Source organism: Streptomyces sp. NPDC037126, assembly GCF_055605965.1.
Window position 1 is genome coordinate 453,587 of the sequence record NZ_JBVJTD010000001.1, and the last position, 224,721, is coordinate 678,307.

Consider the following 224,721-nt stretch of genomic DNA (forward strand, 5'->3'; position numbering starts at 1 on the left):
CCAGCCACTCTCGCGCGAGACGATCTTGCTGAACGCGTTGAACTGCGCGGCGTCCGGGATCATCTTGTGCGCGATCGCCTGAGCGGAGGAGGCCGTGGCGGGGGTGGCCGCCTGGGCGGGCGCCGCGCTCAGCGCCAGACCGGCAGCGGCGGCGGCCACGGCGGCGGTGCTGAGAGCCTTCTTCGGGGAAGCGATGCGGCGGATGAAGGAGACGGACACGGAGAACCTCTTGCGTCGGGGACAGGGGGTCGCCCGCATCGTGTGGACCACGCGCTGTGGCCGGTATGCGTCGGCGCCGCGGCCCGGGTGGGCCTGTGGCGCCTGGCGACGTCGTCCAGATAAGCAGCCGCAAAACCCGTCCGCAATGACCCCTTTTACTAGTTGTGGCCGGATGGAGGGGATACGTCTTCTCTGTGACGTGGGTCGCAAACCGCAGGTCAGCGGGGGTACCACGACGGACATATCGGACAAGTCGCTCTACGAACGCACATCGTAGGTGATGTGGGTCATGTGGGGTGCTTCACCGCCCCGCTCGCGTGGCGGATACGAGCACTCACACAGCGGTGCCGACGGATGTGCCGCCGGTCACGCGGCGGGGTCCTCGAATGTGACCGCGGTCTCGAAGGCGGCCCGCCGGGTGGCCCGGCGCAGCGCCCGCAGCACCGCCGGGCCCAGCGCCACGGTCAGCACCACCGTGCAGACCGCCCGGCCCAGGTCCCAGCCGAGCGACGTGGCCAGGCAGTAGGCGACGAAACGGGCCAGGTTCGCGGGGACGGAGGCGTGCGGGTGGAAGGAGATGTCCGAGGCCGCGGCGCCCAGGAAGGGCCAGCCGGCCATGTTCATGATCGTGCCGTAGGCGAGGGCCGCCACGAAGCCGTAGCCCGACAGCAGCAGGACCTCGGCCTTCCCGCGCAGGCGCACCGGGCCCGGGAGCAGACCCGCGCCCATCGTGAACCAGCCCATCGCCAGCATCTGGAACGGCAGCCACGGCCCGACCCCACCGGTCAGCAGCGCGGACGCGAACATCGTCACCGAGCCCAGCGCGAAGCCGAAGCCCGGGCCGAGCACCCGCCCGCTGAGCACCATCAGGAAGAACATCGGCTCGATGCCGGCCGTGCCCGCGCCGATCGGGCGCAGCGCCGCACCCGTCGCGGCCAGCACGCCCAGCATGGCCACCGCCTTCGGGCCGAGGTCCGACTCGGAGATCGTCGCGGCCACGACGGCCACCAGCAGCACCAGCAGGCCCGCGAACAACCACGGCGCGTCCTGGGCGTGGGCGCTCAGCTGCGAGGTGGGCGGGGCGAGGAAGGGCCAGCCGAAGGCGACCACCCCGACCGCGCCGACCAGGGCCAGGGCGGCGACGGAGCGGGGGCCGAGGCGGACGGCCCGCACCCGTGCGGAAGCGGTCACGCCAGGGCCTCCCTGACCTCGGCCACCGTCAGCCAGCGCTGCGGGGCAAGGATCTTCGTCACCTGCGGGGCGAAGGACGGGGAGGACACCACGATGTCCGCCGTCGCGCCGTCCGCGATCACCTCCCCCTCGGCCAGCAGCACCACCCGGTGCGCGATCTCGGCGGCCAGCTCCACGTCGTGCGTGGCCAGCACGATCGCGTGCCCCTCGGCGGCCAGGCCGCGCAGCACGGTCGCCAGGCGGGCCTTGGCCGCGTAGTCCAGGCCGCGCGTCGGCTCGTCGAGGAGGAGCAGGGGCGGGCGCGCGGTCAGCACGACGGCCAGGGCGAGCGCCAGGCGCTGGCCCTCCGACAGGTCCCGCGGATGCGTGCCGTCGGTGATCCCCGGCAGCAGCTCCGACACCAGCGCCCGGCAGGTGCCGGGTGCCGCGCCCGCGTCACGGTCGGCCGCCGCGCACTCGGCCTCGACCGTGTCGGCGTACAGCAGGTCCCGCGGTTCCTGCGGGACCAGGCCGACCTTGCGGACGAGGTCGGGGGGCGGGGTGCGGTGCGGGGCGGCTCCGCCGACGTGCACCGTGCCGGAGGTGGGGGTGACGAGTCCGACCAGTGAGCCGAGGAGGGTGGACTTGCCGGCGCCGTTGCGGCCCATGAGGGCGATGGTCTCGCCGGGGGTGACGGTGAGGCCGACCTCGCGGAGGGCGTCGACGCGGTCTCGGCGGACGGAGAGGGAGGTGGTTTCGGCGATGTGCGTGTGCGGGGTCTCTTTCGGGGGGCGACGGCGGAACAGGCGCCGCTGTGAGGGTGCGGGGTGCTGTCGCTGGGCGGGGGTGGGCTCCGCCGGCCCGCGCTCGCGGGGTGCCCCGTCGCCCACCCCTGCCGCCCCAGCGGCAGGACTGCCCGCTGCCGCGGAGGCGTTGTCGCTGCCCGCAGTGGCGGCGGCGCGGGGGGGCGTGGTGGGGGTGGCGCCGGTCGCGGTGAGGCGTTCTCTCAGTGGGGCTGCTTGGCGCCGGGCGTTTCTTATGGTGAGGGGGAGGGGGGTCCAGCCGGCCAGGCGGCCCAGGGCCACGACCGGGGGGTAGACCGGGGAGACGGCCATCACCTCGGCCGGGGTGCCGATGACCGGGGGTTCGCCGGGGGCCGGCAGCAGGACGACGCGGTCGGCGTACTGGACCACGCGCTCCAGGCGGTGCTCCGCCATCAGGACCGTCGTGCCGAGGTCGTGCACCAGCCGCTGGAGCACGGCCAGCACCTCCTCCGCCGCGGCCGGGTCCAGCGCCGAGGTCGGCTCGTCGAGGACGAGCACCTGCGGGTGCGGGGTGAGGACCGAGCCGATCGCGACCCGCTGCCGCTGCCCGCCGGACAGCGTGCCGATCGGCCGGTCCCGCAGCCCGGCCAGGCCCAGCAGGTCCAGCGTCTCCTCCACCCGGCGCCGCATCACCTCCGGGGCGAGACCCAACGACTCCATGCCGTAGGCGAGTTCGTCCTCCACGGTGTCGGTCACGAAGTGGGCCAGCGGATCCTGTCCCACCGTGCCGACCACGTCGGCGAGTTCGCGCGGCTTGTGGGTGCGGGTGTCGCGGCCGGCCACCGTGACACGGCCCCCGAGCGTGCCGCCCGTGAAGTGCGGGACCAGCCCGCTGACCGCGCCCAGCACGGTCGACTTGCCGACCCCGGACGGCCCGACGAGCAGCACCAGTTCGCCCTCGGGCACCTCGAAGTCGACGCCGCGGACGGACGGCCCGGCCGCGCCGTCGTACGTCACGCTGACATGCTCGAAGCGGATCACGACGGCTCCTCGGGTACGACGAACGCGGGCAGCAGCGCCAGCAGGACGGCCGCGGCCGGCCACAGCGGCAGGGTGGGGGCGACCAGCGGGACGACCCCCGGGTGCAGCGCCTCCGGATCACGGGCCGCGGCGAGCGTCAGCAGCGCGGCCACCGCGACCCCCGAGCCCGTGACCAGCCAGGCGCGCAGGTCCCACGGGTCGGGCCGGTACCGGGTGCGCAGCGAACGGCGCCCGCCCAGCCGCAGCCCGGCGAGCGCGGCGGCGACCCCGGCGAGCAGCAGCGGCACGCCGTACGTCCCGCCCTCCGCGGTGAGCAGCCCGTACGTGCCCGCGCACACGCCGAGCAGGCCGCCGAGCGTGAGCGCGGCCGTCGTACGGCGGACCCGGGCGGGCACCTCGGCGCCGCGGCCGTAACCGCGGGCCTCCATCGCGGCGGCCAGCGCGACCGAACGCTCCAACGCGCCCTCCAGGACCGGCAGTCCGACCTGGAGCAGGCCCCCTACGCCCCGGTCCGGGCGGCCGCGCAGCCGGCGGGCGGCGCGCAGGCGCTGGACGTCGGCGATGAGGTGGGGGGCGAAGGTGAGGGCGACGACCACGGCCACGCCCGTCTCGTACAGGGCGCCGGGCAGGGACTTCAGCAGCCGCGACGGGCTGGCGAGGGCGTTCGCCGCGCCGACGCAGATCAGCAGGGTGGCCAGTTTCAGGCCGTCGTACGCGGCGAAGACGAGGGCTTCGGCGGTGACCGCGCCGCCCAGCCTGATGCCCTGCGCCCAGTGCGGGAGCGGGACTTCGGGGAGGGTGAGCAGGACGTGGGTGCCGGGGATGGGGGAGCCGAGTGCCACCGCGAAGAACAGGCGGATGAGGAGCACGGCGAAGGCGAGCCTGGCGAACGCGGTGTAGGAGCGGGACCAGGGGGCCGAGGAGCGGTGGGTGGCCACGACGTAGGCCGACGCGGCTATGAGGAGCGCGAGCAGCAGGGGGTTGGTGGTGCGGGTGGCCGCGGTCCCGAGGGAGATCGCCCAGATCCACCAGGCGCCCGGGTGCACCCGGGCCCGGTACCGGTGGCGCACCGGGGCGGCGCCGGGAACCCCGCGGCCGGGCGCGGACGGTGCGCCCTCACGCATCGCGGCGCCGCCGGGCCTGCCACACCGCCGCTCCCGCCAGGAGGGCGACGACTCCCGCGCCGATCGGCAGGCCCAGCGAAGGCCCGCCGTGGGAGCCGGACTTCGCCGGGGCCGCACTGCTCCCGCCCCCGGCCGAGACCTGCTCCCCGCAGCCCTTGTGCGGATACCCGGCGATCGCGCACAGCAGGGCGTTGGTGTCGTAGCGCAGGGGCTTGGCCACGGCGGCCACGGCGTCCGCCGACGTCGCGTCCGTACCGACCCTCGCGCAGGCCGTGCGCGGCGCGGGCGGGGTCTCGCCGGACGGCGCGTCCGCGGGCGTGCCGAAGTCGAGGACCAGGGCCACCCGCTTCGTACCGGACCTGGCGGGCGTGCCCGCGCAGATCGTGCCGAAGTCCGCCGTGCCGCGCGGCCGGGTCGCGTCCGAGGAGTCGGCGCTCACCGCGAAGCGGAAGCCCTCCACGGAGCCGTCGTCGGGCTGGACGCTCGACGGGCCCTGGGTGGCGTACGTCCAGTGGCCGCCGGAACGCTCCCAGAACGACCAGTAGCGGTAGCCGGTGGCCCGCGCCGGCCCGGCGCAGAGCGCCAGGGCGAGCGCGGCCACGAGCAGCGGAACCGCACGGCGGACGGCGGTCACGGCCGGCGCTTCTTGCGGCCGCTGAGCAGGAAGCCGACGCCGATGCCCGCGACGAGGCCCACGCCGACGATCCACCAGACCGCGGTGCCCGAGTCGCCGTCGGACGCCTTGGCCTTGTGCTCGGCGGTGGCGTCCATGTGCGGGGCCGGGCCGAGGTCGTTGAGGGAGCGGACCAGGCTGGTGCCGCCGAAGTCGCCCGGCTGCGCGCCGATCGCGTGCGCGGCGAGGATCAGCTGGGCGTAGGCGGCCGGGCCGCTCTGGGTCGCCCACTGGGTGGCGTTCTTCTCCAGCCAGGCGTACGCCTTCTTCGCCGGCTCGGTCCGGCCGTCCGCGGCGAGCGCGACGACCGTGTCCGCCGTGTTGCCGAAGTCGGGCTGGTCCTTGGCGCCGGGCAGCGCGGACTGGAGGTGGCCGCTCTTGGCGACGGCCGCCGCCAGGTAGGCGCCGGCGTTGTCCGCCACCTGGGCCGGGGCCGGGTGGCCCGCCTTGGCGCAGGCGTCCTTCGCGGGGGACTTGCCTGCCTCGGCCACGAAGCCCTTGCCGAGCGCGCCCAGCACACCGGCCGCCGTGGCGTCCGCGTTGGCGACCAGCTTGCCCTTCTTGTCCGGCTGGTAGGCGAGGGCGCCGCCGCCGTCCTGGTCGCAGGGTATGGACCAGGTGGACAGCAGGTCGTAGGGGGACTTGCCGGACTTGCGCAGCCCCGCCGGGTCCGTGCCGGCGGCCGTCAGCGCGCCGATCACGACGGAGGTGGAGTTGGTGTCGCTGGGGCTGCCGGGGGAGTAGCCCCAGCCGCCGTCCTTGTTCTGCACGGACTTCAGCCAGCCGACCGCCTTGCCGACGGTGCCGGCGTGTCCGCCGACCGCCCGCAGGGCCTGGACGGCGGCGGCGGTGCTGTTGGTGTCCACCATGGTCTTGGCGTCGCAGGCCTTGGCCGGCTCCGCGCGGAAGGCGGCGAAGGAGCCGTTCGCGCACTGCTGGCCGGTGAGCCAGTCCACGGCCTGCGCGGCCGGGCGGTAACCGAGGGTCCGCTGGGCGACCAGGGTCAGCGACTGGCGCCACACGCCGTCGTAGGTCGGGTCGGACTTGCCGTACAGCCCGGCCGGCAGCGTCACCTTCGGGGAGGCCGACGGGGACGGTTCGGCGGCCGTGGCGGGCGCGGCTGCGGCCACCACGCCTATGGCGGCGAGAGCCGCGGCACTGCGGCGGACGTTCATGGTCGGCGACTGCCTCTCCCTGCAGGGGGGCCGGGCAGCGCGCGGGAGGACCACGGGCGGCTCGGCTCCGTATACCTCGACGGTGCCGTGCGCGGCCGGCGGCCGGGCACGCGAGCCGGTCAACTTACCGTCCGGGGCAGTCCGGCTCACCGCCCGGGGGACGGTTCACGGTTGCGGGTCAGCGCCGGAATTGCACCGGCTTCCCCCCGTACGGGTGTGATGACGACTCCGCCACTTTACCGGCAGCCCGGCGCGGCCCGAGGGGTGGCCGTGCACACAGCGGGACGGTGACGCGGGTCACGCGTGCGCTGCGCCTACGTGCGGACGATCCGGCCCCTGTGCAGCGGACCCTGGACGCCCTGGAACTCCAGGTCGAGGCCGAGCCCGTCGCGTTCGGCGTGGATGTGGAGGTGGGGCTCGGTGCTGTTGCCGGAGTTGCCCACCTCGCCGAGCACCTGACCGGCACGCACCCGGTCGCCCTTGGCCACGGTCACGGTGCCGGGGCGCAGATGGGCCAGCTTGACGATCTCGGAGCCGGTGTCGATCCACACGTGGTTGCCGTAGACCGGCTGGTAGCGGACGGTGCGGGGGTCCTGGTCGGCGATGTGGTCGGCGGCGGAGACGACCGTGCCGTCGCAGGGGGCGTACAACGGCTGTCCGTGGATGAGGTAGCTCTCGTTCCTGCCGGACACGTCCTTGGTCCGGGCGCGCCGCCGGCTGCCGCCGGGGCCGACCTGGATCACGTCCAGGGCGCCGCGCTGTTCGGGGAAGGGCACGTGGTGGTTCAGGCTGCGTCCGCCGCCCTGGACGATGAACCAACTGCCGCCCCGCAGCGGGAACACGAGGGGCCGCGACACGGGCACGCCCCAGCGGTGGCGCCGTGCCCGCACCAGGAGCACACCGAGCCCGGCGGTCAGCAGCGCGCCCACCACCAGGTCGCCGGCGGCGCCCCCCGACGTGGGCAGGCCGGGCAGGCGCCAGGCGGAGGCGAGGGCCACGAACGCGCCGGCCCCCAGCGGACCGCGCACCCACCTGGGCTCCGCGGTGGTGGCGCGCCAGCCCGCCAGGAACAGGTAACCGGCCGCGACGACCAGCAGCCGGCCGAGCCACGCGAGCCGGGACGGGGCGTCCCAGCAGGCGTGGATCCGTAGGGCGAACAGAACGGCCAGCACGGTCCACGCGAGCGCCGACCGGACGCCGACGGGAATCCGCACCCGCGGCGGCCGGTGCGTGCCCGGAGCGATCAGGAGCCCGCCGAGTTCACGGCCGTCCCGGGTGGCGGCGAAGGCGAGAGCCCGCCCCTCGGTGCCCTCGATGACCAGTCCCTCGGGGCTGTCGCGCACACCGGTGACCTCGCCGACGCGGCCGAGCGTCGCGTTCACGACCTCGTCGAGCCGCTCCCGGCCCACGGCGGCGACCACGCGCGGCGCCAGACGCTCCCGCTCCGCGGGGTCGGCGGTGAGGAACCGGTACAGGACGTCCGCCTCCGCACCCTCCGGCACCGTCCGCCGGCCGTCCGCCGGTTCCCTGGTCGTGTCGGGCATCGGGAGGAACTCCTTCGTGGACGGACCTCCAGGGGCCCGGGCCGCTCCGGGCGCGGCGTCTGGAGGGGCACGGACGCGCGGTGCACAAGTGTATGGAATGCACTTTTGACCGAACTTCCGCCCCCACGAGCCGAGTTGTCAGGCAGCCCGGGCCGGTGGTGGTGTGACGGCGACGGTCAGGCACCGCGTCAGGCGGTCGAGCGCCTGCCCGCACTCCGTGGCGTCCTCGCCCGTCACCAGCCAGTGCGCCAGCCGGTCGGCGACGCCCGCGTACGGGGCCGCCGTCACCAGGTCGCCCGCCCGCCGGGTGAGGACCAGGCGCTCCAGGGCGGGCTCCTGTGCGGCGGCGGGGTGCACGTCCAGCCGGGCGACCCGGCCGCTCGCCGCCGGATAGGCGAACTGGACGGCGGCCGCCCGCTGCCGGGTCGGTGTGACGTCCGCGGGCGCGCCACAGGCCAGGTCGGCCGCGGCCCGCGCGAGGTCGACGCCGGTGGCCCGCTCCACGAGCAGCGGGACGAGGTCGCCGGGCAGGTGCGGGGCGACACCGGCGACACGGGGGCCGCGCTCGGTGAGGCGCAGACCGATGTGGGCGACGGTGTGGCTCAGGCCCAGGGCACGCACGGTCCGCCGGACGGTCTGGCGCAGGAACGGGTTGTGCAGCAGCCCGTCGTGGGCGTGGACCGAGTGCCGCAGGGCCTGCTGGGCGGGCGGCGGGCCCGGGTCCGTACGGGTGAGCGCGGCGATGCGGACCTCGTCGTCCAGGACGACCGTCTCGGCGGACACCAGCGGTGCCGCCAGGTCCTCCGGCCCCGCCGGCGGCACCTTGTGCCGCAGTAGCAGGTCCGCCAGCGCCGCCGGGTCGGCGCAGGCCGCGGCCGTCCCGTACGGCGGGCCCGGTAACCCCAGCCGGCCGGCGATCCGTGCGGCGGCCGGCAGCTGCCGGGCGGACCAGGTGAGCACGCCGCCGACGCCGTGCCGGGCCGCGTACCGCGCCACCGCCTCGGCCGTCTCCGCCTCCCGGTCGGGGTCGGCCGCGAGATGGCCGGCCAGGAAGGGATGCGCCCAGCGGGGCGGTGCGGTGCCGACGAACAGCACCGGGCGGGCCGCGGCGATCCGGGCCAGCGCGAACCGCCCGTACGACGCCCTGCGTTCGACGCCGAGCAGGAGCACGGGCTGCGGCATCGGGGCCTGGACCTTCCGGGAGAACGCGGACGGGGGGCGCCCCGGATGCCGCTCCCCCGTAGCCGGCACCCGGGGCGGTCGGCTTGCTCTCTGTGCCGCGATCCTCACCCACCGCACTGTCGACTGTCAACGATTGCTGCCTATTTGGGCAGGAGGTGTTGCCACGTCTGGTCGGCGTCCGGGGGACCGGGTAGCCTCGCGTCCGTCCAGTCACCGATCAGGACGACACGCCCAGGGGGGGGACCTCGGTGAGTGACGCCCACACCTCGCTGGCCGAGCTGCTCGTCCGGCTGGGCGAGTTGACCGGCCGGCCCGGACGGCTGCCGGAGGCCCTGGACGTGGCCGACCTCTCGCACCGCACCGGCATCCCGGTCGGCATCGTTGTCGACCTGCTCGGCGGCGGCCGCGCACCGGAGGCATGCCTGGCCCAACGGGTGCGTCAGCGACTGGACTTCATCCGCGAGACCCGCCGCAGACCCGACGGCAAGCGGTACTCGCTGGACGAGCTGGCCAGAATCGCCGGAACCAGCCGGCAGTGGCTGAGCGAGTGGCGCAAGAGCGGCATGCCGGGCCTGGAGCACACCGACCGGCTGCGCCGGCACTTCGGCCTGCCCGCGGGCTTCTTCACCGCCGACGAACCCGAGGCGCTGTACGAGGCGTTGCGGCCGGTGGCGCAGAGCCTGCAGGCCCAGACCGACCCGCTGCTGCGGCTGCGCGAGAGCGGACTGGTACGGCTCGCCGCCCGCGCCCCGCAGATGAACGCACGCCAGCTCGCCACCCTCGCCGACCTGGCCGAAATGATCATCTCCTCGGAGCCCGCCGGCAGCTGACGGCACCGCGGAGGGCATGTGTTTTGGCCACCCCACGGCCCCCTCGGTACCCCGTTTCCGCGGTACGTCCCTTTCGTTCCGCGCACACGCCCCGGAGCAAGGTGGCCCGAGCGGCGGGGACTTGGCATATTGCGATCAGACGTGACCGCTTGCAGCCCCCGGGGGAATGGTGCGTACAACCAGGAAGATGCGCCGGTTCGCCAACGCGCTCACCGACCCCCTCAGGGTGCCGATCCCCGCCGACCCCGGCGACCTCCTCTCCGCGCTGGTCGACTCCGCCTCCCGCTGGCGTGGCCGCCCCATCGTCGTCCACCTGGCCAACTTCCCGCCGCACTCCTCCGCCACCGGCCTCTGGATCGAGCGCGGCACCCGCGACGACATCGTCATCGAGGCGGACGCCCCACCCTGGATGAAGCTGGTGATCCTCGGGCACGAGCTGTGGCACATGGCCGACGACGACCCGTCCCACCTGGCCGCACACGCCGACGGCCGCACGCCGGCCGGCGGTGACGGCGCCCGGCCGACCGCGGCGCGCACCCGGTTCCTGGAGGCCGCGGAACAACGGGCCGATCTGTTCGGCATGCTGATCGGCGACCGGCTGCGCCCCTGGCTGAAAGCATCCCCCGATTCCGTCTACGCGGCGCACACCTCCGGCACCGACGACCTCGCGGGGCGCATCGGGGCGGCCCTCAACTACCGCGGGGCCGAGAGGTGAGTGACCTGATCAACTACGCCAGCTGCGGCCTGCTGTGGCTGGGGCTGCTGGCCAAGGCGCCCGATCTTCTGCGCCGGTGGCGCGACCCCTTCCTGCTGGCCCTCAGCAGCGTGCTGGCCTTCGCCTCGCTGTGCTTCCTGTTCGGCGCGCCCCACACGATCGGGTTCATCAACGGCGTCAGCGGCGTGCCCAACCTGGCCGCCCCGCTGACGTACGCGGCGATCACCGCCTACGGCGCCGCGTCCCTCGTGCTCGTCCTCGGCTGGCGCGGCGGACCCGGCACGGCCCGCGCCATACGGTGCTGGACCCTCGGCTACACGGCCGTCCTCGGCTGCGTCGCCGTCCTGTTCACCCTCGGCGACGCGCCGGTGGAGCGCCGGCGGGACTTCGACACCTACTACGCCACCACGCCGTACATCGCCGAGATGATCGTGCTGTACCTCGTCGCGCACCTGACGGCCGTGCTCGTCACCGCCTGCCGGTCCCTGTCCTGGGCCCGGCACCTGCACGGCTCCCTGCGCGCCGGCCTGGTGACCATGGGACTCGGCACCATGGTCAGCGGGGGGTACAGCGTCTCGAAGCTCGTCGCCGTCGCCGCCCGCTGGTGCGGGTCCGACTGGTCCGCCATCGGTACGACGTTCTCGCCGGCCTGCGCCGGGCTGAGCGCGGCGCTGACCGTCGTCGGCATCGTGATCCCGCTGGTCGGCCCCTATCTGGCGACCCGCGCCCGCTACTGGCGGCAGTACGCGCGGCTGGGCCCGCTGGAGCAGGAACTGACCGAACTCCTCACCCGCGAGTACCTGCGCGTCCCGCGCCCCTTCTGGCCCTCGCCCGCCCGCCGGCTGACCTGGCGGCAGAGCTCCATCTACAACGGCCTGCGCTATCTGGAGCGGTACTTCGACGAGGGCCTGTACCGCCGGACGTACACCGACCGCCTGCGCACGACGGGCGATCCGCGCGGGGCGGAGGCCGCCGCGTGGGCCGCCGCGATAGCCGCCGCGACCCGGGCCGTGCGCGAGCCCGGCACCGGGCCCGTGGCCGCCGGGGCGCACGGGGCGTTCCCGGGACGCCCCGACCTCCCGGCGCTCCTGCGCATCGCCGACGTCCTCGCCGACAGCACCGGCGAGCCTGTCCTGGCCATGTGCTGAACGGAGCCGTCGACCCATGAGTCTCGTCGTGTACTCGGCGGCAAGCCTGTTCGCCGTGACCGCCCTGCTCCTCTTCCGCAGGCCGCGCGTCGCCCTGCGGGACCCGCTGACCGCCTCCACCTGTGTCTCGATCTTCCTCGGCGGACTGTGCTTCTTCTGCTCGGCCCCCGTCACCCTGTCCGCGGTGAACACGCTCACCCGGACCCCCAACTTCGGCGCCCCGATGACCTACAGCGTCATCTCCGCGTACAGCGCCTCCCTGCTGATCCTGCTGATCAACTGGCGCGGGGGGCCCGCCGACCAGGTCCGGCGCTGGGTGGTGCGGGTCGCCACCGTGTACAGCCTGCTGATCGCCGCCATCATCACGCTGTTCGCCCTGGCGTGCGCCCCGGTTGAACGGCTGCGGGACCTCGACACGTACTACGCGAACACGCCGTACATGCGCGAGATGATCGTGCTCTATCTGCTGGGGCACGGGGCCTGTGTGGTGATCACGTGCTGGGTGTGTCTGCGATGGTCGCGGGAGGTGACCGGCATTCTCAGGGTCGGCCTGCGCCTCATCATGGCGGGACTGGTGGTCGACGTGATCGGCTTCGAGTGCGCCAAGATCACGGCGGTCGCCGCCCGCTGGACGGCGCACGACCTCGACCACCTGTCCACCGACCTCGCCCCGCCCGCCTCCGCCCTGGGCGCCCTCGTCTGCAGCGCGGGCTTCGTGCTGCCCCGGCTGCTGCCCGCGGCCCAGGCCCAGTGGCGGAGCATCTGGGACTACCGGGAGCTGGCCCCGCTCTGGGCGGAACTGCGCAGCGTGCCGACCGCGCCCAAACCGGCGCCCCCGCGCTGGCAACTGCCGCGCGGCCGGCTGTACTACCGCGAGATCCGCATCCTCGACGCCCTGCTCGCCCTCCAGTCCCGCTGCGACGGCCGGGTGCGCGAGACGGCGTACCGCCAGGCCCGGACGCAGGGCAGCCCGCCCGGCGAGGCCCACATCATCGCGGCCGCCGCCATGGTCGTCGACGCCGCGCACCAGGCCCGCCGGCCGCAGCAGCCCGAGAGCCCGGAACCGGCCGGCACCTCCCGCCTGCACACCGCCGTCTTCTCGGACACCGGCGAACTGGTCCAGCTGGCCCGGGCGCTGGCCGGGTCACCCGTCGTCAGGGCAGCTCGCGAAGACGCGGCCAGAGCCACCCAGAGCTGAAGGAAGAGAACCGTGATGTCGCACAGAGCCGTTGTCATAGGCGCCGGACAGGCCGGCCTGCTCGCCGCCGCGGCGTTGTCGCCGGCCGTGGACCACGTGGTCGTGCTCGACCGCGACGAACTGCCCGACGCGCCCGGGCACCGCAAGGGCCTGCCCCAGGCCCGCCACGCCCATCTGCTGATGCCCGGCGGCCTGGAGGCGATGGAGAGGCTCCTGCCCCAGGCGGAGGTGCGCAAGCACCTGCTGGCGGCGGGGGCCAGGGAACTGGCGCTCAGCTCCGGCATGGTGGCGCTCACCCCCGCGGGCTGGTTCCGGCGCTGGCGGCACCACGAGTACGTCACCATCACCTCCAGCCGGCCGCTGCTGGACTGGGTGGTGCGCAGGGCGGTCCTGGACAGCCACCCCAACGTGGAGGTCCGCCGGGCCCGGGTGACCGGACTGCGCGGCAGCGGCCGCCGGGTCGACGGCGTGCTTCTCGACCGCGACGGCCGGGCGGACGAGCTGGACGCCGACTGGGTGGTGGACGCCGGCGGCCGCGGGACCCGGGTCGTGCCCTGGCTCGACGCCCTCGGCGTCCGCGGCATCCGGGAGAAGAACGTCGACAGCGGCCTCGCCAACGCCACCCGGGTGTACCGCACTCCGCCCGGCGCGCGGGACTGGCCGCTGACGCTGGTGCAGGCCGACCCCTTCAGCGGCCGGCCCGGACGCAGCGGCATGATCGTCCCCATCGAGGACGACCAGTGGATGGTCAGCCTCGGCGGGATGCGCGGCAGCGAACCCCCGAGCGACCCCGACGCCTTCCTGCGCTACGCCCTCGGCCTGCCGAGCCCCCTGGTGGGCCGGCTCATCGCCGACGCCGAGCCGCTCACCCCGGTCTTCACCAGCCGCAGCACCAGCAACTCCCGCCGCTACCTGGAGCGGGCCCCCCTCTGGCCCGAAGGCTTCGTCGCGCTCGGCGACGCCGTGGCCACGTTCAACCCGCTCTACGGCCAGGGCATGTCCGTGGCCGCGCTCGGTGCCCTGGCCCTCGCCGAGGCGCTGCGGGACAGCGGCGTCGACGCGCCCGGGCTGGCCCGCCGCGTCCAGGGCGCGGCGGCCCGGTACGTGGAGGCGGCCTGGACCATGGCCGTCAGCACGGACGTGCTGTACCCCGGGGTGGTGGGCGGCAGCCCGACCGCCGCCGACCGCATCGCCGCGAACTACTCCAGGCGCCTGACGAGGGCGGCCACCGGTTCCTACACGGCGGCGTCCGCCCTGTGGGACGTCACCAGCCTGCGCACCGGACCGGACCGGCTGATGCGGCCGGGCGCGCTCCTCGCCGCCCTGGCGGGACCCGCCCTGCCGCCGCTCGCCGGACCACCCCTCACCGCGGCGGAACACGCCTTCCTCGCAACCCTCAACTGACCCCGGCCCGGGGGGTGGGACCGCCGACGGGAGGTGCAACATCCGAGAGACCAGCGGCCAGTTACCGCCGACCCGGTCCCGTGACGGGCGTTCCGACCGCGAGCGGCCCACGGCGAGCGGCCCACCACGACGCGACCGGTCCCACCGCGGCCCCTCTCACACCGCCGCGTACACCACCGGGTCGGTTCCCGGTATCGGCTCGGCGCGACCCTGTTTCACCAGTCGGCGCAGGTGGGACTCGGCCTCCGACACCGCGATGGTGCGCGAGCCGTAGGGGATGTCGGCCCAGGGGCGGTTCCACTCCATCCGCTCCGCGAGCTGCCAGGGCGTGAGCGGCTCGGCGAGCAGGGCGAGGAGCCCGGCGAGCCGCTCCTCGTGGTGCGCGAGCAACTGCCCCACCCGGGCGGGCGCGTCGGTGAAGGCGTGCTGGTGGGCCGGGAGGACCTCGGCGGGCGTGAGGCGGCCCACCCGCTCCAGGGAGTCCAGGTAGTCGCCGAGGGGATCGGTCACGGTCGCGTCGTCGGGGTCCTCGTACAGACCGATGTGCGGGGTGATCTCCGGCAGCAGGTGGTCGCCGCTGAACAGCCGCCCCCGGCCCGGCAGCCGCCCCGGATGCTCCTCCTCCAGGTGCAGGCAGACGTGGCCGGGCGTGTGGCCCGGGGTCCAGACGGCGCGCAGCCGGCGGCCGGGCAGGTCGAGCAGTTCGCCGGGGACGATCTCGCGGTCCGGCAGGGCGGGGGAGAGGCCGGGCACCCCGCGCCGGCTCCGGGCGGCCCGCAGCGGAGCGACGTGGTCCTCGGGCGCACCGGCCGCGCTGAGTTTGGCGGCCATGTACCCGTACCACCGCTCGGGCCGCGTCTCCCGCGCCCGCCGCACGATCGCCGCGTCGGCCGCGTGCATCGCCACCCACGCCCCGGACGCCTCGCGGACCTGGCCGGAGAGCCCGTGGTGGTCGGGGTGGTGGTGGGTGACGACCACCCCGTACAGCTCCCGGACCGCCGTACCGCAGGCTGCGAGCCCCGCCACCAGCGTGTCCCAGGAGGCCGGATCGTCCCAGCCGGTGTCGACGAGCACCGGGCCCCGGTCGGTGTCCACCACGTACACCAGCGTGTGCCCGAGGGGATTGTCCGGTATCGGCACCTGAACCGACCGCACGCCCCCGCCGTGATCGAACGTCCGCGCCATCTGACCACCCCTCCGCCCGCCGTCCCCGCGACCTTTGCCCACTATAGCCAGAACTGATGAGACGTCAGATCCGTCTGCGCGAGGTGGCCGGGCGGGCCGTCCGCCCACGATTTGCGTCAGACTAATGGGCCATTAGGGTGGAAATATCCCATATAAGCATATCTGGGGAGATCTCATGCGGCGAAGGACCATCAAGAGGGCCGCCGCCCTCAGCTCTGTCCTGGTGGCGACGGGTGTCGCCCTCATGCCGCTGGGCGTTCAGCCGGCGTTCGCGTCCTCTCCCGCGGCGCAGGTGAGTTCCGCCTCGGTCCTCCCGGGGCAGAACGACTTCCGGCTGGGCTTCCGGCAGGGCTTCCGCGACGGCTTCGCCGACGCGCGCACGGACTGCATTCGCCAAGGCTACGGAGCCGGCTACGCGAGAGGCCACGATTCTCCGTGGGCGCGCGGCTACGTCCAGGGCTACACGCAGGGCTACAACGCGGCCTACAACCAGTTCTGCGACTGAGGCCGCCGGGAGTTCCACGACCGCGGCCGTCGACACTCCGCGACCAGGGCCGTACCAGCGGTGAACCCGCCGGTGCGGCCCTGAACGGCATCGCCCATTGCCCCCCGTAACTAGAACTGGTATCAGTTCTGAAACAGCGTCAGATGCGGTGCGGCGGGAGGCAGTCGGCCATGACCGAGCTCGTGGAACACGGACAGCTGTTCATCGGCGGGGAGTTGACCGACCCGTCGGGCGAGGACGTCATCGAGGTGATCTCGCCGCACACCGAGGAGGTCATCGGACGGGTGCCGCACGCCTCCCGGGCGGACGTGGACCGGGCCGTGGCCGCCGCGCGCCGCGCCTTCGACGCGGGCCCCTGGCCGCGCGCGTCCCTGGCGGAGCGGATCGAGGTGGTCACCCGCATCAAGGACGGTATCGCCGCCCGGCACGAGGAGATCGCCCGGGTGATCTCCGCCGAGAACGGCTCCCCCTACTCCTGGAGCGTCCTCGCGCAGGCGCTCGGCGCGATGATGGTGTGGGACTCGGCGATCCGGGTGGCGCGGGACTTCGTGCACGAAGAGCGCCGGGACGGCGTCCTCGGCCCGATCCTCGTGCGCCGTGAGCCGGTCGGCGTGGTGGCCGCCGTGGTGCCGTGGAACGTGCCGCAGTTCGTCGCCGCCGCCAAGCTCGCGCCCGCGCTGCTGACCGGCTGCGCGGTCGTCCTCAAGCCGTCCCCGGAGTCCCCGCTGGACGCCTATCTCCTCGGCGAGATCGCCCGCGAGGCCGGTATGCCCGAGGGCGTCCTCTCCATCCTCCCGGCGGACCGCGAGGTCAGCGAGTACCTGGTCGGCCACCCCGGCGTCGACAAGGTGTCCTTCACCGGGTCGGTCGCGGCCGGCCGGCGCGTGATGGAGGTCGCCGCCCGCAACCTCACCCGGGTCACCCTGGAACTGGGCGGCAAGTCGGCGGCGGTCGTGCTCCCGGACGCGGACCTCGCGGCCGCGGTGGCCGGGATCGTCCCGGCGGCCTGGATGAACAACGGCCAGGCGTGCGTGGCCCAGACCCGCATCCTCGTCCCGCGCGCCCGCTACGACGAGTTCGCCGACGCCTTCGCCCAGGCCGCGGGCGCCCTGAAGGTCGGCGACCCGCTGGACCCCGCCACCCAGGTCGGCCCGCTGGTCGCGCGGCGCCAGCGGCAGCGCAGCCTCGACTACATCCGCATCGGCCAGGAGGAGGGCGCCAAGATCCTCACCGGCGGCGGCCGTCCGGCGGCCCTGGAGCGCGGCTGGTACGTCGAACCGACCCTCTTCGGCGACGTCGACAACTCCATGCGGATCGCCCGCGAGGAGATCTTCGGGCCGGTCATCTGCCTTCTGCCGTACGGCGACGAGAGCGAGGCCGTGAAGATCGCGAACGACTCCGAGTACGGCCTCTCGGGCAGCGTGTGGACGGCCGACACGGAACGCGGCGTCGAGGTCGCCCGGCAGGTCCGCACCGGAACCTACTCCGTCAACACCTTCAGCCTGGACATGCTGGGTCCGTTCGGCGGCTACAAGAACTCGGGCCTGGGGCGGGAGTTCGGACCCGAGGGCTACGGCGAGTTCCTCGAGCACAAGATGATCCACCTCCCGGCGGGGGCGTAGCCCATGGGCGACCGCTGGCACGTCGAGGTCGACCGGTCCGTGTGCATCGGCTCGGCCCAGTGCCTCCACCGGGCCCCGGACGGCTTCCGCCTCGACTCCGCCCGCCAGTCCCGGCCCGTCGAACCGGACACCGACGCGAGCGAACACGTCCTCGCGGCAGCCGAGAACTGCCCGGTGGAAGCGATCACGATCACCCTCGCGGGCACCGGCGAACCGGTGTTCCCACCCGAGGAGTAGCCCTACCGGAGCCGCGGGCCACACTCCCGGCCGGACCGGCGGCGGCGCGCCGCCCGAGAGGGCGCGCATCCGGTCGTTCGGTCTCATCCCCGGCCTTCCCGGGCCTCAGGCCGAAGGCCCCGGCTCCGTCAGGTCGATGAGGCGGCAGACCGTTTCTATGTCTATCTTCACCTGCGCGATGGAGGCCCGGCCGGAGAGCCAGGTGATGAGGGCCGAGTGCCAGGTGTGCTCGATGACGCGGACCGCGGAGAGCTGCTCGGGGGTGGGGTGTTCGAGACCCACCGCGTCCAGGATGATCGCCGTGGTCTGGCGGGAGACCTGGTCCGCCTCGGGGGAGACGCTGCGGTCGGCGAAGGTCAGCGCGCGGACCATCGCGTCGGCCAGGTGCGGCTCGCGCTGCAGGGCGCGGAAGGCCCGCATCAGGGTCTCCGCCACCCGTTCGGCCGCCGTGTCACCGGACGGCGGCTTCTTCCGCAGCGTGCCGTGCATGTGCTCCAGCTGGTCCTGCATGGTGGCGACCAGCAGATGCACCTTGGACGGGAAGTAGCGGTACAGCGTGCCGAGGGCCACCTGGGACGACTCGGCGACCTCGCGCATCTGCACCGCGTCGAAACCGCCCCGGCTGGCCAGCTGCGCGCTCGCGCGCAGGATCCGGCGGCGACGGGCCTCCTGCCGCTCGGTGAGGGGCGGCGGTGGGGGTCCCCCCGCTCGAGCGGAGCCGAGAGTGGGGGACGGACGCGACGTACTGGCTTCCGCTGGCATGGGTCCCGCTCCGTGACAATCGGTGAGGGCGTCTGTAGGGCACGTGATCAAACAGCATGACAGGGCTGCGCGCCGTGGCGCGAATCACCTGATCCACTGCTCACAGCGCCCCTACCTGCCGGTAGATTCAGAGCCTCTTGAACGATCAAGTCTGAAACTTGTTCTAGATTACCGTCCCGTCGTAGTCTCGCGGGACAGTGCAGGCAGAAGGGGGCACAGAGTGACCGCTGAGGCCCGGGAAGCGGGTGCCCGGGAGCACTCCGCCGCCGACGGCGAGCGACCGCTCGACATCGCACTCCTCACCTATAAAGGGAACCCGTTCTGCGGCGGGCAGGGCGTCTACGTACGGCATCTCTCGCGTGAGCTCGCCCGCCTCGGCCACCGGGTGGAGGTCATCGGCTCCCAGCCCTACCCCGTCCTCGACGAGGGCCACCCCGGTCTCACCCTGACCGAGCTGCCCAGCCTCGACCTCTACCGCCAGCCCGACCCCTTCCGCACCCCCGGGCGCGGCGAGTACCGGGACTGGATCGACGCCCTGGAAGTGGCGACCATGTGGACCGGCGGCTTCCCCGAGCCGCTGACCTTCTCCCTGCGCGCCCGCCGCCTGCTGCGGGCCCGGCGCGGCGAGTTCGACGTCGTCCACGACAACCAGACCCTCGGCTACGGCCTGCTGGGCGACATCGGCGCGCCCCTGGTCACCACCATCCACCACCCCATCACCGTCGACCGGCAGCTGGAGCTGGACGCGGCCGACAGCCGCAAGCGCCGCTACTCGGTGCGCCGCTGGTACGCCTTCACCCGCATGCAGAAGCGCGTCGCCCGCCGCCTGCCCTCGGTCCTCACCGTCTCCGGCACCTCCCGGCAGGAGATCGTGGACCACCTCGGCGTCCGGGACGACAGCATCCACGTGGTCCACATCGGCGCCGACACCGACCTCTTCTCGCCGAATCCCGGCGTCCCCGAGGTGCCCGGCCGGATCGTCACCACCTCCAGCGCCGACGTGCCCCTCAAGGGCCTGGTCTTCCTGGTCGAGGCGCTCGCCAAGGTGCGCACCGAGCACCCGCACGCCCACCTCGTCGTCGTCGGCAAGCGCCCGCAGGAGGGCCCGGTCGCCCAGGCGATCGAGCGCTACGGCCTCGGCGGCGCCGTCGAGTTCGTCAAGGGCATCTCCGACGCCGAGCTGGTCGACCTGACCCGCTCGGCCGAGGTCGCCTGCGTGCCCTCGCTGTACGAGGGTTTCTCGCTGCCCGCCGCTGAGGCCATGGCCACCGGCACCCCGCTGGTCGCCACCACCGGGGGCGCGATCCCCGAGGTCGCCGGCCGCGACGGCGAGACCTGCCTGGCCGTGCCGCCCGGCGACGCGGGCGCGCTGGCCGCGGGGCTCGGCCGGCTGCTCGGGGACCCGGAGCTGCGGGCACGGCTCGGCCGCGCCGGGCGCGAGCGGGTGCTGCAGAAGTTCACCTGGGCCCGCGCCGCGGAGGGCACGGTGGCCCGCTACCGCGAGGCCATCGCCCGCTCCGCCGCGGCCACCGGCCTCCCCGCGGGCGCCGGCGCCCCCGCGCCCCAGAACCCCGGCCGTACCGCGGCCCCTGCGAGCGTCGCGTCCGCGGCCTCGACGAGTGACACCGGCGTCTACACCGAAAGCAGGGCCACGTGCTGACCGTCGACTTCTCCCGGTTCCCGCTCGCCCCCGGCGACCGAGTCCTGGACCTCGGCTGCGGGGCGGGGCGGCACGCCTTCGAGTGCTACCGGCGCGGGGCGCAGGTCGTGGCCCTCGACCAGAACGCCGAGGAGATCCGCGAGGTCGCCAAGTGGTTCGCGGCGATGAAGGAGGCAGGGGAGGCCCCCGAGGGCGCGACCGCCACCGCCATGGAGGGCGACGCGCTCGCGCTGCCGTTCCCCGACGAGTCCTTCGACGTCGTCATCATCTCCGAGGTGATGGAGCACATCCCCGACGACAAGGGCGTCCTCGCCGAGATGGTCCGCGTGCTCAGGCCGGGCGGGCGGATCGCCGTCACGGTGCCGCGCTACGGGCCCGAGAAGGTCTGCTGGGCGCTGTCCGACGCCTACCACGAGGTCGAGGGCGGCCACATCCGCATCTACAAGGCCGACGAGCTGGTGGCGAAGATCCGCGAGGCCGGCCTGAAGCCGTACGGCAGCCACCACGCGCACGCCCTGCACTCGCCGTACTGGTGGCTGAAGTGCGCCTTCGGCGTCGACAACGACAAGGCGCTGCCGGTGCGGGCGTACCACAAGCTGCTGGTCTGGGACATCATGAAGAAGCCCCTCGCGACCAGGGTCGCCGAGCAGGCGCTGAACCCGGTCATCGGCAAGAGCTTCGTCGTCTACGCGACCAAGCCCCACCTGCCCCGTCTCCCCGAGACCTCCGAGGCGGCCGCCAAGTGACCACCCCCCGGACAGAACACCTCGTCCTGCCCGGGGTCCTCACCGCCGAGCAGGCCGCCGCGACCGTCCGCGGCATCCTCGCCGTGCAGCGGGAGGACGGCGCGATCCCGTGGTTCCGGGGCCACCACCTCGACCCGTGGGACCACACCGAGGCGGCCATGGCCCTGGACGCGGCCGGCGAGCACGAGGCCGCCGAGCGGGCCTACCTCTGGCTCGCCCGGCACCAGAACGAGGACGGCTCCTGGTTCGCGGCCTACGCCGACGGAGCCCACGACGAGGTCACCGACCGCGGACGCGAGTCGAACTTCGTGGCGTACATAGCCGTCGGCGTCTGGCACCACTACCTCTCCACCGGCGACGACACGTTCCTGGACCGCATGTGGCCGTGCGTCCACGCGGCCATGGAGTGGGTGCTGCGCCTCCAGCAGCCCGGCGGCCAGATCGGCTGGCGACGCGACGACGACGGCACGCCCGCGTCCGACGCCCTGCTCACCGGCAGCTCCTCCGTGCACCAGGCGCTGCGCTGTGCGCTCGCCATCGCCGAGCAGCGCGAAGAGACGCAGCCCGACTGGGAGTTGGCGGTGGGCGCGCTGCGCCACGCGATCCGCCGGCACCCCGAGCGCTTCCTGGACAAGGACCGCTACTCGATGGACTGGTACTACCCGGTCCTCGGCGGCGCCCTGGCCGGGGCCGAGGCCGAGGCGCGCATAGCGGAGTCCTGGGACCGGTTCGTCGTCCCGGGACTCGGTGTGCGCTGTGTCGTGCCCAACCCGTGGGTGACCGGCGGCGAGTCCAGCGAACTCGCGCTCGCCCTGTGGGCGGTCGGCGAGTCGGATCGGGCCCTGGAGATACTCCAGTCCATCCAGCACCTGCGGGAGCCGGAGTCCGGCCTGTACTGGACGGGCTACGTCTTCGACGACCAGGCGGTCTGGCCGCGCGAACTCACCACGTGGACCGCGGGTTCGCTGCTGCTCGCCGTGGCCGCGCTCGGTGGTCACGAGGCCACCTGCGCGGTCTTCGGCGGCGACCACCTGCCGGCCGGCCTGGCCCCCGACTGCTGCCGCTAGTGCTGCGACCGGAAAGGTTCACCGGCTCGCGACGCCCGGCACGGCACCAGCCGGGGGCCCGCCGGGTCAGTGCCGGTGGACGCGGTTGGCGATGGCGTGGCCGATGAAGAGGTAGACCACGGCTGCCAGACCGTAGCCGGCGACCACCCGGGCCCAGGCCTCGTGGAACGTGAAGAGGTCGTGGGACCAGCCGGCCAGCCAGGCGGCGGCGTCGTGCACGAACTGGACCAGGCTGTTGGCTCGGTTCGCGTCCAGCAGATACATGAGGATCCACAGGCCGAGGATCAGCGCCATGATGTCGGCGACGACCGCGATGACCGTCCCGGCCTGATTCGCATTGTTGCGATATCGAGGGGACATACTCTCCGGATTGCCGGACCGCGCACGCTGAAACCCGAACGGCGTCCCCCGAGTGGCGCAGCCGCCCGCACCGGGTGAGGCTGCCCGAGGAAGCCAACCGCTCGGGGAGACACGTCCGGAGGGAACTCGTGCCCGTACCGATACGACGCCTTGGCGTGGCGCTCACCCTGTGCTGCGCCCTGCTGGCCGGTTCCACCGCCTGCGGAAGCGGCGACTCGACGACCACCAGTACGAAGGACACGGCGGCGGTGCAGGCGGCGACGGCCGCCAAGCCCAGCCCGACCACGTCCGCCGAGAAGCAGAAGTTCGCCAAGACCCGCTTCGTGGCGAACGCCGGTCTCGCGGCCGGTGCCACCTACCAGTGGATCGTGAAGCCCCTGAAGGCGGGCACGTTCAAGAAGGGCGCGCACGGCCGCAAGACGGCCCTGCTGAAGGCGGGCCTCGCCGGTGCCTTCACCTACAACCGGCTCAAGGCGGCGGAGAAGAACGCCAAGGGCGACCCGCTGCTGTCGAAGGCGCTCGCCCCGCTGAGCTCCGGCATCGAGAGCCTGAAGGGCCTGCCCGCCAAGCTGCGCAGCGGTGACGCGAACGCGGCCGGCTCCTTCGACGACGTCATCAACAAGGTCAAGGGCGCGGGCGCGAGCGCCGGTGCCCCGGTCAAGGACCAGGTGCCGTCGGCGGCCCAGCTCAAGAGCGGCTCCTAGGGCCTGTCTGGCCATTCCCGTCTGCCGCGCGACGCCATGCACGCACGCTCGCCGCGTCGGCCCCTGACCCGAGTACGTCCGGTACGAGGGCCTGGGGCCGGCACGCCGAGAGCACGCACCCGACGCCGCGCGGCCGCCCTTCGGGCGACGACGCGCATGGCCAGACAGGCCTTAGCAGTTCAACTCCGCGAGGACCCGCAGGGTGGCCGGGTCCGGTGACAGGACCAGCAGGTCCGTCACCGGACCCTTGCGCCACAACTCCAGCCGCTCCGCGATGCGTTCGCGCGGGCCGACCAGGGAGATCTCGTCGGCGAAGGCGTCCGGCACGGCCAGCACCGCCTCCTCGCGGCGGCCCGCGAGGAACAGCTCCTGGACGCGGTGGGCCTCCTCCGCGTAGCCCATGCGCGCCATGAGGTCGGCGTGGAAGTTGCGGGAGGCGTGCCCCATCCCGCCGATGTAGAAGCCCAGCATCGCCTTGACGGGCAGCAGCCCCTCGGCGACGTCGTCGCACACCTTCACCCGGGCCATCGGAGCCACCAGGAACCCCTCCGGCAGCTCCCGCACCACCTCGCCGTACGCGTCGGGCCGGCTCGGCGACCAGTACAACGGCAGCCAGCCGTCGGCGATCCGGGCCGTCTGGGCCACGTTCCTCGGCCCCTCGGCGCCGAGCAGCACGGGCAGGCCGGGGCGCAGCGGGTGGGTGATCGGCTTGAGCGGTCTGCCGAGACCCGTGCCGTCCGGGCCCCGGTAGGGCAGCGGGTGGAACCGGCCGTCCGACTCCACCGGCGCCTCACGCCTGAGCACCTGCCGTACGACGTCCACGTACTCCCGGGTCGCGGTGAGCGGCGACGCGGGGAACGGGCGGCCGTACCAGCCCTCCACCACCTGCGGCCCGGACAGCCCGAGTCCGAGCATCATCCGCCCGCCGGAGAGGTGGTCCAGGGTGAGGGCGTGCATCGCGGTGGTCGTCGGTGCGCGGGCGGCCATCTGGGCAACGGCCGTACCCAGCTTGACGGTCGAGGTCTGTGCGGCGATCCAGGTGAGCGGGGTGAAGGCGTCCGAACCCCAGGACTCCGCCGTCCACACGGAGTCGTAGCCGAGCCGCTCCGCCTCCTGCGCGAGCGGGACGTGGTCCCTGCCCGGGCCGCGTCCCCAGTAGCCGAGTGCGAGACCGAGCCGCATGCGCCTGCCTCCTGACGGTACGTCAGTTCACAACCGGGGGGCGACTGTACGGCAACGGCCCCCCGCCCGGAAGGGCGAGGGGCCGAAGGCGGCGGGGTGCGCGGTTCAGCCGCGCTGGATGCCGGAGGTGTCCTGGAGGACGCCGCGGCGGCCGTCCTGGGTCTGCGCGACCAGCGCGGGCCCGCGCTGCTCGACGGCCAGGTACCAGGTGCCCGGCGCCAGTTCGGCGATCGGGTTCGGGGAGCCGTCCTCCGCGAACAGCGGGCGGGTCGCCGGCACGGCGAACCAGAACGGCGAGAAGTCCTGCCCGGCCGGGCCCGGAGCCGGAGCGCCCTGCGCCGCCGGCGGCTGCTGCTGCCCGAACGGCTGGCCCTGCTGCGGCTGGGCCCCGTACGGCTGCTGCGGCTGGGCGCCCGGGTAGCCGTAACCGGCGGGCGGCTGGGCGCCGTAGGGCCCGGGGGCGGCCGGCTTGGGAGCCGGGACCAGCGCGGCCTGCAGGGCGGGGACCATGGGGGTGGCAACGGCGGCGGCGGCGAGGACGAGGGCCGCGATGAAGCCGAGGACGAGGCCGGCGCCGGCGTCCACGCCGTCGGGCACGTCGATCAGCGTCCACAGCAGGGACCAGGCGGCGAGGATCGCGAACGCGGTGCCGGTGGCGCCGAGGTCGAGCCCGAGCACCTTGCGCGGCTGCGGCGTGCAGCGGTTGACGACGATGAGGACGGCGCCGATCACCGCGCCCATGTAGATGCCCAGTCCGGTGCCCAGGTCGTCCCAGGCGTTCTGCGTGTGCGTGGCGCCGAAGCCGGAGTAGCTGTAGAAGGTGAGGAACGACGCGATGAACAGCAACACCGCTGCTCCGATCACCGCGCCGTCGCCTCTAGTGAGGGAGCGGATGTTCACTTCAGGTCCTTCGTAAGTCGTCACGTCGTCGGTAGACACTACCGTCAGCAAGATCCGACCGTACGGCCGGTTCCGCCCGCCGGTCACGACTCGCGCAGGAAACTCACGATTCCCTCAGAGATCCCCTGCGCGGCCTTCTGCCGCCAGGCGCCGCTGGTCAGCAGTGCCGCGTCCTTGCTATCGCGCATGTTGCCGCACTCGATGAACACCTTGGGAACCGTTGACAGATTGAGACCGCCCAGGTCCGTGCGCGTGACGAGACCGGTGCCGTCGCCGACGTAGTTGGAAGGCGGCTCGCCGGTCTCGCGCAGGAACGTGCCCGCGATGCGCGTGCCGAGCGCGCGGGAGGGCCCGACGATCGGCCGGGTGTCGGCGGCACCGGCGTGCACGGAGCCCGGCAGGATCACGTGGAAGCCGCGGTCGCCCTCCGCGGAGCCGTCGGCGTGGATGGAGATGGCCGCGTCGGCGTGCGCGGTGTTGCCGAACCGTGCCCGCTGGTCCACGCACGGTCCCCAGGGCGGGCTGTCGCCGTCGTGGGTCAACCGCACGGTGGCGCCCTGCTGTTCCAGGATCGTGCGCAGCCGGTGCGCCACGTCCAGGGTGAACCGGGCCTCGGTGTAACCGGCGTTGGTGGACGTCCCGGTGGTGTCGCACTCCTTGCGGTTGGTGCCGATGTCCACCTGACGGTTGATCTCGGCCGTGTGCCGGAAGTTGCCCGGGTTGTGCCCCGGGTCGATGACGATCACCTTGCCGCTGAGGGGGCCGGTGCCCAGCGGCGTCGGCTTCCCGGCGGGCGCCTTGGCGTCGTCGGAGGGCCGGGCGGACCGCGCCGGGGGCGAGGAGGAGGCCGCCGAGGTCCGCGCGGCGGGGGCGGCGGAAGCGGTGTCGGAGCCCTGCGGGCCGCCGCCGCCCACCGTCTCGTACACCAGCCAGCCGAGCAGTGCGCCCGGCACCAGCGCGGCGAGGGCCACGGTCAGCGGGCCGCGCCGGGACCGGCGCGGCTGCGGGGGTTCGAACTCAGGGCCTAGGTACGACACGTCTGCGACTCTAACCGGGACCTCAGATCCCCGCTCCCGTTCGCCGCAGGACACGCAGCGAGCCCGTCACTCCCACCTCGGTGAACGCGCCCGACTCCAGGGCCCGCAGGTACACCCGGTAGGGCGCCTGCCCGGTGAACTCGTCCTCGGGGTGCGGGAAGACGTCGTGGATGACGAGGAGGCCCCCCTCGGCCACGTGCGGGGCCCAGCCCTCGTAGTCGGCGCCGGCGTGCTCGTCCGTATGGCCGCCGTCGACGAAGACGAGGCCGAGCGGGGACCGCCAGATGGCCGCGATCTGCGGGGAGCGGCCGACGAGGGCGACCACGTGGTCCTCCAGGCCCGCCCGGAACAGCGTCCGGCGGAAGGTGGGGAGCGTGTCCATCAGGCCGACCTCGGGGTCGACGGTCGCGGGGTCGTGGTAGTCCCAGCCGGGCTGCTGCTCCTCGCTGCCGCGGTGGTGGTCGACGGTCAGCGCGCTCACCCCGGCCGCACGGGCCGCGTCGGCGAGCAGCACGGTGGAGCGCCCGCAGTACGTGCCGACCTCCAGCAGCGGCAGCCCGAGACGCCCGGCCTCCACGGCGGCCGCGTACAGCGCCAGCCCCTCGTCCACGGGCATGAACCCCTTGGCCGCCTCGAAAGCGGCCAGGATCTCGGGCTTGGGGGCGGCGGGGGCCATGGAGCGCCTCTCTGTCGTACGACTGTCCGACCGCCCATGCTGCCGCACCCCCGGCCACCTGGGTGACCGGGGGTGCGGTGTGAAGGGGGCGGCCGCTACGCGCTGACGGTCTCCCCGGGCAGCGAGAGGTCGAGGTCGACGGCCCGCTCCTCGCCCGAGTGCGTCGCGGACGAGGCGCGCGGCCCATGGCCGGAGGCCTTCGCGGCGAGGACGTACGCCCCCTCGGCGGGCACGGCGAGCGCGTACGTGCCGTCCTCGCCGGAGACGGTGGCGCCGGCCTGGCGTCCGCGCCGGTCGATCAGGGTCACCTTGGCGCGGGCGACCGGGAGTCCGGAGGCGTCCAGCACCCGGCCGCGGAACCCCCGCAGCACCTGCTCGGCCCGCTCCAGGTTGGCCTCCTCCTCGCTGCTGGCCCGCAGCTGCGTGTGCTGCTCGGCCGGGCGGGGCGCCTTCGGCAGGAACAGGGCGAGCACCAGGCCCACGGCCACGGCGCCCGTGGCGATCAGGAAGGAGACCCGGAAGCCGTGCATGGTCGGGATCGCCAGGCCGCCCACGTCGTTCGCCGTGTTGGCCAGCACCATGCCGATGACGGCGCTGGAGACGGACGTGCCGATGGACCGCATCAGGGTGTTGAGGCCGTTGGCCGCGCCGGTCTCCGAGGCCGGGACCGCGCCGACGATCAGCGCGGGCAGCGAGGAGTAGGCGAGTCCGATGCCCGCGCCGAGGATCACGGAGGTGACGATCGTCTGCCAGGCCGCGTCCATCAGGCCGAGGCCGCCGCCGTAGCCGACGGCGATGATCAGCAGGCCGATGAGCAGGGTGACCTTGGGGCCGAAGCGGGCGGACAGCCGGGCGTAGACGGGGGCGGTGAACATCATCGTCAGGCCCAGCGGGGCCACGCACAGACCCGCGACGACCATCGACTGGCCGAGGCCGTAGCCGGTGGCCTTCGGCAGCTGGAGCAGCTGGGGCAGGACCAGGGAGACGACGTAGAAGGCGACGCCGACCATGATCGACGCGAGGTTGGTGAAGAGCACGGCGGGGCGTGCGGTGGTGCGCAGGTCGACCAGCGGCGCCTTGGCGCGCAGCTCGAACAGGCCCCACAGGAGGAGCACGACGACGGACGCGGCGAACAGGCCGAGCGTGGTCCCCGAGGACCAGCCCCAGTCACTGCCCTTGGTGATGGGCAGCAGGAGCAGCACCAGGCCGGTGGACAGGCCCAGGGCGCCCAGCAGGTCGAAGGAGCCCTCGGCGCGCATCGGGGTCTCGGGCACGGTGAGGAGGGTGAGGGCGATGGCGAGCACGCCGAGGCCGGCGGCGCCGTAGAACAGCACGTGCCAGTTCGCGTGCTCGGCGACCAGCGCGGCGGCGGGCAGTGCGAGGCCGCCGCCGACGCCGATGGAGGAGCTCATCAGGGCCATCGCCGAGCCGAGCCGCTCGCGCGGCAGCATGTCCCGCATCAGGCCGATGCCGAGCGGTATCGCGCCCATGGCGAAGCCCTGCAGGGTGCGGCCCACGATCATGGTGAGCAGCTGGCTGGTGAGCGCGCTGACCAGGGCGCCGACCACCATCACGGCGAGGCTGAGGATCAGCATCCGCCGCTTGCCGTAGAGGTCGCCGAGCCGGCCCATGATCGGGGTGGCGACGGCGCCGGACAGCAGCGTCGAGGTGAGCACCCAGGTGGCGTTGCTGGGGGCGGTGGCCAGCAGCTGCGGCAGGTCCTTGATGACCGGCACGAGCAGCGTCTGCATCACCGCGACCACGATGCCCGCGAAGGCGAGCACCGGGACGACGGCCCCGCTCGCCGGCCGGGCCGGTTGGTCGGTCGTCGAGTGGGTCATTGAGTGAGGCCTCCCGTAAGACATAAGTGGCGGGTAAACCTCGTATGCACAGGCAACTATTCCGTTGCTTCGAGCGTCTAACGAATTCTTGACCATCCCATGGGTTTCTGATCCTGCGTCAGGGGATGGCACCCATGCTGGAAGCCGCCGACACCTCGCCCCTCATATCCCGCCGTACGGCGCCCCCCACCTGGCTGGTGGTGGCCCTGGCGTGCGCCGGGCAGTTCCTCGTCGTGCTCGACGTGTCCGTCGTGAACGTGGCCCTGCCGTCGATGCGCGCGGACCTCGGGCTGAGCGCCACGGGACTCCAGTGGGTGGTGAACGCGTACGCCATCGCCTTCGCCGGCTTCATGCTGCTCGGCGGCCGGGCCGGCGACCTCTACGGCCGCAAGCGGATGTTCCTGGTGGGGCTCGGCCTGTTCACGCTGGCCTCGCTGGGCGGCGGCCTGGCCCAGGAGGGCTGGCAGCTGCTGCTGGCGCGGGCCGTGCAGGGCCTCGGCGCGGCCGTGCTGGCGCCCGCCACCCTGACGCTGCTGACGGCGGCGGTGCCGGAGGGGGCCGCGCGGGCACGGGCGATAGCGACCTGGACCGCGGTCGGCGCGGGCGGCGGCGCCGCGGGCGGACTCGTCGGCGGGGTCCTCGTCGACGCGCTGTCCTGGCGGTGGGTGCTGCTCATCAACGTGCCCGTCGGCGCGGTGGTCCTGGCCGGCTCGATCCGGTGGCTGACGGAGAGCCGGGCCGGCGACCGGCGGCGCCTCGACCTGCCGGGCGCGCTGCTCGTCACCGCGGGACTCGGCACACTGGCCTACGGCATCTCGCAGACCGGGGCCGAGGGCTGGACCGCCCCGGCCACGCTCGCCCCGCTGCTCGCCGGACTGCTGCTGGTCGCCCTGTTCCTGCTCACCGAGGCGCGTACGGCGGCCCCGCTGATGCCGCTCGGCCTGCTGCGGGTGCGCCCGGTGGCCTCGGCGAACGCGGCGATGTTCGTCTCCGGCTCGGCGATGTTCTGCATGTGGTACTTCATGACGCTGTACGCCCAGAACGTCCTCGGCTATTCGCCGCTGCAGGCCGGCGCCGCCCTCGTGCCCAGCTCGCTGTCCGTGGTCGTCGGCTCCAAGCTCGCGCCGCGCCTGATGCGGAAGGTGGGCGCGCGGACCGTCGCGGTGCTGGGCACGCTGGTGGCCGCGGCCGGCTTCGGCCGGCAGTCGACGATGAGCGCGCACGAGGCGTACGTCACCGCGATCATGATCCCGGGCATGCTGATGATGTTCGGCGCGGGCCTGGCCACGACCCCGCTCGCCGCCCTGGCCACCTCGGGGGCCGCCCCCGGCGAGGCCGGTGTGGTGTCGGGGCTCGTCAACACCTCCCGCACGATGGGCGGTTCGCTCGGGCTCGCGGTGATGTCCACCGTCGCCGCGACCGGGACGGGCTCCGGCCACGGCCCGGAGGCGCTGACGGACGGCTACGCGCTGGCCTTCCGGGCGAGCACGGCGGTGCTGCTGGGCGGGGCGCTGCTGATGCTGCTGTGGCTGCCGCGCAGGATCTCCTCGAAGTGAGGCAACGGTCCGGCCCGCTCGTGGACTCCTTCTGACATCTAGGAGGTGCCCATGGGGGACGGGAAGCAGGCTCGGAACGAGGAGTTCCAGAGCTTCGTGGTCGGCCGCTGGCCGCGGCTGATGCGTACGGCGTTTCTCCTCACGGGGGAGCGGCACGCCGCGGAGGACCTGGTCCAGACGACGCTCGAACGGGTCTACGTCGCCTGGCGCCGGGTCCGCACGGCCGACGACCCGGAGGCGTACGTGCGACGCGTGATGATCAACGCGCACGCGCGCAGACACCGAAGACGACTCAAGGAGTTCCTGGCCCCGAAGGACGACGCGGGCCTGGTGCGCGAGGTGGCCGACACGGGGGACCGGATCGCGCAGGCCGACGACCGCGGCGCGCTGCTCGGGGCGCTCGCCCAACTGCCCCCGCGGCAGCGGGAGGCGGTGGTGCTGCGCTACTGGGAGGACCTGACGGAGACCCAGGCGGCGGAGGCGATGGGCTGCTCGGTCGGCACGGTGAAGAGCAACGCGGCCAAGGGGATCGCGAAGCTGCGGGCCGTGCCGGGGCTGGCGGAGACGGCGACGTACGGAGGGCGGAAGTGATGAGCGCGGACCGGGAGAACCACGACATGGCGCCGACGGACATCGCGCTCCTCCTCGCGGACGCGGCGGACGGGGTCGAGATCGGCACGGCCCCCGTCCAGGCGGTCGTCCGCGGCGGCCGCAGACGCCGGGCCCGCCGCTGGGCGACGGCGACGGCCACGGCCCTGACGCTGGTGGGGGCGACGGGGGCGGCGCTCGCGGTGACGGGCCTGCCGGGGCAGGGGCACTCGGGCCGCACGGAACCGGTGGCGCCCCGTCCGACGCAGGTGCGGGCCCGGCATGTGGACGAGCCGCAGCGCACGGAGCTGGCCAGGGGCCTGTACCAGGGCAAGGAGTGGCGCGCGGAGCTCCAGGTGTGGGATGCCCCGCGCGACCGGGCGGAGGCCGTCCGGCAGTACGACGCGATGAGCAGAGCGGGACTGCAGCCGGCGGCGACCCGCAAGGCGGCCGACCTGATCGGCCGGGGCTCCTTCTTCGTCACCCGTGCCTGGGGCGGCCACCGCCCGCAGCAGAACATGTACGACACCACGGAGGAGTGGACCCGTCCGAGGGGCACCGACATGGAAGCCATGGCCACGCGTCTGGGCTACGGCCCGGAGAGTTCCGGACGGCTGGTGATCGGGCAGGTGGCCCGGACCGCGGGCCGGGTCAGGTGCGGCTGGGACGACGGCACCAGCATGGTGGCCGTGCCCCGGGCAGTCGCCGGACTTCCCTCCGACTGGTTCGTGTGCGTGGCTCCCGAGGGCAGGCACTACCGGAACGCCGAGGTGGTCCAGTAGCTCACAGCCAGCCCTGGCGGCGGGCCTCGCGTACCGCCTCCGCGCGGTTGCGGGTGCCCGTCTTGCCGATCGCCGAGGACAGGTAGTTGCGCACGGTGGACTCGGACAGATGCAGCCGCCCGGCGATGTCGGCGACCGTCGCACCGTCCACCGACGCCGTCAGCACCTCGCACTCACGGGCCGTCAGCGGGTTCGGACCGGCGCTGAGCGCGGCCGCGGCCAGCGCCGGATCGACCACGGTCTCCCCGGCGAGCACGCGCCGGATCGCCACCGCCAGTTCCTCCACCGGGCCGTCCTTGACGAGGAACCCGGCGGCCCCGGCCTCCATGGCCCGGCGCAGATAGCCGGGCCGGCCGAAGGTCGTGAGGATCAGCACCCGGCAGCCGGGCGCCTGCTCGCGCAGCTCGGCCGCCGCGTCCAAGCCGCTGGTGCCGGGCAGTTCGATGTCCAGCAGGGCGACGTCCGGCCGATGGGTGAGCACGGAGTCCACGATCGCGTCGCCCGAGGACAGCTGGGCCACCACCTCGATGTCCTCCTCCAGGCCGAGCAGCAGGGCGAGAGCGCCGCGCATCATGCCCTGGTCCTCGGCGAGCAGTACCCGGATGCACTTGGCGGCCCGACCGTCCCGGGGCATCTCGTTCATGGCCTCAGCGTACGGCCGCCGGCCGGGCCCACCGGCCGCTTCCCATGCCTCCACATCCCCGACACGGCGTCTCCGCCGGCCATGCCGTCTCCGCCGGTCGCCCCGGCCTCGCGGGCCACCCCGGCTTAGCCGGGCGCGGCCGCGCTGTCGGCGGCGGTGTCTTCGCCTCCGCTTCGGGATCCCGCCGTGCGCCACGACCGCCCGCTGCACCCCCGACCACGTCCGCCACCAGAACGGCCCGGCCGCCGCCGGACGGTCAGCGTGCCCCGGGTGCCGGGGCCCCTGCCGCCGTCAACTCCTCCGCGTCGACCGGGAGTTCGGCGCTCACCGTGAAGCCGCCGCGTGGTGACGGGCCGGCCGTGAGGGAGCCGCCCGCCGCCGCGAGCCGTTCGGTCAGCCCCGTCAGGCCCGTGCCGCCGATGCCCTCGCTCGGGCGGCTGACGGCCTCGCCGGTGCCGTTGTCGGTGACCGTCAGCCGGACCCGCTCGGGGGCGCTGTCCACGGTGATCTCGCAGCGGCTCGCGTCGCTGTGGCGCACCACGTTGGTCACCGCCTCGCGCACCACCCAGCTCAGCAGCGCCTCGGTCTGCGGCGCGAGCGGCGTACCGGACTGGCGCACCACGGGCTCCACGCTCCCCGCCGACAGCGCGGACCGGGCGCGGGTCAGCTCGGTGGCGAGGCTGCCCTCGCGGTAGCCGGTCACCGCCTCGCGGATCTCGGTCAGCGCCTGCCGGCCCACCGACTCGATGTCCGAGATCTGCCCGAGCGCCGCGTCCATGTCGCGCGGCGCCAGCCGCCGGGCCGCCTCGGACTTCACCACGATCACCGACAGGGTGTGCCCGAGCAGGTCGTGCAGGTCCCGGGAGAACCGCAGCCGCTCCTTCTCCACCGCGCGCCGGGCCAGCTCCTCACGGGCGGCCCGCAGTTCCCGCACGGCCTCGGACAGGCCGAGGATCGCGGCGGTGACCATCGTGGACAGGAACGTGGCGTAGCCGATGTTCGTGGCGTCCGACCAGTCGCCGCGCCCCCCGGAGACCACGGCCGAGTAGACGGCGAGCAGTATCCCGGCCCGGCCCAGCCAGGGTCCGCGCAGCGCGGCGCCCGTGGCGAGGCCGAGCAGCGGGAAGAACATCAGCCAGCTGCCGCCGTAGCCGAGCGCGAGCCCCGTGGTCAGCAGGCCCATGACCAGCAGCGCCAGCCGGGTGGACCGCGCCTTCCGCTTGCCCCGGTCGAAGGAGCGGAAGGTGACGTAGATGTACAGCGTGTTGAACAGGAACAGGCCGAGGCCCCCGACCAACGGGTTCGTGGTCCTGCCCTGGAGCAGGTTGGAGAAGGCCCCCATGCCCATCAGCAGCCACGGCAGCAGCGCGAAACCGGTGGGCGGCGGCCCGGGGTCGTCCACGGCCGGGGCCCCGCCCCGCTTCCGGGCCTCGCGCTGCGCCGCCTTGTAGCGCCGGGTCTCCGCCTTCCAGTGCTCGTGCTCCGACTTCCACGCGAGCCGGGTGTCCTGCCAGGCCCGCGCCTGGCAGGACACGGTCTTCCACCACGCCATCTTCCTGATTCCCCCGATCAGACGGTCCCCGCACCGCGGCGGTACGACACCACAGCGTACGAACCGAACAGCAGCAGCCAAGCCGTCAGCACGATGATCGCACCGGCACCCGGGGCGTGTCCGTCCGCGACGGAGGTTCCCAGCTGGGCGAACCGGTGGGTGGGCGTGTACGCGGACAGCGTGCGCAGCCAGCCGGGGAACAGGCTGACCGGGAACCACAGGCCGCCCAGCACGGCGAGCCCCAGGTTGCACACCATGTTCGCCACCCCGGTGGCGGGTCCGGTCAGCCGGTAGCCGTTGCCGAGGCCCAGCAGCGTGAAGGGGAGCGAGCCGAGCCACAGCAGCAGCGTGATCGCCGCCCACTGCCAGACCGCGAGCCGCACCCCGTTCACCAGACCGCCCGCCGCGAGCACCGCGACGATCGCGGGCAGCACGGTCACCGCGCCGGTCAGCGTCCGCCCGGCCACCACCTCGCGCGGGGTCATCGGCGTCACCCGCAGCTGCCGCAGCCAGCCGACCGCCCGGTCCTCGGCGACCGCGCCGCCGGTGTTCAGCGCCGAGCCGACCGCGCCGTAGGCCGCCATGCCGACCATCGCGGCCGTCCGCCAACTTCCGTCGTCCTCACCCAGGTTGGTGAACAGCAGATACATCATCACCGGCATCGCGATGCCGCCGATCACGAACCCGGTGTCCCGCAGGGTGCGGCGGACCTCCAGACGCACGTAGGCGAGCATCACACCGCCTCCGGGACCCGGTCGCGGGAGGTGAGCGCGAGGAACGCGTCGTCCAGGGAGGCCGCCGCGACCTCGAGGCCCCGGATCGCGCCGAGCCCGGCGAGCGCGATCACCGTCGCGTCGGAGTCGTCGGTGCGCAGCCGGGCCCGGTGGCCGCGTGTCTCCACCGAGCGGACGCCGGGCAGCAGGGCGAGCGCCTCCGCGTCCAGGCCGGCCAGGTCGACGCAGACCAGGCTGCCGCCCGCCGCGCGGCGCAGCTGCTCGCCCGTGCCGTCGGCGACGATCCGCCCCCGGTCGAGGACCACGATCCGGTCCGCGTGCGCGTCCGCCTCCTCCAGGTAGTGGGTGGAGAAGAGCACGGTGTGCCCGCGCCGGGCGTAGGCGCCCATGGCGTCCCAGAAGGCGTGCCGGGCCTCCACGTCCAGCGCCGCCGTCGGCTCGTCGAGCACCAGCAGCGCGGGGTCCCCGGACAGCGCGAGGGCGAACCGCACGCGCTGCACCTGCCCGCCGGACAGCCGGTCCACCCGCCGCCCCGCCAGATCCGCGATCCCGGCCAGCTCCAGGGCCCGCGCCACCGGCATCGGCGCCGGATAGCGGGAGGCCATGAAGCGGGCCAGCTCCCCGACCGTGACCCGGGGCACCGGCCGGGCGTCCTGGAGCATCGCGCCCACCCGGCCCGCGCGGACCGACCGCCCGGGTGCGTCGCCGAACAGCTCCACGGAGCCTGCGTCGGGCTCGTACAGCCCGAGCAGCAGCCCGATGGTGGTCGACTTCCCGGCGCCGTTCCTGCCCAGCAGGGCCACGGTCTCGCCCGGCGCGACGTCCAGGCCGACGCCGTCCACGGCGCGCACGGCGCCGTACGTCTTGACCGCCCCCGCGAAGGACACGGCGGTGTTCTTCGTCTGTGTCATGCCTACGACGCTAGGGAACGCGGCCCGCGCCGGGCAGATGCGCATGTACGGACTCGGGCAGTACAAATGTCCCGGCCGACCGGAGCTGACGCGCCGTCAGGAGCCTTCACAACTGCGGGGCGCTGGGTTATACAAGGGGCGCTGGACTGGAACGCGTTCTAGATCCGCCCCGTGGACGACCTCGGTGCGGCCGACGGTGCGGACGGCCGTGCCGGGGTCTTGAGACCTCTCAGGAGCCCCATGCCCATCGACGCAGCCAAGGCGCTCGCCGCCGAACCCCGTTCCGGCGAGATCACCTGGACCGCCAAGGACGTCCAGCTCTACCACCTCGGCATCGGTGCGGCCGCGAACCCCGACCGCCGGCACCCCGCCACGGACCCGGACGAGCTGCGCTACACCCTTGAGTCCCGGCTGCACGTCCTGCCGAGCTTCGCCACCGTCGCGGGCGCCGGCTCGCCCGGCGTGATCAGCGGGCTGTCCATGCCCGGCGTCGACGTCGACCTGGCCAGGGTCCTGCACGGCGGCCAGAGCCTGCGACTGCACCGGCCCATCCCGGTGCGGGGCACCGCCACCGCCACCTCCCGCATCGCCGCCGTGTACGACAAGGGCAAGGCCGCCGTCCTCGTGCTGCGCACCGACGTCGGCGACGACGACGGCCCGCTGTGGACCAACGACGCCCAGATCTTCGTACGCGGCGAGGGCGGCTGGGGCGGCGACCGGGGCCCCTCCGCCGCCCGGAAGGAGCCCACCGGCCCCCCGGACCGCACCGTCGAGCGGCCGGTCCGCGCCGACCAGGCCCTCCTCTACCGCCTCTCCGGCGACTACAACCCGCTGCACGCCGACCCCGAGTTCGCCAAGCTCGCCGGTTTCGACCGGCCCATCCTGCACGGCCTGTGCACCTACGGCATCACGCTCAAGGCGGTCGTCGACACGCTGCTCGGCGGCGACGTGAGCCGGGTGCGGTCGTACACCACCCGGTTCGCCGGGGTCGTGTACCCGGGCGAGACCCTGCGCATCCGCATGTGGCCCGAGGCGGGGCGGGTGCGGGTGGCGGTGGCCGCCGTCGAACGGGACGAGGCGCCGGTCCTCGCGGACACCGTCGTAGAGCACTCCTGAACCAGCATCCCGAGGGGAGCCGCACCATGCGCGCAGCCGTACTGCACGAGATCGGCCAGGAGAAGCTGGAGGTCCTCGACGACGTCGAGGCGGTGGGCTTCGGCCCCGGCCGGGTCAGGGTCCGGGTGCGCGCCACCGGGCTGTGCCACTCCGACCTCTCCGCGATGAACGGCGTCCTGCCCCAGCCCGCGCCGTTCGTGCCGGGCCACGAGGGCGCGGGCGAGGTCCTCGAGGTCGGCGAGGGCGTGAAGCACCTGAAGCCCGGCGACCGGGTCGTCATCTGCTGGCTGCCCGCCTGCGGCGCCTGTCCCGCCTGCCGGCGCGGGCAGACCGAGCTGTGCCTGGCCGGGTTCATGAACGCGGGCACCCCCAACTTCCGGCGCTCGGGCGGTGACGTCTTCGGCTTCGCGGGCACCGGCACCTTCGCCGAGGAGGTCGTGGTCGACGCCGGCTGCGCCGTCCCGATCCCGGACGACGTGCCCTACGACATCGCCGCGCTCATCGGCTGCGGGGTCACCACCGGCCTGGGCGCCGCGCTCAACACGGCGGACGTGGAAGCCGGTTCGTCGGTCGCCGTCATCGGGTGCGGGGGCGTCGGCATCTCGGCCGTCCAGGGCGCGCGGCTGAAGGGCGCCGCCGAGATCGTCGCCGTCGACCCGGTCGCCTCCCGGCGCGAGTCCGCGCTGCGGTTCGGCGCCACCAGGGCCGTCGCGCCCGGGGAACTGGCCGACACCAGGCAGCAGGTCACCGGCGGCGAGGGCTTCGACTACGTCTTCGAGGTCGTCGGCCGCTCCGCCACCGCCCGCACCGCCTACGAGAACACCCGGCGCGGCGGCACCCTCGTCGTGGTCGGCGCCGGCGCCATGGACGACTTCCTGCAGCTCAACATGTTCGAGCTGTTCTTCGACGAGAAGCGCATCCTGCCGTCCATGTACGGCGGCGGGGACGTGCTGCGCTCCTACGAACGCACCATCGCCCTGTGGCGGGCCGGCCGCGTCGACCTGGCCGGCCTGATCACCCACCGGGTGCAGCTGGCGGAGATCAACGAGGCACTGGACCAGATGCGTACCGGGACCGCCCTGCGTACGTGCATCGAGATCTGAGGACGCCCCCATGTCACTGCCACTCGATGGACTGTCCGCCGTCGTCACCGGCGCCGGACGCGGACTCGGCCGGGCCGAGGCACTGGAACTGGCCCGGCTCGGCGCGGCCGTCGTCGTCAACGACTACGGGCAGCCCGGCCGGGACGGCACCGGTGAGGCGTCGGCGGCGCCCGCCGAGCGGGTCGCCGCCGAGATCCGGGAGGCCGGCGGCAGGGCCCTCGCCCACACCGGGGACGTCGCCGACCCCGCACAGGCCCGGGAGCTGGTCGGCTCGGCGATCGCCGAGTACGGCAAGCTGGACGTCCTCGTCAACAACGCGGGCATCCTGCGCGACCGCATGGTCTTCTCCATGACCGAGGACGAGTGGGACTCGGTGATCCGCGTCCACCTCAAAGGGCACTTCAACACCACCCGCATCGCCGCCGCGCACTGGCGGGAGCGGTCCAAGGCGTCCGGGGGGCCGGTGTACGGACGGATCGTCAACACCTCCTCCGAGGCCTTCCTCGCCGGGTCCGCCGGGCAGCCCAACTACGCCGCGGCCAAGGGCGGGATCGTGGGCCTGACCACCTCCACCGCGCTCGCCCTCGCCAAGTACGGCGTCACGGCCAACGCCATCTGCCCGCGCGCCAGGACCCGGATGACCGAGGACGTCTTCGCAGGCTTGCGGGCACCGGACGAGGGCCTCGACCCGCTCGCCCCCGAGCACGTCGCCCCGCTCGTCGGCTATCTGGCCGCACCCGCCGCCGCCGGGGTCAACGGGCAGCTGCTCGTCGTCCACGGCGGCATGGTCGCGATCGTCGACCGGCCCCGGGTGCGGGCCAAGTTCGACAGCAAGCAGGACACCTTCACCTACGACGAACTCGACGCGCTGCTCACCCCGCACTACGCGGACCGGCCGCCGGGGGAGACCTTCGCGGCGGCGGAGGTGCTGGGCCTGCGCCGGGAACAGGGCTGAGAACGCAGAAGAGGGGGCGCCCGGCCGGGCGCCCCCTCTCGTTCTACGACCGTCAGGCAGCCGCCTCCATGGTCTCCTCGGCCGGCTTGCGATGCTTGCCGTGAGGAGCCGCTTCACTCTCCTGGGCCGCGATCGCGCCCCGGTGCCGACCGTGGCCGGCGGTCTCCTGAGAGTCGGCAGACAGCTGTTCCGTCGTGCTGGTGTCGCTCATCGGACGTATTCACCCCGTCAACATGATCTTTCGTACAGCCGGGCGAGTGTAACCGGCACACCACGGGCCGAATCCAGGCGCACACGCCAACCGGCACTACTTCGTTACAAGACGTCCCAGAGGCGCCTGCTGCAACGGCACCGGACGCGTCACCGCGGGCCCCGGAGGATCCGGTTCCGCCGCCCGCCGGGGCGCCTCGGGCGCCCGGTCGGCCGTGCCGTCCCGGACCGGGCCCCGCGGACCCGCGTCCCCCGCTCCCCCCGCCCCCGCGGTCCCCCTCCGCGGCGCGGCCCCCGTCTCCCCCGTGGGCCCCGGCAGCTCCGCCACGCCGCACGGAGTCCCCTGCGTGGCGTACGGCAGCCGCAGCACCCCGTCCCGTGTCCACACCCCGGCCCCGGTCAGCCATCCCTCCGGCGCCACGAAGTGCGTGACCTGCCGCCCGGCCGGCCGCCAGGTGCCCACCCAGGTGCCGAAGGAGCCGTCGAGGCGCAGCGCCACCGCGCAGTGCTCCGGGGTCAGCACCTGCTCCGGCTGGATCGCGAACGGCGTCACCGTGCACTCCGGCAGCCGCAGGCACTCCGGGAAGCGCACCGGCAGGGTGCTGCCGAGCACGCCCCAGCCCAATCGTTCCTGCCCCGGCGAAGGGGCGTCGGAGGAGATCAGCAGCAGCCCGCTGTCCAGGTCGGCGAGCAGCAGCCGGTCGTCGCTGGCCTCCGTGATCTGCAGCAGCGGCGAGACCTCGCCCCGCTCCAGGTCCACCACGACCGTCTTGGTGCGCCCGTCCAGCTCCCGGTCCAGCGCCAGCAGCCGCCCGGACCGGTCCAGCCAGACCCCGCCCGAGCAGCGCCCCGGAACCTCGGCGAGCCGCTCCGGGCCGAAGGCGCCGCCCGCCACCTGCCACACCACGCTGGAGCGCGCTCCGGCGGCGACGGCGTACGCCCGGGCGCCCCCCGGAGCCGGCGGCAGCAGGGAGAGCCGGGTGCCGGGCCCGGGGCACTCCAGCGCGCCGAGCGGCAGCTCGCCGGTGCCGGGTCCGGTCGGGTACAGCAGGGCGAAGACGTGCCGCCGCTCCACCAGCCGGTGGATCAGCACCCGGCCGTCCCCCATGGGCTGCACCTCGGTGCCGGGCTCCTCCGGCTGGTTGCCGGGCAGCGGCACCGCGTACGGCTCGGGGCCGTCCAGCGTCCAGCGCTCCGGGAACCAGCTCTCACCGTCCAGCGCGAGCCGGGCGGCGTACGCGCCGTCCGCCGTGAGGGTGCACCGGGACCCCGGGGCACCGTCGTCCTCGCCGGCCGACGGGGGTTCGATCGCACAGGCCGTCATCGCTCGACCACCTCCGGCGACGAAGCTAGTTTTCGTACGCACGGGGGTGGGACGGCCGACTCCCGCTTCACACATACGGGTGGCGCAGAAGCGATTCCTCTGAGGAAGGGGCGTTGATTGTGCTGAACGGTAACGGGGTGCCGGATGCGGTACGGCCCCACGGAACAGCCAGGTAGCCTTTTCCCGTGCCCCGTCTGTCTGAAGTCATCGCCGCGCTGGAGAACCTGTGGCCCGCCGAGCGGGCCGAGTCCTGGGACGCGGTCGGCACGGTCGTGGGCGACCCCGGCCAGGAGGTCACCCGGGTCCTGTTCGCCGTCGACCCCGTGCAGGAGATCGTCGACGAGGCGGTGAAGCTCGGCGCCGACCTGCTGGTCACGCACCACCCGCTCTATCTGCGGGGGACGACCACGGTCGCGGCGACGCACTTCAAGGGCCGGGTCGTGCACACGCTGATCAAGAACGACATCGCGCTGCACGTCGCCCACACCAACGCCGACACCGCCGACCCGGGCGTCTCCGACGCCCTCGCGGGCGCGCTCGACCTGCGGGTCGTACGCCCGCTGGTGCCGGACCCCACCGACCCGCAGGGCCGCCGGGGCCTGGGCCGCGTCTGCGAACTGGACCACCCCGTGACCGTCCGCGAGCTGGCCGCCCGCGCCGCCGAGCGGCTGCCCGCCACCGCGCAGGGCATCCGGGTGGCCGGCGACCCCGAACGGCCCGTCCGCACGGTCGCCGTCAGCGGCGGCTCCGGCGACAGCCTCTTCGACCAGGTCCGCGCGGCGGGCGTCGACGCCTTCCTCACCGCCGACCTGCGCCACCACCCGGCCTCGGAGGCCGTGGCGCACAGTCCTCTCGCGCTGCTCGACGCGGCGCACTGGGCCACCGAGTGGCCCTGGTGCGAGCTGGCCGCGAGCCAGCTCGACGAGATCTCCGACCGTCACGGCTGGGACCTCAGGGTCCACGTCTCCACGACGGTCACCGACCCCTGGACCGCCCACGCGGCGTCCTCCGCCACCACTAGCTAATGGGAGCCCCCAACTGAACGCCGCGCCCGCCGACCAGATCCGACTCCTCGACGTCCAGGCCTTCGACGTGCGCCTGCAGCAGCTCGCGCACAAGCGCAGGTCCCTGCCCGAGCACGCCGAGATCGAGTCGCTGACGAAGGACCTCACGCAGCTGCGCGACCTGCTCGTGGCAGCGCAGACCGAGGAGAGCGACTGCGCCCGCGAGCAGACCAAGGCCGAGCAGGACGTGGAGCAGGTGCGCCAGCGCGCCACCCGTGACCAGCAGCGCCTCGACTCCGGCGCCGTCACCTCGCCCAAGGACCTGTCCAACCTGCAGCACGAGATCGCCTCGCTCGCCAAGCGGCAGGGCGACCTGGAGGACGTGGTCCTGGAGGTCATGGAGCGCCGCGAGGGCGCGCAGGGGCGGGTGACCGAGCTGACCGAGCGCGTCGCCTCCGTCCAGGCGAAGATCGACGACGCGACCGGGCGCCGGGAGGCGGCCTTCGAGGAGATCGACCGCGAGGCCGCCTCGGTGACCAAGGAACGCGAGGTCGTGGCGGGTTCGGTCCCGGCCGACCTGCTCAAGCTCTACGACAAGCTGCGCGAGCAGCAGGGCGGCATCGGCGCGGCCAAGCTGTACGCGCGCACCTGCCAGGGCTGCCGCCAGGAGCTGGCCATCACCGAGCTGAACGAGGTCCGCGCGGCGGCGCCGGACACGGTGGTCCGCTGCGAGAACTGCCGCCGCATCCTGGTGCGCACGGCCGAGTCGGGTCTGTAGGAGGCTTCAGGGGTGCGGGAGTTCATCGTCGAGGCGGACGGCGGGTCGCGGGGCAACCCGGGGCCCGCGGGCTACGGCGCGGTGGTGCGTGACGCGGCGACGGGGGAGACCCTGACCGAGGCAGCGGAGTACATCGGGATCGCCACCAACAACGTGGCCGAGTACCGGGGCCTGCTGGCCGGCCTGCGCTCTGCGCTGGCCCTCGACGCGACCGCCGCGATCCACGTCCGCATGGACTCCAAGCTCGTCGTCGAGCAGATGTCGGGCCGCTGGAAGATCAAGCACCCCGACATGAAGCCGCTGGCCACCGAGGCGCGGGCGATCTTCCCGGCCGACCGGGTCAGCTACGAGTGGATCCCCCGCGCCGAGAACAAACACGCCGACCGCCTCGCCAACGAGGCGATGGACGCGGGCACGAAGGGCCTCCAGTGGTCCCCTTCGACCTCCCGGGCGGACCTGGCCGCACCCGCCGCATGCGAAGCTTCGGGCAGTGGCGCCGCCGACGATGTGGCTGCGGGCGACGACGCCTCCGCGGCCGCGGGCGGCGGCGGTGCTTCCGTAGCCGCGGGCAGTCGTGCCGCTGGGGCGGCACGGGTGGGCGCAGGGGCGCCTCACAGCGAGCAGCGCCCGAGTGCCCCCGCCGAGCCGAGCCGCACGACCACCCCCGGCTGGAGCGCCGCCCCCGACCTCGGCGCACCCGCCACCTTCGTGCTGCTGCGACACGGGGAGACCCCCCTCACCCCCCAGAAGCGCTTCTCCGGCAGCGGCGGCACCGACCCCTCCCTCTCGGACGCGGGCCGCGAGCAGGCCCACCGGGTCGCCGAGGCCCTCGCCCGGCGCGGCACGATCCAGACCGTCCTCGCCTCCCCCCTCACCCGTACCCGCGAGACCGCCGCCATCGTCGCCGCCCGCCTGGGCCTGGACGTGGCGATCGAGGAGGGTCTGCGCGAGACGGACTTCGGCGCCTGGGAGGGCCTGACCTTCGGCGAGGTCCGCGAGCGTCACCCGGACGACCTGAACGCCTGGCTCGCCGACCCCACCGCGCACCCGACCGGCGGCGGCGAGAGCTTCACCGAGACGGCCACCCGCATCGCGGCCACCCGGGACAAGCTGGTCGCGGCCCACGCGGGCCGTACGGTCCTGCTGGTCACCCATGTGACCCCGATCAAGCAGTTCGTCCGCCTCGCCCTCGGCGCCCCGCCCGAGTCGCTGTTCCGCATGGAGCTGTCGGCCGCCTCCCTGTCGGCGGTGGCGTACTACGCGGACGGCAACGCGAGCGTCCGGCTCTTCAACGAGACGTCCCACCTGCGCTGACGCCCGCCCCCGCGGCGCCCCGCCCGCGCAGCAGGTCCGTCAGCACCGCGAACGCCGTTTTCGCCGCGACGAGTTCACCGCGCGGCCCTGGGGCCACTCGGCAACCACCCGACACCAGCAGCGCGTTGCACGCGGGGCCTCCTTCGGCAAGGTCGTCATCCGGGTCGGCTGAGCCCCGCCGCCTCCCGGGCCAGTGCCTCGATCCTTGCCCAGTCCCGGGCGGCCACCGCGTCCGGGGGGACCATCCAACTGCCGCCGACACAGCCGACGTTGGGGAGGGCGAGGTACTCCGGCGCCGTCTCCGGGCCGATCCCGCCGGTGGGGCAGAAGCGGGCCTGGGGCAGCGGACCGGCCAGCGACCTCAGATAGGCCGTACCGCCCGCCGCCTGGGCAGGGAAGAACTTCATGTCCCGCACCCCGCGCTCCAGCAGCGCGACCACCTCGGAGGTGGTCGACACCCCGGGCAGGAACGGCACCCCGGACCCCCGCATCGCCTCCAGCAGCGCCTCGGTCCAGCCGGGGCTCACCAGGAACCGCGCCCCGGCCGTCACGCACGCCTCCGCCTGCTCCGGTGTGATCACCGTGCCCGCCCCCACCACGGCCCCGGGCACCTCGGCGGCGACGGCCCGGACGGCGTCGAGCGCGGCCGGGGTCCTGAGCGTCACCTCGATCGCCGGCAGCCCGCCCGCGACCAGCGCCCGCGCCAGCGGCACCGCGTCGGCCGCGTCGGAGAGGACCAGCACGGGCACGACGGGCGCGAGGTCCAGCACGGAGGCAGCCGGAAGCGGGGGCACGGGCGAGGTCATGCCCTCATCGTGCCCAGCCGCTGCAGCATGCGCAATGATCGTTGCACATGCTGCAATGCCCTTGCCGCGCCTTACGTAGGCCCAGCCGCCCAGCCGCCCAGCGGCCCAGCGGCCCAGCGGCCCGGTGGTTCAGTGGATCTCCTCCACCAGCACGTCCAGCGACCAGGCCTTCCCCGCCCGGTCCGGCGCCTCCGCCTCCACGACGTAGCCCAGCTCCCGCAGCGCCTCCACCAGTTCGGCCGGGTCACGCGGCGCGGCCGCGGCCGACAGCAGGCTGCGCACGATCCGGCCCTTGGTCGCCTTGTTGAAGTGGCTGACGACCTTCCGCGTCGGTGCGTGCAGCACCCGCACGGTCGCCGTCCGGCCCGCGAGCGCGCCCTTCGGCTTCCAGGCCGCCGCGTAGGCGGCGGAGCGCAGGTCGAGCACCAGGCCCTCCCCGGCCGCCTCGGGCAGCACCTCGGCCATCGGGGCCCGCCAGTGCCCGGCCAGCGCGCCGAGCCCCGGCAGCCTGACCCCCATCGAGCAGCGGTACGAGGGGATCCGGTCCGTCACCCGCACCGCGCCCCACAGTCCGGAGAAGACCAGCAGCGAGCGGGCCGCGCGGCGTTTCGCGGCCGGGTCCAGGGAGGCCAGGTCCAGGGCGTCGTACAGGACGCCGGTGTAGATCTCCCCGGCGGGGCGGGCGCCGGCCGTCCGCAGCCCGGCGTTCTTCGCGACCTCGCCGCGCAGCCCCTCGCTGAGCCCGAGCACCTCGCGCGCCTTCTCCTCGTCGGCGCCGCACAGCTCCACCAGCTCACCGAGCACGGCCTCCCGCGCGGCGGTCAGCCCCGGCAGCGACAGGGACTCCGGCTTCAGCGGGGCGCCCTTGCCCGAGCCGGCCTTTCCTTCCGAGGGTGGCAGCAGGACAAGCAACACGTACTCCTTCTCTCGGGCTCTGCGCCAGGGTACGGGGTGCTGCCCGGGCCCCCTCGCCCTACGCTCGACACATGCCCCGCCGCAGGATCCGTGTGACCGGCGCCCCCGAGGCCCCGCTCAACGCCGCGCTCGCCGCGCTGCGCACCGAGCTCGGCGTTCCGGAGGACTTCCCGCCGGGGGTCCAGGAGGAGGCCGAACGCGCGGCGAAGGCGCCCACCCTGCCGTCGTACGACGCCACGGACATCCCCTTCTTCACCCTCGACCCGCCCGGCACGACCGACCTCGACCAGGCGACCCACCTCTCCCGCCAGGGCACCGGCTACCGGGTCAGGTACGCCATCGCCGACGTCGCCGCCTTCGTCGTACCCGGCGAAGCCCTGGACGCGGAGGCGCACCGGCGGGTGAACACCCTGTACTTCCCGGACCAGAAGGTCCCGCTGCACCCCACCGTGCTCAGCGAGGGCGCGGCCAGCCTGCTGCCCGACCGGACCCGGCCGGCCGTGCTGTGGACGGCCGACCTGGACGCCGAGGGCCGGACCGTCGCCGTCGACGTGCGCCGGGCCCTGGTCCGCAGCCGCGCCAGGCTCGACTACGCGGGCGTGCAGCGGTCGATCGACGCCGGGACGGCTGAGGAACCGGTCGCGCTGCTCCGGGAGATCGGCCGGGCCCGGGAGCGGCAGGAGGCCGCGCGCGGCGGCATCTCCCTCGGCGTGCCGGAGCAGGAGATCACCCAGCAGGACCACAGCTACCGGCTGTCCTTCCGCGCCCCGCTGCCCGTCGAGGGCTGGAACGCCCAGCTCTCCCTGCTCACCGGCATGGCCGCCGCCGACCTGATGCTCGCCCAGGGCACCGGCGTCCTGCGCACCCTGCCGGCCGCCCCGGACGGTGCCGTGGCCCGGCTGCGCCGTACCGCGACCGCCCTGCACATCGACTGGCCGCACCATGTGTCGTACGCGGCCCTGATCGGCTCCCTCGACCCGCGCGACCCCCGCCACGCGGCCTTCCTGCAGGAGTGCACCACCCTGCTGCGCGGCGCCGGGTACACCGTCTTCCGCGACGGCGCGCTGCCCGCGATCACCACCCACGCGGCCGTCGCCGCCCCCTACACGCACTGCACCGCGCCGCTGCGCCGCCTCGCCGACCGCTACGCGTCCGAACTCTGCCTCGCCGCCGTCGCCGGGCAGTCCCCTCCCGGCTGGGTGCTCGCCGCGCTCGACGCGCTGCCCCGGCAGATGGCCGACGGCGCCCGCCGCGCCGGCACCGCCGAGCGGGAGTGCGTCGACATCGTGGAGGCGGCCCTGCTCAGGGACCGGGTCGGTGACGTCTTCGACGGCTGTGTGGTGGACGTCGACGAGCACCGGCCGACCTCGGGCACCGTCCAGTTGACGTCCCCCGCGGTCATCGGCCGCGTCGAGGGCGCCCCGCTGCCGCTGGGCGAACGCCTGCGGGTACGGCTCGTCCGGGCCGACCCGGGCGCGGCGAAGATCCTGTTCACCCCCGCGTGAGGGCCCCTGCGCCGCGCGGCGGCCGCCGTGGGGCGTGCGTCCGCCGTCGTCCAACCGGGCCGGTGTGCCGCCGGCTCCGGTTCCCGGACGCCGAGCCAGCGCTCCAGGGCCTCAGTCAGCTCCGGTGAGCCGTCCGGCCCGTCCGCCGCCCACGCCACGAAGCCGTCCGGCCGTACGAGCAGCCCCGCGAGCCCCGGCCGGTCCGGGCAGGAGGCCGTGACCACGTCCAGCCGGTCGCCGTACCCCTCGGCGCGGGCGCGCAGCCCGGGGTCGTCGGCGAGGTCGAGCAGCAGGGCGCGACCGGTGCGCAGGCGTTCCCCGAGCCGGGTGCCGTCGGCGAGTTCCAGGTCGGGCGCGCTCGCGCCGGTCAGCGGGTGGCCGCCGGGCAGGTCGTAGCGCTGCCAGATGCCGGAGATCCTGGTGACGAGGTACGTCGTGCCCGTGGTGGTCAGGGCCAGGTCGGTCATCACCCGGCGCAGGGCTCGGGCGTGCCGGTCCGGGCGCGGGTCCAGTCCAGCACCCAGGCGCCGATCGGATGCCGCTCGGCGGTGTAGGTGTCGAGCAGCGACGCGGGCGCGTGCCCCCGTACGACCGCGGCCAGCTCCCGGCCGAGGTTCATGGCGTCGCCGATGCCGAGGGAGAGTCCCTGCCCGCCGAACGGCGAGTGCACGTGGGCCGCGTCGCCCGCGAGCAGCACCCGGCCATACAGTTAACTGTAGTCACTAAAAAATTTGGTTGGCTATAGTTTTCTGTATGAGTGAGAAACCTGGCGGGAAACCGGGCGCGGAGCTTCCGCTGAGGGAGCGCAAGAAGAGAGCCACGCGGCAGCGGATCTCCGACATCGCCACCGAACTGTTCCGCGAGCGCGGCTTCGACGCCGTGACGGTCGCCGAGGTCGCCCGGGCGGCGGGCGTCTCCGCGATGACCGTCTTCAACTACTTCCCGCGCAAGGAGGACCTGTTCCTCGACCGCATCCCGCAGGCCGCCGAACTCTTCGCCGCCGCCGTGCGCGAGCGCGCCCCCGGCGAGACCCCGCTGGCCGCCCTCGCCCGCCTCACCCTCGGGCTTCTCGACGAGCGGCATCCGCTGGGCGGCGTGGGGGAGACCTTCGCCCCCTTCTGGCGGATCGTCGCCGACTCGCCCGCCCTGCGCGCCCGCGCCCGCGAGGGCCTCGACGAGGTGGAGGCGGCCCTGGCCGCGGCCCTCGCCGAGGCCGGCGCGGCGGACCCACGGCTCCTGGCGGCCCTGACCGTCGCCGCCTACCGCGCGGTCTACGTCGCCTCCGCCCGCCGCCTCCTCGCCGGCGACCCCGTCGACGAGGTGGCCCGGGACCACCGCTCCCGCCTGAAGTCCGCGTTCGCCGCACTGGAACGAACGGACCTGGACGGCTGACGCCAGCCGCCGCACGGCGCCGGGCCGGGTGACGGCTTACGCCACGGGCCGTACGGTGCCGCGCCCGGTGACGGCTGACACCATCGGCCGTACGGCGTCCGGCCCGGGCACTGCAGGGAAGCGCGGCCGTGCTTCCTGGCCGCGTTCGCCCGCATCCTGACCGACTCGGTCCTGGCGGCGGCCGCCGGTCCGTGGCGCCGCACCCGACCGGTACCATGGTCGACACGGCAGACGAGCCGGGCGGGCGGCCGCGTGGAGTCCCCTAGGGGGCTTCCCGAGGAACGTCCGGGCTCCACAGGGCAGGGTGGTGGCTAACGGCCACCCGGGGTGACCCGCGGGACAGTGCCACAGAAAGCAGACCGCCGGGGATCTCGGTCCTCGGTAAGGGTGAAACGGTGGTGTAAGAGACCACCAGTGCCCAGGGTGACCTGGGCAGCTAGGTAAACCCCACCCGGAGCAAGGTCAAAAGGAAACACCCCGGTGTTTCTGCGCGGACGTTCGAGGGCTGCCCGCCCGAGTCCGCGGGTAGACCGCACGAGGCCGGTGGCAACACCGGTCCTAGATGGATGGCCGTCGCCGAGGGCTTCGCGAGAACCCTCGGAACAGAACCCGGCGTACAGCCCGACTCGTCTGCCCCTTCGGGGGGACCCCCGGTGGACCCTCATGGCTCCACCGAGGCGATCATCGGCTCCCGGGCTTCTTGCGCACCGTCCGTGTCATCCAGGACTGGCAGGACCATCGGGCCAGCCCGCCCACGACGAGGGCCGCGAGGACGGCTCCCCAGTCGATGACGTGCGGCAGTCCGGGAAAGAGGACGAAGAAGGCCAGCGCCACGACGAACCCCACGATGAACGCGATGATCCCCACTCGGTGGCGCCGCGCCTGCCAGGCCTGTTCCGCGTTCCTGCCCTGTTGCTGCTCGATCATGAACGGCTCACTTCGTGATGTTGTGGCACTGGCTCACGCGGCGCACTCCGTTGACGTAGAGGTGGGCGCAGGCCTTTCCGTAACGGGGGAGTGTCTGTGGAGAGTTGCCCCGCATCGGGTCGATCTTGCACTCATTGTGGGTCTTCCCGCGTGACGTGCGGTACGTGCGGTTGTTGGTGTCGGCGTAGCTGAAGTCGATGCGCCAGTTGCAGAATCCGCTGCTGAGGGCCGCTACGAAGGCGCAGTCGACGCCGGCGTTCTGGTAGGTGATCCTGCGGCCGCTGCCGCGGACGATGTGCGTGAACATGCATCCCGTCGGGATCTTCATGGTCACGCCGCCGACGCTGTACTCGAAGGAATGCACGGGCGTCGTGCCGATCGCGGTGGCGTGCGCGCCCGTTGGTGCGGCGAGCAGCAGCGCCCCCGCCGCCGTCACGGTCGTGGCGAGGCGAGTGAAGTACTGCAGGGGCATGGCGGTCCCTCCCGGTGATCTCTGACGAGGACCTGGGACAACGGGATATGCGCCGGGCAGTTGCAGGTTTCCGCTCGGGTCACCGCGATTGAGTGATCAAGAAACAAGCAGACTGACGTGCAGAAACGTTCTCAGGCCTCCGCGGCTGCATCACTCCGTCGGCCGGAGCGGGCGTTCCCGCACCCGCCGCAAGTGGGTCTCGAAGACCTCCCGTGCCTCCGGGGTCAGGGTGCGCAGGGCCACCAGGGCCGTGATGACGACGTCGCAGAGTTCGGCCTGGACGTCGTCCCACGTGTGGGTGACGCCCTTGCGGGGATTCTGGCCGGTGGCTCCGATGACCGCTTCGGCCACCTCGCCGACCTCTTCCGAGAGTTTGAGGATGCGCAGCAGCAGGCCCTCCTGGCCGGCGTGTGCGCGGGTGGCCTCCAGGCGGGACCAGAGTTCGTCGACGGCGGGCCAGAGGGCGGGACGCTGATCGGTCATGCAGGGGAGGGTGTCACGCGCGGAGGGACTCGTACCGCCGCTCCCGGAGAACCCGTGCGCTCACCGGGGGCCGCGCCGGTGAACCGTCGTTACTCGCCGAACTCCTCGAACAGCGCCTCCTGTTCGCCCTGTCCCTTCGCCCGTACCCGCTGGGCGCGCAGGCCCACGACCACCGCCGTTCCCGCCGCCGCGGCCCCCAGGGCCGCCGGGACCATCCAGCCGCGGTTGAAGACGTGGCCCATGGCGTGGTCGAGGGAGAGGCGCCCGGGGCCGGTGACGGCGAGACCGATCGCGGCCAGGCCGAGGCTCGCCGCGTACTCGTAGCCGCCCTCCTGGGCGAAGAAGCCGTTGGGGGAGTGGACCGCCGCCGCGCCCGTCATCGCGCCGGCCGCCGCCGCGCCCGCCGCCGGGGTGGCCAGGCCCAGCGCGAGCAGCGTGCCGCCGCCCGCCTCGGCGAGACCGGCGGCCGTGGCGCTCGCCTTGCCGGGGGCGTAGCCGACGGACTCCATGAACTGGCCGGTGCCTTCCAGACCGTGTCCGCCGAACCAGCCGAACAGTTTCTGCGCGCCGTGCGCGGCCAGCACCCCGCCGGTCCCCAGCCGGAGCAGCAGCAGGCCCAGATCGCGTCGGTCGTAACAGGTCACGGTGACTCCCAAGCCAGGCGGACAGGTCCCTCTCGCGTTTCCACCGTCGCAGCTCTCACACCACCGGGCCCGTTCTCGATGCCGTTCGGGTGGCGGACCCGGGGGAGCGGTGTGAGCCTGACGCCATGACGATTCAGCCAGCCAGACTCAGCGACCCGGCCGTCCGGGCCTTCGTCAACGCCGTCAACTCCCATGACCGCGAGGGCTTCCTGGCCCTGCTGTCGCCCGACGCGACCATGTCCGACGACGGCTCCGACCGGGACCTCGCCGAGTGGATCGACCAGGAGATCTTCTCCTGCCACGGCCACATGGACGTGGAGAACGAGTCCAACGGCGGCCGGGCCGTGATCGCCCGCTACCGCAACGACACCTGGGGCGAGATGCGCACCGCCTGGCGCTTCGTCATCGAGGACGACGGCCGGATCTCCCGCTTCGAGACCGGCCAGGCCTGACCCCGGCCGGAACCGACCCCGGCCGGAACCGACCCCGGCCGGGACCGACACCCGCCGGACCGCTCAGTGGCCGTGACCGCCGTACCCCTGCCGCGCGTACGCCGGGGCGTCCCGCTCCGTCAGCGTGATCCGCCCCGCCCTGATGGTGGCGAGGCGCGGGGCGCGGCGGGCGATGGAGGAGTCATGGGTGACCATGACGAACGTCAGGCCGTGTTCCCGCCACAGCCCCTCCAGCAGGGCCATGATGTCGTCGCGGGTGCCCTAGTCGAGATTGCCGGTCGGCTCGTCGGCGAGCAGCACCTTCGGCCTCTTCACCAGGGCGCGGGCGATCGCGACCCGCTGCTGCTGTCCGCCAGACATCTCCGAGGGGACGTGCGCGCGGCGTTCGCCGAGGCCCACCGAGCGCAGCGCCTCGGCCGCCCGCTCGCGCCGCTCGGCGGGCCGCACCCTGAGGGGCACCAGGGCCGTCTCGACGTTCTCCTGGGCGGTGAGCGTCGGGATGAGGTTGAAGGACTGGAAGATGATGCCGATCTTCTCGGCGCGCACCCGGGTCAGCCGAGCCTCGCCGATCGTGGCGAGGTCGACGCCGTCGAGCTCGACGTGGCCGGAACTGGGCCGGTCCAGGCCGCCGATCATCTGGAGCAGCGTGGACTTGCCGCCGCCCGTGGGGCCCTGGATGACGAGCTGGTCGCCGTCGGCGATGGTGAGGTCGACGCCGCGCAGGGCCTCCACCGTCTCCTTGCCCCGCGTGTACCGCTTGGTGACGCCGGTGAGTCCGTACATGGGTTCTCCACAAGAGGCCGCCGCCGCTGCCCGGGCCGCCCTGCTGCTGGGAGCCGCCGGACGAGCGGGCCTTGCCCTGGGTGAAGGAGCCGTCGACCTTGGTGACGTTCAGGGAGAGGGCGCCGACCGCGGCCGCCACGCCCTTCTGCGCGGCGACCTCGTGGACGAGCGAGGACTTCAGGGCCTGACCGCCCTGTGTCGTCAGCCGGTCGCTGCTCTGCGTGGACTTGCCGCTCTGCTTGGCGTCGAACTTGAAGTCCGGGCCCCGCGTGCCGCCCGCCGAGGGCGCCGCCGAGCCCGTACAGCGACTTCAGGACCGTGTCCTGCGCCTGAGTCAGGCCGGCCGACACCGAGTTGACGGTGATGACCAGCGCGATACCGAGCGCCAGACCCATCGCGATGACCAGAGCGGCCTTCCTGCGGCGGCTCAGCTCGCGCTTGAGACAGATGCCAAACATCCCGTTCGTCGAAGGTTCTGGGCGCCCGCTGTGGGCGCGGCCACAAGCTAGGGAGGAACCTTTGAGAGGCCCTGGGTAAGGGATGTGTAAGAGCTGAGAAGCCCGGGTGACTCATCAGATTCTCATAACGTGGCAAATTCACTGACTGTGACCAGCATCCCGTGCGGGGTCCGCCGCCGGCCTCGGTGTACCGTCCCCAGGTGCGCGAAAGTTCCCGGCTCAGCAGGCGTGCCGTCCTCGGACTGACGGCCGCCGCCCTCCCCCTGTCCACGGCCGCACCGGCCGCCGCCGAGACCGTCGTGATCGGGGGCGAGCGGCTCGCCCGTGGCGGCGTCCAGGTGAGCGGGGCGACCGGGCTGCCCGGGAAACTCACCGCCCGCTCCTGGCTGATCGCCGACTTCGAGAGCGGTGAGGTGCTCGCCTCGTTCAACGCGCACCAGCGCCTCGCGCCGGCGTCCACGCTGAAGATGCTGTTCGCGGACACCGTGCTGGCGAAGTTCGACCGCGCCCAGCGGTACACCGTGAAGGACTCCGACCTCGCCGACATCCCGGCCGGCTCCAGCCTCGTCGGCATCAAGGCCGGCATCTCCTACACCGTCGAGCAGCTGTGGCAGGGCGTGTTCCTGCGCTCCGGCAACGACGCGGTGCACGTCCTCGCGCACATGAACGGCGGCGTCGCCAAGACGGTCGCCGAGATGCAGGCCAAGGCCGACGACCTGCAGGCCCTCGACACGCACGTGGTCAGCCCCGACGGCTTCGACCACCCGGGCCAGCAGTCGTCCGCGTACGACCTCACGCTCTTCGCCCGGCACGGCCTGAAGGACGCCGACTTCCGCGGCTACTGCGGCACGCGGACCGCCGACTTCCCGGCGGGCGGCAAGAAGACCTTCCAGATCCAGAACACCGACCGCCTGCTGACCGGCGCCTGGGGACTGAAGACGTACGACGGGCTGATCGGCGTCAAGAACGGCTACACCAGCCATGCCGGCAACACCTTCACCGGTGCCGCGACCCGCGACGGCCGCACCCTGCTGGTCACGGTCATGCACCCCGCCGAGGGCAGCAACGCCGTCTACGAGCAGACCGCGGCGCTCCTCGACTGGGGCTTCGGACACGGGCGTTCGGCGCAGTCCGTGGGAACCCTGGTCAAACCGGTCAGCGAGGGCGGCGCTGCCGCGAGCCCGGCCCCGGAGGGCAGCGGACGGGCGGCGGGCGCTCCCGGCGCGGCGGCCAAGGGGCCGTCCACCGGACGGCTGGTCGAGGGCGCGGGCGGTACGGCGGCGCTGCTCGCGGTGGCCGCGGCGCTCCTGGTCAAGAAGCGGCGGCGCCGGGCTGCCGCGGCGGCGCACGAGGACCGTCCCGAGCCGGTGGAGACGGTGGAGGCGACGGACCCCGGCGGGCGGCACCGGCGCTGAGCGGTGCGGCGGCCGTTCCAGCGACCGGTGTGTACCCCGCGGTCCCGCGCGAGGTCCACCCCCAACTCCGGTCCGGTGGAACGACCGCCGCCTTCCCCCCTCGGTGTGGCTCCGGAATCCACGTGCTCCAACTGTGAAGCTCTCGTGGAGGAAAGTTGAGCATATGGGCTCGACCGGCCGCAATAGGGCGGATGTTCAAATTCCGTTTGTGTGAGTAGGGTCCGTTCGGCCCGTCGGCCGGGTCAGCCGCGCCCGATGTACGGCATCGCCGTCGCCAGCACCGTCGCGAACTGCACGTTCGCCTCCAGCGGCAGCTCGGCCATGTGCCGCACGGTGCGCGCCACGTCGGCCACGTCCATCACCGGCTCCGGGGCCACCTCGCCGTTCGCCTGGAGCGCGCCGGTCTGCATCCGCGCCGTCATGTCGGTGGCCGCGTTGCCGATGTCGATCTGCCCGACCGCGATGCGGTACGGCCGTCCGTCCAGCGAGAGCGACTTGGTCAGGCCGGTCAGCGCGTGCTTGGTCGCGGTGTAGGCGACCGAGAGCGGCCGGGGCGTGTGCGCCGAGATGGAGCCGTTGTTGATGATCCGGCCGCCCTGCGGGGCCTGTTCCTTCATCCGCCGGTACGCCGCCTGCGCGCACAGGAACGCCCCGTTGAGGTTGGTGTCCACCACGTGCCGCCAGGCGTCGTAGGGCAGTTCCTCGACCGGGACCCCGCCGGGCCCGAACGTGCCCGCGTTGTTGAACAGCAGGTCCACCCGCCCGAACCGGTCCACGGCCGCCGCGAACAGCGCCGCCACGTCCTCGGGCCGGGACACGTCGGTGCGCACCACGAGCGAGTCGCCCCCGGGCGCCAGTGCCGCCGTCTTTGTGAGCGGCTCGGTGCGCCGGCCGGCCAGTGCCACCGACCAGCCGGCGCCGAGCAGTTCCACCGCGACCGCCCGCCCGATCCCCGAACCGGCGCCCGTCACCACCGCGATCTTCGATTGCCTCTCCGTCATGGCACCGCAGCGTAGGCGGAGGGTCCGCCATGCGGAATCGGGCGTCCGCCATACGGCTAGACAGTCGCCGTCGGTGCTCCCCCGGGCTGGACGGCCGCCGTCGGCGCTTCCCCGGGGTAGCGCACCCCTGTCCGCTCCCGCACCGCGTCCAGCGTCCGCAGCACGGCCAGCGTGCCCTCGAGCGGCACCAGCGGGGACTCCTTCTCGCCCGCCCGCAGCGCCCGCATGACCTCCCCGGCCTCGTGCCGCAGGCTGGTGCGCGGCCCGTCGGCCGGGTCGGCGGTGAACTCCTCCGGATCACGGCCGTCCCGGTGCAGTACGAAACGGTCGGGGTGGAAGAAACCGGACGGGACGTCGATCCGGCCCCGGGAACCGGTCACCGACGCGGTGGCCCCCGTACCGCCCACGATCGAGCAGTGCAGCGTGGCCAGCGCGCCGCTCTCCCAGGACAGCAGCGCACCGGTCTGCAGGTCGACACCCTCCCCGGACAGCACCGCGTTCGCCGCGACCGCGTCCGGCTCGCCCAGCAGCAACTGCGCGAACGACACCGGGTACACCCCGAGATCCAGCAGCGCCCCGCCGCCCAGCGCCGGGTCCCGCAGCCGGTGTGCCTGCGGGAAGGGCCCGGCCAGCCCGAAGTCCGCCTGCACGGTGCGCACCTCACCGATCGCCCCGTCGTCCACCAGCGCCTTCAGCCGGCGCACCAGCGGGCTGCAGTACATCCACATCGCCTCCATCAGGAAGCGGTCCTGCTCCCGCGCCAGCGCGACGAGTTCCTCGGCCTCGCGCAGGTTCAGCGTGAACGGCTTCTCGCACAGCACGTTCCGCCCGGCCTCCAGGCACAGCCCGGCCGCCGCCCGGTGCGCCACGTGCGGGGTGGCGACGTACACGACATCGATGTCCCCGTCCGCCGCGAGGGAGGCCCAGTCGCCGTAGGCCCGCGTGACCCCGAACCGCTCCGCGAACGCCTCCGCAGACCCCTGGCTGCGCGAGGCCACCGCCACGATCTCCGCGTCCGGCAGATCCACCAGGTCCGCCGCGAACGCCGCCGCGATCCCGCCCGTCGCCAGAATCCCCCACCGCACGCCCTGCTCCGCCATCGCCCCGCCCTCGCTCATGTGTGCCCCGGCAGTGTGTACGAGCTGAGAGCATAGGTGCCGGCCGTTTCACAGAGGGAGGGACACATGACCGAGCACGCGGCGGCACCGACACCGAAGACGGAGCACACCTGCGCCCCCGCACCGGCCGCCACCCGGCGCACCGGCCTGCTCGTCACCCTCGTCCTCGGCGGCCTCACCGCGACGCCCCCGCTCGCGATGGACATGTACCTCCCCTCCCTGCCGGAGGTCACCGGGGCCCTGCACGCGCCCGCCGCCACCGTCCAGCTCACCCTCACCGCCTGCCTGCTGGGCATGGCACTCGGACAGCTGGTCGTGGGCCCGATGAGCGACCGCTGGGGCCGCCGCCGCCCGCTGCTCACCGGCCTCGCCGTCTACCTCCTCGCCACCGCCCTGTGCGCCCTCGCCCCGAACGTCGAGACCCTCGTCGCCTTCCGGCTGGCGCAGGGCCTCGCCGGCGCGGCCGGCATCGTCATCGCGCGGGCCGTCGTACGCGACCTGTACGACGGCGTGGCCATGGCCCGTTTCTTCTCCACCCTCATGCTGATCTCCGGGGTCGCGCCGATCGTGGCCCCGCTGATCGGCGGCCAGATCCTGCGGGTCACCGACTGGCGGGGCGTGTTCGTGGTCCTCACCGCGGTCGGCGTGCTGCTCGGCGCGCTGGTCTGGCTGCGGCTGCCCGAGACGCTGCCGCTGGCCGGGCGGCACGGCGGGGGAGTCGGGGAGGCCCTGCGCTCCATGCGCGCGCTGCTCGCCGACGCGCCGTTCACCGGCTACACGCTCGCCGGCGGCTTCGCCTTCGCCGCGCTGTTCGCCTACATCAGCGCCTCTCCGTTCGTGATCCAGGAGATCTACGGCGCCTCCCCGCAGACCTTCAGCCTGCTGTTCGGCCTCAACTCGGTGGGCCTGGTGGCCGCCGGGCAGATCAACGGCAAGGTGCTGGTCGGCCGGGTCGCCCTGGACAAGGTGCTCGCCACCGGCCTCACGGTGATCGTGCTCGCCGCGACCGCCCTGCTGCTGATGTCCACCGGCGCCCTCGGCCGGGTCGGACTCGCCCCCGTCGCCGCCGCGCTCTTCGTCCTCATGTCCGCCATGGGCATCACCCTGCCCAACGCCCAGTCCCTCGCCCTGCTGCGCACCCGGCACGCCGCCGGCTCCGCCTCCGCGCTGCTCGGCACCTCCTCCTTCCTCGTCGGCGCGGTGGCCTCCCCGCTCGTCGGCATCGCCGGCGAGCACACCGCCGTGCCGATGGCCGTTGTCCAACTGGCGGGATCACTGGTGGCAGTGGCCTGCTTCGTGGGAATGTGCCGTCCCTGGGACACGCGGGTGACCACCCGTGCGGGGTCGGAGGGAGACGAGAACTGAGCGCACCGAGACTGCGCGCCGACACACCGGAACGGGCCGGGCTCGACCCCGCCGCACTCGGGCACCTGGTCGGCGAGGTGCACGCCCTCACCACCGGAGAACGCCCCTGGGCGGCCGGTGCCGTCGTGCTGGCCGGCCGCGGCCCCGTGATCGCCGTGGCCGAGGCCGCGGGCTGGGCCGTGCGCTACTCCGCCCACGACCCCGACACCGGAACCGGCATCGAACTGCCGCCCGACGCCCGGGTGCCGGTCACCGTCGACACCCCCTTCGACCTGGCCTCCCTCACCAAGCTGTTCACCTCGGTCGCCGCCGTGCAGCAGATCGAGCGCGGCACCCTCGGCATGGACGCCCGGGTCGGCGACTACCTGCCCGACTTCCGCGCCGCCGCCGCGTACGGCGTCACCGTACGGCAGCTGCTCACCCACACCTCGGGCCTGCGCCCCGAACTCCCGCTCCACGACTGCCCGGACGACCGCGCCCGGATGGCGATGCTGCGCGCCGAGGCACCGACGAGCGACCCCGGCGAGTACCGGTACTCGGACCTGAACATGCTGCTGCTCCAGTTCGCGCTGGAGCGCGTCACCGGCCGCTCCCTCGACGTCCTCGTGCGCGACGGCATCACCCGGCCGCTCGGCATGACCGCGACCGCCTTCGGGCCCTGCCCGGGCGCGGCGGCCACCGAGGACCAGCGGCGGCCGTGGGCCAAGGCGGACCGCGGGATGCTGCGGGGCGTCGTCCACGACGAGAACGCCTGGGCGCTCGGCGGGGTGGCCGGGCACGCGGGCCTGTTCTCCACCGCCCACGACCTCGCCGTCTTCTGCCGGACCCTGCTCGCGGGCGGCTCCTACGGCCCCGCGCGCATCCTCGGCCCCGACTTCGTGGAACTCGTCCTCACCCCGCCGGGTCTTGGCTTCGCCGTCGACCAGCCCTGGTTCATGGGCGAGCTGGCGGGCCGGGGCGCCGCCGGCCACACCGGCTTCACCGGCACCTCCCTCGTGCTGGACCCGGCGACCGACACGTTCCTGGTGCTGCTGGCCAACACCGTGCACCCCAGGCGCAGGCCCCCGGACAGCCGGCCCCGGGCGTCGATCGGGACCCTGCTGGCCAGGGCGGTACGCGACGCCTGACCGCCCGGGCACCTGAGAGAATCGCACGGTGAACGACCCCGAACGCCCCGCCGGGCGACTGCGCTCCGCCCTCGACGACGTGCTCGCCGGGCTCCCGCCCTCCCAGGCCGCGGGAGCCGTCGAGCGGCTGATCGCCAACTACCGCGGAGCCACCCCCACCGACGCGCCGATCCTGCGGGACCGCGCCGACGTGGCCGCGTACGCCGCCTACCGGATGCCCGCCACCTTCGAGGCGGTGCGCTCGGCGCTGGCCGCCTTCGCGGACGCGGTGCCCGGCTGGACGCCCGGCAGCCATGTGGACGTCGGCGGCGGCACCGGCGCGGCGACCTGGGCGGTGACCGCCACCTGGGCCGGGACCCGGCCGGTGACCGTCCTGGACTGGGCCGAACCCGCGCTCGCCCTCGGCCGGGAGATCGCCGCCGCCAACCCCGCCCTGGCAGACGCCCGCTGGCAGCGGGCCCGGATCGGCTCCGCCCTCACCCTCGACAGCACCGACCTGGTCACCGTGTCGTACGTGCTCAACGAACTCGCCGAGGCCGACCGCGCCGCCCTCGTCGACGCCGCCGCGGACGCCGCGCGTGCGGTCCTCATCGTGGAGGCCGGCACCCCCGCCGGCTACGCCCGCGTCATCGAGGCCCGCGACCGGCTGGTCCGGGCCGGATTCCGGATCGCCGCGCCCTGCCCGCACAGCGCCGCCTGCCCGATCGTGCCCGGCACGGACTGGTGCCACTTCGCCGCCCGGGTCGGCCGCTCCTCCCTGCACCGCCAGGTCAAGGGCGGCTCGCTGGCCTACGAGGACGAGAAGTTCTCCTACGTCGCCGCCACCCGGCTGCCCGCCGGGCCGGCCCCCGCCCGGGTCGTGCGCCGCCCGCAGATCCGCAAGGGGCAGGTGCTGCTCGACCTGTGCGAGGCCGACGAGCAGCTGCGCCGCACGACCGTCACCAAACGCCACGGCGACCTCTACAAGGCGGCCCGGGACGCCGACTGGGGCGACGCCTGGCCGCCCGCGGACGGACCCGCCTGAGGGCGGGGCTTGTTAGCGTCGCGCCATGGTCGACAAGCCTGCCCCCGACGCCGCCCGCCGCAGCGAGAAGTCCCGCCGGGCGATCTACGCCGCCGCCCTCGGCCTCGTCGCCGAGGTCGGGTACCCGAAGACCACCGTCGAGGGGATCGCCGCCCGCGCCGGGGTCGGCAAGCAGACGATCTACCGCTGGTGGCCCTCGAAGGCGGACGTGCTCCTGGAGGCGTTCCTCGACCTCGGCGAGCAGGCCGCCCGCGCGGCCGGGCAGGAGCCGCACGCCCTCCCGGACACCGGCGACCTCGCCGCCGACCTCAAGGCCGTGCTGCGGGCCACCGTGGACGAGCTGCTCGACCCGCGCTTCGAGGCGCCGGCGCGGGCGCTGGCAGCGGAGGGGGTGGTCAACGAGCAGCTCGGCCGTGAGGTCGTGGGCAAGCTGCTGGAGCCCTCGCTGCGGCTGTACGCCGACCGGCTCGGCTCCGCCCGGGACGCGGGGGTGCTCCGGGCCGACCTGGACCCCAGGATCGCCCTGGAGCTGTTCGTCTCGCCGCTCGCCCAGCGCTGGCTGCAGCGCACGGCCCCGATCTCCCACGCGTACACGGACGTCCTCGTCGAGTACGCGCTGCACGGGATCGCGGCGCACCGGCCCCCCGCGGCCGGTCTGTGAGGCACGTCTCGCCCGGATGCCCCGTATCCGCCCACAGGCACCCCGAAGCACAGGAAGGTGGGAGGATGAGGCATGCTGTCGGCACACCAGCGAGGCGACCACCAGGCTGAGGGGACAGATGAGCGCGACGTTCGGCGGCCGGTCCGGCCGGCAGGGCAGACTCTCCCGGTGGCTGCGTGGACGACGCCCGGAGGAGACCGCCGACACCGGCGGCCGTGAGGCCCTGCTGCTGGCCGCAGCCGGCGCGGGCCTGCCGCTGGCCCCCGCCGCGCACCCGGCCCCCGGCTACGGCTGCTCCTGCGACCGCGTCGGCTGTCCCACCCCGGCCCGGCACCCGGTGTCGTTCGCCTGGCAGACCCAGTCCACCACCGACCGCGCCCAGATCGAGCGCTGGGCCCGGCACCAGCCGCAGGCCAACTTCATCACCGCCACCGGTATGGTCCACGACGTCCTGGACGTACCCCTGGAGGCCGGGCGGGAGGCGCTGGAGCGGCTGCTCGGCGCCGGGGTCGCGGTCGGACCGGTCACCGAGAGCGACGACGGCCGCATGCTGTTCTTCACCCTCACCCGCGGCACCCCCGAGGACGAGGACGAGTGGTGGCCCTGCGAGCTGGACTGCCACCCCGAGACCATGGACGAGCACCCCGGCCTGCGCTGGCACTGCCGGGGCTCCTACGTCCTCGTACCGCCCGCCCGGCTGCCCGGCGACGACGGCCGGCAGGTGCGCTGGGCGCGCGGCCCCGAGCACGCGCTGCCCGACCCGCTGAGCCTGCTGGAGGTGCTCACCGACGCCTGCGCCCGGTACGCGGGCGCGGGGACCGGACACCCGGGCGCGGCCTGGCCGCTGCGCCACTGAGCCGCGCGGATCACTCGCCCTTCGCGGCGGTCAGGCCCTGCACCCGGCCCAGGACCGACACCGCACCGGAGCCCGCCGGGTCCAGCGCGACCTGGTTGGCGACGGACTCCAGGGTCAGCGACTGGCTGATCTCGCCCGTGGTCAGGGCCTGCACGTCCTTGTTCGGGGCCGGCACGGAGGCGCCCGCGGCGGCGGTCTGCTTCTCGTAGTGGTGCGTGGTGAAGAACACCAGCGCGCCGCCGTCCGCCGTGCTCAGCGCGAGCGGCGCGTAGTCGCCGCGGTTCAGCGGCTGGTCGATGTACTGCCGGACCAGACCCGGCTGCTCGGCCCGCTTCTTGCGGTACGCGCGCAGACCGCTGGTGTCGGCGCCGTCGGCGAAGGTCTTCCCGCCGCTCTTGAGGTAGGCCGTGTAGTCACGGCTCAGGGCGTCGGGCCGGGCGGCCAGTCGCGCGGAGTCCGCGGGCACCGCCTCGGCCCAGCCGTCCTTGTCCTTCTTGAACTCCGGTACGGCACCGGGGGCGACCAGCGTCAGATACGCCACCCGCCAGTGCCGGCCCACGTCGCTCCGCGTGAACACCAGCAGCCAGCGGAAGTTGCCGCCCTTGTTGCCCTTGGCGTCCACGACGAACCAGCGCGGCCAGCCGGCCTTCTCGGGAATGGTGAACCTGACGTCCGTCAGCTTCAGCGGGGTGTGACTCGCGTTGCCGGACGGGCTGTTGGCGTGACCCGCTTTCAGCCGGGCCGAGTCGATGTCGGCGAGGGCACCGGTGACGTAGGGCGCGTCGAGGGAACTGTCGTACGCCTTGTCGGCGCTGTTGTAGGCGGCCGTGAACGTGGCCAGTGCCCTGGCGGCCTCCGCCCGGGTGGCGGCCGGGACCACCTCGCGCTCCCCGTGGACCACCACGCATCCGCTCGCCGACAGCGACAGGGCGGCCAGCGTGGCCGCCATCAGTGCGTTCCGGTCACGCCGACGAAGCCGTCGAGGGCCGCGTTCCCTGGTCATCCGGCTCCTTCACCTTCCCCTTCCCGGAGGCGAACCCTACCGGGGCGAGGAACACCGCGAGTACCGGGACCAGATACAGCGCCCACACCGTGATCTGGACGACCGTCGGATCCGGCTGGAAGTTGAGGACGCCCTTGAGCAGGGTGCCGTACCAGCTGTCCGGCGGGACGGTGCCGCTGATGTCGAAGGCCAGGTGGTTGATGCCGGGGATCCAGCCGGCCTCCTGCAGGTCGTGGAAGCCGTACGCCAGCACGCCCGCCGCGACCACGACCAGCATGCCGCCGGTCCAGGTGAAGAACTTCGCCAGGTTGATCCTGAGGGCACCCCGGTAGAACAGCCAGCCGAGCAGCACGGCCGTGGCGAGTCCGAGGGCGACGCCGACCAGCGGGCGCGGGGTGCCGTCGGAGGCCGCGTGCACGGACGCCCACACGAACAGCGCGGTCTCCAGGCCCTCCCGGCCCACGGCGAGGAAGGCGGTGGCGACCAGCGCGCCGGTGCCCATCGCGAGGGCCGCGTCCAGCTTGCCGTGCAACTCCCTCTTCAGGTGCCGGGCGGTGCGCCGCATCCAGAACACCATCCACGTCACCAGGCCGACGGCGACGACGGACAGCGACCCGCCGAGCCCCTCCTGGGCCTGGAACGTCAGTTCCTGGGAGCCGAATTCGAGGGCGCAGCCGAAGCCCATGGCGATGAGCACGGCCACGCCGATGCCGAGCCAGACCGGCTTCAGGGCCTCCCTGCGCCCGGTCTTGACCAGATAGGCGATCAGGATGCAGACGACGAGGGAGGCTTCCAGACCCTCGCGCAGACCGATCAGGTAGTTGGAGAACACGGATCACGCCTCCTCGGAGAACAGCGTCCGGCCCCACCAGTCGTCCTTGTCCCGGACTCCGGGCGGGACCGCGAAGACCGCCGAACCCACGTGCTGGATGTACTCGTTGAGCGCGTCGGACGCCGACAGCCTGCGCTGCAGGGGGATGAACCCCTCGCGCACGTCGCGCTGGTAGGCGAGGAAGAACAGGCCCGCGTCGAGCCGGCCGAGCCCGTCGGTGCCGTCGGTGAAGGAGTAGCCCCGGCGCAGGATGGTGATCCCGCCGTTGGAGTCGGGGTGCGCGAGGCGCACATGGGCGTCCGGCTTCATCGCCTTCAGGAACGGCTCGTCGTGCTCCCGGGCCCTGCCGACCGGGGCGCCCTCGCCCTTGTCCCGCCCGAAGACGTCCTCCTGCTCCTGGAGCGACGTGCGGTCCCAGGTCTCGATGTTCATCCGGATGCGGCGGGCGACGAGGTACGACCCGCCGGTCATCCACGCGGGGCCGTCCCCCTCTCCCGCCCACACGAACTTCTCCAGCCGGCCGGTCTCGGTGCCCGCGATGTTGCGGGTGCCGTCCTTGAACCCCATGAGGTTGCGGGGGGTCTGGGCGTCCGGGGTGGTCGACGAGGTCTTGCCGAAGCCGAGCTGCGACCAGCGGATGGCGACCTTGCCGAAGCCGATGCGGGCCAGGTTGCGGATGGCGTGCACGGCTACCTGCGGATCGTCGGCGCAGGCCTGGACGCACAGGTCGCCGCCGGTGCGGGCCCTGTCCAGGTTGTCGCCGGGGAACCGGGGAAGGTCGGCGAGCGCCGCCGGCCTGGCGTCCTTCAGGCCGAACCGCTCGAAGAACGAGGGCCCGAAGCCGATGGTGAGCGTCAGCCGTGAGGGCCTGAGGCCCAGCGCCTCGCCCGTGTCGTCCGGCGGCGCCTCGGCGAGTCCGCCGTACGCGCCCCCGCCGACGGGGCGGCCCGCGGTCATCCGCCGGGCCGCGGCCGTCCAGTCCTTCAGCAGCCGGACGAACTCGGCCCGGTCGTCGGTCTTCACGTCGAACGCGGCGAAGTGCAGCCGGTCCTGGACCGGGGTGGCGATGCCGGCCTGGTGGGCGCCGTGGAACTCCACCGCGCCGCCCGCCCCGGCGGCGTCCGGGGCCGCGTCGTCGTCCGCCCCGGCCGCCGCCACCGCGCCCCCGGCCAGGGCGGCACCGAGCGCGAGCCCGGCGCCGCCCCAGCCGATCAGCGTCCGGCGCGAGGGGCTGCTCCCCTGGATGTCGGTCATCGCGCTTCCCCCGGCTGCTTCACGACCGCGGCGGCGAGCTTGGAGAGGGGCTCGGCGAGCGCGTTCACCGAGTCCGACAGCTCCTTGCGCTGCTCCTTGGTGACCTTGTCGTAGGAGACGAAGTCGTAGGAGCCCTTGTCCGCGCGGTACTTGTCCAGCACGCCGTCCAGCGCGGTGAACTGCTTGTCCAGTTCCTTCGTCAGCGCCGGGTCGTTCTTGGCGGCGACCGGCTTCAGCAGCTCGTACGCCTTCTGCGCGCCCTCGACGTTGGCCTTGAAGTCGACCAGGTCGGTGTGCGAGTAGCGGTCCTCCTCGCCGGTGACCTTGCCGGTGGCGACCTCGTCGAGCAGCTCTTTGGCGCCGTTGGCCATGGAGGATGGGGTGATCTCGGCCTTGCCGACCCGCTTCTGCCAGTCCTCAAGGTCGCTCACCAACTGGCCGGCGAGGGCCTTCTCCTCGGGTCCGGCCTTCTCGTCGGCCCACAGGGCCTTCTCCAGCCGGTGCCAGCCCGTCCACTTCTGGCCCTTCTCCAGGCCGTCGGCGCGGGTGTCGGTCCGGGGGTCGATGTCGCCGAAGGACTCGGCGACCGGCTCGGTGCGCTCCCAGCCGAGGCGCGAGGGGGAGTAGGCCTTCCGGGCGGCATCGAGGTCGCCGGCCTCGATCGCGTCGGCGAACTTCCGGGCGAGCGGCACGGTGGCGTCGGCCTGGTCCTGGGCGTACTGGCGGTAGGCGGCGACGGCCCGGTCGAGCCTCGGGTCGTGGGCGGCGGTGCCGCCGGCGCCGGTCACGTCGAGCTTCTGCCGGACGCCGTGGCCCTTCATGCCGGGGCGGCAGGCGATCTCGTACGACCCGGCCTTCACCTCGGCGGTCAGCGTGTACTTGGTGCCGGGGCCGATGTTCTCCTTCTCGGAGACGATCCGGTCGTCCGGGAACAGGATCTCGACCTCGGTGGCCTTCGAGCCCTTGTTCTCTATCTTCAGCGTGACCTGCCCGGCCGGTGTCGACGTGGCGGAGGTCTCGCACTTCGCGTCGGCCGCGGTGACCCGGATGACGTCGCCGTCCCTGGCATCGCTCTTCGCGGTACAAGCCGTGAGGGCGGTCAGAGCGGCCGCGGTGGCGGCGGCGGTGACGGTCAGTCGGGCGGCGTGCATGCGGGCTCCAGACGGCAGCGGTGCGAACGGGGCTGATTTGGTGAGGCTGCCCTAACTTACATGAGCCTTACCTTCCTCATACCTTCTGGGTCCGTGATCCACCTCTCATCCCGCTGTGGGAGGGTGGCGGGCATGGGGAACGCGCGCAGGGAACCGCTGGGGCCCGGGCGGCTGGTGCTGGACCTCGGGGACCGTCCGGGGCAGCCGCACCTGCGCTTCGAGACCGCCGACGACGGCCGGTTGCTGCTGCGGCAGGGGGAACGGCCGCTGCTGCTCGGCCGCTCGGTCGCCGGGAGCGCGCCCTGCTGCCCCGAGCTGTGTCTGCACCGCCTCGACGGCTACCGTTCGCCGCTCCCGCCCCCGAGTGCGGCGAAGTCGCGGTCGTCCGTCAACTGGCCGCACGCGTACGCCCGCCGGCTGGAGGCGGCCGAGGGCACCCCGCTCGCCGCCGGCCGCTGGGAGCTGGCCCGGCGCACCGGCTTCCCGCCCGGCATCTGGACCGAGGACCTCGTGCGCGAGTGGCCCGGCGGCCGCCTCGAACTGTCCTGCGGCGGCGGCTGGCACGGCGTCGTGCCCCTGCGCCCGCTCTCGCCGCCGGACGCCGGGCGGGTGAAGGCGTACCGCAGACAGGTCCGCGAGGGCACCGCCGCACCCGTGCTGCTGTGGTGGGTGACCTTCCTCGACGGCTGGCTCCTGCTGGACGGCCACGACCGGGCGGTGGCCGCGCTGGCGGAGGGGCGGACGCCGGAGTGCGTGGTGCTGACCCGGCTGCCGGACGCCGACCGGCAGTGGGAGGGCGCCGAAGAGGTCGCCAAGGCCCACGAGTACCACCTGGAACGGCTCGCCGCCCGTCCGCCGGGACCCGGCGCGGAGCGCCAACGGGCCGCGCTGGAGGAGGGTTACGGCGACACCCTCGCCGAACTGCCCTACGCCGTGGTGCCCACCGGGACCTCCCCGCTCCCCGGCGGAGCCCCCGCCTGGGACGCGCTCGCGCGGGACGCGGTGTTTCAATTCCCGGGTGACTGACTACGACGTCCTGCGCGTCTTCTGCGGCCCCGACGGCGGCTACGGCAACGAACTCGGTGTCGTCCGCGACGGCTCGGTCGTGCCCGAGCGGAGCGACCGGCAGGAGACGGCCGCCGAACTCGGCTTCAGCGAGACCGTGTTCGTGGACGACCCCGAGCGCGGGGTGATCGACATCTACACCCCCACCCTGCGTCTGCCCTTCGCCGGCCACCCCTGCGTCGGCACGGCCTGGCTGCTGGACGTGCCCGAACTGGTCACCCCCGCGGGCGTCGTCGGGACTCGTCTGGACGGCGAGTTCAGCTGGATCGAGGCCCGCGCGGAGTGGGCCCCGCCGCGCACCCTGCGCCAGTACGCCACCGCCGCCGAGGTCGACGCGCTCGACGTGCCGCCGCCGGGGGAGTGGATCTACAGCTGGGCCTGGGAGGACGAGGCCGCCGGCCGGATCCGGGCCCGCGCCTTCCCGGGGCGCGACGACGGCATCGAGGAGGACGAGGCGACCGGCGCCGCCGCGCTGCTCCTCACCGACCGGCTCGGCCGCGCGCTGAACATCACCCAGGGCAGGGGCTCCCAGATCCTCACCGCACCGCAGCCGCACGGCTGGGTGGAGGTCGGGGGCAGGGTGTTCCTGGAGCGCTAGGGCCTGTCCGGCCATTCCCGTCTGCCGCGCGACGGGCCAGACAGGCCCTAGGCGCTCAGCGGGAACTCCTCGTCCAGCGCCCGGAAGACGGCCGTGTTCAGGGCGAACGCCCGCCCGCACTCGGCCACCACCCGCCGCCTCTCCAGGTCGCCCGCCGGGATTCCGTCCAGCAGTTCCCGGTAACCCCGCTTGAACGCGGCCGGGTTGGGGATGCCTTCGAAGACGTAGAAGCGGACCCCGTCGCCCCGCCTGGCGAAGCCCCAGGTCCGCTCCGCCCGGTCGCGGATGATCTGGCCGCCGGAGAGGTCGCCCAGGTAGCGGGTGTAGTGGTGGGCGACGTAACCGCCCGGCCAGCGCTCGGCGCACGCGCGCACCCGGTCCGCGTACGCCCGGGTCGCGGGCAGCGCGCTCAGGCCCGCCCGCCAGTCCGGCCCCCTCAGATGCGCCAGGTCCCGCTCCAGCTCGGGCAGCCGCAGCAGCTCCGGCCGGATGAACGGCCCGGCCACCCGGTCCGCCGCCAGCCGCCCGGCCGCGCCCTCCAGCGCCTCGTAGACGAACCACAGCTGCTCGGTGTAGCGCGCGTACGCGGACACGCCGAGCTGGCCGCCGAGCAGACCGGTCAGGAAGGCCGAGGTCTCCGCGGCCGTGTGCTGCTCGCGGGAGGCGGTGCGGATGAGGGTCGAGAAGGAGTCCATGGGCCCGTTTTCCAGACTTTTGCCGACGCCTTGTCGGTAAAAGTCTACAAGAAAGGGCCCGCCCTCTGCGCAGAGGGCGGGCCGTGCGTCGGTGGCCGTGCGCTACGGCAGGGTGAGGACGTCCGCGCCGCTCTCCGTGACCACCAGGGTGTGCTCGAACTGGGCGGTCCGCCTGCGGTCCTTCGTCACGACCGTCCAGCCGTCCTCCCACATGTCGTACTCGTGGGTGCCCAGCGTCAGCATCGGCTCGATCGTGAACGTCATCCCCGGCTGCATGACGGTCGTCGCGTGCGGGCTGTCGTAGTGCGGGATGATCAGCCCGGAGTGGAAGGACGAGCTGATGCCGTGGCCGGTGAAGTCCCGGACCACGCCGTAGCCGAAGCGCTTGGCGTACGACTCGATGACCCGGCCGATGACGTTGATCTGCCGGCCGGGGCGGACGGCCCTGATCGCCCGGTCGAGGGACTCACGGGTGCGCTCCACCAGCAGCCGCGACTCCTCGTCCACCTCCCCGACGAGGTAGGTGGCGTTGTTGTCGCCGTGCACCCCGCCGATGTACGCGGTCACGTCCAGGTTGACGATGTCGCCGTCCCTGAGGACCGTCGAGTCGGGGATGCCGTGGCAGATGACCTCGTTGACGGAGGTGCACAGGGACTTCGGGAAGCCGCGGTAGCCGAGCGTGGACGGGTAGGCACCGTGGTCGCACATGTACTCGTGGGCGACCTTGTCCAGCTGGTCCGTGGTGACGCCGGGCGCGATGATCCTCGCGGCCTCCTCCATCGCCTGCGCGGCGATGCGGCCGGCGATCCTCATCGCCTCGATGGTCTCCGGGGTCTGCACCTCCGGCCCGGTGTACGGGGTCGGCGCGGGCTTTCCGACGTACTCGGGGCGGCGGATGTTTCCGGGGACCGAACGGGTGGGAGACAGCTCCCCTGGTACGAGCAGCGACTGGCCAGACATGCCAGCGAGTCTATCCAGCGGACATGGGGGAACATGTCGTTGGCGAGAGGAGCTGGTCATGCCCCTGTTCAAGAAGCGCACCGTCGGCAAGCCGGGCGAGTGGTACTACTGCCTGGAGCACAAGAAGGTCGAGGAGGGTCCGGACTGCCCCGGCAAGGACCGTTTCGGGCCGTACGCCTCACCGCAGGAGGCGCAGCGCGCGATGGAGACCGCCGCCGAGCGCAACCTCCAGTGGGAGAACGACCCGCGGTGGCACGACGCCGCCGCCGGCGGGAGCGCCGACGAGGAGTGATCACACCTTCGCGGGCACGGCGGCGGCGCGCCGCCCGCGCATCCGCACCGCGTGCTCGTTGGTCCGGGCGTCGTACGCCATGAGCCCCGGCAGGCACAGCGCGAGCAGGGCCATCGCGCCCGCGCACGCCAGCCCGCCGGACCAGACCGAGGCCCGGACCCCGGCCCAGGCGGCGACACCGCCGGCCCGTACCTGGCCGAGCTGGGGACCCACCGAGTAGGAAAGCAGTTCGATCCCGGCGAGCCGGCCGCGCAGCTCGTCCGGGATCGTCTGGTTCCACATGGCGGCCCGGAAGATGCCGCTGACCATGTCGAAGCCCCCGCCGAGGGTGAGGAACAGCAGGACCAGCCAGACGTTGCCGCAGACGCCGGCCGCCGCCACCGCGAGGCCCCACCCGGCCGCCGCCAGCACCACCATCAGCCCGTGCCGTTGGATCCGCGAGGCCCAGCCGCTGGTCAGGCTCACCAGCAGGGCCCCGGCCGGGATGCTCGCGTACATCAGCCCGAGCGCCCAGTCGGCGTGCAGGTCGTCGGCGAGGAACGGCAGCACCGCCAGCGGCATGGCCAGGAACATCGCCGCGAGGTCCACCCCGTAGGTGCCGAGCAGCTCCTTGCGGCTCCAGGCGTACCGGGCGCCCTCCGCGATGGCCCCGAGCGAGGGCGCGGCGGCCTCGTGCGAGGCGGGGGAGGGCGCGATGCGGGCGAGGTACGCCAGCGAGACGGCGAAGGTCAGCAGGTCGGCCGCGTACGCCCAGCCGAGGCCCGCGTAGGCCACGACCACGCCGGCGACCGCCGGGCCCGCGACACCGCCGACGGTCCACCGCAGCGAGTTCAGCGAGGCCGCGGCCGGCATGTCGTCATGGGCGACGATCCGGGGCCACAGGGAGTCGAGGGCCGGGCGCTGGACCGAGCCCAGGGCGGAGGAGAGCGCGGCGACGGCGTACAGCGGCCACACCGCGGGGTGCGGGAGCAGGGCGTCGAGCAGCAGGGCGGCGCTGAGCAGGCCCTGGCCGGCCTCCGTCCACACGATCAGCTTCCGCTTGTCCAGGGCGTCGGCGAGAGCGCCGCCGTACAGGCCGCACACGATCAGCGGCAGCAGCTCCACGGCGCCGATCGCGCCCACCGCCGCGGTGGACTCCGTCAGTCGCTTCAGCTGGACGGGGAGCGCCACGAGGGTGAGGAAGCTGCCGAAGTTGCTGATCAGGCCGGACTTCCACAGGCGGCGGAAGTCGGCGGAGGCCTTCCAGGGGGCCAGATCGGGCAGGAGCGCTCGGGTCACTGAGGCATGCTCGACCGGCCGGCGTCACCGGGCAACCGCTTTTCCGGCCCCCCGGAGCGCGGCCCGGACCTCGACTCCCGCGTCCCGCGGGCGGGTCACCAGGGCGCGGGCGGCGGTGCCGTCAGGATCTCCGCCAGCCTGGACAGGCGGTCCCGGAAGCTTCGCCGGACCCGCGGGGAGCCCCCGCCCACGTTCTCGCCCGCCGCCGCGCTGACCAGGTGCTGCACGCTGTCCAGGTCCAGCTCCGCCCCCTCGGGCACGGGAAGGGTGTCGTGCGCCATGGCGGCCAGCTCGCCCCCGCCGGCGCCCAGCGCCAGCACCGTCACCCCGGCACGCCGGGCCGAGTGCACGTGCTCCAGCAGCGGCGCGGGTTCCTCGGGAGCCACGACCAGCAGCGTCTCCCCGCGCCGCGCCGCCGCGATCCGGCCGGGCCCGACGGCCAGGTGCGCGGGGTCGGAGGGCCGCGCGTGGTGCCGGACCAGTGTCGGCGCCAGCTCCGGCGTACCCGACCACGCGGCCTCGTCCACCAGGTGCGCCGCCAGGTGCCACGGCTCGTACTCGGGCGTGCCCACCAGCAGCAGCCCGCCCCCGTGCGCCACCACCGATCCGCGCAGCACCCCCGCGAACCTCCGGGTGGCACCCAGCCACTCCGTCCCGGCGAGCACTTCCCGCAGCAGCGCGACCCGTACGGCGTCCATGGGCCCGCATCCTGCCGCAACCGGCCACTCGTGACGCGGAGTTCACCCCGAATTCGCCCAACCTGGGGATGAAGACGGCTCCGTCCCCGCACTCGGGGATCCGCATCCGGGGATCCGAATCCGGGGATCCGAACCCGGGGACCCGCATCCGGGGATCCGAACCCGGGGATCCGAACCCGGGGATCCGAACCCGGAACCCCCACCCGCAGACTCGAACCCGGGATCCGCACCCGGACCCGAACTCGGGATCCGCACCCGGGACCCGCACCCGGGACCCGCACCCGTGAGGAGCCGCCTCCATGACCGAGGTGACCGTCCCCTTCCGCGCCGGCCGGGAGGGATACGCCAGTTTCCGGATCCCGGCCGTCGTCGCCACCGGCTCCGGTGCCCTCCTCGCCTTCTGCGAGGGCCGGGCCGGATCCGCCGCCGACCACGGGCACATCGACATCGTGCTGAAGCGGTCCACGGACGGCGGCCGCACCTGGGGCCCGCTCCAGGTCGCCGCGGGCAACGGGACCGGCCTCGCCGGCAACCCCGCCCCCGTCGTCCTCGACACCGGCCGGATCCTGCTGGTCCACGTCCGGGCCGCCGCATCCGCCACCGAGGCCGGCATCGTGCGCGGCCGGGTCCCGGAGGCCGACGGGCGCCGGGTGTGGGTGGTGCACAGCGACGACGAGGGGGCGAGCTGGTCCGCACCGCGGGAGATCACCGCGCAGGTGAAGCGGCCCGGCTGGCGCTGGTACGCCACCACCCCCGGGCACGCCCTGCAGCTGAGCGGCGGACGGGTCCTCGTACCGGCCAACCACACCCTGCCGCCCACCGGCACCGACACCGGCGCCGAGGCGAGGTACAACGGCGGCCACTGCCTGCTCAGCGACGACCGCGGCGAGAGCTGGTACCTCGGCTACCTGGACGAGAACACCGACGGCCGCGTCAACCCCAACGAGACCACCGCCGCCGAACTCCCCGACGGGCGGGTCTACTTCAACACCCGCAACGACTCCCCCTCGCCCGGGAACCGCGCCGACGCCCACTCCGCGGACGGCGGGCGGACCCTCGTCGAACCCTTCCGGCCGCAGACCGGGCTGACCGCGCCGGTCTGCGAGGCCTCCGTCCTGCAACTGCGCGACCCCGACCTGCTGCTGTTCTCCGCCCCGGCCGACCCCGCCGCCCGCGCCCTCATGACCGTCCGCGCCTCCCGCGACGGCGGCACCACCTGGCGCGCCGCGTACACCGCCGACGGACTGCCCGCCGCCTACTCCGACCTGGTCCGCGTCGACCCGGACACGGTCGGACTCCTCTTACGAGACCGGTGACTTCGGCGCCTACGAGACCATCGCCTTCCGCAGGGTGCCCGTGCGGCTTCTCACCTGAGCCGGTGCCGCCCCCGGCACGGACGTAGAGTCGCACCATGACCTCTACCGACAGCGCACAGAAGGCCCCCGCCAAGGACCCCTGGGACCTGCCCGACGTCTCCGGGTACGTCGTCGGCGTGCTCGGCGGCACCGGACCGCAGGGCAAGGGCCTCGCCTACCGGCTCGCCCGGGCCGGGCAGAAGGTGATCATCGGCTCCCGGTCCGCCGACCGCGCCCGGGCCGCCGCGGACGAACTCGGCCACGGAGTCGAGGGCGCGGACAACGCCGAGGCCGCGCGCCGCAGCGACATCGTGATCGTCGCCGTACCGTGGGACGGGCACGGCGACACCCTGAAGTCGCTCGCCGCCGACCTGGCCGGCAAGCTCGTCGTGGACTGCGTCAACCCGCTCGGCTTCGACAAGAAGGGCGCCTACGCGCTCAAGCCGGAGGAGGGGAGCGCCGCCGAGCAGGCCGCTGCGCTGCTGCCGGACTCCCGGGTCGCCGCCGCCTTCCACCACCTGTCCGCCGTGCTGCTGCAGGACCCGGAGATCGACGAGATCGACACCGACGTGATGGTCCTCGGCGAGGAGCGGGCCGACGTGGAGATCGTCCAGGCGCTGGCCGGGCGCATCCCCGGGATGCGCGGCGTCTTCGCGGGCCGGCTGCGCAACGCCCACCAGGTCGAGTCGCTGGTCGCGAACCTGATCTCGGTCAACCGCCGCTACAAGGCACACGCAGGGCTCCGCGTCACCGACGTGTGAGCCGTCCCGGGCGATGGGGGACACTGGTCGTCGTAGCAGTGTCCCCCGACAGGAGCCACCCGTCATGCCCCGCATCGCCCTCTACACGCTCGTCGTGTGCGTGCTCTCCCTCGCCGCGGCCGTCGTCTCCTTCGTCCAGGGCAGCTGGCTGGGGATCGTCTGGGTGCTGCTGGCGGGCCTGTCGTCCAACATGACCTGGTACTACGTCAAGCGCGCCCGCACCGCCGCGCGGGGCGGGTCCGTCACGGGCTGACCAGGCAGCCCTCCGGGGTGCCCCGCCAGAAGCGGTACAGGGCCTCGCCGCAGGCACGCTGGTCGACGGTGATGCCCAGGCCGTCGAGAATGCCGTCGATCATGTGGAAGAACGCGATGTTGACGGACGGCAGCCACAGCAGCGCGAACACGAACATCAGGCCGAACGGCGCGAACGGCTCCACCTGGCGCTTCACCCCGCGCGACAGCCACGGCTCCAGCACGCCGTAGCCGTCCAGGCCCGGCACCGGCAGGAAGTTCAGGATCGCCGCCGTCACCTGAAGCAGCGCCAGGAACGCCAGCGCGTCCCGGAAGCCGGGGGGCACGCCGTCCAGTGCGTGCAGCCAGAACGGCGCGGTGCACACCGCCGCGAACACCGCGTTCGTCAGCGGGCCCACCGCCGAGATCAGGCTGTGCCGCCAGCGGCCCCTGATCCGGCTCCGGTCGATGAACACCGCACCGCCCGGCAGCCCGATCCCGCCCATGATCACGAACAGCAGCGGGAGCCCGATGCTCAGCAGCGCGTGCGTGTACCTCAGCGGGTTCAGCGTGAGGTAGCCCTTCGCGCCGATCGTGATGTCCCCGCTGTGCAGCGCCGTGCGCGCGTGCGCGTACTCGTGCAGGCACAGGGAGACGACCCAGGCCGCGGTCACGAACAGGAACACCGCGATGCCCGGCCGGGCCGCGTACCCCGTCCAGGTGGCCCAGCCCGTCACCGCCGTCACGGCCAGGATCCCGAGGAACACGGGACTGATCCGCCGGTCGCTCCGGCGGGTGGTGACGGTGCTCATCGGCAGGCTCCTGGGGCTGCGAGGGGGCGCGTGAGGATCCGCGAGGACCCGAGAGGATACGGGGAAAACGTCTCGCGGTCGCCCCCGGGTTCCGGGAGGGTGGGGGAATGACACGGATGAGGGTGTTCTACGAGCACTGGCAGCTGGGATGCTGCGGGGCGCCCTTCGCCGTGGGCGACGAGGTGGCCTGGAAGCTGGTCGCCTACGACGAGCGGGACCTGCGGGAGAACACCGGGTACGGCGCGGCGGCGTGGGTGGAGAACCACGGCGGCCTGGACCGGGAGACCACCGGACGCGTCCTCGCCGTCGACCTGGTGCACCAGGAGTACACCGTCCACCCGGCCGCCCCCGCCCTCGCCGGGCCGGAAGGGGGAGTCGTCCTGCGGGCCTCGGGGCGCGCCCTCGAACCGGTGCCCGGAGCCGTCACGCTCCAGCCCGCCGCCGACTGCCCGCGATGGTTCGCGGAGGTGGACCTCGGCACGGTGGACGGCTCCCGGCGGATCCGCGGCACCCGGGGCGCCCTCGTCACCCTGGACGTTCCGGACGGCGCGCCGCCGCAACCCGGTGACCTCCCCTGACCGCTCCGGAGACAATGGATCCCGTGCGCTATCGCCTCCTCGGTCCCACCCAGGCGCTCCGCCCCGACGGCACGGCCGTCCCGGTCGGCGGGGCGCGGCTGCGTGCCCTGCTCAGCGTGCTGGCACTGCGGGCCGGACGGACCGTACCCGTCGGCGTCCTCGTGGACGAGGTGTGGGGCGCCGACCCGCCCGCCGACGCCGCCGGCGCCCTCCAGGCCCTCGTCGGCCGGCTGCGCCGGACCCTCGGCCCGGACGCCGTCGCCTCCGCCGACGGCGGGTACCGCCTCGCCGCCCCGCCCGACGACGTCGACCTCGTCCGCTTCGACCGGCTGACCGGCGACGGCCTGAGCGCCGTCGCCGACGGCGACCCGGCCAAGGCCGCCGCCGTCCTCGACGACGCCCTCGCGCTGTGGCGCGGCCCCGCACTCGCCGACCTGCCCGGCCACACCGCCGAGGCGGCCCGCTGGGAGACCCGCCGCCTGGACGCCCTGCGCGCCCGGCACACGGCGGCCCTCGCCCTCGGCCACGCCGAGCAGTCCCTGCCCGAGCTGACCGCCCTGTGCGACGGCCACCCGCTGGACGAGCCGCTGCAGGCGCTGCGGCTGCGCGCCCTGCGCGACCTCGGCCGCACGGCCCAGGCGCTCGCCGCCTACGAGGACGTGCGCCGGCTGCTCGCCGACCGGCTCGGCTCCGATCCCGGCGCCGAGCTGCGCGCCCTGCACGCCGAACTGCTGGCCGCCGGGCCCCCGGAGCCGGGGCCGGGACCGGCCCTGGGCAACCTGCCCGCCCGGCTCACCTCCTTCGTCGGCCGGGAGGCCGACATCGCGGCCATCGGCGCGGACCTCGCCGCCGCCCGGCTGGTGACCCTGCTCGGGCCCGGCGGCGCCGGGAAGACCCGGCTGTCCCAGGAGGCCGCCGAGGCGGCCCGGCACAACGCCCGCGACGGGGTGTGGCTCGCCGAACTGGCCCCCGTGGACGATCCGGCCGCCGTGCCGCAGGCCGTGCTCACCGCGATCGGCGCCCGCGAGACCGTGCTGCACGGCGCGGGCGCGGAGAGCATGCGGGCGGTCGGCGACCGGCACGACGACCCCCTCGAACGGCTCGTGGAGCACTGCGCCCGGCGCCGGATGCTGATCATCCTCGACAACTGCGAGCACGTCATCGAGGCCGCCGCCCGCCTCGCCGAGCACCTGCTGGCCCGCTGCCCCGAGCTGACCGTCCTCGCCACCAGCCGCGAACCCCTGGGCGTCCCGGGGGAGTTGGTGCGGCCGGTGGAGCCGCTGCCCGAGCCGGTCGCGCTGCGGCTGCTCGCCGACCGGGGCGCGGCCGCCCGGCCCGGATTCCGCGTCGCGGACGATCCCGGGGCCTGCGCCGAGATCTGCCGGCGGCTCGACGGACTTCCCCTCGCGATCGAGCTGGCGGCCGCCCGGCTGCGGATGCTCGCTCCCCGCCAGATAGCCGACCGGCTCGACGACCGGTTCCGGCTGCTCACCTCCGGCAGCCGCACCGTGCTGCCCCGCCAGCAGACCCTGCGGGCCGTCGTGGACTGGTCCTGGGACCTGCTGGACGGCGGCGAACGGGACGTCCTCGCCCGGCTGTCCGTCTTCGCGGGCGGCTGCGACCTGGCCGCGGCCGAGGCCGTGTGCGGCCCGGCCGCCCTGGACGCGCTCGGCTCGCTCGTCGACAAGTCCCTGGTGGTGGCGGCCCCTTCGGCCGACGCGGGAATGCGCTACCGGCTCCTGGAGACCGTCGCCGAGTACGCCGGCGAACGGCTGGCGGAGGCCGGACGCCGCCCCGAGGCCGAGCGCGCCCATCTGACGTACTACCGCGAACTCGCCCGCACCACGGACCCGTTGCTGCGCGGCCCCGAGCAGCGCGCGGCCATCGACCGGTTCCAGCTGGAGTACGAGAACCTGCGCACCGCCCTGCGGCACGCCGTCGCGGCGGGCGACGAGCAGGAGGCGCTGTGCCTGGTGCTGTCCATGCTGTGGTTCTGGCAGATGCGCGACCAGCGCATCGAGACCCGCACCTGGTGCCAGGAGGCCATGGCGCTCGGCCCCGACCCGTTCGCCGAACCCGTCCGGCCCGCCGAACCGGTGTGGCGGCGCTGCACCGACGCCCCGCCCCCGTACGCGGGCGAGGTGCTGGCCGAGGCCCGGCGCGGTGTCCACCTGGCCCATCTCGCCTGCATGGACACCGAGCTGGAGGCCTGGCAGACCCCCGAGGCACAGGCCAAGATGCGGGCCATCACCCGGGCCTACGAGCCCGGCCTGCCGCAGGTCTGCCGCGCGCCCGGCATGCTGTGGTTCTTCGCCGTGATGCTGACCGGCGGCGTGGACATGATGCGGACGGTCATCGACGCCGGCGTACGGACCTGCCGGGAGACCCCCGGATTCGAGTGGGAACTGGCCGGGTCGCTGCAGATGCGCGCCAACATCTTCGCCAACCGCACCGCCTGGGCGGACAGCGCCGCCCGCGACGCGGACGAGTCGCTGGAGATCTACCGCGGCCTGGGCGATGCCTGGGGCACCGCCGAGGCGCTGTCCGCCCGCGGTGAGGCGCATGAACGTCTCGGCTCCTACCGGGAGGCCGCGGCCGACTACCGGGAGGCCCTCGAATGCGCCGAACGCCTCGGTGCCCGCGGGCAGATGGCCATCCTCCGGGCCCGCCTGGGCAGCGTGCTGATGGAGGCCGGGGAGACCGAGCGCGGTGAGCGGCTGCTCCGGGACGTCATCGCGGCCCAGGACGGCTCCCGCAACGAGGCGATGCCCTTCGCCCGGCTGTTCCTCGCCTGCTGGCTCGGCCTGACCGACCGCACCACCGAGGCGCGTCGGCAACTGGTCCTGCTGCGGGAGGAGTTCACGATCTCGCACTTCGCCGTGTTCGACGTCATGATCCTCTCGCAGGAGGCCTGGCTGGACGCCCTCGACGGCCGGCCCGAGGACGCCCTGGAGCGGATCGCGCGGGCGCTGGGCCTCGCCCGCGACCCGTTGGTCACGGTCATCGCCCCGCAGACGGACTCCCTCTGCCTCGGCGTCGCGGCCATGGCCCTCGCCCGTCTCGACGGCGGCGGTCGCGCGGCCGACGCCGCCCGCTGTCTGGGCGCCGCCGACGCGCTGCTGCCGCCCGGCCACATCCCCTCGGGCGTCGAGCGCCGGTGCCACGACCTGGTCGAGGAGCGGATCAGGGAGTCCCTGGACGAGCCGGCCTACCGGGCCGCGTACACCGAAGGCGGCGGCCTCTCCCTCGTGGAGGCCACCGCCCTGGTCTGAGCCGTGAACGTCAGTTCTTGGTGCGGAACTTGTGGATGGCGACCGGTCCCATGACCGCCGTGATCGCCACCGACCAGCCGATCGTGACCCACAGGTCGTGCGCGACCGGGCCGCCCACCATCAGCCCGCGGGCCGCGTCGGCGAGCGTGGACAGCGGGTTGTAGTCGGTGAAGTGCTGCAGCCAGCCCGGCATCGACCTCGTCGGCGCGAAGATCGAGGAGCCGAACTGCAGCGGGAACAGCACCAGGAAGCCCATCGCCTGCACGGACTGCGCGTTCTTCAGGATCACACCGAGGGTGAGGAACACCCACATGATCGAGGAGGCGAACAGCGCGGACAGGCCCACGGTGGCGAACAGGCCGGGCCAGCTGGTGATGTGGAACCCGACCAGCACGGCGACGACCATCAGCACGGCCGTGGCGAACAGCATCCGCCCCAGCTCCACGGCGATCTTCGCGAACAGCACCGAGCCGCGCCCGATCGGCAGCGATCGGAACCGGTCCATCACACCGCTGTTGAAGTCCTGGCTGAAGCCGGTGCCGACGCCCTGGGACAGGGTCATGCTCATCATGGCGATCATGCCGGGGATGACGTACTGCACGTACTGCCCCTGGCCGCCGCCGAGCGCCTGGCCGATCGAGCCGCCGAAGACGTACACGAACAGCAGGGTGAAGACGACCGGCATCAGCAGCGCGTCGAACATCGACTCCGGGTCCTGGCGGATCCACAGCAGGTTGCGCCGGATGAGGGCGCCGGTGTGCCGCAGGTGCCCGCGCAGCGGGATACGGGCGTCGGGGGTGGGGGCGGTGACGGCGGCGGCGCTCATACGGCGACCTCCTCGCGGGTTTCGGCGGGCGTGGTGTCCTGCGGGGCACCGGCGCGGTGGCCGGTGAGGGACAGGAAGACCTCGTCCAGGCTGGGCAGTTCGGTGGTGATGGAGGAGAGCGTGATGCCGCGCGCGGTGACCGCGCCGACGACGGCCGTCAGCTGCTCGTCGCTGAGGATCGGCACCAGCAGGGTCCCGGACTCGTGGTCCACGGTGGTGGCCGCCAGGCCGGTGATGCCCAGCTCGTCCAGCATGCCGGCGAGCGGGCGCAGCTCCAGCGGGTCGGCCGGGCGCACGCGCAGGGTGCGCCCGCCCACCCGGGCCTTCAGCTCCTCGATCCCGCCGCCCGCGATCACCTTGCCGCGGTCCACCACGGTCAGCTCGGAGGCGAGCTGCTCGGCCTCCTCCATGTACTGGGTGGTGAGCAGCACGGTGACGCCCTCGCCGACCATCGCCTTCACCTCGTCCCACACCTCGTTGCGGGTGCGGGGGTCGAGGCCGGTCGTCGGCTCGTCCAGGTAGAGCACGGCGGGCCGCCCGATCATGGAGGCGGCGAGGTCGAGGCGGCGCCGCATACCGCCGGAGTAGGTGCTCGCGGGCCGCTTGGCCGCCTCCGTGAGCGAGAACCGCTCCAGCAGCTCGTCGGCGCGGGCGCGGGAGTCCTTGCGGGACAGGTCGAGCAGCCGCCCGATCATGTACAGGTTCTCCCAGCCCGGCAGCTTCTCGTCCACCGAGGCGTACTGCCCGGTCAGGCCTATCACCCGGCGCAGCTGCCGGGGCTGCCGTACGACGTCGTAGCCGGCCACGGTGGCCCGGCCGGAGTCCGGGGTGATCAGGGTGGACAGGATCCGTACGAGGGTGGTCTTGCCGGCGCCGTTCGGCCCGAGCACGCCCATCACGGTGCCCTCGCGCACGTCCAGGTCGACCCCGTCCAGGGCCTTGGTCTCGCCGTAGTGCTTGACCAGTCCCCGTACCGTCACGGCGTGGCGTCCGCCGGCGGGGTTGTCGTCGATTCGCGTCATGGCCAAGACAGTGCCAGGCCCCACCGACAAACCACCGACAGGCCGCCGACGCCCACCGACAGGGCGCCTGCGGGCCCCGTACACACCCGTACACAGGGGCAGCCCCGCTGACGGGGGAAGATCAGCGGGGCTGCCGGGGTGTTGCCGCAGTGGCTCGGTGGCCGTGCCTAGTGGACGGAGTGCTCCTCCAGCGGGAAGGTCCCGCCGACGACGTCCTCGGCGAACTCCTTCACCGCGTCGCCCATGACCTCACGCAGATTCGCGTACTTCTTGACGAACTTGGGCACGCGGCCGCCGGTCAGGCCCAGCATGTCGGTCCACACCAGCACCTGCGCGTCCGTCTGCGGACCGGCGCCGATCCCGACGGTCGGGATCTGCAGCACCCGCGTCACCTCGGCCGCCAGCTCGGCCGGCACCAGTTCGAGGACGACCGCGAAGGCGCCCGCGTCCTGCACGGCCTTCGCGTCCCGCAGCAGCTGCGCCGCGGCCTCCTCGCCCCGGCCCTGCACGCGGTAGCCCATCGCGTTGACGGACTGCGGGGTGAGGCCGATGTGGGCCATGACCGGGATGCCGGACTCCACCAGGAGCCGGATCTGCTCGTGCGAGCGCTCGCCGCCCTCCAGCTTGACGGCGCCCACGCCCGCCTCCTTCACCAGCCGGGTCGCCGAGCGCAGCGCCTGCACCGGGCCCTCCTGGTAGGAGCCGAAGGGGAGGTCCCCGACGATCATGGCGCGCTGGGTGCCGCGCACGACCGCGGCGGACAGCACGGCCATCTCGTCGAGGGTGACGGGCACGGTCGTCTCGTACCCGAGGTGGCAGTTGCCCGCCGAGTCGCCGACGAGGAGCACCGGGATCCCGGCCTCGTCGAACACGGACGCGGTCATCGCGTCGTAGGCGGTGAGCATGGGCCACTTCTCGCCCCGCTCCTTGGCGAGGGCGATGTCGCGCACGGTGATGCGGCGGGTGCCCTTCCCCCCGTACAGCGCCTTGCTGCCGTCGGAAGGCTTGTTCTGGGCAGCCGAAAGCTGCGTCATGGCAACGGCTCCTTCAGTCATCTCGAGGCGCCCTGACGGCGTCCCCGGATCGTCTCCATGGTGGCACCTCGTGCCATTCAGGGCCAGAGGTGCCCCCTGTGATCCCTTCCGTGTCCGATCGATCCCCGGTTGTGTAAGGCCTGAGTAAAGAAGATAAGATACGAGACGGTTCCGTATCGGAATGGCCGTAGGCTCGGACGCATGACAACCTCCGTCCCTGCCTCCCGAATACCGGAAGCGGTGCACCGGCGCCGCTGGGCGATCCTCGGCGTCCTGATGCTGAGCCTGCTCATCGTGGTGCTCGACAACTCGATCCTGAACGTCGCGATCAAGACCATCTCCACCCCGGCCCCGACCGGCCTCGGCGCCACCCAGAGCCAGATCGAGTGGGCGATCAACGCCTACACCCTGGTCTTCGCCGGCCTGCTGTTCACCGCGGGTCTCGTCGGCGACCGCCTCGGCCGCAAGAAGGTGCTGCTCGGCGGCATCGCCGTGTTCGGCATCGGCTCGGCCCTGGCCGCCGAGTCCGGCTCCCCGGGCCAGCTGATCGCCTACCGGGCCCTGATGGCCCTCGGCGCCGCCTTCGTCATGCCCGCCACCCTCGCCGTGCTGATGAACGTCTTCGAGCGCGAGGAGCAGCCCAAGGCCATCGGCATCTGGGCCGGCGGCGTCGGCCTCGCCATCGCCATCGGCCCGATCACCGGCGGCGCGCTCCTCGACCACTTCTGGTGGGGCTCGGTCTTCTTCGTCAACGTGCCGATCGTGATCGTCGCGCTGGTGCTGATGCTGTGGCTGGTGCCCGACTCCCGCGACCCGAACCCGGGCCGCCTCGACCCGATCGGCGTGGTCCTGTCCGTCGTCGGCCTGGTGCTGCTGGTCTACGGCATCATCAAGGGCGGCCAGCTGGCCGACTTCACCGACGCCAAGGTGCTGGCGACGAGCATCGCCGGTCTCGTCGTCCTCGCCGCCTTCGTCGTCTACGAGAAGCGCAGCGACCACCCGTCGCTGGACGTCACCTACTTCAAGAACAAGGTGTTCTCGGCCGCCATGGCCGCCATCGCGCTGGTCTTCTTCGCACTGATGGGCGTCACTTTCTTCTCGGTCTTCTACATGCAGAGCGTGCGGGGCTACTCGCCGCTGCAGTCCGGCCTGATGATGCTGCCGCTGGCCGCCGCTCAGATGATCTTCGCGCCGCGCGCCCGCCTGGTGGTCGAGCGGTTCGGCAACAAGGCCACGACCACCGTGGGCCTCGTGGTGATCGCCGCCACCCTGGCCGCGTTCGCCACCTTCGAGGCCGACACGCCCATCTGGCTGCTGGAGGTCGTCTTCTTCCTGATGGGCACCGGAATGGCGCACATCATGACGCCGACCTCCGTCGTCATCATGCAGGCCCTGCCGCGTGAGAAGGCCGGCTCGGCCTCCGCCCTCAGCAACACCTTCCGCCAGGTCGGCGGCGCCCTCGGCATCGCCGTCCTCGGCTCGGTGCTCGCCACCGCCTACCGCAACGGCATCGAGGGCAAGCTCGGCCTGCTGCCGCCCGCGCTGCGCGACAAGGCCGGCGAGTCCATCGAGGCCACCCTCGGCATCGCCGGGAAGCTCGGCCCGCAGGGCAGGGCCCTGGTCACCCCCGCCGACGACGCCTTCCTGCACGCGATGCATGTCACCGCCCTGTGCGGCACGGGCGTGGCGCTGATCGGCGCGGTCGTGACGGCCCTGTTCCTGCCGGGCAGCCGGCCGGCCGGCCAGGAGGGTAAGAAGGAACCGGAGTTGGTGGCCGCTTCGGACTGAGTCCGTGGCGGCTCCACGGGGGAAGGAGGCGGCTGCGGGAGAATTCCCGCAGCACAGCGAGAGGACGGATTGACGTGAGCCTTGCCGACAGCCGGCCGCGCCCGGCCGGTCCCGCACGGGGCCGGCCCCGCAGCGAGGCCGTGGAACAGGCCATCCTGGAAGGCGTGATGCGGCTCCTGGAGGAAGGCGTACCCCTCGCCGAACTCTCCATCGAGCGCATCGCCCGCACCGCCGGGGTCGGCAAGGCCACCATCTACCGCCGCTGGAGCGGCAAGGAGGAGCTGTTCGTCGACGTCATGCGCGCCGCCGAACCCGCCGACCCCGAACTCCCCGGCACCTCCATGCGCGACGACCTGGTCGTCCTGCTGGAGACCCTGCGCCAACGCGGCCTGATGAGCCGCTCGTCGGCGATCCTGCACAACGTCTACGTGCAGATGAAGTCCAGCCCCAAGATCTGGACGGCGTACCACGCCGCGGTGGTCGCGCCCCGGCGCGCCCTCGGCCTGGAGGTGCTGCGCCGCGGACAGCACGACGGCGAACTGCGCACCGACATCGACCTGGAACTGGCGAACGACATGTTCGTCGGCGCCATGCTCGTCCGCACCGTCATGCGCCCGGACGCCGATCTGCCCGAGGGCCTGTCGGAACAGATCGTGGACACCGTCCTGGCCGGCCTACGCCCCGTCAGCTCGACAGTCGCGTAGCACTAATGTGCACGTTTCGTCACAGACACGGTCCACCGCGGGGCTAACCGGAACTCCGGGCCCCGCCTCGTTCGTCCTCGTCTTCCGTACGGCCGTCATGGGACGGCGAGATCGGAGCCGATCATCCCCTAGGGTCGGAACAGCACGGGGGATCGAACGGCGTGCACGGTAGGCAGTGAGGCAGACGGTATGGCGCAGCAGGCGTACATGACGGAGACGGACCATGGCGGCTCGGGGCCCGAGCGACCCGGATCCCGGCTTCGGCGCCTGGTGCACAGACTGCTGGACGGCTGGCGGGGCGACTCGCGCATCTGGCGCCGCGGCATCGTGCTCGCCGTGCTGGCGCTGCTGCTCGCCCTGGTGATGCTGATGCACTCGCACGTGCCCAACACCCTGGGCAACCTGGGCAGCCTCACCGAGACGTTCCTGCCCTGGCTGGGCCTGGCCGTCCCCGTGCTGCTCGGGCTCGCGCTGCTGCGCAGGTCGGCGACCGCGCTCATCGCCGTGATCCTCCCGGCGGTCGTCTGGCTGAACCTGTTCGGCGGGCTGCTCAGCGACAAGTCGGCCGCCGGCGGCGACCTGATGGTGGCCACGCACAACGTCAACGCGGACAACCCCGACCCGGCCGCGACCGCCCGCGCCGTGGCCGGCTCGGGCGCCGACATCCTGGCCCTGGAGGAGATCCCCGGCTCCGCCGTACCCGTCTACGAGAAGGCGCTCGCACCGACCTACCGGCACCACGCGGTGGTCGGCACGGTCGGCCTGTGGAGCAAGTACCCGATGACCGACGTCCGGGCCGTCGACATCAAGCTGGGCTGGGAGCGGGCGATGCGCGCCACCGTGGCGACCCCCAAGGGCCCGATCGCGGTGTACGTCGCCCACATGCCCTCGGTGCGGGTGAAGCTGAAGGCCGGTTTCACCGCCCGGCAGCGGGACAAGAGCGCCGACGCGCTCGGCGACGCCATCGCGGACGAGCCCCTGAAGCGGGTCGTCCTCCTCGGCGACCTCAACGGCACCATGAACGACCGTTCGCTCAACGGCGTCACCTCCCAGCTGCGGTCCACCCAGGGCGCGGCCGGCAGCGGCTTCGGGTTCAGCTGGCCGGCGTCGTTCCCGATGGCGCGGATCGACCAGATCATGGTCAGGGGCGTGGCGCCGGAGAGCAGCTGGACCCTGCCGCGGACCGGCAGCGACCATCTGCCGGTGGCCGCCCGTGTGAACCTGGACACGCCCTCGTAACCTCGCGGAACAAAGGGTCTGAGAGACTTTGTTCCGAAGCTGAACATTAGCTGTCCGGAACTCCGCTCTCCCCCGAAAGGCACAGGCCCTTCATGCCCCTGGCCCTGCTCGCACTGGCCGTCGGCGCTTTTGGCATAGGTACCACCGAGTTCGTGATGATGGGGCTGCTCCCCGACGTCGCGCGCGACCTGCACGTCTCGATCCCCGCCGCGGGCCACCTGGTCTCGGCGTACGCGCTGGGCGTCGTCATCGGCGCCCCGCTGCTCGCCGCCCTCACCGCGCGGATGTCCCGCCGCACGGTCCTGATGGGCCTGATGGTGCTGTTCGTCGCGGGCAACGCGCTCTCCGCGCTCGCCCCCGGCTACGACTCCCTGCTCGCCGCCCGCTTCCTCAGCGGCCTGCCGCACGGCGCCTTCTTCGGCGTGGGCGCGGTCGTCGCCACCACCATGGTCCCGCCGGAGCGCAAGGCACGCTCGGTGTCCCTGATGTTCCTCGGCCTGACCGTCGCCAACGTCGCGGGCGTGCCCGTGGCCACGCTGACGGGCCAGGACCTGGGCTGGCGGGCGACCTTCCTCGGCGTGAGCGCGATCGGCCTGGCCGCCGTCGCCGCGCTGGCCCTCCTCGTCCCCCACGACCGGGCCGAGGCCCCCTCCACCGGCCTGCGCGGCGAACTGGCCGCGCTCAGGTCGCTGCCGGTCTGGCTGGCCCTCGGCACCACGGTGGCGGGCTTCGGCGCGCTCTTCGCGGCCTACAGCTACGTCACGCCCATGCTCACGGACTCCGCCGGCTTCGCCAGGACCGATGTGACGCTGCTCCTCGGGCTGTTCGGCGTGGGCGCGACGGCCGGCAACCTGCTGGGCGGCCGCCTGGCGGACCACGCGATGCGCGGCACGCTGTTCGGCGGGCTGGCCTCGCTGGCGGCCGTGCTCCTGCTCTTCCCCCTGCTGATGCGCGCGGAGTGGAGCGCGGCCCTGGGGGTCGCCCTGCTCGGCATGGCGGCGTTCGTCACCGGCTCCCCGCTCCAGCTGATGGTCATGGAGAAGGCCGCCGCGGCCCCGTCCCTCGCCTCCTCGGCCAACCAGGCCGCCTTCAACCTGGCCAACGCCGGCGGCGCCTGGATCGGCGGCCTGGCGCTCGCCGCGGGCTTCGGCGCGACCTCTCCCGCGGTCGCCGGCGCGGCCCTTGCCGTCCTCGGACTGGGCGTGGCCGGCGTGGCGTACGCGGTGGACCGGCGCCGCGAGATCGCCCACCTCGGCCGGGTGGTCGCCGCTCATGTCCCGCAGCAGGCGCGGACGTTCACCCGCTGAGGACCCGCCCGCGCTCCCGTCCGCACGACGAAGGGGCACCCGGTGTGCACCGGGTGCCCCTTCTCTGCGCTCAGCCCAGCGGCGGATCAGCCGATCCGCGCCGGCTCAGTGCTTGCCGTACGACTGGACGTAGCCGTCGGCGGGCGAACCCACGCCGGTGACGTCGTCGTAGCCCTTGACCGCGGACAGCGAGCTGTCCTTGCCGAGGCTGCGGACCGAGTACAGCAGGCCGCCGGAGGCGTCCAGGCCGTTGGCGAAGTCCACACGGGCGACCGCCAGGCCGGAGCCCGTCGGGTTGTCCGTGACGTCGTGGAAGACGCCCTTCTTGCCGTACTCGGCGTAGATCGCCGGGTTGGCGAAGCCGATCGCCTTGCCCTTGGCCTCTTCGGCCAGGGCCTGGATCGCGGCGATCGTCGGCGCGGCCAGCGAGGTGCCGCCGATGCGGTACTCGCTGTACTTCTGCGACCCGTCCGGGAAGGACTGGGTCTGGCCGACCAGGAAGCCGGTGTTCGGGTCGGCGATGGCCGAGATGTCCGGGACGACGCGGTTGCCGGCGGCGTTGTTGGCCTTGGCGAGCGAGTCCGGGACGATGCCCTTCTGGTAGTACGGCTCGGCGACCGTGCCGCTGGTGCCGCCGCCCGCGCCCGAGGTGAAGGCGCCGGGGAAGTTCGTCCAGCTCTTGCCGTCGGCCGACAGCGAGGCCTTCTCGGTGCCCCAGCCGGTCTCCCACTGGTACTTGTCGCCCTTGCCGACGGCCAGCGAGGTACCGCCGACCGCGGTCACCCACGCCGAGTTGGCCGGGGTGTCGACCTGCTTCGTACCGGTGTGGGCGACCTCGTCGCCGTTGTCACCGGAGGAGAAGTAGAAGCCGATGCCCTGGATCGCGCCCAGCTGGAAGACCTGGTCGTAGGCGGCCGCGAGGTCCGGCGTCTGGTTGGCCTCGATGTCGCCCCAGGAGTTGGAGACGATGTCGGCCAGGTGGTTGTCGACGACCTTGCTGAGCGAGTCGAGCAGGTCGTCGTCGTAGCAGGACGCGGCACCCACGTAGGTGACGTCGGCCTGCGGCGCCACGGCGTGGACGGCCTCGACGTCGAGGGTCTCCTCGCCGTACCAGCCGGCCGCGCCGCACTCCGTGGTCTTGGTGTAGCTGTTCGGCAGCGCCTGGTGCAGCTGGCTGGTCTTCCAGGCCGCGTCACCGTGCTTCAGCGCGTACTTGCCCGCGTCGTAGGCAATGGTCGGCGAGGCGTAGGCGTCGGTGATGGCGACGCGGACGCCCTTGCCGGTGTACTTGCCCGCGCCGTAGGCGGCGCGCAGCTGCTTGCCGGTGTAGCCCTTGATCGCGTACGGGATCTTCTGACCGTACGCGTCCGGCAGGGTGCTCGCGACGTTCGAGCCGTAGTACGAGGAGAACGGCCCGGCGTTCTTGAACACGGCGTCCGGCGGCGGCAGCTGGTCGTCGTGGTTCGCCTTGTGCGGGGCGCTGTCCAGACCGGTGACGGTCAGGATCGCGGACTTCAGGGCCGCCGGGACGGAGGCCGTCTGCGCCGGGGCGCGGTAGGTCTTCGAACCCTTGGCGAAGTTGTGCATCTGGGTGCCGAACGCCTTCTCGGCGGCGGCCACGTCACCGGAGACGGCGACGTAGTGCTGGGTGACCTCGGTGACCTTCAGGCCGGCCGAGCGCAGCCAGGACTTCACGGCGTCCACCTGGGCCTTGGTGGCTCCGAAGCGGGCCTGGGCGGTCTTGGCGCTCAGGTACTTGCCGTACTGCGGCGAGCTGGGGTCGGACACGGCCTTGGCATAGGCGGCGAGGCCCGCCGCGTCCTTGCCGGCCAGGTAGACCCGGGCGTTCACCTGGGCGCTGTTCGAGGTCGCGCCCTTGTCCGCCTTGGCCGTGGCCCAGAGCGGCTTGGTGCCCTTCAGTGCGTCTCGTGCGGGGCTGTCCGCGGCGTGTGCCGCGGGTATGCCCAGCGCCAGCGCGCCGGCGATCATGGGCAGTGTCGCTGCCATGCTCACACCGGCACGCATCGTGGCGCGGTTGGATCTCATAGAACCCCCTGCGATGCGGTTCGCATGCATGTAGTGGTAGGTGCCACGCGACTTGGCGCGCCGACCCGCGGCGGTTCGGCCGGCGAATGGATCACGTGATGGGGGCCACTCTTGCGATGAACCGTTCATGCCAGGGGAACGTGTTGGTCAAGAGAAGCTCAAGTAACCGTCAGCTAGGGAGAATTGCCCTTTTTGCCGTCACGGCCGCATAACGAAGCCTCACGAACTGTTCACGAACGGGGCTTGGCTCCGCGCTCCTTGAGCATCCCCGACATCACTTGCAGCTCCGACTGCTGCGCGTCGACCATGCCCTGCGCGAGCCGCTTCTCCACGCCGACCGTGCACGTGGCGACACAGCTCTCGGCCATGTGGATCCCGCCCTTGTGATGGTCCGTCATCAGCTGGAGGTAGAGGATCTCCGACTGCTTGCCGTTCAGGGTCTGGAGCCTCTTCAGCTCCGTGTTCGTCGCCATGCCCGGCATCAGGGAGCCGTCCCCGCGCTCGGGCATGTCGCCCATGCCCATCCAGGACATCGGCGGATCGGCCGACGTCTTCGGCAGGTTCCAGAGGTCCAGCCAGCCGAGCAGCATGCCGCGCTGGTTGGCCTGCGTCTGCGCGATGTCGTAGGCGAGCCGCCGCACTTCGGCGTTCTTCGTGCGGTCCCGGACGATGTACGACATCTCGACGGCCTGCTGGTGGTGCACGGCCATGTCCCGCGCGAAGCCGGCGTCCGCCGAGTTCGCGGCGGGCGTCCTCGTCCCGGAGCCGCCGCCCGGGCCCTCGGCGGCCGCGTAGGTGACCGCGCCGGCGGCGACGAGCACCGCCGCCGCGGCACCCGTGACCCAGCCGACGTGCTGCCTGCGCACTACATCGCCCCGCTGGTGCAGGGCGCGCCCGGCTCCGGCGTCTGCGGGCCCTGGACGTAGTCGGCGAAGAACTTGTTCACCTCGGGGTCCTTCGCGCTCTTCACGGTCACCTGGTGGCCCCACGCCGACAGCACCAGCGGCGCGGACTGGTTCTCGTACGGGCTCATCAGCGAGTACGACGTCTTCTTCACCTTGGCCGCGAGCGCGTCGACGTCCGCCTTGGCGGCCTTGGACGTGTACGTCACCCAGACAGCGCCGTGCTCCAGCGAGTGCACCGCGTTCTCGTCCTGCAGCGGCTTGGTGTAGACGGTGCCGTCACAGGTCGCCCAGACCGGGTTGTGGTTGCCGCCGACGGGCGGGTGCATGGGGTACGACACCTTCGTCGTCACGTGCGTCCGGGACAGCTTGCCCGTCCAGCTGCGCACTCCGTCCTTGCCGGTGGCCCAGTGCCCCGGGGCCCCGGGGTTCTTGCCGTCGGCGCTCGCCGTCGAGTCCTTCTTGCCGGACTGCGAGTTCACGAGGACCACACCGCCGACGACGAGCCCGGCGACGACCACCGCGGACGCGGCGACGACGAGCACCCGGCCCCGGCGCTCGCGGGCACGCTCGGCGCGCCGCATCTCCTCGATGCGCGCCTTGCGCGCCGCGTTGCTGCTGTTCTTGGCGGAACCCATGAGGTTGTTGTCCTTCTGGGGGAAATGACGGACAGGAGTGGGGCTCGCTGATCGTAGTGGGGGAGAGGGGGCCCTCCGTAGGGAGGGCGCGGCAAGGGCGCGGCAAAGGAAAAGTTGAACCCGGGATGCGCATTATCTAGGCTCGTGGTATGCGGCTGCTGCGTTCCACCGACCTCGCCCTGCGCGTCCTGATGCGACTGGCCGTCGCCGACCATGCCACGCCCACGACGCGGCAGGTGGCGGCGGACATGGACGTGCCCTACACGCATGCCGCGAAGGTCGTCGCCGAACTCCAGCACCTGGGCCTGGTCGACGCCCGGCGCGGCCGCGGCGGGGGACTCTCGCTCACCGGCCGGGGCCGCACGGCCTCGGTCGGCTCGGTGGTCCGCACCTTCGAGGGCGAGGGCGACGTCGTCGACTGCGAGGGCGCGACCCCCTGCCCCCTGAACTCCGGCTGCCGCCTGCGCGGCGCCCTGCGCAGGGCCCAGGAGGCCTTCTACGCGGCGCTCGACCCGGTCACGGTCTCGGACATCGTCACCGGCCCCACGGGCCCCCTCCTGCTGGGCATCGCCCGCGGCCCGGCCGGCGACGGCTGAGGTCTCCCGGCGCCGGGCGCGTCGACGCCCCCGCCGCAGCCGCGGGGGCGGCTGCCCCCGCGGTGCACGACGGACGCCCGCCGCACCGGTGGTGCGACGGGCGTCCGTCTCCGTTCCTCGCCTCCCTCCCCGGTTCGCTCTCCGGTTCGGGCGGCCGGGGTGCTCAGCCCTGGGCCAGCCACAGGTCGGGGCCGAAGACCTCGTAGTGGATGTCGGCCGGGGCGACACCCTTCTCGATCAGCTGGCCGCGGACCGCGCGCATGAAGGGGAGCGGGCCGCACAGGTACGCGCGCGTGCCGGGCTCCACGGTGACGCCGGACAGGTCGACCAGTCCGGTGCGGGTGCCGGGCTCGGCGTCGCGCTCGTAGAAGAAGTGCACGGAGGCGTCCGCGAGCTTGGCCGCGTAGGCCGCGTGGTCGTTGCGCAGGGCGTGGTCGGCGGGGGAGCGGTCGCCGTGCACCACGGTGACCGGGGCGCCGTGGCCGTCGGTGGCGAGCGCGCCCAGCATCGCGACCATCGGGGTCACGCCGATGCCCGCGGAGGCGAGCAGCAGGGGGCGGCCGGCGACCTCCTCCAGGACCAGGTCGCCGTACGGCTCCGACAGCTGGACCACGTCACCCACCCGCACGTGCGCGTGGAGGTGGTTGGAGACCTCGCCGTCGGGGGCGCCGGCGCCCTGCACACGCTTGACGCTGAACTGGCGCACCGTCTCGCCGTGGGCTCCGGAGAGGCTGTACTGCCGGGTCTGCCGGGCGCCGTCGGGCAGGGTCACGCCCACGGAGACGTACTGGCCCGCGCGGAAGTCGCGCACCGCGCCCCCGTCGACCGGGCGCAGCCGGAAGGTGACGACGTCGGCGGTCTCCTCGACGCGCTCCACGACCTCCCAGTCGCGCCGGCCGTCGGTGCCGCTCTCCTCGTACAGCCGCTTCTCGATGGCCATCAGCGCGTTGGCCATCAGCCAGTAGACCTCGTCCCAGGCGGCGGCGACCTCGGGCGTGACGGCCTCGCCGAGGACCTCGACGATGGCGGCGAAGAGGTGCTGGTGGACGACGTCGTACTGCTCCGGCGCGATGCCGAGCGAGGCGTGCTTGTGGGCGATCCGGTTCAGCATGGCGTCCGGCCGCTGCTCCGGGTGCTCCAGCAGGTGGGTGGCGAAGGCGGCGATGGAGCCCGCGAGCGCCTGCTTCTGCGCGCCGGAGGCCTGGTTGCCCCGGTTGAACAGGTCCCGCAGGAGCTCGGGGTGGGCGGCGAAGAGCCCGGCGTAGAAGCGCTCGGTGATCTCGCCTATCGCCGCGCCCACGGCGGGAAGGGTGGCGCGGACGGTGCCTGCGGACTGCTCGGTCAGCATCGGGACTCCTTGCAACTCGACTGATCCAAACGGTAGGAAAACTTGCATCTGAGATGCAAATTAAATGACCGTGGCGTCCCTCACGTCGGCACGAGACCGGCCATTACGGATGTCGGTCCGAGCAGGCAAGATGGGCGACAGAGCAGTACACCTGCCGTACGAGAGGCGTTCAGGCCGAGGACGCTCGGGCGATCAAGGTCCGCAACGCGCACGAAATGCTGTTGTGGTGGGATGCTCAGGTGCCCGACCGCCTCCTGCGGGACCCGGGACAGGCGGCCTGACCAGCAAGGATGGGGAAGCGGAAGATGGACAAGCAGCAGGAGTTCGTGCTCCGGACCTTGGAGGAGCGCGACATCCGGTTCGTACGCCTGTGGTTCACGGACGTGCTGGGCTTCCTCAAGTCCGTCGCCGTGGCCCCCGCCGAGCTGGAGCAGGCCTTCGACGAGGGCATCGGCTTCGACGGCTCCGCCATCGAGGGCTTCGCCCGCGTCTACGAGTCCGACATGATCGCCAAGCCGGACCCCTCCACCTTCCAGGTGCTGCCCTGGCGCGCCGAGACCCCCGGCACGGCCCGCATGTTCTGCGACATCCTCATGCCCGACGGCTCCCCGTCCTTCGCCGACCCGCGCTACGTCCTCAAGCGCGCCCTCGCCCGCACCTCCGACCTGGGCTTCACCTTCTACACCCACCCGGAGATCGAGTTCTTCCTGCTGAAGGACCGCCCGCTCGACGGCACCCGCCCCATCCCGGCCGACAACTCGGGCTACTTCGACCACACCCCGACCAACGTCGGCATGGACTTCCGCCGCCAGGCGATCACCATGCTGGAGTCGATGGGCATCTCGGTCGAGTTCTCCCACCACGAGGGCGCGCCGGGCCAGCAGGAGATCGACCTGCGCTATGCCGACGCGCTCTCCACGGCCGACAACATCATGACGTTCCGCCTGGTCATGAAGCAGGTCGCGCTGGAGCAGGGCGTGCACGCGACCTTCATGCCGAAGCCCTTCTCCGAGCACCCCGGCTCCGGCATGCACACCCACCTCTCCCTCTTCGAGGGCGACCGCAACGCCTTCTACGAGTCGGGCGCCGAGTACCAGCTGTCCAAGGTGGGCCGCTCCTTCATCGCGGGCCTGCTCAAGCACGCGGCCGAGATCTCCGCGGTCACCAACCAGTGGGTGAACTCCTACAAGCGCATCTGGGGCGGCTCCGAGCGCACGGCCGGTGCCGGCGGCGAGGCTCCCTCCTACATCTGCTGGGGCCACAACAACCGCTCGGCCCTGGTCCGCGTGCCGATGTACAAGCCCGGCAAGACGGGCTCCGCGCGCGTGGAGGTCCGCTCCCTGGACTCGGGCGCCAACCCGTACCTGGCCTACGCCCTGCTCCTCGCGGCCGGCCTCAAGGGCATCGAGGAGGGCTACGAGCTCCCGCCGGGCGCCGAGGACGACGTCTGGGCCCTCTCCAACGCCGAGCGCCGCGCGATGGGCATCGAGCCCCTGCCCCAGAACCTCGGCGAGGCCCTGACCCTCATGGAGTCCAGCGACCTCGTCGCCGAAACCCTCGGCGAACACGTCTTCGACTTCTTCCTGCGCAACAAGAAGTCGGAGTGGGAGGAGTACCGCTCCGAGGTCACCGCGTTCGAGCTGCGCAAGAACCTGCCGGTGCTGTAGGGGCAGGTCGGGGCCGGTTTCCGGCGAAACGATCCCTTGGGGCCGACGGTCGCGGACCGCCGGCCCCGAGGCGTCTCACGACCCCTGGGGTGGTCCCGGGGCCGCCCACGCCGCTTTCCGTGGGTAGCGAGTCCGGTTCATCGTCTCGTTCCACCGGTCGGCCCCTCTTGGAACCGATCATCTAGGCTGGCGCGGTGACTGATGAGCAGGAGCGGGTGCGGCCATCGGGTGTGTGGGCCACGGCGGTGGGCGTGGCCAGGGTGCGGGCGCTGGAGACCGAGCGGGAGAACGCGCTGTTCCGCGACCCCCTGGCACAGGCCTTCGCCGCCGCCGGCGGCCTGTGGCCCTCTTCGCCGCCGCCCGGTGACGAGGCCGCGCGACGCCGTCGGGCGGCCGTGTCGTTCTCCATCGTCATCAGGACGAAGTTCCTCGACGACCTGTTGCGGCAGGCCTCCGCGTCCGGGGTCCGGCAGGTCGTCCTGCTCGGCGCCGGCATGGACAGCCGGGCCTTCCGGATGGACTGGCCCGAGGGCACCCGGCTGTTCGAGGTCGACACCGCCGCGCCACTGGACTTCAAGGCCTCGGTGCTGCGCCGGGAGCGGGCCGTCGCACGCTGCGAGCGGATCACCGTCGCGGCCGATCTGCGGGAGGACTGGCCGGGCGCGCTGGCCGCCGCGGGGCACGACCCGGCGGCGCCGACCGTGTGGATCGCCGAGGGACTGCTGATCTACCTGCCCGAGGACGCGGTGGAACTGCTGCTGGCGCGGATCGGCGCGCAGTCGGCGGCGGGCAGCCGGATGGGGCTGACGCTGGGCTCGCGCGGCGTGATCGAGCGTTTCGGCGCGGACGCCGTGCCGGGATCGGCGGCGTCCATGTGGGTGTCGGAGACGCCCGACGACCCGGTGGGCTGGCTGGCCGGGCACGGCTGGGAGGCCGAGAGCCACACCCTGCGCGAACGCGCCGCCGCCTACGGCCGCCCGATCAGCACTCCGCCGCAGCGCGAGGAGCGGCCGGGCGGACTGATCTCGGCGGTCCGCCGGTAGGACGGCTCCCGGTTCCCCGGATGATCGACCGGGTGGATCGCGCGGTTCGGGACGTGCCGGACCGTCAGCCGGCCCCGCACCCCCCCACAGGCCCCGCCCCACGCGGTCGAGGGGCGCCGTCGTTCGCCGGGCCGTCGCCGGTGTGCTGGGTTACGCTGGGCGAAAGTGCCGTGCCGCTCCCGGAGGAGGCGGCCGGGGTACTGCTGGAGTCCGGCGGCCGAGCGTGCCGTGTACGCCGGGCCGGACGTCCGGGTCATCGACTCGAAGCGCGCCACGGGACGGTCGTCCTCCCGGGCCGGTTCTCCCACAGGTCGGTTCTCATGGACCTCAACACCATCACCGAAGTGGTACGGCGACCGTCCGAGCGGCCGGGCACGGACTGGCACGAGGGCGACGCCTGGCTCGCGGGCGGAACCTGGCTCTACTCCGTCGAGCAGCCGGAGCTGCGCCGGCTGGTCGACCTGACGGCGTTGCGCTGGGAGCCCCTGGTCCTGAGTGACGACGGCCTGGAGATCGGCGCCACCTGCACCGTCCGCGAGCTGTACGCCCGCGGCTGGCCTGCGGACTGGACCGCCGGCATCCTCTTCCGCGCGAGCTGCGAGGCGTTCCTGTCCTCGTTCAAGGTCTGGAACGCGGCGACCGTCGGCGGCAACATCTGCATGTCCCTGCCCGCCGGTCCGATGATCACGCTGACGGTGGCGCTGGAGGCACGGTACGAACTGTGGGCCCCCGACGGTTCCGTACGCGTCGTCGACGCCCTCGACTTCGTCACGGGCGACCACCGGAGCATCCTCGCGCCGGGGGAGATCCTGCGGCGCGTCACCGTACCGGCGCACGCGCTGCGCAAGCGCACCGCGCACCGGCGCTTCACCCTCACCCGCCTCGGCCGTTCCACGGTGTTCCTCATCGGCACCCAACGGCTGGGCACGAACGATCTGTTGCTCACCGTCACCGCCGGCACCACTCGGCCCGTCCGCATCGCCTTCGACGCCATGCCCGACGCCGGGACCCTGCGGGAGAGCGTCGACGCCGTGCCGGCCGACGTCTGGTTCGCCGATCCCAACGGGACCCCCGACCACCGACACCATCTGACCCGGCACTTCGCCGAAGAGATCCGCCGCGAACTCCTGGCTGGTGACCTGGTATGAGCTACACCGTCAACGGTCGCGGATCCGACCGGGAACCGGCCCCCGGCCAGTGCCTGCGCACCTTCCTGCGCGAACTCGGCCACTTCGGCGTCAAGAAGGGGTGCGACGCTGGCGACTGCGGCGCCTGCACGGTGTGGCTCGACGGCGAACCGGTGCACAGCTGCATCACCCCCGCCTTCCGCGCGGACGGCCGTGAGGTCACCACCATCGAGGGCCTCGGCCGGCCCGGCGCCCCGCATCCCCTGCAGCGGCGGTTCGAGGACGCCCCGGGGTTCCAGTGCGGCTTCTGCACGGCCGGGATGATCATGACGTCGGCGACCTTCACCGAGGAGCAGAAGGCGGACCTGCCCCGGGCGCTGAAGGGCAACCTGTGCCGCTGCACCGGCTACCGGGCGATCGAGGACGCCGTGAAGGGCGTCGGCGCGGTGGAGACGGCCGCGCCGGGCCGGGCCGTCGGGACGAGCGTCGGCGCGCCCGCGGGCCACGACGTGGTCACCGGTCACGCCGAGTTCACGATGGACACCCACGTGGAGGGCCTGCTGCACCTGAAGGTGCTGCACTCGCCCCACGCGCACGCCCGGATCGTCTCCGTCGACAAGCGGGCCGCGCTCGCCGTGCCCGGCGTCCACCGGGTCTACACCTGGCAGGACGCACCCCGCAGGCACTTCAACACCGCCATCCACACCGACCACCTGGTCGACCCGGACGACACCCTCGTCCTCGACGACACGGTCCGTTTCGCAGGCCAGCGCGTCGCGGCCGTGCTCGCGGACACGATCGGGGCGGCGGAGGAGGGCTGCCGGCGGCTCGTCGTCGAGTACGACGTGCTGCCGGCAGTGTTCGACCCCGAGCAGGCGATGGCCGAGGGAGCGCCGCAACTGCACGGCTCGGACGACCCGTTCGTCCGCGACCCCGTCCACAACATCCTGCTGGAGCTCCACTCGCACATCGGCGACGTCGACGCGGGATTCGCCGCGGCCGACGTGATCCACGAGGGCACGTACTTCTCGCCCCGGGTGCAGCACGGGCACCTGGAGACCCACGGCTCGATCGCCTGGCTTCAGGACGGCCGGCTGAACGTCCGCACCAGCTCGCAGTCCCCGTCGATCGCCAAGACCAAACTGGAGTACCTGTTCTCGCTGCGCCCGGACCAGGTGCGGGTGTTCTGCAAGCGCGTCGGCGGCGGATTCGGCGGCAAGCAGGAGGTGATCGCGGAGGACCTGGTCGCGCTCGCCACCCTGGACACCGGGCGGCCCACCTGCCTCGAGTACACCCGCGAGGAGGAGTTCACCACCGCCTCCCCGCGCCATCCGATGACCCTCACGGTCAGGCTCGGCGCGAAGGCGGACGGCACGCTCACCGCGCTCCAGGTGCGCAACGTGTCCAACACCGGCGCCTACGGCAACCACGGCGGCGAGACGGTGTACGCGGGCGGCGCCGCCGTCATGATGTACCGCTGCCCCAACAAGAGGTACGACGCGTACTCCGTCTACACCAACACCGTGCCGAGCGGGGCACTGCGCGGGTACGGGATGACACAGCCCGCGTTTGCCGTGGAGTCGGCGATGGACGAACTGGCGCGCGCCCTGCACCTCGACCCGCTCGAACTGCGCCGGCGCAACATCGTGCGCCCCGGTGAGCCGCTGGTCGGCCTGGACGACGGCCCCGACGACGTGATCTTCACCGAGGACGGGCTCGCGAAGTGCATCGACCTGGTGGGCGAGGCCCTGGCCCGTACGGCCGGGCAGCCGCCCCCGGGCCCCGAGTGGCTGGTCGGAGCGGGCGTCGCCGGCTCCCTGCACGAGACCGCGCCCCCGACCGAGCACCTCTCCGAGGCCTGGGTCACGCTGGGCGACGACCTCGTCTACGAGCTGGCCGTCGGGACGGTCGAGTTCGGGGAGGGCACCTCCACGGCCCATGTCCAGATCGCGGCCGACCAGCTGGGCACCACGCCGTCGCGGATCCGGCTGGTGCAGTCCGACACCGACCGCACCGGCTTCGACACCGGCGCCTTCGCCAGCGCGGGCCTCTTCGTGGCGGGCAACGCCGTGCTGCGCGCCGCGGGCGCGGTGCGCGACCGCGTCCTGGAGTTCGCCGCGGCGCACACGGGCGTCCATGTCGTGCTGTGCTCCATGGACGACGACGGTGTGGTCTGCGGGGACCGGCGGGTGTCGCTGGCCGAGCTGGTCGCGTCGGCCCGGGCGCGCGGCATCAGGTTCACGGCCGCGCGCAAGGCGTACGGCTCGCCCCGCAGCGTCACCTCCAACACCCACGGTTTCCGGGTCGCCGTCCACCGGGTGACGGGTGAGATCCGGATCCTGTACAGCGTGCAGGCGGCCGACGCCGGGGTGGTCATCAACCCCGCGCAGGTCCGTGGACAGGTGGAGGGCGGGGTCGCCCAGGGGATCGGCTTCGCGCTGACGGAGAACCACCACGTCGACGGGAACGGCGTGATGACCAACCCCAACTTCCGCAACTACCGCATGCCCACCTACGCGGACGTCCCCCGCACCGAGGTCCTCCTGGTCGGCTCGTCGGACTCGGTGGGGCCCGTGCGGGCGAAGGGCATGGCGGAGTGCTGCATCAACCCGGTGGCCCCCGCGCTCGCCAACGCCGTCCACGACGCGACGGGCGTCCGCTACCGCGCCCTGCCGCTGACCCCGGAGCGCGTCTACGCCCGGCTCCAGGCGCGGCAGTCCGTACCGGCGGGCCGGGCGCCATGACCACCGGAGGGAACCTGGCCGCCGCGGCCACGGCCATCATCGGCCAGAAGGTCCTGCCCGGGACGGAGAAGGACTTCGAGTCGTGGCAGGGGGACCTCAACGTCGCGGCCTCCTCCTACCCCGGTTTCCTCGGCGCCGAGGTCTCCCCGCCCACGGCCCTGCAGCCCGACTGGGTCGTCGTCTACCGGTTCGACTCGGTGGCGCACCTGCAGGCGTGGATCAACAGCGCCACCCGTCAGACGTATCTCGACGCCGGCGCCAGGTACTTCGACGGCCCCGCGACCCAGCAGGTGGTCAGCAGCGGCACCCAGGCGCTGGATCCGCTGGTGACCGTGGTGGTCACCCACCGCGTCCACCCGAACCAGGTCGACGACTTCCTCGACTGGCAGCACCGGATGGTCGAGGAGGAGAGCAAGTTCGAGGGGTACCGCGGGACCGAGCTGTTCCGCCCCGTCGAGGGCCTCCAGGAGGAGTGGACGACGCTCTACCGCTACGACTCCGCCGAGCACCTGGACGCCTGGCTGACGTCGCCGCAGCGGCGGGAGGTCCTGGCCGCGGGCGAGAAGTTCGACGACTTCGGACTGCGCACGATCGACAACTCGTTCGGCAGCTGGTTCGCCTTCGAGGGCAACGGCAGGCAGGCACCGCCGCCGCCCTCCGAGACCAGGACGTCCCTCGCCGTCTGGGTCGGCCTGTACCCGACCGTCGTCCTGCTGACGCTCGCCCTGCTCCCGCTCGGACTGCCGCTGTGGATCGGCCTGCTCGTGGGCAACCTGCTGTCCAGCTTCATCATGAGCTTCCTGACGATGCCCTACTACGTGAACCCGCTGCTCGGGAGGTGGCTGCGCCCGCCGCCCGACGAACCGGCGGTGCGGACCAACGTCCGGGGCCTGGGCATCGTCGCGGTGCTGATGGCCTTCTGGGCCCTCGTCTTCTACCTCGTCACGGTCCGCTTCTGGACCCTGCCCTGACCCGGGGCCGCCGCGGCGGTCAGCCGGGGAACGCCGGGGACACCGCGGCGGACGCGATCCTGCGCGGCGCGCCCGAGCCGTCGGCGGGCACCGTGTACAGGTCGGCGCCGTAGTCGCCCGGCAGGGCGTAGACCAGCGTGCGGCCGTCGCGCCAGACCACCTGGTCGTCCACGCTGCGCCGCTCGGCGAGCGGGGTCTCCCGCATGGTCCGCAGATCCAGCACGTACAGCCGCCAGGGGGCGTCCTTGGAGAGCCCCTCGACCCGCTTCTTGTAGGCGATCCGCGTGCCGTCGGGGGAGAGGGACGGGCACTCGACGTTCCGGTGCAGGGTGGTCACCGTACGGGCGCGCAGGTCGCCGCGGACCAGATAGGTCCGTCCCCCGGTCGCCAGGGTGGCGTAGAAGGTGCGGTCGTCCGCCGCGAACGTCACGCCCCAGAAGTTGACGTCCGAGGCCCGGTACGGCCGTCCGTCCCTGACGATGCGGAACGCCTCCAGCGACGGGACCAGCGCCCCGGTGCGCGTGTCCACGATCGCCGTGCGCGTGGAGAAGTCCGTCCCGGCGTACGAGTCACCGCCCACGAACGCCGTCCAGGCGGCGAAGTGCCCGCTGGGGGAGACCCGGGCGCGGGAGGGGATGCCCGGCACGTCGTAGTGGGCCCTCGTCCGCAGGCGCGCGTCCAGGATCAGCGCGCGGTAGGTGTCGGAGACGGGGCCGTGCACGGCCTGGAGACACACGCCCGTGCCCGAAGCGGCGTAGAAACGCAGGCACTTCACGCCGGAGGCGGTCCGCGGGCCCGAGGGGGCGTCCGACGGGACGGACGTCAGCTCGTCGCGGTGCGGGCCCCACGCCATGTTGCGGAACACCATGCGCCCGTGGTCGCGCAGCGTCACCGTCCCCGGCGTCACCTTCGGGCCGCCCGCCTGCGTGTGGTCGCGCCGGTCGGCCCGCGCCGAGGCGTGCAGCACGGACGCCAGCCCGACCGCCGCCAGCACGGCGACGGCGGACAGCAGGATCAGGATGCGGGTGCGCACGGTCATGCGGTCACCGGGCCTTTCGGGCGCAGGGTGGAGGAGAAGAGCGCGCACGCGGCCAGCGCCACCGCCGCGCCCGTCAGCGCCGCCCGGTCGCCCCACACCGTCCAGGCCGCGCCGAACAGCAGCGAGCAGGCGAACCGGGCCAGCGCCTGCCCGGTCTGCACCAGGGCCAGTCCCGAGGATCGCAGCGCCTCCGGCACCCCGTCCGAGGCGGCCGCCATCAGCACGCCGTCGGTCGCCGCGTAGAAGGCGCCGTGCAGCGCGAGGACGACGTACGGCAGGCCCGAGCCGTGCCAGGAGGTGAGCAGCAGTCCGTAGGCGGCCAGCAGGGCGCCGTGCCCGGCGAGGAAGACCGCCCACCTGCCCACGCGGTCCGCGAGCCGGCCCAGCGGCACGGCCAGCAGCAGGAACGCGCTCGCCGTGCCCAGCGGCAGCAGCGCGAACCAGCGGTCCGGGACGCCGAGCCGGCGCTGCAGCAGCAGGTAGACGAAGGAGTCGCTGACCGTGGCGAGGCCCAGCAGCAGCGCGCACACCGTGATGCGCCGCAGATCGCGGCCGCGCAGCAGCGCAGCGGCGTTGCGCAGTCCGGGCCGCTCGGCCGGGACCGCGGCACCCCCGCCGCGCCTGCCGCCCGGTACGAACAGCACCAGCACCAGCACACCGAGGACGGCCACGCAGAAGCTGACCGTGAACACCGCGTCGTAACCGTCCACGGTGGCCCGCAGGATCAGGAACGCGACGAGCGGCCCGAGCAGGGCGCCGGCCGTGTCCATCGCCCGGTGCACCCCGAAGGCCCGGCCCCGGGACTCGGCCGTGCCGGACAGGGAGATCAGCGCGTCCCGCGGGGCGGTCCGCAGCCCCTTGCCGGTGCGGTCGGCGGCCAGGACGAGCCCGATCGGGGTGAGCGAGTGGGCCACCAGGAGCAGCGGCTTGCACAGGGCCGAGATGCCGTAGCCCACCCCGGCGACCCACTTGTGCCGGCCGCCGCCCCGGTCGGCCAGGTGCCCGCCGACGAGCCGGACGAGCGCCGAGAACCCGTTGTAGATGCCGTCGAGCAGGCCGAAGCCCAGCGGGGACAGGCCGAGGCCCGTCACCAGGTACAGCGGCAGCACCGCCGTGACCATCTCGGACGACACGTCGGTGACCAGGCTGACCGTCCCGAGCGCGAGCACGGTCGGGGCGAGCGCGGCACGGCGCCGCCCGGCCTGGGGCCGGACGGCACCGTCCGCGGACGCCGGCTTGGCGGCGCGGCTGTCCGCTACGTACACGTCAGGACGCCCAGATGCCGGTGATGTCCTGGGCGGAGGCCGCGTTGCCCGCGTGCGTGGTCACGCCCTGGCCGTCCTCCAGGGTGCGCAGCAGGTCGTAGTGGTCGTACGTGGTGGAGGAGCTGGACCCCGGGGTGACGGGCTGCCCGTAGAGCACGGTCGGGATCCGGTTGCCGCTCAGCCTGTTGTCCTCGTCGAAGGTGACGACGAGCAGGCTGTTGTGCGTCTTGGCCCAGGTCGCGTACGCGCCCAGGTTGTTCTTCAGCCAGGTGTCACCGGTGGACACCGAGCAGTCGTGCATGTCGCTGCACAGGTTGGGCGTCACGAACGACACCTGCGGCAGTGTGGAGTAGTCGGTCGGGAACTGCGCGAACGTCTTGGCGCTCGACGTCGGCACATTGCTGAAGCCGAACCAGGGGTTGTGCTTCTGGGCGTACTTGCCGCTGCTGCACGTGGTGGAGCCCTGGCTGGGCAGCGACTCGTTGTAGCTGGCCCAGGTGCGGCCGGCCGCGATCACCTCGGACGCCAGGTTGGGGGCCGAGGAGAAGCCGGGCGTGACGCAGCTGTCGTCCGTCACGCCCTGGGTGGAACCGGAGAAGAGGGCGTAGTAGTTCGGCTGGCTCGGGTGGGTCTCGGCGTACGACTGGGTCAGGTTGGCGCCGCCGGACTTGAGCGAGTTGATGTACGGGGCGCTGGAGGAGCCGATGACCTGGCTGTACGCGTGGTTCTCGAGGACCACGACGACCACGTGGTCCGGGCTGGGCACGGCGCTCGCCGCATGTGCGGACTCGCCACCGAGCCCGGCCCACAGCCCGGCCGCGGCCGCGGTGAGAGCCGCTGCTGACGCCACCACGGTACGGGCACGGCGGTACACGGAACTGCCGGACACATCAACCTCCGAGTGGGGGTGGAACGGGGCTGGCGGTGCGGACAGAGCATGCACACGCCAACATTCCCACGGCCCACGGAAGCCAACCCCTCGCATGAAGAGCGGATGAACTACTGGGTACTCGCGCCCACATGGCGAACATCCTCATCGGCACCTGCGGCTGGACGGACCCGGCGCTCCTCGCCAGCGGCTGGTACCCGCCCGGCCACCGCGACACCGAGGGCCGGCTGCGCCACTACGCCTCCCGCTTCCCGCTGGTGGAGGCGGACTCCCCGTACTACGCCCTGCCGGACCCGCGCACCACGCGCCTCTGGGCCGAACGCACGCCCGACGGCTTCCGCTTCGACGTCAAGGCGCACGCCCTCCTCACCGGCCACCCCACCCGTCCCTCCGCCCTGCCCGGGGACCTGCGGGGCCGCCCCCACGACGAGGGCCTGCTGGCCGAGGTCTGGACCCGGTACGCGGCGGCCCTGGAGCCCCTGCGCCACGCGGACCGCCTCGGCACGCTCCTGTTCCAGTACCCGCCGGCGCTCGCCCCCGGCCCGGACGCGGAGGCCTTCGTGCGCGCGGCCCGCGAACGCGCCCGAGACTGGCCCTTCGCGGTGGAGTTCCGCCATCCGGACTGGTGGCGCGGCGGGCGCACCACCGCGTTCCTCAGGGACCTGGACGCCACCGCGGTGGCGGTGGACACCGCCCGGGGGCTGCCGGCCTCCCTCCCGGCGGCCGTGTCCGTCACCACGCCCCGCCTCTCGGTCGTCCGCTTCCACGGCCGCAGCCCGCACTGGGGCACGGGCACCAAGGAGGACCGCTTCCGCCACCTCTACACCCGCCCGGAGCTGAGGGGGTGGCTGCCCCGCGTCCGCGCCCTGGCCGCGGCCACCGACGAACTCCACCTGCTGTTCAACAACTGCTGCGGGGACGCGGCGGTCCGGGCGGCGCAGGCGATGCGGGACCTGCTGACCACGGGGGTGCCCCACCAGACCGGCGAGGACGGCAGGGGCCGCGGCGGACCGGACCCGCGTCCCACGACCCGACACCGGGACCGCCCCGACCCCACCCCACCGGCACGGCGCGCCGCGGGCGGCTAGGCTCTGGCCAGGAACCTTGAGCCGAGGGGAGGCCGCGGATGACGCCGGGGCGCAGAAGCAGCACCTTCACGCGACTGCTCCGGCACGGCTTCACGGACGCCTCGTCCGCCGAGCGGCTCCTGGACGGCCCCGAACTCGCGCCGATAAGGGACGACCCGGTCCTGCTGGAGGCCCTCGGCGCCACCGCCGACCCGGACCTGGCGCTGCACGGCCTGGTCCGTCTCCTGGAGGCGCAGCCCGCCCCCGCCGCCCACCGCGAACTGCTGGACACCCTGATCGCGGCCAAGCCCCTGCGCGACCGGCTCCTCGGAGTCCTCGGCGCCTCCGCCGCCCTCGCCGACCACCTGGCCCGCCACGCCGGCGACTGGCAGGCCCTGGTCACCTACGAGCCGCAGGACCTCCACCCGGGCGTCGCCGAGTTCGAACGCGGCCTCGCCGGGGCCACCGACCCCGTCTCCCTGCGCGTCGCCTACCGCCGCTGCCTGCTCTCCATCGCCGCCCGCGACGTCTGCGGCACCAGGGACGTCGCCGAGACCGCCGCGGAACTCGCCGACCTCGCCACCGCCACCCTCCGCGCCGCGCTGGCCATGGCGCGGGCCAACGCCCCCGAGGACGCCGCCGCCTGCCGCCTCGCGGTGATCGGGATGGGCAAGTGCGGCGGCCACGAGCTGAACTACGTCTCCGACGTCGACGTCATCTTCGTCGCCGAGGCGGCCGAGGGCGCCGACGAGGCCAAGGCGCTGAGGTCCGCCACCGCGCTCGCCTCCCACCTGATGCGGATCTGCTCCGAGACCACCGTCGAGGGCTCCATCTGGCCGGTCGACGCCAACCTCCGCCCCGAGGGCCGCAACGGCCCCCTCGTGCGCACCCTCAGCAGCCATCTCGCCTACTACCAACGCTGGGCCAAGACCTGGGAGTTCCAGGCCCTGCTCAAGGCCCGCCCGGTGGCCGGCGACGCCGACCTCGGCCAGGCCTACATCGACGCGCTCGACCCCCTCGTGTGGAAGGCGGCCGAACGCGAGAACTTCGTGACCGACGTGCAGAAGATGCGCCGCCGGGTGGTCGAGAACATCCCCGTCGCCGAGATCGAGCGCGAGCTGAAGCTCGGCCCCGGCGGCCTGCGCGACGTGGAATTCGCCGTCCAGCTCCTGCAGTTGGTGCACGGCCGCACGGACGCCACCCTGCGCAGCGGCAGCACCCTGGGCGCCCTCCAGGCCCTGGCCGCGGGCGGCTACGTCGGCCGCGAGGACGCCGCCCGCCTCGACGAGGCGTACCGCTTCCTGCGCTCGATGGAGCACCGCATCCAGCTCTACCGGCTGCGCCGCACCCACCTCGTCCCCGAGGCGGAGCCGGACCTGCGCCGCCTCGGCCGCTCCCTGGGCCTGCGCACCGACCCCGTCGCCGGGCTGACCCGCGAGTGGAAACGGCACTCCACGGTCGTACGACGGCTGCACGAGAAACTCTTCTACCGGCCGCTGCTCGACGCGGTCGCCCAGCTGGCCCCCGGCGAGGCCCGGCTCAGCCCCGAGGCCGCCCGCGAACGCCTGGTCGCGCTCGGCTACGCCGACCCGGCGGCGGCCCTGCGCCACCTGGAGGCGCTGGCCTCCGGCGTGACCCGCAAGGCGGCCATCCAGCGCACCCTGCTGCCCGTGCTCCTCGGCTGGTTCGCGGACTCCGCCGACCCGGACGCGGGCCTGCTCAACTTCCGCAAGGTCTCCGACGCGCTCGGCAAGACCCCCTGGTACCTGCGCCTGCTGCGCGACGAGGGCGCCGCGGCCGAGAACCTGGCCCGTGTCCTGTCGGCGGGCCGCCTCGCCCCGGACCTGCTGATGCGCGCCCCCGAGGCGGTGGCCCTGCTGGGCGACGGCGGCGGCGGCCTCGCCCCGCGCGAACGCGTCCCGCTGGAGCAGGAGGTGCTGGCCGCGGTGGGCCGCGCGGAGAACGCCGAAGACGGCGTCCGGGCGGCCCGGGGGGTGCGCCGCCGCGAGCTGTTCCGCATCACCGCCGCCGACATCGTCGGCTCCTACGGCACCGAGACCAGCCCCGCCGAGGCCGACCAGGGCGCCCTGGTGGACCGGGTCGGGGCCGCGGTCTCCGACCTCACCGCGGCCACCCTCGCCGGCACCCTGCGCGCGGTCGTCCGCGACGGCTGGGGCGACACCCTGCCGACCCGGTTCGCGGTCATCGGGATGGGCCGCTTCGGCGGCCACGAACTGGGCTACGGCTCGGACGCCGACGTGCTGTTCGTGCACGAGCCGCAGGACGGCGTGGACGAGCAGGAGGCGTCCGCCGCGGCCAACAAGGTCGTCGCCGAGATGCGCCGGCTGCTCCAGCTGCCCAGCGCCGACCCGCCACTGCTCATCGACGCCGACCTGCGCCCGGAGGGCAAGTCGGGGCCGCTGGTGCGCACCCTGAAGTCGTACGAGGCGTACTACCGCCGCTGGTCCCTGGTGTGGGAGTCGCAGGCGCTGCTGCGGGCCGAGCCGGTCGCGGGCGACGAGGACCTCGCCCGCCGCTTCACCGAGCTGATCGACCCGCTGCGCTACCCGGCCCGGGGCCTGACCGAGGACTCCGTCCGCGAGATCCGGCGGCTCAAGGCGCGCATGGAGTCCGAGCGGCTGCCGCGCGGCGCCGACCCCAGGCTGCACACCAAGCTGGGCCCCGGCGGCCTGTCCGACGTCGAGTGGACGATCCAGCTACTCCAGCTCCGGCACGGCCACCAGGTGCCCGGACTGCGCACCACCCGCACCCGCCGGGCCCTGGCCGCCGCCCAGGAGGCCGGGCTGCTCGGCGCCGAGGAGGCGGCGATCCTGGACGAGGCCTGGGTGCTGGCCACCCGGGTGCGCAACGCCGTCATGCTGGTGCGCGGCAGGGCCGGGGACACCTTCCCCACCACGCCCCGCGAGCTGGCCGCCGTCGGCCGCTACCTGGGCCACGGCGCCGGCCACGCCGGGGACATGCTCGACGCGTACCGCCGTACCACCCGCAGGGCGCGCACCGTGGTGGAGGAACTGTTCTACGGCGACGGAGGCTGACGCCCGGCCGAGTACAGCCGGCGCGCGGGCGCCTCGGCCGGCTCGGGCGACCGGGCCGGCACCAGCCTGGGCAGGGTGTACGGCAGCGCGCCGTACCACACCCGGGCCGTCGTGAAGCCGAAGGCCAGGCACAGCACTCCGCCCACCGCGTCCAGCCAGAAGTGGTTGGCCGTGGCCACGATCACCACAAGGGTGGCCACCGGATACAGCAGGCCCAGCACCCGCGCCCAGGGCACCGACGCCAGCGCGTAGATCGTCAGCCCGCACCACAGCGACCAGCCGATGTGCATGGACGGCATCGCCGCGTACTGGTTGGACATGTCCTTCAGGTCGCCGGAGGCCATCGAGCCCCAGGTGTGGTGCACCATCACCGTGTCCACGAAGCGCCCGCCGAGCATCAGCCGCGGCGGGGCGAGCGGGAACAGGTAGTAGCCGAGCAGGGCCACGCCCGTCGTCGCGAACAGCACCAGCCGGGCCGCCGCGTAACGGCCGGGATGCCATCGGTACAGCCACACGAGGACACCGATCGTCATGACGAAGTGCAGTGTGGCGTAGTAGTAGTTCATGCCGATGATCAGCCAATCCACCGCATTCACGGCGTGGTTGACCGACTGTTCGACGGCGACGCCCAGATGGTTCTCGAGGCCCCAGATCCGGTCCGCGTTGCGCAGCGCCTCGCCCTTCTGCTCCGGTACGGCGTTGCGGATCAGCGAGTACGTCCAGTAACTCACCGCGATCAGAAGGACCTCGAACCACAACCGCGGCCTGCGCGGGCGCCGCAGCCTGCCGAGCGGACCCCGTCTGCGCTCGCCCGTGACCGCTCCCGGAACGGCCAGTTCCTCGCGACCTTCCGACTGTGTCACGGTCGAGTCACCCATAGGCACAGAGTCTGCCAGAAAAGGCTGCTTCGCCCGATCATCCCAAGGTCGGGTCCGTGCCGCACGTTCTACGACGTTCGGAGGAGTTCCTCCCCCGAACGCCCGTTATGGGTTGCGATCAACCGCGACCGCGGTCACCCCGGTCACCCGGCGCCGAAGCGGTCGAGCCGCGCACCACCAGCTCCGGCATGAACACGAACTCGCTGTGCGGCGCCGGCGTCCCGCCGATCTCCTCCAGCAGCGTGCGCACCGCCGCCTGCCCCATCGCCGGGACCGGCTTGCGGATCGTGGTCAGCGGCGGGTCGGTGAAGGCGATCAGCGGGGAGTCGTCGAAGCCGACGACCGACACGTCCCGGGGCACCTCCAGGCCCCGCTGCCGCGCCGCCCGTATCGCCCCCAGCGCCATCATGTCGCTGGCGCAGACCACCGCCGTGCAGTCCCGGTCGATCAGCGCCGTGGCCGCCGCCTGGCCGCCCTCCAGCGTGTACAGCGAGTGCTGGACCAGCTCCGTCCCGACGACCTCGGCGGCGAGCCCCAGCTGCTCCTGCATCGCCCGCAGGAAGCCCTCGATCTTGCGCTGTACCGGCACGAACCGCTTCGGGCCGAGGGCGAGGCCGATGCGGGTGTGGCCCAGCGACGCCAGGTGCGTCACCGCCAGCGCCATCGCGGCCCGGTCGTCGGGGGAGATGAACGGCGCCTGCACCTTCGGCGAGAAGCCGTCCACCAGCACGAACGGCACGCCCTGCGCCCGCAGCCGCTCGTAGCGCTGCATGTCGGCGGTGGTGTCGGCGTGCAGTCCGGAGACGTAGATGATCCCCGCGACACCGCGGTCCACGAGCATCTCGGTCAGCTCGTCCTCGGTCGACCCGCCCGGGGTCTGCGTGGCGAGCACCGGCGTGTAGCCCTGGCGGGTCAGCGCCTGGCCGATGACCTGGGCCAGGGCCGGGAATATCGGGTTCTCCAGCTCCGGCGTTATCAGGCCCACCAGACCCTCGCTGCGCTGCCGCAGCCGCACCGGGCGCTCGTAGCCCAGCACGTCCAGTGCGGCGAGCACGGACTGGCGGGTGGTGGCGGCGACGCCCGGCTTCCCGTTGAGGACCCGGCTGACGGTCGCTTCGCTCACCCCCGCCTGCGCAGCGATGTCCGCAAGCCGTGTGGTCACGGCACTGGACTGTACCGGTCGTCTCCCCCCTTGCACACCGGCCGGACGCCGGGCACGGGGCGTCGAACGGCTCGCCGCGGGTTGCTGCCTCATCGCGCTCCCTCGAAATCCTGGTGGCAAGAGCTTGCAGAGTCTTGCACAAGTGTCCCCGTCACCGCCCCACCGGCTCCGATATGCGGTTGCGGAGCGGTCGAGCCAGGGTCACGGGCGGGTAACCATCGTGTTCCCTTGCACTTTTTTTCTGCAAGGTCTTTCGCAACGCTTACATCGCTGTTACGTTCCGTGTCGCCCGGCGGCCGCAAAGGCGCAGTCGGCAAGACGGCGGGGACGGCGGACGGGACCGCTCCCTGCATCACACGGGCTTAACCCTCAAGGAGAACTCATGCGGCGTGGCATAGCGGCCTCCGCGCTGGTGGCGTCCCTCGCCCTCGCGGCGACGGCCTGCGGCGGCGGGAGCAGCGACAGCGGCAAGTCGGACGGCCCGGTCACCATCACCTGGTGGGACACCTCCAACGCGACCAACGAGTCGCCGACGTACAAGGCCCTGGTCCAGAAGTTCGAGGCCGCCAACAAGAACATCAAGGTCAAGTACGTCGACGTCCCCTTCGACCAGGCACAGAACAAGTTCGACACCGCCGCCGGCGCCAGCGGTGCGCCGGACGTGCTGCGCTCCGAGGTGGGCTGGACCCCTGCCTTCGCCAAGAAGGGCTACTTCCTGCCCCTGGACGGCACCGAGGCCCTCGCCGACCAGGCGAAGTTCCAGCCGAACCTGATCAAGCAGGCCCAGTACGAGGGCAAGACCTACGGCGTGCCGCTGGTCACCGACACCCTCGCACTGGTCTACAACAAGGCCCTGTTCAAGAAGGCCGGCATCACCGAGGCCCCCAAGACCTGGGACGAGCTGAAGGCCGACGCCGCCAAGATCGACAGCAAGGACAAGGTGTACGGCTACTGGGGCTCCACCCAGGCCTACTACGCCCAGAGCTTCCTCTACGGCGAGGGCACCGACACCGTCGACGCCTCCGCGAAGAAGATCACCGTCGACTCCGCCGCCGCCAAGAAGGCCTACGGCACCTGGCTGAGCACCTTCTCCGGCCAGGGCCTGCACAAGGCGGACATCACCGCCGACGCCTACGCCCACATCCAGGACGCGTTCGTCAACGGCAAGGTCGCCGCGATCATCCAGGGCCCCTGGGAGATCACGAACTTCTACAAGGGCAGCGCCTTCAAGGACAAGTCCAACCTCGGCATCGCCACCGTCCCGGCCGGCTCCGCCGGCAAGGCGGGCGCCCCGACCGGCGGCCACAACCTCTCGGTCTACGCCGGCTCCGACAAGGCCCACCAGGCCGCGGCGCTGAAGTTCGTGAAGTTCATGACCTCGGCGGCCTCCCAGGAGACCATCGCGCTGAAGAACTCCACGCTGCCGACCCGCGGCGACGCCTACACGGCGAAGGTCAAGGCCGACCCCGGCATCGCCGGCTACCAGGGCGTCCTCTCCGCCGCCCAGCCGCGCCCGGCCCTGCCCGAGTACAGCTCCCTGTGGGGTCCGCTGGACACCGAGCTGCCGAAGATCGCCGGCGGCAAGGAGTCCCTGGACCAGGGTCTGAACAACGCCGAGGTCGCCATCGCCAAGCTGGTGCCCGACTTCAGCAAGTGAGCCCGTGTGGCCGCCGGATCCTCCCTGTAGAAGAGGGGGAGCACCCGGCGGCCACCGCCTGTGCCCGGCCCAACCCTTGATCCTTTGAAGGTGTCGAACCATGACAGTCGCCATCGACCGCGCGACCGGCAAGCGCCGCGGTGACCGCGCGCCTCGGCCCGGGCTGGGGCAGCGCATCAGGCACGGCTACCAGAAGCACTGGTACGCCTACGCGATGATCGCCCCGGTGGTCGTCGTGCTGGGGACCATCGTGGGCTACCCCCTGGTGCGGGGCGTCTACCTGACCCTGACCGACGCCAACAGCCTCAACTCGGCCCGCACCATCGGCGTCAACCACATCGCGGCCACCTACAAGTTCATCGGGCTCGACAACTACAAGGACATCCTGTTCGGCCCGACGGCGTACGACCGTTTCTGGTCCCACTTCCTGTGGACCGTCGTCTGGACGGCCGCCTGTGTGTTCCTGCACTACACCATCGGTCTCGGCCTCGCGCTCATGCTCAACCAGAAGCTGCGCGGCCGCACCGTCTACCGGCTGCTCCTCGTCCTGCCCTGGGCCGTGCCGACCTTCGTCACCGTCTTCTCCTGGCGGATCATGCTCGCCGACTCCGGCGTGCTCAACCAGATCCTCCACGGCCTCCACCTGCCCCAGCCCCAGTGGCTGGAGGACACCTTCTGGCAGCGGTTCGCCGCGATCATGGTCAACACCTGGTGCGGTGTGCCGTTCATGATGCTCTCGCTGCTCGGCGGCCTGCAGTCCATCGACCCCTCCCTCTACGAGGCGGCCGAGATGGACGGCGCCAGCTCCTGGCAGCGCTTCCGGCACGTCACCCTGCCCGGGCTGCGCTCGGTCAGCTCCACCGTGGTCCTGCTCGGCATCATCTGGACGTTCAACCAGTTCGTGATCATCTTCCTGCTGTTCGGCAAGAACTCCGCCCCGGACGCGCAGATCCTCGTCACCTGGGCCTACCAGCTGGGCTTCGGCCAGCAGCCGCGCGACTTCGCCCAGTCCGCCGCGTACGGCGTGCTGCTGCTGTCGATCCTGGCCGTCTTCACCTCCTTCTACTTCCGCTGGCTGAAGCGCAATGACCAGCTCGCCGTCTGACGCCGCAGGAGCCGCCGCCATGAGCACCACGACCCTCGAAACGACGAAGCCCGAACCGGCCCCGGCCGCCCCCCGGCCGCGCCCGACGCGCCGGCGCGGCGAACGCGGCCCGCTCGGCACCGGCCTGCTGCACGGCGGCCTCGTCCTCGCGAGCCTCATCGCCCTCGCCCCGGTGGCCTGGCTGTTCTACCTGTCGCTCGGCCCGGACAAGGAGGACTACCTGCACCCGGGCGGGATCGCGGGCAAGCTCTCCTTCTCCAACTACACCTACGTGCTGGAGCACACCGGCTTCTTCGACTGGTTCAAGTCGACGATGATCGTGGCCCTCGGCACCACCGTGATCGGCGTCTTCGTCGCCGCCACCACCGGCTACGCGGTCTCCCGCATGCGCTTCCCCGGCTACAAGCAGCTGATGTGGGTCCTGCTGCTCACGCAGGCCTTCCCGATCGCCATCCTGATCGTGCCGATGTACGAGATCTTCAGCCGGCTCGGCCTCATCGACAGCTACTGGTCGCTGATCATCATCAACTGCACCACGGCCGTGCCGTACAGCGCCTGGCTGCTCAAGGGGTACTTCGACACCATCCCCTTCGAGATCGACGAGGCCGGGCGGGTCGACGGGCTGAGCCCCTTCGGCACCTTCTTCCGGCTGATCCTCCCGCTGGCCCGCCCCGGCCTGGCCGTCGCCGCCTTCTACAACTTCATCACCGCCGTGGGCGAGGTCGCCTTCGCGACCACCTTCCTGCTGGACGACTCGAAGTACACCTTCGCCGTCGGCCTGCAGACCTACGTCAGCGAGCACGACGCCGAGTGGAACTACATGGCAGCGACCGCGGTGCTGATCGCGATACCGGTGTCCGTGTTCTTCTACCTCGTGCAGAAGAACCTCGTCACCGGTCTCACCGCCGGCGGCACGAAGGGCTGACGCCCGCCCCGGAGCCCGACTCCCGCGCGCCTGTCCGCGCGGGTCGGCGGCCGCGGTGCCCATCCGACCCCGCTGACACCGCGGCCGCCTCGCACTCCCGAGGGCCGCCCCCGCCGCCGTACCCACGCCCATGACCCGAACCGAGTCACGTATCAAGGACGCCATGAGCCAGCAGCACCCTGCCGCACCGGCCCACCACTCCGCCGTCGCCACCGTCGCCACCGCCCGCCGCGACTGGTGGCGGGACGCGGTCATCTACCAGGTCTATCCGCGCAGCTTCGCCGACGGCAACGCCGACGGCATGGGCGACCTGGCGGGCGTACGCTCCCGCCTGCCGTACCTGCGCGACCTCGGCGTCGACGCGGTGTGGCTCAGCCCCTTCTACGCCTCCCCGCAGGCCGACGCCGGCTACGACGTCGCCGACTACCGCGCCGTCGACCCCATGTTCGGCACCCTGCTGGACGCCGACGCGCTCATCCGCGAGGCCCACGCCCACGGTCTGCGCATCATCGTCGACCTGGTCCCCAACCACTCCTCCGACCAGCACGAGTGGTTCAAGCGCGCCCTCGCCGAGGGCCCGGGCTCCCCGCTCCGGGACCGCTACCACTTCCGCCCCGGCAAGGGGAAGAACGGCGAACTCCCGCCCAACGACTGGGAGTCCATCTTCGGCGGCCCGGCGTGGACCAGGGCCGAGGACGGCGAGTGGTACCTGCACCTCTTCGCCCCCGAGCAGCCCGACTTCAACTGGGAGCACCCGGCCGTCGGCGACGAGTTCCGCTCCATCCTGCGCTTCTGGCTGGACATGGGCGTGGACGGCTTCCGCATCGACGTGGCCCACGGCCTGGTGAAGGCCGAGGGCCTGCCCGACCTCGGCTCCCACGACCAGCTCAAGCTGCTGGGCAACGATGTCATGCCGTTCTTCGACCAGGACGGCGTCCACGAGATCTACCGCCAGTGGCGCCGGGTCCTGGACGAGTACGCCCCCAGCCTTCGGCCGGGGGTACCCCCAGAGCGCATCTTCGTGGCCGAGGCCTGGACCCCGACCGTCGAGCGCACCGCCAACTACGTCCGCCCGGACGAGCTCCACCAGGCGTTCAACTTCCAGTACCTGTCGGCGGAGTGGGACGCGGAGGAACTGCGCGCCGTCATCGACCGCACTCTGGAGGCCATGCGCCCCGTCGGCGCCCCCGCCACCTGGGTGCTGTCCAACCACGACGTCACCCGGCACGCCACCCGCTTCGCCAACCCGCCCGGCCTCGGCACCCAGATCCGCACCGCGGGCGACCGCGAACTCGGCCTGCGCCGGGCGCGGGCGGCCACCCTCCTCATGCTCGCCCTCCCCGGCTCGGCGTACATCTACCAGGGCGAGGAGCTGGGCCTCCCGGACGTCGTCGACCTGCCCGACGCGGTGCGGCAGGACCCGGCGTACTTCCGCGGCGCCGGCCAGGACGGCTTCCGCGACGGCTGCCGGGTGCCGATCCCGTGGACCCGCGAGGGCACCTCGTACGGCTTCGGCGACGGCGGCAGCTGGCTCCCGCAGCCGGACAGCTGGGGCGAGCTGAGCGTGGAGGCGCAGACCGGCGCCCCGGACTCGACGCTGGAGCTGTACCGGTCGGCGCTGAGCGCGCGCCGCGACCGGCCCGACCTCGGCGCGGGCGAGGCGGTGGAGTGGCTGCGGGCGCCCGAGGGCGTACTGGCCTTCCGCCGCGGCGACTTCGTCTGCGTCACCAACACCACGGGCGAGTCGGTGCGCACCCCGGCGTACGGCCGGGTGCTGCTCGCCAGCGGTGAGGTGGCCGAGACCGGCGGCGAGGCGAAGGTGCCCGCCGACACCACCGTCTGGTGGACGGCCGTGGACTGACCGTCCCTCTGAAAGTTCTTGCATCAACTTCACTCCGGCCCGCTGCCATTCCGGCAGCGGGCCTTTAACATCTGCGTCACCGCAAGTTTGCTGAAACATTGCAGCAAGCGCCTTCAAAGACGAAGGAAACCCCCACATGGCACGCAGAACCCTCTCGGGGGCGCTGGCCCTGGCCGCCGCCGCCCTTGTCATGACCCCGACTGCCGCGGACGCCTCCCCACCCGGCGCCAAGGACGTCACCGCCGTACTCTTCGAGTGGAACTACGCCTCGGTGGCACACGAGTGCACCACCACCCTCGGCCCCGCCGGCTACGGCTACGTGCAGGTCTCCCCGCCCGCCGAGCACATACAGGGCCCCCAGTGGTGGACCTCGTACCAGCCGGTGTCGTACCGGATCGCCGGCCGGCTCGGCGACCGCGCCACCTTCAAGAACATGATCGACACCTGCCACGCGGCCGGGGTGAAGGTCGTCGTCGACACGGTCGTCAACCACATGTCGGCGGGCAGCGGCACCGGCACCGGCGGCTCGTCGTACACGAAGTACGACTACCCGGGCCTGTACTCGTACCCCGACTTCGACGACTGCACCTCCCCGGTCACCAACTACCAGGACCGCTGGAACGTGCAGCACTGCGAACTGGTGGGCCTGGCCGACCTGGACACCGGCGAGGAGTACGTCCGCAAGACCATCGCCGGGTACATGAACGACCTGCTCTCCCTCGGCGCCGACGGATTCCGCATCGACGCGGCCAAGCACATCCCCGCCGAGGACCTGGCGAACATCAAGTCCCGCCTGACCAACCCGTCCGTCTACTGGAAGCAGGAGGTCATCTACGGCGCCAACGAGGCCGTCCAGCCCTCCGAGTACACCGGCAACGGGGACGTCCAGGAGTTCCGCTACGCCTACGACCTCAAGCGGGTCTTCACCAACGAGAAGCTGGCCTACCTGAACAACTTCGGCGAGGGCTGGGGCTACCTCGGCAGCTCGGTGGCCGGCGTGTTCGTCGACAACCACGACACCGAGCGCAACGGCTCGACCCTGAACTACAAGGACGGCGCGAACTACACCCTGGCCAACGTCTTCATGCTCGCCTGGCCCTACGGTGCCCCCGACATCAACTCCGGCTACGAGTGGTCCGACGCGGACGCGGGCCCGCCCAACGGCGGCAAGGTCAACGCGTGCTGGCAGGACGGCTGGAAGTGCCAGCACGCCTGGCCGGAGATCAAGTCCATGGTCGCCTTCCGCAACGCGACCCGCGGCCAGTCGGTCACGAACTGGTGGGACGACGGCAACAACGCGATCGCCTTCGGGCGGGGCGCCAAGGGCTACGTGGCGATCAACCATGAGACCGGGAGCCTCACCAGGACCTACCAGACGTCCCTCCCCGCCGGGACGTACTGCGACGTCCAGAACAATTCGACGGTGACGGTGAACGCCGCCGGGCAGTTCACCGCCACCCTGGGCACCAACACGGCCCTGGCGATCTACGCGGGCAGGCCGTCCTGCTGAGCCGGCCCTACTTCCAGGTGTCGCACGTCGTGTAGCCGGACGAACCGCCCGTCGTGTACGAGCGGTTCGTCCCGGACTCCCAGGTCACGTTCCCGGAGCCGTCCTTCTTGACGTACCTGTACTCGAAGGACGTGTTCCTGGGGAGGACGGCCGGTCCGGCCCAGACCGGGTAGGACGCCGAGGAGCGCGGGACGGCGTCGGCCGGGTTCCAGGAGCCGAGGGAGGGCAGGGAGCCGACGACGTAGACGTCGGTCCCCCAGTCGGTCGTGGCGCTCTCGTGGAAGGTGACGTCGGTGGCGTCCGTGTCCGCCACGTTCCAGGAGTCGTCCAGCGGGAGCGCCGATGTGCCCGTGGACGCCGACCGGTTGGCCTTCGACTCCGCGTTGGGGCAGGGTTCAACCTCCCGTGAGCGTGGGGGAGTTGAGAAAGACACGTCAAGATTGGCGCTGAAACTTCTTGCTATGAGTTTCAAGACTCTTGCTGCAACCCTTTCGGCAGCGGTACGGTCGCGCGGGGTCGGACCCAAGAGAGCCGTATTCGCTAGGAGTTACCGCCTGTGATACCGAGATGGCCGGCGCCCCCGACGCGCCGTACTCCCCAGCGCAGAAGGGCCGCGGCCGTCGCCGTCGCAGCCCTCGCCGCCGCGTTGATCCAGCCTCTGGCCGCCCACGCGGCCACCCCGCCCGCACCCCCCTCGGACGCGGCCCTCGCCGCCCAGCCCGCCCGGCACGACGACACCCGCGAGCAGTTCTACTTCGTCATGCCGGACCGCTTCGCCAACGGGGACAGGTCCAACGACAGGGGCGGGCTCACCGGATCCCGGCTCAGCACCGGCTACGACCCCACCGACAAGGGCTTCTACCAGGGCGGCGACCTCAAGGGCCTGACGAAGAAGCTGGACTACATCAAGGGCCTCGGCACCACCGCCATCTGGATGGCGCCGATCTTCAAGAACCGCCCGGTGCAGGGCACGGGCAGCAACGCCTCGGCCGGGTACCACGGCTACTGGATCACCGACTTCACCCAGGTCGACCCGCACTTCGGCACCAACCAGGACCTGAAGACCCTCATCTCCAAGGCGCACGCCAAGGGCATGAAGGTCTTCTTCGACGTCATCACCAACCACACCGCCGACGTCGTCGACTACAAGGAGAAGGCGTACGACTACCTCTCCAAGGGCGCCTTCCCCTACCTGACCAAGGACGGGCGGCCGTTCGACGACGCCGACTACGCGGACGGCGGCAGGAAGTTCCCGGCCGTCTCCAGCGCCTCCTTCCCGCGCACCCCCGAGGTCACGAGCGACAGCAAGGTCCCGGCCTGGCTCAACGACCCGACGATGTACCACAACCGGGGCGACTCCACGTTCGCCGGCGAGTCCGCGACCTACGGCGACTTCTCCGGCCTCGACGACCTGTGGACCGAACGGCCCGAGGTCGTGCGGGGCATGGAGAAGATCTACGAGCGGTGGGTGCGGGACTTCGCCGTCGACGGCTTCCGGATCGACACCGTCAAGAACGTCGACATGGGCTTCTGGACCCAGTGGGCGACCGCGCTGGACGGATACGCGGCCGCGCACGGGCGGAAGAACTTCTTCATGTTCGGCGAGACCTACGACACCGACACCTCGGTCACGTCCCCGTACGTCACCCAGGGCCGCCTCGACGCCACCCTCGACTTCCCCTTCCAGGACGCGGCGCGCTCCTACGCCTCCCAGGGCGGCAGCGCCCAGAAGCTCGCGGGCGTCTTCGGTGACGACTACAAGTACACGACCGACAAGGCCAACGCGTACGAGCAGGTCACCTTCCTCGGCAACCACGACATGGGCCGCATCGGGTACTTCCTGAAGCAGGACAACCCGAAGGCGACGGACGCCGAGATCCTCGCCAAGGACAAGCTCGCCAACGAGCTGATGTTCCTCAGCCGCGGCAACCCGGTGGTCTACTACGGCGACGAGCAGGGCTTCACCGGCTCCGGCGGCGACAAGGACGCCCGCCAGACCATGTTCGCCTCCAAGGTCGCCGACTACCTGGACGACGACGAGATCGGCACCGACCGCACCCACGCCAGCGACTCCTACGACACGAAGGCACCGCTGTACCGGGACATCGCCGCCCTCTCCCGGCTCCGCAAGGCCAACCCGGCCCTGACCGACGGGGTGCAGACCGAGCGCTACGCGGCCGACGGCGCCGGGATCTACGCCTTCACCCGCACGGACGCCAGGACCGGCCAGGAGTACGTCGTCGCCCTCAACAACGCGGGCGACACGAAGACGGCGGACTTCGCCACCGGCTCCGCGGGGATGTCGTACCGGGGGATCTACGGGGCCACGGACACCGTGAAGTCCGACGGCGACCGCAAGGTCACCGTCACCGTCCCGGCCGGCTCCGCCGTCGTCTACAAGGCCGCCGGCGCCCTCGCCGAGCCGGCCGCGGGGCCGACGGTCACCCTGCGGGCCCCGGCCGCCGGCGCCACCGGCACCGTGGACCTCACCGCCGGCGTCGACGGCGGGCAGCTGAACCGCGTCGTCTTCGCCGCCCAGGTCGGCGACGGGAAGTGGCAGGTCCTCGGCTCCGCCGACCACGCCCCGTACAAGGTCACCCAGACCATCGGCAAGAAGGTCCCCGCCGGCACCGCCCTGCGGTACAAGGCCGTCGTGGTCGACACGGCCGGGCACACCGCGAGCGCCACGGCGAGCAGCACCACCGGTACCCCGCCCGCGCCCGCGGCCCCCACGGCCTCCTCCCGGGACTACGCGGTCGTCCACTACAAGCGCGCCGACGGCGACTACGCCGACTGGGGCCTGTACGCCTGGGGCGACATCGCCGACGGCGAGGCCACGAACTGGCCCGCCAGCCACCCCTTCACGGGCCGGGACGCCTATGGCGCCTTCGCCTACGTCAAGCTCAAGCCGGGCGCCTCGAACGTCGGGTTCCTGGTCATCGACAAGGACGGGAACAAGGACGTCTCCGCCGACCGGAGCATCGACGTCACGAAGACGGGTGAGGTCTGGATCGAGCAGGGCAAGGCCGACGTGCTGACCCAGCGGCCCGACTACCCGCCGCAGGACACCACCAAGGCGGTCATCCACTACCACCGCGCCGACGGCGACTACGACGGCTGGGGACTGCACGTCTGGACGGGCGCCGCGAACCCCACCGACTGGTCGAACCCGCTGAAGCCGGTGAAGACTGATGCCTATGGCGCGGTCTTCGAGGTACCGCTCACCGAGGGTGCCACCAGCCTCAGCTACATCATCCACAAGGGCGACGAGAAGGACCTCGCCACCGACCAGTCCCTGGACCTCAAGTCCGACGGCCACGAGGTGTGGCTGTTGAACGGCCAGGAGAAGTACCTGCTGCCGCAGCCCGCGGGCAGCGCCGCGGCCCTCGACCTGACCACGTCCAAGGCGGTCTGGATCGACCGGGACACCGTCGCCTGGCACGGCGCGGACGGCGCCGTCTCCACCCAGCTGCTCTACTCCCACGACGGTTCCATCGCCGTCAAGGACTCCACGCTGACCAGCGACGACGAGCGCTGGATCCGGCTGTCCAGGACCAGCCTCACCGACGCCCAGAAGGCGAAGTTCCCCTACCTGAAGGACTACACCGCCTGGTCCGTGGACCCGCGGGACCGGGGACGGGTGCGCGAGGCCCTGACCGGCCAGCTGGTCGCCTCCCAGCGCACCGCGGGCGGCGCGGTGCTCGCCGCGACCGGGGTGCAGACCGCGGGCGTCCTCGACGACCTGTACCCGGGCGCGACGAAGGCCGCCCTCGGGCCGGTCTTCCACGGCGGGAGGCCCACCCTCTCCGTGTGGGCGCCCACCGCGCAGAGCGTCCGCCTGGAACTGGCCGGCTCCACCGTGCCCATGCACCGCGACGACAGCACCGGCGTCTGGTCCGTGACCGGCCCGGCGTCCTGGAAGGGCAAGTCCTACCGGTACGTCGTGAAGGTCTGGGCACCCAGCGTCCGCAAGATGGTCACCAACAAGGTCACCGACCCCTACTCGGTCGCGCTCACCGCGAACTCCGAGCGCAGCCTCGTCGCCGACCTGGACGACCGGTCGCTGGCGCCCAGCGGCTGGTCGGCGCTGCGCAAGCCCAAGGCGGTACCGCTGCGGGACGCGCAGATCCAGGAGCTGCACATCCGGGACTTCTCGGTCGCCGACAAGACCGTCCCGGCCGGGGACCAGGGCACCTACCTGGCGTTCACCGACAAGAACAGCGACGGCTCGAAGCACCTGCGCCGGCTGGCGAAGTCGGGCACGTCGTACGTGCACCTGCTGCCCGCCTTCGACATCGCCACCATCCCGGAGAAGAAGGCCGACCAGGCGACCCCCGGCTGCGACCTCGCCTCCTACGCGGCCGACTCCGACCAGCAGCAGGCGTGCGTGGCGAAGACCGCCGCCAAGGACGCCTACAACTGGGGCTACGACCCGTACCACTACACGGTCCCCGAGGGCTCGTACGCCACCGACCCGGACGGCACCGCGCGTACCGTCCAGTTCCGCAGGATGGTGCAGTCGCTCAACCAGGACGGCCTCAGGGTCGTCATGGACGTCGTCTACAACCACACGGCGGCCAGCGGCCAGGCGGACACCTCCGTCCTGGACCGGATCGTGCCCGGCTACTACCAGCGGCTCCTCGCCGACGGAAGCGTCGCGAACAGCACCTGCTGCGCCAACACCGCGCCGGAGAACGCGATGATGGGCAAGCTGGTCGTGGACTCCATCGTCACCTGGGCGAAGGAGTACAAGGTCGACGGGTTCCGCTTCGACCTCATGGGCCACCACCCGAAGGCCAACATCCTCGCCGTCCGCAAGGCGCTGGACGCGCTGACGCTGGAGAAGGACGGCGTCGACGGCAAGAAGATCATCCTCTACGGAGAGGGCTGGAACTTCGGCGAGGTCGCGAACGACGCCCGGTTCGTGCAGGCCACGCAGGCCAACATGGCCGGCACCGGCATCGCCACCTTCTCCGACCGGGCCCGTGACGCGGTGCGCGGCGGCAGCCCCTTCGACTCGGACCCCGGCGTCCAGGGCTTCGCGTCCGGTCTGTACACCGACCCCAACGGGTCGGCGGCCAACGGCACCCCGGCGGAGCAGAAGGCCCGTCTGCTGCACTACCAGGACCTCATCAAGGTCGGGCTGAGCGGCAACCTCGCCAAGTACCGCTTCACGGACACGGACGGCAAGGAGGTCACCGGCGCCGAGGTGGACTACAACGGCTCGCCCGCCGGGTACGCGGACGCGCCGGGTGACGCGCTCGCCTATGTGGACGCGCACGACAACGAGTCGCTGTTCGACGCGCTGACCTACAAGCTGCCCGCCTCGACGAGCGCCGCCGACCGGGCCCGGATGCAGGTCCTGGCGATGGCCACGGCCGCCCTCTCGCAGGGCCCGTCGCTGTCCCAGGCGGGCACCGACCTGCTGCGCTCGAAGTCCCTGGACCGCAACTCCTTCGACAGCGGTGACTGGTTCAACGCCATCCACTGGAACTGCGCCGACGGCAACGGCTTCGGGCGGGGACTGCCCATGGCGGCCGACAACCAGTCCAAGTGGGAGTACGCCAAGCCGCTGCTGACCACGGTGAAGGTGGGCTGCCCGCAGATCACCGGCACCTCGGACGCCTACCAGGACCTGCTGAGGATCCGTACGACGGAGAAGGCGTTCTCGCTCGGTACGGCCGCGCAGGTGCAGGACCGGATGTCCTTCCCGCTCTCCGGCAAGGACGAGACGCCCGGCGTCATCACCATGAGGCTCGGGGACCTGGTCGTCGTCTTCAACGCCACCCCGCAGCGGCAGGAGCAGAAGATCGCCGCTCTCGCCGGGGCGCACTACCGGCTGCACCCCGCGCAGGCGTCCGGCGCCGACCCGGTGGTGAAGACCTCCTCCTACGCGGCCGACTCGGGCACGTTCACCGTCCCGGCGCGGACCGTGGCGGTGTTCACCGGGGCGGCGAAGTAGGGTCGGGCCGTCACCGTGGAACAGGAGTGCTCATGCCGCAGATCACCGTCGACCACAGCGACGCCTGGGAGGAGGCCTTCGAGGCGGAGGACTTCGCCCGGGCGCTGCACGAGGCGGTCGTCGAGATCGCGGCGGCCAGGCCCGAGTCCTGCAAGACGGTGTTCCGGGAGGGGTTCGCGGCGTACGGGTACGAGGGGATCGAGGGGCGGCGGCACGCCGTCGTGCACGTGACCGTCGGTCTCCTCGCCGGACGCAGCGAGGAGACCAAGGCGAAGCTCACGGAGACCGTGCTGGAGCTGTTGGAGCGGCATGTGTCCCCCGAGGAGGGGGTCACCCTGCACGCCTCCGCCGAGGTCCGCGACCTCGACCCGTCGTACCGGAAGTTCGACCGGTGACGGCCCGCTAGGGCCTGTCCGACAATCCCGTCCGCCGCGCGTCGGGCGACGACGCGCATGGTCAGACAGGCCCTAGGAACCGAGGGAGATCAGCCGGCCGACGAGCTCCGCGAAGGGGCCGTCGGCCGGCTCGCCCTTGACCATGGTGCGCAGCAGCACGGCCATGTCCTGGTCGTAGGCGGCGCTGACGGCGGCCAGCGCGGCGAAGTCGTGCACGAGCTGCAGTTCCAGCTCGGCGCGCGGGACGCGCCGGCCGTCCAGCCAGATCAGGGCCGTGGACTCGGCGAGCGAGATCCAGGAGCGGACGACCAGTTCCAGCCGGGCGGGCGCCTCGGTGACACCCAGGTGCTTCAGCATCTGGTCGTAGGCGGCCTGCCGCACGGAGTCGATGAGCGCGTTCGTCGTCGAGGAGCCGACGGCCGGGCCGCCCCGCATCAGCGCCGAGAAGCCGGGCCCGTGCTCGTCCACGAAGTCGAAGTAGCGGCGCATCACGCGCAGCAGCCGGGCGCCGAGCGGCCCCTCGTGGGGCTCGGCGAACCGGCCCGCCAGATCCTCCGAGGCACGCTTCAACGCCGCTTCGTACAGGCTGTGCTTGCCGGGGAAGTAGTGGTATACGAGCGGGCGCGAAATGCCCGCGGCCGACGCTATCTCGTCGATGGAGACCTCGTCGGGCGAACGTCGGCTGAACAGTTCGAGGGCGACGCCGATCAGCTGCTGCCGCCGCTCCTCGACGCCCATCCTGCGGCGAACCCCGGTACTCATGCGAACACCTTACCGATCGAATCCGGCCGCCAACGGCTCGGACCCGCACCGGCGTTTACACCGTTCCGTCACAGGTCGAGCACGAGACGTTCACCTCTGGCCCGGGATACACAGATCAGCATCGAGTCGGCACGCTCCGCATCCGTCAGCAGCTCGTCCCGGTGGTCCACCTCGCCTTCCAGCACCCGCTGCCGGCACGTGCCGCAGAAGCCCTGCTCGCAGGAGTAGACGGTGTCCGGGAGCTCCCGGCGCACGGCCGCCAGCACGGTGGAGCCGGCCGGCACGGCCACCGTCCGTCCGCTGCGCCGCAGTTCCAGCTCGAACCCGGTGCCGTCGCCCGCGGACGCGCGGGGCGCGAACCGCTCCAGGTGCAGCGCGGCCCCCTCGGGCAGCCGGGCCTCGACGGCCGCCGTCAGGCCCTCGGGGCCGCAGCAGTACACGGCCGTCCCGGCCGGCAGCTCCGCGAACAGGGCGTCCAGGTCCGGCCGCCCGTCCTCGTCCTCGGCGACGAGCGTCAGCCGGTCCCCGGCCAGCCCCCGCACCTCCTCCAGGAAGGGCATCGAGGCCCGTGTTCGGCCGCAGTACAGCAGCCGCCACTCGGCGCCGTCCGGCAGGGCCCGCAGCATGGGCAGGACCGGGGTGATGCCGATGCCGCCCGCGACGAAGACGTACGACGGCGCCCCGGTCAGGGGGAAGCGGTTCCGCGGACCGCGGACCTCCAGCTCCATGCCCTCCACGAGCTGCTCGTGCACCTCCCGCGAGCCGCCCCGCCCGTCCTCGACCAGCCGTGCGGCGACCGTGTACGACGAGGTGTCCTCCGGGTCGCCGCACAGCGAGTACTGCCGCACGAGGCCCGAGGGCAGCACCAGGTCCAGATGCGCGCCGGGCTCCCAGCGGGGCAGCCCCCGCCCCTCCAGGCGCAGTTGCACGACGCCGTCCGCGATCGTCTCGTGCGCGGCGAGCAGCAGCCGCCGGGCCCGCGAGCGCGGCCGGCCGGACAGGGGCGGGTCCAGGGCGGGCAACGGCCACAGCGGCGACGCCTGGACACGGCGGCGCAGGGCCCTGCGGGTGAGCAGGGCGGCGCCCGCGACGAGCGCGACGGTCCGCAGCCCCGGCATCACGACACCGCCTTCTCGGCGGCCAGCGCGGCGGGGGAGGAGGCCAGGTAGGCGACGGCCTGCGCGGTGGAGCCCTCCTGCGAGGGGTGGTAGCCGCGGCTGAGGTAGCGCGGGATGGACCTGAGCATGGCACCGGTCGTGGGCAGGGTGCCGCGCCGGCCGCTGAGGCGGAACTCCCTGAAGGAGGCCTTGGCGTCCACGAGTGTCGGGTCGTTCTCCATGAAGAACCGCGTCCCGCGCTGCCACAGGAACACCAGGGCCGAGAAGGCCAGGGCCCAGGTGCGCGCCCGGCGCCGGTAGCCGCCGTCGACGTGCAGGAAGAGGTCGAAGGCGACCGAGCGGTGCTCGACCTCCTCGGCGCCGTGCCAGCGCAGCAGGTCCAGCATGGTGGGGTCGGCGCCGCGCCGGTCCAGCTCGGCCGCGTTGAGCACCCAGTCGCCGAGGAAGGCGGTGTAGTGCTCGATGGCCGCGATCAGCGCGACCCGCTCCAGCAGCCACCAGCGGCGGGCCCGGCCCGGTGGCAGCGTGCGGTCGCCGAGCAGCTTCTCGAAGAACCAGTCGACCTGCGCGGTGTACGGCGTCGGGTCGAGCCCCAGCTCGCGCAGGTGCGGCAGCACCTCGTCGTGGGCCTGGGAGTGCATGGCCTCCTGCCCGATGAACCCGATGACGTCCTCGCGGAGCCGGTCGTCCCGGATCAGCGGCAGCGCCTGCTTGTACACGTGCACGAACCACCGCTCCCCGGCCGGCAGCAGCAGGTGCAGCACGTTGATCGTGTGCGTGGTGAACGGGTCGCCGGGCACCCAGTGCAGCGGTGTGTCCTCCCACGAGAAGGACACGTTGCGGGCCTTGAGAGCCACGTGCCCGGACTCCACCGGCCGGGCCTGCGTGTTAGACATGGCGTCAATGTACTGATGGGTAGGGCGTCTGAGAACCCCTGCGGAAGGTCTTGTTTACGCGGATGTCAACAAGCCTCGTGCCCCGCCTACCGCAGCGCGCCGATCGTCCGCCCGCCGGCCAGCGCGGCCTTCAGGTCCGCCTGCGCCCCCTGCTTGGCCCGGGCCACCAGCAGCGGCCCCCGCCCGGCGGCGACGACCCCACCCGTCGCCCGGATCGACGTCGTGCCCTCGCTGCCTGCGGCGAGCAGGTACCAGTGCCCGCCGTGGGACTTCCACAGCACCCCGGCCAGCACGTGCGGGTCGCGCGGACCGCACGCGGGAACGTCCGTGGCCTTCGCCGCGACCGCCCCGTACGGCCCGCCGGGGGTGCGGAACTGCGCCAGCGCGGCCGTGCCGTCGCCGCGCCAGGTCTCGGCCCGGGTGCACACCCACTCGCCCGCCCCGCTGCCGTCCGGCAGCGGCTGCTGGGCGTAGGCCCAGGCGTTGACGCTCCTGACGCCCGCCGAGCGCTCGGCCGTCAGCGAGCAGGCGAACGGCGCCCAGGCCCGCAGCCCCCCGGCGTCCGCGGCCTCGCCCGGCGAGCCGGGACGGCCGGCGGTGAGGTGGGCCGGGACCAGTTCGCCGAGGTCCGTGGACAGCTCGGTGCCGGAGGCGGCGGTCAGCTGGAGCACGGTCCACGAGGTGCAGGTGCCCGGCCGCAGCGCGGGGCTGGCCAGCGGGGCGGTGACCCCGTCGGTCACGGTCAGCGGTGTCGCGGCCGCGGTCGGCTTCATCAGGTCCCGCGCCGCCGCCTTCTTCACCCAGGGGGCGGTCAGATAGCGGACGTTGCCGTCGGCGCGGCCCAGCACCAGCGCGCTCGCCTCGGCGCCGGTCGCGCCGTCGGCCCGGGCGAAGTCCAGGGCCGCACCCTGGGTGCCGTCCCTCGGCTCGGCGTAGCGGGCGATGCGCAGGCCGTCGTAGAGGATCACCACACGTGCGTTGTCGACCTCGCCCGCGTACAGCAGCTGGGGCGGGCCGGCCGGGCCGCCGGTCTGGGTGCCGGGGGTGGCCGAGACCCGGACGGACCCCCCGGGCCGGGCCCACGCGGCCAGGGCGCGCCGCAGCAGCGCCTGGTCGCCGGTGAGCGGGCCACGCGCGGGCCACACGGAGAAGTCGGTGCGGGCCGAGGACTCCCAGGCGGCGGGTGAGACGCGGATCAGCCTGGCGGGGTCCAGGGCGGCCGCGGCGGCCGGGTTCCCGGTGGAGGTGGGCGCGGCGGCGCCGTCCGGGCCCCAGCCGCCGCCCGGCAGGGCGACCAGCGTCCCGCACACCACGAGGGCGGCCGCGGCGGCGAGGACGGCCTTGGTGTGCTGCCTGCGGCGCATCAGGTCGGTGGGCCGGACCTGGAGCGAGCAGGCGTCGAACTCGGGCGAGGAGAGCAGGCCCGGCTGCGCGGGCACGCCGTTCGCCGAGGCCAGCGCGCCGCCCGGGTCGCCGACCCCGGCGGCCTTGAGGATCTTGCGGACTTCGGCGTCGGGCAGCTTCTCCAGGCCGCGCAGCACATAGGCGGCGCGGGCCGGTCCGGAGAGGGTGGACAGCCGCTGGTCCAGGGCGAGTTCGTCGGCGCCGCCCGAGCGCGGGAACAGCCGCAGCCCCCACACCTGGGGCAGCAGCGGCGGCAGCTGCGAGAGCCGGGGCAGGCCCCGGCGCGGGCGCGCGGCCTCCAGGGCCGTGCGCAGCACCCGCTCGCGGAGGTAGGCGTACCCGGGGTCGCGCTCCCTGCCCGAGGACTGGGCCGGGATCACGGACGTCCGCTTGCCGCCCCGCGGCAGGGCGCGCTGGGCGAGGGCGTGTGCGGTCAGCACCCGGCGGCCGCGGCCGAGGCCCGGCGGCAGGACGAGGTAGGCGATCCGGACCAGCCGTGGGTAGTGCTCGACGAGCGAGGCCTCGGCCTGCTCGACGTCGACCGGTCCGTCGGAGGCGGGTGCGTGACGCTGGGCTACATCCTGTGACTGCACATCCTGGAGAACGAGCGACCCCTTGGTTGGTCACCGTCAAACGGCGGGCTCGTGCCTCCCGATCGGCAAGGGCGCACGCGTAGTTGGCCGTCCACGCAGGGCTTCCCCCGCACCCGCGTGCACCATCGGTCACCGGATTTGAGCGCTCCGCGCGCGGGAGCCGTATCCGAGGGAGCTGAGGCATGCTCGGCCCACCAGGACCGGAGGAACAGATGAGGTTGACCAAGGCGGTGCTCTGCGCCACAGCCGTACTGACGCTGGCGGGGTGCGGCTCCGGCGGGGACGCCAAGGCGGTGCCGCCCGCCGCGACCGGCAGCCTGGAGAGTCTCGCCGCCCAGGTGAAGTGCAAGCCCGACATGCAGACCGACGCCGACGAGATCCGCCAGGCCATCTGCGACAACCACGACGGCAAGTTCATCCTCGCCACCTTCGCCACCGACCGCGGCCAGCGCGAGTGGATCAACGACGCGAAGGACTACGGCGGTTACTACCTCGTGGGCCGCAAGTGGGTCGCCGTCGGCGCCGACGGGGTCGTCAAGGCGCTGCGCGGCACCCTCGGCGGGGACGTGGAGATCGGCACCGACCACTCCGCGCACACCGGCTGAGCGGTCCGCGCGCACGGCGAAGGCCGGTGACGGGAGGGGGTTCCGTCACCGGCCTTCTGTCTGCGGCGGTTCAGTGGATCACGGGGTGATCACGCGCAGTTCTGACCGCGGTTGATGCAGTTGGCGATCCGGTTGGCCAGGCCGCCGGTCGTGACGCTGATGAAGTCGTCGTGGTCGGTGATGGCCTTGTGCAGCTCCTCGGGGAAGCCGTCGACCGCGTAGGCGTTCTTCACCGTGCCGTCCGCCTGGACGACGGGCTGCGGCACGTTGTAGACGAGGCGCATCGTCAGCTGCGGGATCGCCTTGAAACCGTTCGGGCAGACACCGCTCGCGGGATCGGGGAAGGCCACGTGCGTGCGGTGGTTGGCGCTGTCGATGTTCTGCCCGTCCCAGCAGCTCTGGAAGGCGAACGAGCGCACCACGTTGCTGCCCTGCGGACAGATCGGGTACTTGTCCGTCAGCTGCACCCTGTTCTCGAAGCCGGTGCAGCTCCAGTGCGCGTTGGCGTTGGCCGGCCCGTTGACGAAGGCCTTGGCGTCACCGGTGATGATCCGCAGGAACTGCGGCATCGCGACGACCTGGCTGGCCGGGCTACCGACGTACTTGATCTGCGCCTGCTGGGCCACCAGGATCTTGCCGACGTTGAGGTCCTTGCCACCGCCGTCCGCGTTCGCGTCCTTCTCCTGGGTGCCGTCCTGCTCGCGGATGACCGGCCAGTAGTACGCCGAGAGGTCGTTGCGGTTCTGGCAGCTGGTACCGCCCTGCAGGAAGGTCTGGTTGCTGGCGAACGCGTCGATCTTCTGGTTGCCGACGTAGTCGTGCACGTGGTGGGCGCCGTTGGTCACACCGGGCGCGACGATCACGTTGTCGCTGTTGTGGACCTGGTTCGCGTTCACACCGCAGCGCGTGGTGAACGTGCCCGTCGAGGCGCTGCCGGTCCTGTTGGGCTTGGACAGGACGTTGGGCGCGACCTTCGTGATGTCCACGAAGTCCGCCGCGGACGGGCCGTCACCGCCCTGGCCGCCGTTGTTGCCCTGCTGCTGACCACCCTGCTGCTGACCGCCGTTGCTCGGCTGACCGCCGTTGGTCGGCTGGCCGCCCTGCTGCTGGCCGCCGGTGTTCTGCTGCTGGCCACCGCTGTTCCCCCCAGCGGTGGTCTGGTTGGCGGACTGCGTCGTACAGGCGGCGAGCTGCTTCAGCGAGTTGTCGAAGGACCCGCCGACGCGCTGGATGTCGATCCTGATCCGGTCGATCGTCGCCGCCCGCTTGGCCTTCAGCGGCCCGACGATCGCGTTCTGCACGAAGTTCGGGTCGTTCGCCTGCGACTGCCGGGTGGAGGCGAGCCGGGTGTAGGCGTCGGTGATCTGCTTGTCGAGGTTCGACAGCTCCCTGGCCACCCCCCAGCGGGCCCTCCTCGGCACGTTGGTCAGCTTCTGCTGGACGTCGGGGCAGGAGATGGTCGCGACCTGCGCCGTCGCGGCCTTCGTCTGGTTGCCTCCCCACGTCTGGTTGTTCGACTCGTGCGCCGAGGCGTAGAAGTTCGCCCAGATCAGCCCGCCCCCACCGAGCGCTAGGGCCGCCGATGCGGCTATGGCCTTGGCGGCCAGCGGCGTACGGCGTTTTCGTGTGTTGCGTCCCATGGAACTCCTCTGACTTCCTTGCGGGGCAGCATCGAGGCGCCCGACAGGAGTGAAGCGGCGCCCTTCCATACGCACGCCGCACCAGGGGTGTTCAGCGGTCTCACGAATTCATCACAGGATCGCCCCGCCCCAAGGGCCTCAACCGTCCTCTGAGCAGCGGAAGTTCGGAAAAAAATCAACGCTCTCGGTCGAGGTGGGCGAGCACCGCCAGAACGCGCCGGTTGTCATCGTCCGACACTTCCAGTCCCAGTTTGCCGAAGATGTTGGAGGTGTGCTTGGCGATGGCCCGTTCCGTCACCACGAGCTGGGCCGCGATGCCCGCGTTCGAACGGCCCTGCGCCATCAGCTCCAGCACCTCCCGCTCGCGCGGGGTGAGATTGCCCAGCGGCCGGTCGCCGGCCGCCCCGCGGGACAGCAGCTGCTGGATCACCTGGGGGTCCATCGCCGTGCCGCCCGCCGCCACCCGGCGCACGGCGTCCACGAACTGCTCCGCGTCGAACACCCGGTCCTTCAGCAGATAGCCGACCCCGCCCGCGCCGTCGGCGAGCAGCTCGCGCGCGTACAGCTGCTCCACGTGCTGGGAGAGGACCAGCACCGGCAGCCCGGGCCGCGCCCGCCGGGCCGCGAGCGCGCACTGCAGACCCTCGTCGGTGTGCGTGGGCGGCAGGCGTACGTCCACCACGGCCACGTCCGGCGCCGACTCGGCCAGTGCCCGGGTGAGTTCGGGCCCCGACTCGACGGCGGCGGCGATCTCGAAGCCGTAGGCCTCCAGCATCCGGACCAGCCCGTCGCGCAGCAGGAAGAGGTCTTCGGCTAGGACAACGCGCACGGGATCTCCATGGTCACCAGGGTGGGACCGCCCGCGGGGCTGCTGACGGCCAGGACGCCGTCGAACGTACCGAGCCGCCGCTCGATCCCGGCGAGCCCCGAGCCGGCCCCGGCCACGGCGCCGCCCCGGCCGTTGTCGGTGACCGACATCCGCAGCATCCCGCCCTCGTGGTGCAGGTCGACCCAGATCCGTTCGGCGCCCGAGTGCTTGACGGCGTTGGTGAGCACCTCGCTGACCGCGAAGTACGCGGCCGACTCCACCGGCGCCTGCGCCCGGCCGGACAGCTCCACGGTGACCTCGGCGGGCAGCGGCATCCGCAGCGCCAGCGCCCTGACGGCGTCGCCGAGTCCGCGTTCGGCCAGCACCGGCGGATGGATGCCCCGGACCAGGTCGCGCAGTTCCTCCAGGGCCTCCACGGAGTTCCGGCGGGCCTGGGACAGGAGCCGCTTCGCCTGCTGCGGGTCCCTGTCGAGCAGCATCTCGATCGTGCCGAGGTCCATGCCCATCGCGACCAGCCGGGCCTGGGCGCCGTCGTGCAGGTCCCGTTCGATGCGGCGCAGTTCGGCGGCCGAGGTGTCCACGGCGTCCCGGCGGGTCTCGGTCAGCACCCGGACGCGCTCGGCGAGTTCGCCCCGCCCCGCGCCGAGGACGGCCCCGGTGAGCCGGAAGTGCGCGGCCAGCAGGCGCGGAGCGAAGCGCCAGGCGGCGACGAGGAGCACGGCGCCGAGCGCGCCGGCACCGAGGGCCGACGCCTGGCCGGTGACCGGGACGAACGCGTACCAGTACGTGTCGCCCGGGCCGCGCACGTACGCCCGCCACAGCCCGGCCGCCAGCAGGAACCCCTCGACCGGGAAGAACACCACGACGGCCGGCAGCAGCGCGGTGAGGAAGCCCGCCGTGACGTCCACCGGCAGCCACCGCACGTCCCGCAGGGTCTGCGGGTCGCGCAGCATCGCGAAGGTGCGGGTCCAGGGGTTGGCGCCCGCGGGCAGCGGCCGGTAGGCGGACCGGATCCGCACCCCGCACCACCGCGCCGCGAGCCCCCTGCGCGTGTCCGCCAGCGCCCGCACACCGGTCAGCACCCACGGCGTGGTGACGAGCCCGACGCCGACCGGGACGAGCGCGACGGACACGAGGGTCAGGGCGAGGAACGCCACCCCGAAGGGCAGCACCACCAACGCCAGCACCAGCCCCCGTACGAAGGCCAGCAGCGCCTCCCGTGCCCACGCCCGTACCGGGCCGCTCTTCATGTCCGTGTTCATGACCGCCAGTCTCGCCGAGTCCCGGTCGCCGGGTCACTGGCCCGGGCCCCCGTTCAGGGGGTGGTGCCAGGTACACCCCCGGCCGCGGCCAGCACCTTCGCCTCCAGCGCGGGGTCGAGGCCGGGCGGCGTCCGGTCCGGCCGCCGCGGTGCCGCTCCGCCGATCGCCGTGAGCCAGCGCCAGGTGTCCTCGACCGTCTCGCCCACCGGCCGGCACCGCAGCCCCGTCGCCACCGCCCGCGACACGTCCGCCCGGTGGGCTGCGTCGTACAACTCGCCGCCCGGCGGCGCCCACACCGGCAGCTGGGTCCACGGCTCGATCCCGGCGGCGAGGATCGCCTCGGGGTCGGTCCAGCGCAGCTCGGCGTGCCCGCCGGTGACGTCGGCGCAGGCCTCCAGCAGCTCGCCCATGGTGGTGTGGCCGGGCGGACCGACCAGGTTGTACGGCCCGCTCGACGCCCGCTCCACCGCGCCGAGGACCCACTCGGCGAGGTCGCGCGCATCGATGTACTGGAGCGGCAGTTCACGTGGCCCGGGGGCCAGGACCGGGCCACCCCGGGCGATCCGGGTCAGCCACCAGGGCAGCCGGCCGACGTTCTCGTACGGGCCGAGGATCAGCCCGGCCCGCACGAGCAGCGAGTCCCCGGCGCCGAAGGCCTCCACGGCGGCCAGCTCGCCGCCCCGCTTGTCCCGGGCGTAGTCGGTCTGTCCGGCACCGGCCGACGCGCCCTCGACCAGCGGGCCGTCCTCGCCGACCCCGGACGGCCAGGGCCAGGCGTACACGGAACGGCTGGAGACGTACACGTACCGCCCGGCGCGGCCCCGCAGCAGCCGAGCCGCCTCCTGGACCGCGCGGGGGGCGGCCGACCAGGTGTCCACCACGGCGTCCCAGGTCCCCGCGTCCCGCGCGAGCGCGGCCAGACCGTCCGGGGCGGTGCGGTCGCCGCGCAACGCCCTCGCCCCGGCGGGGGGCCGGTGCCGTCCCCGGTTGAGGACGGTCACCTCCCAGCCGCGCCCGAGCGCGGCCTCCACCACGGCCCGCCCCACGAACTCCGTACCGCCCAGCGCCAGAAGTCTCATGCCGGCCAGCCTGCCCGCTTTCGGCGCGGTCCGGTACGGGACTCTGCCGAGGGCAGAGCGGGTCAGCGGCCGGCGGGCGGGGCGTACTTGTAGCCGACCCGGCGCACCGTCTGGATCGTCTGGCGGTGCCGCGCGCCCAGTTTGCGGCGCAGCCGGGCGATGTGCACGTCGACGGTGCGGCCGTCGCCGACGTGGCCGTACCCCCACACCGTGGTGACCAGCTGGTCGCGGGTGTGGACCCGGTTCGGGTGCGCCACGAGATGCGCGAGCAGCTCGAACTCCAGGTAGGTCAGGTCGAGTTCGCTGCCCTCGACGCTCGCGGTGCGCTGCACCGGGTCGATGCTGACGAGGGCGTCTTTGGGCGCCGGGGCCGGGGCCTGCTCCGGCACGGCGACCGGCAGGAACGGCGGGTGCTGGTCCGCCGGGACGAGCACCAGGTAGCCGACCATCGGCGGCTGTCCGGGCAGGGCGGGCAGGGTGTGCTGCGGCGCGGGCAGCCAGGTGGCGCCCGGCGGCAGGAAGTCCGCGACGTCCACCACCTCGTCCCGGTCGACGGCGCGCAGCCGGTGCCGGACGGGGGCGGTGAGCGTGGGGGCGGGGGAGAGGGAACGAGTGGTCGCCATGAGAGGTCAGCTCTTTCGCGCGAGGAGTTCGTCGGAAGGTGCGGCGGCCGCGATTCGTGGTCGGGCGCGCCGGAGGACGTACGTCGTTCCGCGCTGGCCGAAGGCCGGGGTGTACGGCTTTAGAGGGCCCGCGCGTTCGCCGCGCGGCAACACACCCGGTCGAAGTCGTGGTGCTGACGGGAGGGCCAGAAGGGCTCGAGGTCATGGCGACCCGTCGCGGTGGTCTTCCGGAAGCTGGCCATGCGCCCATTGAAGCAGACGGGGGCCGCCCGCAGGAGCCCTCTCTCACTGCTTGGACGGTGTTCGCCCGGACCGGCGGCCCGGGCACACGCGAAGGGGGCGCCCGCCGAGTGGCGGACGCCCCCTGTCGGGTGGGGGGAATCAGGCCTGGCCGGCCTTCTCCAGCGCGGAGCAGCAGGTGTCCACCAGGAGGCGGGTCACCACGTACGGGTCGACGTTGGCGTTCGGGCGGCGGTCCTCGATGTAGCCCTTGCCGTCCTTCTCGACCTGCCACGGGATGCGGACCGAGGCGCCGCGGTCGGAGACACCGTAGGAGTACTCGTCCCAGGGGGCGGTCTCGTGCAGACCGGTCAGCCGCTCGTCGATGCCCGCGCCGTAGTTCTTCACGTGGTCCAGCGGCTTGGAGCCCTCGCCGAGCGACTCGCAGGCGGTGATGATCGCGTCGTAACCCTCGCGCATCGCGCGGGTGGAGAAGTTGGTGTGCGCGCCGGCGCCGTTCCAGTCGCCCTTGACCGGCTTGGGGTCGAGGGTCGCGGAGACGCCGAAGTCCTCGGCGGTGCGGTACAGCAGCCAGCGGGCCACCCACAGCTGGTCGGAGACCTCCAGCGGGGCGAGCGGGCCGACCTGGAACTCCCACTGGCCGGGCATGACCTCGGCGTTGATGCCGGAGATGCCGAGGCCCGCCTTCAGGCAGTTGTCCAGGTGGGCCTCGACGACGTCCCGGCCGAAGATCTCGTCGGCGCCGACACCGCAGTAGTAGCCGCCCTGGGGGGCCGGGAAGCCGTTCTCGGGGAAGCCGAGCGGACGGGTGCCCTCGAAGAACGTGTACTCCTGCTCGATGCCGAAGATCGGCTCCTGGCCGGCGAACCGCTCGGCCACCTCGGCCAGCGCGGCACGCGTGTTGGACCGGTGCGGGGTCATGTCGATGTCGAGGACCTCGCACAGCACCAGGATGTCGTCGCCGCCGCGGATCGGGTCCGGGCAGGTGAAGACCGGCTTGAGCACGCGGTCCGAGGCGTGGCCCTCGGCCTGGTTGGTGGAGGAGCCGTCGAAGCCCCAGATCGGGAGCGCGTCGAGGCCGGCCGGGGGACCCGTGATGATCTTCGTCTTGGAACGCAGCTTGGCGGTCGGCGCGGTGCCGTCGATCCAGATGTACTCAGCCTTGAAGGCCACGGGGCCACATCCTTCGGGGTGGGTCGGGCGCACCCGGGGGTGCTGCGGCGCTGCGGCACGGGGGCGCCGCTCGATCTGCCGCGCAGCCTGTCAACAGGCGGTTTCCCGGTCATTGCTCGAATGTGAACCCCGTGTTACCTGGCGTTCGTGTGTCACGACTCACGTGGCGGGGCCGATCGCGGGCCGGGCTGTCGCGCCGCGGCCTCGCGCACCCCGTCGAGGAAGTCCCGGATCGCGGCCCGCTGGTGGTCGTCGTAACCGCGCAGCAGTTCCACCGAGCGCTCGATCAGCGGCCCGAAGAAGGCCCACCCGAGTTCCACGGCGCCCTCCTCCACCGCGACCACGACCCTGCGCCGATCGGTCGTGCCGCGCTCGCGGCGCACATGGCCGGCCCGCTCCAGCCGGTCGAGCAGCGCCGTCGTACCCGCCGAGTTGAGGCCCAGCGCGGCCCCGAGCCGTCCGGCGGTCAGCTCCTCGCCCGCGCGCCGAGCGTCCATGAGCGCGATCAGGGCGCGCACGTCCGTCGCGTGCATCCCGTGGCGGTCCGCGAACCGGGCGCTGTGCAGGCCGAGTTCGACGGTGGCCGCGCGCAGCAGATGGACGATCTCCAGTTCGGGCTGCATCCGAGGCCTCCGGGGCTATCATCTCGTTCGGCGAACATCTCGCTCAACGAGATGATAGGAGGCGACACGTGACCGGATTCGACCGCGGCGCCTTCCGGATCGCGTACGACCGGGTGCTGGCGAAGTGGCCCGCGGACCGTGAGGCGCTGACCGTGCGCACCCCGTTCGGCGACACCCGCGTCAACGCCTGCGGGCCGCGCGACGCGCCCCCGCTGCTCCTGCTGCCGGGCGGCGGCGGTGCGACCTCCGCCTCCTGGTACGCCCAGGCCGGCGAACTGGCCCGGATCCGCCGGGTCTACGCGGCCGACCTGTTCGGCGCCGCCGGCCTGAGCGCCCCGGCCGCCGACCGTCACCCCCGTACGGTCGCCGACCTGGTCCGCTGGCTGGACGCCCTGCTGGACGGGCTGGGCGCCGACCGCGCCGATGTGGGCGGGCACTCCTACGGCGGCTGGATCGCCCTGCAGTACGCCCTGGGCGCCCCCGCGCGGGTGCGCCGCCTGTTCCTCCTGGACCCGACCCTGTGCTTCGCCGGGTACAAGGCGGCGTACCTGCTCCACGCCCTGCCGATGCTGCTGCGGCCCTCGCCCCGCAGGGTGCGTGCCTTCCTGGAGTGGGAGACCGGAGGATCCCCGGACCCTGGCTGGCTGCGGCTCCAGGAGGCCGCCGCCGGTTTTCCCGCCGCGCGGCCGGTGACCGGCCCGCGCCCGGCGCCGGACGCGCTGCGCGCGCTCGGCGTGCCGGTCCTGCTGCTCGTGGCCGCGAACAGCAGGACCCACGACCCGACGGCGGTGGCGGCCGGGGCCGGTGCCACGCTGCCGCGCGTGCAGACCGCCGTACTGCCCGGCGTCTCGCACCACGCGCTGCCGCAGGCGGCACCGTCGGCCCTGGCCGCCCGGCTCACGGGCTTCCTGTCGGCCTGAGTCTCACCCCACCTTCTCGATCACCGCGTGCCGGATGAGGAACTTGCCGGGCTCCCGCACCTGTTCGAAGGCCGCGTTGTTCAGCAGGACGCAACTGCCGGACACCGAGGTCACCTTCACCGTGGTGGACTTGTTGTTGTCCAGGTTGGTGACCTTCAGGGTGGTGCCCGCCGGGAACTGGCTGCTGGACGCGGCCGGGGCGCCGGCCTCGCCGGACAGGGTCACGGTGGAGCCCTTGCAGACCTGCTGGCCGGAGGCGGCACCGCCGGCGGCGGACTGCGAGGGCTGCGCGCCCTGCTGCCCCGCGCCCTGCTGTCCCGCCTGCTGGCCGTTCTGCTGGCCCGCGCCCTGCTGTCCCGCCTGCTGGCCGTTCTGCGCCTGCTGTCCGGACTGGGAGCCCTGAGCCGACTCCCCAACCGTGCAGCCCGCGGCCTTCTGCTGGACCTCGATCTGCTTCAGGACCGCCTGGCGGTTGGCGATCCGGGCGGCGGACTGGGAGTCCGGGTGCGCCCGCTGGTCCGCGATGAAGCTGTCGTTGTTTCCGTGGGCGGTGGCGAGTCCCTGGCAGACGGTCGAGTCCGCGGCGGACAGGGTCTTCGCCTGCTGCGCGGGCTGGGCGGCGTTGGACGTGGTCGCGAGCGCGAAGGCCCCGCCGCCCGCCACCGCCGCGGCACTGACGAGCAGCGCGACCTTCTTCTTCGTGCCGAGAGTTCTCCTGCGCGACATCCGCGCCTCCTGAAGAGGTAGGGGAGCGTACGCCGCTATGTACGAGATACCGAACGGGGTTGCTCAGCGGTCGCCGAAGTCAGCCAAGTAACCTGCGTCACACAGGAGTTGATCTTCGTTCAGCTCTTGTTGTGGGAGATGGCCTCCCGTACGGCCTCCTCGCTGCGGGCGACCAGGGCGGTGCCGTCGTCGGCGGTGATGATCGGGCGCTGGATGAGCTTGGGGTGCTCGGCGAGCGCCCTGATCCAGCGGTCGCGCGTACTCGCGTCCCGGGCCCACTCCTTGAGCCCCAGCTCCCCTGCGGCCGCCTCCTGGGTCCGGGTGACGTCCCACGGCTCGAGGTCCAGCCGTTCGAGCACCGCCCTGATCTCGTCCTCGCTCGGCACGTCCTCCAGGTAGCGCCGCACGGTGTAGTCGGCGCCCTCGGCGTCGAGCAGGCTGATCGCGCTGCGGCACTTGGAGCAGGCCGGATTGATCCAGATTTCCATGCGCCACACGGTACGCGAACACCGTCTTCCCCCTGAGTCACGGGGGCCTCGAAAGCCCTTGTGGCCAGGGGCTTTTGTCAGTGGGGGGTCGTAGAATAGAAGCAGTGTTCGAGGGCGTCGCCGGACTGTCCGGCCGGTGCCCTGACCGCGACAGGAGGATGCCCGTGCCCGCTGCCGCCCTGAAGCCGAAGCCGTCGCCGACCCAGTCCACCGCCAAGCGTTCCGTGCTGTTCGACTCGCCCTACGAGCCCGTGGCGAAGCGGCCGTTGCCGGCCGGACGGCCCCGCGAGTGGTACGTCACCCACAACCGGCGCCTCAAGGCCATGCGCCTCGCCATAGCCCTGCTCGACTCCGGCGTCTACCTGCCGGACCAGGCCCGCGACGACACCATCCGGCGCACCGCCGAGAGGATCGGCATGCGCCCGCCGTCCGACACCACGTGCCGCATGGTGCGGGCGTTCATGCGCTACAACCGCTGACCCCACCACCGGGCCCCGCCCCGAACGGGCGCCCGGTGGACCGCGCCGCCCTCCGGGCCGCCGGGCCCCCCCACCGCGCGGGCGCCCGGCGCGCTTCACCGGCCTCGGGGTCCGCGCCGGGCTCCCGAGCCTAGTGCGTGCCCCACCGGCCTCCGGTGCGCCCGGCGTCTCTCCATCGGGCGGGACCACCGGCCTCGGGATCTGCGCCGCGCTCCCGAGTCCAGTGCGAGCCGTGCCGGCCTCAGGGGTGCCTCGGGCTCCCGAGCCGAGTGCGTGCCGTGCCGGCTTCCGGGGCGCGCCGGACTCCGGCACCGAGCCGCTGCCCGGCGGGCCCGGCGGCCTCCGGGGCATCGTCGGCCCCTCCACCGAGCGCGTGCCCGGCGTGCCGGGTCGGCCGCGTCACCCGTTCGCCGGGTTCCGCGTGCGCGGGGGTGGTACCTCCGCCTTGACTGCGAGCAGGAGGTGACGGGAGCAGCGGGAGACCGCGGAAAGGGGTCGCCGTATGAGTTCCCCCGAGGACCGCTCCGGGCGCGACGCCCCCGTGGAGCGCGCCCGGCGCGGCAAGCAGGCCCGCAAGCACGTCTCCCGATCGGCGCACGCCTTCTGGCTGCCGTCCGTCGGGCGGCCCGATCCCGTCGGCGTGCTGGAGCGGCAGGGCCGCGACCGGCTGCCCGAGCTGCTGCCGGTGCGGTACGGCAGGATGGCCGCCTCCCCGCTCGCCTTCCTGCGCGGGGCCACCGCCGTGATGGCCGCCGACCTCGCCGCCCAGCCGCACACCGGGCTCACGGTCCAGCTGTGCGGCGACGCACACCTGCTGAACTTCGGGCTGTACGGCACCCCCGAGGGCGGGCTCGTGTTCGAGCTCGACGACTTCGACGAGACCTTCCCCGGGCCCTTCGAGTGGGACGTCAAACGGCTCGCGGCCAGCGTGGCCCTGGCGGCCCGGGAGAACGGGCACGGCCGGGCCGGGACCCGCGCGGCCGCCCAGGCCGCCGCCACCGGGTACCGCACGGCCATGCGCCGGCTGGCCGGACTCGGCGAACTGGCCGTCTGGTACGAGCGGGCCGACACCGCGAGCCTGCTGCCGCTCGTCCGCTCCGGCCGGCCCGGGCGCCGCTCGGGCGCCACTCTCACCCGCCCCCGCCGCCGCACCCGTCCGCACACCCTCGGCAAGCTCAGCGAGGTGGTCGACGGCCAGCGGCGGATCATCCACGACCCCCCGCTCCTGGAACCGGCCGGGGCCTCGGACACCGCCTCGCTGCGCAAGATCTTCAGCGACTACCGCTCCACCCTCCCCGAGGAGCGCCGCCGCCTCCTCGACCGCTACCGGTTCGCCGACGCGGCCCGGGAGGTCATCGGCGTCGGCAGCGTCGGCATGCGCTGCTTCGTCGTGCTGCTCGCCGGGCGGGACGCCGGCGACCCGCTGTTCCTGCGGATCAGGGAGGCGCGCAAGTCGGTGCTGGAGGAGCACCTGCCGAACGGGCCGTACCTGCATCCCGGGCAGCGGGTGGTCGCCGGGCAGCGGCTGCTCCAGTCCGCCCCCGACCTCTTCCTCGGCTCGATGACCGGCCCGCAGGGCCGCGCCTTCTACTGGCGCCAGCTGAGGGACGCCAAGGACGCGGCGGACGTCGCCGGCATGGGCCCGGCGGCCCTGCTCCGGTACGCGAGGCTGTGCGGCACCGCCCTGGCCCGGGGCCACGCCCGCTCCGGCGACCGCATCGCCGTGGCCGCCTACCTCGGCGGTTCCGACACCTTCGACCGGGCCGTCGCCGAGTTCGCGCTCGCCTACGCCGAACAGACCGTCACCGACCACGCCACCCTCGGCGCGGCCATCGCGGCGGGCGTGGTCCCGGCGGCCCCGGAGGTCTGAGACCGGCGCCCGGCCTCCGCCGGGCGCCGACGGCAGCCGCCGCGCCCCGCCGTCGTACCCGCGCCGGAAAACGGGATGCAGCCCCGGGAGCGCCCTCCCTACGCTGAAAACGGCACGAAGCCGACCCATCCCACCCCGGCACACCCACCCCGCGGAGGTCCGTCATGCGTGGCGTCGTCGCGACCGGGACGGTCGTCCTGGTCATCCTCGGATTCGGAGACCACCTCTGGTGGCTCGCCGCCGTCGCACTGCTGTGTCTGTACACGAGACCCGGTCGCGGTTCGCCCGGCACGGCGCCGCCCGCCGCAGGCCCGCCGCCCGACAGCTACCGGGCCTACCGGGAGCGCCGGGACCGGCAGGCCCGCTGGGAGCGCCGCTACCGGCGCGAACGCCCCTTCGAGACCCGCCGGCAGCAGCGTGAGAAGAGCGGGTGAGCACGGGTGCCCCCGGTCACAGACCGGGGGCACCCCACACCGGGAACCACCGGCCCAGGTCCGGCTCGACCCGCAGATCGCTCGCGAGCAGGGACTTCACCTGGAGCTCCAGCGGGTTGTCCCGCCGCTCACCGGCCCCGGGCAGCGGCGCGAACGGGTAGAAGGTGCCCCGCTTGTACAGGTAGACGAGCGCCAGCCGGCGGCCGCCGTCGTCGGTGAACACGGCCAGCGAGCACAGCAGCTGCGGGCCGAAGCCGTTGACCTCCATGGAGCTGTTCACCGCGTGCAGATCGTTGACCAGCTGCGGCAGCTGGTCGGGGGTCCGCTCGGACACCAGCCAGGAGTACCCGTAGCCGTCCCGGCGCAGCTCCACCGGCGGCCCCGAGCGCTCGGCGTCCGCGTCGAGCAGCGCCTGCACCTCCCGGTGGGTCTGCTCGAAGGCCGCGCCCTCCACCGTGGCGAAGCACACCGCGCCGCCTCCGGTAGGCGTGAACCCGGCCGCCGCCTGGAGTGTCACGGCCGCCGAAGGCAGCGCGAACAGCTGGTCCAGGTCCGGGGCGACCGGTTTGGTGCGCCCCAGCAGGATGTCCAGCAGCCCCAACGCTCAGCCCGCCTTCCGTCGCAGTGTCATGTTCAGTCCGCCGCCCCCGGAAGGGCGGCCTCGCCCAGCTCGGCGGAGATCCTGCCGAGCTGGTCCAGCCGCTGTTCCAGGGTCGGGTGGGTGGAGAAGAAGCGCTCGATGCCGGGCTCCTTGCCGGTCGCCGGCGTGAAGTAGAAGGCGTTGAAGGCCTGGGCCGTGCGCAGGTCCTTGGTCGGGATCCGGGCGATGTCCCCGGTGACCTTGGTGAGCGCGGAGGCCAGCGCCGAGGGCCGGCCGGTCAGATGCGCGGCGGCGCGGTCGGCCGCCAGCTCCCGGTACCGGGACAGCGCCCTGATCAGCAGGAAGCTGATCGCGTACACCGCGGCCGAGACACCCATCACGGCGGCGAAGACCGCCGCGGTGTTCTGGTCCCTGCGGCCCCCGCCGAAGATCTGGGAGTAGAAGGCGAACCGTACGAGCAGTCCCGCGATCACGCCCAGGAAGGAGGCGATCGTGATCACGGCGACGTCCTTGTGCGCCACGTGCGACAGCTCGTGCGCGAGCACGCCCTCCAGTTCGGCGGGCTCCAGCCGTCGCAGCAGGCCCGTGGTCACACAGACCACGGCGTGGTCGGGATTGCGGCCGGTCGCGAACGCGTTCGGCATGTCCATCGCGGACACGGCGACCACCGGTTTGGGCATGTCGGCGATCGCGCACAGCCGGTCGACGACCGCGTGCAGTTCGGGATACTCCTCCCGCTCCACGACCCGTCCGTGCATGGCGAACATCGCGATCCGGTCGGAGAACCAGAACTGCGCCACGAACATGGCACCGATCAAAACGACGACCAGCAGCCAGGACTTCAGCAGCACGATCAGGGCGGCGACGAAGCCCACGTACAGCAGTCCCAGCAGGAACATGGTGACCGTCATCCGCACGGTCAGCCGCCGGTCGCTCCTAAAGCGGCTCTGCATCTTGCATCACCCCGCAGTCAGGCACTCGTCCCGCTGTCCAGTGTGCACCTGCCGCCTCCCATGAACAGGCCCGGATCGGCCCTGCTGCGGGCAAAGCTTCCCGGTGGGAGCGGGTCCGGTCGTCCCCGGCCCACGTCACGGCCCCGCCCCCCACCTCGCCGGCGGCCGGCGGCCGGCGGCCCTTTGGCCTCAGTACCCCGATCGCACCTGGGCGTACCCCAGCAGGACGATCACCACGGCGACACAGCCCAGCACGACCGCCGTCGACACCCAGGACGAGCGGCGCGGCTCCCGGGTGTCCGGGTCGGCTCGGAACGGCGCCGGGTTCGGCGGGTTCTCCTTCCAGCGCGCCGCGAGCATCCGTGCCCGGGCCGAGGGCTCCTTGTGCTGGGCGGAGTTCGCCCACCTGTGATCGAACTCCCGCTCCCAGTCGTCCAGTTCAGACATCCCCGTTCAACCTCTCTCGTCCGGCGGAGTGCAGGAGGATGATCCCCCGAGAATAGGAAGCATGGGAAGCGGCAAAGGTTGCCCAGGATGCCGGGGTGTCGGCGGGCGCTTAGCATCGAAATGAAGCCGCACCGAGGGGTGCCCGATGATGTATGCCCCTCCTTCTGGTACTCGTGCGGCGCCCTACGGCCGCGCCGGACTCTCACTCCGAGGTCGCGGGCCATCCGACTCGTGCCCGGAAACCGCACGAGGGTGGAAGGAAGGTGGATCCATGAATGCACATCGCGCGAGGCGACTCGCCGCAATGTCCGCCGTCGGCGTGCTGATGGCCGGTGGAGCCGCGATCGGCTCCGCGGGCGCCGCGTCCGCGGCCACTCCGACCCAGCACATCACCAACCGTGGCTGCTACTTCAACAACTGGTGGGGCGGCAACTGCTTCAACCGCGGCAACTTCTTCCGCAACAACTACAACAACGTCCCCGTCGTCGTGATCGTGGTGTGACGGCGCCCTGACGGCGGTCCCACACACACGGCCGAGGGCCGCCACCCGGAACGCTCCCGGTGGCGGCCCTCGGTGCTGCGGACGGCGCCGGACCCGCCGGGTCCCTGCCCCGGCGGGTCCGGCGCACCGACCCTAGACTCAAGGGGACGGGCTCACCGCGAGACCGCCCCGCCGGTGGCTCGACCACCCATTCGTGCGCAGGGCAGGGGATGCGCATGTCAGGTCCACGAAAGAGACGCGCGCGTGGGGGGCTGGTGCCCCTCGCCGCCGTCGCCGGTGGGCTGCTCGCCCTGCTGATCGGGCTCGCCTTTGGGATGCTGCTCTGGACGATCATCGGACTCGGCCAGTCGACGGCAGCCGACCACCGAGCTCAGATGGCGCTCGCCCAGGCGCGAACGGTCGACGGACTCGTCGTCGACCTGGAGACGGGCCAGCGCGGCTTCGTCATCACCGGGGAGAAGCAGTTCCTCGAACCGTGGCAGAACGCCCGGACCGCGTTCGCCGGCCAGGCACGGCAACTCGAGCGCCTCAGCACCACCCCCGGCCAGAAGGCGCTGGCCCGGCAGATCAGGCAGGCCGGCGAGTCCCTCATCCACGACTACTCGATCCCGCTGGTCGCGGCGGCGAGCCGGGGGGATCCCCGCGCCCGCGACGTGGGGGCGACGCTGGAGGGGAAGCGGCGCGTCGACGCGCTCAGGAAGCAGTTCGACCGCTACGATTCGGCCCAGGAAGCCCTGGTCGCCTCGCGTGAACGCGCGGCCAGCGGTGACGTCCGGGAAGCGGTCGTGGCGGCGTCGACCGGCCTCACCGGCTCGATGCTCCTCATCGCGATCTTCGCCGGGTATCTGATCCGGGCGGTGGTCTGGCCGGTCCGCAAGGCGGCCGGTGTGGCGTCCCGGCTCGCCGGCGGCGACCTCGCCGCACGGATGCCGGAGTCCGGCAGGGGCGAGATCGGGCAGCTCGGGGCGGCGTTCAACACCATGGCCCGCTCGCTGCAGGAGAGCCGTGAGCAGGCACGCCACGCCCACGAGCGCCTCGGACTGCTGTACGAGGCCAGCACCGTCATCGGCACGACTCTCGACGCGGAACAGACCGCACGGGAACTGGTGCGCGTGCTGGTCCCGCGCTTCGCCGACTTCGTCACCGTCGATCTGGCCCTGCCCGTCCTGCTCGTCGACGAGCCGCACGCCGACCAGGGCGCATGGGCTCGCCGCGTCGCACTGGGCGGGGTCCGCGACGGCCCCCCGCTCGACCCCGTGGGCTCACAGATCGCTCTCGCGGCCGCTACCGCGACCTTCGTGCCGGACCTTCGCAGCTCCTTCGTGTGGCAGGCCCGTCACGGACAGCAGGCGGGCAAACTGCTGGCCTACGGCATGCACTCGCTGATCAACGTCCCGCTGTCCTCACGGCGCACGCTCATGGGGGCGGTCGGCCTCTGGCGAGCGGACAACCCCAGCCCGTTCGCGGAGGACGAGCTGTCCGACGCCCGGGAGATCGCGGCCAGGGCCGCCGCGGCGATCGACAACGCCCTCCGCTACGCCCGCGAGCACGACACGGCACTGACGCTGCAGCGGAGCATGCTGCCCCGCAGCTTCAGCCCTCCCCGCGGCATCGAGATCGCCCACCGCTACCTGCCCGCCTCCGACGCGGGTGAGGTGGGCGGCGACTGGTACGACGTGGCGGCCATGACCCTCGACCGGGCCGCCCTGGCCATCGGCGACGTCATGGGGCACGGCATCCCCGCTGCCGCCGTCATGGGGCAGATGCGCAGCACACTGCGCGCCCTCGTCCGCCTGGACCTGCCCCCCGACGAGCTGCTGCACCACCTCGACCAGGCGATGCAGGACCTCGACGGCCCGATCCTGGCCACCTGCCTGTACGGCGTCTGCGACGCCGCGGCCAACCGCTGCCGGCTCGCCCGGGCCGGGCACCCCCCACCCGCCCTGATCACCCCCGACGGCACCGCCCGCCTCGTCGACCTGCCCTCGGGCGCACCGCTCGGCATCGGCGGCATCCCCTACACGACCACCGAGATCCCCGTAGCTCCCGGGACCGTGCTCGTCCTCTACACCGACGGCCTCGTGGAAGCCCGGGAGCACGACCTCGACGACCGCCTGGACGAGCTGGTCCGTCTCCTCGCCGGTACCCATCCGTGCCTCGACGAGCTGGCCGACACCCTCATCGACCGCCTGGCCCCGACCCCCGCGCAGGACGACATCGCCCTCCTCATCGCCCGCGTCGGGGCCCCGGCACCCCGCTGAACGGCCCCGGGGCCCGGAGCCGGAAAAGCCGCCGGCCGGCTCTCCCGTGCTGGGAGAGCCGGCCGACGGCCCACACACGGCCCGGGGGAGCGGTCACCCGCTCCGGCCCGGGGCCAGGTCACACGTCGAAGTAGAGCTCGAACTCGTGCGGGTGCGGACGCAGCTGCAGCGGCGCGATCTCGTTGGTCCGCTTGAAGTCGATCCAGGTCTCGATCAGGTCGGACGTGAACACGTCGCCCTGGAGGAGGAACTCGTGGTCGGCCTCGAGCGCGCCGAGGACGGCGTTCAGCGAGGTCGGGACCTGCGCGACGTTCGCGTGCTCCTCGGGAGCCAGCTCGTACAGGTCCTTGTCGATCGGCTCGGCCGGCTCGATCTTGTTCTTGATGCCGTCCAGGCCCGCGAGCAGCAGCGCCGAGAAGGCGAGATACGGGTTGCCGGAGGAGTCGGGCGCGCGGAACTCGACGCGCTTGGCCTTCGGGTTGGAGCCGGTGATCGGGATGCGCATGGCCGCGGAGCGGTTGCGCTGCGAGTACACCAGGTTGATCGGCGCCTCGAAGCCCGGCACCAGACGGTGGTACGAGTTCACCGTCGGGTTGGTGAAGGCGAGCAGCGACGGGGCGTGCCGCAGGATGCCGCCGATGTAGTAGCGGGCGGTGTCCGACAGGCCCGCGTAGCCGGCCTCGTCGTAGAACAGCGGGTCGCCGTTGCTCCACAGCGACTGGTGCACGTGCATGCCCGAGCCGTTGTCACCGAAGATCGGCTTCGGCATGAAGGTCGCGGTCTTGTTGTTGCGCCAGGCCACGTTCTTCACGATGTACTTGAAGAGCTGGAGGTCGTCGGCGGCGGCGAGCAGCGTGTTGAACTTGTAGTTGATCTCGGCCTGGCCGGCGGTGCCGACCTCGTGGTGCTGGCGCTCGACCTTCAGGCCGGACTTCTCCAGCTCCAGGGAGATCTCGGCGCGCAGGTCGGCGAAGTGGTCGACCGGGGCCACCGGGAAGTAGCCGCCCTTGTAGCGGACCTTGTAACCGCGGTTGTTCTCCAGGGCGCCGGTGTTCCAGGCACCCGCCTCGGAGTCGATGTGGTAGAAGGACTCGTTCGCGGTGGTCGAGAAGCGCACGGAGTCGAAGACGTAGAACTCGGCCTCGGGACCGAAGTACGCGGTGTCCGCGATACCGGTCGACGCGAGGTAGGCCTCGGCCTTCTTCGCCACGTTGCGCGGGTCGCGGGAGTACTGCTCGCCCGTGATCGGGTCGTGGATGAAGAAGTTGATGTTGAGCGTCTTGTCCCGGCGGAACGGGTCCACACGGGACGTGGACAGGTCGGCACGCAGCGCCATGTCGGACTCGTGAATGGCCTGGAAACCGCGGATCGACGATCCGTCGAAGGCCAGCTCCTCGTCCGGGTCGAACGCATCGACGGGCACCGTGAAGTGCTGCATGACGCCCGGCAGGTCGCAGAATCGGACGTCGATGAACTTGACGTCCTCGTCCGCGATGAACTTCTTGGCCTCGTCGGCGTTCTGGAACATCCAGCTCCTCCTACTCCCGACCGTCCTCGCCGGGGTGGTAGATCGTTCGTGCGGCCAGTGCGGTGGCACACGCTCGGCACGACCCTAGGGACGGGTGATTTCTCGGGCGTGACCCGTTTGTTTCGCAGAAGTTAACCGGTCAGGCTTCCACCCTAGCCCCGGGACACCCCGGCGTCCCGGGGTCGTTCCGGGACGCAGTACCGTGTTCGGGTGGACAACAGGCAGGCAATCGGATCGTGGCTCTCCGGGCCGCGCGCGGCTATGGAAGACGCCGGCGCGGACCTCGGGTACCGGGGAGAGCAGCTGGGTCTCCCCGAGGACGGGCCGAACTCGATCGCCCGGCCCGGCAGGCGGCTCGGCGCTCTGGCCGTGGACTGGGGGCTGTGCGTCCTGATCGCATACAGCTTGATCACGGACGGCTACCGGCAGGCCAGCACGAGTAACTGGGCGCTCGGGGTCTTCTTCGTCATGAGCGTCCTGACCGTCGGCACGATCGGCTTCACCCCGGGCAAGCGCCTCTTCGGCCTCCGGGTCGTGGCCCTGGAGACCGGCACGGCCAACCCGCTGCGCTCGGTGCTGCGCACGGTCCTGCTGTGCCTCGCGATCCCCGCGCTGGTCTGGGACCGGGACGGCCGCGGCCTGCACGACCGGATCGCGAAGACCGTCGAGGTCCGCGCCTGACGCCGTCGGCGCCGCGGCACGGCACGGAGGTCCACGGCACCGACGCTGAAGGAAGCGCCACGGCGACGACGCCGAAGGGGGCGCCCGGAGTGATTCCGGGCGCCCCCTTCGGCGTAGGACGAGATCAGGGGCGGAACGGGGAGGACTAGCGGCCCCGCTGGCCGCCCTTCGGCAGCTTCATGCCCCTCGGCATCGGTCCCTTGGGCACCGGCATGTTGCTCATCAGGTCGCCCAGGGCCCGCAGCCGGTCGTTGGTGGTGGTCACCTGGGGGCCGGTCAGCACGCGGGGGAGCTTCAGCATGGTCGTGCGCAGCTTCTTCAGCGCGACCAGGCCCTCGCCGTTGCCCACGATGACGTCGTGCACCGGCACGTCGGCCACGATGCGGTTCATCTTCTTCTTCTCGGCGGCCAGCAGGCTCTTCACCCGGTTCGGGTTGCCCTCGGCGACCAGCACGATGCCGGCCTTGCCGACGGCCCGGTGCACCACGTCCTGGCTGCGGTTCATCGCCACCGCCGGAGTCGTCGTCCAGCCCCGGCCGATGTTGTCCAGCACCGCCGCCGCGGCGCCCGGCTGGCCCTCCATCTGACCGAAGGCGGCCCGCTCGGCCCGCCGGCCGAACACGATCGCCATCGCCAGCAGGGCGATCAGCAGACCGAAGATGCCCAGATAAACCGGGTGGCCGATCAAGAAGCCGATCGCGAGGAACACACCGAGGGTGCCGATGCCGACGGCCCCGAGTACCAGACCGATCTTCTTGTCGGCCTTGCGGGTCATCTTGTACGTGAGGGCGATCTGCTTCAGTCGCCCGGCATTCGCGGCGTCCGCCGCGGTTTCCTTCCTCGCCATGCCACGAAGTCTACGTGGCCCCGGGAGTGCCGACGACGGCAGTGCCCGGTGAGCAAGGACTCAGGGGCGGCGGGCGGCCTGCTCCATGAAGTGCTGCGCCTCGACCCTGTCCTTGGCGCGACGGCGGTCCTCCAGGACGGAGGTCCAGGCGTTGCGGCGAGCGGTGCGCTGACCGCCGCTCATCAGCAGCGACTCTACGGCGCGGAGTGCGTCGGTGAAGGACGGGATGGCGTTGGCGCGAACCGGCGCGGCCTGCATGATCGAGGTCCCCCCTCGGATCGGGTGGTGTACGAGGCGTGATACCAGAGTCACTGATTGGTGTTACCAGGGCGTGACCGACCGGTCAAACACCAATGAAGCCTTGATGCGGAGCCCGCAAACACTGACGCGGCCCTGACGTGTGCCCTCATCAGCGAGGACGGTCAGGACCGCGTCGACTCGGCCATTACTGGCCAGTAGCTCCTTGTGCGTGAATTCACACGGTTTGCTCACACCGCCTGGGTGGCGATGTAGGCGCCGCGCTTCTCGACGGCCATCCGGTACAGGCGCCCGGCCCGGTACGACGACCGCACCAGCGGGCCGGACATCACACCGGAGAAGCCGATCTGCTCGGCCTCCTCCTTCAGCTCCACGAACTCCTGCGGCTTCACCCAGCGCTCGACGGGGTGGTGGCGCACGGACGGGCGCAGGTACTGGGTGATGGTGACCAGCTCGCAGCCGGCGTCGTGCAGCTGCCGCAGCGCCTCGCCGACCTCCTCGCGGGTCTCGCCCATGCCGAGGATCAGGTTGGACTTGGTGACCAGGCCGAAGTCGCGGGCCTCGGTGATCACCTTCAGGGAGCGCTCGTAGCGGAAGCCGGGGCGGATCCGCTTGAAGATCCGGGGCACCGTCTCGACGTTGTGCGCGAAGACCTCGGGCCGGGACTCGAAGACCTCGGCCAGCTGCTCCGGGACCGCGTTGAAGTCGGGGGCGAGCAGCTCCACCTTCGTACGGCCGTCCCCGCGCCCGGCGGTCTGCCGGTGGATCTGGCGCACGGTCTCGGCGTACAGCCAGGCGCCGCCGTCCTCCAGGTCGTCGCGGGCGACGCCGGTGATGGTGGCGTAGTTCAGGTCCATGGTGACCACGGACTCGCCCACGCGGCGCGGCTCGTCGCGATCGAGCGCCTCGGGCTTGCCGGTGTCGATCTGGCAGAAGTCGCAGCGCCGGGTGCACTGGTCGCCGCCGATGAGGAAGGTCGCCTCGCGGTCCTCCCAGCACTCGTAGATGTTCGGGCAGCCGGCCTCCTGGCACACCGTGTGCAGGCCCTCGCTCTTCACGAGGCTCTGCATCTTGGTGTACTCGGGACCCATTTTCGCCCGGGTCTTGATCCACTCGGGCTTGCGCTCGATGGGGGTCTGGCTGTTGCGGACCTCCAGGCGCAGCATCTTGCGTCCGTCGGGTGAGACTGCGGACACGACCGGCTCCCTGTGACTTCGATTCTTCGGCGCACACCAGGGTACGCCCGTGCTAACTGAGCCCTTCCGGTGAGGCCAACCTGGCTGCCGCAGGGCGCATTCCCCCGATCAGGCGGAGGCCCGCTCGATCTCGCGCGGCCTGAGGTCGGCGTTCTCCAGGATCTCCGTCAGGTGCTTCTCCGCCACCGGCAGCACGTCCTCGACCGTGATGTCCCGGCCCAGCTCGTTGGCCAGGGAGGCCACCCCGGCGTCCCGGATCCCGCAGGGGATGATCCGGTCGAACCAGCGGTTGTCCGGGTTCACGTTGAAGGAGAAGCCGTGCATGGTGACGCCCTTGGCGACGCGGATGCCGATGGCGGCGATCTTGCGGTCCTCGCGGCGCTGGCCCGCGTTGGAGGGGGCGTACTCGGGGCCGTTCAGCCGGGGGTCGAACTCGTCGTCGGTGAGCCGCGGGTCGAAGTCGAGGGAGAGCCCTCCCCCGGCCGGACGCCGCTCGACCGGGTCGCCGAGCACCCACACCCCGCTGCGGCCCTCGACCCGGGTGGTCTCCAGGCCGAACTCGGCGCAGGTGCGGATGAGGGCCTCCTCCAGGCGCCGTACGTGCGCGACCACGTCGACCGGCCGGGGGAGCTTCTGGATCGGGTAGCCCACGAGCTGGCCGGGGCCGTGCCAGGTGATCTTTCCGCCGCGGTCCACGTCGATGACCGGGGTGCCGTCCAGCGGGCGCTCGCTGTCCTCGGTGCGCCGGCCGGCCGTGTACACCGGGGGGTGCTCCAGGAGCAGCACGGTGTCCGGGATCTCGTCGGCGAACCGGGCCGCGTGCACGCGGCGCTGCTCGTCCCAGGCCTCCTGGTAGTCGACGGCATCCGCGCCGAATCCCATGCGGACGAACCGCAGCTCACTCACGGCAAGCGCCTCCCTCGCGATGTCAGGCATGTAAAGCGCCCACGCCACTGTACGTCCGTCCGGGCTACGTCAGCCCTAGGGGCGTTCCTCACACGATCGGATGAATGAACTCCGAAATGTGCGATCGGCTGCTCACTCTCCGCTACATTCGCGCCGTTCGTGAGGCCAAAAGGGCTGCTCACAGGCAATCCCGGCACTTCAGGGGCCCGGAAGGCAGGAGACCGCACCACAGATGACGGACCGACCCGCGCAGCGCACCCCCAACCGCCAGCTCGCCGCGCTCATCGCAGAGGCGGGGTTCTCCAACGCGGGTCTGGCCCGTCGCGTCGACCAGCTCGGCCTGGAGCACGGGCTGGATCTCAGATACGACAAGACATCGGTCACCCGCTGGCTGCGCGGACAGCAGCCGCGGGGCACGACCCCCGCCCTCATCGCCGAGGTGTTCACCCGCCGGCTCGGGCGCCGCCTCACGGCCCAGGACCTCGGCCTGGACGCCTGCGCGCCGGTGTACGCGGGGCTGGAGTTCGCGGCCACCCCGGAGGAGGCCGTCGACATCGTCAGCGGGCTGTGGCGTAAGGACTCCGGCAGCCACGCCGAGCTGCGCAAGATCGCCTTCACCCCGGCGGGGCTCGTCGTGCCCAGCCGGGACTGGCTGATCGGCAAGCCCGACGACAGGGTGGCCCGGGAACCGGCAGCCCGGGTGCCCGCGCAGGGCCGCCCGGTCACCGCACGGCCCCCGGTCCAGCCACGGGCGCGCGGGCACGCCGAGCGGGCCCCGGGGCACCGGGTCTCCGGCGGCGACATCGCGGCGCTCCGCTCGGTCGGCGAGCTGTTCCGCACCCTCGACGACCGCTTCGGCGGCGGCCACGCCCGGCAGGCCCTGGTGCGCTACCTGGAGCACGAGTGCGAGCCGATGCTCCGCGGCAGCTACGACGAGCAGAGCGGCCGCCGCCTGTTCGCCGCCGCCGCCGACCTGACCCGGCTCGCGGGGTGGACCTCGTACGACATCGCCGCGCACGGACTCGCACAGCGGTACTTCGTGCAGGCCCTGCGGCTCGCCCAGGCGGCCGGCGACCGTCCCTACGGCTCCTACGTGCTGGTCACCATGAGCCGCCAGGCCGTCTACCTCGGGCACGGCCGGGAGGCCATGCAGCTCGCCCGGGTCGCCCAGCAGGGGGTCGGCGCCGGAGCACCGCCGGCCGTGCAGGCGCTGCTGCACGCCGCCGAGGCCCGCGCACACGGCGTGCTGGGGGAGGTGCGGGCGTGCACGGGGGCGCTCGTACGGGCCGAGCGCGCCCTGGAGACGGCCCGGCCCGGGGACGAGGTGCCGCACTGGGCCAGGTTCTTCGACGAGGCCCAGCTCGCCGACGAGCTGGGCCACTGCCACCGGGACCTGCAGCAGTTCCGCGCGGCCGCCCAGCACGCCGAACGCTCCCTCCAGCTGCGCGCCCCGACCTACGCCCGCAGCCGCCTGTTCTGCCGGGTCGTGCTCGCCACCGCGCGTCTCGGCCTCGGCGAACTCGACCAGGCCTGCGCGCTGGCGGCGGAGGCCGCGGGCCAGGCGGCCGAGATGCGCAGCGCCCGCGCCGTCGAGTACGTCAGGGACTTCGAGCGGCGCCTGGAGCCCTACAAGGACGCGGCGCCGGTGCGGGGCTACCGGGAGAAGGTCGCGGCGCTGGGCTGATCCGAACGACAGCCCTTAGGCCGCTCGCGGCAGGCTCGGGGCCGGGTCGGCCCGGTGCATCGAGCCCGCCGCGCCCAGGTCCGCGAGGATGGCCGAGGCCGCCCGGTGGGCCGAGTGCAGGGCGCCCTGGACGGTGCTGGTGTCGCGGTGGTCGCCGCAGACGTACAGGCCGGCCAGGAGCCGCACCGGCCGGCGCAGGTCGTGCGGCGGCCGCATCGCGGGCACGGCCTCCGGCGTGTGGTGCACGGCCAGCGTCTCCCAGCGGCGGGTGGAGGTGCCGTAGAGGCGGGCGAGATGGATGCGGACGGCGGTGTCGACGCCCTCGGGCGGTGTGCCCAGCACCGTCGAGGAGATCAGCACCCGTCCGGCCGGTGCCCGGGTCGGGTCCACGCTGCTGAGCACCGCCGTGTGCGCGACCGGGCCGCCGCGGTCGGAGTCCAGGAGCAGCGAGGTGCCGGTGGCGAAGACCGGCGCGAGGTCGTCGGTGGTGTGGTGGACCACCGTCACCGGGTGGAAGTCCGGGATCCTCAGGCCCGGCAGCAGTTCCGCCGCGGCGCGCGCGTCGGTCGCGAGGAGCACCGCCCGGCAGCGGATCGCCCCGTGCTCGGCGGTGGTCACCGAGGTCGTGGAGACCGAGGTGACCCGGACCCCGGTGTGCACGGTGCCGGGCGGCAGCGCCCGGGCGAGCGACTCCGGCAGCACGTCCGCGCCGCCCTCCGGCACGCACAGCCGGCCGCCCGCGAAGGCGCGCAGCGCCAGGTCCGCGCACCGGCTGGACGTGGTCAGCTCCGGGTCGCACAGCAGCGCGGCGAGCAGCGGGCGCAGAAAGCCCTCGACGGTGCGGGCGGGCACCCCGCGGGCCGCGAGGGCCTGTGCGGCGGGCAGTTCGGGACGGGCCAGCAGGCGCTCCACGGGCATCGTGGCGATCCGGCTCAGGGCCGTGCCGAGCCGGGCCTGGTCGACCGCGCCGCCCAGCGGCGCGCCGACCCTGCCGGGCGGCGCCGTCGCGCCCCTTGGGGCGCTTGCCAGGGCGCGCACCACATGGAGTGCGCCCCTTGCGCTCCCTCCGGCCGCCGGCGCGCCCGCGCGCTGCCTGCGCCCGTCGCGGTGCAGCAGGACGCCCGGCGCGAAGCTGCGCAGGGCCAGGGAGTCCAGCCCCGGGGTCAGGCGGAGTTCGGGATAGGACGTGGACAGCAGTTGTCCGATGCGGTCGAGCCGGAAGCCGTCGACCTTCTCCGTCGACATGCGGCCGCCCACGTAAGGGGCGGCCTCCAGGACTGCGGTCGTTACTCCTGCGCTGGTCAGCCGATGAGCCGCCGAGAGTCCGGCGATTCCGGCTCCCACGATGACGACGTCCACCTGGTACACGGGCTCAAGCACGAGGCCCCTCCTGTGGTTGCGCGGCCGGTGGAGACGTCATGCCCCCAACAGGCTCCGGGGATACCCGAGTTCGGGTCGAGTATCGGGGCCGTGATCGGTCAGAAGCAGTCGCGCATCAACAGGGCACGGTCGCATAGAGGTCGCATACGGTCACATCCGTTCCGCCGGACGCAGGGCTTCCCGGGCGTACGGCTGTGCGGCCGCACGGCTTACCGGCCGTACGGCGGCCCGCGGGACCGGAGCGGAAACCCTTTGGGACGCGCACGCGGGCCGTTCTAGGGTGACCGCCATGCCAGAGCCGCACATACGCACCGCCCTGCCCGCCGACGGGGAGGACCTCGCGTTCCTCGACCGGGCCACCTGGTCCACCCTGCACGCGGTGATGCCCGAGCCCCAGCCGCCGTACGAGCCGTTCTTCGACGAGCGCCACACCCCCGGTCAGTACCTGGTCGCCGAGCTGGAGGGGCGTGTCGCCGGGTACATCCGCCTCGTCCCCGCGACCCCCCTCCCCTCGAACGCGCACGTCCTCGCGGTCCAGGGCTTCGTCGTCGCCGAGGAGGCACGCGGGCGGGGGCTCGGGCGCGCGCTCGTCCGGGCCGCCGTCGCGCACGCGCGCGGACGCGGCGCCCGGCGCCTCACCCTGCGCGTGCTCGGGCACAACACCCCGGCCCGGGGGCTGTACGCCTCCGAGGGGTTCGCCGTCGAGGGCGTCCTGCCGGGGGAGTTCCTGCTCGACGGCGTCTACGTCGACGACGTCTGCATGGGCCGCGCCCTCTGACCCCCGGGCCCGCGACCCGGCTCCGGCCCCCGGCCGCTAGGAACTGACCAGTTCGCCCGTGTCCACCGCCTTCGTCGCCGTGGCCGCGTGCTTCCCGTCGCCCGTCACCTCGGACGCCGTGAGCGCGTACCCCGTCTCGGCGTCCGAGGTGGAGCGGGCGAAGACCACCCCGAACACCCGGCCGTCCGTCGTCAGCAGCGGGCCGCCGGAGTTGCCCGGGCGGACCGTCGAGCGGATCGAGTAGATCTCCCGGGTGACCGCGCCGTCGTTGTAGATGTTCTGCCCGGTCGCCCGCACCAGGCTCCCCACGGTCGCGGCCTGCAGGTTCAGGCTCCCGTCCTGCGGATAGCCCGCGACCACCGCGGAGGCCCCGCGCCTGGCCCCGGTGTCGAAGTGCAGCAACGGGGCGTGCAGCCCGGGCACGTACAGCACCGCCACGTCCCGGTCGGGGTCGAAGAGCACCACCCGGGCCGGGTACATCCGCCCGACCCCGCCCACCCGGATGCTCGGGTCGTGGATGCCCGCCACCACGTGCGCGTTGGTCATCACGTGCTCGCGCGCGTACACGAAACCGCTGCCCTCGCGGCCCTCGTCGCCCGAGGCGCCCTCGACCTTCACCGTGCTCGCCTTCGCGGCGTTCGTCGCGGCGGGCGTGACGTTGTCGCCGGTGGGCCGGGCCACCTGGGCCGTCGACTCGTTCTCGAACGGGTTGAAGACCTGTGGGAAGCCCGCCTCGGTCAGCGCGGACGTCGCCCGGGAGAACCACGCGGGCGTGGTGTCCGGCATCGCCTGCTGCACCGCGCCCAGCAGCGTCGAGTTCCGGATCGCCGTCGTCAGGGCCGGCGACGGGGCCGCGCTCAGCACGCTCGCCGCCACCCAGGCCACGATCAGCACCGCGACCGAGTTGGCCGCCGCGCCCCCGATGCCGTCCAGCACGCGCACCGGACCCCGGTCCAGCTCCCCGCGCAGCCGCAGGGCGAGCCGGCCCGCCAGCTCGTGCCCCACCACGGCGGGCACCAGCACCGTCAGCAGGGCGAGCACCGTCGCCGTCGCCGTGCCGCGCGCCACCAGGCCCGTGACCCAGGGCAGCGCCCACACACCGACGACCGCGCCGCCGACGAACCCGGCCAGAGAGACACATCCGGCCACCAGCCCGCGCCGGTAACCGGACGCCGCGTAGACGAGGACCACCAGCACAATCACCAGGTCGAGCAGGTCCACCGGAGCCGCCTTTCTCTAGGACTCCTCAGTACGGACGGGAAGGGCCCGCTGATCAGTCACAGTCCGGGGGGCGGCCGCCGGGAGGCGAACCGGCCACGTACGTGTGTACCCGCATAAACGTCCCGGACCAGGACGATGGTTCCACCAGGTGGCACAACGCACATCGCGGGCGGCGAGAATCGGCCCGAGAGTGGGACCATGTCTGTCCTCCGAAGATCGCCGGGAGCGCGCGGACCGCGTACCCCCCGGATACCGCGGCTCCCCGGTCCCGTGCTGATCGTGCTGGGGGCCCTGCCCGGCCTGATGGCCCTGCTGGCGCTGGCCCTGTGGGTGCAAGGAGGGGAGCGGCGCACCCCCGCCCCCCCGGACCGGGCCGCCGCGCTCGGCCTGGACCGGCCCGGCACGTCCCGGCGGGGGGCCGCCCACACCGCCGCCCGTCCGCGCATCGTGCCCCGCTCCGCCTGGCTGGACTCCACCAGCGGCCACACCCAGCCGCCCCCGCGCTACGACGACAGGGTCATCGCGGTCTTCATCCACCACACCGACTCGCCCAACGGCTACAAGTGCGCCGACGCGCCGAGCATCATCCGCCACCTGTACGCGGGGCAGATCGGGGCCCGGCGCTGGGACGACATCGGCTACAACTTCGTCGTCGACCGCTGCGGCACCATCTACGAGGGCCGTGCCGGCGGCGTCGACCGGCCCGTCACCGGCGCCCACGCCCAGGGCTTCAACCACCGCACCGCGGGCATCGCCGCCCTCGGCACGTTCACCGCGGGCGTCCCCGTACCGCGCGCCATGACCGACGCGATCGCCGCCCTGGCCGCCTGGAAGCTGGGGCTCGCCGACATCGACCCGCGCGGCCACGTCCGCCTGGTCTCCAGCAACGGCCACAGCCGCTACAAGGCGGGCACCGTCGTCACCATGCCCGCCGTGGCGGGCCACAACGACGGCTTCATGACCAGCTGCCCCGGCGCGGCCCTCAGCGCCCGCCTGCCCCAGATCAGGGAGGCGGCCGCCCGGCTGCAGGGCCGTACGTCCACAGCGACGCCACAGGTCGGTCCCAGCCCGCACCCGACCCCGAGCCCTACGGTCGTGCCCCACAGCACCCGGCTGGGGCTGAGGACGGGGAAGCGATGAACGGACGTACACAGCGGCACACCGACACGGCCCGGCGGTCCGCGCCGGGCTCCTCGTGGGCGCGGGCGCTGCGCGGCCCCTGGACCGTGGTCCGTGTCCTCGCCGCCGTCGTGGTGGGGTCCGCCGCCGGTACGGCCTCGGCGCTCGCCCGGGCCAACGCGGCGCCGCCGCTGCGCGTCGCGGAGCCCGAGGCCCCGAGGCCCGGGGCGTGACGGGGATCAGCCCCTGAACCGCTCCCAGAGCCTCGGGCAGAGCTGCGCGAGGGCCGCCTCGTTCTCGAGGTCGATCGGTGTGCCCTCCGGTTCCGAGGGCGCGGGCGCGATGCCGAGATCCGGCGCGACGGTGCCGGTGAGCTGCTCGTACGCCTCGTCCGCCGCGTACCCGAGCTCCTCGCCGTCGCCGTCGATCTCCTCGTCGAAGTCGCCGAGCAGCTCCGCCAGCGAGTCCGGATCGTGCAGGGCGCCCTCGAACACCTCCCGGCCCTGGCCGATCAGCCAGCAGCGGAAGAAGTCGAACGCGTCGTCGCTGGCCCCGTCGAGGAGCACCCAGGCGGCGCCCCACAGATCCCAGCGGTAACTGCGGTTGTAGCGGGCCTCGAAGTGCCGGGCGAAGTCCAGGACCATCTCGGGGTCCAGCTGGAGCAGCCGGTCCACGAGCAGATCGGCCTGCTCCTCGGGGTCGCCCTCGGCGGCCTCGCGGGTGGCGTCGACCAGGTCCCAGAACTCCGTCTCGTCCATCACGGCACCAGCATCGGGCCTCCACCGGTGGGGCGCACGCGGAGTGCGACGGACAGCGGCGGATCGTTATCAGGCGTTATCCGGCGTCCGTCGGCCGATGCCCGGAGTCCGGTCGCCGGTACAGCCGCGCGAGCCTCGCCGCGTCCCGGGCGAACCGCTCCCGCAGCCCCTCCGGCGCCAGCACCTCCGCCTCCGGCCCGAGCGCGGTCAGCTGGGAGTGCGCGACCTCCTCCGACTCCACGGGCAGGGTCACCGTCACCCACCCGCCCGCATCGGTCCCGCCCGCCCCGCCGAGCGCCTCGCGGGCCGACAGCGGATCGACGGCGCCCGGCAGCCTGCGCACGCCCTCCGGGGACAGCCGCAGGACGACCTCGGTGCGCAGGATCGACCGCGCGAACCGCTCGGCCCCGGCCGCCCAGTGGCCGGGCAGGTCGAAGTCCTCGTCGCGGTGGAAGCGGGTGTCCGCCGGGGCCACGGCGGTGAACCGGTCGATGCGGTACGTCCGGAAGACCCCCGCCTTCGGCACCCGTGCGCACAGGTACCAGGCGCCCGCCTTCAGCACCAGCCCGTACGGTTCCAGCCACCGCTCCGCCTCCCCGTCCCCGCGCCGGTACCGGGCGGTGACGCACCGGTCGTCCCACACCGCCCCGGCGATCACCGACAGCAGCGCGGGGGTGTCCGGCTCGCTGAACCAGGCGGGCGCGTCCAGGTGGAACCGCTGGGTCGCCGCACGGGGAGCGTCCCGCAGCGACGGCAGCAGCGCCGCCGACACCTTCAGCCGGGCCGCCGACGCCGCGTCCGCCAGCCCCATCTCCCGCAGCGCCCCCGGCACCCCGCTCAGGAACAGGGCCTCCGCCTCGCTCCTCGCCAGCCCCGTCAGCCGCGTGCGGTACCCGCCGACCAGCCGGTACCCGCCGGCCCGGCCCCGGTCCGCGTACACCGGGACCCCGGCCTCCGACAGCGCCTGGGCGTCCCGCGTCACCGTCCGCTCCGACACCTCCAGCTCACGCGCCAGCTCGGAGGCGGTCATGGAGGGCCGGGACTGGAGCAGGAGCACCATCTTGATGAGGCGGGCGGCACGCATGCGCTCATGATGCCGGGGGGCACCGACAGAGCCCGCCGGGGAAAGCCCGCCGGGGAAAGGGAGAAGGGGTACGGCCCGCGGCCGTACCCCTTCCCGCCTCACCGGACCGTGAGCGTCACAGCCCGTACTTCTCGCGCGCTTCCTTCACGGACGTCGCCTTGACCTCGCCGCGCCGGGCCAGCTGGGCCAGGGCCGCGACGACGATCGACGGGGCGTCGACGCCGAAGTGGCGGCGGGCGGCCTCACGGGTGTCCGACAGGCCGAAGCCGTCGGCGCCCAGCGAGGACCAGTCCTGCTCGACCCACTGCGCGATCTGGTCCGGGACCTGGCGCATGTAGTCGGAGACGGCCAGCACGGGGCCCTCGGCGCCCTGCAGCGCCTGGCGGACGAACGGCACCCGCTCCTCGCCGCGCAGCAGCGCCGCGTCGGCCTCCATCGCGTCCCGGCGCAGCTCGCCCCAGGAGGTCGCGGACCACACGTCGGCGGCCACGCCCCACTCCTCGGCGAGCAGCCTCTGGGCCTCCAGGGTCCAGTGGATGGCCGTGCCGGAGCCGAGCAGCTGGATGCGCGGGGCGTTGGCCGGGACGGTCAGGCCCGCGGACTCCGCCGTGTTGAAGCGGTACAGGCCCTTGACGATGCCCTCGTCGATGCCGAGGCCCTGCGGCTTCGCGGGCTGCGGCAGCGGCTCGTTGTAGACCGTCAGGTAGTAGAAGACGTTCTGGTCCTCGCCCGGCCTGGCCTCGCCGTACATCCGGCGCAGACCCTCACGGACGATCACCGCGATCTCGTAGGCGAACGCCGGGTCGTAGCTCAGCGCGGCCGGGTTGGTCGCGGCGATCACCGGGGAGTGGCCGTCGGCGTGCTGCAGGCCCTCGCCCGTCAGCGTCGTACGGCCGGCCGTCGCGCCGACGAGGAAGCCGCGGCCGAGCTGGTCGCCGAGCTGCCACATCTGGTCGGCGGTGCGCTGCCAGCCGAACATCGAGTAGAAGATGTAGAACGGGATCATCGCCTCGCCGTGCGTCGCGTACGCGCTGGACGCGGCGATGAAGTCGGCCATCGAACCGGCCTCGGTGATCCCCTCGTTGAGGATCTGGCCGTTCTTGGCCTCCTTGTAGTACATCAGCTGGTCGCGGTCGACCGGCTCGTACGTCTGGCCCTTGGGGGAGTAGATCCCGAGCGACGGGAAGAGCGACTCCATGCCGAAGGTGCGCGCCTCGTCGGGGACGATCGGCACCCAGCGCTTGCCGGTCTCCTTGTCGCGGACCAGGTCCTTGACCAGGCGGACGAAGGCCATCGTGGTGGCCACGTTCTGCGCGCCGGAGCCCTTGTCGAAGGAGGCGAAGGCCTTCTCGGCGGGGGCGGGCAGCGGGGCCAGCGCGTGGGTGCGGCGGGCCGGGGCCGGGCCGCCGAGGGCCGCGCGGCGCTCCTGGAGGTAGCGGACCTCGGGGGAGTCGGCGCCCGGGTGGCCGTAGGGCACCACGCCGTCGGCGAAGTCGCTGTCCTTGATCGGCAGGCCGAGCAGGTCACGCATCGTCTTGAACTCGTCCACCGACAGCTTCTTCATCTGGTGGTTGGCGTTCTTCGACGCGAAGCCCTCGCCGAGGGTGTGGCCCTTGACCGTCTGGGCCAGGATCACGGTCGGCGCGCCCTTGTGCTCGACGGCGGCCTTGTACGCGGCGTAGACCTTGCGGGCCTCGTGGCCGCCGCGCGAGAGGTGGAAGCACTCGAGGATCTTGTCGTCGCTCAGCAGCTTCGCCATCTCGGCGAGCGCCGGGTCCTTGCCGAAGAAGTCCTCGCGGATGTAGGCGGCGCCGCGGGTCTGGTACGTCTGGATCTGGGCGTCCGGTACCTCGCGCAGCCGGCGTACGAGCGCGCCGGTGGTGTCGAGGGCGAACAGCTCGTCCCAGGCGGTGCCCCACAGGGTCTTGACGACGTTCCAGCCGGCGCCGCGGAACTGGGCCTCCAGCTCCTGCACGATCTTGAAGTTGGCGCGCACCGGGCCGTCGAGACGCTGCAGGTTGCAGTTGATGACGAAGGTGAGGTTGTCCAGCTCCTCGCGGGCGGCGAGCGCGAGGGCCGCCGTCGACTCGGGCTCGTCCATCTCGCCGTCGCCGAGGAACGCCCACACGTGGGAGGCGGAGACGTCCTTGATGGCGCGGTTGGTCAGGTAGCGGTTGAAGCGCGCCTGGTAGATCGCCGAGAGCGGGCCGAGGCCCATGGACACCGTCGGGAACTCCCACAGCCAGGGCAGCCGGCGCGGGTGCGGGTACGACGGCAGGCCGTTGCCGCCGGACTCCTGGCGGAAGTTGTCGAGGTGCGCCTCGTCGAGGCGGCCGTCGAGGAAGGCACGGGCGTAGATGCCCGGGGAGGCGTGGCCCTGGATGTACAGCTGGTCGCCGGAGCCGTCGCCCTCCTTGCCCTTGAAGAAGTGGTTGAAGCCGGTCTCGTAGAGCCAGGCGGCGGAGGCGAAGGTGGCGATGTGGCCGCCGACGCCGTGCTTCGCGCCGCGGGTCACCATCGCGGCCGCGTTCCAGCGGTTCCACGCGGTGATGCGGGCCTCCATCTCCGGGTCACCGGGCAGGCCCGGCTCGGCGGAGGTGGGGATGGTGTTGACGTAGTCCGTCTCGAGGAGCTTCGGCAGCGCGACGCCGCCCGCCTCGGCGCGTTCCAGCGTGCGGCGCATCAGGTACGCGGCGCGGTGCGGCCCGGCCTCCCTGGCGACGGCGTCGAGGGAGGCCTGCCATTCGGCGGTCTCCTCCGGGTCGCGGTCCGGGAGCTGGTCGAGCGCGCTCGGCTGGATGGCGTGGGGGTCGGTCATGTCGCCGCCTTCCTCAGTCGAAGGGGGTTCCCTCATCGGTAAGGGGTTGGGGTTGCCCTAGGTCTTTGGCAGGACAGGGCTGGACTTCGGTGGAAGTCCGTCGGCGACTGTAACTCCCTGATCGATGATCGATCAAAGGGTTGAGCTTGAAAACCTCTCGATTTCGAGAAAGTCGGCACCCGGTGCCTGCGAAATGGGCACCGGGTGCCGTGTTCGATCAGGGTTTTCGCAGGTGAGCGGGGGGACGCTCGACTGCGTCAGGGGCGTGGGGCGCAGCCCAGGACGTGCGCCTTCACCAGCTCCGCGATCCGCGGGTCGCGCCGCTTGAAGGCCTGCACCAGCTCCTCGTGCTCCTCCGCGTACGACTGCTGCACCGTGCCCAGCCAGCGGATCGACAGGGCCGTGAAGACCTCGATGCCCAGGCCCTCCCAGGTGTGCAGCAGCACCGAGTTGTCCGCCGCGCGGACCAGTTCCCGGTGGAATCCGACGGTGTGGCGCACCTGGGCCGTACCGTCGGCCTCGCGGTCGGCCTCGTAGAGGGCCAGGACGTGCGGCTCCAGGGCCGAGCAGTCCAGCGCGAGGCGGTCCGCCGCCAGCTCCGCGGCGATGGCCTCCAGGCCCGCCCGGACGGGGTAGCTCTCCTCCAGGTCCGCCGCGGTCAGGTTGCGCACCCGGACGCCCTTGTTCGGTGCGGACTCGATCAGCCGCAGGGTCTCCAGCTCGCGCAGGGCCTCCCGGACCGGTGTCTGGCTGACCTCCAGCTCGGTGGCGATCCGCCGCTCCACGATCCGCTCGCCCGGCTGCCAGCGCCCGCTGACGATCCCCTCCACGATGTGCTCGCGGATCTGCTCGCGCAGCGAGTGGACGACGGGCGCGGTCATGAGGGCTCCTCCCGGGGGCTGACGTTTAGACAATACGGCGGGTTCGCTCCGCCGGTAGGGCGCGTGGGGGTGCTTCGGCGCAGGTGAGACGAGACTTACACGGCGTAGAGCAGGGCAAAGAGCGCCAACGGCGTGGTTCTGTGCGCAGTCGGACGGGTTGCGGGCCGCCGGTGGTACCCCGCGCGTACCGCCGCGCCCCGGACGCAACGGTGCCCTTGCCGGAGGGTTCCGGCAAGGGCACCGACGTGTCGCGGCGGGGCGGGTGTTACAGGCCGAGCTCGACCTCGAACTCGCCCGCCTCCAGGATCGCCTTGACCGCCGTCAGGTAGCGGGCCGCGTCGGCGCCGTCGACCAGGCGGTGGTCGTAGGAGAGGGTCAGGTAGGTCATGTCGCGGACGCCGATGACCGTGCCCTCCTCCGTCTCGATGACGGCCGGACGCTTGACCGTGGCACCGATGCCGAGGATGGCGACCTGGCCCGGCGGCACGATGATCGTGTCGAACAGCGCGCCGCGCGAACCGGTGTTGGAGATGGTGAAGGTCGCGCCGGACAGCTCGTCCGGGGTGATCTTGTTGGCGCGGACCTTGCCCGCCAGCTCCGCCGTGGCCTTGGCGATGCCCGCGATGTTGAGGTCGCCGGCGCGCTTGATGACCGGGGTCATCAGGCCCTTCTCGGAGTCCACCGCGATCCCGATGTTCTCGGAGTCGAAGTAGGTGATCGTGCCCTCGGCCTCGTTGATCTTGGCGTTGACGACCGGGTGGGCCTTCAGCGCCTGGGCCGCGGCCTTCACGAAGAACGGCATCGGGGAGAGCTTGACGCCCTCGCGGGCCGCGAACGAGTCCTTCGCCTTGCCGCGCAGCTTCATCAGGCGGGTGACGTCGACCTCGACGACCGACGACAGCTGGGCCTGCTCGTGCAGCGCCTTGACCATGTTGTCGCCGATGACCTTGCGGATGCGCGGCATCTTGACGGTCTGGCCGCGCAGCGGGGAGACCTCCAGGGCGGGGGCCTTCTTCGCGGCGGGCGCGGCGGCAGCGGCGGCCGGAGCCGGCGCGGCGGCCTTCGCGGCCTCGGCGGCGGCGATGACGTCCTGCTTGCGGATGCGGCCGCCGACGCCGGTGCCCTTGACGGTGGCCAGGTCGACGCCGTTCTCGGCGGCGAGCTTGCGCACCAGCGGGGTCACGTACGCGCCCTCGTCGGTCGCCTGGGTGGCGGTCGGGGAGGTGGGCGCGGTGGCCGGGGTGACCGGAGCCGGGGCGGGCGCCGGGGCCGCGGGCTGGGCCGGGGCCGGGGCCGGGGCGGCAGCGACGGGCGCGGCCGGAGCGGCGGGGGCCGGAGCCGGAGCGGCCGGAGCCGGAGCGGCCGGAGCCGGGGCCGGGGCGGCCGGGGCAGCTGCGGCGGGGGCCGGGGCGGCCGGAGCCGGCGCGGCGGCCGGGGCGGCACCGGGCGCGCCGATGACGGCGAGCTTGGCGCCGACCTCGGCGGTCTCGTCCTCGCCGACCACGATCTCCAGCAGCACGCCGGAGGCGGGCGCCGGGATCTCGGTGTCGACCTTGTCCGTGGAGACCTCGAGCAGCGGCTCGTCGGCCTCGACGGAGTCGCCGACCGACTTCAGCCAGCGGGTGACGGTGCCCTCGGTGACGGACTCACCGAGCGCGGGCAGGACCACGTCGGTGCCCTGGGCGCCACCGGCGGGGGCGGCGGCCGGAGCGGCGGCCGGAGCGGCGGCGGGGGCCGGGGCGGCAGGGGCCTCGGCGGCCGGGGCCGCGGCGGGCTCGGCGGCCGGAGCCGGGGCGGGGGCCTCGGCGGCGGCGGGGGCCGGGGCGGCCGCGGGGGCGCCGGAGCCGTCGTCGATGACGGCCAGCTCGGCGCCGACCTCGACGGTCTCGTCCTCGGCGACCTTGATGGAGGCCAGCACGCCGGCGGCGGGCGAGGGGATCTCGGTGTCGACCTTGTCGGTCGAGACCTCGAGCAGCGGCTCGTCGGCCTCGACGCGCTCGCCCTCGGCCTTCAGCCAGCGGGTGACAGTGCCCTCGGTGACGCTCTCACCGAGCGCCGGAAGGGTTACGGAAACCGCCATGGTTTCGGTTGCTCCTAACGAATTGCGGAAGTCTGTGTCGTCGCGCCCGTTGACCGAAGGCTCAGTCGTGGGAGTGCAGCGGCTTGCCGGCGAGCGCCAGGTGCGCCTCGCCCATCGCCTCGTTCTGCGTCGGGTGGGCGTGGATGAGCTGGGCGACCTCGGCCGGCAGCGCCTCCCAGTTGTAGATCAGCTGGGCCTCGCCGACCTGCTCACCCATGCGGTCGCCGACCATGTGGACGCCGACCACGGCACCGTCCTTCACCTGGACGAGCTTGATCTCGCCCGCGGTGTTGAGGATCTTGCTCTTGCCGTTGCCCGCCAGGTTGTACTTCAGAGCGACGACCTTGTCCGCGCCGTAGATCTCCTTGGCCTTGGCCTCGGTGATGCCGACGGAGGCGACCTCCGGGTGGCAGTACGTCACCCGCGGGACACCGTCGTAGTCGATCGGGACGACCTTCAGACCGGCCAGACGCTCCGCCACCAGGATGCCCTCGGCGAAGCCGACGTGCGCGAGCTGGAGCGTCGGGACGAGGTCGCCCACGGCGGAGATGGTCGGAACGTTGGTCCGCATGTACTCGTCCACGAGGACGTAGCCGCGGTCCATGGCGACCCCGGCCTCCTCGTAGCCCAGGCCCTGGGAGACCGGGCCGCGGCCGACGGCGACGAGGAGGACCTCGGCCTCGAACTCCTTGCCGTCCGCCAGGCTGACCTTGACCCCGTCCTGGGTGTACTCGGCCTTCTGGAAGAAGGTGCCGAGGTTGAACTTGATGCCGCGCTTGCGGAACGCGCGCTCGAGGAGCTTCGAGGAGTTCTCGTCCTCGACCGGCACGAGGTGCTTCAGGCCCTCGATGACCGTGACGTCCGCGCCGAAGGACTTCCACGCCGAGGCGAACTCGACGCCGATGACACCGCCGCCGAGGATGATCGCGGACTTCGGCACGCGGTCCAGGACGAGGGCGTGGTCGGAGGAGATGATCCGGTTGCCGTCGATCTCCAGGCCCGGCAGCGACTTCGGCACGGAGCCGGTCGCCAGCAGGACGTGGCGGCCCTGGACGCGCTGTCCGTTCACGTCGACGGAGGTGGGGGAGGACAGCCGGCCCTCACCCTCGATGTAGGTCACCTTGCGGGACGCGATCAGACCCTGCAGGCCCTTGTACAGGCCGGCGATCACGCCGTCCTTGTACTTGTGGACGGCCGGGACGTCGATGCCCTCGAAGGTGGCCTTGACGCCGAACTGCTCGCTCTCGCGGGCCTGGTCGGCGATCTCGCCCGCGTGCAGCAGGGCCTTGGTGGGGATGCAACCCCGGTGCAGGCAGGTGCCGCCGACCTTGTCCTTCTCGATCAGGGCGACGTCCAGGCCCAGCTGCGCTCCCCGCAGGGCCGCGGCGTAACCACCGCTACCACCGCCGAGGATCACTAGGTCGAAAACGGTGCTGGCGTCGTTCGCCACGTCACGTCCTCCATGCATGTGCGCCTTGCGCCGATCTCCAGTGACCGGCGGGCGGCTGGTGTCCGGCCGCTTGATGCTTCGGCCCTTCGGTGGGGGCCCTGTCCTGCCGGGCTCCATCTTTGCACTTGTTCGAGGCGTACGAGACGCCGGGCTGGAGTGTGAGACACCCCACGTGCGCACGGAATCGAAGGTGTGCACAGGCAGGGGCGCGGGGAACTGCGCGAACAGCCCCCGCGCCCCTGTGGCCGCCCCGCCGCGGAAGCGGCCGGGCCCCCGGGCGACTCAGCCCAGGTCCCCCGCGGCCGTCAGCTCGGCGAGACGCACCAGCGTCCGCACGGCGGAACCGGTGCCGCCCTTGGGCGTGTAGCCGAACGGCCCGCCCTCGTTGAACGCCGGCCCGGCGATGTCGAGGTGTGCCCACGTGATGCCCTCGCCCACGAACTCGCGCAGGAACAGGCCGGCGACCAGGCCGCCGCCCATGCGCTCACCCATGTTGGCGATGTCGGCGACCTGGGACTCCATGCCCTTGCGCAGGTGCTCCGGCAGCGGCATCGGCCACGCGGGCTCGCCGACCTCCTCCGCGGCCTCGTGCACCGCGGAGCGGAACGCCTCGTCGTTGGCCATGACGCCGAACGTCCGGCTGCCGAGCGCCAGCACCATCGCGCCGGTCAGCGTGGCGACGTCCACGATCGCGTCCGGGTTCTCCTGCGAGGCCGCCCACAGGGCGTCGGCGAGGACCAGCCGGCCCTCGGCGTCGGTGTTGAGGACCTCGACGGTCTTGCCGCTGTACATGCGCAGCACGTCGCCCGGGCGGACGGCGGAACCGGAGGGCATGTTCTCGGCCAGCGCCAGCCAGCCGGTGACGCTGACCTCCAGGCCGAGCCGGGCGGCGGCGACGACGGCGGCGAGCACGGCGGCGGCGCCGCTCATGTCGCACTTCATCGTCTCGTTGTGACCGGCCGGCTTCAGCGAGATGCCGCCCGAGTCGTAGGTGATGCCCTTGCCGACGAAGGCCAGGTGCTTGCCCGCCTTGGGGTGCGTGTACGACACCTTGACCAGGCGCGGGGTCGCGGCCGAGCCGACGCCGACGCCGAGGATGCCGCCGTAGCCGCCCTTGACGAGGGCCTTGTCGTCGAGCACCTGCACCTTGAGGCCGTGCTCCTTGGCCGCGGCCTGGGCGATCCCGGCGAAGATCGCGGGGGTCAGGTCGTTCGGCGGGGTGTTGATCAGGTCGCGGGCGCGGTTCAGCTCCTCGCAGACCGCGACGGCCCGGGCGACCGCGCCCTTGTGGGCGGCGTCGCGCGGCTTGCCGCCGAGCAGCGCGGCCTCGGCCAGCGGGGCCTTGCCGTTCCTGGCCTTGGCGTCCTTGCCGTTGTCCTTGTAGGAGTCGAAGGAGTAGGAGCCGAGCAGCACGCCCTCGCCGATCGCCTCGACGGCGCCGGGGCTGTCGACGGGCAGCGCGAACGCCGCCTTCTTCGAGCCGGCGAGCGCCCGGGCGGCCACGCCGGCGGCCCTGCGCAGCGCCTCGGCCTCGTAGCCGGCGTCGGTGTCCTTGGCGTCGGGCTCCGCGCCCAGGCCCACCGCCACCACGAGCGGGGCCTTGAAGCCGGCCGGGGCGGGCAGCTTCGTCAGCTCGCCCTCGGCACCCGAGGCGCCGAGGGTCTCCAGGACGCCGGCCAGCTTGCCGTCGTACGCCTTGTCCACGGCCTCGGCGCCCGGCGCTACGACGGGCCCCTTGGTGCCCTTGGCGACACCGATCACGATCGCGTCGGCCCGCAGGCCGGGCGCCGCGGCGGTGCTGAGAGTCAGAGCAGTCACGGTGGTGAGTTCTCGCTTCCGATGTGAAGTTGCTGTGGCCGATGTGGGGTGGGTCGACCGGGCCCGAGAGCCGACCCTAGGCCCAGGCCTGGGGACAGGTGGCAACCGGGGCCTTCACCCTGTCGGCGAACACCCGGGACGAGACTACGCGCGTGTGCCCGTTCGCTCATTCCTGCGGGTGTTCACCTGTGCGTGGCGCCGTGGCCACTTCTCGCGCCCGGGCGCCGCGGTTCCGTCACGGATCCGGCACCGGGGACCTTCCGGGCGCTCACCCATGGCTCGGCCTCCATGCGCCGGAGCACCCCCTCGACCGAGGTGCCGGCCAGCCGGTCGGCGAGGGAGCGGCGGCCGGCGAGGAACACCGGCAGGGCGTTGACCAGGAACAGCACCACCGCGACCGCCCACACCAGCACCGACAGCACCAGCCGGCCCTGGACCAGCAGCACGCAGGCCAGCGCGTACACCGCGACGTCGGCGGCGGTGGTGACGGCGGCCCGGCGCAGGGCGTGCCGGGACAGCCGCGGGGTGACCCGCAGACCGAGCAGGCCCTTGCCGAGCGTGCGGCCGAGCAGCGCCAGACAGGCCCACTGGTAGAGGAACGTGACGACGACGAGCGCCCCGAAGGCCTCCTCCACGTCCAGCACCACGCTGCCCCACAGCGACAGGCCGAAGGTCCTGGAGGCGCCGACGACGTCGCCGCGCGAGGTCAGCAGGTCCAGCCCGCCGCGGGTGGCCAGGTCCGGCACGTCCGTGACGAGCGCGGTGATCCGGTGGAAGGTGAGCACGGCGAGCAGTGCCGCCACGCTCGCCACCAGGCCGAAGTCGACGCACCAGGCCATGGCGCGGCGCAGCTTGAGCACGGAGTCCCCCGATCACACTTCATGTCCGTGTACGGGCGAAGAGCCTAGCGTCCGGTTGATCACCGGCCGAACGACAGCACCACCAGCGCCGTCGTCGCGGCCGTCTCCGCGAGCGCGCCGAACACGTCGCCCGTGACCCCGCCGAAGCGGCGGGTGCAGCGGCGCAGCAGGAGTTCGGCGACGGCGAGGGAGAGCAGCACCGCGGCCGCCGCGCGCGGCCCGCCGTACGGGCCGAGGAACGTGCCCCAGGCGGCGGCGCCGGCCGTGCACAGGGCCGCGAGGGCCAGCGCCCCCGGCACCGGCACCACCCCGGCGACGGCCGCCCCCAGTCCCTCCGGCCGGGCGGCCGGCACCCCGCCGCGCGCGGCCAGGGTGAGCGCGAGCCGGGCGGTCACCGCCGAGGTCACCGCCGCCGCCGTGCCCCGCGCCCACGAGTCGCCGAAGAGCTGCGCCAGCACGGCCACCTGGGCCAGCAGTACGAGCACCAGGGTGAGGACGCCGAACGGCCCGATGTCCGACTGCTTCATGATCCTCAGCGCGTCCTCGGCGGGCTTGCCGCTGCCCAGCCCGTCGGCCGTGTCGGCGAGCCCGTCGAGGTGCAGCCCGCGGGTCAGCGCGGCCGGTACGGCGACGGAGCCGACGGCGGCGAGCAGCGGGCCGGCGCCCAGCAGGAGCAGCAGCAGCGCGAGCCCGGCCGCGAGGGCGCCGACGACCAGCCCGACCGCGACGGCGCTCAGCATCCCCCCGCGCGCGGCGTCACGGTCCCAGCGGTGCACCCGTACGGGCAGCACGGTCAGCGTGCCGAAGGCGAAGCGGAGGCCGTCGAGCGGGGAGGACTTGAGCACCGGCGCAGGTTACCCGGCGGCCCGCGGGCCGCCCCCGGGTGCCGGGGATAAAGTGCGCACATGGGGCACTGGTGGGTGCGGAACATCGTCGAACCGGGCAAGCTGCCCCTGCTGCTCGCCCTCGCCGCCTTCGTCGCGACGTTCGTGGTCACCCGGGTGATCACCCGTCTGATCCGGGCCGGGAGAGGCCCGTTCCACAACGTCAGCGCGGGCGGGATGCACATCCACCACGTCGTCCCCGGGATCGCCCTCACCATCGCCGGCGGCTTCGGCGCCGTCGCCAGCGACCGGCACGGAGCCGGCGCGGTCGTCGCGGCCGTCCTGTTCGGCACCGGCGTGGGCCTGGTCCTGGACGAGTTCGCGCTGATCCTGCACCTGGACGACGTCTACTGGACCGAGCAGGGCCGCAAGAGCGTCGAGGTCGTCGTGCTCACCGCCGCCCTCGTGGCCCTGCTGCTGGCCGGGTTCGCGCCGTTCGGCGTCAACGACCTGTCCCAGCAGGAACTGGCCGACCGGGGCACGGTCATCTCCAACATCGCCGGCAACTTCCTGCTCTCCCTGGTCGCCCTCAGCAAGGGCAAGGCCCGGACAGCGGTGTTCGGGGTGATCGTGCCGCTGGTCGCGCTCGTCGGCGCGGTCCGGCTCGCCCGCCCCGGCTCGCCGTGGGCCCGCCGCTTCTACGGCCGCCGCCCCCGCGCCCGCGCCAAGTCCGCCCTGCGCGCCTACCGCCACGACCGCCGCTGGGCCGGGCCCCGCCGCGCCCTTCAGGACTGGATCGGCGGCAAACCCGACCCGCGCCCGGTCCGGCTGCCCGGCCGCCGGTGAACCAGCCGGGTGCCGTGGCCGGACGCCCGGCGCAGCCCGTGGCGCAGCTGGTGCCCGTACCGGTGGCGCACCGCCACCCCCAGGCACAGCACCCCCACCGCCATCAGCGCCGCCAGGTGCTCCTTGCCCGCCAGGTTCTCCTTGACCAGCACCTCCGCGACCATCGCCAGGGTCACCGCGCCCGCCGTCAGGTAGGCGCCGTACCGCCAGGCGGCGAACACGGCGAGCCCCACCACGGCCGCCGACGGTCCGGTGTCCACCACCTGCGCGTCCGTCCACGGCAGCCCGAACAGGGCGTGCTGGCCGAGACCGATGCCGATGCGCGCGTACAGCGTCCCGGCGAGCGTGGCGACGTACGCGATGGCCAGCGTCCGCCACCAGCCGAGGCACGCCTCGGCGATCCCGAACACGAACAGGATCTGCGCCAGCGCCCCCCACACCGGCAGGTCGAGCGCGGGCACGAACAGTGACAGGGGAGTGCGCAGCAGCGCCGGCCACAGCGAATCCTGGGCCCGCACGGCCCCGAGGTTCTGCACCAGCTGGTAACCCCAGGACCGGTTCTGCACGTACTGCAGCAGGGCCGTCAGGCAGACCGTCGCGACGGTCATCGGCACCGCCCGCAGGCGCAGCTTCAGCAGGGGCTCGCGCACCGTGACGTACAGCAGCCCCCACTCGGCGCGGGCCCAGCGGGCGAGCCTGTTCATCCAGCGTTCCTCACCGTGCGGCTATCTGTGGGTGCCGAGGTGCCTGCGGTGCAGCCACTTCGGCAGTCCCGGCGCCTCCAGGAAGCCTTCCGCGCGAGCCGACGCGAGGCCGATGCGCAGCAGGTCCGCGCTCTTCTCGAAGAGCAGGAAGCGCGGCTCCCAGATGGGCCGGTACTTGGCGTTGGCGCGGTACAGCGACTCGATCTGCCACCAGCGGGAGAAGAAGCTGAGCAGCGACCGCCACAGCCTCAGCACCGGACCGGCGCCGAGGCGTGCGCCACGTTCGAAGACGGACCTGAACATCGCGAAGTTGAGCGAGACCTGGGTGATCCCGATCTCGTCCGAACGGCGCAGCAGTTCGATGACCATGAATTCCATCAGCCCGTTGTCGGAGTCCCGGTCGCGCCGCATCAGGTCCAGCGAAAGACCCTGCGGCCCCCACGGCACGAAGGACAGCAGCGCACGCAGTCTGCCCTCGGCGTCCGTACACTCCAGCATCACGCATCCGCCGTCCTCGGGGTCACCCAGCCGGCCCAGCGCCATGCTGAACCCGCGCTCGGTCGCCCCGTCCCGCCAGTCGTCCGCGCGCTCGACGAGATACGCCATCTCACCCACCGGGATGTCCTGGTGGCGCCGGATGCGCACCTCGTAGCCGGCCCGCTTCACCCGGTTGTAGGCCTGCCGCACGGTCCGCATCGCGCGTCCGTCCAGGGTGAAGTCGGCGACCTCCACGAGCGCCTCGTCACCGAGTTCGAGGGCGTCGAGGCCGTGCCGCGCGTAGACGGTGCCCGCCTCCTCGCTCGCCCCCATCACCGCCGGGATCCAGCCGTGCGCCCGCGCCTCGGCCAGCCACGGCGCGATGGCCCCGGGCCAGGCCTCCGGATCGCCGATCGGGTCGCCGGAGGCGAGGCTCACCCCGCCGACCACGCGGTAGGCGACGGCCGCCTTCCCGGTCGGCGACCACACCACGCTCTTCTCCCGGCGCAGCGCGAAGTACCCGAGCGAGTCCCGCTCGCCGTGCCGCTCCAGCAGCGCCCGCAGCCGCTTCTCGTCCTCCTCGTCGAGCGCGTCGACGGCACGCCGGGAACGGAACGCGGCGTAGAACACGGCGAGGACGAGGAGGGTGCTCAGCACGTTGATGGCGACGTTGGCCCAGTTGGGCGGGGCGACGCCGGGGAACCTGGTCTCGTCGGCGGCCACCGAGACCAGGCGCAGGGCGCCGTAGTGCCAGCGCTCCGCGAAGGTCGAACGGCGCGCGTCCGGCGCCTGGTTGGTGACCGTCACCAGCAGCACGGCCAGCAGGCTCGCGACCAGCCCGCCGACCACGGCGACGGTCGCCGCGAGCCGCGGGTTGGACCGGTCGCCCTTGGCGTAGAACTCCCGGCGGCCGACCAGCAGCGCCCCGACGAAGCCGGCCGTGAGCGCCAGCGAGACCCAGTTCTGCGCGTACCGCCGGATCTCGGGGAAGGCCATGGCGAACGCGAACAGGGCCAGGAAGGCGCCGCTGAGCACGAGGTTGAGGATCCAGGCGGCCCGTTTGCGGCGCCGCATGGTGATCGCCAGGAACGTGGTGAACACCCCGGAGGCGAAGCCCGCCGTCAGCAGGTACGGCGTGAAGAAGTCGTCCTGGTTGTGCCGGCGTACGTCCTGGTAGAGCGAGACCCACACCGCGCTGAGGAAGTTGATGAAGGCGACGGTCCGCAGGTACCAGACGGCGAAGGCGGCGGCTCGCCGGGAAGCCCCGGCCGACCGCCGCCCCTCCTCGCCGGGGCCCTCCGCCTCGACTCGCTGCGGCACCGCAATTCGGGCATCTCCCATGAGGAAGGATCATATGGGGGCCGCCCTGGTGAACCGCACTCATCCGGCCGCGGTGGCCGGTGGTCTCACCATCACCGCGCCACCCGCCCGGCCGGCTACTCCTGCTCCTCGGGCTCCTTCCCGGGCTCCCGCGCCGGCTCCTTCTCGGGAAGCTCGGCGGACAGCGCGGCCGCGGCCCGCACCAGTGGCAGGGCCAGCAGCGCGCCCAGGCCCTCGCCGACCTTCACCCCCTGGTCGAGCAGCGGCTCCAGTGCCATCCGGTCCAGCGCCTTGGCCTGTCCCGGCTCCCCGCTGTCGTGCCCGGCCAGCCACCAGTCCGGCGCCCGGAAGGCGACCCGCTGCCCGACCAGCGCGCACGCGGAGGCCACCAGCCCGTCCAGGATCACCGGCAGCTTGCGCACCGCGCACTGGAGCAGGAACCCGGTCATCGCCGCCAGGTCCGCCCCGCCCACGGCCGCGAGCAGCTGCAGCTGGTCCCCGAGCACCGGCCGCGCCCGGCGCAGCGCGTCGCGGATCGCCGCGCACTTGCGCATCCACGCCAGGTCGTCGATCGCGAGCCCGCCGCGCCCGGTCACCACCGAGGCGTCGGTGCCGCACAGCGCGGCGACCAGCACCGCCGCCGCCGTCGTCCCGCCCACGCTGACGTCGCCCAGCACCACCAGGTCGGTACCCGAGTCGGCCTCCTCGTCGGCGACGGCGACGCCCGCCCGCAGGGCGGCCTCGGCCTCGTCCAGGGTGAGCGCGTCCTCGATGTCGATACGGCCGCTGCCGCGCCGCACCCGGTGCCGCACGACGTCCTCGGGGAAGGCGTCCGGCGGGCAGTCCAGGGCCATGTCCACGACCCGTACCGGCACCTCGAGCCGGCGTGCGAGCACCGCCACCGGGCTCGCGCCCTCCAGCACGGCCCGCACCAGCTCCGCCGCGCCGCCCGCGGGCCGCGCCGAGACGCCCAGCCCGGCGACGCCGTGGTCACCTGCGAAGAGGATCACCCGAGGCCGTTCGACCGGCCTCACCGGCACCGCGCCCTGCGCGGCGGCCAGCCACTCACCCAGCTCGTCCAGCCGCCCCAGCGCCCCGGGCGGCACGATCTGACGTTCCCGGCGGGCCTCGGCGTCACGGCGCACGCCCCCGTCCGGGCGCTCGATCAGATCGGTGAAGTCGTCCAGATTAAGCCTGCTCATTCGCCGAACAGTACCGCCAGCGAACGAACGTCTCGGCGCCACGTGGCCACCACGCCCGCACGACGTCATTGCACCCAAGATCGGGATCCCATACGTTCCGGTTTGCAGTGGAATGTCACACAGGGAGTCGCCCATGTCGACCTCGCCCCTCACCCCGGAGACCCTCCCGCGGTCCGCCGACCCGTTCCTCGAACCGCGCCGCGAGGACTGCCCCTGGTGCGGCTCGGCGCGCCTGCGGACCCGGGTGCGGGCGGGCGACCCGCTGCGGCACCGGGCGGGCACGTTCGTCCTCGACGAGTGCGGCGACTGCCGGCACACCTTCCAGAACCCCCGGCTCACGGCGGAGGGACTCGCCTTCTTCCACCGGGACTACTACGAACGGGAGTTGGCGGAGTTCGCCGCCCGCGTCCTGTCGCCCCGGGCGGTCCGCCGCCGGCACCGGTCCGCCGCCCGGCGGCTCTCGTCCCTGCCCGAGCCGGAGAGCTGGCTGGACGTGGGCACGGGCCGGGCCCGCTTCCCCCAGGCGGCGAAGGAGTTCTTCCCGTACACCAGCTTCGACGGCCTGGACCCGACCGCCCGGGTCGAACAGGCGCTCCTGGAGGAACGGATCGAGGAGGCCCACCGCGGCTACCTCACGACCCCCGGCACCGCGGCCCGGCTGCGCGCCCGCTACGACGTGGTCAGCATGTTCCACCATCTGGAGCACACCCCCGACCCGCGCGCCGAACTCCGCGCGGCCCTCGCGGTGCTGCGCCCCGGCGGCCACCTCGTCGTCGAGGTCCCCGACCCGCGCTGCGCGTTCGCCGCGCTGCTCGGCCGCTGGTGGCTCCCGTACGGCCAGCCGCGCCATCTGCACCTGCCGCCGCTCGCCAACCTCCGCGCGGAACTGCGGGACCAGGGCTGCACGATCCTCGTCACGGACCGGAGCGACCCCCACGTCCCCTACGACCTCTCGGCGGCCCTCACCCTGGCCCTGGCCCCCGCGCACCCCGTGCTGAAGTCCCTCGCGAGCCCCCTGCTCGACGTCGCCTGGGCCCTGGACCAGACCCTCGCACCCCTGCTCCGCCACACCCCGTTCTCCAACGGGTACCGCGTGGTCGCCCGCAAGGACCCGGCGTAGCGGTCAGCCCCGCAGCACCAGCGCCTGCCCCGCCACGACCAGCAGCACCTGCTCGCACTCCGCCGCGAACGCCGCGTTCAGGCGCCCGAGTTCGTCCCGGTACCGGCGGCCGGACGCGGTGGCGGGGACGATGCCCGACCCCACCTCGTTCGACACGGCCACCACCGTGCGCCGGGCACCGCGCACCGCGTCGGCCAGCTCCCGCACCCGCTCGCGCAGCGCCTTCTCCCCGCCCCCCGCCCACTCCGCGTCGTCCCACGCCCCGACCGAGTCCATGACGTCGGTCAGCCACAGCGACAGGCAGTCGATCAGCAGCGGCGGCCCGTCCCCGGCGAGCAGCGGCACCAGATCCGTCGTCTCCGTCGTGCGCCACGACCCCGGCCGCCGCTCCCGGTGCGTGGCGACCCGCGCCGCCCACTCGGTGTCCCCGCCCCGCGTCCCGCCGGTCGCCACGTACAGCACGTCGGGGAAGGACTCCAGGCGCCGCTCGGCCTCCACGGACTTGCCCGAGCGGGCCCCGCCCAGCACCAGCGTCCGGCGCGGCACGTCCGGCACGTCCTCGTACGCCCCGACCACCAGCGTCGTACCGTCCGGCACCGCACGTGCCCCCGCGGCGGCCAGGCGCCGCCGCAACTCCGGGCCGGGCGGCACGTCGTGGTCGAGGTGGACGGCGACGACGTCCGTCGTCGGGCCGGCGGAGCCGACCGCCCGCAGCCGGGCCAGCGCGTCCGGGCGGCCCACGACGTCCGCGAGGACCATGTGGTACTCCTCGGCCGTCGCCTCCTCCAGACCGGCCGGCGCCCCGCCGGGCGGCAGGTACAGCAGCCGCTGCCCGTCCGGCCCGGTCACCGCGTACCCGGTGCCGCCCGTGTCCATCGCCACGGCCCGCACCCGATGCCCCGTCAGCAGCGCCAACTCCCGCCCGTCCGGCACCCGGCCGGGCTGCGGCAGCCCGGCCGGCACCTCCACCGCGGGACCGTCGTGCGGATGCGACAGCAGTACCTGCCGCACCCCGGCCAGCGAATGCCCGGCCCGCGCCGCCGCGAACGCCGCGCCCGGCGTCAGGTCGAGCAGCACCGCCCCGTCCACGAGCAGCGCGGTAGCCGCCCGCGCGTCCGGCCCCAGCGCGGCCGCACAGCAGGCGCAGGGGCAGTCGGGCCGGGGCAGCCCCGCCGGGGCGCCAGTACCGAGCAGAGTGATTTCCACGGGTCGATTTTCGCCTGTCTGATCAGGTCTTGCGCTTCCGGCTAGTCTTCCAGCAGGTGTTGGATCACAAGGAGGCCCACATGACGGCATGGACGTGGCGGTTCGAGAAGGCCGACGGGACGGAGGTCCAGCCCGCCGTGCAGCCCGAGGAGTTCACCACGCAGGGGGATGCCGAGTCCTGGATCGGGGAGCACTGGAAGGCGCTCCAGGAGGGCGGCGCGGACCAGGTGCGGCTGTTCGAGGAGACCGCCGAGATCTACGGGCCGATGAGCCTGCACGCCGACGCCTCCTAGCCCGGCCCGGCGGTGAGGAGGGCCGGACGCCGTACCCGCAGAGGGCCCCGGGGCCGCACCCCTCCTCACTGTTCGCCGAGCGTCACCTCCGCCGTCCTGTCCGCGCCGCCCCGCAGGTACGTCACCGACGTCCGCTGCCCGGGACTGATCGCGGCCAGCGCCTCGGACAGCGAGGTGATGGTGGTGACGGGCCGGTCGCCGAGCCGGGTGACGACGTCCCCGGGGCGCAGACCCGCCGCGGCGGCCGCGCCGTCGCTCCTGACCGTGACCAGGGCGGCCCCGGCCGGCCGGTAGCCCTCGTCCACCACGGTCCGCCCGGTGATGCCGAGCGCGGCCCGCCCCGAGTCGAGGACCTTGCCCTCCTTGACGATCTGCCCGGCGACGGTCCGCACCATCGACGCCGGGATGGCGAAGCCGATGCCGGCCGCCGCAGCCCCGCCGAGGCCCGGGTCGCCCGCGGCGAGCGTCGGGATGCCGATGACCCGCCCGTCCAGGTCGACCAGGGCGCCGCCGCTGTTGCCGGGGTTGATGGCGGCCGACGTCTGCACCATGTTCGCGATGGTGGCGCCCGTGCCCCCGTCGCTCTGCCCCTCGCTGACGGTCCGTCCGGTCGCCGAGACGATGCCCTGGGTCACGCTGGAGGAGAGCCCGAGCGGCGAGCCCATGGCCAGGACGATCTGGCCCACCTCCACCTTCGCGGAGTCGGCGAGGACCGCCGGCTTCAGCCCGGGCGGCGCCTTGTCCAGCCTGATCACGGCGAGATCCTGGTCGGGGTAGGAGAAGACCAGGCGCGCGGTCAGCGGCTCCTCGCTGTTCGCGGTGGTCACCCTGAACGTCCGCTCGGAGCCGACCACGTGCGCGTTGGTGACGATGTGCCCCCGGTCGTCGTACACCACCCCGGAGCCCAGGTCACGGCTCGCCTCGATCTGCACGACCGACGGCAGGACCTCCCTGATGACCTTCTGGTACGCGCTCTGCAGGCCGCCCGCGGTCACCGGCACCGCCGTCCGGGCGTCCGCCGAGGTGCCGTCGCCGGCGGGGGCGGGCGGCCCGGCGCAGCCGGCGGCGAGCGCGGCGCAGCACAGCAGCGCGGCGACGCCCACGGCCCTCAGCGCCGCACGGGGGCCGGATCCGCGGGGGACACGGGTACGGAAAGCGTCCATGCCCCGAGTCTCACCTCGGGATGATCACCGGGCCCGCCGTGTTCCCCTGAACGGGCTCAGCCGCGTACTCCGCACAGATGCAGCAGCGCCGCCACCCCGCGGTAGGGGTCCGTGCGCCCGGCCCGCTCCTCGGCCGCGAGCAGGGTCTCCAGGTCGCCGGGTATCGCGGCGCCGTCCGGCGCCGTGTCCGTGAAGACCCGGACGCCGTACCAGGCGTGGAGGGGGGCGTTGATGCCGGCGAGGGTGGCGGTGAGCGCCGACAGCCGGTCGGCCCGCACGTCCAGGCCCAGGCGGTTGCGGTACGAGGTGGTGTCGAAGGCGGCCAGCGCGCCCGCCCAGTCCCCGGCGAGGCCCGGCCGCACGGCGAGCGCGTCGCCGTTGCGCACGAGGAGCGACAGCAGTCCGCCCGGGGCCAGCATCCGGGCCAGGCCCGCCACCAGCGGGTCGGGCTCCTCCACGTACATCAGGACGCCGTGGCACAGCACCACGTCGAAGCCGCCCGGCAGGAAGTGCACACCGGTGTCCCGCCCGTCGCTCTGCACCAGCCGGACCCGCTCCCGGATGCCCACCGGCTCCCCGGCCAGGGCCGCACGGGCCGCGGCGATCATGGTCGCGTCCTGTTCCACCCCGGTCACCTGGTGGCCGAGCCGGGCCAGCCGCAGCGCCTGCGTGCCCTGGCCCATCCCCACGTCGAGCACCCGCAGCCGCTGCCCGACCGGGAACCGCCCGGCTATCTGCTCGTCCAGCTGCCGGGCCACCAGCTCCTGCCGTACGACGTCACGCAGGCCGCCCAGCCTGTTCAGCCAGGCGTCGGCCGCGCCCCCGGTGAAAGCGTCTGCGCTCAGGGCCGCTCTCCGCGCTTGACCTGCGGCTTCGGCAGCCGGAGCCGGCGCATCTGCAGGGACCGCATCAGGGCGTAGGCGACCGCGCCACGCGTGTTCTGGCCGGGGAAGCGCTCCGCGAGCCGCTTGCGCAGGCGGAACCCGCTGAACGCGGCGTCGGCCACGATCAGCACGATCACGACCAGCCAGAGGAGCAGCGCGACGGTCTGGATGGAGGGCACCCGCACCACGCTCAGCACGAGGATCACCACGGCGAGCGGCAGGAAGAACTCCGCCACGTTGAACCGCGAGTCCACCCAGTCACGGGCGAACCTGCGGACCGGGCCCTTGTCCCGGGCCGGCAGATAGCGCTCGTCGCCGCCGGCCAGCGCCTGGCGCTGGCGCGCCAGTGCCTGACGGCGGTCCTCGCGCTGACGCTTCGCGGCGTCCTTGCGGTTCGTGGGCGTGTTGGCGACGCTGCGGCGCTGGGACTGGGCCTCACTGCGCTTGGGCGTGGGCCTGCCCTTGGGGGCCTGCGGGTCACGGGTCTGCTTGGAGAAGTTCACCGCCACCTTGTCGGTGGGGCCCTTCTCTTCCTTGGCACGGCTACGGAACACAAAACCCAAGGGTAAGGGCATCCACGGCATGGACCACAGTCCCGCTGGGAACGATCCGGCAACGCCGGACGTCTGTAGGGGGACGGAGGGGGCGTTCCGGAGGGGTTCCCGGTGGGGGTTCACCTACTCCTCACGCCGGAGCGGTACCGTCCGCAGTCGTCCTCGGGGATGAGCGCATCAGCCCCCGGACGGTGCGGTAATGGATGCAGGGCCCGTACTGTGGGTTCTGTCGCAGGATCTGTGAGCTGGAGTCCGTCAGAAGGGGGCGCGCGAAGCCCATGAGCGGTGTCATGAAGCGTATGGGGATGATCTTCCGCGCGAAGGCGAACAAGGCCCTTGACCGGGCCGAGGACCCGCGCGAGACCCTCGATTACTCGTACCAGAAGCAGTTGGAGCTGCTGCAGAAGGTGCGCCGCGGAGTCGCCGACGTGGCGACCAGCCGCAAGCGCCTCGAACTCCAGCTCAACCAGTTGCAGCAGCAGTCCTCCAAGCTGGAGGACCAGGGCCGCAAGGCGCTCGCGCTCGGCCGCGAGGACCTGGCGCGCGAGGCGCTGTCCCGGCGTGCGGCCCTGCAGCAGCAGGTGACCGACCTGGAGACGCAGCACGCGACCCTCCAGGGCGAGGAGGAGAAGCTCACCCTGGCGGCCCAGCGCCTGCAGGCCAAGGTGGACGCCTTCCGCACGAAGAAGGAGACCATCAAGGCCACCTACACGGCCGCCCAGGCCCAGACCCGGATCGGCGAGGCCTTCACCGGCATCTCCGAGGAGATGGGCGACGTCGGCCTGGCCATCCAGCGCGCCGAGGACAAGACGCAGCAGCTCCAGGCCCGCGCCGGGGCCATCGACGAGCTGCTCGCCTCCGGTGCCCTGGACGACCCGACGGGCACGGCGAAGGACGACATCGCGGCCGAGCTGGACCGGCTCTCCGGTGGTACGGATGTGGAGCTGGAACTGCAGCGCATGAAGGCCGAGCTGGCGGGTGGCACCCCGCAGCAGGCGATCGAGGGCGGCACCGGACAGGGGCAGTCCCAGCAGCAGCCGCAGGACACCCCGCGCTTCGACAAGCAGTAGTCCGTCGCCGGGACCCGAGCCGAGGAGGCCGACGTGATCGTACGGATCATGGGGGAGGGCCAGGTCAGGCTGGACGACTCCCACTTCGTCGAGCTGAACAAGCTGGACGACGAGCTCCTGGAGCAGGTGGAGAGCGGGGACGAGGAGGGCTTCCGCCGCACGCTCGGCGCCCTCCTCGACTCCGTCCGCCGGCTCGGCACTCCGCTGCCGGACGACGCCCTGGAGCCCTCGCAGCTGATCCTTCCGTCCCCGGACGCCTCGCTGGAGGAGGTCCGGGGGATGCTCGGCGACGAGGGGCTGATCCCGGGCTGAGGCCCGCACCGGGATCAGCCCGGGCACACGCTCCGGGTCAGTTCAGGGTGAACCAGGTGGTGCGGGACTTCTGCCACTCCGGGTGGCTGAGGTCCTTCGCCTCGGTGCCGTCGCCGTAGAGGTCGGCGGAGCCGTCGTCGGTGATCAGCTGTGCCCGGGCGCCGGCGGCGGTCAGGTCGGGCACGGTCACGACCGACTCCCAGGCGCCCGCGTCCGTCGTCGGCAGGTCCATCACCTTGGTCGGCTGGTGCCCGGCGATGCCGTCCCAGGAGTAAAGGGCCTGCGGGTCGCTGTTGTCGTCGGCGGCCCACGACCCGGCGACGATCAGGTACTGCCCCTGGTCGTTGCGGCGCAGGTCGCGGACGGACAGCCCGCCGAGGTCCAGCTCGATCGGGGTGCCGAAGGACGCCTTGGTGCCGCGCGCCACCTGGTCCATGTTGGTCACCGGCACGATCAGCGCCCTGCCGCCGTTCTGCGGGGGCACCAGCGGGGCGCGGAAGCCGACGTACGCGGTGGTGGAGGAGCCCGGCGCGAACTCCAGCCCCTCCACGTTGAAGCCGTTGATCTCCTTGGGGACCTGGCCGTCGGCGGTCCCGGCGGCGAAGCCGTACCGGTCGCCGTTCGCCTCGTCCCAGGCCACGAGGTCGTCGCGCAGCCGGTGCCCGGCGGTGCCGAAGGCGAGCTGGGTGGCGGCGCCCGACCCGGAGACGGTCGTGGTGAAGACGGTGTTGCGGTCCGCCTTGTACACGCCGTCCTTGTTGTTGCCCAGCGACCCGGTCCAGTAGATGGTGTTCCCGACCCGCGTGGCGCCCTCGATGTCGACCTCCTTGTCGGCACCCAGCGCGCTGTCCATGTCCCAGGTCCGCACCGGCGCCCCCGAGGCGGAGCCGTCGTAGAGGCGCAGGGTGTTGTCCTCGTCGTTGCCGACGACGAGGTACCCGCCGCCGACGTCCACCGCGGCGGAGGCGTCGGAGGCGCCGGTCAGGTAGCGGGCGTCGGCGGAGTGCTGGACCGCGGGGGAGGCCGCGTAGTGCAGCGTGGTGGTGGCCGTCCTGCCGCCGAGGCCCGTCACCTTCAGGGTCAGGTCGGCGTAGCCCTGGGCGTGCGCGGTGACGGCGACGGTGCGGCTGCCCCCGGTGCCGGTGACCTGGACGTCGGAGGTGCCCGCCACCGTGGCCCTGCTCGTCCTGCTCGCCGTCACGGTCAGCGCCGAGGCGTCGGCGCCGCTCTGCGCCACGGTCACGATGACCGTCGGGTCACCGGTGCTGCCGACGGCCCCCGACAGGTAGGCGGCCGACAGCTTGATCGTCGGCGTGCCGTAGGTGACCGCGTGCGCGGAGGCGGCCGGACCGACGGCCGACAGCAGGGAGAGGGCGGCGGCGGACCAGATCACACGCAGTGAATGAGGGCGCACGGTGTGCCTTTCGTCGACGGGGGCGAATGCCGTCGAGAAGGCTGAGCAGTTCCGGCCAACACTGGTTGACTGTGGACGATCAATCTGGTGGCCGGGTGCCCAACAGTCCGGAAGCGCCGGGGAACGGCCGGGGGACGGGCGGCTTGCCGCCACACCCGGACGGAACCGTACTGTTCGACGTGTGAGCACTCTCGACCGCGCCCGCTGCAGCCTCAGGGCACACCCCCTGGCCCTGGACGCGGCCCTCGCGGCAGGCGTCCTGGTGTGCATGGTCGCCGGCTCCTTCGTGGTGCCCCGCGGGACGAACGGCGTCACCTGGGGCATCCGCAGCCCCGACCCCCTCAGCCTGCTGCTGATGGTCCTCGGCGCGGCGGCCCTCGTCTTCCGCCGCCGCGCGGCCATGACGGTCCTCGCCGTCACCGGCACCGTCTCCCTGGTCGAGTGCGTCACCGGCGACCCGCGCGCCCCGGTCGCGATGTCCGCCGTGGTCGCCCTCTACACCGTCGCCTCGACCACCGACCGCACCACCACCCTGCGGGTCGGCCTGCTCACCATGACCGTGCTCACCGCCGCCGCCATGCTCGGCAGCCCCCTGCCCTGGTACGCGCAGGAGAACCTGGGCGTGCTCGCCTGGACCGGCATCGGCGCCACCGCCGGCGACGCCGTGCGCAGCCGCCGCGCGGTCGTGCAGGCCATCCGGGAACGCGCCGAGCGCGCCGAGCGCACCCGCGAGGAGGAGGCCCGCCGCCGGGTCGCCGAGGAGCGGCTGCGCATCGCCCGTGACCTGCACGACGTCGTCGCCCACCACATCGCCCTGGTCAACGTGCAGGCCGGGGTCGCCGCCCATGTCATGGACAAGCGGCCCGACCAGGCCAAGGAGGCCCTCGCGCACGTCCGTGAGGCCAGCCGCAGCGCGCTCAACGAACTCCGGGCGACCGTCGGCCTGCTGCGCCAGTCCGGCGACCCCGAGGCCCCCACCGAGCCCGCCCCCGGCCTGAGCCTCCTGGACGAGCTGGCCGCCACCTTCCGCAGCGCCGGGCTCCGCGTGGAGGTGGCCCGCGCCGACCACGGCACGCAGCTCCCGGCCGCCGTGGACCTCGCCGCCTACCGGATCGTCCAGGAGGCCCTGACCAACGTGCAGAAGCACGCGGGCACCGACGCCCGGGCCGAGGTCAGCGTCGTACGCGTCGGACCGAACATCGAGGTCACCGTCCTGGACGACGGCTCCGGCGAGGCCTCGGCCCCGGAGGCCGGCGGCGGGCACGGGCTGCTCGGCATGCGGGAGCGGGTCACCGCCCTGCGCGGCACCCTCACCACCGGACCCCGCTACGGCGGCGGCTTCCGCGTCCATGCGATCCTGCCCGTCAAGACCCGCACCGAGACCCGCACGCCGGCCCCGGGAGAGCCCGTATGACGATCCGTGTCCTGCTCGCCGACGACCAGGCGCTCCTGCGCAGCGCGTTCCGGGTGCTGGTCGACTCCGAGCCGGACATGGAGGTGGTGGGGGAGGCCTCCGACGGCGCCGAGGCGGTCCGGCTCGCCGGGGAGCGGGCCGCCGACGTCGTCCTCATGGACATCCGGATGCCCGGCACCGACGGCCTCGCCGCCACCCGTCTGATCAGCGCCGACCCCGCTCTCGCCCAGGTCCGGGTGGTCATCCTGACCACCTTCGAGGTGGACGACTACGTGGTCCAGTCGCTGCGCGCGGGCGCCTCCGGCTTCCTCGGCAAGGGCAGCGAGCCTGAGGAGCTGCTGAACGCCATCCGGATCGCCGCGGGCGGCGAGGCCCTGCTCTCCCCGGCCGCCACCAAGGGCCTGATCGCCCGCTTCCTGGCGCAGGGCGACGGCGACGACGGCCGCGACCCGGCTCGCTCCGAACGGCTCGACGCCCTCACCGGACGGGAGCGCGAGGTGCTCGTCCAGGTCGCCGGCGGGCACTCCAACGACGAGATCGCCGAGCGCCTGGAGGTCAGCCCGCTGACCGTGAAGACGCACGTCAACCGGGCCATGGCCAAGCTGGGCGCCCGGGACCGGGCGCAGCTCGTCGTCATCGCGTACGAGTCGGGGCTGGTCCGCCCGCGGATGGACTGATCTCCACCCGCGTGTACTGCGCGCGGAGTAGGCCCCGGATAAGGAAATGGACCTGGGGCCTACGGATCGGCCCTCCGGGATGGCCCAGGGTGGTGGGGTGGGCGCTCACCTGCGCGTCCCGCCGCCGCTTTCTCCGTGCCCGGGCCTCCTCCGGGCAGGGAAGCGCTTCTGCCGCTCACAGAAGAGAGACCCTGACCCATGTCCTGGCTGTCCAGATTCAGCCTCGCGCAGCGAGCCCTCATCGGGCTCATGTCGATCGTCGCGCTGGTCTTCGGGCTGATCGCGATACCCCAGATCAAGCAGCAGCTGCTGCCCACCATCAACCTGCCCATGGTGTCGGTCCTCGCGCCGTACCAGGGCGCCTCGCCCGACGTGGTCGAGAAGCAGGTCGTCGAGCCCATCGAGAACAACCTCCAGGGCGTCGACGGCGTCAAGTCGGTCACCTCGACCGCGAGCGAGGGCAACGCCGTGATCATGGCGTCCTTCGACTACGGCAACGACACCAAGCAGCTCGTCTCCGACGTCCAGCAGGCCGTCAACCGGGCCCGCAACCAGCTCCCGGACTCCGTCGACCCGCAGGTCATCTCCGGCTCCACGGACGACATGCCGACCGTGGTCCTCGCCGCCACCTCGGACCAGGACCAGCAGGCCCTCGCCGACGAGCTCGACAAGACGGTCGTCCCCGGCCTGAAGGACATCGACGGCGTCGGCCGCGTCCAGGTCATGGGCGTGCGCGACCTGCAGGTCACCGTCACCCCGGACGACGCCGGGCTCGCGCGGGCCGGACTCACCCCCGCGGCCCTCGCCCAGGCCCTGCAGGCGGGCGGGGCGACCGTCCCGGCCGGCTCCTTCGACGAGGACGGCGCCAGCCGCACCGTCCAGGTCGGCGGCGGTTTCACCTCCCTGAAGCAGATCCAGGACCTCACGGTCACCGGCGAGGGCGCCAAGAAGCCCGTACGCCTCGGTGACGTGGCCGCCGTCAAGGAGCAGCCCGCCCCGGCCGACTCCATCACCCGCACCGACGGCCGCCCCAGCCTTGCCGTCAACGTGACGATGGACCACGACGGCAGCGCGGTCTCCATCTCGGACGCGGTCAAGGACAAGCTCCCGGGGCTGCGCAAGGACCTCGGCTCCGGCGCGAAGCTCACGGTCGTCAGCGACCAGGGCCCGGCCGTCTCCAAGTCCATCAAGGGCCTGACCACGGAGGGCGCGCTCGGCCTGCTCTTCGCGGTCCTGGTCATCCTGGTCTTCCTCGCGTCGATCCGCTCGACGCTGGTCACCGCGGTGTCCATCCCGCTGTCCGTCGTCCTCGCGCTGATCGTGCTGTGGACGCGCGGCCTGTCCCTGAACATGCTCACCCTCGGCGCGCTGACCATCGCGATCGGCCGGGTCGTCGACGACTCGATCGTCGTCCTGGAGAACATCAAGCGGCACCTCGGCTACGGCGAGGAGCGCAGGCAGGCCATCCTGGACGCGGTGCGCGAGGTGGCCGGCGCGGTCACCTCCTCCACCCTCACCACGGTCGCCGTGTTCCTGCCGATCGGCCTGGTCGGCGGCATGGTGGGCGCCCTGTTCGGCTCGTTCAGCATCACGGTGACGGCGGCCCTGCTGGCCTCCCTGGTGGTCTCGCTGACGGTCGTGCCGGTGCTGTCGTTCTGGTTCCTGCGCGCCCCGAAGGGCACCCCCGAGGACGCCGTGGAGGCCCGCCGCCGGGCCGAGGAGAAGGAGGCGAACAGCCGCCTCCAGCGCGCCTACGTCCCCGTCCTGCGCTTCGCCACCCGCCGCCGCCTCACTAGCGTGCTGATCGCGATCGTGGTCCTGGTCGTCACCTTCGGCATGTCCGGCCTGCTGAAGACCGACTTCTTCGACCAGGGCGAGCAGGAGGTCCTCACGGTCAAGCAGGAGCTGAAGCCCGGCACCAGCCTGGCGGCCACCGACGCGCAGGCCAGGAAGGTGGAGAAGCTGCTCGCCGCCACCAAGGGCGTGAAGGACTACCAGGTCACCGTCGGCTCCTCCGGCTTCATGGCGGCCTTCGGCGGCGGCACGGACACCAACCAGGCCTCCTACCAGGTCATGCTGAAGGACTCGAAGTCGTACGACGACGTGCAGAAGCACCTCGAGGACGGCCTGAGGAAGCTCGAGGGCATCGGCACGACCACCGTGTCGGCCGGTGACGGCTTCGGCAACCAGAACCTGAGCGTCGTCGTGAAGGCGGCCGACCCGCAGGTGCTGCGCACGGCCGCGGAGCAGGTGCGCTCCACGGTGGCCGGCCTCGACGGCGTCACCGACGTCACCAGCGACCTCGCCACCAGCGTGCCGCGGATCTCGGTGACCGCCAACGCCAAGGCGGCCGCGGCCGGGTTCGACGACCAGAAGCTGGGCCTCGCGGTCACCCAGGCCGTGCGCGGCACGACGGCGGCGAAGGCGATCCTCGACGACACCGAGCGCGACGTCGTCGTGAAGTCGGCCAAGCCCGCCACCACCCTGGCCCAGCTGAAGAACCTGCGCCTCGGCCCGGTGAAGCTCGGCGACATCGCCACGGTGAAGCTGGTCGACGGCCCGGTGTCGCTGACCCGGATCGACGGCCGGCGCGCCGCCACCATCACGGCCAGGCCGACCGGTGACAACACGGGTTCGGTGAGCACCCAGCTCCAGTCGAAGATCAAGGCCCTGAAGCTCCCGGCGGGCGCCGAGGCGCAGATCGGCGGTGTCACCTCCGACCAGAACGACGCGTTCAAGAACCTCGGCCTGGCCATGCTGGCGGCGATCGCCATCGTGTTCATGCTGCTGGTCGCGACGTTCCGCTCGCTGGTCCAGCCGCTGATCCTGCTGGTGTCCGTCCCGTTCGCGGCGACGGGAGCGATCGGCCTGCTGGTCGCCACCGGTACCCCGATGGGTGTCCCGGCCATGATCGGCATGCTGATGCTGATCGGCATCGTGGTGACCAACGCGATCGTGCTGATCGACCTGATCAACCAGTACCGCGCGCAGGGACACGGCGTCGTGGAGGCCGTGATCGAGGGCGGCCGGCACCGGCTGCGCCCGATCCTCATGACGGCCCTGGCGACCATCTTCGCCCTGCTGCCCATGGCCCTGGGCGTCACCGGCGAGGGCGGCTTCATCGCCCAGCCGCTCGCCGTGGTCGTGATCGGCGGTCTGATCTCGTCGACCCTGCTGACGCTGCTGCTGGTCCCGACGCTGTACGCGATGCTCGAACTCCGCAAGGAGCGGCGCGCGCGCAAGCGGGCGGCGAAGCGGGAGACGAGGGCGGAGCAGGTGCTGGAGCCGACCGGAGTCTGACGGCATGACGAAGGGGCCGGGTCTCGCACCACGAGACCCGGCCCCTTTCGTGTGCGCTACGGCAGTGCCAGCATCCGCTCCAGCGCCAGCTTGGCGAACGCCTCGGTCTCCTCGTCGACCTCGATCCGGTTGACCAGGTTGCCCTCGGCGAGGGACTCCAGGGCCCAGACCAGGTGGGGCAGGTCGATGCGGTTCATGGTCGAGCAGAAGCAGACCGTGCGGTCGAGGAACACGATCTCCTTGCCCTCGGGAGCGAAACGGTTCGCCAGGCGCCGGACCAGGTTCAGCTCCGTGCCGATCGCCCACTTGGAGCCGGCCGGGGCCGCCTCCAGGGCCTTGATGATGTACTCGGTCGAGCCCACGTGGTCGGCCGCCGCCACGACCTCGTGCCGGCACTCGGGGTGCACCAGGACGTTCACGCCCGGGATGCGCTCGCGCACGTCGTTGACCGAGTCCAGGCTGAAGCGGCCGTGGACCGAGCAGTGCCCCCGCCACAGGATCATCTTCGCCGCGCGCAGCTGCTCCGGCGTGAGGCCGCCGTTCGGCTTGTGCGGGTTGTAGACCACGCAGTCGTCCAGGGACATCCCCATGTCGCGGACGGCGGTGTTGCGGCCCAGGTGCTGGTCCGGCAGGAACAGGACCTTCTCGCCCTGCTCGAAGGCCCAGTCGAGGGCGCGCTTCGCGTTCGAGGAGGTGCAGATCGTGCCGCCGTGCCTGCCGGTGAACGCCTTGATGTCGGCCGAGGAGTTCATGTACGAGACGGGGACCACCTGGTCCGCGATCCCGGCCTCGGTCAGCACGTCCCAGCACTCCGCCACCTGCTCGGCCGTGGCCATGTCGGCCATGGAGCAGCCGGCCGCCAGGTCGGGCAGGACGACCTTCTGGTCGCCTGAGGTGAGGATGTCGGCCGACTCGGCCATGAAGTGCACACCGCAGAAGACGATGTACTCGGCCTCCGGGCGCGCGGCCGCGTCCCGGGCCAGCTTGAAGGAGTCGCCCGTGACGTCGGCGAACTGGATCACCTCGTCGCGCTGGTAGTGGTGACCGAGCACGAAGACCCTGTCGCCGAGCTTCTCCTTGGCGGCGCGGGCACGCTCGACCAGGTCGGGGTCGGACGGCGAGGGCAGGTCACCGGGGCACTCGACGCCCCGCTCGCTCTTCGGGTCGGCCTCGCGGCCGAGCAGCAGCAGGGCGAGCGGAGTCGGCTGCACGTCGAGCTCCGGGGTCTGGGCGGTGGTCACGACACGCACCCTTTCTACTTTTCGTCTAACTGACGCTATCTATCATAACCGGTTCACGTCAGTTTGACGATGGCCATAGCGTCCATGTGACGTGAATCCCGCCCGGGCCCGCGCGGACCGCTGTCCGCGTCCGCGGCCATGTGCGAGCATGAAGAGAGAAGCAGAACCGCGACAATGCGACCGCACGGCCCGGAATGAATCCGTGCGAGTGCCGGTTGCACTCGTCGGCAAGCAGTCTCCGTACAACCCGGGAGAGATGTAGATGTCCGTATCGGACGAGACCACAACCGTCAGCGACGGCATCATCCTGACCGACGCCGCGGCGGCCAAGGTCAAGGCCCTGCTCGACCAGGAAGGCCGCGACGACCTCGCCCTGCGCGTCGCCGTCCAGCCGGGCGGCTGCTCCGGTCTGCGCTACCAGCTGTTCTTCGACGAGCGCTCGCTCGACGGCGACGTGGAGAAGGACTTCGGTGGCGTCAAGGTCGTCACCGACCGCATGAGCGCTCCGTACCTGGGCGGCGCCACCGTCGACTTCGTGGACACGATCGAGAAGCAGGGCTTCACGATCGACAACCCGAACGCGACCGGCTCCTGCGCCTGCGGCGACTCCTTCAGCTGAGCCGCGCACGCCGTGACGCGAGAGGCGGCGGTCCCCCGCGGGGGGCCGCCGCCTCTTTTCCGTCCCGGATCCGGCGCCGCTAGGGCCTGGAATGGCCAGACAGGCCCTAGCGCGCCCGCGCCGACGCGTCCGGCCGTAGCGCTCCCGGCTTCGCCCGCGGGATCCGCCGGCCGTCCGCACCGAGCACCGTCCGCCCGTCGAGCGGCGCGTCCAGCCGTACGGTCTTCGCGTACTCCTTGGCGATCAGTACGCACACCTTGTCCGGCCAGGGCTTCTCGGTGACCGTGACGGTCACGCTGCCCCCGCTCTCCTTCGCCGCCGCCCGGTAGTCGGCGCACACCCCGCCGTAGAAGCTCACGGTCAGCGTCCGGCCGTCCGCCGTGTAGCCGTTCACCTTCACGTTCCGGGTCGCGGGCGCCCCGGACGCGGGCGGCGCCGAGGGCGCCGAGGGTCCCGAGGGCGTCGCCGCGGGCGCCAGGTAGCGGGGGTCGACCGCCGGGTACGCCACCGTGGACGCGCTCTCGTCCGCCGGTCCCCGCACCTCGAACAGCCAGGACGGCACCAGCGTCTGCCGTCCGCCGACGGCGTGCGAGGCCAGCCCGAACACCGCCTTGCGCACGGTGACGGTGCCCGCCGCCCGCTTCGGCGCCCCCGTGGACGGCGCGCACGGCTGCTCCAGCCGGTCCTTCAGTGGCATCGGGCCTGCGCAGCCGCCGATGCCCATCCGGTGGTCTCCCGCGGGCGCCGCGTTCATCAGCCGCAGTGTCTTCGCCGCGTCCAGGACGGGGTACGTGGCGCCTTTCACCGGCGTCGCGAGCAGCCCGTGGCCGCCGACCACCTCGCCCTGCCGGTCGACCGTCAGACCGGTCGTCCAGCCGTACGTGGGCAGACGACCGACCACCGGATCGGCATCGACCACCCGCTGGGCACCCATGATCCGGCCCGCGTCGACCTTTGCGCCGTCGAGCCCGGCGGCCCTGAGCACGGGCGCCGCCGCCTTCTCGGCCGCGGCCACGCTCACCGGGGTGGCGGCGGGGGCCATCGGGTCGTGCGCGCACAGCACGCCCTTCTTGCAGTCGTCGGTGCCGGGCGCGTACCGGCTGAAGGTCCAGCTGCCCGGCGCGTCCCGGTTCACCTGCAGGCTCGGCCCGGAGCCGTCCTTGCCGCCGACCCGCCAGATCCGCCCCTGGGCCACGGGCGTCCCGTCGACCCCGAGCGCCTTCGCCAGCCGGGCCACCCGGTCCTTGCCGACCTCGGCCCCCGGCCCGTACACCGGCGCCGAGCCGGGACCGGCCGGCAGTTCGCCCTGCGCCACGTAGTGGGCGCCGTACGGATCCGGCTCCCCGGACGCGACGCCGTTCGCCCCCGTCCACCCGTCCAGCGCGAGCGGCGGGGGAGTGGCCCTGCCGCCGGCCGCGCCGGGACCCGTGCGGCCGCCCGCGTCGCTGCCCGCCGCGAGGTACGCGCCCCCGCCGCCGACCAGCAGCACGGCGGCGGCGACGGACAGGACGACGGCGCGGGAGCGGTGCCGGCCGGACCGCTCGGCGGGTTCCCCGCCGGCGGCCTCCGGCTCCTCGGCCGCACGCTCGTGTGATACCTCGGGAACCTCCGCATCCCCGGAGTCCTCGGGCCGCTCCGTGTTCACCGCATCGCTCCTCGCTGGGTCGTATCCCGCATCCCCTGTGCGGGGGACGGCGATGGGACGCGGGAGGGGAGCGCGCGGTTCCCGGGAGTGCGCCCCTTGCGTCAGTCGCCGTATTCGGACATCGCGTCCAGCAGCCGGGCGGAGCGCGTCGGAACGTTCACGCCGTGGATGAGGGACGGCGGCACCGGCCGCGACGCGGCGTGCTTCGGAGCCTTCCAGTGGTGGGCCATCCGGGCGCAGTCGCCGCGCAGTGAGGCGAGACCGCCCTCGAGGTCGGCGGGGGCGGGGGAGAGCCTTCGGGCGTGGGAGGTGGCCTTGAGGTTCGTCATGACGGCACCGTAGGCATGCCGGACCCGGCGAAGAAAGATCTACTATCGGGTAGTTTTGCCAGCTTCAGCGGTGGCTCCGGACCGGGTAGCGTGAACTGTCAATCCAGCCTCCCGCAGGAGATTCCCCGTCGTGCGCATTGCAGTCACCGGCTCCATCGCCACCGACCACCTCATGACCTTCCCCGGCCGCTTCGCCGACCAGCTCGTCGCGGACCAGCTGCACACGGTTTCGCTCTCCTTCCTCGTCGACAACCTCGACGTGCGCCGCGGCGGCGTCGGCGCCAACATCGCCTTCGGCATGGGCCAGCTCGGCACCGGGCCCGTCCTGGTCGGAGCCGCCGGCTTCGACTTCGACGACTACCGGTCCTGGCTCGACCGCCACGGCGTCGACACCGAGTCCGTCCGCATCTCCGACACCCTGCACACCGCCCGCTTCGTGTGCACCACCGACGCCGACCACAACCAGATCGGCTCCTTCTACACCGGCGCCATGAGCGAGGCCCGGCTGATCGAGCTGAAGACGGTCGCCGACCGGGTCGGCGGTCTCGACCTGGTGCTGATCGGCGCCGACGACCCGGAGGCCATGCTCCGGCACACCGAGGAGTGCCGCTCCCGCTCGATCCCCTTCGCGGCCGACTTCTCCCAGCAGATCGCCCGGATGGGCGGCGAGGAGATCCGCATCCTGCTGGACGGCGCGACCTACCTCTTCTCCAACGAGTACGAGAAGGGCCTCATCGAGTCCAAGACGGGCCTCGGCGACGCCGAGATCCTGGCCAGGGTCGGCCACCGCGTCACCACGCTCGGCTCCCGGGGCGTGCGCATCGAGCGCGCCGGCGAGGACCCGATCGAGGTCGGCTGCCCGGACGAGGACCGCAAGGCCGACCCCACGGGTGTCGGCGACGCCTTCCGCGCCGGCTTCCTCTCCGGCCTGGTCTGGGGCGTCTCCCTGGAGCGCGCCGCGCAGATCGGCTGCATGCTGGCGACCCTCGTCATCGAGACCGTGGGCACGCAGGAGTACCAGCTGCGCCGGGGCCACTTCATGGAGCGGTTCACCAAGGCGTACGGCGACGAGGCCGCCGAAGAGGTCCGCACCCACCTGGGCTGACCGGTCGTACCTGCACGAAGGCGCGGGGACCGGCCGCCCGGTCCCCGCGTCCCCGGCGCGCGCGGTCAGCTCACCCGGCGGACCAGGTACGCCGTGCCCCGCTCCGCCGGCTCCTCGCCGACGTACTCCTGGCCCCGCATCTCGCACCAGGCGGGAATGTCCAGCCGGGCCGCCTCGTCGTCCGAGAGGACCCGCACCGTGCCGCCGACCGGCACCCGGCCGAACACCTTGGCCAGTTCGATGACCGGGAGGGGGCACCGCTTGCCGAGGGAGTCGACGAGCAGTTCCCCGGGGCCCGCTCGAGTGGCCGGCACGGGCGCCCCCAGCTTCTCCCGCACCCCCGCGACCGCCTGAGGCAGCACCTCCAGGAACCGTTCCACGTCCTCCTCGGCCGCGCCCGCCGGCAGGGAGACGCGCACGTTCCCCTCGCTCAGCACGCCCATCGCCTTCAGCACATGGCTCGGCGTCAGCGTGCTGCTGGTGCAGGAGGATCCGGACGAGACGGAGAAACCCTCCCGGTCCAGCTCGTGCAGCAGCGCCTCTCCGTCGACATAGAGACACGAGAAGGTGACGATCCCCGGCAGCCGGTGCTCCGGATCGCCCACGACCTCCACGTCCTCCACCAGCCCCGGCACCCGGGTCCGGATCCGCTCCGTCAGCTCCCGCAGCCGTACCGACTCCCGGGCCGCCTCCGCCCGCACCGCGCGCAGCGAGGCCACGGCCGCCACGACCGCCGGGATGTCCTCGAAGCCGGGCGCGCGCCCCGACTCCCTTTCGTCCGAGGGCCCTTGGGCGGCGAACCGCACCCCCTTGCGCACGACGAGCAGCCCGACCCCCGAGGGCCCGCCCCACTTGTGCGCGCTGGCCGCCAGCAGCGACCAGTCGCCCTCGACCGGTCCCCACCCCAGCGACTGCGCCGCGTCCACCAGCAGCGGCACCCCGGCCGCCCGGCACGCCTCGGCCACCCGGGCCACCGGCTGCACGGTCCCCACCTCGTGGTTGGCCGACTGCAGACAGGCCAGTGCGGTGTCCGGCCGCAGCGCGGCGGCGAAGGCGTCCGGGTCGACGGCGCCGGCCCGGTTCACGGCCACTTTGCCGACCGTTCCCCCCTCGGCCTCGAACACCTCCGCCGAATGGAGGACGGAGGAGTGTTCGACGGCGGACACGATCAGGTGACGCCCGGCCCGGCGCCTCCCGGCCAACGCCCCCGCGACACCCGTGTGTACGGACCTGGTGCCGGACGGGGTGAACACCAGCTCGTCGGGCCGGCAGCCCACTGCCTCGGCCGCCGCCTCCCGGGCCGCGTCCAGCAGCATCCGGGCCTTGCGGCCCTCCCGGTACAGCCGCGAGGGATCGGCCCAGCCGTCGTCCAGCGAGGCCAACAGCGCCTGACGGGCGACGGGGTGGAGGGGAGCGGCGGAAGCCGCGTCGAAGTAAGCCACACTCCCACGTTAAAGCGCAGGTGAGCCGAGTCGACCCCAGGGGCGCGGGCTGTGTCCGACACGGGCTGCGCCGCGGGGCGCGGGACCCCGTAACCCACCCGCGCCCGCCCCTCAAACCCACACAACCCGAGCTAATGGGCGCCCGTCCGCACCCCAACTGAGTGAGGCGCGACGCGTATGCCCCCCTCCCCGCGAACCCCCGGAGGGCGTCGGCTAGGGTTTGGTCCGCATAAACATCCAAACCCCTGCCCGACGCAGGGCGGCGACCGACCAGCGAGAAGGCCGTAGCCGACCGCGCGGGCGAGACTCTCGGGAAGGCGCTACGTGAGTCCCAACGGCTCCGACCGCTCGCCGCGGCGCCCGATGCGGCGGAAGCTGCTGCAGGCATTGACCGCGGGCCTGGTCCTTGCGACCGCAACCGGTTGCACATACAAGGACTTCCCCCGCCTTGGCATGCCCACCCCGACCACGGAAGAGGCTCCGCGGATCCTCTCCCTGTGGCAGGGCTCCTGGGCTGCCGCGCTCGCCGTCGGCGTGCTGGTGTGGGGCCTGATCCTGTGGAGCGCCATGTTCCACCGGCGCAGCCGCACCAAGGTCGAGGTACCTCCGCAGACCCGGTACAACATGCCGATCGAGGCCCTGTACACGGTGGTCCCGATCATCATCATCTCGGTGCTCTTCTACTTCACGGCCCGGGACGAGACGAAGCTCCTCAGCCTCGACAAGAAGCCCGACGTCACGGTCAACGTGGTCGGCTTCCAGTGGAGCTGGGGCTTCAACTACATCGAGAACGTCCCGGGTGTCTCGGGCAACGCCAAGACGGACGCGAACCTGGCCGCCATTCCGGACCGGTTCAAGACCGCCTTCCCGGCGAACGCCGGCGGCGTCTACGACGTCGGCACGCCGGGCACGCGCAACCCGCAGACCGGCAACCCCGGTCCGACGCTCTGGCTCCCCGAGGGCAAGACGGTCCGCTTCATCCTGACCTCGCGTGACGTCATCCACTCCTTCTGGGTGGTGCCGTTCCTGATGAAGCAGGACGTCATCCCGGGCCACACCAACGCCTTCCAGGTGACCCCGAACAAGCAGGGCACCTTCCTCGGCAAGTGTGCGGAGCTGTGCGGCGTCGACCACTCCCGGATGCTGTTCAACGTGAAGGTCGTCTCCCCCGATCGTTACGAGCAGCACCTCAAGGACCTCGCCAAGAAGGGGCAGACCGGTTACATTCCCGCCGGCATCGCGCAGACGCCGCACGAGAAGAACCGGGAGACGAACAACCTGTGAGCATCCTCAACGAACCCCAGGGTGCCGCGGCAGCTGAAGGCTCCTACGCGGACGAGCTGCCGGTCAGGCGCAAGCAGCCCGGCAATGCCGTGGTGAAGTGGCTGACGACCACCGACCACAAGACGATCGGGACGATGTATCTCGTCACGTCGTTCGCGTTCTTCCTGATCGGCGGCGTGATGGCGCTGCTCATGCGCGCCGAGCTGGCCCGGCCGGGCCTGCAGATCATGTCGAACGAGCAGTTCAACCAGGCGTTCACGATGCACGGCACGATCATGCTGCTGATGTTCGCGACGCCGCTGTTCGCCGGCTTCGCGAACTGGATCATGCCGCTGCAGATCGGCGCGCCCGACGTGGCGTTCCCGCGGCTGAACATGTTCGCCTACTGGCTGTACCTGTTCGGCTCGACCATCGCGGTGGGCGGCTTCCTCACCCCCGACGGTGCGGCCGACTTCGGCTGGTTCGCCTACTCCCCGCTGTCGGACGCGGTCCGCAGCCCGGGCATCGGCGCCGACATGTGGATCATGGGTCTGGCCTTCTCCGGCTTCGGCACCATCCTCGGCTCGGTCAACTTCATCACCACGATCATCTGCATGCGTGCCCCGGGCATGACCATGTTCCGCATGCCGATCTTCGTGTGGAACGTGCTGCTGACCGCGGTGCTGGTGCTGCTGGCCTTCCCGGTGCTGGCCGCCGCGCTGTTCGCCCTGGAGGCGGACCGCAAGTTCGGTGCCCACGTGTTCGACGCCGCCAACGGCGGCGCACTGTTGTGGCAACACCTCTTCTGGTTCTTCGGCCATCCAGAGGTGTACATCATCGCGCTGCCGTTCTTCGGCATCATCAGCGAAGTGATCCCGGTGTTCTCCCGCAAGCCGATGTTCGGCTACATGGGTCTGATCGCCGCGACCATCTCGATCGCCGGTCTGTCCGTGACCGTGTGGGCCCACCACATGTACGTCACCGGCGGTGTGCTGCTGCCGTTCTTCTCCTTCATGACCTTCCTGATCGCGGTCCCGACCGGTGTGAAGTTCTTCAACTGGATCGGCACCATGTGGAAGGGCTCGCTGTCCTTCGAGACACCGATGCTCTGGGCGACCGGCTTCCTGATCACCTTCACGTTCGGCGGTCTGACCGGTGTCATCCTGGCCTCGCCCCCGATGGACTTCCACGTCTCCGACTCGTACTTCGTGGTGGCCCACTTCCACTACGTGGTCTTCGGCACCGTCGTCTTCGCGATGTTCTCCGGCTTCCACTTCTGGTGGCCGAAGATGACCGGCAAGATGCTGGACGAGCGCCTCGGCAAGATCACCTTCTGGACGCTGTTCATCGGCTTCCACGGCACGTTCCTGGTGCAGCACTGGCTGGGCGCCGAGGGCATGCCGCGTCGTTACGCCGACTACCTGGCGGCCGACGGCTTCACCGCCCTGAACACGGTCTCGACCATCAGCTCCTTCCTGCTCGGCCTGTCGATGCTGCCGTTCCTGTACAACGTGTGGAAGACGGCCAAGTACGGCAAGCCGGTCGAGGTCGACGACCCGTGGGGCTACGGCCGCTCGCTGGAGTGGGCGACCTCCTGCCCGCCGCCGCGGCACAACTTCCTCACCCTGCCGCGGATCCGCAGCGAATCCCCGGCGTTCGACCTGCACCACCCCGAGATCGCCGCGCTCGAGCAGCTCGAGCACGCCGGTCACGGCACCGCCATCGCGGGCAGCAAGGAGGCCGGCAAGTGAAGATCCAGGGCCGGATGTTCATCTGGCTGAGCTTCTTCATCCTGATCATGGCCGTCGTGTACGGCGTGTGGTCGAAGGAGCCGGCCGGCACCACGGCGCTCTTCCTGGCCTTCGGCCTGTCCATCATGATCGGCTTCTACCTGGGCTTCACGGCCCGGCGGGTCGACGCGGGTGCGCAGGACGACAAGGAGGCCGACGTCTCGGACGACGCGGGCGAGCTGGGCTTCTTCAGCCCGCACAGCTGGCAGCCGCTGCTGCTGGGCATCGGCGGCGCGATCGCCTTCCTCAGCATCGCGGTCGGCTGGTGGCTGATCTACTTCGCCGCCCCGATCATCGTGATCGGCCTGTTCGGCTGGGTGTTCGAGTACTACCACGGTGAGAACCGCACGCAGTAACACCCGCAGAGCGCACCGGGAGCCCGGACCCTCCGTCAGGAGGGTCCGGGCTCCCGGCTTTTGGGGCCGCAACAGGGTGTCCTTCCTTTGCCGGAGTGTCGGTCGCTCGAACGAGTTACGTGCCGCGCCGGTAAGGTCTCCATCTCATAGCGTGATCGTATGAATCACACTCCGCGGACCCGCACCGTCGTCGGCTGCACGCTGCTGGTGACCGCCCTCGGCGCGGGCGTCACCGCCTGCGGTTCGGACGGCAACCCCCTGTCGGCCAAGCCGTACGACGCAGCGGGCCTGATCTCCTTCAACGGCCCCACCGACGCGGGGAAGCGGGCCGACCCGGACAAGCCCCTGGAGGTCACCGTCAAGGACGAGGGGCGCATCACCGACGTCACCGCCCAGGACTCCACAGGGCGCTACGTGGCGGGCGAACTCGCCGCCGACGGCAGCCGCTGGCACAGCATCTCCCCGCTGGCCGCCAACGCCCACTACACGGTCACGGTGAGCACCGAGGACGACGACGGGGCGCCGGGCCGCAAGGTCCTCGCCTTCGACACCAGCAGACCGACCAGCCAGAAGCGGCTGAACGTCACCTTCGGGCCGGACGCGGGCCAGTACGGCGTGGGGCAGCCCATCACCGCCCAACTGAGCCAGGACGTCAAGGACAAGGCGCAGCGGGCCGTCGTGGAGCGCGCCCTGCGGGTGGACTCCGTGCCGGCCGTCCAGGGCTCCTGGTACTGGGTGAGCGGCAAGGAACTCCACTACCGGCCCAAGGACTACTGGCCCGCCCACGCCACCGTCCAGGTGCACAGCAACCTGGACGGCGTGAAGATCAGCGACCGGCTGTGGGGCGGGAAGTCCAAGGCGCTGAAGATCACCACGGGGGACCGGATCGAAGCCGTCACCGACGCCGCGGCGCACCAGCTGACCTTCTACGAGAACGGCAAGGTGGTCAACCAGATCCCGGTCACCACCGGCAAGCCCGGCTACGACACCCGCAACGGCGTCAAGGTCGTCCTGGAGAAGCAGTACTTCGTACGCATGCGCGGAGTCACTGTCGGCATCTCCGAGAACAGCTCCGACTCCTACGACCTGCCGGTCTACTACGCGACGCGCGTCACCTGGTCGGGCGAGTACGTGCACGCCGCGCCCTGGTCCGTGGGCTCACAGGGCTACGCGAACGTCAGCCACGGCTGCACCGGCATGAGTACGTCCAACGCCGAGTGGTTCTTCGACCACATCCACCCGGGGGACATCGTCAGGGTCGTCAACTCCAACGGCACCCCGATGGAGCCCTTCGGCAACGGCTTCGGCGACTGGAACGTCGACTGGAAGAAGTGGCGCACCGGATCCGCCCTGACCAACGGCACACCGGACAGCCCCGCCCCCGTGGACGCGGTGAGGCTCCGGCCGACGGCGCTGTGAGGACCGCAGGGGCGCGGGCAGCCGGGCGGACGGCCCTTCGCGGGCCGCGGCCGCGGGCATGACCCCGCGCCCCGGGTCCTCAGGCGCTCTGCAGGCGCTTCTGGCGCAGCAGGGCGGCCAGCGCGGAGGCGAACTCGACCGGGTCCACCGGAAGGGTCACCGCCGCGTCGGCCCGGCTCCACGTGGCCAGCCACGCGTCCTGGGGCCGGCCGATGAGCACCAGCACCGGCGGGCAGTTGAACACCTCGTCCTTGATCTGCCGGCACACGCCCATGCCGCCCATGGGCACGGCCTCGCCGTCGAGCACGCACACGTCGATGCCGCCGCGGTCCAGCTCGGTCAGCACGGCCGCGGGCGTCGCGCACTCTACGAATTCGACCTGGGGCACGTCGGGAGCGGGCCGCCGCCCTGCGGCCAGCCGTACTTGCTCGCGGGTGTTGGAGTCGTCGCTGTAGACCAGCACCGTGGCGGTCGGCTGCATTGTTCCTCCGGGACGTCGGCGTCGTACGGACAGGACGGACGGGGCCGTTTGGGCGGATGTTACTCCCATGAACACCACGTCAGCACCGGTTCGGCAGGCAGCAACACTCCGAACGGCACCCCCCGGAGTGAGGGCGGGATAAGCGACCGACATAATGTCGGTCGTGGCGACAGCAACGACAGTAGAAACCGGGCACGCGCACCCGTCGGTCAACCGGCCGAACCTCACCAGCGTCGGAACCATCATCTGGCTGAGTTCCGAGCTGATGTTCTTCGCGGCCCTCTTCGCGATGTACTTCACCCTCCGGTCGGTGACCGGACCGGCCCACTGGAAGCACATGGCCTCAGCGCTCAATGTGCCCTTCTCCGCGACGAACACCACGATCCTGGTGCTCTCCTCGCTCACCTGCCAGCTCGGCGTGTTCGCGGCCGAGCGCGGCGATGTGAAGAAGCTCCGTGGCTGGTTCATCATCACCTTCATCATGGGTGCGATCTTCATCGGCGGTCAGATCTACGAGTACACCTCGCTGGTGAGGGACGAGGGGATCTCCCTGTCCTCCGACCCGTACGGCTCGGTGTTCTACCTGACCACCGGCTTCCACGGCCTGCATGTGACGGGCGGTCTCATCGCCTTCCTGCTGGTCCTCGGCCGCACCTACGCGGCGAAGAGGTTCACGCACGAGCAGGCGACCGCGGCCATCGTCGTGTCCTACTACTGGCACTTCGTCGATGTCGTCTGGATCGGCCTCTTCGCCACGATCTACCTGATCAAGTAGCCGGGACCACTCCCGCTAAATCCAGAAGCACCGACGCAGAAGATCCTGACACCGGGGTAATCCGTGAAAAAGCTCTCCGCACGACGACGCCATCCGCTGGCGGCGGTCGTCGTCCTACTCCTCGCGCTGGCGGCCACTGGGGGGCTGTACGCCGCGTTCGCACCCGCGAGCAAGGCACAGGCCGATGAAACCTCCCAGTCCCTGACCATCAAGGAGGGCAAGAAGCTCTACGAGGTCGGCTGCGCCAGCTGCCACGGCACCGGTGGCCAGGGCTCCTCCGACGGCCCGAGCCTGGTCGGCGTGGGCGCCGCGGCGGTCGACTTCCAGGTCGGCACCGGCCGTATGCCGGCCGCGACCTCGCAGGGCGCCCAGGTCCCGCGCAAGAGGCCCATCTACACGCAGGCCCAGATCGACCAGCTCGCCGCGTACATCGCGTCGCTGGGCGCCGGCCCGAGCATCCCGACCAAGGACCAGTACGGTCCGGACGGCGCCGACATCGCCAAGGGTGGCGAGCTGTTCCGCACGAACTGCGCGCAGTGCCACAACTTCACCGGCAAGGGTGGCGCCCTCACCAACGGCAAGTACGCGCCGACGCTGGAAGGCGTCGACCCGAAGCACATCTACGAGGCCATGCAGACCGGCCCGCAGAACATGCCGAACTTCCCCGACACCACGCTGTCCTCGAAGAACAAGAAGGACATCATCGCGTACCTGCACGCGGTCGACAGCGACCAGACGACCAACCCCGGCGGTCTGGAACTGGGCGGCATCGGCCCGGTCAGTGAGGGTCTGTTCGCCTGGATCTTCGGCCTCGGCGCACTGATCGCCGTCGCCGTCTGGGTCGCCGCTCGGACCGCAAAGGCCAAGAAGTCATGAGTAGCCAAGACATTCCAGAAGAGAACCTGCCCGCTGAGCAGGACCACGCGCACGGCGCGGTAGGGATCGCGGACGAGGAGAACCCGTTCGCCGACCCGGGGCTGCCGCCCCACGAGCACCGGATCCAGGACATCGACGAGCGGGCCGCCCGGCGGTCCGAGCGCGCGGTCGCCCTGCTGTTCACGGTGTCGATGCTGGCCACCCTCGGCTTCATCACGTCGTACGTGACGATCCCGCACGACAAGAACATCTTCGTGTTCCCGATCGGGCACCTCAGCGCGCTGAACTTCGCGCTGGGCCTGACCCTGGGCACGGCCCTGTTCTGTATCGGCGCGGGCGCGGTCCACTGGGCCCGCACCCTGATGTCCGACGTCGAGGTCGCCGACGAGCGTCACCCGATCGAGGCCTCTCCCGAGGTCCGCGCGAAGGTGCACGCGGACTTCCGCGAGGGCGCCAAGGAGTCGGCGCTCGGCCGCCGCAAGCTGATCCGCAACACGATGTTCGGCGCGCTGGCCCTGGTGCCGCTCTCCGGCGTCATGCTGCTGCGCGACCTCGGTCCGCTGCCCGGCACCTCGCTGCGCCACACCCTGTGGGCCAAGGGCAAGCGTCTGGTCAACATGAACACCAACCAGCCGCTGCGTCCCGAGGACGTCGGCGTCGGTTCGCTCACGTTCGCCAAGCCCGACGGCCTGGACGAGACGGACGAGCAGTTCCAGACGGAGATCGCCAAGGCGGCCCTGATGATCGTCCGGCTGCAGCCGGACAACATCAAGGACAAGCGCGAGCTCGACTGGTCGCACGAGGGCATCGTCGCCTTCTCGAAGATCTGCACCCACGTCGGCTGCCCGATCTCCCTGTACGAGCAGCAGACGCACCACGTGCTGTGCCCGTGCCACCAGTCCACCTTCGACCTCTCCGACGGTGCCCGAGTGATCTTCGGCCCCGCCGGCCACGCCCTGCCGCAGCTGCGCATCGGCGTGGACAGTGAGGGTTACCTCCAGGCGCTCGGCGACTTCGAGGAGCCCGTCGGTCCTGCATTCTGGGAGCGCGGATGAGTACTGCAGCGAACGAAACGCCCCGCTCTCGCGGGAAGGCACCGGCCGGCGAGCGTGTCGCCGACTGGGCCGACGGCCGACTCGGGATCTACTCCCTGGCCAAGTCCAACATGCGCAAGATCTTCCCCGACCACTGGTCGTTCATGTTGGGCGAAGTGTGCATGTACAGCTTCATCATCATCATCCTGACGGGTGTGTACCTGACGCTGTTCTTCCACCCGTCGATGAACGAGGTGGAGTACCACGGCAGCTACGTCCCGCTCCAGGGACAGCTGATGTCCGAGGCGTTCAACTCGACCCTGCACATCTCCTTCGACGTGCGCGGTGGTCTGCTCGTCCGGCAGATCCACCACTGGGCCGCGCTGATCTTCCTCGCCGGCATGTTCGTGCACATGATGCGCGTGTTCTTCACCGGCGCGTTCCGCAAGCCGCGTGAGGTCAACTGGCTGTTCGGCTTCCTGCTGTTCGTCCTCGGCATGTTCACCGGCTTCACCGGTTACTCGCTCCCGGACGACCTGCTCTCCGGCACCGGTGTGCGCTTCATGGAGGGCGCGATCCTGTCCGTGCCGATCGTCGGCACGTACCTGTCGTTCTTCCTCTTCGGCGGTCAGTTCCCCGGTCACGACTTCGTCGCCCGGTTCTACTCGATCCACATCCTGCTGCTGCCGGGCATCATGCTCGGCCTGATGGTGGGCCACCTGATCCTGGTCTTCTACCACAAGCACACGCAGTTCGCGGGTCCGGGCAAGTCCAACAACAACGTCGTCGGCATGCCGCTGCTGCCGGTCTACATGGCCAAGGCCGGAGGCTTCTTCTTCCTGGTCTTCGGTGTCATCGCGGTCATCTCCGCCATCGCGCAGATCAACCCGATCTGGGCCATGGGTCCCTACCGTCCGGACCAGGTGTCCACCGGCGCCCAGCCCGACTGGTACATGGGCTTCTCCGAGGGCCTGATCCGGTTCATGCCGGGCTGGGAGATCGACTTCTGGGGCCACACGCTCGTCCTGGGCGTGTTCATCCCGCTGATGATCTTCCCGCTGGTCCTGGTCGCGATCGCGGTCTACCCGTTCATCGAGGCCTGGGTCACCGGTGACAGGCGCGAGCACCACATCCTGGACCGCCCGCGGAACGCCCCGACGCGCACCGGCCTCGGTGTCGCCTGGATGACGGTGTACCTGACCCTGCTGATCGGTGGCGGCAACGACCTGTGGGCCACGCACCTCAACCTGTCGATCAACGCGGTCACCTGGTTCGTCCGGATCTTCGTCTTCGTCGGACCGGTCCTGATGTTCCTGCTCACCAAGCGGATCTGCCTCGGCCTGCAGCGCCGTGACCGCGAGAAGGTGCTGCACGGCCGCGAGACCGGCATCATCAAGCGCCTGCCGCACGGTGAGTTCATCGAGGTGCACGAGCCGCTCAGCCAGGAGCAGCTGCACACGCTCACCGCGCACGAGCAGTACAAGCCGCTCGAGATCGGCCCGACGGTCGACGAGAACGGTGTCGAGCGCAAGGTGAAGGCCGGCGACCGGCTGAGGGCCCGGCTGTCCAGCGCCTACCACGGCGAGGACAACCAGATCGCGAAGCCGACCGTCGAGGAGTACAAGGAGATCACGAGCGGCCACGGCCACCACTGATCCCACCGCGTCGTCACGCCACGCAGAAGGGCCCCGTCCGGGTTACGGACGGGGCCCTTCGCCGTCCCCGGGGGTCGATAGGGTGGGACCTGTTGAGACACGCGTCCCGTGGTGCGGGACATCGAACCAGGAGCGGCTTATGAGCGCTGTGACCCCCGCTGGAGGCGACACCGCGGCGGGCCGCTCCTGGCCCGCTCTGCTGAACGGTCTGCTGGACGGCAGGGACCTGTCCGCCGACGAGACCGCCTGGGCGATGGACCTGATCATGCGCGGCGAGGCGACGGACGCCCAGATCGCCGGCTTCATGGTGGCCCTGCGGGCCAAGGGCGAGACGGTCGAGGAGATCTCCGGCCTCGTCCGCACGATGTACGAGCACGCGAACGTCATCGAGGTGCCGGGTCCCGCCGTCGACATCGTGGGCACCGGCGGTGACGGCGCCAAGACGGTGAACATCTCCACCATGTCCTCGATCGTGGTCGCGGGCACGGGCGTGAGGGTCGTCAAGCACGGCAACCGGGCCGCCTCCTCCGCCTCCGGGTCCTCCGACGTCCTGGAGAAGCTCGGGATCAACCTGAACCTGACGCCGAAGCGGGTCGCCGAGGTCGCCGAGGAGGCCGGCATCACCATCTGCTTCGCGGTGAAGTTCCACCCGTCACTGCGTCATGTCGCCGCGGCACGCGGCCAGTTGGGCATCCGGACGACCTTCAACGTGCTCGGTCCGCTGACCAACCCGGCCCGGGTGCGCGCCCAGGCGGTGGGCGTCGCCGACCCGCGGATGGCGCCCATCGTGGCCGGCGTCCTCGCCGGGCGCGGCAACTCCGCGCTGGTCTTCCGGGGCGACGACGGCCTGGACGAGCTGACGACCACGTCCACCTCCCGGGTCTGGGTGGTCCGGGACGGCAAGGTGGCCGAGGAGTCCTTCGACCCGCGCGACGCCGGGATCGAGCTGGTCCCCGTGGAGGCCCTGCGCGGCGGCGACCCGGCGTTCAACGCCGAGGTCGCCCGGCGCGTGCTGGACGGCGAGCCGGGACCCGTCCGGGACGCCGTGCTGCTGAACTCGGCGGCGGCTCTGGTCGCCCTCGCGCCGGGCGACGCGTCCCTGACGGAGCAGCTGCGCGCCGGGATGGAGAAGGCCGCGGAGTCCATCGACTCCGGCGAGGCGAAGCGGGCGCTGGAGCGCTGGGTGGCCGCCAGCAACGCCTGAGGGTCCCCGGTCGGCGTCCCGCGATCCGGACTCGGGTTGCGGGACGCCGATCACTTCGCGTACGTTCCCGTACCAGGTCATGAGTGACAGTCATGAGGCCCCGGCCGACTGTCCGGCAACCCTCCGTCCGTGGCGGGGTGCCCCGGGTGAGGACCAGGTCGTGGGCAACGAGGTCCGCGGCAAGCGCGGACCCCTCGAGAAACCAGGGGTCCTGGTCGTCGAGGAGCCTTCCGTGAGCAAGCGAATGCGATAGGGCCGCCGAGCCCCGCCTCCGCACACCCATCTTCTCTTCCTTCCGTACGCCCTGCGCCGTACGTCCTCACGGGAGTTCCCCATGTCTGTCCTCACCGCTGCCGCCGACCAGTCCGTTTGTGCCCCGCTTTCCGTTCTGGGCGCAGATGTCACCGTCCCACTCGTCACCGGTGGCGAGGTCGCCTACGCGGCCCTCGACTACGCCGCCAGCGCCCCCGCCCTCCAGCGTGTCTGGGACGACGTGGCGGCCTACGCCCCCTACTACGGCAGCGTCCACCGCGGGGCCGGCTACCTGTCCCAGCTCTCCACCGACCTGTTCGAGAACGCCCGCAGGACGGTCGCCGCGTTCCTCGGCTGCCGCGAGGGCGACCAGGTGGTCTTCACCCGGTCGACGACCGACTCCCTGAACCTCCTGGCCTGCGCCCTGCCCGCCGGCTGCCAGGTCTTCGTCTTCGAGACCGAGCACCACGCCTCGCTGCTGCCCTGGCAGGACGCCGAGGTCACCTACCTCGACGCCCCGCGCACCCCGCAGCAGGCCGTGACGACGCTGGAACGGGCCCTCGCCGACCGCGCCCCGCACGGACCGGCCCTGGTCTGCGTCACCGGTGCCTCGAACGTCACCGGGGAGCTGTGGCCGGTCCGCGAGCTGGCCGCCGCCGCGCACGCCCACGGCGCCCGGATCGTCCTGGACGCCGCCCAGCTGGCCCCGCACCACCCGGTGGACATCCGTGAGCTGGACGTGGACTGGGTCGCCTTCTCCGGGCACAAGCTGTACGCGCCCTTCGGCTCCGGTGTCCTGGCCGGCCGCGCCGACTGGCTGCGGGTGGCCGAGCCGTACCTCGCGGGCGGCGGCGCCAGCCGCAAGGTCACCCGGCGCGAGGACGGCGGGGTGGACGTGGAGTGGCACGAGGGCGCGGCCCGGCACGAGGCGGGCTCCCCGAACGTCATCGGCGCCTACTCCATCGCCTCCGCCTGCAAGGCGCTCACCGAGGCGGGCTGGGACACCCTCGTCGCCCGCGAGCGGCACCTGATCGACACCGTCCGCGAGGGGCTCGCCGGGGTGCCCGAGGTCAGGTTCCTCTCCCTCTTCGGCGACGACGCCCCGCGCGTCGGGGTCATCTCCTTCGTCGTCGAGGGCTGGAACAGCTCCCACTTCGCCGCCGCCCTCTCCGCCGAGTACGGCATCGGCGTGCGCGACGGCCTCTTCTGCGCCCACCCCCTCGTGCGCACCCTGCTGGGCACGGACCCGAGGACCCAGGGGGAGTGCGGCGCCCCCGAGGCTGCGCCCGGCGAGAAGGCCCTCAACGCCATCCGCGTGAGCTTCGGGGCGGGCACGCCGGACGAGCACGTGCGCCGCTTCGTGGACGCCGTGAAGGAACTGGTGACCGAGGGCGCGAAGTGGACGTATCGCACGGAGGACGGGCGCTGCGTGCCCGCGGTGTGAGGCCGGGGCGTCCGGTGGGGCGGCCTTCAGGCGGTCAGGAGTCCAGCCCGATCGCGAAGGCCGCCTCCATGTCGTGCTGGGAGTAGGTGCGGAACGCGACGTGCGTGTCGGTGGCCTCGACCCCCGGGATCTTGCTGATCCGACCCGGGATCACCTCGGCGAGGTCCTCGTGCTGCCGCACCCTGACCATCGCGATCAGGTCGTACGTACCGGTGACGGAGAAGACCTCGGTGACCGACTCCAGCGAAGCGATCTGCTCCGCGATCTCGGGGATCCGGTCCACGCTGGTCTTGATCAGGACGATCGCGGTGATCACGGCTGGTTCTCTCCCTCGGGGGCCTGAGCAGGGGCGGCTTTCACTCTAGTCGCCCGCCCGTCCCCCACCACCGCTCGTCCGGGGCCGTCCTTCGGGCCCTTCCTCGTCCCGTAGCGCGCCCACGCGTAGCCGAAGCCGAGAGCGAAGCCGACCAGGTGCGCGAGGTAGGCCACCCCGGGCCCCTGGGCGGAGCGCCCGGCCGCCAGCCACTGCAGCGCCGCCCAGAAGGGCAGCACGACCCATGCCGGGAACCGCAGCGGCAGGAAGAACAGGAACGGCAGAAGACTGGTGACGCGGGCGCGGGGGAACAGGTAGAGGAACGCTCCGAGAACCGCCGAGATCGCCCCGGACGCGCCCACCAGCGACTGCTCCGAGGTGGCGTTGGCGACCGCGTAGCCCAGGAGGGCCAGATAACCGCAGCCGACGTAGAAGAGAGTGAACTCCACCCGGCCCATCCGCTCCTCGGTCATCACACCGAAGACGAGGAGGAAGAGCATGTTGCCCAGCAGGTGCACCCAGCTGCCGTGCACGAACAGGGCCGTGACCGGGGTGAGTGCCTGCTGCGCGGGGCGGCCGAACAGCTCGGCCGGGACCACGCCCCAGCGGCGGAAGTACGCCCGCTGCGCGGCGAGCAGGGCGTCCCCGGAGCCGTACCCGGGGGTGAGCCCGGAGGCCGGGCCCAGGACGAAGATCAGGAAGCACAGGGCGATGAGGGCGTACGTCGTCGGCGCCGAGGTGCCCCTGAGTGCCCTGAGGGTCCTGCCGGCCGCCGTGCTCCAGTCGCTGATCATGAACACAGAGCATGACGTAAGGGGACGCAAGCTGACAGACCGCCTCGCCGCCGTGGACGGGCGGGCGGCGAGTACCTGCCAGGCCGTAGGGTTACGAGCCACACGCGCCGGCCCCCGGCCCGGCCCGACGACGAGACGAAGGAAGCGGACAGCCACGATGACGGTTCCCCTGCCGACCGCCACGACCCGGTGGCGCTGCACCCTGTGCGGCAACCTCACCCGGTTCGACGTCACCCGTTCGTCCAAGGTCGTCGAGTACGTGCATCTCGATCTCGCCGGTGAGCCGAGCGTGGAGGAGCGCGAGGTGGTCAGTGAGACCATCGAGTCGGTGCGCTGCCGCTGGTGCAACGCGGTGGACCAGGTGGAACTCGTGGACAGGCCGGGCGCCGGCTCCTGAGCGGAGCGGCCCGGAGAGGTTTTCTTCGGTATTGGGGTGTGACGGATGGTGGAGACCGCAGGCGGGGGGCCGGGCGACGGCACCGCTGAGGTGCTTGACCGTCCGCTGCCCGACGGAGTGCGGCGCAGGGCCGTGCAGATCGTCTCGGACGGCTTCGGCGGGCTGACGATGGGCGAACTGCCCGCGCAGCTCCGGCAGTACGCCCGGTTCACCCCGAATCGCCGGGCCAAGTTCGCCGGGAACGCGATGGCGGCGGCGCTGGAGACCGACGCGCTGTTCCGGCAGCGGATCGGGGAGAAGTTCAGAGAGGCGCAGCCGGAACTCGCCGGCGCCCTCGACTCCGGCTCGCCGCCCCCGGCCGCGGACCCGCTCGACGTGGCGGCCGCGGCCTACGTACTGCGTCCGGCGGGCTGGGTGAAGCTGGTCACCGCGGCGGGCGAGGAGGCCCAGCGCGCCGACGCCGAGCGGGCGGACGAGGAGAGCCGGGCCGAACTGGACCGGCTGCGTGCCGAGCTGGCCCAGGCCCGTGAGCACACCCGGGCCGAGACCGAACGGCTGCGCACGGAGCTGGAGTCGGCGAAGAGGGACGCCGAATCGCTGCACCGGAAACTGCGCGCCGCCCTCAGCGACGTGAAGCGGGGCGAGGCCGCGCTGCGCAAGGCGCAGGGCGAGACCGACGCCGTGCGCGCCGAGGCGCAGGCCCAGGTGTCGGCCGCCGAGAGCGAGTCCCGCCGGCTCAAGGCCCGCCTCGGCGAGGCCGAGGCGGGCCTTGAGGCCACCCGCCGGGCGGCCCGTGAGGGCCGCAGCGTGGAGGACATGCGGGTGCGGCTGCTGCTCGACACCCTGCTGGAGGCGACCCAGGGCCTGCGCCGGGAACTGGCCCTGCCGCCGGTGTCCGTGCGCCCGGCCGAGACGGTCGACGCGGTGGAGCCGGGACGGATGACGCCAAAGGACATCGCGGCGCGCGCCCTGTCCGAGCACGACCCCGCGATCCTCGACCAGCTCCTCGCCCTGCCCCAGGCGCATCTGGTGGTCGACGGCTACAACGTCACCAAGACCGGCTATCCGCAGATGCCGCTGGAGAAGCAGCGGCTGAGGCTGCTCGGTCAGCTCTCCGCGCTCGCCGCGCAGACCGGCGCCGAGGTCACCTGTGTCTTCGACGGCGCCGAACTGGCCGCGCCGGTGCTCCTGGCGCCGCCGCGCGGGGTGCGGGTGCTGTTCTCCAAGCCGGGCGTCACGGCCGACGAGCTGATCCGCCAGCTCGTGCGCGCGGAGCCACCGGGCCGTCCGGTCATCGTCGCCTCGACCGACCGCGAGGTGGCCGACGGCGTCGCCAGGGCGGGTGCCCGTCCCGTGGCCTCTGCGGTACTTCTGAAGCGACTGTCCTGAAGGCCCAACGGACGTACGCAATGCCCGAATTGGGTTGATCGTCGAACCACTTAGTGTCAAGCGCGCCTCACTGCATGTGAGTTCTGTGCAAAGAATGCATTGCGGGGCGGGATTTTTTGGTGTGAGGATTTGAACTGATCACAAGTGGGTCACTAGGGTCTGGGCTCGAACCTCCGAACGGGTGATCACTCACAAGAAGGAGTTCGTCCTCCGTGGCGTCCCATCGTCGACCCAAGCAGCAGAGTCGCGCTCGCGTGACCGTGCTGACCACCGCAGCCGCCGCTGCCGTCGTGCTGAGCGCGAACGCCGCCAACGCCGCGCCGAGTCAGAAGCTCAGCAAGGACCAGGTCAAGGCCAAGGTCGACGAGCTCTACCAGCAGGCCGAGCAGGCCACCGAGAAGTTCGACGGGGCCAAGGAGAAGCAGCAGAAGCTGCAGAAGGAAATCTCCACGATCCAGGACAACGTCGCCCGGGGTCAGGAAGACCTCAACAAGCTGCGCGACGGCCTGGGTTCGCTGGCCACGGCCCAGTACCGCTCCGGCGGTATCGACCCCTCGGTCCAGCTCTTCCTCTCCTCGAACCCGGACGACTTCCTCGACAAGGCGTCCACGCTGGACCAGTTGAGCGGCCAGCAGGTCGACGCGCTCCGGAAGATCCAGGACAAACAGCGCGAACTCGCCCAGGAGCGGGCGGAGGCCACCGAGAAGCTCAAGGACCTCTCCGCCACCCGCACCGAACTGGGCAACCAGAAGAAGGCGGTCCAGGACAAGCTCGCCTCGGCGCAGAAGCTGCTCAACAGCCTGACCGCCAAGGAGAAGGCGGAGCTGGCCGCGCAGCAGCAGCGCGCCGACCGCTCCTCCAGCCAGCGCGTGAACCTCGGCGACACCCCGCCCGGATCCGGCCGTGCCGCGGCCGCCTTCGCCGCCGCCCAGGGCCAGCTCGGCAAGCCGTACGTGTACGGCGCCACCGGCCCCTCCTCGTTCGACTGCTCGGGCCTGACCTCCTACGCCTACGCGGCGGCCGGTGTCTCCATCCCGCGCACCTCCGAGGCGCAGGCCACCATAGGCACCCGCATCTACAGCCAGAGCGACCTCAAGGTCGGCGACCTGGTCTTCTTCTACGGCGACATCCACCACGTCGGCCTGTACGCCGGCAACGGCCAGGTGCTGCACGCCCCGCACACCGGCGCCGTGGTCCGCTATGAGGCGATGTCCGACATGCCCTTCCAGTTCGGCGTGCGGGTCTGAGACCCGCGGACGACCGCACGGTGGCGCCCGAACGGGCGAATCACCGGGACACGAACTGACCCCACGCCCCGCCGGTGACCTGCGTCAGCGGCGGGGCGTCACCTTCTGTTGCCGCCGACGCCTTTGGTCGGGGCCCTTCCGCACGGCTACTGTCTGCCGCGTTTCCCTGGCGCCGGGGCCTCCCCGTCCCCGGGCGCCGGGGACGTCATCTGTCAGCCAGCGGAAGGGGTACGGCAACCCGTGGGGTCCCATCGCCGCCTTGCACCGTCCGGATTCGACCGGGGCGCCGCCGCCCTGTGCCTGCTGTCGGCCACGGCCGCGGCGCTCGCCGCCGCACCGGCGCAGGCCTCGCCGCACGCGAACACCCGCGCCGAGGTCGACCGGCTCTACCAGGAGGCCGAGCAGGCGACGCAGGCCTTCGACCGGGCCGAGGAGCGCGTGAACACGCTGCGCCGGGAGGTCCGGGACGCCCAGGACCACATCGCCCGCCGGCAGCAGGCCGTCAACTCCCTGCGCGAGCAGCTCGGTTCACTGGCCGGCGCCCAGTACCGCGCGGGCGGCATCGACCCGGCCGTCGCGCTGCTCTTCTCCCGCGACCCGGACGACTACCTCGACAAGGCCGCCACCCTCGACCGGATCGGCGCCCAGCAGGCCGGTCAGCTCCGGGAGCTGCAGTCCGCGCTGCGCGACCTCGCCCAGGAGCGCACGGAGGCCACCGGGAAGCTCGACGAGCTGGAGCGCAGCCGCAAGGCGGTCGCCGCGCACAAGAGGACGGTGGAGGGCAAGCTCGCGAAGGCCCGGCAGCTGCTCGACTCGCTGTCCGCCGCCGACCGCGCCGCCTACGACCGGGCCTCGCGCTCCGACGGCGCCGGCCGCCTCGACCTGCCCGACCTGACCGGCGCGGTCGCCCCCGACGCCCGCGCCGCGGCCGCCCTCGCCGCCGCCCGCTCCGCCCTCGGCCGCCCCTACGTGTGGGGCGCCAACGGGCCCTCCGGCTTCGACTGCTCGGGCCTGATGCAGTGGTCGTACGCGCACGCCGGCATCCAGCTGCCCCGCACCTCGCAGGAGCAGCGCTTCGCCGGCCGGCGGATCCCGCTGTCCCAGGCGCGCCCGGGCGACCTCGTCGTCTACCGCTCCGACGCCAGCCACGTGGCGATGTACGTCGGGCACGGCCAGGTCATCCACGCGCCCTACCCCGGGGCGGCGGTGCGCTACGACCCGGTCGGGATGATGCCGGTCTCCTCCGTCACCCGGCCCTGACTTCCCGGTCCGCACCGTACGATCGGGAAATGGCCGGAGGCAGAGGGGTGTGGCGCGGCGGGGCGGTGGCCCTGTGCCTGCTGCTGCCCCTGACCGGGTGCGGCGGGCGCACGGCGGCCGACCCCGCCCGCACCGAGGTGCAGCACGTGCTCGACCTGCGGTCCACGGCGCTCCTCGGCCACGACGAGAGCGCGTACGCCGCGACCGGCACCCGCACGGAGTACACCCGGCTGCGCGCCCTTCCGCTGGCCTCCTGGACCTACCGGGTCACCGGCCTGCACCGCACCGCCTCCGGCGCCACCGCCGACGCCGAGCTGCGCTACCGCGTCGCCGGCTACGACCGGGCGCCCGTCGACGCCCGCCGCACCCTCACCCTCGCCCGCTCCGCCGACGGCGCCTGGCACGTCACCGCCGACCGGCCCGCGGGACGGACCGGGCAGCAGCTGTGGGACCAGGGCACGGTGACCGCCGTCAGCGGCGCCCACAGCCTGGTTCTGGGCACCGGGCAGTCCACCGCCGGGCTGCGCGTCTTCGCCCGGCTGGCCGACCACGCGGTCCCCGCCGTCTCCCGCGCGTGGGGCGCCGACTGGGCCCGCAAGGTGGTGGTCCTGGTCCCGCGCTCCCTGGACGGCATGGCGGGCCTGCTCGGCTCGCCCGCCTCCAACTACCGGGGCATCGCCGCCGTCACGACCGGTGAGGCGGGCGCCTCCGGGCGGACACCGGCCGACCGGGTGGTGGTGAACCCCGACGCGTACGCCGTGCTCGGCGACGTCGGCAAGCAGGTCGTGCTCACCCACGAGACCACCCACGTGGCCACCCGTGCGCACACCACCGGCGCCACCCCGCTGTGGCTCTCCGAGGGCTACGCCGACTGGATCGGCTACCTCGGCATCGGCCGCACCCCCACCGAGGCCGCGCCGGAACTCGCCCACGCCGTGAAGGACGGCAGGGCGCCCGCCGCGCTCCCCACCGACAAGGACTTCGGCTTCACCAGCGACCCCACCGAGCTGGCGCAGGCCTACGAGAGCGGCTGGCTGGCCTGCCGGATGATCGCCGACCACTGGGGTACGGCCCGGCTCGACGCCTTCTACCGCGCCGTCGGCGACCACGGCAGGCGCGCGGGCGCCGTCGAGGGGGCCCTGGAGAAGGTCCTCGGAACGACCCCCCGGGCCTTCACCGCCCGCTGGCAGGAGTACGTCAGGACCCGGCTCGGCTGAGCGCGCGGCGCCCGCCGGAGTCAGGGGGAGACCGGTGTCTCCTCCGTGTGCGCCGGCTGGAAGGGGAGGGGGGCCTCGGGTGCCACGGGCACGGTCGTGTCCCACAGCCGGCGGGCGGCCGTCAGCGCGGCGGCGACCAGCAGGCCGTTGCGCAGCAGCATCAGCAGGACGCCGTACCAGTCGCTCATCACCACGTGCACGAAGCCGACCGGGAACTCCAGGACCGTCACGAAGGACGCCGCCACCACCAGCACCGCGGGCGTCCCCATGCGGCTCGCCCGGTGGGACAGGCAGACGGCGGCCAGACCGACCAGCCAGACGAGGTACTGGGGGCTGATCACCCGGCTGGTGACCGTGAACAGCAGCACCGCCGTGAACGCCGCGTCCGCCAGGGTGTGCGGCGCGAAGCGGCCCGCCCGCAGCCGCCACAGCAGCAGCCAGCCGAACGCGGCCCCGGTCAGCGCCAGCGCCACCGTGCTGACCTGGTCCACGTGCGGGCCGACGAACTCGACCGACCCGTAGTTCAGCAGCACCTGCCCGTCCCAGCCGAAGTGCCGGGCCACATGGAAGACCAGCGCGCCCAGCGACTCCACCTCGGTGCCCCGGTCCCGCTGGAAGGTCAGGAAGGCGAACGCGCCCGGCATGGACACCGAGAACAGCGCCGCGAGACCGGACGCGGTCACCGCCGCCGACGCCCACGCCCGCCGCCGGGTGGCACCGGCCAGCAGCAGGGCCGGCCACACCTTCAGCAGGGCCCCGAGGGCGGTCAGCGCGCCCATCACCCGGGGTCGGCGGACACCGGCGAGCAGGGCCGCCACCGTCACCGCGGTCACCATCACGTCGTACCGGGCGTACACCGTCGGTCCGAGCAGCGGCACGCCCACCACCCACACCCAGGCGCCGCGCAGCGAGCGTCGGGGGCGCCCGCCGGAGCGCAGCAGCAGGACCAGCACGGCCAGGTCGGCGAGGGACGCCAGGACGAAGAAGGCGTGCGCGTAGGACAGGAAGGGCAGCGCGGCGGGGGAGAGGATCGCGAGGGCGGCGGCGGGCGGGTACTGCCAGGTCACGTCGTCCAGCGGAAACGTTCCCTGCTGCAGGACCTCGTACCAGCCCAGGTAGGTCACCGACACGTCGGAGGTGACGTCGGGGCCCGGGAAGACGTACACCCCGAACACGAAGAGCAGCAGGGCCGCGCGGGTGACGGCCCAGGTCGCGAGCAGCCATGCCAGGGACCACCGGGTGCCCTCGGTCTCCACCTGATCCCCTGCCGTTCGATCAACACTTCGATGTCCGCGTCGCGGGAACATGATGTCGTGCCCGGCCGTGCGCATGCCACCGGACCCGGTCTCCGCCCGGCGCCGGACGGCCCATTCGGTAGGGTCGGCGGCGATGCACAAGACCCTGATCGTCACCAACGACTTCCCGCCCCGGCCGGGCGGCATCCAGGCCTTCCTGCACAACATGGCCCTGCGGCTGGACCCCGGGCAGCTGGTCGTCTACGCCTCCACCTGGAAGCGCGGCCAGGAGGGCGCCCGGGCCACGGCCGCCTTCGACGAGGAGCAGCCCTTCACGGTCGTACGCGACCGCACGACGATGCTGCTGCCGACCCCCGGGGCCACCCGGCGGGCGGCCGGGCTGCTGCGCGAGCACGGCTGTACGTCGGTGTGGTTCGGGGCGGCGGCCCCGCTCGGGCTCATGGCGCCCGCCCTGCGCAGGGCCGGGGCCGAGCGGCTGGTGGCCACCACCCACGGGCACGAGGCCGGCTGGGCCCAGCTGCCCGCGGCCCGGCAGCTCCTCGGCCGGATCGGGGAGTCCACGGACACGATCACCTATCTGGGCGAGTACACCCGCTCCCGGATCGCCGCGGCGCTGAGCCCCGAGGCGGCCGGGCGGATGGTGCAGCTGCCGCCCGGGGTCGACGAGAAGACCTTCCACCCGGAGTCCGGGGGCGCCGAGGTCCGGGCCCGGCTCGGCCTGACCGACCGCCCGGTCGTCGTCTGCGTCTCCCGGCTGGTCCCGCGCAAGGGCCAGGACACCCTGATCCGGGCCATGCCCCAGATCCTCGCCGCCGAGCCGGACACCGTGCTGCTGATCGTCGGCGGGGGGCCCTACGAGCGGGATCTGCGCCGTCTGGCCCGGGAGACGGGCGTCGCGGCCTCGGTCCGCTTCACCGGCGCCGTCCCCTGGTCCGAACTGCCGGCCCACTACGGCGCGGGCGACGTCTTCGCCATGCCCTGCCGCACCCGGCGCGGCGGCCTGGACGTCGAGGGCCTCGGCATCGTCTACCTGGAGGCCTCCGCGACCGGGCTGCCGGTCGTCGCCGGGGACTCGGGCGGCGCGCCCGACGCGGTGCTCGACGGGGAGACGGGCTGGGTCGTGCGGGGCGGCTCGGCCGGGCAGACGGCCGAGCGGATCGTCGTCCTGCTGCAGGATCCCGCGCTGCGCCGCCGCATGGGCGAGCGCGGCCGCCGGTGGGTCGAGGAGGGGTGGCGCTGGGACCTGCTGGCCGAGAAGCTCAAAGCCCTGCTGTAAATCCCGGCAGGCGGACTAGCCGGAACCGGAAAATCCGCACATGCTGCGCGCATGACAGCAAAACTGATGCAGCGTCAGCTGACCAGACGTCACATTCTCGGTGTGGCCGCGCTCCAGACCGCGGCCACCCTCGGGTTCACCCGCGTCGGCCTCCAGTCGGCCCGTGCGGCCGAGCCCCGCGCGGTCGAGTCCGCCCCCGCCGTCGTCGTCGGTTCCGGCTACGGCGGCGCGGTCGCCGCCCTCCGGCTCGGCCAGGCGGGCATCCGCACCCTCGTCCTGGAGATGGGCCGGCTGTGGAACACCCCCGGCAGCGACGGCAAGGTGTTCTGCTCCACCAGCGCCCCCGACCAGCGGTCCATGTGGTTCCGCACCCGCACCGAGGCCCCGCTCGCCACGTTCCTGTGGCTGGACGTGGTCAACAAGCCCATCAGCCCCTACCCGGGGGCGCTGGACCGCGTGCACTACGACAACATGTCCGTGTACGTCGGCCGGGGCGTCGGCGGCGGCTCGCTCGTCAACGGTGGCATGGCGGTCACCCCCGTGAAGTCCTACTTCGCCGAGCAGTTCCCGACCGTGGACGCCGACGAGATGTACGCCACCTACTACCCGCGCGCCCGCGCCATGCTCGGCGTCAACACCATCGACCCGGCCTGGTTCGAGTCCACCGAGTGGTACCAGTTCACCCGGACCTCCCGGAAGGCCGCCGCCAACGCCGGCCTGAAGACCACCTTCGTGCCCAACGTCTACGACTTCGGCTACATGCAGCGCGAGGCGGCGGGCACCGCCACCAGGTCCGCGCTCGCCGGGGAGGTCATCTACGGCAACAACTACGGCAAGCGCAGCCTCGACAAGACCTACCTCGCCGGGGCCCTCGGCACCGGCAACGTCACCATCCACACCATGGAGCGGGTGCGCTCCGTGAGCCGGGCGCCCGACGGGTCGTACGTGCTGACCGCCGACCGGATCGACGACACCGGCGCGGTCGTCGAGACCAAGCAGTACGGCTGCACCTACCTGTTCCTCGGCGGGGGCAGCCTCGGCACCACCGAACTCCTCGTCCGCGCCCGGGACACCGGCACCCTGCCCGACCTGGACCCCACCGTGGGCGCGGGCTGGGGCACCAACGGCAACACCATGCTCGGCCGCGCCAACCACGTCTGGGACACCGTCGGCGCCAACGAGGCCACCATGCCCGTGATGGGCATCGACGACTGGGCCAACGCCGACAACCCGGTCTTCGCCGAGATAGCACCGCTGCCCATGGGCTTCGAGCACTGGATCAGCCTCTACCTGGCGATCACCAAGAACCCCGAGCGGGCGTCCTTCACGTACGACTCGGCCTCCGGCACGGTCAAGCTCGGCTGGACACCGGCCCAGAGCGCGGTGTCGGTCGGCATGGCCAAGAAGCTCTTCGACCGGATCAACCTGGCCAACCTCACCATCTACCGGTACGACCTGTTCGGCTCCTCCAGCAAGGTCTTCGCCGACGACTTCACGTACCACCCGCTGGGCGGCTGCGTGCTCGGCAAGGCCACCGACGACTACGGCCGGGTGAAGGGGTACGACCGGCTGTACGTCACCGACGGCTCACTGGTGCCCGGCAACATCGGCGTGAACCCCTTCGTCACCATCACCGCGCTCGCCGAACGCGCGATGGCGCGGGTCCTCGTGGAGGACACCGCGCCATGACGCACCGTCAGAGAGGGGGCTACTTAGCGTAGATCGCCTCGATCTCGCCCGCGTAGTCCTTCGCCACCACGTTCCGCTTGAGCTTCAGCGACGGGGTGAGGTGGCCCGACTCCTCCGTGAACTGGGAGGACAGAATGCGGAACTTCCGCACCGATTCCGCCTTCGACACCGCGGCGTTGCCGTCGTCCACGGCCGTCTGGATCGCGGCGTTCAGATCCGGGTCGTCGCGCAGCGACGCCGCGGTGGAGCCCGCGGGCTTGCCGTGCTCGGCGGCCCAACGGCCCAGGAACTCCTCGTCGACGGTGACCAGCGCGCCCACGAACGGCCGCCCGTCGCCGACCACCATGCACTCCGCGACCAGCGCGTGCGCCCGGATCCGGTCCTCTATCACGGCCGGGGCCACGTTCTTGCCGCCCGCCGTGACGATGATCTCCTTCTTCCGGCCGGTGATCCGCAGATAGCCGTCCTCGTCGAGGGTGCCGATGTCACCGGTGTGGAACCAGCCGTCGGCCAGCGCCTCGGCGGTCGCGGCCGGGTTGTTCCAGTACTCCTTGAACAGGTGCTCACCGTGCAGCAGCACCTCGCCGTCGTCCGCTATCCGCACCACCGAGCCCGGCAGCGGCTGTCCGACCGTGCCGATCTTCTGACGGTCCCACGGGTTGAACGCGGTCGCCGCGCAGGACTCCGTCAGGCCGTAGCCCTCCAGCACCGTGAAGCCGATGCCCCGGAAGAAGTGGCCGAGCCGCTCGCCCAGTGGGGCGCCGCCGGAGATGGCGTACTCGCCCCGGCCGCCGAGGACCGCGCGCAGCTTGCTGTAGATGAGCCGGTCGAAGACCTTGTGCTTGACCTTCAGTCCGAACGACGGCCCCGAGGCGCTGTCCAGCGCCCTGCTGTAGGCGATCGCGGTGTCCGCGGCCTTGTCGAAGATCGCGCCCTTGCCGTCCGCCTGCGCCTTGGCCCGCGCCGAGTTGTAGACCTTCTCGAAGACGCGGGGGACGCCGAGGACCAGCGTCGGCCGGAAGGCGGCCAGTTCGTCGGTGAGGTTCTTGATGTCCGGGACGCAGCCCAGCTTGATCGGCGCCATCATCGGGGCGATCTGCACGAGACGGCCGAAGACGTGCGCGAGCGGCAGGAAGAGGAGGACGGAGCACTCGCCGGTACGGAACAGCGGGCGCAGCCGCTCCACGATGTTGCCGCACTCGGCGAAGAAGCTGCGGTGGGTGAGGACACAGCCCTTGGGGCGGCCGGTCGTCCCGCTGGTGTAGACGATGGTCGCCGGGTCGTCGGCCCTGGCGAGCGAGCTGCGCTCCTCGACGGTCTCGTCCGACACGTCCTGCCCGAGCCGCGCCAGCTCCTCCAGACCGCCGGCCTCGATCTGCCAGACGTGCTTCAGGGCGGGCAGCGTCTCGCGCACCGACTCCACGGCCGCCGTGTGGTTGTCCAGTTCCACGACGCAGGCGGTCGCGCCCGAGTCGGACAGGATCCACTGCACCTGCTCCGGCGAGCTGGTCTCGTACACCGGCACGGTGACCGCGCCGGCGCACCAGATCGCGAAGTCCAGGAGCGTCCACTCGTAACGGGTGCGGGACATCAGGCCCACCCGGTCGCCCGGCTGCACCCCGGAGGCGATGAGGCCCTTGGCGGCGGTGTGCACCTCGGCCAGGAACTCCCGGGCCGTCACGTCCTGCCAGGCGCTGCCGACCTTGCGGGCGATGACGGCGACATCGGGATGCTGCGCGGCGTTTCTGCGGACGATGTCGGTCAGGTTGCCGTCGGCAGGGACCTCGTACAAAGCCGGAAGGCTGAACTCGCGCAAGACTGCTGCTCCTCATAGGGCGCCGGCGCCACGACGTTGTGCGATGCGACGGTGCGGTCCAAGGCTCGGGCTGGTGCTCGGGTCTTCGGTGGTTGAAATCCAGAGCACGACTGGACTGCCCGGACGTTACCCGCCGGTATGGCGTCTTCGACAGGGGGGCCCGGTGAGATGTTCGCTGCGTCACACACGTTGGCGTTCCTTCGCGCACAGTAGTCCACGGCTGAACCGACCGGCCAGTAACCGCAGGCCCGGCCGACACTGTTCACGCAGACCCCACACGCCTACTCTTGATCGCCATGGCACCCACACCCTCCCGAAACCCGAGAACGCGTGTCCACGTGGTCAGCGACGTGCACGGCAACGCCCGTGACCTGGCCCGGGCCGGCGAGGGTGCCGACGCCCTGATCTGCCTGGGTGACCTCGTGCTCTTCCTCGACTACGCCGACCACTCGCGCGGCATCTTCCCCGACCTGTTCGGCAAGGAGAACGCGGACCGCATCGTGGAGCTGCGCACCGCACGGCGCTTCGAGGAGGCCCGCGCGTTCGGCGCCGGGCTGTGGGCGGGCATCGGCGGCGACCGGGCCGGGGCCATAGAAGGGGCCGTCCGCAAGCAGTACGCCGAGATGTTCGCCGTGTTCCCCACCCCGACGTACGCCACCTACGGCAATGTCGACATGCCGCCTCTGTGGCGGGAGTACGCCCGGCCCGGCACCACCGTCCTCGACGGCCAGCGGGTGGAGATCGGCGGCTGGACGTTCGGCTTCGTCGGCGGCGGCCTGCGCACCCCGATGCGGACGCCGTACGAGATCGACGACGAGGAGTACGCGGCGAAGATCGAGGCGGTCGGCGAGGTCGACGTGCTGTGCACCCACATCCCGCCGGAGGTCCCCGAGCTCGTCTACGACACCGTCGCGCGCCGCTTCGAGCGCGGCAGCCGGGCCCTGCTGGAGGCCATCCGCTGCACCAGGCCGCGCTATTCGCTCTTCGGGCACGTCCACCAGCCGCTGGCCCGCCGGATGCGGATCGGCGCCACCGAATGCGTCAACGTGGGCCACTTCGCCGGGTCCGGGAAGCCGTGGGCGCTCGAATGGTGACCGGTGGCGAGCCATGGGGGAGACGGGGTGAAGGCGGCAGGTCGGCGGCGCGGTAGCCTTCACGCTGCACACACGTGCGCAGCCCGCGCACGAAAGACTCTCTTCGGTCCGCATGCGGAGGAGCCACGGCGATGGCGGAACACACCAGTTCGAGCATCACGATCGAGGCGGCCCCGGCCGACGTCATGGCGGTGATCGCCGACTTCGCGCGCTACCCGGACTGGACCGGTGAGGTGAAGGAGGCGGAGGTCCTCGCCACCGACGGGCGGGGCCGCGCCGAGCAGGTCCGGCTCGTCATGGACGCCGGCGCCATCAAGGACGACCAGACCCTCGCGTACACCTGGACCGGCGAGCACGAGGTCTCCTGGACCCTGGTGAAGTCCCAGATGCTCCGCTCCCTCGACGGCTCCTACCTGCTGAAGCCGGCCGGCGCGGGCGCCACCGAGGTGACCTACCGGCTGACGGTCGACGTCAAGATCCCCATGCTCGGCATGATCAAGCGCAAGGCCGAGAAGGTCATCATCGACCGGGCCCTAGCGGGCCTGAAGAAGCGGGTCGAGTCCGGGGAGAAGTAGGCACCGCGGTTCGGGCCCGCGCGAAGGTACCGTTCACCCTCATGCGCACCATCCTGATCACGGGCCCGGGCGGCAGCGGTCGGACCACGATCGCCGCCGCCACCGCACGGCGTGCCGCGTCCGACGGCGTCCGGACACTGCTGCTGAGCGCGGACCGCACGGACAGCCCGGGCGTCGCGCTGGGCCGTCCGACAGGACCGGCCCCGGCCGAGGTCGCCCCCCTCCTCACCGCCTGGCGCCCCGACGCGGGCGCCCGCTTCCGCGAGGACCTCACCGCCTTCCAGGACCGCGCGGCCGGCGTCCTCGACCTGCTCGGCGCCGCCCGCCTGGACGCCGAGGAGGTCACCCCGCTGCCCGGCGCCGAGGAGCTCTCCTTCCTGCGCGCCGTGCGGGACGCGGCGCTGTCCGAGCGCCACGACCTCCTCGTCGTCGACCTCCCGCCGCTCCCGGCGGCCCTCGCCCTGCTCGCCCTCCCCGAGGAACTGCGCCGCTATCTGCGCCGCCTGCTGCCGCCCGAGCGCCAGGCGGCCCGTGCCCTGCGCCCGGTCCTCGGCCGGCTGGCCGGCGTCCCCATGCCCGCCGACTGGCTGTACGAGACGGCGGCCCGCTGGGACCTAGAACTCGCCGCCGTCGAGGCCGTCCTCACCGACCGCGACACCGCCGTACGGCTGGTAGCCGAACCCGGCCCGGCCGGCACCGACGCCGTGCACTGCGCGCGGCTCGGCCTCGCCCTGCGCGGGCTGCGCACCGAGGCCCTGATCGCCAACCGCACCCTGCCGGAGGCCGCGCCGGACAGCTGGCTCGCCGGGCCCCTGGCCCAGCAGCGCAAGGCGCTGGCCGACTGGCAGGGGTCCTACGACGTCCATCCCGTCCCCCACCTGGGCCACGACCCGCACGGCGGCGACGACCTCGCGGCCCTCGGCGTGCCCGCCGCCCGGCGGACACCCGGCCCGGTCGAGTGGCCCGTCGCCGACCGGCTCGCCGAGGACGGGGTGCTGGTCTGGCACATCCCGCTGCCCGGCGCCACCCGGGACGAACTGGATCTGGTCCGGCGCGGCGACGAGCTGGTGATCACCGCGGGCGGCTTCCGCCGGATCGTTCCGCTTCCGTCCGCCCTGCGCCGCTGCACCGTCGCCGGGGCCGGGCTCCGGGAGGACGAGCTGCGCATCCGCTTCGCTCCGGATCCCGGCCTCTGGCCCGCCGCCGGACGGTGAACCGGGTGGTCCCGTTCGGGTAACGTCGTAAGGGCGAACCGCAGTCAGGAGTCCGCCATGAGCGAAGAGCGCCCCGCCGAACCGACCGAGGAGCCGCGGGTGAGCGACGCCGATGCCTGGGCCAGGGCCTGCGCCGAGGACCTGGAGGCCGAGAAGGCCCGCCGCCGCACCTCCTACGGCCCGCCTCCGGGCTCGGCCGCCGAGGAACTGAAGAAGCTCGTGGACACGGTGGCCGACAAGCTGTCCGGCCTCCAGTCACCGCTGCTCGGGGCCCTCGCCGGACCCGCCGCCCAGCAGGTGGTGCGGCAGGTCGTCCAGCAGGCCAAGGCCGCCGTGGAACCCGTGGTGGAGCGCAACCCGGACGTCTTCGACCACCTCGCCGCGGCCGGCAACGAGCTGCTGGCCGCCTACCGTTCCGCCGTACGGACCCAGGAGGGCCGCTGGACCTCCGGCGCGGCCGACCTCGCCGACGAATGGCGCGACGACCGGCGCGACCGCGGTGAGGGCACCGGTCCGGGGGAGCGCATCGACCTGGACTGAAGCCCTCCCGCGGCAGGGCCTCGGGTACGGTTGCGGTAGCGGGGCTCGACCGAACTGAGGGATTCATGGGACTCACCATCGGCGTCGACATCGGCGGCACCAAGATCGCGGCCGGCGTGGTCGACGAGGAAGGCAACATCCTCTCGACCTTCAAGGTGCCGACCCCCACCACGCCCGAGGCCATCGTGGACGCCATCGCCTCGGCCGTGGAGGGCGCGCGTGCCGGGCACGAGATCGTCGGTGTGGGCATCGGTGCCGCCGGTTACGTCAACCGGCAGCGCTCCACCGTCTACTTCGCGCCCAACATCGACTGGCGCAACGAGCCGCTCAAGCAGGAGGTCGAGGCCCGCACCGGCCTCCCGGTCGTGGTCGAGAACGACGCCAACGCCGCCGCCTGGGGCGAGTACAGGTTCGGCGCCGGCAAGGGCCACCGCAACGTCATCTGCATCACGCTCGGCACCGGTCTCGGCGGCGGCATCATCATCGGCAACAAGCTGCGCCGCGGTCACTTCGGCGTGGCCGCCGAGTTCGGCCACATCCGGATGGTCCCGGACGGCCTGCTGTGCGGCTGCGGCTCCCAGGGCTGCTGGGAGCAGTACGCCTCCGGCCGCGCCCTGGCCCGCTACGCCAAGCAGCGCGCCAACGCCACCCCGGAGCGCGCCGAGGTGCTGCTGGCGCTCGGCGACGGCACCCCCGACGGCATCGAGGGCAAGCACATCTCCATCGCCGCCCGACAGGGCTGCCCGGTGGCCGTGGACTCCTACCGCGAGCTGGCCCGCTGGGTCGGTGCCGGCCTCGCCGACCTGGCCTCCCTCTTCGACCCGTCCGCGTTCATCGTGGGCGGCGGCCTCTCCGACGAGGGCGAGCTGGTCCTGGACCCGATCCGCAAGTCGTACAAGCGCTGGCTGGTCGGCGGCAACTGGCGCCCGGTCGCCGACGTGATCGCGGCCCAGCTCGGCAACAAGGCCGGCCTGGTGGGCGCGGCCGACCTCGCCCGCGAGCCCGACCCGATCATGTAGCGGACGGCCCCCGCACAGCGGGCGAGGTCCGGGCGCGGCCGCCACGGCGAACCGGCGGCCGCGCCCGGACCTCGCGCCCCGTCCCGTCGGGCGTACATTGATCCACATGGAGCTGCTCCCCAACTCCCGTACGGAGCCCGATGGTTCCGCGGTCATCCGGGTCCTGAGCCACAACATCCGCTCGATGCGCGACGACACCGACGCGCTGGCCAGGGTGATCGGCGCCTGCGCCCCCGACCTGGTCCTCGTCCAGGAGGCCCCCCGGTTCTTCCGCTGGCGCAAGAAGCTGGCGCGGCTGGCGGCGGCATCGGGGCAGGTGATCCTCACCGGCGGTGCCACGGCGGCCGGACCGGCCGTCCTCTGCTCGCTCCGGGCCACCGTCGAGCGGACCGAGGACGTCCTGCTGCCGATCACCCCCGGCCTCCATCGGCGGGGACTTGCCACCGCGGTGGTCCGCTTCGGCGGCGCCCGCCTGGGAGTGATCAGCTGTCATCTGTCGTTGCGGGACGACGAGCGCCGTGCGCAGGGACGCCTGCTCCTCGACCGCCTCGCCGGACTCGGCGTCGAGCACGCGATCGCGGGCGGCGACCTGAACGAGGGCCCAGACGGGCCCACCTTCCGCCTCCTCGCCGAGGGCCTCCAGGACTGCCGGGCCGTCGCTCCCTGGGGCGGCGAGGAGACCTGGATGCACGGCGAGCCCCACCGGCGCATCGACGCGATCTTCGCGACCAAGGGCATCGAGGTGCTCGGCTGCGGAGTCCCGCTGGACCTGCCGGGCGTCACCCGCGCCGACCTGACCGCGGCCACGGACCACCTCCCGGTCCTGGCGGCGCTGCGCGTCCCGGCCGCCCCGACGGCGCCCTGAGGGCCCACCGCCTGCCGCCCGCCACCGATCCGCGCCCGCCCGTCGCCGCCGATCGGCACCCGCCGGCCCGCACCCGCCGGCCGGTGGCCCGCCGCGACCGCGCGGAGCCCGGGCGGGCCCGGCGCGGTGGCGGCCCGGGCTCAGACCACGGCCCCGCGCCCGGGGTCGTCGTGGTCGTCGTCGTCCGTGCGCATCCGCGTCACCAGCGTCGCGAAGCCGCCGAGGAAGCCGCCGATGACGAGGGTCTCCAGCCACCAGGTCATCGGCCAGCCGAGCAGCACGGCCAGCAGGAGCAGGACCGGGCCGCCGACGACACCCAGCCACGCGAACTTCGCCGTGGTGTCGGCGGCCGGCAGCGGCGGCGGCTCGGGCGGTACGAAATGGTCCTCGTCGTCCTCGCCGGAGTCGTCCCCGGACGGCTCGGGCGCCCGGTGGTCGCGCGGGCCGACACCGGGCGCGAACGAGACCGAGCTGCCCAGCGGCCGGGCGGGCCGCTGCTCGCCGGAGTCCTCACCGCCCTCGGACGGCACGTCCATCTCCGGCAGCGCGAGGTCCTCCACCGGCTTGAACGGCTTGCTCCCCGGCGGGTCCGGGGGTTCCTCGCCGAACCCGGCGACGATGGCCCGCCAGGCGGCGTCCTCGTCGAAGGGCACTCCCTGCTCGTCCGGCTCCCGTCCCTCGCGGTCCTCGCGGCCCCCGCGGTCGGAGTCGTGCTCAGCCAACTGCGGCCGTCCCTTCCTTGCCCGGATTCGGTGCGAGCCGGTGGATGAACCCGAGGCTCTCCTCGAAGATCCGGTCCGCATCCACGTCCAACGTCGCGACGTGGTAGCTGTGTTCCAGCACGATCTCCGTCACGTCCGTGGACGACACCCGGCTCAGCACACGGGCCGAGTCGACCGCGGGGACGACATGGTCCTGGGCGCTGCGCAGCAGCAGCAACGGCTGGGTGACCTGGGGCAGCTCGCCGTCCAGCCGGTGCAGGAACCGCCGCAGCGAGTGCGCCGCGTGCAACGGCACCCGGTCGTAACCCAGCTCCGCCGCGCCGCCCTTGGCGATGTCGCTGGCGATGCCCTTCGTCGTCCGTACGAGGTGCCGGGCCACCGGGAGGGCGTACGCCGACAGGCCGTGGACCCTGTTCGCCGGGTTGACGGCCACCACGCCCGTGACCCCGTCGCCGTGCCGCGCGGCCAGCCGCAGCGCCAGTGCCCCGCCCATCGACAGACCCGCGACGAACACCCGCGCACAGCGCTCGGCGAGCAGCCGCAGCTCGCGGTCCACCTCCGCGTACCAGTCCTGCCAGCCGGTGACCTGCATGTCCTGCCAGCGGGTGCCGTGCCCGGGCAGCAGCGGCAGCGAGACGGTCAGGCCGTGCGCCGCGTGGTGCTCCGCCCAGGGGCGCAGCGACTGGGGCGAGCCGGTGAAGCCGTGGCAGAGGAGGACACCCACCTCCCCGCCCGCGTGGCGGTACGGCTCGGCTCCGGGGAGAACCGGCACCTTTCGACTCTCCTGTCCTCGAAGGGGGCCCCGCCGACGGCAGGCCGGGGCGGGAAGAACTCGCGGATGTGCTTCACCGTACGCGACAGCACTGACACCGACCAGGGTCGTCGGGTCCTTTGACGGTCCTCCGGGTTAAGGTCTGTTCGACGGAAACAGGAGGCACACGGGTGTTGTACGGCACGATGAAGGTCGCCATCGGCGGGCCGCTGAAGGTCGCCTTCAGGCCCTGGGTCGAGGGACTGGAGAACATTCCGGCAGAGGGGCCCGCGATCCTGGCAAGCAACCACCTGTCCTTCTCGGACTCGTTCTTCCTTCCCACCATGCTGGACCGCAAGGTCACCTTCATCGCGAAGGCCGAGTACTTCACCACCCCGGGTGTGAAGGGCCGCCTCACCGCGGCCTTCTTCAAGGGCGTCGGTCAGCTC

The 224,721-nt window shown here is 72.6% G+C and carries 205 protein-coding genes, 1 other RNA gene, 4 pseudogenes and 1 riboswitch (2 of these 211 only partly in view); of the genes and pseudogenes, 104 read left to right on the top strand and 106 right to left on the bottom strand.

Annotated features, from left to right (window positions below):
- The 8 genes from ACZ7FF_RS02045 to ACZ7FF_RS02080 all read right to left on the bottom strand — a co-directional run.
- On the bottom strand, positions 1–219 hold the 5' portion of the coding sequence (locus ACZ7FF_RS02045) for an aggregation-promoting factor C-terminal-like domain-containing protein (RefSeq protein ID WP_470808683.1). The gene continues 198 nt to the left of window position 1, outside the view; only the first 219 of its 417 coding nucleotides appear in the window; the start codon lies at positions 217–219; its stop codon lies beyond the left edge, outside the window.
- A gap of 366 nt (positions 220–585) precedes the next feature.
- Positions 586–1,410, bottom strand: coding sequence for an ECF transporter S component (locus ACZ7FF_RS02050; RefSeq protein WP_470808685.1), 825 nt, complete (start codon positions 1,408–1,410; stop codon positions 586–588).
- Positions 1,407–3,194, bottom strand: coding sequence for an ABC transporter ATP-binding protein (locus ACZ7FF_RS02055; protein WP_470808687.1), 1,788 nt, complete (start codon positions 3,192–3,194; stop codon positions 1,407–1,409). Before ACZ7FF_RS02055 ends, ACZ7FF_RS02050 begins: the two co-directional genes overlap by 4 nt.
- Positions 3,191–4,318, bottom strand: a complete 1,128-nt coding sequence (locus ACZ7FF_RS02060) for a CbiQ family ECF transporter T component (RefSeq protein ID WP_470808688.1) — start codon at positions 4,316–4,318, stop codon at positions 3,191–3,193. Before ACZ7FF_RS02060 ends, ACZ7FF_RS02055 begins: the two co-directional genes overlap by 4 nt.
- Entirely contained in the window at positions 4,311–4,952 is a 642-nt protein-coding gene (locus ACZ7FF_RS02065; protein WP_470808690.1) for an SCO2322 family protein, read from the bottom strand. Before ACZ7FF_RS02065 ends, ACZ7FF_RS02060 begins: the two co-directional genes overlap by 8 nt.
- Positions 4,949–6,166 carry a prenyltransferase/squalene oxidase repeat-containing protein gene (locus ACZ7FF_RS02070; protein WP_470808693.1) on the bottom strand — a complete coding sequence of 406 codons (1,218 nt, stop codon included), beginning with the start codon at positions 6,164–6,166 and terminating at the stop codon, positions 4,949–4,951. The genes ACZ7FF_RS02065 and ACZ7FF_RS02070 overlap by 4 nt, the downstream gene beginning before the upstream one ends.
- A 314-nt stretch (positions 6,167–6,480) precedes the next feature.
- Complete coding sequence (locus tag ACZ7FF_RS02075) at positions 6,481–7,710, bottom strand: M23 family metallopeptidase (protein WP_470808694.1); 1,230 nt, start codon at positions 7,708–7,710, stop codon at positions 6,481–6,483.
- A gap of 138 nt (positions 7,711–7,848) precedes the next feature.
- Positions 7,849–8,892 (bottom strand): ATP-grasp domain-containing protein, encoded by a 1,044-nt coding sequence (locus tag ACZ7FF_RS02080; protein ID WP_470808696.1) that lies wholly within the window; start codon positions 8,890–8,892, stop codon positions 7,849–7,851.
- Positions 8,893–9,140: 248 nt separating this feature from the next.
- Here ACZ7FF_RS02080 and ACZ7FF_RS02085 point away from each other — a divergent pair, with 248 nt between their 5' ends.
- The 5 genes from ACZ7FF_RS02085 (at position 9,141) to ACZ7FF_RS02105 (ending at position 14,187) form a co-directional block, all read left to right on the top strand.
- On the top strand, positions 9,141–9,722 hold the full coding sequence (locus tag ACZ7FF_RS02085; RefSeq protein WP_470808697.1) for an XRE family transcriptional regulator: 582 nt from the start codon (positions 9,141–9,143) through the stop codon (positions 9,720–9,722).
- A gap of 187 nt (positions 9,723–9,909) precedes the next feature.
- A complete protein-coding gene (locus ACZ7FF_RS02090; protein WP_470808698.1) occupies positions 9,910–10,437 on the top strand; it encodes a toxin in 528 nt (175 codons plus the stop codon).
- The gene (locus ACZ7FF_RS02095; RefSeq protein WP_470808700.1) at positions 10,434–11,585 is read left to right on the top strand and encodes an MAB_1171c family putative transporter; all 1,152 of its coding nucleotides are present in this window, start codon (positions 10,434–10,436) and stop codon (positions 11,583–11,585) included. Before ACZ7FF_RS02090 ends, ACZ7FF_RS02095 begins: the two co-directional genes overlap by 4 nt.
- Positions 11,586–11,601: 16 nt before the next feature.
- Complete coding sequence (locus ACZ7FF_RS02100) at positions 11,602–12,783, top strand: MAB_1171c family putative transporter (RefSeq protein WP_470808701.1); 1,182 nt, start codon at positions 11,602–11,604, stop codon at positions 12,781–12,783.
- A gap of 15 nt (positions 12,784–12,798) precedes the next feature.
- Positions 12,799–14,187, top strand: a complete 1,389-nt coding sequence (locus ACZ7FF_RS02105) for an NAD(P)/FAD-dependent oxidoreductase (protein ID WP_470808703.1) — start codon at positions 12,799–12,801, stop codon at positions 14,185–14,187.
- A 156-nt stretch (positions 14,188–14,343) separates the two neighbouring features.
- Here the strand turns inward: ACZ7FF_RS02105 and ACZ7FF_RS02110 are convergent, their stop codons facing one another.
- On the bottom strand, positions 14,344–15,372 hold the full coding sequence (locus ACZ7FF_RS02110) for an MBL fold metallo-hydrolase (protein WP_470808704.1): 1,029 nt from the start codon (positions 15,370–15,372) through the stop codon (positions 14,344–14,346).
- 175 nt (positions 15,373–15,547) lie between these two features.
- Here ACZ7FF_RS02110 and ACZ7FF_RS02115 point away from each other — a divergent pair, with 175 nt between their 5' ends.
- From ACZ7FF_RS02115 to ACZ7FF_RS02125, 3 genes are all read left to right on the top strand, one after another.
- Entirely contained in the window at positions 15,548–15,877 is a 330-nt protein-coding gene (locus ACZ7FF_RS02115) for a hypothetical protein (protein ID WP_470808705.1), read from the top strand.
- A 170-nt stretch (positions 15,878–16,047) separates the two neighbouring features.
- Complete coding sequence (locus ACZ7FF_RS02120; protein WP_470808707.1) at positions 16,048–17,499, top strand: aldehyde dehydrogenase; 1,452 nt, start codon at positions 16,048–16,050, stop codon at positions 17,497–17,499.
- A gap of 3 nt (positions 17,500–17,502) precedes the next feature.
- Complete coding sequence (locus tag ACZ7FF_RS02125) at positions 17,503–17,736, top strand: ferredoxin (protein ID WP_470808708.1); 234 nt, start codon at positions 17,503–17,505, stop codon at positions 17,734–17,736.
- A gap of 105 nt (positions 17,737–17,841) precedes the next feature.
- On the opposite strand, the gene ACZ7FF_RS02130 is transcribed toward ACZ7FF_RS02125, so the two are convergent.
- A complete protein-coding gene (locus ACZ7FF_RS02130) occupies positions 17,842–18,498 on the bottom strand; it encodes a TetR family transcriptional regulator (protein ID WP_470808710.1) in 657 nt (218 codons plus the stop codon).
- A gap of 220 nt (positions 18,499–18,718) precedes the next feature.
- Here ACZ7FF_RS02130 and ACZ7FF_RS02135 point away from each other — a divergent pair, with 220 nt between their 5' ends.
- From ACZ7FF_RS02135 to ACZ7FF_RS02145, 3 genes are read left to right on the top strand one after another with little or no spacing between them, the layout of a single operon-like run.
- Positions 18,719–20,158 (top strand): glycosyltransferase family 4 protein, encoded by a 1,440-nt coding sequence (locus ACZ7FF_RS02135; protein WP_470808711.1) that lies wholly within the window; start codon positions 18,719–18,721, stop codon positions 20,156–20,158.
- Positions 20,152–20,904, top strand: coding sequence for a class I SAM-dependent methyltransferase (locus ACZ7FF_RS02140; protein ID WP_470808712.1), 753 nt, complete (start codon positions 20,152–20,154; stop codon positions 20,902–20,904). Before ACZ7FF_RS02135 ends, ACZ7FF_RS02140 begins: the two co-directional genes overlap by 7 nt.
- Positions 20,901–21,971, top strand: coding sequence for a prenyltransferase/squalene oxidase repeat-containing protein (locus ACZ7FF_RS02145; protein WP_470808713.1), 1,071 nt, complete (start codon positions 20,901–20,903; stop codon positions 21,969–21,971). The genes ACZ7FF_RS02140 and ACZ7FF_RS02145 overlap by 4 nt, the downstream gene beginning before the upstream one ends.
- A gap of 66 nt (positions 21,972–22,037) precedes the next feature.
- Here the strand turns inward: ACZ7FF_RS02145 and ACZ7FF_RS02150 are convergent, their stop codons facing one another.
- Positions 22,038–22,331 carry a hypothetical protein gene (locus tag ACZ7FF_RS02150; RefSeq protein ID WP_470808715.1) on the bottom strand — a complete coding sequence of 98 codons (294 nt, stop codon included), beginning with the start codon at positions 22,329–22,331 and terminating at the stop codon, positions 22,038–22,040.
- A gap of 128 nt (positions 22,332–22,459) precedes the next feature.
- Here ACZ7FF_RS02150 and ACZ7FF_RS02155 point away from each other — a divergent pair, with 128 nt between their 5' ends.
- Positions 22,460–23,035 carry a hypothetical protein gene (locus ACZ7FF_RS02155; RefSeq protein WP_470808716.1) on the top strand — a complete coding sequence of 192 codons (576 nt, stop codon included), beginning with the start codon at positions 22,460–22,462 and terminating at the stop codon, positions 23,033–23,035.
- 171 nt (positions 23,036–23,206) lie between these two features.
- Here ACZ7FF_RS02155 and ACZ7FF_RS02160 read toward each other — a convergent pair whose 3' ends face one another.
- The 5 genes from ACZ7FF_RS02160 to ACZ7FF_RS02180 form a co-directional block, all read right to left on the bottom strand.
- The gene (locus ACZ7FF_RS02160) at positions 23,207–24,217 is read right to left on the bottom strand and encodes an LLM class F420-dependent oxidoreductase (protein WP_470808717.1); all 1,011 of its coding nucleotides are present in this window, start codon (positions 24,215–24,217) and stop codon (positions 23,207–23,209) included.
- Positions 24,218–24,322: 105 nt separating this feature from the next.
- Entirely contained in the window at positions 24,323–25,117 is a 795-nt protein-coding gene (locus ACZ7FF_RS02165; protein ID WP_470808719.1) for a hypothetical protein, read from the bottom strand.
- A gap of 83 nt (positions 25,118–25,200) precedes the next feature.
- Positions 25,201–26,154 (bottom strand): N-acetylmuramoyl-L-alanine amidase, encoded by a 954-nt coding sequence (locus tag ACZ7FF_RS02170; protein ID WP_470808721.1) that lies wholly within the window; start codon positions 26,152–26,154, stop codon positions 25,201–25,203.
- Positions 26,155–26,176: 22 nt separating this feature from the next.
- Positions 26,177–26,830: a class I SAM-dependent methyltransferase gene (locus ACZ7FF_RS02175; RefSeq protein ID WP_470808722.1), complete on the bottom strand. Its 654-nt coding sequence runs from the start codon at positions 26,828–26,830 to the stop codon at positions 26,177–26,179.
- Positions 26,831–26,925: 95 nt separating this feature from the next.
- Complete coding sequence (locus tag ACZ7FF_RS02180) at positions 26,926–28,671, bottom strand: MFS transporter (RefSeq protein ID WP_470808723.1); 1,746 nt, start codon at positions 28,669–28,671, stop codon at positions 26,926–26,928.
- 125 nt (positions 28,672–28,796) lie between these two features.
- On the opposite strand from ACZ7FF_RS02180, the gene ACZ7FF_RS02185 reads away from it, so the two are divergent.
- From ACZ7FF_RS02185 to ACZ7FF_RS02195, 3 genes are read left to right on the top strand one after another with little or no spacing between them, the layout of a single operon-like run.
- Positions 28,797–30,227, top strand: a complete 1,431-nt coding sequence (locus tag ACZ7FF_RS02185; RefSeq protein WP_470808725.1) for an MFS transporter — start codon at positions 28,797–28,799, stop codon at positions 30,225–30,227.
- 51 nt (positions 30,228–30,278) lie between these two features.
- Positions 30,279–30,818, top strand: a complete 540-nt coding sequence (locus ACZ7FF_RS02190) for a SigE family RNA polymerase sigma factor (RefSeq protein ID WP_470808727.1) — start codon at positions 30,279–30,281, stop codon at positions 30,816–30,818.
- The gene (locus tag ACZ7FF_RS02195) at positions 30,818–31,597 is read left to right on the top strand and encodes a hypothetical protein (protein ID WP_470808728.1); all 780 of its coding nucleotides are present in this window, start codon (positions 30,818–30,820) and stop codon (positions 31,595–31,597) included. Before ACZ7FF_RS02190 ends, ACZ7FF_RS02195 begins: the two co-directional genes overlap by 1 nt.
- Position 31,598: 1 nt before the next feature.
- Here ACZ7FF_RS02195 and ACZ7FF_RS02200 read toward each other — a convergent pair whose 3' ends face one another.
- The 4 genes from ACZ7FF_RS02200 to ACZ7FF_RS02215 form a co-directional block, all read right to left on the bottom strand.
- Positions 31,599–32,240 carry a response regulator gene (locus ACZ7FF_RS02200; RefSeq protein WP_470808730.1) on the bottom strand — a complete coding sequence of 214 codons (642 nt, stop codon included), beginning with the start codon at positions 32,238–32,240 and terminating at the stop codon, positions 31,599–31,601.
- Between the two features lie 256 nt (positions 32,241–32,496).
- Positions 32,497–33,792: a sensor histidine kinase gene (locus tag ACZ7FF_RS02205; protein ID WP_470808731.1), complete on the bottom strand. Its 1,296-nt coding sequence runs from the start codon at positions 33,790–33,792 to the stop codon at positions 32,497–32,499.
- Between the two features lie 17 nt (positions 33,793–33,809).
- A complete protein-coding gene (locus ACZ7FF_RS02210) occupies positions 33,810–34,526 on the bottom strand; it encodes an ABC transporter permease (RefSeq protein ID WP_470808732.1) in 717 nt (238 codons plus the stop codon).
- Entirely contained in the window at positions 34,526–35,437 is a 912-nt protein-coding gene (locus ACZ7FF_RS02215) for an ABC transporter ATP-binding protein (protein ID WP_470808734.1), read from the bottom strand. The genes ACZ7FF_RS02210 and ACZ7FF_RS02215 overlap by 1 nt, the downstream gene beginning before the upstream one ends.
- Positions 35,438–35,677: 240 nt before the next feature.
- Here ACZ7FF_RS02215 and ACZ7FF_RS02220 point away from each other — a divergent pair, with 240 nt between their 5' ends.
- The 3 genes from ACZ7FF_RS02220 to ACZ7FF_RS02230 are packed head-to-tail and all read left to right on the top strand — an operon-like array spanning position 35,678 to position 38,611.
- Positions 35,678–36,553 (top strand): MaoC/PaaZ C-terminal domain-containing protein, encoded by an 876-nt coding sequence (locus tag ACZ7FF_RS02220; protein ID WP_470808735.1) that lies wholly within the window; start codon positions 35,678–35,680, stop codon positions 36,551–36,553.
- A gap of 26 nt (positions 36,554–36,579) precedes the next feature.
- Positions 36,580–37,656, top strand: a complete 1,077-nt coding sequence (locus ACZ7FF_RS02225; RefSeq protein WP_470808736.1) for a Zn-dependent alcohol dehydrogenase — start codon at positions 36,580–36,582, stop codon at positions 37,654–37,656.
- A gap of 10 nt (positions 37,657–37,666) precedes the next feature.
- Positions 37,667–38,611 carry a 3-oxoacyl-ACP reductase gene (locus ACZ7FF_RS02230; protein WP_470808738.1) on the top strand — a complete coding sequence of 315 codons (945 nt, stop codon included), beginning with the start codon at positions 37,667–37,669 and terminating at the stop codon, positions 38,609–38,611.
- A gap of 52 nt (positions 38,612–38,663) precedes the next feature.
- On the opposite strand, the gene ACZ7FF_RS02235 is transcribed toward ACZ7FF_RS02230, so the two are convergent.
- Together ACZ7FF_RS02235 and ACZ7FF_RS02240 are read right to left on the bottom strand one after the other, a co-directional pair.
- Positions 38,664–38,822, bottom strand: a complete 159-nt coding sequence (locus tag ACZ7FF_RS02235; RefSeq protein WP_470808739.1) for a hypothetical protein — start codon at positions 38,820–38,822, stop codon at positions 38,664–38,666.
- Positions 38,823–38,918: 96 nt separating this feature from the next.
- Positions 38,919–40,145 (bottom strand): hypothetical protein, encoded by a 1,227-nt coding sequence (locus ACZ7FF_RS02240; RefSeq protein WP_470808741.1) that lies wholly within the window; start codon positions 40,143–40,145, stop codon positions 38,919–38,921.
- Between the two features lie 185 nt (positions 40,146–40,330).
- Between ACZ7FF_RS02240 and ACZ7FF_RS02245 the strand changes: the two genes are divergently transcribed.
- The 3 genes from ACZ7FF_RS02245 to ACZ7FF_RS02255 are packed head-to-tail and all read left to right on the top strand — an operon-like array spanning position 40,331 to position 43,241.
- Positions 40,331–41,170 carry a Nif3-like dinuclear metal center hexameric protein gene (locus ACZ7FF_RS02245; protein ID WP_470808742.1) on the top strand — a complete coding sequence of 280 codons (840 nt, stop codon included), beginning with the start codon at positions 40,331–40,333 and terminating at the stop codon, positions 41,168–41,170.
- A gap of 13 nt (positions 41,171–41,183) precedes the next feature.
- Positions 41,184–41,927 carry a zinc ribbon domain-containing protein gene (locus tag ACZ7FF_RS02250; RefSeq protein ID WP_470809567.1) on the top strand — a complete coding sequence of 248 codons (744 nt, stop codon included), beginning with the start codon at positions 41,184–41,186 and terminating at the stop codon, positions 41,925–41,927.
- A gap of 12 nt (positions 41,928–41,939) precedes the next feature.
- Complete coding sequence (locus ACZ7FF_RS02255; RefSeq protein WP_470808744.1) at positions 41,940–43,241, top strand: bifunctional RNase H/acid phosphatase; 1,302 nt, start codon at positions 41,940–41,942, stop codon at positions 43,239–43,241.
- A gap of 155 nt (positions 43,242–43,396) precedes the next feature.
- Here ACZ7FF_RS02255 and eda read toward each other — a convergent pair whose 3' ends face one another.
- Positions 43,397–44,047, bottom strand: a complete 651-nt coding sequence (eda, locus tag ACZ7FF_RS02260; protein WP_470808745.1) for a bifunctional 4-hydroxy-2-oxoglutarate aldolase/2-dehydro-3-deoxy-phosphogluconate aldolase — start codon at positions 44,045–44,047, stop codon at positions 43,397–43,399.
- Between the two features lie 129 nt (positions 44,048–44,176).
- Positions 44,177–44,959, bottom strand: coding sequence for a peroxide stress protein YaaA (gene yaaA, locus ACZ7FF_RS02265; RefSeq protein ID WP_470809569.1), 783 nt, complete (start codon positions 44,957–44,959; stop codon positions 44,177–44,179).
- A gap of 74 nt (positions 44,960–45,033) precedes the next feature.
- Between yaaA and ACZ7FF_RS02270 the strand changes: the two genes are divergently transcribed.
- Positions 45,034–46,467, top strand: coding sequence for an RNB domain-containing ribonuclease (locus ACZ7FF_RS02270; RefSeq protein ID WP_470808746.1), 1,434 nt, complete (start codon positions 45,034–45,036; stop codon positions 46,465–46,467).
- A gap of 80 nt (positions 46,468–46,547) precedes the next feature.
- Here ACZ7FF_RS02270 and ACZ7FF_RS02275 read toward each other — a convergent pair.
- Positions 46,548–47,170 (bottom strand): annotated as a pseudogene (locus tag ACZ7FF_RS02275) (FAD-dependent monooxygenase); the annotation flags it as partial.
- 50 nt (positions 47,171–47,220) lie between these two features.
- Between ACZ7FF_RS02275 and ACZ7FF_RS02280 the strand changes: the two are divergent.
- Positions 47,221–47,859: a TetR/AcrR family transcriptional regulator gene (locus ACZ7FF_RS02280; protein ID WP_470808747.1), complete on the top strand. Its 639-nt coding sequence runs from the start codon at positions 47,221–47,223 to the stop codon at positions 47,857–47,859.
- Positions 47,860–48,091: 232 nt separating this feature from the next.
- An RNA gene (gene rnpB, locus ACZ7FF_RS02285) (RNase P RNA component class A) lies at positions 48,092–48,492 on the top strand.
- A gap of 48 nt (positions 48,493–48,540) precedes the next feature.
- Here rnpB and ACZ7FF_RS02290 read toward each other — a convergent pair.
- From ACZ7FF_RS02290 to ACZ7FF_RS02305, 4 genes are all read right to left on the bottom strand, one after another.
- On the bottom strand, positions 48,541–48,786 hold the full coding sequence (locus ACZ7FF_RS02290) for a hypothetical protein (protein WP_470808749.1): 246 nt from the start codon (positions 48,784–48,786) through the stop codon (positions 48,541–48,543).
- Between the two features lie 7 nt (positions 48,787–48,793).
- Positions 48,794–49,258, bottom strand: coding sequence for a hypothetical protein (locus ACZ7FF_RS02295; RefSeq protein ID WP_470808751.1), 465 nt, complete (start codon positions 49,256–49,258; stop codon positions 48,794–48,796).
- A 150-nt stretch (positions 49,259–49,408) separates the two neighbouring features.
- Positions 49,409–49,741 (bottom strand): MazG-like family protein, encoded by a 333-nt coding sequence (locus ACZ7FF_RS02300; RefSeq protein WP_470808752.1) that lies wholly within the window; start codon positions 49,739–49,741, stop codon positions 49,409–49,411.
- An 89-nt stretch (positions 49,742–49,830) separates the two neighbouring features.
- A complete protein-coding gene (locus tag ACZ7FF_RS02305) occupies positions 49,831–50,385 on the bottom strand; it encodes a DoxX family protein (RefSeq protein ID WP_470808754.1) in 555 nt (184 codons plus the stop codon).
- A gap of 125 nt (positions 50,386–50,510) precedes the next feature.
- Between ACZ7FF_RS02305 and ACZ7FF_RS02310 the strand changes: the two genes are divergently transcribed.
- Positions 50,511–50,837, top strand: coding sequence for a nuclear transport factor 2 family protein (locus tag ACZ7FF_RS02310; RefSeq protein ID WP_470808756.1), 327 nt, complete (start codon positions 50,511–50,513; stop codon positions 50,835–50,837).
- Between the two features lie 63 nt (positions 50,838–50,900).
- Here the strand turns inward: ACZ7FF_RS02310 and ACZ7FF_RS02315 are convergent.
- Both ACZ7FF_RS02315 and ACZ7FF_RS02320 read right to left on the bottom strand, forming a co-directional pair.
- Positions 50,901–51,620, bottom strand: a pseudogene (locus ACZ7FF_RS02315) (ABC transporter ATP-binding protein).
- A gap of 16 nt (positions 51,621–51,636) precedes the next feature.
- Positions 51,637–52,078, bottom strand: a pseudogene (locus tag ACZ7FF_RS02320) (ABC transporter permease); the annotation flags it as partial.
- Positions 52,079–52,278: 200 nt separating this feature from the next.
- Between ACZ7FF_RS02320 and ACZ7FF_RS02325 the strand changes: the two are divergent.
- The gene (locus tag ACZ7FF_RS02325) at positions 52,279–53,493 is read left to right on the top strand and encodes a D-alanyl-D-alanine carboxypeptidase family protein (protein WP_470808757.1); all 1,215 of its coding nucleotides are present in this window, start codon (positions 52,279–52,281) and stop codon (positions 53,491–53,493) included.
- Positions 53,494–53,735: 242 nt separating this feature from the next.
- On the opposite strand, the gene ACZ7FF_RS02330 is transcribed toward ACZ7FF_RS02325, so the two are convergent.
- Positions 53,736–54,494, bottom strand: a complete 759-nt coding sequence (locus ACZ7FF_RS02330; protein WP_470808758.1) for an SDR family oxidoreductase — start codon at positions 54,492–54,494, stop codon at positions 53,736–53,738.
- 56 nt (positions 54,495–54,550) lie between these two features.
- A complete protein-coding gene (locus ACZ7FF_RS02335) occupies positions 54,551–55,594 on the bottom strand; it encodes a Gfo/Idh/MocA family protein (RefSeq protein WP_470809571.1) in 1,044 nt (347 codons plus the stop codon).
- Positions 55,595–55,678: 84 nt separating this feature from the next.
- On the opposite strand from ACZ7FF_RS02335, the gene ACZ7FF_RS02340 reads away from it, so the two are divergent.
- The 5 genes from ACZ7FF_RS02340 (at position 55,679) to ACZ7FF_RS02360 (ending at position 60,645) form a co-directional block, all read left to right on the top strand.
- On the top strand, positions 55,679–56,977 hold the full coding sequence (locus tag ACZ7FF_RS02340; RefSeq protein ID WP_470808759.1) for a multidrug effflux MFS transporter: 1,299 nt from the start codon (positions 55,679–55,681) through the stop codon (positions 56,975–56,977).
- Entirely contained in the window at positions 56,917–58,104 is a 1,188-nt protein-coding gene (locus ACZ7FF_RS02345) for a serine hydrolase domain-containing protein (protein WP_470808761.1), read from the top strand. Before ACZ7FF_RS02340 ends, ACZ7FF_RS02345 begins: the two co-directional genes overlap by 61 nt.
- Positions 58,105–58,132: 28 nt before the next feature.
- Positions 58,133–59,128: a small ribosomal subunit Rsm22 family protein gene (locus tag ACZ7FF_RS02350; protein ID WP_470808762.1), complete on the top strand. Its 996-nt coding sequence runs from the start codon at positions 58,133–58,135 to the stop codon at positions 59,126–59,128.
- A 25-nt stretch (positions 59,129–59,153) separates the two neighbouring features.
- Positions 59,154–59,789 carry a TetR/AcrR family transcriptional regulator gene (locus ACZ7FF_RS02355; protein ID WP_470808764.1) on the top strand — a complete coding sequence of 212 codons (636 nt, stop codon included), beginning with the start codon at positions 59,154–59,156 and terminating at the stop codon, positions 59,787–59,789.
- A 118-nt stretch (positions 59,790–59,907) separates the two neighbouring features.
- Positions 59,908–60,645 carry a bifunctional DNA primase/polymerase gene (locus ACZ7FF_RS02360; protein WP_470808765.1) on the top strand — a complete coding sequence of 246 codons (738 nt, stop codon included), beginning with the start codon at positions 59,908–59,910 and terminating at the stop codon, positions 60,643–60,645.
- A 10-nt stretch (positions 60,646–60,655) separates the two neighbouring features.
- Here ACZ7FF_RS02360 and ACZ7FF_RS02365 read toward each other — a convergent pair whose 3' ends face one another.
- Genes ACZ7FF_RS02365 through efeO form a run of 4 tightly spaced genes read right to left on the bottom strand, consistent with a single transcriptional unit; the run spans position 60,656 to position 64,885 of the window.
- Positions 60,656–61,648: an SCO2278 family lipoprotein gene (locus ACZ7FF_RS02365; protein WP_470808767.1), complete on the bottom strand. Its 993-nt coding sequence runs from the start codon at positions 61,646–61,648 to the stop codon at positions 60,656–60,658.
- Positions 61,608–62,480: an iron uptake transporter permease EfeU gene (efeU, locus tag ACZ7FF_RS02370; RefSeq protein ID WP_470808768.1), complete on the bottom strand. Its 873-nt coding sequence runs from the start codon at positions 62,478–62,480 to the stop codon at positions 61,608–61,610. Before efeU ends, ACZ7FF_RS02365 begins: the two co-directional genes overlap by 41 nt.
- Positions 62,481–62,483: 3 nt before the next feature.
- Entirely contained in the window at positions 62,484–63,734 is a 1,251-nt protein-coding gene (gene efeB, locus ACZ7FF_RS02375; protein ID WP_470808769.1) for an iron uptake transporter deferrochelatase/peroxidase subunit, read from the bottom strand.
- A complete protein-coding gene (gene efeO / locus ACZ7FF_RS02380) occupies positions 63,731–64,885 on the bottom strand; it encodes an iron uptake system protein EfeO (protein WP_470808771.1) in 1,155 nt (384 codons plus the stop codon). The genes efeB and efeO overlap by 4 nt, the downstream gene beginning before the upstream one ends.
- A 132-nt stretch (positions 64,886–65,017) precedes the next feature.
- Here efeO and ACZ7FF_RS02385 point away from each other — a divergent pair, with 132 nt between their 5' ends.
- On the top strand, positions 65,018–65,911 hold the full coding sequence (locus tag ACZ7FF_RS02385; RefSeq protein ID WP_470808772.1) for a hypothetical protein: 894 nt from the start codon (positions 65,018–65,020) through the stop codon (positions 65,909–65,911).
- On the top strand, positions 65,904–66,548 hold the full coding sequence (locus ACZ7FF_RS02390) for a PhzF family phenazine biosynthesis protein (protein ID WP_470808774.1): 645 nt from the start codon (positions 65,904–65,906) through the stop codon (positions 66,546–66,548). Before ACZ7FF_RS02385 ends, ACZ7FF_RS02390 begins: the two co-directional genes overlap by 8 nt.
- A 47-nt stretch (positions 66,549–66,595) precedes the next feature.
- Here the strand turns inward: ACZ7FF_RS02390 and ACZ7FF_RS02395 are convergent, their stop codons facing one another.
- Positions 66,596–67,243 (bottom strand): biliverdin-producing heme oxygenase, encoded by a 648-nt coding sequence (locus tag ACZ7FF_RS02395; protein WP_470808775.1) that lies wholly within the window; start codon positions 67,241–67,243, stop codon positions 66,596–66,598.
- 102 nt (positions 67,244–67,345) lie between these two features.
- On the bottom strand, positions 67,346–68,203 hold the full coding sequence (gene map / locus ACZ7FF_RS02400) for a type I methionyl aminopeptidase (protein WP_470808776.1): 858 nt from the start codon (positions 68,201–68,203) through the stop codon (positions 67,346–67,348).
- A gap of 58 nt (positions 68,204–68,261) precedes the next feature.
- Between map and ACZ7FF_RS02405 the strand changes: the two genes are divergently transcribed.
- Positions 68,262–68,495 (top strand): hypothetical protein, encoded by a 234-nt coding sequence (locus ACZ7FF_RS02405; RefSeq protein WP_470808778.1) that lies wholly within the window; start codon positions 68,262–68,264, stop codon positions 68,493–68,495.
- On the opposite strand, the gene ACZ7FF_RS02410 is transcribed toward ACZ7FF_RS02405, so the two are convergent.
- Together ACZ7FF_RS02410 and ACZ7FF_RS02415 are read right to left on the bottom strand one after the other, a co-directional pair.
- Positions 68,496–69,773, bottom strand: coding sequence for an MFS transporter (locus tag ACZ7FF_RS02410; RefSeq protein ID WP_470808779.1), 1,278 nt, complete (start codon positions 69,771–69,773; stop codon positions 68,496–68,498). It abuts the gene before it with no gap.
- A gap of 95 nt (positions 69,774–69,868) precedes the next feature.
- Positions 69,869–70,471, bottom strand: a complete 603-nt coding sequence (locus tag ACZ7FF_RS02415) for a hypothetical protein (protein WP_470808780.1) — start codon at positions 70,469–70,471, stop codon at positions 69,869–69,871.
- A gap of 299 nt (positions 70,472–70,770) precedes the next feature.
- Between ACZ7FF_RS02415 and ACZ7FF_RS02420 the strand changes: the two are divergent.
- The 3 genes and pseudogenes from ACZ7FF_RS02420 to ACZ7FF_RS02430 all read left to right on the top strand — a co-directional run bounded on the left by ACZ7FF_RS02420 (position 70,771) and on the right by ACZ7FF_RS02430 (position 72,840).
- Positions 70,771–71,845: pseudogene (locus ACZ7FF_RS02420) on the top strand (sialidase family protein).
- A 37-nt stretch (positions 71,846–71,882) separates the two neighbouring features.
- Positions 71,883–72,587 carry an NADPH-dependent F420 reductase gene (gene npdG, locus ACZ7FF_RS02425; protein ID WP_470808781.1) on the top strand — a complete coding sequence of 235 codons (705 nt, stop codon included), beginning with the start codon at positions 71,883–71,885 and terminating at the stop codon, positions 72,585–72,587.
- A gap of 64 nt (positions 72,588–72,651) precedes the next feature.
- Positions 72,652–72,840: a hypothetical protein gene (locus ACZ7FF_RS02430; RefSeq protein WP_470808782.1), complete on the top strand. Its 189-nt coding sequence runs from the start codon at positions 72,652–72,654 to the stop codon at positions 72,838–72,840.
- Here the strand turns inward: ACZ7FF_RS02430 and ACZ7FF_RS02435 are convergent.
- Positions 72,830–73,630: a site-2 protease family protein gene (locus ACZ7FF_RS02435; protein WP_470808784.1), complete on the bottom strand. Its 801-nt coding sequence runs from the start codon at positions 73,628–73,630 to the stop codon at positions 72,830–72,832. The two genes, ACZ7FF_RS02430 and ACZ7FF_RS02435, sit on opposite strands and share 11 nt — an antisense overlap.
- Positions 73,631–73,737: 107 nt before the next feature.
- Between ACZ7FF_RS02435 and ACZ7FF_RS02440 the strand changes: the two genes are divergently transcribed.
- A complete protein-coding gene (locus tag ACZ7FF_RS02440) occupies positions 73,738–74,208 on the top strand; it encodes a DUF6578 domain-containing protein (protein WP_470808786.1) in 471 nt (156 codons plus the stop codon).
- 14 nt (positions 74,209–74,222) lie between these two features.
- Positions 74,223–77,480: a BTAD domain-containing putative transcriptional regulator gene (locus tag ACZ7FF_RS02445; protein WP_470808788.1), complete on the top strand. Its 3,258-nt coding sequence runs from the start codon at positions 74,223–74,225 to the stop codon at positions 77,478–77,480.
- 10 nt (positions 77,481–77,490) lie between these two features.
- Here ACZ7FF_RS02445 and ACZ7FF_RS02450 read toward each other — a convergent pair whose 3' ends face one another.
- The 3 genes from ACZ7FF_RS02450 to panB all read right to left on the bottom strand — a co-directional run bounded on the left by ACZ7FF_RS02450 (position 77,491) and on the right by panB (position 80,362).
- Positions 77,491–78,306: an ABC transporter permease gene (locus ACZ7FF_RS02450; protein WP_470808789.1), complete on the bottom strand. Its 816-nt coding sequence runs from the start codon at positions 78,304–78,306 to the stop codon at positions 77,491–77,493.
- On the bottom strand, positions 78,303–79,328 hold the full coding sequence (locus tag ACZ7FF_RS02455; RefSeq protein WP_470808791.1) for an ATP-binding cassette domain-containing protein: 1,026 nt from the start codon (positions 79,326–79,328) through the stop codon (positions 78,303–78,305). Before ACZ7FF_RS02455 ends, ACZ7FF_RS02450 begins: the two co-directional genes overlap by 4 nt.
- Positions 79,329–79,495: 167 nt before the next feature.
- Positions 79,496–80,362 (bottom strand): 3-methyl-2-oxobutanoate hydroxymethyltransferase, encoded by an 867-nt coding sequence (gene panB / locus ACZ7FF_RS02460; RefSeq protein WP_470808792.1) that lies wholly within the window; start codon positions 80,360–80,362, stop codon positions 79,496–79,498.
- Between the two features lie 201 nt (positions 80,363–80,563).
- On the opposite strand from panB, the gene ACZ7FF_RS02465 reads away from it, so the two are divergent.
- The 4 genes from ACZ7FF_RS02465 (at position 80,564) to ACZ7FF_RS02480 (ending at position 85,400) form a co-directional block, all read left to right on the top strand.
- Positions 80,564–82,150 carry an MFS transporter gene (locus ACZ7FF_RS02465; protein WP_470808793.1) on the top strand — a complete coding sequence of 529 codons (1,587 nt, stop codon included), beginning with the start codon at positions 80,564–80,566 and terminating at the stop codon, positions 82,148–82,150.
- Positions 82,151–82,224: 74 nt separating this feature from the next.
- Entirely contained in the window at positions 82,225–82,854 is a 630-nt protein-coding gene (locus tag ACZ7FF_RS02470; protein WP_470808794.1) for a TetR/AcrR family transcriptional regulator, read from the top strand.
- A gap of 189 nt (positions 82,855–83,043) precedes the next feature.
- Positions 83,044–84,093: an endonuclease/exonuclease/phosphatase family protein gene (locus ACZ7FF_RS02475; protein WP_470808795.1), complete on the top strand. Its 1,050-nt coding sequence runs from the start codon at positions 83,044–83,046 to the stop codon at positions 84,091–84,093.
- Between the two features lie 92 nt (positions 84,094–84,185).
- The gene (locus ACZ7FF_RS02480; RefSeq protein WP_470808796.1) at positions 84,186–85,400 is read left to right on the top strand and encodes an MFS transporter; all 1,215 of its coding nucleotides are present in this window, start codon (positions 84,186–84,188) and stop codon (positions 85,398–85,400) included.
- 105 nt (positions 85,401–85,505) lie between these two features.
- Here the strand turns inward: ACZ7FF_RS02480 and ACZ7FF_RS02485 are convergent, their stop codons facing one another.
- The 3 genes from ACZ7FF_RS02485 to ACZ7FF_RS02495 all read right to left on the bottom strand — a co-directional run bounded on the left by ACZ7FF_RS02485 (position 85,506) and on the right by ACZ7FF_RS02495 (position 88,986).
- Entirely contained in the window at positions 85,506–87,446 is a 1,941-nt protein-coding gene (locus ACZ7FF_RS02485) for a S53 family peptidase (RefSeq protein WP_470808798.1), read from the bottom strand.
- A 230-nt stretch (positions 87,447–87,676) separates the two neighbouring features.
- Positions 87,677–88,312: a DUF305 domain-containing protein gene (locus tag ACZ7FF_RS02490; protein ID WP_470808799.1), complete on the bottom strand. Its 636-nt coding sequence runs from the start codon at positions 88,310–88,312 to the stop codon at positions 87,677–87,679.
- Positions 88,312–88,986, bottom strand: coding sequence for a DUF3105 domain-containing protein (locus tag ACZ7FF_RS02495; RefSeq protein ID WP_470808800.1), 675 nt, complete (start codon positions 88,984–88,986; stop codon positions 88,312–88,314). Before ACZ7FF_RS02495 ends, ACZ7FF_RS02490 begins: the two co-directional genes overlap by 1 nt.
- Positions 88,987–89,135: 149 nt before the next feature.
- Between ACZ7FF_RS02495 and ACZ7FF_RS02500 the strand changes: the two genes are divergently transcribed.
- Positions 89,136–89,582 (top strand): RrF2 family transcriptional regulator, encoded by a 447-nt coding sequence (locus tag ACZ7FF_RS02500; RefSeq protein WP_470808802.1) that lies wholly within the window; start codon positions 89,136–89,138, stop codon positions 89,580–89,582.
- 163 nt (positions 89,583–89,745) lie between these two features.
- Here the strand turns inward: ACZ7FF_RS02500 and ACZ7FF_RS02505 are convergent, their stop codons facing one another.
- Positions 89,746–90,930 carry a globin domain-containing protein gene (locus tag ACZ7FF_RS02505; protein ID WP_470808803.1) on the bottom strand — a complete coding sequence of 395 codons (1,185 nt, stop codon included), beginning with the start codon at positions 90,928–90,930 and terminating at the stop codon, positions 89,746–89,748.
- A 305-nt stretch (positions 90,931–91,235) separates the two neighbouring features.
- Here ACZ7FF_RS02505 and ACZ7FF_RS02510 point away from each other — a divergent pair, with 305 nt between their 5' ends.
- The 5 genes from ACZ7FF_RS02510 to ACZ7FF_RS02530 all read left to right on the top strand — a co-directional run bounded on the left by ACZ7FF_RS02510 (position 91,236) and on the right by ACZ7FF_RS02530 (position 98,482).
- Entirely contained in the window at positions 91,236–92,597 is a 1,362-nt protein-coding gene (locus ACZ7FF_RS02510; protein WP_470808804.1) for a glutamine synthetase family protein, read from the top strand.
- Between the two features lie 230 nt (positions 92,598–92,827).
- A complete protein-coding gene (locus tag ACZ7FF_RS02515; protein WP_470809572.1) occupies positions 92,828–93,640 on the top strand; it encodes a class I SAM-dependent methyltransferase in 813 nt (270 codons plus the stop codon).
- A gap of 320 nt (positions 93,641–93,960) precedes the next feature.
- Positions 93,961–94,788, top strand: coding sequence for an FAD binding domain-containing protein (locus tag ACZ7FF_RS02520; protein WP_470808805.1), 828 nt, complete (start codon positions 93,961–93,963; stop codon positions 94,786–94,788).
- A complete protein-coding gene (locus tag ACZ7FF_RS02525; protein ID WP_470808806.1) occupies positions 94,785–97,511 on the top strand; it encodes a molybdopterin-dependent oxidoreductase in 2,727 nt (908 codons plus the stop codon). The genes ACZ7FF_RS02520 and ACZ7FF_RS02525 overlap by 4 nt, the downstream gene beginning before the upstream one ends.
- Entirely contained in the window at positions 97,508–98,482 is a 975-nt protein-coding gene (locus ACZ7FF_RS02530; protein ID WP_470808808.1) for an antibiotic biosynthesis monooxygenase, read from the top strand. The genes ACZ7FF_RS02525 and ACZ7FF_RS02530 overlap by 4 nt, the downstream gene beginning before the upstream one ends.
- 19 nt (positions 98,483–98,501) lie before the next feature.
- On the opposite strand, the gene ACZ7FF_RS02535 is transcribed toward ACZ7FF_RS02530, so the two are convergent.
- From ACZ7FF_RS02535 to ACZ7FF_RS02545, 3 genes are read right to left on the bottom strand one after another with little or no spacing between them, the layout of a single operon-like run.
- Positions 98,502–99,521: a TolB family protein gene (locus tag ACZ7FF_RS02535; RefSeq protein WP_470808809.1), complete on the bottom strand. Its 1,020-nt coding sequence runs from the start codon at positions 99,519–99,521 to the stop codon at positions 98,502–98,504.
- Positions 99,518–100,786, bottom strand: coding sequence for an MFS transporter (locus tag ACZ7FF_RS02540; protein WP_470808811.1), 1,269 nt, complete (start codon positions 100,784–100,786; stop codon positions 99,518–99,520). The genes ACZ7FF_RS02535 and ACZ7FF_RS02540 overlap by 4 nt, the downstream gene beginning before the upstream one ends.
- A gap of 1 nt (position 100,787) precedes the next feature.
- Positions 100,788–101,675 carry an alkaline phosphatase family protein gene (locus ACZ7FF_RS02545; protein ID WP_470808812.1) on the bottom strand — a complete coding sequence of 296 codons (888 nt, stop codon included), beginning with the start codon at positions 101,673–101,675 and terminating at the stop codon, positions 100,788–100,790.
- A gap of 131 nt (positions 101,676–101,806) precedes the next feature.
- Here ACZ7FF_RS02545 and ACZ7FF_RS02550 point away from each other — a divergent pair, with 131 nt between their 5' ends.
- Together ACZ7FF_RS02550 and ACZ7FF_RS02555 are read left to right on the top strand one after the other, a co-directional pair.
- Complete coding sequence (locus tag ACZ7FF_RS02550) at positions 101,807–102,763, top strand: DUF72 domain-containing protein (protein WP_470808814.1); 957 nt, start codon at positions 101,807–101,809, stop codon at positions 102,761–102,763.
- A gap of 38 nt (positions 102,764–102,801) precedes the next feature.
- Entirely contained in the window at positions 102,802–105,798 is a 2,997-nt protein-coding gene (locus tag ACZ7FF_RS02555; protein WP_470808816.1) for a bifunctional [glutamine synthetase] adenylyltransferase/[glutamine synthetase]-adenylyl-L-tyrosine phosphorylase, read from the top strand.
- On the opposite strand, the gene ACZ7FF_RS02560 is transcribed toward ACZ7FF_RS02555, so the two are convergent.
- On the bottom strand, positions 105,780–106,676 hold the full coding sequence (locus ACZ7FF_RS02560; RefSeq protein ID WP_470808818.1) for a phosphatase PAP2 family protein: 897 nt from the start codon (positions 106,674–106,676) through the stop codon (positions 105,780–105,782). The genes ACZ7FF_RS02555 and ACZ7FF_RS02560 overlap by 19 nt on opposite strands.
- 118 nt (positions 106,677–106,794) lie before the next feature.
- On the bottom strand, positions 106,795–107,838 hold the full coding sequence (locus ACZ7FF_RS02565) for a LacI family DNA-binding transcriptional regulator (protein ID WP_470808820.1): 1,044 nt from the start codon (positions 107,836–107,838) through the stop codon (positions 106,795–106,797).
- A gap of 382 nt (positions 107,839–108,220) precedes the next feature.
- Here ACZ7FF_RS02565 and ACZ7FF_RS02570 point away from each other — a divergent pair, with 382 nt between their 5' ends.
- From ACZ7FF_RS02570 to ACZ7FF_RS02590, 5 genes are all read left to right on the top strand, one after another.
- Positions 108,221–109,495 carry an extracellular solute-binding protein gene (locus tag ACZ7FF_RS02570; protein ID WP_470808822.1) on the top strand — a complete coding sequence of 425 codons (1,275 nt, stop codon included), beginning with the start codon at positions 108,221–108,223 and terminating at the stop codon, positions 109,493–109,495.
- Between the two features lie 100 nt (positions 109,496–109,595).
- The gene (locus tag ACZ7FF_RS02575) at positions 109,596–110,600 is read left to right on the top strand and encodes a carbohydrate ABC transporter permease (protein ID WP_470808824.1); all 1,005 of its coding nucleotides are present in this window, start codon (positions 109,596–109,598) and stop codon (positions 110,598–110,600) included.
- Between the two features lie 19 nt (positions 110,601–110,619).
- Positions 110,620–111,525 (top strand): sugar ABC transporter permease, encoded by a 906-nt coding sequence (locus ACZ7FF_RS02580; RefSeq protein WP_470808825.1) that lies wholly within the window; start codon positions 110,620–110,622, stop codon positions 111,523–111,525.
- Positions 111,526–111,688: 163 nt separating this feature from the next.
- Positions 111,689–113,386, top strand: a complete 1,698-nt coding sequence (locus ACZ7FF_RS02585) for a glycoside hydrolase family 13 protein (protein ID WP_470808827.1) — start codon at positions 111,689–111,691, stop codon at positions 113,384–113,386.
- 136 nt (positions 113,387–113,522) lie between these two features.
- The gene (locus ACZ7FF_RS02590; RefSeq protein ID WP_470808829.1) at positions 113,523–114,896 is read left to right on the top strand and encodes an alpha-amylase; all 1,374 of its coding nucleotides are present in this window, start codon (positions 113,523–113,525) and stop codon (positions 114,894–114,896) included.
- A 7-nt stretch (positions 114,897–114,903) separates the two neighbouring features.
- Here ACZ7FF_RS02590 and ACZ7FF_RS02595 read toward each other — a convergent pair whose 3' ends face one another.
- A complete protein-coding gene (locus tag ACZ7FF_RS02595; protein WP_470808830.1) occupies positions 114,904–115,209 on the bottom strand; it encodes a carbohydrate-binding module family 20 domain-containing protein in 306 nt (101 codons plus the stop codon).
- 243 nt (positions 115,210–115,452) lie between these two features.
- Between ACZ7FF_RS02595 and pulA the strand changes: the two genes are divergently transcribed.
- On the top strand, positions 115,453–120,858 hold the full coding sequence (gene pulA, locus ACZ7FF_RS02600; RefSeq protein WP_470808832.1) for a pullulanase-type alpha-1,6-glucosidase: 5,406 nt from the start codon (positions 115,453–115,455) through the stop codon (positions 120,856–120,858).
- A gap of 32 nt (positions 120,859–120,890) precedes the next feature.
- Positions 120,891–121,253 (top strand): 5-carboxymethyl-2-hydroxymuconate Delta-isomerase, encoded by a 363-nt coding sequence (locus ACZ7FF_RS02605; protein WP_470808833.1) that lies wholly within the window; start codon positions 120,891–120,893, stop codon positions 121,251–121,253.
- Positions 121,254–121,325: 72 nt separating this feature from the next.
- Here the strand turns inward: ACZ7FF_RS02605 and ACZ7FF_RS02610 are convergent, their stop codons facing one another.
- The 4 genes from ACZ7FF_RS02610 to ACZ7FF_RS02625 form a co-directional block, all read right to left on the bottom strand.
- Entirely contained in the window at positions 121,326–122,015 is a 690-nt protein-coding gene (locus ACZ7FF_RS02610) for a TetR/AcrR family transcriptional regulator (protein ID WP_470808835.1), read from the bottom strand.
- A gap of 68 nt (positions 122,016–122,083) precedes the next feature.
- Positions 122,084–123,133 (bottom strand): PDR/VanB family oxidoreductase, encoded by a 1,050-nt coding sequence (locus ACZ7FF_RS02615; protein WP_470808837.1) that lies wholly within the window; start codon positions 123,131–123,133, stop codon positions 122,084–122,086.
- Positions 123,133–124,029: a metal-dependent hydrolase gene (locus ACZ7FF_RS02620; protein ID WP_470808839.1), complete on the bottom strand. Its 897-nt coding sequence runs from the start codon at positions 124,027–124,029 to the stop codon at positions 123,133–123,135. The genes ACZ7FF_RS02615 and ACZ7FF_RS02620 overlap by 1 nt, the downstream gene beginning before the upstream one ends.
- An 86-nt stretch (positions 124,030–124,115) precedes the next feature.
- Positions 124,116–126,026: a hypothetical protein gene (locus tag ACZ7FF_RS02625; protein WP_470808840.1), complete on the bottom strand. Its 1,911-nt coding sequence runs from the start codon at positions 126,024–126,026 to the stop codon at positions 124,116–124,118.
- A gap of 212 nt (positions 126,027–126,238) precedes the next feature.
- On the opposite strand from ACZ7FF_RS02625, the gene ACZ7FF_RS02630 reads away from it, so the two are divergent.
- Complete coding sequence (locus ACZ7FF_RS02630; RefSeq protein WP_470808842.1) at positions 126,239–126,631, top strand: hypothetical protein; 393 nt, start codon at positions 126,239–126,241, stop codon at positions 126,629–126,631.
- A gap of 89 nt (positions 126,632–126,720) precedes the next feature.
- On the opposite strand, the gene ACZ7FF_RS02635 is transcribed toward ACZ7FF_RS02630, so the two are convergent.
- The 7 genes from ACZ7FF_RS02635 to ACZ7FF_RS02665 form a co-directional block, all read right to left on the bottom strand.
- Positions 126,721–128,271, bottom strand: coding sequence for a DUF1996 domain-containing protein (locus ACZ7FF_RS02635; protein WP_470808844.1), 1,551 nt, complete (start codon positions 128,269–128,271; stop codon positions 126,721–126,723).
- 175 nt (positions 128,272–128,446) lie between these two features.
- The gene (locus tag ACZ7FF_RS02640; RefSeq protein ID WP_470808845.1) at positions 128,447–129,100 is read right to left on the bottom strand and encodes a LuxR C-terminal-related transcriptional regulator; all 654 of its coding nucleotides are present in this window, start codon (positions 129,098–129,100) and stop codon (positions 128,447–128,449) included.
- Positions 129,085–130,362: a sensor histidine kinase gene (locus tag ACZ7FF_RS02645; RefSeq protein ID WP_470808847.1), complete on the bottom strand. Its 1,278-nt coding sequence runs from the start codon at positions 130,360–130,362 to the stop codon at positions 129,085–129,087. Before ACZ7FF_RS02645 ends, ACZ7FF_RS02640 begins: the two co-directional genes overlap by 16 nt.
- 53 nt (positions 130,363–130,415) lie before the next feature.
- Positions 130,416–131,441 carry an NAD-dependent epimerase/dehydratase family protein gene (locus tag ACZ7FF_RS02650; RefSeq protein ID WP_470808849.1) on the bottom strand — a complete coding sequence of 342 codons (1,026 nt, stop codon included), beginning with the start codon at positions 131,439–131,441 and terminating at the stop codon, positions 130,416–130,418.
- A gap of 62 nt (positions 131,442–131,503) precedes the next feature.
- Positions 131,504–132,064: a winged helix-turn-helix domain-containing protein gene (locus ACZ7FF_RS02655; protein ID WP_470808851.1), complete on the bottom strand. Its 561-nt coding sequence runs from the start codon at positions 132,062–132,064 to the stop codon at positions 131,504–131,506.
- A 381-nt stretch (positions 132,065–132,445) separates the two neighbouring features.
- The gene (glnII, locus tag ACZ7FF_RS02660) at positions 132,446–133,477 is read right to left on the bottom strand and encodes a glutamine synthetase (protein ID WP_470808853.1); all 1,032 of its coding nucleotides are present in this window, start codon (positions 133,475–133,477) and stop codon (positions 132,446–132,448) included.
- Between the two features lie 152 nt (positions 133,478–133,629).
- The gene (locus ACZ7FF_RS02665) at positions 133,630–134,100 is read right to left on the bottom strand and encodes a MarR family winged helix-turn-helix transcriptional regulator (protein ID WP_470808855.1); all 471 of its coding nucleotides are present in this window, start codon (positions 134,098–134,100) and stop codon (positions 133,630–133,632) included.
- Between the two features lie 68 nt (positions 134,101–134,168).
- On the opposite strand from ACZ7FF_RS02665, the gene ACZ7FF_RS02670 reads away from it, so the two are divergent.
- Entirely contained in the window at positions 134,169–135,020 is an 852-nt protein-coding gene (locus ACZ7FF_RS02670) for an alpha/beta fold hydrolase (protein WP_470808857.1), read from the top strand.
- 3 nt (positions 135,021–135,023) lie between these two features.
- On the opposite strand, the gene ACZ7FF_RS02675 is transcribed toward ACZ7FF_RS02670, so the two are convergent.
- Both ACZ7FF_RS02675 and ACZ7FF_RS02680 read right to left on the bottom strand, forming a co-directional pair.
- Positions 135,024–135,746, bottom strand: a complete 723-nt coding sequence (locus ACZ7FF_RS02675) for an RlpA-like double-psi beta-barrel domain-containing protein (RefSeq protein WP_470808859.1) — start codon at positions 135,744–135,746, stop codon at positions 135,024–135,026.
- Positions 135,747–135,865: 119 nt separating this feature from the next.
- Positions 135,866–136,234: an arsenate reductase family protein gene (locus ACZ7FF_RS02680; RefSeq protein ID WP_470808861.1), complete on the bottom strand. Its 369-nt coding sequence runs from the start codon at positions 136,232–136,234 to the stop codon at positions 135,866–135,868.
- A 164-nt stretch (positions 136,235–136,398) separates the two neighbouring features.
- Here ACZ7FF_RS02680 and ACZ7FF_RS02685 point away from each other — a divergent pair, with 164 nt between their 5' ends.
- The 3 genes from ACZ7FF_RS02685 to ACZ7FF_RS02695 all read left to right on the top strand — a co-directional run bounded on the left by ACZ7FF_RS02685 (position 136,399) and on the right by ACZ7FF_RS02695 (position 139,017).
- The gene (locus tag ACZ7FF_RS02685; protein ID WP_470808863.1) at positions 136,399–136,713 is read left to right on the top strand and encodes a hypothetical protein; all 315 of its coding nucleotides are present in this window, start codon (positions 136,399–136,401) and stop codon (positions 136,711–136,713) included.
- Positions 136,714–137,215: 502 nt separating this feature from the next.
- The gene (locus ACZ7FF_RS02690) at positions 137,216–138,583 is read left to right on the top strand and encodes a DUF2252 domain-containing protein (protein WP_470808864.1); all 1,368 of its coding nucleotides are present in this window, start codon (positions 137,216–137,218) and stop codon (positions 138,581–138,583) included.
- A gap of 164 nt (positions 138,584–138,747) precedes the next feature.
- Entirely contained in the window at positions 138,748–139,017 is a 270-nt protein-coding gene (locus tag ACZ7FF_RS02695; protein ID WP_470808866.1) for a hypothetical protein, read from the top strand.
- Between the two features lie 16 nt (positions 139,018–139,033).
- Here ACZ7FF_RS02695 and pspAB read toward each other — a convergent pair whose 3' ends face one another.
- The 3 genes from pspAB to ACZ7FF_RS02710 all read right to left on the bottom strand — a co-directional run bounded on the left by pspAB (position 139,034) and on the right by ACZ7FF_RS02710 (position 141,018).
- Entirely contained in the window at positions 139,034–139,618 is a 585-nt protein-coding gene (gene pspAB / locus ACZ7FF_RS02700; RefSeq protein WP_470808868.1) for a PspA-associated protein PspAB, read from the bottom strand.
- Between the two features lie 32 nt (positions 139,619–139,650).
- Complete coding sequence (htpX, locus tag ACZ7FF_RS02705) at positions 139,651–140,571, bottom strand: zinc metalloprotease HtpX (protein WP_470808869.1); 921 nt, start codon at positions 140,569–140,571, stop codon at positions 139,651–139,653.
- A gap of 189 nt (positions 140,572–140,760) precedes the next feature.
- Complete coding sequence (locus tag ACZ7FF_RS02710; RefSeq protein ID WP_470808871.1) at positions 140,761–141,018, bottom strand: SCO2583/SCO2584 N-terminal domain-containing protein; 258 nt, start codon at positions 141,016–141,018, stop codon at positions 140,761–140,763.
- Between the two features lie 271 nt (positions 141,019–141,289).
- Here ACZ7FF_RS02710 and ACZ7FF_RS02715 point away from each other — a divergent pair, with 271 nt between their 5' ends.
- Together ACZ7FF_RS02715 and ACZ7FF_RS02720 are read left to right on the top strand one after the other, a co-directional pair.
- Complete coding sequence (locus tag ACZ7FF_RS02715) at positions 141,290–141,520, top strand: hypothetical protein (protein ID WP_470808873.1); 231 nt, start codon at positions 141,290–141,292, stop codon at positions 141,518–141,520.
- A gap of 254 nt (positions 141,521–141,774) precedes the next feature.
- The gene (locus ACZ7FF_RS02720) at positions 141,775–143,781 is read left to right on the top strand and encodes a SpoIIE family protein phosphatase (protein ID WP_470808875.1); all 2,007 of its coding nucleotides are present in this window, start codon (positions 141,775–141,777) and stop codon (positions 143,779–143,781) included.
- A gap of 118 nt (positions 143,782–143,899) precedes the next feature.
- Here ACZ7FF_RS02720 and glnA read toward each other — a convergent pair whose 3' ends face one another.
- Positions 143,900–145,309, bottom strand: a complete 1,410-nt coding sequence (glnA, locus tag ACZ7FF_RS02725) for a type I glutamate--ammonia ligase (protein ID WP_470808877.1) — start codon at positions 145,307–145,309, stop codon at positions 143,900–143,902.
- 210 nt (positions 145,310–145,519) lie between these two features.
- On the opposite strand from glnA, the gene ACZ7FF_RS02730 reads away from it, so the two are divergent.
- Complete coding sequence (locus ACZ7FF_RS02730; protein ID WP_470808879.1) at positions 145,520–145,990, top strand: RDD family protein; 471 nt, start codon at positions 145,520–145,522, stop codon at positions 145,988–145,990.
- A 145-nt stretch (positions 145,991–146,135) separates the two neighbouring features.
- Here the strand turns inward: ACZ7FF_RS02730 and ACZ7FF_RS02735 are convergent, their stop codons facing one another.
- From ACZ7FF_RS02735 to lipB, 4 genes are all read right to left on the bottom strand, one after another.
- Complete coding sequence (locus ACZ7FF_RS02735; RefSeq protein ID WP_470808880.1) at positions 146,136–146,837, bottom strand: DUF4191 domain-containing protein; 702 nt, start codon at positions 146,835–146,837, stop codon at positions 146,136–146,138.
- A 60-nt stretch (positions 146,838–146,897) separates the two neighbouring features.
- Positions 146,898–147,095: an SCO2195 family GlnR-regulated protein gene (locus tag ACZ7FF_RS02740; protein ID WP_470808881.1), complete on the bottom strand. Its 198-nt coding sequence runs from the start codon at positions 147,093–147,095 to the stop codon at positions 146,898–146,900.
- 230 nt (positions 147,096–147,325) lie between these two features.
- Complete coding sequence (gene lipA, locus ACZ7FF_RS02745; RefSeq protein WP_470808882.1) at positions 147,326–148,291, bottom strand: lipoyl synthase; 966 nt, start codon at positions 148,289–148,291, stop codon at positions 147,326–147,328.
- Positions 148,292–148,399: 108 nt separating this feature from the next.
- Complete coding sequence (lipB, locus tag ACZ7FF_RS02750; RefSeq protein WP_470808883.1) at positions 148,400–149,197, bottom strand: lipoyl(octanoyl) transferase LipB; 798 nt, start codon at positions 149,195–149,197, stop codon at positions 148,400–148,402.
- A gap of 232 nt (positions 149,198–149,429) precedes the next feature.
- Here lipB and ACZ7FF_RS02755 point away from each other — a divergent pair, with 232 nt between their 5' ends.
- Positions 149,430–150,881, top strand: a complete 1,452-nt coding sequence (locus ACZ7FF_RS02755) for a regulator (RefSeq protein WP_470808885.1) — start codon at positions 149,430–149,432, stop codon at positions 150,879–150,881.
- A gap of 15 nt (positions 150,882–150,896) precedes the next feature.
- On the opposite strand, the gene ACZ7FF_RS02760 is transcribed toward ACZ7FF_RS02755, so the two are convergent.
- The gene (locus ACZ7FF_RS02760) at positions 150,897–152,261 is read right to left on the bottom strand and encodes an NAD(P)/FAD-dependent oxidoreductase (protein ID WP_470808886.1); all 1,365 of its coding nucleotides are present in this window, start codon (positions 152,259–152,261) and stop codon (positions 150,897–150,899) included.
- 289 nt (positions 152,262–152,550) lie between these two features.
- Between ACZ7FF_RS02760 and ACZ7FF_RS02765 the strand changes: the two genes are divergently transcribed.
- The gene (locus ACZ7FF_RS02765) at positions 152,551–153,039 is read left to right on the top strand and encodes a GNAT family N-acetyltransferase (RefSeq protein WP_470808887.1); all 489 of its coding nucleotides are present in this window, start codon (positions 152,551–152,553) and stop codon (positions 153,037–153,039) included.
- A gap of 36 nt (positions 153,040–153,075) precedes the next feature.
- Here ACZ7FF_RS02765 and ACZ7FF_RS02770 read toward each other — a convergent pair whose 3' ends face one another.
- Entirely contained in the window at positions 153,076–154,260 is a 1,185-nt protein-coding gene (locus ACZ7FF_RS02770; RefSeq protein WP_470808888.1) for a MarP family serine protease, read from the bottom strand.
- Positions 154,261–154,536: 276 nt separating this feature from the next.
- Between ACZ7FF_RS02770 and ACZ7FF_RS02775 the strand changes: the two genes are divergently transcribed.
- Together ACZ7FF_RS02775 and ACZ7FF_RS02780 are read left to right on the top strand one after the other, a co-directional pair.
- Positions 154,537–155,400, top strand: coding sequence for a peptidoglycan recognition protein family protein (locus ACZ7FF_RS02775; protein WP_470809573.1), 864 nt, complete (start codon positions 154,537–154,539; stop codon positions 155,398–155,400).
- The gene (locus ACZ7FF_RS02780) at positions 155,397–155,612 is read left to right on the top strand and encodes a hypothetical protein (protein WP_470808890.1); all 216 of its coding nucleotides are present in this window, start codon (positions 155,397–155,399) and stop codon (positions 155,610–155,612) included. The genes ACZ7FF_RS02775 and ACZ7FF_RS02780 overlap by 4 nt, the downstream gene beginning before the upstream one ends.
- 6 nt (positions 155,613–155,618) lie before the next feature.
- On the opposite strand, the gene ACZ7FF_RS02785 is transcribed toward ACZ7FF_RS02780, so the two are convergent.
- The 9 genes from ACZ7FF_RS02785 to ACZ7FF_RS02825 all read right to left on the bottom strand — a co-directional run bounded on the left by ACZ7FF_RS02785 (position 155,619) and on the right by ACZ7FF_RS02825 (position 167,973).
- Positions 155,619–156,137, bottom strand: coding sequence for a DUF4240 domain-containing protein (locus tag ACZ7FF_RS02785; protein ID WP_470809574.1), 519 nt, complete (start codon positions 156,135–156,137; stop codon positions 155,619–155,621).
- 76 nt (positions 156,138–156,213) lie between these two features.
- On the bottom strand, positions 156,214–157,221 hold the full coding sequence (locus ACZ7FF_RS02790) for a helix-turn-helix transcriptional regulator (protein ID WP_470808891.1): 1,008 nt from the start codon (positions 157,219–157,221) through the stop codon (positions 156,214–156,216).
- A 115-nt stretch (positions 157,222–157,336) separates the two neighbouring features.
- A complete protein-coding gene (gene aceE / locus ACZ7FF_RS02795) occupies positions 157,337–160,039 on the bottom strand; it encodes a pyruvate dehydrogenase (acetyl-transferring), homodimeric type (RefSeq protein WP_470808893.1) in 2,703 nt (900 codons plus the stop codon).
- 257 nt (positions 160,040–160,296) lie between these two features.
- Positions 160,297–160,920 (bottom strand): GntR family transcriptional regulator, encoded by a 624-nt coding sequence (locus tag ACZ7FF_RS02800; RefSeq protein ID WP_470808895.1) that lies wholly within the window; start codon positions 160,918–160,920, stop codon positions 160,297–160,299.
- A 265-nt stretch (positions 160,921–161,185) separates the two neighbouring features.
- Positions 161,186–163,000, bottom strand: a complete 1,815-nt coding sequence (gene sucB, locus ACZ7FF_RS02805; RefSeq protein ID WP_470808896.1) for a 2-oxoglutarate dehydrogenase, E2 component, dihydrolipoamide succinyltransferase — start codon at positions 162,998–163,000, stop codon at positions 161,186–161,188.
- Positions 163,001–163,061: 61 nt separating this feature from the next.
- Complete coding sequence (lpdA, locus tag ACZ7FF_RS02810) at positions 163,062–164,450, bottom strand: dihydrolipoyl dehydrogenase (protein ID WP_470808898.1); 1,389 nt, start codon at positions 164,448–164,450, stop codon at positions 163,062–163,064.
- A gap of 282 nt (positions 164,451–164,732) precedes the next feature.
- Positions 164,733–166,268 (bottom strand): leucyl aminopeptidase, encoded by a 1,536-nt coding sequence (locus ACZ7FF_RS02815; protein ID WP_470808900.1) that lies wholly within the window; start codon positions 166,266–166,268, stop codon positions 164,733–164,735.
- Between the two features lie 182 nt (positions 166,269–166,450).
- Positions 166,451–167,128, bottom strand: coding sequence for an RDD family protein (locus ACZ7FF_RS02820; RefSeq protein ID WP_470808902.1), 678 nt, complete (start codon positions 167,126–167,128; stop codon positions 166,451–166,453).
- A 59-nt stretch (positions 167,129–167,187) separates the two neighbouring features.
- Positions 167,188–167,973: an adenosylcobinamide-GDP ribazoletransferase gene (locus tag ACZ7FF_RS02825; RefSeq protein ID WP_470808903.1), complete on the bottom strand. Its 786-nt coding sequence runs from the start codon at positions 167,971–167,973 to the stop codon at positions 167,188–167,190.
- Positions 167,974–168,033: 60 nt separating this feature from the next.
- Between ACZ7FF_RS02825 and ACZ7FF_RS02830 the strand changes: the two genes are divergently transcribed.
- Complete coding sequence (locus tag ACZ7FF_RS02830; protein ID WP_470808905.1) at positions 168,034–168,798, top strand: hypothetical protein; 765 nt, start codon at positions 168,034–168,036, stop codon at positions 168,796–168,798.
- Here the strand turns inward: ACZ7FF_RS02830 and ACZ7FF_RS02835 are convergent.
- The 3 genes from ACZ7FF_RS02835 to cobT all read right to left on the bottom strand — a co-directional run bounded on the left by ACZ7FF_RS02835 (position 168,738) and on the right by cobT (position 172,501).
- Complete coding sequence (locus tag ACZ7FF_RS02835; RefSeq protein WP_470808906.1) at positions 168,738–169,502, bottom strand: hypothetical protein; 765 nt, start codon at positions 169,500–169,502, stop codon at positions 168,738–168,740. The two genes, ACZ7FF_RS02830 and ACZ7FF_RS02835, sit on opposite strands and share 61 nt — an antisense overlap.
- Positions 169,503–169,523: 21 nt before the next feature.
- Entirely contained in the window at positions 169,524–171,320 is a 1,797-nt protein-coding gene (locus ACZ7FF_RS02840) for a phosphatidylglycerol lysyltransferase domain-containing protein (protein ID WP_470808907.1), read from the bottom strand.
- A gap of 95 nt (positions 171,321–171,415) precedes the next feature.
- Complete coding sequence (gene cobT, locus ACZ7FF_RS02845) at positions 171,416–172,501, bottom strand: nicotinate-nucleotide--dimethylbenzimidazole phosphoribosyltransferase (protein ID WP_470808909.1); 1,086 nt, start codon at positions 172,499–172,501, stop codon at positions 171,416–171,418.
- Between the two features lie 133 nt (positions 172,502–172,634).
- On the opposite strand from cobT, the gene ACZ7FF_RS02850 reads away from it, so the two are divergent.
- Positions 172,635–173,621, top strand: a complete 987-nt coding sequence (locus ACZ7FF_RS02850; protein WP_470808911.1) for a class I SAM-dependent methyltransferase — start codon at positions 172,635–172,637, stop codon at positions 173,619–173,621.
- A 3-nt stretch (positions 173,622–173,624) separates the two neighbouring features.
- Here the strand turns inward: ACZ7FF_RS02850 and ACZ7FF_RS02855 are convergent, their stop codons facing one another.
- Entirely contained in the window at positions 173,625–174,827 is a 1,203-nt protein-coding gene (locus tag ACZ7FF_RS02855) for a bifunctional adenosylcobinamide kinase/adenosylcobinamide-phosphate guanylyltransferase (protein ID WP_470808913.1), read from the bottom strand.
- 80 nt (positions 174,828–174,907) lie between these two features.
- On the opposite strand from ACZ7FF_RS02855, the gene ACZ7FF_RS02860 reads away from it, so the two are divergent.
- Entirely contained in the window at positions 174,908–175,120 is a 213-nt protein-coding gene (locus ACZ7FF_RS02860; RefSeq protein ID WP_452970559.1) for a hypothetical protein, read from the top strand.
- 65 nt (positions 175,121–175,185) lie between these two features.
- On the opposite strand, the gene ACZ7FF_RS02865 is transcribed toward ACZ7FF_RS02860, so the two are convergent.
- The 3 genes from ACZ7FF_RS02865 to ACZ7FF_RS02875 all read right to left on the bottom strand — a co-directional run bounded on the left by ACZ7FF_RS02865 (position 175,186) and on the right by ACZ7FF_RS02875 (position 177,751).
- Complete coding sequence (locus ACZ7FF_RS02865; RefSeq protein WP_470808914.1) at positions 175,186–176,283, bottom strand: S1C family serine protease; 1,098 nt, start codon at positions 176,281–176,283, stop codon at positions 175,186–175,188.
- A gap of 56 nt (positions 176,284–176,339) precedes the next feature.
- Entirely contained in the window at positions 176,340–177,041 is a 702-nt protein-coding gene (locus ACZ7FF_RS02870) for a class I SAM-dependent methyltransferase (protein WP_470808916.1), read from the bottom strand.
- Positions 177,042–177,124: 83 nt separating this feature from the next.
- Entirely contained in the window at positions 177,125–177,751 is a 627-nt protein-coding gene (locus ACZ7FF_RS02875; protein WP_470808917.1) for a DUF3043 domain-containing protein, read from the bottom strand.
- 248 nt (positions 177,752–177,999) lie between these two features.
- Here ACZ7FF_RS02875 and ACZ7FF_RS02880 point away from each other — a divergent pair, with 248 nt between their 5' ends.
- Positions 178,000–178,791, top strand: coding sequence for a PspA/IM30 family protein (locus tag ACZ7FF_RS02880; protein WP_452970566.1), 792 nt, complete (start codon positions 178,000–178,002; stop codon positions 178,789–178,791).
- A gap of 33 nt (positions 178,792–178,824) precedes the next feature.
- Positions 178,825–179,103 (top strand): PspA-associated protein PspAA, encoded by a 279-nt coding sequence (gene pspAA, locus ACZ7FF_RS02885; protein WP_470808919.1) that lies wholly within the window; start codon positions 178,825–178,827, stop codon positions 179,101–179,103.
- 37 nt (positions 179,104–179,140) lie between these two features.
- Here pspAA and ACZ7FF_RS02890 read toward each other — a convergent pair whose 3' ends face one another.
- On the bottom strand, positions 179,141–180,493 hold the full coding sequence (locus ACZ7FF_RS02890) for a DUF3616 domain-containing protein (protein ID WP_470809576.1): 1,353 nt from the start codon (positions 180,491–180,493) through the stop codon (positions 179,141–179,143).
- 205 nt (positions 180,494–180,698) lie between these two features.
- Here ACZ7FF_RS02890 and ACZ7FF_RS02895 point away from each other — a divergent pair, with 205 nt between their 5' ends.
- From ACZ7FF_RS02895 to ACZ7FF_RS02905, 3 genes are all read left to right on the top strand, one after another.
- On the top strand, positions 180,699–181,931 hold the full coding sequence (locus tag ACZ7FF_RS02895) for a sensor histidine kinase (RefSeq protein WP_470808921.1): 1,233 nt from the start codon (positions 180,699–180,701) through the stop codon (positions 181,929–181,931).
- Positions 181,928–182,608, top strand: a complete 681-nt coding sequence (locus ACZ7FF_RS02900) for a response regulator (RefSeq protein WP_470808923.1) — start codon at positions 181,928–181,930, stop codon at positions 182,606–182,608. Before ACZ7FF_RS02895 ends, ACZ7FF_RS02900 begins: the two co-directional genes overlap by 4 nt.
- Before the next feature lie 198 nt (positions 182,609–182,806).
- Positions 182,807–185,908: an efflux RND transporter permease subunit gene (locus ACZ7FF_RS02905; protein WP_470808925.1), complete on the top strand. Its 3,102-nt coding sequence runs from the start codon at positions 182,807–182,809 to the stop codon at positions 185,906–185,908.
- A gap of 56 nt (positions 185,909–185,964) precedes the next feature.
- Here ACZ7FF_RS02905 and nadA read toward each other — a convergent pair whose 3' ends face one another.
- A complete protein-coding gene (gene nadA / locus ACZ7FF_RS02910) occupies positions 185,965–187,149 on the bottom strand; it encodes a quinolinate synthase NadA (RefSeq protein WP_470808926.1) in 1,185 nt (394 codons plus the stop codon).
- Between the two features lie 262 nt (positions 187,150–187,411).
- Between nadA and ACZ7FF_RS02915 the strand changes: the two genes are divergently transcribed.
- A complete protein-coding gene (locus tag ACZ7FF_RS02915; protein WP_046421274.1) occupies positions 187,412–187,768 on the top strand; it encodes an iron-sulfur cluster assembly accessory protein in 357 nt (118 codons plus the stop codon).
- 106 nt (positions 187,769–187,874) lie between these two features.
- Here ACZ7FF_RS02915 and ACZ7FF_RS02920 read toward each other — a convergent pair whose 3' ends face one another.
- Entirely contained in the window at positions 187,875–189,413 is a 1,539-nt protein-coding gene (locus ACZ7FF_RS02920; protein ID WP_470808928.1) for a hypothetical protein, read from the bottom strand.
- A gap of 101 nt (positions 189,414–189,514) precedes the next feature.
- Entirely contained in the window at positions 189,515–189,742 is a 228-nt protein-coding gene (locus ACZ7FF_RS02925; protein WP_470808929.1) for a hypothetical protein, read from the bottom strand.
- Between the two features lie 130 nt (positions 189,743–189,872).
- On the opposite strand from ACZ7FF_RS02925, the gene ACZ7FF_RS02930 reads away from it, so the two are divergent.
- Positions 189,873–190,847 (top strand): carbohydrate kinase family protein, encoded by a 975-nt coding sequence (locus ACZ7FF_RS02930; protein ID WP_470808930.1) that lies wholly within the window; start codon positions 189,873–189,875, stop codon positions 190,845–190,847.
- A 65-nt stretch (positions 190,848–190,912) separates the two neighbouring features.
- Here the strand turns inward: ACZ7FF_RS02930 and ACZ7FF_RS02935 are convergent, their stop codons facing one another.
- Complete coding sequence (locus ACZ7FF_RS02935; RefSeq protein ID WP_470808931.1) at positions 190,913–192,289, bottom strand: aminotransferase class V-fold PLP-dependent enzyme; 1,377 nt, start codon at positions 192,287–192,289, stop codon at positions 190,913–190,915.
- Between the two features lie 324 nt (positions 192,290–192,613).
- Between ACZ7FF_RS02935 and ctaC the strand changes: the two genes are divergently transcribed.
- From ctaC to ACZ7FF_RS02955, 4 genes are all read left to right on the top strand, one after another.
- Positions 192,614–193,573, top strand: a complete 960-nt coding sequence (gene ctaC, locus ACZ7FF_RS02940) for an aa3-type cytochrome oxidase subunit II (protein ID WP_470808933.1) — start codon at positions 192,614–192,616, stop codon at positions 193,571–193,573.
- Positions 193,570–195,303 carry an aa3-type cytochrome oxidase subunit I gene (ctaD, locus tag ACZ7FF_RS02945; RefSeq protein ID WP_470808934.1) on the top strand — a complete coding sequence of 578 codons (1,734 nt, stop codon included), beginning with the start codon at positions 193,570–193,572 and terminating at the stop codon, positions 195,301–195,303. The genes ctaC and ctaD overlap by 4 nt, the downstream gene beginning before the upstream one ends.
- Positions 195,300–195,698 carry a cytochrome c oxidase subunit 4 gene (locus ACZ7FF_RS02950; protein WP_470808936.1) on the top strand — a complete coding sequence of 133 codons (399 nt, stop codon included), beginning with the start codon at positions 195,300–195,302 and terminating at the stop codon, positions 195,696–195,698. Before ctaD ends, ACZ7FF_RS02950 begins: the two co-directional genes overlap by 4 nt.
- 159 nt (positions 195,699–195,857) lie before the next feature.
- Positions 195,858–197,117, top strand: coding sequence for a L,D-transpeptidase (locus ACZ7FF_RS02955; protein ID WP_470808938.1), 1,260 nt, complete (start codon positions 195,858–195,860; stop codon positions 197,115–197,117).
- 79 nt (positions 197,118–197,196) lie between these two features.
- Here the strand turns inward: ACZ7FF_RS02955 and ACZ7FF_RS02960 are convergent, their stop codons facing one another.
- Positions 197,197–197,598 carry a response regulator gene (locus ACZ7FF_RS02960; protein ID WP_470808940.1) on the bottom strand — a complete coding sequence of 134 codons (402 nt, stop codon included), beginning with the start codon at positions 197,596–197,598 and terminating at the stop codon, positions 197,197–197,199.
- Positions 197,599–197,752: 154 nt separating this feature from the next.
- Here ACZ7FF_RS02960 and ctaE point away from each other — a divergent pair, with 154 nt between their 5' ends.
- The 6 genes from ctaE (at position 197,753) to ACZ7FF_RS02990 (ending at position 204,838) form a co-directional block, all read left to right on the top strand.
- Positions 197,753–198,373, top strand: coding sequence for an aa3-type cytochrome oxidase subunit III (gene ctaE, locus ACZ7FF_RS02965; RefSeq protein WP_470808941.1), 621 nt, complete (start codon positions 197,753–197,755; stop codon positions 198,371–198,373).
- Between the two features lie 63 nt (positions 198,374–198,436).
- Positions 198,437–199,249 (top strand): cytochrome bc1 complex diheme cytochrome c subunit, encoded by an 813-nt coding sequence (gene qcrC, locus ACZ7FF_RS02970; protein ID WP_470808943.1) that lies wholly within the window; start codon positions 198,437–198,439, stop codon positions 199,247–199,249.
- Positions 199,246–200,304, top strand: coding sequence for a cytochrome bc1 complex Rieske iron-sulfur subunit (qcrA, locus tag ACZ7FF_RS02975; RefSeq protein ID WP_470808944.1), 1,059 nt, complete (start codon positions 199,246–199,248; stop codon positions 200,302–200,304). Before qcrC ends, qcrA begins: the two co-directional genes overlap by 4 nt.
- Positions 200,301–201,938, top strand: a complete 1,638-nt coding sequence (qcrB, locus tag ACZ7FF_RS02980; RefSeq protein WP_470808945.1) for a cytochrome bc1 complex cytochrome b subunit — start codon at positions 200,301–200,303, stop codon at positions 201,936–201,938. The genes qcrA and qcrB overlap by 4 nt, the downstream gene beginning before the upstream one ends.
- Before the next feature lie 139 nt (positions 201,939–202,077).
- Positions 202,078–203,142: an anthranilate phosphoribosyltransferase gene (trpD, locus tag ACZ7FF_RS02985; RefSeq protein ID WP_470808946.1), complete on the top strand. Its 1,065-nt coding sequence runs from the start codon at positions 202,078–202,080 to the stop codon at positions 203,140–203,142.
- Between the two features lie 75 nt (positions 203,143–203,217).
- Positions 203,218–203,334: riboswitch (SAM riboswitch) on the top strand.
- Between the two features lie 142 nt (positions 203,335–203,476).
- Positions 203,477–204,838: an aminotransferase class V-fold PLP-dependent enzyme gene (locus ACZ7FF_RS02990; RefSeq protein ID WP_470808948.1), complete on the top strand. Its 1,362-nt coding sequence runs from the start codon at positions 203,477–203,479 to the stop codon at positions 204,836–204,838.
- Between the two features lie 34 nt (positions 204,839–204,872).
- Here ACZ7FF_RS02990 and ACZ7FF_RS02995 read toward each other — a convergent pair whose 3' ends face one another.
- Together ACZ7FF_RS02995 and ACZ7FF_RS03000 are read right to left on the bottom strand one after the other, a co-directional pair.
- Positions 204,873–205,154: an Lrp/AsnC family transcriptional regulator gene (locus ACZ7FF_RS02995; protein ID WP_470808949.1), complete on the bottom strand. Its 282-nt coding sequence runs from the start codon at positions 205,152–205,154 to the stop codon at positions 204,873–204,875.
- Positions 205,151–205,945 carry a rhomboid family intramembrane serine protease gene (locus ACZ7FF_RS03000; RefSeq protein WP_470808951.1) on the bottom strand — a complete coding sequence of 265 codons (795 nt, stop codon included), beginning with the start codon at positions 205,943–205,945 and terminating at the stop codon, positions 205,151–205,153. Before ACZ7FF_RS03000 ends, ACZ7FF_RS02995 begins: the two co-directional genes overlap by 4 nt.
- 157 nt (positions 205,946–206,102) lie before the next feature.
- On the opposite strand from ACZ7FF_RS03000, the gene ACZ7FF_RS03005 reads away from it, so the two are divergent.
- The 5 genes from ACZ7FF_RS03005 (at position 206,103) to ACZ7FF_RS03025 (ending at position 211,455) form a co-directional block, all read left to right on the top strand.
- Positions 206,103–206,342, top strand: coding sequence for a hypothetical protein (locus tag ACZ7FF_RS03005; RefSeq protein ID WP_352348351.1), 240 nt, complete (start codon positions 206,103–206,105; stop codon positions 206,340–206,342).
- 45 nt (positions 206,343–206,387) lie between these two features.
- Positions 206,388–207,731 carry an NYN domain-containing protein gene (locus tag ACZ7FF_RS03010; RefSeq protein WP_470808953.1) on the top strand — a complete coding sequence of 448 codons (1,344 nt, stop codon included), beginning with the start codon at positions 206,388–206,390 and terminating at the stop codon, positions 207,729–207,731.
- A 212-nt stretch (positions 207,732–207,943) separates the two neighbouring features.
- Positions 207,944–208,978 (top strand): C40 family peptidase, encoded by a 1,035-nt coding sequence (locus tag ACZ7FF_RS03015; RefSeq protein ID WP_470808955.1) that lies wholly within the window; start codon positions 207,944–207,946, stop codon positions 208,976–208,978.
- A gap of 240 nt (positions 208,979–209,218) precedes the next feature.
- Positions 209,219–210,238, top strand: coding sequence for a C40 family peptidase (locus ACZ7FF_RS03020; protein WP_470808957.1), 1,020 nt, complete (start codon positions 209,219–209,221; stop codon positions 210,236–210,238).
- A gap of 29 nt (positions 210,239–210,267) precedes the next feature.
- Positions 210,268–211,455: a hypothetical protein gene (locus ACZ7FF_RS03025; RefSeq protein ID WP_470808958.1), complete on the top strand. Its 1,188-nt coding sequence runs from the start codon at positions 210,268–210,270 to the stop codon at positions 211,453–211,455.
- 20 nt (positions 211,456–211,475) lie between these two features.
- Here ACZ7FF_RS03025 and ACZ7FF_RS03030 read toward each other — a convergent pair whose 3' ends face one another.
- Complete coding sequence (locus tag ACZ7FF_RS03030) at positions 211,476–212,711, bottom strand: glycosyltransferase 87 family protein (RefSeq protein WP_470808960.1); 1,236 nt, start codon at positions 212,709–212,711, stop codon at positions 211,476–211,478.
- Positions 212,712–212,844: 133 nt separating this feature from the next.
- Between ACZ7FF_RS03030 and ACZ7FF_RS03035 the strand changes: the two genes are divergently transcribed.
- Together ACZ7FF_RS03035 and ACZ7FF_RS03040 are read left to right on the top strand one after the other, a co-directional pair.
- The gene (locus ACZ7FF_RS03035) at positions 212,845–213,987 is read left to right on the top strand and encodes a glycosyltransferase family 4 protein (RefSeq protein ID WP_470808962.1); all 1,143 of its coding nucleotides are present in this window, start codon (positions 212,845–212,847) and stop codon (positions 213,985–213,987) included.
- A gap of 51 nt (positions 213,988–214,038) precedes the next feature.
- Positions 214,039–215,676 carry a GMC oxidoreductase gene (locus ACZ7FF_RS03040; RefSeq protein ID WP_470808963.1) on the top strand — a complete coding sequence of 546 codons (1,638 nt, stop codon included), beginning with the start codon at positions 214,039–214,041 and terminating at the stop codon, positions 215,674–215,676.
- 19 nt (positions 215,677–215,695) lie between these two features.
- Here ACZ7FF_RS03040 and ACZ7FF_RS03045 read toward each other — a convergent pair whose 3' ends face one another.
- Positions 215,696–217,492, bottom strand: a complete 1,797-nt coding sequence (locus tag ACZ7FF_RS03045) for an AMP-dependent synthetase/ligase (RefSeq protein ID WP_470808965.1) — start codon at positions 217,490–217,492, stop codon at positions 215,696–215,698.
- A 296-nt stretch (positions 217,493–217,788) separates the two neighbouring features.
- On the opposite strand from ACZ7FF_RS03045, the gene ACZ7FF_RS03050 reads away from it, so the two are divergent.
- The 6 genes from ACZ7FF_RS03050 (at position 217,789) to ACZ7FF_RS03075 (ending at position 222,799) form a co-directional block, all read left to right on the top strand.
- Positions 217,789–218,586 (top strand): metallophosphoesterase family protein, encoded by a 798-nt coding sequence (locus tag ACZ7FF_RS03050; protein WP_470808967.1) that lies wholly within the window; start codon positions 217,789–217,791, stop codon positions 218,584–218,586.
- A 131-nt stretch (positions 218,587–218,717) separates the two neighbouring features.
- On the top strand, positions 218,718–219,161 hold the full coding sequence (locus ACZ7FF_RS03055; RefSeq protein WP_470808969.1) for an SRPBCC family protein: 444 nt from the start codon (positions 218,718–218,720) through the stop codon (positions 219,159–219,161).
- Positions 219,162–219,202: 41 nt separating this feature from the next.
- Entirely contained in the window at positions 219,203–220,375 is a 1,173-nt protein-coding gene (locus ACZ7FF_RS03060; protein ID WP_470808971.1) for an ArsA family ATPase, read from the top strand.
- Positions 220,376–220,432: 57 nt separating this feature from the next.
- Entirely contained in the window at positions 220,433–220,915 is a 483-nt protein-coding gene (locus ACZ7FF_RS03065) for a DUF5304 domain-containing protein (protein ID WP_470808973.1), read from the top strand.
- Between the two features lie 65 nt (positions 220,916–220,980).
- Positions 220,981–221,934 (top strand): ROK family glucokinase, encoded by a 954-nt coding sequence (locus tag ACZ7FF_RS03070; protein ID WP_470808975.1) that lies wholly within the window; start codon positions 220,981–220,983, stop codon positions 221,932–221,934.
- A gap of 106 nt (positions 221,935–222,040) precedes the next feature.
- Positions 222,041–222,799, top strand: coding sequence for an endonuclease/exonuclease/phosphatase family protein (locus ACZ7FF_RS03075; protein WP_470808977.1), 759 nt, complete (start codon positions 222,041–222,043; stop codon positions 222,797–222,799).
- Between the two features lie 140 nt (positions 222,800–222,939).
- Here ACZ7FF_RS03075 and ACZ7FF_RS03080 read toward each other — a convergent pair whose 3' ends face one another.
- Both ACZ7FF_RS03080 and ACZ7FF_RS03085 read right to left on the bottom strand, forming a co-directional pair.
- Positions 222,940–223,521: a hypothetical protein gene (locus ACZ7FF_RS03080; protein ID WP_470808978.1), complete on the bottom strand. Its 582-nt coding sequence runs from the start codon at positions 223,519–223,521 to the stop codon at positions 222,940–222,942.
- Complete coding sequence (locus ACZ7FF_RS03085) at positions 223,514–224,293, bottom strand: alpha/beta hydrolase (protein WP_470808980.1); 780 nt, start codon at positions 224,291–224,293, stop codon at positions 223,514–223,516. Before ACZ7FF_RS03085 ends, ACZ7FF_RS03080 begins: the two co-directional genes overlap by 8 nt.
- A 185-nt stretch (positions 224,294–224,478) precedes the next feature.
- Here ACZ7FF_RS03085 and ACZ7FF_RS03090 point away from each other — a divergent pair, with 185 nt between their 5' ends.
- Positions 224,479–224,721, top strand: partial view of a lysophospholipid acyltransferase family protein gene (locus ACZ7FF_RS03090; protein ID WP_470809578.1) — the 5' end (the start) only. It continues 471 nt past the right edge of the window; the window shows 243 of its 714 coding nt (coding positions 1–243); it begins with the start codon at positions 224,479–224,481; its stop codon lies beyond the right edge, outside the window.

Excerpts from the sequence above, each read along its gene's own strand:
- ACZ7FF_RS02225 (WP_470808736.1), top strand. The coding sequence starts at position 36,580 with ATGCGCGCAGCCGTACTGCACGAGATCGGCCAGGAGAAGCTGGAGGTC.
- ACZ7FF_RS02220 (WP_470808735.1), top strand. The coding sequence starts at position 35,678 with ATGCCCATCGACGCAGCCAAGGCGCTCGCCGCCGAACCCCGTTCCGGC.
- ACZ7FF_RS02755 (WP_470808885.1), top strand. The coding sequence starts at position 149,430 with ATGACGGACCGACCCGCGCAGCGCACCCCCAACCGCCAGCTCGCCGCG.
- qcrB (WP_470808945.1), top strand. The coding sequence starts at position 200,301 with ATGAGTACTGCAGCGAACGAAACGCCCCGCTCTCGCGGGAAGGCACCG.
- ACZ7FF_RS02535 (WP_470808809.1), bottom strand. The coding sequence starts at position 99,521 with ATGACCGTGCGCACCCGCATCCTGATCCTGCTGTCCGCCGTCGCCGTG.
- efeB (WP_470808769.1), bottom strand. The coding sequence starts at position 63,734 with ATGACCGACATCCAGGGGAGCAGCCCCTCGCGCCGGACGCTGATCGGC.
- ACZ7FF_RS02455 (WP_470808791.1), bottom strand. The coding sequence starts at position 79,328 with ATGACGCGAATCGACGACAACCCCGCCGGCGGACGCCACGCCGTGACG.
- ACZ7FF_RS02070 (WP_470808693.1), bottom strand. The coding sequence starts at position 6,166 with ATGAACGTCCGCCGCAGTGCCGCGGCTCTCGCCGCCATAGGCGTGGTG.
- ACZ7FF_RS03000 (WP_470808951.1), bottom strand. The coding sequence starts at position 205,945 with ATGATCAGCGACTGGAGCACGGCGGCCGGCAGGACCCTCAGGGCACTC.
- ACZ7FF_RS02960 (WP_470808940.1), bottom strand. The coding sequence starts at position 197,598 with ATGCAGCCGACCGCCACGGTGCTGGTCTACAGCGACGACTCCAACACC.
- ACZ7FF_RS02580 (WP_470808825.1), top strand. The coding sequence starts at position 110,620 with ATGAGCACCACGACCCTCGAAACGACGAAGCCCGAACCGGCCCCGGCC.
- ACZ7FF_RS02645 (WP_470808847.1), bottom strand. The coding sequence starts at position 130,362 with ATGAACACGGACATGAAGAGCGGCCCGGTACGGGCGTGGGCACGGGAG.
- ACZ7FF_RS02230 (WP_470808738.1), top strand. The coding sequence starts at position 37,667 with ATGTCACTGCCACTCGATGGACTGTCCGCCGTCGTCACCGGCGCCGGA.
- ACZ7FF_RS02300 (WP_470808752.1), bottom strand. The coding sequence starts at position 49,741 with ATGACCGATCAGCGTCCCGCCCTCTGGCCCGCCGTCGACGAACTCTGG.
- ACZ7FF_RS03005 (WP_352348351.1), top strand. The coding sequence starts at position 206,103 with ATGACGGTTCCCCTGCCGACCGCCACGACCCGGTGGCGCTGCACCCTG.
- ACZ7FF_RS02575 (WP_470808824.1), top strand. The coding sequence starts at position 109,596 with ATGACAGTCGCCATCGACCGCGCGACCGGCAAGCGCCGCGGTGACCGC.
- trpD (WP_470808946.1), top strand. The coding sequence starts at position 202,078 with ATGAGCGCTGTGACCCCCGCTGGAGGCGACACCGCGGCGGGCCGCTCC.
- ACZ7FF_RS02990 (WP_470808948.1), top strand. The coding sequence starts at position 203,477 with ATGTCTGTCCTCACCGCTGCCGCCGACCAGTCCGTTTGTGCCCCGCTT.
- ACZ7FF_RS02105 (WP_470808703.1), top strand. The coding sequence starts at position 12,799 with ATGTCGCACAGAGCCGTTGTCATAGGCGCCGGACAGGCCGGCCTGCTC.
- glnA (WP_470808877.1), bottom strand. The coding sequence starts at position 145,309 with ATGTTCCAGAACGCCGACGAGGCCAAGAAGTTCATCGCGGACGAGGAC.
- ACZ7FF_RS02915 (WP_046421274.1), top strand. The coding sequence starts at position 187,412 with ATGTCCGTATCGGACGAGACCACAACCGTCAGCGACGGCATCATCCTG.
- ACZ7FF_RS02485 (WP_470808798.1), bottom strand. The coding sequence starts at position 87,446 with ATGAGATCCAACCGCGCCACGATGCGTGCCGGTGTGAGCATGGCAGCG.
- ACZ7FF_RS02240 (WP_470808741.1), bottom strand. The coding sequence starts at position 40,145 with ATGACGGCCTGTGCGATCGAACCCCCGTCGGCCGGCGAGGACGACGGT.
- panB (WP_470808792.1), bottom strand. The coding sequence starts at position 80,362 with ATGACGCAGCTTTCGGCTGCCCAGAACAAGCCTTCCGACGGCAGCAAG.
- ACZ7FF_RS02475 (WP_470808795.1), top strand. The coding sequence starts at position 83,044 with ATGGCGCAGCAGGCGTACATGACGGAGACGGACCATGGCGGCTCGGGG.
- ACZ7FF_RS02735 (WP_470808880.1), bottom strand. The coding sequence starts at position 146,837 with ATGGCGAGGAAGGAAACCGCGGCGGACGCCGCGAATGCCGGGCGACTG.
- aceE (WP_470808893.1), bottom strand. The coding sequence starts at position 160,039 with ATGACCGACCCCCACGCCATCCAGCCGAGCGCGCTCGACCAGCTCCCG.
- ACZ7FF_RS02880 (WP_452970566.1), top strand. The coding sequence starts at position 178,000 with ATGAGCGGTGTCATGAAGCGTATGGGGATGATCTTCCGCGCGAAGGCG.
- eda (WP_470808745.1), bottom strand. The coding sequence starts at position 44,047 with ATGACCTCGCCCGTGCCCCCGCTTCCGGCTGCCTCCGTGCTGGACCTC.
- ACZ7FF_RS02310 (WP_470808756.1), top strand. The coding sequence starts at position 50,511 with ATGACGATTCAGCCAGCCAGACTCAGCGACCCGGCCGTCCGGGCCTTC.
- ACZ7FF_RS03050 (WP_470808967.1), top strand. The coding sequence starts at position 217,789 with ATGGCACCCACACCCTCCCGAAACCCGAGAACGCGTGTCCACGTGGTC.
- ACZ7FF_RS02150 (WP_470808715.1), bottom strand. The coding sequence starts at position 22,331 with ATGTCCCCTCGATATCGCAACAATGCGAATCAGGCCGGGACGGTCATC.
- ACZ7FF_RS02160 (WP_470808717.1), bottom strand. The coding sequence starts at position 24,217 with ATGCGGCTCGGTCTCGCACTCGGCTACTGGGGACGCGGCCCGGGCAGG.
- ACZ7FF_RS02675 (WP_470808859.1), bottom strand. The coding sequence starts at position 135,746 with ATGTCGCGCAGGAGAACTCTCGGCACGAAGAAGAAGGTCGCGCTGCTC.
- ACZ7FF_RS02125 (WP_470808708.1), top strand. The coding sequence starts at position 17,503 with ATGGGCGACCGCTGGCACGTCGAGGTCGACCGGTCCGTGTGCATCGGC.
- ACZ7FF_RS02780 (WP_470808890.1), top strand. The coding sequence starts at position 155,397 with ATGAACGGACGTACACAGCGGCACACCGACACGGCCCGGCGGTCCGCG.
- npdG (WP_470808781.1), top strand. The coding sequence starts at position 71,883 with ATGACCTCTACCGACAGCGCACAGAAGGCCCCCGCCAAGGACCCCTGG.
- ACZ7FF_RS02710 (WP_470808871.1), bottom strand. The coding sequence starts at position 141,018 with ATGTCTGAACTGGACGACTGGGAGCGGGAGTTCGATCACAGGTGGGCG.
- ACZ7FF_RS03065 (WP_470808973.1), top strand. The coding sequence starts at position 220,433 with ATGAGCGAAGAGCGCCCCGCCGAACCGACCGAGGAGCCGCGGGTGAGC.
- ACZ7FF_RS02060 (WP_470808688.1), bottom strand. The coding sequence starts at position 4,318 with ATGCGTGAGGGCGCACCGTCCGCGCCCGGCCGCGGGGTTCCCGGCGCC.
- ACZ7FF_RS02510 (WP_470808804.1), top strand. The coding sequence starts at position 91,236 with ATGGACAAGCAGCAGGAGTTCGTGCTCCGGACCTTGGAGGAGCGCGAC.
- ACZ7FF_RS02430 (WP_470808782.1), top strand. The coding sequence starts at position 72,652 with ATGCCCCGCATCGCCCTCTACACGCTCGTCGTGTGCGTGCTCTCCCTC.
- ACZ7FF_RS02630 (WP_470808842.1), top strand. The coding sequence starts at position 126,239 with ATGAGGTTGACCAAGGCGGTGCTCTGCGCCACAGCCGTACTGACGCTG.
- efeO (WP_470808771.1), bottom strand. The coding sequence starts at position 64,885 with ATGCACGCCGCCCGACTGACCGTCACCGCCGCCGCCACCGCGGCCGCT.
- ACZ7FF_RS02115 (WP_470808705.1), top strand. The coding sequence starts at position 15,548 with ATGCGGCGAAGGACCATCAAGAGGGCCGCCGCCCTCAGCTCTGTCCTG.
- ACZ7FF_RS02840 (WP_470808907.1), bottom strand. The coding sequence starts at position 171,320 with ATGGGAGATGCCCGAATTGCGGTGCCGCAGCGAGTCGAGGCGGAGGGC.
- ACZ7FF_RS02110 (WP_470808704.1), bottom strand. The coding sequence starts at position 15,372 with ATGGCGCGGACGTTCGATCACGGCGGGGGCGTGCGGTCGGTTCAGGTG.
- ACZ7FF_RS02740 (WP_470808881.1), bottom strand. The coding sequence starts at position 147,095 with ATGCAGGCCGCGCCGGTTCGCGCCAACGCCATCCCGTCCTTCACCGAC.
- ACZ7FF_RS02495 (WP_470808800.1), bottom strand. The coding sequence starts at position 88,986 with ATGGGTTCCGCCAAGAACAGCAGCAACGCGGCGCGCAAGGCGCGCATC.
- ACZ7FF_RS03075 (WP_470808977.1), top strand. The coding sequence starts at position 222,041 with ATGGAGCTGCTCCCCAACTCCCGTACGGAGCCCGATGGTTCCGCGGTC.
- ACZ7FF_RS02195 (WP_470808728.1), top strand. The coding sequence starts at position 30,818 with ATGAGCGCGGACCGGGAGAACCACGACATGGCGCCGACGGACATCGCG.
- ACZ7FF_RS02120 (WP_470808707.1), top strand. The coding sequence starts at position 16,048 with ATGACCGAGCTCGTGGAACACGGACAGCTGTTCATCGGCGGGGAGTTG.
- ACZ7FF_RS02215 (WP_470808734.1), bottom strand. The coding sequence starts at position 35,437 with ATGACACAGACGAAGAACACCGCCGTGTCCTTCGCGGGGGCGGTCAAG.
- ACZ7FF_RS02715 (WP_470808873.1), top strand. The coding sequence starts at position 141,290 with ATGAATGCACATCGCGCGAGGCGACTCGCCGCAATGTCCGCCGTCGGC.
- ACZ7FF_RS02530 (WP_470808808.1), top strand. The coding sequence starts at position 97,508 with ATGACCACCGGAGGGAACCTGGCCGCCGCGGCCACGGCCATCATCGGC.
- ACZ7FF_RS02440 (WP_470808786.1), top strand. The coding sequence starts at position 73,738 with ATGACACGGATGAGGGTGTTCTACGAGCACTGGCAGCTGGGATGCTGC.
- ACZ7FF_RS02830 (WP_470808905.1), top strand. The coding sequence starts at position 168,034 with ATGGGGCACTGGTGGGTGCGGAACATCGTCGAACCGGGCAAGCTGCCC.
- ACZ7FF_RS02200 (WP_470808730.1), bottom strand. The coding sequence starts at position 32,240 with ATGAACGAGATGCCCCGGGACGGTCGGGCCGCCAAGTGCATCCGGGTA.
- ACZ7FF_RS02080 (WP_470808696.1), bottom strand. The coding sequence starts at position 8,892 with ATGCCGCAGCCCGTGCTCCTGCTCGGCGTCGAACGCAGGGCGTCGTAC.
- ACZ7FF_RS02500 (WP_470808802.1), top strand. The coding sequence starts at position 89,136 with ATGCGGCTGCTGCGTTCCACCGACCTCGCCCTGCGCGTCCTGATGCGA.
- ACZ7FF_RS02435 (WP_470808784.1), bottom strand. The coding sequence starts at position 73,630 with ATGAGCACCGTCACCACCCGCCGGAGCGACCGGCGGATCAGTCCCGTG.
- ACZ7FF_RS02185 (WP_470808725.1), top strand. The coding sequence starts at position 28,797 with ATGGCACCCATGCTGGAAGCCGCCGACACCTCGCCCCTCATATCCCGC.
- ACZ7FF_RS02450 (WP_470808789.1), bottom strand. The coding sequence starts at position 78,306 with ATGAGCGCCGCCGCCGTCACCGCCCCCACCCCCGACGCCCGTATCCCG.
- ACZ7FF_RS02090 (WP_470808698.1), top strand. The coding sequence starts at position 9,910 with ATGCGCCGGTTCGCCAACGCGCTCACCGACCCCCTCAGGGTGCCGATC.
- ACZ7FF_RS02100 (WP_470808701.1), top strand. The coding sequence starts at position 11,602 with ATGAGTCTCGTCGTGTACTCGGCGGCAAGCCTGTTCGCCGTGACCGCC.
- ACZ7FF_RS02785 (WP_470809574.1), bottom strand. The coding sequence starts at position 156,137 with ATGGACGAGACGGAGTTCTGGGACCTGGTCGACGCCACCCGCGAGGCC.
- ACZ7FF_RS02605 (WP_470808833.1), top strand. The coding sequence starts at position 120,891 with ATGCCGCAGATCACCGTCGACCACAGCGACGCCTGGGAGGAGGCCTTC.
- ACZ7FF_RS02680 (WP_470808861.1), bottom strand. The coding sequence starts at position 136,234 with ATGGAAATCTGGATCAATCCGGCCTGCTCCAAGTGCCGCAGCGCGATC.
- ACZ7FF_RS02480 (WP_470808796.1), top strand. The coding sequence starts at position 84,186 with ATGCCCCTGGCCCTGCTCGCACTGGCCGTCGGCGCTTTTGGCATAGGT.
- ACZ7FF_RS02765 (WP_470808887.1), top strand. The coding sequence starts at position 152,551 with ATGCCAGAGCCGCACATACGCACCGCCCTGCCCGCCGACGGGGAGGAC.
- ACZ7FF_RS02505 (WP_470808803.1), bottom strand. The coding sequence starts at position 90,930 with ATGCTGACCGAGCAGTCCGCAGGCACCGTCCGCGCCACCCTTCCCGCC.
- ACZ7FF_RS03070 (WP_470808975.1), top strand. The coding sequence starts at position 220,981 with ATGGGACTCACCATCGGCGTCGACATCGGCGGCACCAAGATCGCGGCC.
- cobT (WP_470808909.1), bottom strand. The coding sequence starts at position 172,501 with ATGAGCAGGCTTAATCTGGACGACTTCACCGATCTGATCGAGCGCCCG.
- ACZ7FF_RS02075 (WP_470808694.1), bottom strand. The coding sequence starts at position 7,710 with ATGCCCGACACGACCAGGGAACCGGCGGACGGCCGGCGGACGGTGCCG.
- ACZ7FF_RS02560 (WP_470808818.1), bottom strand. The coding sequence starts at position 106,676 with ATGGGTGACTCGACCGTGACACAGTCGGAAGGTCGCGAGGAACTGGCC.
- ACZ7FF_RS02270 (WP_470808746.1), top strand. The coding sequence starts at position 45,034 with ATGCCCCGCCGCAGGATCCGTGTGACCGGCGCCCCCGAGGCCCCGCTC.
- ACZ7FF_RS02205 (WP_470808731.1), bottom strand. The coding sequence starts at position 33,792 with ATGGCGTGGTGGAAGACCGTGTCCTGCCAGGCGCGGGCCTGGCAGGAC.
- ctaE (WP_470808941.1), top strand. The coding sequence starts at position 197,753 with ATGTCGGTCGTGGCGACAGCAACGACAGTAGAAACCGGGCACGCGCAC.
- ACZ7FF_RS02210 (WP_470808732.1), bottom strand. The coding sequence starts at position 34,526 with ATGCTCGCCTACGTGCGTCTGGAGGTCCGCCGCACCCTGCGGGACACC.
- ACZ7FF_RS02615 (WP_470808837.1), bottom strand. The coding sequence starts at position 123,133 with ATGCCGGGGCTGCGGACCGTCGCGCTCGTCGCGGGCGCCGCCCTGCTC.
- ACZ7FF_RS02415 (WP_470808780.1), bottom strand. The coding sequence starts at position 70,471 with ATGGACGCCGTACGGGTCGCGCTGCTGCGGGAAGTGCTCGCCGGGACG.
- ACZ7FF_RS02790 (WP_470808891.1), bottom strand. The coding sequence starts at position 157,221 with ATGCGTGCCGCCCGCCTCATCAAGATGGTGCTCCTGCTCCAGTCCCGG.
- ACZ7FF_RS02365 (WP_470808767.1), bottom strand. The coding sequence starts at position 61,648 with ATGACCAGGGAACGCGGCCCTCGACGGCTTCGTCGGCGTGACCGGAAC.
- ACZ7FF_RS02180 (WP_470808723.1), bottom strand. The coding sequence starts at position 28,671 with ATGACCCACTCGACGACCGACCAACCGGCCCGGCCGGCGAGCGGGGCC.
- ACZ7FF_RS02905 (WP_470808925.1), top strand. The coding sequence starts at position 182,807 with ATGTCCTGGCTGTCCAGATTCAGCCTCGCGCAGCGAGCCCTCATCGGG.
- ACZ7FF_RS02865 (WP_470808914.1), bottom strand. The coding sequence starts at position 176,283 with ATGGACGCTTTCCGTACCCGTGTCCCCCGCGGATCCGGCCCCCGTGCG.
- ACZ7FF_RS03010 (WP_470808953.1), top strand. The coding sequence starts at position 206,388 with ATGGTGGAGACCGCAGGCGGGGGGCCGGGCGACGGCACCGCTGAGGTG.
- ACZ7FF_RS02570 (WP_470808822.1), top strand. The coding sequence starts at position 108,221 with ATGCGGCGTGGCATAGCGGCCTCCGCGCTGGTGGCGTCCCTCGCCCTC.
- ACZ7FF_RS02850 (WP_470808911.1), top strand. The coding sequence starts at position 172,635 with ATGTCGACCTCGCCCCTCACCCCGGAGACCCTCCCGCGGTCCGCCGAC.
- ACZ7FF_RS02355 (WP_470808764.1), top strand. The coding sequence starts at position 59,154 with ATGGTCGACAAGCCTGCCCCCGACGCCGCCCGCCGCAGCGAGAAGTCC.
- ACZ7FF_RS02925 (WP_470808929.1), bottom strand. The coding sequence starts at position 189,742 with ATGACGAACCTCAAGGCCACCTCCCACGCCCGAAGGCTCTCCCCCGCC.
- ACZ7FF_RS02235 (WP_470808739.1), bottom strand. The coding sequence starts at position 38,822 with ATGAGCGACACCAGCACGACGGAACAGCTGTCTGCCGACTCTCAGGAG.
- ACZ7FF_RS02875 (WP_470808917.1), bottom strand. The coding sequence starts at position 177,751 with ATGCCGTGGATGCCCTTACCCTTGGGTTTTGTGTTCCGTAGCCGTGCC.
- sucB (WP_470808896.1), bottom strand. The coding sequence starts at position 163,000 with ATGGCGGTTTCCGTAACCCTTCCGGCGCTCGGTGAGAGCGTCACCGAG.
- ACZ7FF_RS02655 (WP_470808851.1), bottom strand. The coding sequence starts at position 132,064 with ATGGCGACCACTCGTTCCCTCTCCCCCGCCCCCACGCTCACCGCCCCC.
- ACZ7FF_RS02900 (WP_470808923.1), top strand. The coding sequence starts at position 181,928 with ATGACGATCCGTGTCCTGCTCGCCGACGACCAGGCGCTCCTGCGCAGC.
- ACZ7FF_RS03025 (WP_470808958.1), top strand. The coding sequence starts at position 210,268 with ATGGCCGGAGGCAGAGGGGTGTGGCGCGGCGGGGCGGTGGCCCTGTGC.
- ACZ7FF_RS02385 (WP_470808772.1), top strand. The coding sequence starts at position 65,018 with ATGGGGAACGCGCGCAGGGAACCGCTGGGGCCCGGGCGGCTGGTGCTG.
- map (WP_470808776.1), bottom strand. The coding sequence starts at position 68,203 with ATGTCTGGCCAGTCGCTGCTCGTACCAGGGGAGCTGTCTCCCACCCGT.
- ACZ7FF_RS02690 (WP_470808864.1), top strand. The coding sequence starts at position 137,216 with ATGAGTTCCCCCGAGGACCGCTCCGGGCGCGACGCCCCCGTGGAGCGC.
- ACZ7FF_RS02280 (WP_470808747.1), top strand. The coding sequence starts at position 47,221 with ATGAGTGAGAAACCTGGCGGGAAACCGGGCGCGGAGCTTCCGCTGAGG.
- ACZ7FF_RS02590 (WP_470808829.1), top strand. The coding sequence starts at position 113,523 with ATGGCACGCAGAACCCTCTCGGGGGCGCTGGCCCTGGCCGCCGCCGCC.
- ACZ7FF_RS02650 (WP_470808849.1), bottom strand. The coding sequence starts at position 131,441 with ATGAGACTTCTGGCGCTGGGCGGTACGGAGTTCGTGGGGCGGGCCGTG.
- ACZ7FF_RS02550 (WP_470808814.1), top strand. The coding sequence starts at position 101,807 with ATGGCGAACATCCTCATCGGCACCTGCGGCTGGACGGACCCGGCGCTC.
- ACZ7FF_RS02695 (WP_470808866.1), top strand. The coding sequence starts at position 138,748 with ATGCGTGGCGTCGTCGCGACCGGGACGGTCGTCCTGGTCATCCTCGGA.
- ACZ7FF_RS02620 (WP_470808839.1), bottom strand. The coding sequence starts at position 124,029 with ATGTCTAACACGCAGGCCCGGCCGGTGGAGTCCGGGCACGTGGCTCTC.
- ACZ7FF_RS02190 (WP_470808727.1), top strand. The coding sequence starts at position 30,279 with ATGGGGGACGGGAAGCAGGCTCGGAACGAGGAGTTCCAGAGCTTCGTG.
- ACZ7FF_RS03055 (WP_470808969.1), top strand. The coding sequence starts at position 218,718 with ATGGCGGAACACACCAGTTCGAGCATCACGATCGAGGCGGCCCCGGCC.
- ACZ7FF_RS02800 (WP_470808895.1), bottom strand. The coding sequence starts at position 160,920 with ATGACCGCGCCCGTCGTCCACTCGCTGCGCGAGCAGATCCGCGAGCAC.
- ACZ7FF_RS02835 (WP_470808906.1), bottom strand. The coding sequence starts at position 169,502 with ATGAACAGGCTCGCCCGCTGGGCCCGCGCCGAGTGGGGGCTGCTGTAC.
- ACZ7FF_RS02130 (WP_470808710.1), bottom strand. The coding sequence starts at position 18,498 with ATGCCAGCGGAAGCCAGTACGTCGCGTCCGTCCCCCACTCTCGGCTCC.
- ACZ7FF_RS02335 (WP_470809571.1), bottom strand. The coding sequence starts at position 55,594 with ATGGCGGAGCAGGGCGTGCGGTGGGGGATTCTGGCGACGGGCGGGATC.
- ACZ7FF_RS02175 (WP_470808722.1), bottom strand. The coding sequence starts at position 26,830 with ATGGCCCCCGCCGCCCCCAAGCCCGAGATCCTGGCCGCTTTCGAGGCG.
- ACZ7FF_RS03035 (WP_470808962.1), top strand. The coding sequence starts at position 212,845 with ATGCACAAGACCCTGATCGTCACCAACGACTTCCCGCCCCGGCCGGGC.
- ACZ7FF_RS02665 (WP_470808855.1), bottom strand. The coding sequence starts at position 134,100 with ATGCAGCCCGAACTGGAGATCGTCCATCTGCTGCGCGCGGCCACCGTC.
- ACZ7FF_RS02445 (WP_470808788.1), top strand. The coding sequence starts at position 74,223 with ATGGATCCCGTGCGCTATCGCCTCCTCGGTCCCACCCAGGCGCTCCGC.
- ACZ7FF_RS02860 (WP_452970559.1), top strand. The coding sequence starts at position 174,908 with ATGACGGCATGGACGTGGCGGTTCGAGAAGGCCGACGGGACGGAGGTC.
- ACZ7FF_RS02525 (WP_470808806.1), top strand. The coding sequence starts at position 94,785 with ATGAGCTACACCGTCAACGGTCGCGGATCCGACCGGGAACCGGCCCCC.
- ACZ7FF_RS02330 (WP_470808758.1), bottom strand. The coding sequence starts at position 54,494 with ATGACGGAGAGGCAATCGAAGATCGCGGTGGTGACGGGCGCCGGTTCG.
- ACZ7FF_RS02955 (WP_470808938.1), top strand. The coding sequence starts at position 195,858 with ATGAATCACACTCCGCGGACCCGCACCGTCGTCGGCTGCACGCTGCTG.
- ACZ7FF_RS02395 (WP_470808775.1), bottom strand. The coding sequence starts at position 67,243 with ATGGACTCCTTCTCGACCCTCATCCGCACCGCCTCCCGCGAGCAGCAC.
- ACZ7FF_RS02635 (WP_470808844.1), bottom strand. The coding sequence starts at position 128,271 with ATGGGACGCAACACACGAAAACGCCGTACGCCGCTGGCCGCCAAGGCC.
- ACZ7FF_RS02555 (WP_470808816.1), top strand. The coding sequence starts at position 102,802 with ATGACGCCGGGGCGCAGAAGCAGCACCTTCACGCGACTGCTCCGGCAC.
- ACZ7FF_RS02405 (WP_470808778.1), top strand. The coding sequence starts at position 68,262 with ATGCCCCTGTTCAAGAAGCGCACCGTCGGCAAGCCGGGCGAGTGGTAC.
- htpX (WP_470808869.1), bottom strand. The coding sequence starts at position 140,571 with ATGCAGAGCCGCTTTAGGAGCGACCGGCGGCTGACCGTGCGGATGACG.
- ACZ7FF_RS02340 (WP_470808759.1), top strand. The coding sequence starts at position 55,679 with ATGACCGAGCACGCGGCGGCACCGACACCGAAGACGGAGCACACCTGC.
- qcrA (WP_470808944.1), top strand. The coding sequence starts at position 199,246 with ATGAGTAGCCAAGACATTCCAGAAGAGAACCTGCCCGCTGAGCAGGAC.
- ACZ7FF_RS02610 (WP_470808835.1), bottom strand. The coding sequence starts at position 122,015 with ATGAGTACCGGGGTTCGCCGCAGGATGGGCGTCGAGGAGCGGCGGCAG.
- ACZ7FF_RS02585 (WP_470808827.1), top strand. The coding sequence starts at position 111,689 with ATGAGCCAGCAGCACCCTGCCGCACCGGCCCACCACTCCGCCGTCGCC.
- ACZ7FF_RS02360 (WP_470808765.1), top strand. The coding sequence starts at position 59,908 with ATGAGCGCGACGTTCGGCGGCCGGTCCGGCCGGCAGGGCAGACTCTCC.
- ACZ7FF_RS03040 (WP_470808963.1), top strand. The coding sequence starts at position 214,039 with ATGACAGCAAAACTGATGCAGCGTCAGCTGACCAGACGTCACATTCTC.
- ACZ7FF_RS02290 (WP_470808749.1), bottom strand. The coding sequence starts at position 48,786 with ATGATCGAGCAGCAACAGGGCAGGAACGCGGAACAGGCCTGGCAGGCG.
- ACZ7FF_RS03060 (WP_470808971.1), top strand. The coding sequence starts at position 219,203 with ATGCGCACCATCCTGATCACGGGCCCGGGCGGCAGCGGTCGGACCACG.
- ACZ7FF_RS02465 (WP_470808793.1), top strand. The coding sequence starts at position 80,564 with ATGACAACCTCCGTCCCTGCCTCCCGAATACCGGAAGCGGTGCACCGG.
- ACZ7FF_RS02295 (WP_470808751.1), bottom strand. The coding sequence starts at position 49,258 with ATGCCCCTGCAGTACTTCACTCGCCTCGCCACGACCGTGACGGCGGCG.
- ACZ7FF_RS02520 (WP_470808805.1), top strand. The coding sequence starts at position 93,961 with ATGGACCTCAACACCATCACCGAAGTGGTACGGCGACCGTCCGAGCGG.